Source organism: Luteimicrobium subarcticum, from assembly GCF_002798015.1.
Classification (GTDB): Bacteria; Actinomycetota; Actinomycetes; order Actinomycetales; family Cellulomonadaceae; genus Luteimicrobium; species Luteimicrobium subarcticum.
The window spans coordinates 114,387-323,657 of record NZ_PGTZ01000009.1 but is presented as its reverse complement, the minus strand read 5'-3'; the positions used below and the strand labels follow the sequence as shown (position 1 = coordinate 323,657).

The window sequence follows — 209,271 nt, the reverse complement described above, 5'->3', positions numbered from 1 at the left end:
TATCAAGCACACTGTTGAGTTCTCAAGCAACCGACACACCCAACCTCACCCTCACGGGCTCGCATCGGGGCAACTTCTCCATCTTACCCGCCCCCCGCACCCCAGTCAAAACCACCGACCAGACCACCAGAAACGCGCCACCCCACACCCGACAACCCGCCACACCACAGCGCAGCAGACCACCAGGTCACAGAAGAAAAAGGGGCTCACCCCGCGGGGACCAGCCTCACCAGAACCACCCGAAGGCCGTCCAGCTCGTCCGTTCCTCCCTGCCGGGGCAACAACGAGTACGTTACACACCCCCCGACCCCACCGTCAAAACGCCCCGTCAGCGGGCCGGGGCGCCCCTCCGATCGCTCGGACGGACGGCCGGACCCCTCGGACCGGACGGCGCGGACGGGCCGTTTCACTGCACGGACCAGCCGCCGTCCGACGGCAGCACCACGCCGTTGAGGTTCACGCCGTCGTCGCTCAGCAGGAACGTGATCGACGCGGCCAGCTGGTCAGCCGTCGCGAGCGACGGGATCGCCGCCTGGAACGGCCGGAGCCGTGCCGAGCCGGCCTCCGAGACGTGCGGCGGGAACGGGATGCCCGTCGCGACGCCACCGGGCGCGACCGCGTTGACCCGCACCCCCTGCGGCCCATACATGAACGCCGCGGAGCGCGTCAGACCCACGACCGCGTGCTTCGACACCGTGTAGGCGTTCCCCGATGCGTTCCCGCGCAGACCGGCCTCCGACGCGACGTTGACGACCGATCCGCGCCCTGCGGTGAGCATCACCGGCAGGACGGCCCGGGTGAGGCGGAACGTGCCCGTGAGGTTGACCCCCAGCACGCGGTCCCACGTCGCGTCAGACGTCTCGTGGAGGGGCGAGAAGTCGTCGTTGATGCCGGCGACGTTGGCGAGACCGTCGATGCGGTCGCCCGCCGCGGCGACGATGGCGTCGACGTCTTCCTGCAGGGTGATGTCGCCGACGACGGTCACCACGTCGGCGCCCGCAAGCTCGGCGACGAGGTCGGCGAGGCGGTCCGCCGCCACGTCGACCGCGACCACCCGGCCGCCCTCGCGCGCGACCCGCGAGGCCGTGGCACGCCCGATGCCTGAGCCGGCACCCGTCACGACCACGGTGCGCCCCGCGAACCGGCCCGGCGTGACGACCTCGCGCCACCCCGTCGTCGTGCCGGCGTCGGCCGGGATCTCGCCGCCGTTGACCTGCCGGACGAGGTCGTCGACGACCGACTGGGGCATGTCGCCCTGGCTCATCGCGACGAGCTGCTGCAGCGGCAGCGACCGGACGGGGGCGAGCTGCTCCTCGGAGGCGCCCGACTGCGCAAGAAGCCCGCGGACGAGCGGGCCGCCGGTCGGGTCGTCCAGCCAGGCACCGATGGTGCTGCTCGCGGTGAGCGGGGTGTTCGCCGTCATGGTCGTGCTCCTTCGCGTTGTCGGGATGTTCTGGTCGTGACGTCAGCGGGTCGCGGCCGGCTCGAGCTCGGCCTCCGGAGCCGTGTCCGGAGTAACCGCGAGCGCCGCGGCGTCGTCGCGCGCCCGTCGCGGGGCCAGCAGGATCACCAGGGCGCCGAGGCCGGCGGCGATCGCACCGACCACGAAGCAGAGCTGGAACGCGCCCTGCGTCGGGACCGCGTAGCCGCCGAGGTCCATGGTCTTGCTCGTGAGGACCACGGCCATGACCGCGCCGGCGACCGTCGTGCCGATGGAGCGCATGAGCGTGTTGACGCTGACGCTCGACGACGCCTCGGTCGGTGGCACGTTCGACAGGATCATCGTGGGCATCGCGGCGTAGCCGACGCCGACGCCCGCGAGCGAGATGCAGGACGCGATCATCAGCTGCCACGGCGCGTCCATGAGGAAGAGCGCGGCGACGTACCCGAGCGCGAGGACGGCCGCGCCGATCGCGAGCGTGACCCGCGCCCCGTACGAGGTGAGCAGCTTCGAGGACACCGGCGCGAAGAGCATCATCATGAGACCGCCCGGGGCCATCCAGAGGCCCGCTGCGAGGATCGACTGACCGAGGCCGTAGCCGGTGGCTTCCGGCATCTGCAGGAGCTGCGGCACGACGATGGACTGCGCCATCATGCCGAAACCGATGAGGACGGCGGCGATGTTCGTCAGGAGGATCGACTTCTTCGCCATGGTGCGCAGGTCGACGAGCGGGTCGTGGTGACGCAGCTCGAACCAGCCCCAGGCCAGCAGCACGACGACGCCACCGGCGATCATCCCGATCGTGAGGGGCTCCCCCCAGCCCCAGTCGTTTCCCTTGGAGACGCCGACGAGGACGCCCACGAGACCGGCGGCGAGGCCGGCGGCCCCGACCCAGTCGATCGAGGCGGGGTGCGCGTCGTGCGTGTTCGGCAGGACGACGACCGAGAGGACCAGCATGACGACCGCGAGCGCGGTCGCGACCCAGAACAGCGCGTGCCAGTCGTGGTCCTGGGCGATCCATGCGGCGAGCGGCAGACCGAGGGCGCCGCCGACGCCGAGCGTCGCGCTGACGGCCGCGGTGGCCGAGTTGACCATGTGCGGCGGCGCGACCTCGCGCACCATCGAGATCGCGACGGGGATGTACCCCATGGCCATGCCCTGGAGCACGCGTCCGACCAGGACGAACGTCAGCGAGTCGGAGACGGCGCAGACGAGCGAGCCGACGATGAGGACCGACGCCGCGGCGACGAGCACGGGCTTCTTGCCGAGCACGTCGGCGAGGCGTCCGACGAGCGGCATCGTGACGCCCGCGCCGAGCAGCGTCGCGGTGAGCACCCAGGACGCGTTGCTGGCGCTCGTGTCGAGGAACGAGGGCAGCTCCGACTGGATGGGGATGACGAGGGACTGCATCAAGGCGGACGCGAGGCTGCCGAACAGCAGCGCGCCGATGATCCAGACGGCGCGCCGGTCGCGCGGCGGCGACGCCGCGGACGGCCCGTCAGCGGGCAGCATGGTGTTCATGGATCTCCTCGGGAGAGCAGCGCGGAGGGTGGGGGTGGTCATCGGGCGTGGTCACCGTCGACCGTCATGTGTAGGTTACACATCTAGATATGTAGACTACACACGCAGGCGGCGGTGTCAATGCTCCCGCAGCCGCCCTGGATGCCCCGGCGACCGCCCCTGGAGTCCCTCATGACGCCCGACGACCTGCTCCCCACCAGCGAGGTGGTCCGCGACCGACGCGTCGCCTGGCTGCTCACGCTCGTCAACCGGCACCAGCACGTCATCGAGCAGCGCATCGAGCTCAACAGCGCCGACATGCGGCTCCTCTGGCTCTTCAACGACCACCGCGCCCGCACCCTGCGGGAGATCGCCGACGACCTCAGCCTCGAGCAGTCGACCGTCAACCGGCAGGTCAACGCCGCCCTCACGGCAGGGCTGCTGCGACGCTTCTCCGAACCCGGCCGCAGCGCCCGGCTCGTCGAGCCCACCGAGCGCGGACGCACCCTCTTCGAACGCGACATCGCCGACGCGCTCGGCACCTACGAGCAGGCGCTCGACCGGCTCGGCGACGACGCCGCACCGTTCCTCGACCTGCTCACGCGGTTCACGTCAGCGTTCGGGGACGCCGTCCACACGCTGCCCGAACGCTGACCGCGTGCGGAGACGGGGAACGACGAGAGGGAGAGCCGTCCGGCCCTCCCTCTTCCCTTCCCTTTCCAACGTATATCCCGACGGGGGGCTTGCGGCAAGGCCCCCCTGGAGGGCGACGATCATGGGCCCACTCCCCCGGAGCTGCCATGCCTGACGTCTTCGCCCTGCCCGCGCGCCTCGCCGCCAAGGCCGACCCCACCCTGATCGCCACCGACTCCGCACACCTCGCAGCGGTCGCCGCAAGCCTCGACGCACAGGTCGCCGACGTCTCGCGGCGGCTCGCCGAGGCGCGCCGCGCCCCCGGACGCAGCGGCACCGCGGCGCTCGAGCGAGACCAGGAGATCCACCGCCTCGCGGCGCGGCTCGCCGTCCTCCAGCGGTACGGGATCGACCTCTGCCTGGGGCGGATGACGCCCGCCGACGGCTCCGCCCCCGTCTACGTCGGGCGCGTCGGCCTCACGGACCGCGACGGCACCCCGCTCCTCGTCGACTGGCGCTCCCCCGCCGCCGCGCCGTTCTTCGCCGCCACGCTGGCGCAGCCCGCCGGCCTGCTGAGCCGCCGGCGCTACCGCTGGACCCGCGGACGCGTCACCGACTACTGGGACGAGGTGTTCGACCCGGCGGCCGCGGCGTCGTCGTCGGCCACTCTCGACGACCAGTCGGCGTTCGTCGCGAGCCTCGCCGCCGACCGCTCCCCCCGGATGCGGGACGTCCTGGGCACGATCCAGGCCGACCAGGACGTCATCATCCGCGCCGGGTCTCGGGGCGTGCTCGTCGTCGACGGCGGACCCGGGACCGGCAAGACGGTCGTCGCGCTGCACCGCGCCGCCTACCTCCTGTACGCCGACCCGCGGCTCGGGCGCGGGCGCGGCGACGTGCTCGTCGTGGGACCGAGCCGCCCGTACCTCGACTACGTGTCGGACGTGCTGCCCAGCCTCGGCGAGGAGGGCGTGCGCACCTGCACCCTGCGCGACCTGGTGCCCGAAGGTGCGGACGCCCGTCCCGAGGTCGACGGCACGGTCGCCGCGCTCAAGGGGACCGCCGCGATGGTCGGTGCGATCGAGACCGCGGTCCGGTTCTACGAGCAGCCGCCGACGGAGGCTCTCACCGTCGAGACCCCGTGGGACGACGTCGTGGTGACCGTCGACGACTGGGCCGCCGCGTTCGAGGCGCCGGAGCCGGGGACCCCGCACCACGAGGCGCGCGAGGCGGTCCACGAGGCTCTCGTGACCCTTCTCGTCGAGCGGCACGGGCCGGACGGACCGGCGGACGGCACGGACGGCACGGTGGACGAGCTGCGGAGGACCCTGCTCCGGCACCGCGGGCTCACCCGGGCGCTCCACCGCGCCTGGCCGACGCTCGACCCGGGCGAGCTGGTCGGCGACCTGTGGACCGTGCCCGCGTTCATGCGCCTGTGCGCACCCTGGCTCACGCCCGACGAGGCGCGCGCGCTCCGCCGCGCCGACCCCGCGGCATGGACCGTGGCCGACCTACCGCTCCTCGATGCCGCCCGCCGACGACTCGGCGACCCCGACGCGGAGCGCCGGAAGCACGAGCGAGAGACGGCCGAGGCCGACGCCCGGGCGCGCATGACCGACGTCGTCACCGACCTCGTCGCGGCCGACGACTCCGACCTGATGATCATGAGCATGCTGCGCGGCGAGGACCTCCGGTCGGCGCTGGTGGACGTCGACACCGTGCCCGAACCCACCCCGGACGCGCTCGCCGGACCGTTCGCGCACGTCGTCGTCGACGAGGCTCAGGAGCTCACGGACGCCGAGTGGCAGATGGTGCTCACCCGGTGCCCGTCGCGGAGCCTGACCGTCGTGGGCGACCGGGCGCAGGCGCGCCGGGGCTTCGCGGAGGGCTGGGAGGAGCGGATGGAACGGGTCGGTCTCGGCACGGCCACCCTCGCCGGTCTCACGGTGAACTACCGCACCCCGCAGGAGGTGATGGCGGTCGCGGCGCCCGTCGTGCGGGCCGTCCTGCCGGACGCCAACGTCCCCACGTCCGTCCGGTCGAGCGGCCTGCCGGTGCGGTACGGCTCCACCGCGACGCTGGACGACGTCGTGGCCGGCTGGCTGGCGACGCACGACGAGGGGGTCGCGTGCGTCGTCGGGGCGCCGGCGTTCCCGGACGGGGAGCGGGTCCGCTCGCTCGCCCCGGAGACCACGAAGGGGCTCGAGTTCGACCTCGTCGTGCTCGTGGAGCCGGACTCGTGGGGCGACGGCACGCAGGGCGCCGTGGACCGGTACGTCGCGATGACGCGGACGACGCGCGAGCTGGTGGTGCTCACCGGCTGAACGGCTGTCACACCTTCGCCGCGCCACGCGTCACCCTGTCGACAGCGACAGCGACAGCGACCGGGCCCAGGCCCAGGACCGACACAGCAGGAGGAACGATGAGCGAGCGGGGAGAGGGCGTCCTGACCGACGCGGAGAAGGCGGCCATGCAGGACCGTGCGGCTGAGCAGAAGGCCTCGCGGCGCGGCGGCGGCAAGGCGGCGAAGAAGGAGGCGGACAAGCAGGCGCTGCTCGACAAGATCGCCGAGATGGGCGACGCGGACCGGGCGATCGCGGAGCGGATCCACGCGATCGTCACCGAGGTCGCGCCGGACCTCGACCCGAAGACCTGGTACGGCATGCCTGCGTACGCGCAGGACGGCAAGGTGCTGTGCTTCGTCCAGCCCGCCGAGAAGTTCGGCGCGCGGTACGCGACCTTCGGATTCAACGACGTCGCCGCCCTGGACGACGGCGACGTGTGGGCGACATCGTTCGCGATCACCGCGATGACCGACGACGTGGCACGGACGGTCACGGAGCTGGTCCGGCGCGCCGTGGGCTGACGTCACGGCATGATCGACGCATGGCCGACGACACCGCACTCCTGCGCACGCGCCTCGCTGAGCTCCACGAGGAGGACCGCAGGCTCGTGCTGCCACGGTTCACCCTCGACGACGCCTGGGAGGTCGGCAGCCGGCTGCGCGCGCTCGCAGTCGAGCGGTCGCTCCCCGTCGTGGTCGACGTGCGCCGCGGTGCGCAGCAGGTCTTCCGCACGGCGCTCGACGGGACCAGCGCCGACAACGACTCCTGGGTGGAGCGCAAGGTCGCGGTGGTCCGGCGCTTCGACGCTGCGTCCCTGCTCGTCGGCCTGCGGCACCGGGCGAAGGGCCGCGACTTCACCACCGCGACCGGACTGCCGTTCCAGGAGTACGCCGCCCACGGCGGTTCCGTCCCGGTCCGGGTCGAAGGCGTGGGTCAGGTCGGCGTCGTGACGGTCTCCGGGCTCGCGCAGGAGGACGACCACGCCCTCGTCGTCGAGGTGCTCGAGCAGCTCGTCGCGGGGGGTGCGCGATGAGCGCGCCGGAGGCGTCCACCCGCGTCGCCCTCGTCGGGTACGGGTTCGCGGGCCGGACGTTCCACGCTCCCCTGATCCTCGGCACCTCGGGTCTCGAGCTCACGACCGTCGTGTCGGGACGCCCGGACGCCGTGCACGCCGACCTGCCGGACGTGGACGTCGTACCGGACCTGGCGGCCGCGCTCGAGGACGACTCCCGACCCGTCGACCTCGTGGTGGTCGCGACACCGAACACGGAACACCTGCCCCTCGCGGCCGCCGCGCTCGAGGCAGGGCGGCACGTGGTCGTCGACAAGCCGTTCACTCTGACGCTCGACGACGCCCGGACGCTGCGGGACCTCGCGCACCGACAGCACCGGTTCGTCACGGCGTTCCACAACCGGCGCTGGGACTCCGAGCACCTGGGCCTGCGCGCGCTGCTCGACAGCGGCGTGCTCGGCGCGGTCACCCATCTCGACGCGCACTTCGACCGGTTCCGCCCCGAGGTCCGCGACCGGTGGCGGGAACGCGCCGAGCCCGGCAGCGGCGTCTGGTTCGACCTGGGACCGCACCTGGTCGACCAGGTCGTCCAGCTCTTCGGGGTGCCGGAGACCGTGACCCTCGACGCCGCCGCCCTGCGACCGGGCGCCCGGACCGACGACTGGGCGCACGCCGTCCTGCGTTACGACGGGCTGCGCGTGACCCTCCATGCGACGCTCCTCGCCGCCGCGCCGGCGCCGCGGCTGACCGTGCACGGCACCCAGGCGTCCGCGGTGAAGCAGGGCATCGACCAGCAGGAGGCGCAGCTCCTCGTCGGCACGCGGCCCGGCGACCCGGGCTGGGGCGAGGACCCGGACCCGATCGTCGTGCACCTGCCCGACGGCTCGACGAGCGAGGTCGCCGTGCCTGCCGGTGACCACCGCGCGTTCTACGCGGGCGTCCGCGAGGCCGTGCGGGGCGCCGGTCCCCTGCCGGTGACGGTCGACGAGTCGCTCGCCGTGATGGCGGTGCTCGAGGCGGGGGTCGTGTCGGCGGCCGAGGGCCGGTCGGTCGTGCCCGCGCTCACCGACGAGGAGCGGCTCGCCGTCGGTGGGTGACGGCCCCCAGGGTGGCGTCGGCCCGGGCCACGACGAGCATGGGATGCGGCGGCCGGCCCCAGCCCGTCCGGAGCTGGTGGGATCCGTCTGGTCGATCGTGGCGCACGAAGGAGTCGCAATGAGTGATAACCGCGAGGCAGAGCTGCTCGACGCAGTCCCCGGCGGCCTGTACATCGCCGGCGAGTGGCGGGACGCCGAGGACGGCGCGACCTTCGCCGTGCACGACCCGTCGACCGGGCAGGCCGTCAAGGACGTCGCGAGCGCGACCGTCGCCGACGCCGTCGCCGCCCTCGACGCCGCGTGCGAGGCCGGGCCCGCGTGGGCGGCCACACCGCCCCGCGAGCGCGCCGAGATCCTGCGCCGCACGTTCGACCTGCTCCAGGAGCGCAAGGAGGACGTCGCGCTCCTCATGACCGTCGAGATGGGCAAGCCCCTCGCGGAGGCGCGCGGCGAGGTCGCCTACGGCGGCGAGTTCCTCCGCTGGTTCAGCGAGGAGACGCCGCGCATCCAGGGCCGCTACGGGACCAACCCCGAGGGCACGGGACGCATGATCGTCACGCAGCACCCCGTCGGGCCGTGCTTCCTCATCACCCCGTGGAACTTCCCGCTCGCGATGGCCACCCGCAAGATCGCCCCGGCGCTCGCCGCCGGGTGCACGGTCGTCGTGAAGCCCGCCGGGCTGACCCCGCTCACCACGCTGTTCCTCGTGCAGCTCTTCGAGGAGGCCGGCCTGCCCGCGGGCGTCGTCAACGTCGTCACCACGACGAACACCGGTCCGGTGTCCGAGGCGATCATCGGCGACCCGCGCCTGCGCAAGGTCTCGTTCACCGGGTCCACGTCCGTCGGGCAGAAGCTCCTCCAGCAGGCCGCGGGCGGCGTGCTGCGCACCTCGATGGAGCTCGGCGGCAACGCGCCCTTCGTCGTGTTCGAGGACGCCGACCTCGACCGGGCCGTCGACGGCGCGATCGCCGCGAAGTTCCGCAACATCGGCCAGGCGTGCACCGCGGCCAACCGGTTCATCGTGCACCGGTCCGTCGCGGACGAGTTCGCGCGCCGCGTGACCGAGCGCGTCGACGCGTTCCGCGTCGGCCGCGGCACAGAGGACGGCGTCACCATCGGCCCGCTCATCGACGACCGCGCCGTGCAGAAGACCGGCGAGCTCGTCCAGGACGCCGTCGACCGCGGTGCGACGCTGCGGACCGGCGGGTCCGCGATCGACCGTCCGGGCTCGTTCTACGCCGCCACCGTCCTGTCGGACGTCGCCGCCGGCAGCGACCTCCTCCGCGAGGAGATCTTCGGGCCGGTCCTCGCGATCGTCCCGTTCGACGACGAGGACGACGCCGTCCGCCTCGCCAACGACACCGAGTACGGCCTCGTGTCGTACGTGTTCACCCAGGACCTCGCGCGCGGGCAGCGCATGATGGAGCGCATCGAGACCGGGATGATGGGCCTCAACGTCGGGGTCGTGTCGAACGCCGCCGCGCCGTTCGGGGGCTGGAAGATGTCGGGCCTCGGGCGCGAGGGCGGCGCCGAGGGCATCCACGAGTACCTGCAGACGAAGTACACGCTCACGCCCGACCCGTTCGCCTGAGCGAGCGCGCGGTGCCCCTCTCGCGCCGATCATCGCGCAACCAATGGTTGCGCTGCACCCGAGGCCGGTCTATCGTGTCATGCAACCGATGGTTGCACTCATGTCACGGTGGGCGGCGGCCCGCCACGGAGAGGGGACCCCATGGACGACGCGCGCCAGCACCACGAGATCGGCAGCATCGAGCGCGAGCTGCACATCGACGCACCACCCGAGGTCGTGTTCGCCGTCCTCACCACCCCCGAGCACATCCGCGACTGGTGGAGCGCCGCGACCGACGTCGACCCCGTCCCGGGCGCCAGCGGCCGGTTCAGCTGGACCGACAACACGACCGGGAGCACCGAGTCGACCCCCTTCACCGTCGTCGAGTCCGACCCGCCGCGCACCTTCTCGTTCCGCTGGACGTACGACGAGGGCGCCGCTGCCGGCCCGGGCAACTCGCTGCTCGTGACGTTCGAGCTCGTCCCCGCGGACGGCGCCACCATGCTGCGGTTCCGCGAGACCGGGTACCGGGAGCACGGCTGGGAGGCCGCGGTGCTCGAGGAGCAGTACGCGTCGCACCGCCAGGGCTGGGACTTCTACCTGCCGCGCCTCGCGGCCGCGTCCGCGTCCGCCCGCGAGGGTGCCTGCGAGCCCGGTGCGCCCGGAGCGTCCGGGGCGTCCGGCCGATGAGCACCGTCAGCACCGTCGACGACGACCTCTGGTCCGCGATCGGCGACCCGACCCGCCGTCGGATGCTCGACCTCCTGCTCGCCGACGGCGGCGGCACCGCCACGACGCTCGCCGCGCACCTGCCCGTCACCCGGCAGGCCGTCGCCAAGCACCTCGTCGTCCTCGACCGCGCCGGGCTCGTCCGCTCGACCCCGGTCGGCCGGGAGAAGCGCTACCACGTCGACGAGGCACAGCTCGCGCGCGCGGTCGCGCAGCTCGCCGCCGTCGGCGCCACGTGGGACGCACGGCTGCACCGCATCAAGAGCCTGGCCGAGGCGATCCAGCGCACCGCCTCCGCGCACGACGAACGGGAGTGATCGAGATGGTGGACATCCTGCACCGGGTCGGCGTCACCGCCGCGCCCGAGAAGGTCTACGCAGCGCTCACCACGGTCGAGGGACTGGCCGGCTGGTGGACGACCGACACGAGCGGCGACGAGGACGGCGTCCTCGCGTTCCGCTTCGGCGAGGTGGGCGGCTTCGACATGAGGGTGCTCGAGAAGGTGCCGGACGAACGCGTCCGGTGGGAGGTCACGGACGGGCCGGACGAGTGGATCGGCACGACCGTGACGTTCGAGCTCACCCAGCACGACGGGTGGACGATCGTGCTCTTCGAGCACGCGGGCTGGCAGGAGCCGGTCGAGTTCATGCACCACTGCTCGACCAAGTGGGCGACGTTCCTGCTGAGCCTGAAGCAGTACGTCGAGACGGGCACGGGCGCGCCGGCCCCCGACGACGTGCGGATCAGCGACTGGCACTGACGGGCGGGCCGTCCCCGGGCGCCAGGTCGAGCTGCAGCACGGTCGTCCCGAGCCACCGGTCGAACTTGAAGCCCACCGCGTCGAGGCGCCCGATCTCGCGGAAGCCGAGGCGGCGGTGCAGGGCGAGGGACGCGCCGGACTCGTCGTCCGCGGCGACGCACACGACCTGGCGCAGGCCGGCGGCCCGGGCGCCGTCGAGGACGGCGGCGAGCAGGGCGGTGCCGAGGCCCCGGCCGCGCGCCTCGGGCGCGAGATAGATGGTGTCCTCGACGGTGAACCGGTACGCGGCGCGGGGGCGCCACGTGTTGACGTACGCGAACCCGAGGATCTCGTCGGGTTCGGCGTCGCCCGGCTCGGTGTCGTCGACCGCCACGAGGAACGGCCACCCGTGCGCCTGCACGTCGCGCACCTTGTCCGCCCAGTACGACGACGGCGGCGCGTCCAGGGCGAACGTGACCGTCGACGTCCGGACCCAGTGGTCGTAGACCCTGCTGATCGCGGGGGCGTCGTCGGGCGTCGCGGGTCGCAGGCGAGAGGTGGGCGAGTTCGGCATGCGCGCTCCTGGTCTGTCCGGGTCCTCGGGACCGGTCAGAACGCTACCGGTCGCGCTGCTCGCCGGTGACGTCGAGCGGTCGCGCGGACGTCCCTGACCCGCTCCCACGAGCCGGCACACGGCACGTCGTCGCGACGGCCTCGCGGCGTCCCGCACGGACGACGCGCCGGAGTCCGCGCGACCGGGGTCCGAGGGTCGTCGTCACCTCGGCGACGAGCGAGCCCTCGGCCGGACCGTCGAGCACGAGCGGCTCGTCGACGGGCACGTCAGCGGCGAGCCGGACGTCGTCCGCGAGGCTGCGGCGACCGAGCGCGCGGTGGCACACGGCGTAGGCGGGCACGAGCAGCAGGACCGACCCGATCCAGGCGAGCGGGTTGCTCCACACGACACCGCGGTAGCCGAACGCGGCGCCGAGCGTGAGGGCCGCTGCGATGCGCATGACGAGCTCGAGCACGCCCGAGAGCGTCGGGACGAGCGTCCGGCCGAGGCCCTGGAGTGCGCCGCGCAGCACGAACAGCACGCCGAGGACGGCGTACATCGCGCCGTTCACGGTGAGGTACCAGGCCGCCATGTCGACGACCTGCTCCTCACCGCCGCCGAGGAACAGCCGCACGATGTCGCTGCCCCACGCGATCAGCACGGCACCGAGGACGACCGCGCCGGCGACGGACATCGCGGTGGCCTGGAGCACGCCGGCGCGGATGCGGTCGGGGCGCAGCGCGCCGTGGTTCTGCGCGACGAACGTCGAGACCGCGAGGCCGAGGGACGCGAGGAGCGCGACGGCGAGCTGGTCGACACGGCTCGCGGCGGTGTACGCGGCGACGGCGTCGGAGCCGAGCTCGTTGAGCGTGACCTGCACGACGAGCGCGCCGATCGCGATGATCGAGGCCTGGAACCCCATGGGCAGGCCGATCCGCAGGTGGTGGCGCAGGTCGCCGGGGAACGCGGTGACGGCGGCGCGCAGATCGGCGCGGCCGATGTGCAGGGCCGGCACCCGCCGGCGCACGTACGCCAGGCACAGCACGACGGACAGGGCCTGCGACACGACGGTCGCGAGCGCCGCTCCCCCGACGCCCGTACCGACGACCCCGACGAGGACGGCGACGAGCGCGCCGTTGATCACGCAGCTCACCGCGAGGAAGACGAGCGGGGTGCGCGAGTCGCCGATGGCGCGGATGATCCCGGCGAGGTAGTTGAAGGCCATGGTCGCGGCGGCGCCGGCGAAGGTCACGGTCGCGAAGGTGGTCGCGTCGTCGAGGAGCTCGGGCGGCGTCTGGAGCAGCTCGAGCGCGGGGCGGGCCAGGAGGAGCGACCCGACGGTGATGACGACGCTGCCGCCCGCGGTGAGCAGCGTCCCGGCGGCGACCGAACGGCGCACCGCGGCCGCGTCCCCGGACCCGAACGCCTGGGCGGTCGGGATCGCGAACCCGGACGTCATGCCCCAGGAGAACCCCATGAGCAGGAACAGCAGGCTGCCGGTCGAGCCGACGGCGGCGAGGGCGTCGACGCCGAGCCCGCGCCCGACGATGAACGCGTCGGTGACCTGGTAGAGCTGCTGGACGACGTTCCCGACGAACAGGGGGACCGCGAACAGCAGGACGACGCGCCACGGTCGTCCGGTGGTGAGGGATGCCTGGGGCATGGGGGTGCGACGTCTCCTGGTCGAGTGCTGGTGGGGGCTGCGCCGCGTGCCGTCGGCAGGAGAGATCGTATCGTTTCGACCCGGCGTCGCGCAGCCCCTTTTCCGACGATCGACGACAGGGTTTGCGAAGAGGTCGCGAAGGCCCGGGAGCCTCAGCCCGCGGCGTGCTCCGCGTCGCTGACGTGCTCGAACCACACCGTGCTCTCCGCCGGGTCGTCCGCGTTCTCCGAGATCGCGAGGTGCTCCATGAAGGCGTCCGGCGTCGCACCGTGCCAGTGGTCCTCGCCCGGCGGGCAGTACAGCGTCTCACCCGGCACGGCGCGGAGCACCGAACCGTCGCGGGACCCCATCAGCGCGACGCCCGCCAGCACGTGCAGGAACTGGCCGCGCGCGTGCCGGTGCCAGGCCGTGCGCGCGCCCGGCGCGAACCGCACGCGGCCGACGATCGCCCGCTGGTCACCCTCCTGGGGCGTGACCACCATGTCGAGCCACACGTCGCCCGTGAAGCGCTCGGGCGGGTTCTTGACGGTCGCGGTCCTGTCGAGCTTCTTCATGCTGGGGTCAGTCCTTCGTGATCGTGGAGGTGGCGGCCGGCTGGGCAGCGGGCACCCTCGCGGGCGCGAGCGTCGTCGCCGCCCAGGACGCCAAGAGCTTCAGGCCGTCCTCTGCGGGCGACCCCGGCTGCGGGGTGTAGACGTTGAGCTGGAGCCCCGGGTCGGCCGGCAGCAGCAACGCCTCGTAGTCGAGCTCGAGCCGCCCGACGACCGGGTGGTGGAACACCTTCGTGCCGCTGCGGTGGTAGCGCACGTCGTGCGACGCCCAGAGGCGGCGGAAGTCCTCGCTGCGCGTCGACAGCTCTCCGACGAGCGCGGTGAGGCCCTTGTCGTACGGGTTCTGGCCCGCGGACGCCCGCAGGATCGCGACGGCGTCGTGGGCCATCCGGTCGGCCCGGTCGCCCCAGAACGCGTGCGCGGCGTCCGGCTCGAGGAAGTGGAACCGGGCGGTGTTCACGGGCTGGTCGAGCAGCCGCTCGGGCGAGTCGTACATCGGCGCGTACAGCGCCCGCCCCAGCAGGTTCGACGCCAGGACGTCGAGCCGGCCGTTGCGCACGAACGCGGGGACGCCGTCCATCGCGTCGAGGACCCGCTGCACCACGGGACGCGGCGTCGGCGCAGGGGCGCGTCGCGCCCGGGAGCGGGCGGCGCCGGACGCGTTCGCCGCGCGGGCCAGGTCGAACAGGTGCCCGCGCTCCGCCTCGTCGAGCTGGAGCGCGCCCGCGAGCGCCTCCAGGACCTCCTCGGACACGCCGCCGAGGCTCCCGCGCTCGAGGCGCGTGTAGTAGTCGACGCTCACGCCGGCGAGCATCGCGACCTCCTCGCGACGCAGCCCCGGCACGCGGCGGTTGCCGCCGTAGGCGGGGAGGCCCGCCTTGTCCGGGGTGATGCGCGCCCGACGCGTCGCGAGGAACTCCCGCGTCTCCGTCTTGAGGTCCATCCCGTCCCCTGTGGCTCCGCTCATGCTTCCGACGGTACGGCGGTGACCAGGGCGGTGGGAGGTCCTGCTGGTACCCGGCACGTCAATGCCGGGTTCCGCCGGTCGCCGCTGCCACCTCGTCCGCCAGCGCCGGGCCGAGCATCCCCGGCGCGTCGCCGGCGAGAGCGGCGCGCGCCTGGGCCACGAAGCGCCTCATCCCCCCGAGCCACACCTGCCGTCGGCGGAGCCCGCAGGCATGGAGGGCCCGACCGTGATCGACCACGAGGACCGTCGCCGCACCGGCCGCGACCACCGTCCAGACCGCACCGAACCCCCCTCGGACGACCCGGGGCGTGTCGGCGAAGCCGACGTGGAGGCGGTCCACCTGGAAGCGCAGGTGGTGGACCTCGTCGGACGCGACACGTCGGCCGATCCCACGGAGCACCGGGTCGGGTGCTCGGGTCGCGAGAGCCGTGAAGTAGTCCGTCGCGACAGACTCGGCGACGAGGAACAACGCGAGCTCGGTGCGCAGACCCAGGGCGCGCCGCAGCTGGGTGAAGGCCGCGTCGGACCAGTGCGCCGACAGGGTCGGAGCGCCCAGGTGGTCGAGACCGCGACGGAAGAGGGCGGAGTGCCTCTGCTCCTCCGCGACGAGCATCTGCAGCGCCTCGACGTACTCGGGATCGCCTGCTCGCCGGGCCTTCGCCAGCAGGCGCGCACCGTCGCCGTCCTCGCCGAGCTCGAACCGCTGGAAGGACCTCACGAACGCCGCGCGGTCCGGTCCGGCGAGCGTGCACGGTGCTCCCCAGGGAATCTCGCGCTCCATCGCCGCCTGAGTCTCGAGGTTGTCGCGGAAGTGCCCGACCCAGATCGCGAAGGTCGGTGTCCGAGGATTGTCACGGCTCGCTCCGTCGGGGCTCATACCCAGGAACCTAGCCCCGAGGCGCCGGAGAGGGGACCCGGCGAGCGGGGTACCGACAGGGCCTCCCCCCGCGCACGACGCGCTCCTAGCGTGGAGGACATGGCCACCACCGACATCCCCACCCTCACCCTGAACAACGGCGTGACGATGCCCGCGATCGGCTACGGCGTCTTCCAGACACCGCCCGAGCAGACGATCGCCTCCGTCGAGACCGCGCTCGCGGCCGGCTACCGGCACGTCGACACCGCCGCCGCCTACGGCAACGAGCGCGAGGTCGGGCGAGCGCTGCGCGCGTCGGGCGTCGACCGGGCCGACGTGTTCGTCGAGACCAAGGTCTGGGTCTCCGACTACGGGTACGACGCGACCCTGCACGCGTTCGACAAGGCGACCGGCAAGCTCGGGCTGGACACGCTCGACCTGCTGATCCTGCACCAGCCCGCGCCTGACCGCTTCGACGCGACCGTCGACGCGTACCGGGCGCTCGAGCGGCTGCTCGCGGACGGCGGGGTCCGCGCCATCGGCGTCAGCAACTTCATGCCGCACCACCTCGACGACCTGCTCGCCCGCACCGACGTGGTGCCCGCGGTCAACCAGGTCGAGCTGCACCCGTACTTCCAGCAGCGCGCGGTCCAGGAGGCCGACGCGCGGCACGGCGTGCTGACGCAGGCGTGGTCCCCCATCGGCGGCATCACGTTCTACCCGGGCTGGGGTGGCGACGACCGTCGCTCGACGCTCGACGACCCGGCCATCGCGGCGATCGCTGTCGCGCACGACCGCTCCGCCGCCCAGGTCATGCTCCGCTGGCACCTGCAGCAGGGGCGGTCCGCGATCCCCAAGTCCGTGACGCCCTCGCGCATCGCCGAGAACCTCGCCGTCGGGGACTTCGTCCTCAGCGACGACGAGCTGGCCGCGATCGACGCGCTCGAGACGGGCGTGCGCGGCGGACCCGACCCGGACGTCCCGCGTCCGGACTTCTTCGCCCGCGAGATCCCCGAGGCCTGAGCACGCGCGACACGTTCCTGTACGGCGGCGGGCCCGCGCCCGTGCGCGCCGACTCGAGGACGCGAGAACGAGAGACCGGAGGACGACCATGGCGCCCAGCGTCGAGGCACAGCAGCACCACGACGAGCTGTTCGGCGACCAGACGTCGACGCTCGCCCGGACCGACCCCGAGCTCGTCGAGCACTTCGACGAGTGGGCGTTCGGGGACGTGCAGCGCGACGCGCCGCTCGAGCCCCGGACGCGGACGTTGGTCCAGCTCGCGGCTCTCGTCGCGTGCGGGGCGCTCGGCGAGTTCCGGGTCCTCGCGCGGGCGGCGCTGCGGGTCGGCGTGACGCCCGTCGAGCTCAAGGAGGTCGTCTACCAGGCCGTGCCCTACGTCGGTATGGGCCGGGTGTTCGACTACCTCCACGCGACGAACGAGGTCCTGTTCGAGCACGGCGTGGAGCTCCCGCTGCCCGGGCAGTCGACCACGACGCGCGCGGACCGGGCCGCCCGCGGGCTCGCCGTCCAGCAGCAGATCGTGGGCGCCGACACCGTCGACACGATGTACGCGAACGCCCCCACGGACGAGCAGCACGTCCAGCGGTACCTGTCCGCGAACTGCTTCGGCGACCACTACACGCGTGGCGGCATCGACGTGCCGACCCGCGAGCTGCTGACCCTCGCGATGCGCGTCGCGCTCGGCGGTGCCGACCCGCAGGTGGCCGGGCACGTCGCCGCCAACCTGCGGGTCGGCAACGATCGCGCGACGCTGGTCACGGTGCTCACCCAGCTCCTCCCGTACGTCGGGTACCCCCGCACCCTCAACGCGCTGCGCGCGCTCGACTCCGTCGCGCCGGCCGCGCCGACCACCCCCACCACCTCCAGGGAGGACTGAGAACCATGACCAGGACCCGCACCTGGTTGATCACCGGCGTCACGTCAGGCTTCGGCCGCGAGATCACCGCCCAGCTGCTCGCCGTGGGCGACCGCGTCGTCGGGACCGTCCGCGGCACCGAGAAGGTCGCCGACCTCCTCGAGCGGTACCCCGACACGTTCCGTGCGCCGCTCCTCGACGTGACGGACGCGGCCGCGGTCCGCGACACGGTCGACCGCGCGTTCGCCGGCGAGCCGTTCGGCGACGACGGTCGCGTCGACGTCGTCGTGTCGAACGCCGGCTACGGGCTGTTCGGCGCGGCCGAGGAGCTCAGCGACGCCCAGGTCGACCGCATGATCGCGACCAACCTGCGCGGGTCGATCCAGCTGATCCGGGCGTCGCTCCCCCACCTGCGGGCCCAGGGCGGCGGGCGCGTCGTGCAGATCTCGTCGTACGGAGGGCAGGTCGCGTTCCCCGGCAACTCGCTGTACCACGCGACCAAGTGGGGCATCGAAGGGTTCGCGGAGTCCGTCGCCGCCGAGGTGGCGGGCTTCGGGATCGGCCTGACGATCGTCGAGCCCGGCGGGGCGCGCACCGAGTTCCGGTACGGGTCCGCGCAGGTCGCGGGCGCGATCCCCGCGTACGCCGGGACGCCCGCCCGGTCGTTCGAGGCCATGCTCGACCCGGCGAACGGCCTCGCCGCCGGCGACCCGGTCCGCATGGCCGCGCGGATCATCGAGTCCGTCGACGTGGAGCCCGCACCCCTGCGGCTCGTGCTCGGGTCGCAGGCCCTGGACTCGACCGTCGCAACCCTGCAGCAGCGCGTCGCCGGGTTCGAGGCGCAGCGCGACGTCGCCGCGTCCACCGACTACCCGCCCGGCCTCTGACGTCGCCCGCCTCATGCTCCGACCCCGCACCCACCCGAAGGAGAACCCGCACATGAGCACCTGGGACGCCGCGGACCTCACCGCGATCGACAGCGACGGCGAGCTCGAGGTCGCCGCCCACCGGCCCGACGGCACGCTGCGCACCCCGCGCACCGTGTGGCACGTCGTCGTCGACGACCGGCTCTACGTCCGGTCCGTGCGCGGACAGGACGGCGCCTGGTACCGGGGCGTGCAGCGCACCGGCACCGGCGCGATCGACGCCGGCGGCGTGCACGCCGAGGTCACGTTCACGCCCGACGACAGCCGGGACGACGCCGTCGACGCCGCGTACCGGGCCAAGTACGGCACCGGGTCCGCGGTGCAGAGCATCACCAGCCCCGTAGCCCGCGCCACCACTCTGCGCGTCGACCCGCGCTGACCCGTCCGCCGACCTGAGGAGAACCATGCACGGCGCCGTCATCCACGGAACCCGCGACGTCCGCTTCGAGGAGCGGCCCGACCCCACCATCGAGAAGCCCACGGACGCCGTCGTGCGGACCGTCGCCGCGTGCGTCTGCGGGTCGGACCTGTGGCGATACCGCGGCATCCAGCAGGTCACCACGCCGACGCCCATCGGGCACGAGTACGTCGGTGTGGTCGAGGCGGTCGGCGCGGACGTCGAGACCGTCGATGTCGGCGACTTCGTCGTCGGCGGGTTCCTCACGTCCGACAACACCTGCGCGGTGTGCCGTGCGGGCATGCAGTCCCACTGCCTGCACGGCACCGGGTACGACGGCTGCCAGGCCGAGCTGATCCGCGTGCAGAACGCCGACGGGACGCTCGTCGCGACCCCGGGACACCCCGACGACGACCAGGTCCCGTCGCTGCTCGCCCTGTCCGACGTGATGTGCACCGGGTGGCACGCAGCCGTGAGCGCCGGCGTGCGTCCCGGGTCGACCGTGGTCGTCGTCGGCGACGGAGCGGTCGGGCTCAGCGGCGTCCTCGCCGCCGCCGAGCTCGGTGCCGAACGGATCGTCGCGATGAGCCGCCACGCCGACCGGCAGGCCGTGGCCCGCGCCTTCGGCGCCACCGACATCGTGGCGGAGCGCGGCGACGACGGCGTCGGGCAGGTCCTTGAGCTGACCGGAGGGATCGGCGCCGACGCGGTGCTCGAGTGCGTCGGCACGGAGGACTCCGTCGACCAGGCGCTGCGTTCCGCCCGCCCCGGCGGCACGGTCGGCTGGGTCGGCGTGCCGCACGTCGGCGAGATCGCACAGCAGCACATGTTCTGGCGCAACGTCGGGCTGCGCGGCGGACCCGCGCCCGTGCGGGCCTACCTCGACGACCTCGTCCGCAAGGTCCTCGATCGCAGCATCGACCCGGGCCGGGTGTTCGACCTGACGCTGCCGCTGTCCGAGGTGGCGGAGGGCTACGCCGCGATGGACGAGCGCCGGGCGATCAAGACCCTGCTCGTCCCCTGACGTCCAGCACGGGACTGCACGAGCTACGGCTGGCGGCGGACGACCTCCCACGCACCCGGGTCGTCGAGCGCCGGGGCAGCCGGGTCAGCGGTCCGCACGTACACCAGCCGGTCGTGCAGCCGGTCACGGCGGCCCGCCCACAGCTCGACCTCGTCGCACGCCACCCGCCAGCCGCCCCAGCTCGACGGCACGGGGACGTCGTCGGGCGATCCCGTGTCCGGGTACAGGGCCGCGTAGCGCGCAGACGCAGCGACGAGCGCCGCACGGTCGGCCACGGGGCGCGACTGGTCGGACGCCCACGCGCTGATCCTCGACCCCCAGGGCCGGGACACGAAGTACGCGGCGATCTCGTCGCGGCCGATCTCCACGGCGCGGCCGCGGAACCGCACCGCCCGGAACATCGCAGGCCACGTCAGGGACGCCGCGATGCCGCCCGTCGCGCGGATCTGCGTGCTCTTCGCCGACCCGAGGTCCGTCACGAAGCCCGGGCCGCGGGCGTCCAGGAACCGCATCAGGACGGTCCGGACGTCCGGCATGCCGGCCGCGTCGACCGTCGCGACGGACAGCGCCGTCGGCTCCGGCACGTCGCCGCGCTCGGCCTGGCGGTGGTGTGCCGCGGCGAGCCACTTCTCGACCTGGGCGAGCGGCGCGGGCGCGAGGTCGCGCTCGTCCAGGCCCTCGCCGGTGTACTCGGTGCGTCCGGTGGTCACACCCTCCTCCTCCGCGCCTCGGCCGGCCCTGGCAGCCAGCAGCGTCACCCAGCATGCCAGGGCGACGAGCGGTATTCGCCTTGATCAGGAGGATGCGCGATCCAGGAGGTCCTGGCTCAATCCCTGAGACGGGTCACCGAAGAGCCGTCGGATCGGCAGGTCGCCGATCATCAGCACGATGACGGGGTTCGACAGGAACCCGTACGTCGCACCGTCGTCGTCCGCTCCACGGGCGGCCTCCAGCAATCGAGGGCCCAGCACCGGGTGCGTCAGCCACTCCCGCAACGTGGACGACGGACCCAGCACGGGGTGGGGCACCCGGCGCTCCCGGGTGACGTCGGCATGCTCCGCCAGGTCTCTGGACGACGCGCCGACCGAGACGCGGTACGCCCCCCCGTCCGTGACCCAGCACGAGAGCGTGTCGTCCCAGCGCTCGAACACGCGTGGACGCAGCGCCGTCCGGACCGTGGACGTCTCCCCGGGAGCGAGCGCCACACGTCCGAAGGCGGCCAGGCTCCGTAGAGGACGGGACGCCGACGGCTCGGGCTCCGCGACGTAGACCTGCCAGACCGTCGAGCCGTCCCGCGCACCGGTGTTCGTGACGTCGAAGGCCAGTGCGACTTCCTCGCCGTCGACTGTCGCTGACAACGACCCGAAAGCGAACGTCGTGTAGCCGATGCCGTGACCGAAGGGGAACGCCACCTCTCGACCCAGCCGGTCGTAAGAGCGGTAGCCGACCAGCACGCCCTCAGCGTGCAGGGCACGACCTGGCTGCGGGAAGGAGCCCGCTGTGGGCGTGTCGGCGAGCCGCACGGGGATCGTCTCGGTCAGCCTGCCCCCCGGCTCGTCGTGCCCGACGAGCACCCGCGCGAGCGCCTCGCCCCCACCTGCACCCGGTAGCCACCAGGCCAGCACCGCCGCCGCGTCGTCCGACCACCCGGCCGTGAGCAGGGTGCCCCCGCTGTTCAGCACCACCACGGTCGGCGTCCCTGTGGCGCACAGCCGACCGACCAGCTCGCGTTGACCGGTTGGCACCTCGAGCGTCGACCGGTCACGTCCTTCGGAGTCGGCGCCCGGCGGGGGCCCGACGACGACGACCGCCACGTCGGACCGTGCGACGATCTCGACGGCCTCGTCCGCGAGCGCGGCGTCCGAGCCACCGTCCGCTGCACAGCCTGCGACACACCTGACCTCGGCGCGGGTCCGGGCTCGCAGCTCCGTCGCAAGGTCGTCGGTCCGCAGCGGGTTCACCCCGGCGCTCCCGCCGCCCTGGCGGTGCGGCTCAGCCGCGAGGGAGCCGACCAGCGCGACCGATGACACGGTGCCCGCGAGCGGCAGCACACCGTCGTTGCGCAGCAGCGTGATCGACGCCACCGAGGCGTCCACCGCCAGGTCGTGATGTGCCCGGACGTCGACCGCGCGCCCCGGTCGATCCGACCAGTTCCGCGCCGCGCGAGCGACTCGCGCGCCGGCACGAAGCACCGCCGCGCGGACCGTCTCCTCCGTGCACGCCTCCCGCAGCGCCGCCTGGGATCCGAGCGCGGGGCCCGGCATCTCGAGGTCGAGGCCGGCGACCACGGCCGCCACAGGATCGTCGACAGCTCCCCAGTCAGACATGACCGCTCCGTCGAAACCCCACTCGTCGCGCAGGATCCCCGTGAGCAGCTCGTGGTGCTGGCTCACGTACGTGCCGTCGACCTTGTTGTACGAGGCCATGACGAACGCCGGGGACGCCTCCCTGACGATCCGTTCGAACGCCGGGAGATAGATCTCACGCAGCGCCGAAGCCGAGAGCTCGGCGCTGACGCGCATCCGGTCGGTCTCCTGGCTGTTCACCGCGAAGTGCTTGACGCACGCCGCGACGCCGGCCGCCTGGACGCCGCGCACGAACGCGGCCCCCAGCACACCGGACACCGTCGGGTCCTCCGAGTAGTACTCGAAGCTGCGTCCGCCGAGCGGCGAGCGCCGGATGTTCACCGACGGGGCGAGCAGGACGTCGGCCCCCGCGGCCCGGGCCTCCGACGCGACGGCCTCCCCGACCCGCTCCAGCAGACCGGCGTCCCACGTGGAAGCCAGGGCGCTCGGCGACGGGAAGCAGGTGCCAGGAACCTTGCCTGAGAAGTCGGGGAGGTTCATCGCGAGCCCGTTGGGACCGTCCGCCGTGGTGAGCGCGGGCACGTCTCCGACAGCACGCGTGTGCATGAGGTCCGCACCCGTCACGAGAGCCAGCGACTGGTCGAGGTCGGGGGTCATGCCACCACTCCCGCCCGCTCCATCTCGATCCGGTCCTCGGGGCTGTGGACGTTCCACAGGCGGGGCCGGGACGGGTCCTCGCTCGCCGGACGGAAGCTACCGGTGAGCGTCGTGGTGCCCGCGACGATGCGATGGCGCGCCGCATCCCCGGGCAGCACGATCTCCCCCTCGACGCCCTCCGGGAGGGTCGCGGTCACGCTCACCGTCGCGCCCGTTCGCTCCCAGTGGACGTCGATCTCGCCGTACGGCGACAGATGACGCGCGCCACCGCTCGTGAGGCCACCGCCCGGCTGCGGGGCGACCAGCACGCGACGGTAGCCAGGCTCCGACGGCGCGAGGCCGCCGACGACGCGGTGAAGGAAGTCCGCGACCGCGCCGAGCGCGTAGTGGTTGAACGAGGTCATCTCGCCGGGGTTCACGCTGCCGTCGGGCAACATGCTGTCCCAGCGTTCCCAGACCGTGGTCGCCCCCATCGTGACGGGGTACAGCCAGGACGGGCACTCCGTCTGGAGGAGGAGGTGGTACGCCGTGTCGACGGCCCCGACGCGGACCAGCGCGTCACACACCAGCGGCGTACCGACGAACCCGGTGGCGATGCGATGGTCGTTCGCCCGGACCAGCTCGACGAGCCGGCGACCGGCGATGGCACGCTGCTCGTCGTCGGCGAGCAGGCCGAACTCGAGCGCGACCGACAGTGCCGTCACGGTGTCGCTGACGATACGACCCGAGGGCGCCACATATTCCCGACGGAAGGCCGCCAGGGCACGGTCCGCGACCTGCGCGTACCGGGCAGCCCGCTCGGGGTCTCCGAGCACGTCGAAGGCCTGGGCCGTCAGCCGGGCGCTCCGGGCGTGATACGCGGTCGCGACGAGGTGACGGTCGGTCCCCGAGTCCCCCGGGCGGTCCGGCGGGGCGGCCGGGTCCAACCAGTCCCCGAGCTGGAAGCTCGCGTCCCAGAGACCCGTGCCACCAGTGAGGGCGTCGACCTGATCCACCCACGCCGCCATGCTGCCCGCCTGGTCCCTCAGGACCTGGACGTCGCCCGTCCGCTCGTAGAGGGTCCACGGCACGATCACCGCGGCGTCGCCCCAGGCGGCGGCGGGCGCAGACGGGAAGCCGCACTCCAGCCACGGGTGGAAGTTGCGCATCGTACCGTCAGCCGCCTGCTCGGCCGCGACGTCGCGCAGCCAGCTGCGCAGCACGCCCGTGCAGTCGAACAGGAACGCGGCCGCCGGAGCGAAGACCTGGATGTCTCCGGTCCAGCCCAGCCGCTCGTCGCGCTGAGGGCAGTCCGTCGGGAGGTCGACGAAGTTGTCCCGCATGCTCCACACGACGTTCTCGTGCAGGCGGTTGAGCAGGGCGTGCGACGAGGTGAACCAGCCGGCGCGCTGCATGTCGGAGTGGATCACCCGTGCAACCACCGACACGGGGGCGTCCGCGGGCCAGCCCTCGACCTCGGCATACCGGAAGCCGTGGATCGTGAACCGTGGTTCCCAGCTCTCCGTGCCACTGCCCGCGAACACGTACTCGTCGACCGAGCTCGCGGTCCGCAGCGGCCGCACGGCGAGCGCGTCGTCCTCCAGGACCTCGGCGTGGTGGAGCCGAACCACGTGCCCACGATTCGCGGTCGCGGTGAACCGCAGCCGTCCGGACACGTTCTGCCCGAAGTCGAGACGGACCCGGCCGTCGGGCCGCCAGTCGACCGCGACCGGTCGGATCTCCTCGACGCAGCGCACCGGGGGGCCGACGGGGCCTTCCAGCGCCGCGCCGAACGCGGCGTCGTCGAGTACCGCGGCGTGATTCCAGGCGCCGCCGTCGAACCCGGGCGCAGACCATCCGTCCTGCTCGAGCCGGGCGTCGTGCCGCTCGCCCTCATACAGACCGGTCGCGGTGATCGGCGCGGGAGACCAGGTCCAGGACAACGGGACCTGGACGACCGATCCGTCCTCATGCATGACCTCGAGCTGGGCCCGCAGCGCGATGTCGCGGCCGTAGACGTCCCAGAGCCCGCCGTTGAACCCGAGCCGTCCTCGGTACCAGCCGTCCGCGAGCCACACTCCGAGTGCGTGGACCCCCGCCGATGCCTGGTCGAGGTCGAAGGTCTGGTAGCGGAGGCGGTGCCCGAAGCTGCTCCACCCGGGTGCGAGCTCGGTGTCGTCGACGCGGATCCCGTCGTGCTCCAGCTGGTAGACGCCGTGAGCGGCGAGGTAGAGCCGCACGCGTCGCGCGCCTTCGGGACGGTCGTACTCCGCACGCAGCAGGAACGCGGGCCTCGGGCCCTCCGACGACGCGGCGACTGATGGGCTGACCCAGGGGGCCGACCAGGCGTCGCGGGTGAGCCCGCGCTCGACGACCAGCTCGTCTGACCAGTCTCCGACCAGGTGGTCGTTGGTCGTCCGCACGCGGACGACGGCACGCTCTCTCGGGGCGAGCCCCCGCGCGGGCCACGGCACGAGCGCCTGTGCGCCTACCGCGGCGACCGCACAGATCTCGGGGGCCGTCTCGAGGTCGCGGCAGACCTCGATCTCGTAACCGGTCGCACTGCCGGCGCCCTCGAGACGCCAGCTGAGTCGAGGAGCGGGCTCGTCGATCCCCAAGGCGCTGGCGACGTGCTCGGCCCGGAGCGCGACGACACGCGGCGGCGTCATCCCTTCACCGAGCCGGCCGTCAGGCCCTTCATGACCCGCTGGTTGAGGAACAGGTAGATGGCGCCCGTCGCGAACACGTTGAGGCACACTGCCGCAAGCGTCGGCCCGTACTCGACCTGGCCGAACTGGCCCTGGAAGTTGAGCAGACCGACCTGGATGGTGCGGAGGTCGTCGCTGCTGGTGAACGTCATCGCGATCAGCAGGTCGTTCCAGATGAAGAAGAACTGGACGAGAGCGACCGTGAAGATGGCGTTCCGCACGAGAGGAAGGCCCACGGAGAAGAACTGGCGGATCGTGCTCGCGCCGTCGAGCGTGGCGGCCTCGAAGATCTCGCGTGGCACGCCGCGGAAGAACGTCGCCATCATGAACACGGTCAGCGGCAGCCCGATGGCCGTGTAGGTGATGACCAGCGGCAGCAGCGTGCCGGTGAGGTGCAGGTTGAAATAGATCGTGAACAGCGGGAGCAGGATCATCTGCCCCGGCACCATGATCCCCGCCAGGAAGCTGACGAGGACCGCGCCCCTGCCCTTCCACACGAGGATCTCGAGGGCGAACCCGGCCGCCACCCCGAACAGGATGGTCATGAAGAGGGACGGGAAGACCGCGACGATGCTGTTGCGCGCGTAGGTGCCCAGATTTCCGTCGACCACCGCGTCGACGTAGTTCTGGAAGTTGAACCAGTCGTCGGGCAGCGAGAACGCCGGCTTGTTGAGGATCTCGTTCTGCGTCTTCAGGGACCCGAGGACGAGCCAGACGAGAGGGATCAGGATGACGAGCAGGAGCAGCGTGGTCGCGGCCCAGGTCGCCACGGTCCCGAGCGGGTTGCGGCGGAGGCGCCGCAGTCGGGACCGACGTGCGGGCTGTGCGGGACGCGTGGTGGGCCGGGCGTGCGCCGGCGTGGAGGTCACAGTCATCGGTCAGGCCTTGGTGGTGTCGCGACGGGAGGTACGGAAGATGAAGAGCGTGACCACGAGGCAGAGCATGGTCAGCAGCAGAGCGATGGTGCTGCCGTAGCCGTACTCGCCGTACGAGAACGACGTCTGGAACATGTAGACGGTCAGGGGTGTGGTCGAGCTGCCCGGGCCCCCGTTCGTCAGTGCGACCACGGAGTCGAAGATCTTCAGAGTCCCGTTGATCGAGAAGATGACGGACGACAGGAGCACCGGCAGCGACAACGGCACGACGACGTGCCGCACGAGCCGGACGCCCGACGCACCGTCGAGACGGGCGGACTCGAGGATCTCCTCGGGGATGTCCACGAGGCCGGCGTAGAGCAGGACGGCGTAGAAGCCCATCGAGCGCCAGGTCTCCATGATGATCAGGACCCAGAAGGCCGACCCGCTCGAACCGAACCAGTCCACCGAGTGGATCCCGAACACGTTGAGCAGCGAGTTCACCGGCCCGTTGCGCGGCGCGTACTCGAAGAGCTGCTGGAAGAGCAGCGAGACTGCGACGGTCGGCAGGATCACCGGGAAGAAGACGAGGGTACGCACGAGGCTCGAGGCGCGCCGCAGCACGAACACGTACAGCAGGGAGAGCAGGTAGCCCATAGCAACCTGCACCACGGTGAGCACCAGCGCGAAGCGGACCGTGAACCAGAGCGCTGCGTGCGCGTCGGGGTCCGAGAGGAGCTCACGGAAGTTGTCGAGGCCGGCGAACGAGAAGCCGTTGATCGCGTTGCCCTCGAAGAACGTGTATCCGAGCGACCAGACGACGGGGACGAGCATCACCAGCGAGTAGACGAGCAGGGCTGGTGTCAGGAGCAGGATGACGGCGCGACGGTCGCCGAAGACAGACTTCATGGGGATCACCTTGTGTGGGGGCGCCGTGCGCGCCGGGTTCGCGGGTGTCGCCGGGAGCCGGGCGGCTCCCGGCGACACTTCAGCGGGGAGCTGGTCAGCCGAGGTCGGCCTGGATCTTCGACATGAAGTCCGCGGCCGAGAGCTTGCCGTTCACGAGGAGTGCGGCGTTGGTCTGGGAGGTCGTCGTCGCCTTCGGGTCGAACAGCGCCTCGAACCAGAGGACGGTGTCCGTGCTCGAGTCGATCTGCTCCTGGACGGACTTGGTCAGCGCGGGCACCTTGCCCGCGTCACCGTTGACCTTGAAGCCCGTGATGGTGCCGCTGCCCTTGAGGGCCGCCGCGCCATAGTTCTTCGCGATGCAGTCGAGCCACGCCTTCGACCCGGAGTCGTAGCTCTTCTTGGAGAGCGCGAGCGGGACGCCGACGTTCGCCGCGAGCTCGGAGCCGCCCTTGCCACCGCTGACGGTCGGGAACGGCACGAACCCGATGTTGTCGGCACCGATCTGGTTCTGCTTCGGGTCGTTGAAGTTCGCGAGAGCCCACGAGCCCATGTAGTACATCCCGGCCTTGCCCGTGAGGAACTGGTTCATCGCGGTCGTGTAGTCGATCGAGCCGACCGACTTGCCGAAGTAGCCCTTGGCTCCGAGGTCGGCGACGGCCTGTGCGGCGTCGACGTAGGCCTGGTCCGTCAGCTTGGCCTTGCCGTCGGCCACGGCCTGGAGGGCGTCCGCGCCGACGGACCGGTAGATGTAGTTGCCGATGAGCCGGGTGAGTGGCCAGCCGTCCTTGCCGTCCGCGGCGAACGGCTGGACGCCTGCGGCCTCGAGCTTCGCCGCGTCGGCGGTCAGGTCGCCCCAGGTCGCCGGGGCCTCGATGCCGTTGTCGGCGAAGAGCTTCTTGTTGTACCAGATGCCCTCGACGTTGAGCTCGGTCGGGAGGACGTAGTCCTTCCCGTCGTAGAGCTTCTCGATCGTGGACTTGGCGGCGGGCAGGATGTCGTCGGAGTCGCCGAGAGCTTCGAGCTCGGCACCGGTGTCGACGAGGCTGCTGGAGCGGTCGAGCTCCTTCGCGACCGACGGCGAGTTTCCGGCGGGGAAGATCGACGGCAGCGCTCCCTGGCCGGCGAGCAGCTGGATCTGCTGATCGAAGCTCGCCTGGGGCTGCGTGGTGACCTGGAGCTCCGCCTTCGAGTTCGCATCCGCGCACTGGCCGGACGCGAGCGTCTTGAGCGTGTCCTGGATCGTCGTGTTCTCGGAGAACGAGAGGTACTTGAAGGGTCCGGACTTCGCGTCGCTGCCGGAGCTCGAGTCCGAGCCGGAGCAGGCCGACAGGGCCAGCGCGCCAGCCGCCACGATGCTCAGGCCGGCGGTGAGCCGTGCCGTCCTGCGTCCTCGCTGAAACATCACACTTCCTCCTTGAAGGGCGGGGTCGAACGCCTTAAAGCGTTTCAAGGATCGAAGGTAGGCGGCACGCTCGTGCGAGATCAAGCCGCACGGGATGGCTTCCGAACCGGCGATGCGGGACATCGACAGGACTGATGCCTGCGTGGTTGGAGCGCTTCATTCGACTGATATCGTTCCGTGACCTTGGACGCCGCACGAAGGAGCGCACGGTACCGATGAGCAGCAAGAGGCCCGGACCCTCCCGGACCGGCATCTCCGACGTCGCGCGGCTGGCCGGTGTCTCGATCGGGACCGTCTCCAACGTCCTCAACCACCCCGCCCGCGTCGCGCCCGCGACCACCGAGAAGGTCGTCCGCGCGATGACCCTGCTCGACTACGTGCCGGACGGCATCGCCCGGTCCCTGGCCGCCGGGTCCAGCCGGACCGTCGGGATCGTCCTGCCCGACCTGAGCAACTCCCTGTTCGTCGACGTGGCCCGAGGCGCCGAGACCGCGGCCGAGGCAGCCGATCACACCCTGATGATCGCCAACAGCGACACCCGGCTCGAGCGCGAGACACGTCACCTGCGGACGTTCGGGCAGGCGCGGGTCGCCGGGCTCCTGCTCACCCTCAACGACGAGCAGCACTTCGCCGCCATCGCCGACGAGGCGCCCCGCTCGGCGCCCACCGTGATGCTCAACCTCGCGGTCCCCACGACGCGCTTCTGCAGCGTCTCGGTGGACAACGAGCGGGGGGGCTGGCTCGCGACGAGCCACCTCGTCGACACCGGTCGCCGCCGGCTCGTGTTCGTCGGGGGCCCCGAGGCGCTCGAGCCCGTGCAGCACCGAGCGCGCGGCTTCGCTCGCGCGGTCCGCGAGCGCGGCGCCGAGCACGTCCGCACGGTCGTGCCCACCGGCGTCAACCGCGCCGACGGCTGGGAGGTGGGTGGCGCGCTCGTCGACGACGTGCGCGCGGGCCGCGTGGACGGCGTCGTGGCCGCGACCGACCTGCTGGCCGCCGGGATCCTGCAGGCGTTCGCCATGTCCGACGTCGACGTCCCCGGCGCCGTGGGGGTCGTCGGCTACGACAACAACCAAGCCGCCTGGGACAGCCCGACGCCGATCACGACGGTCGCGCAGCCCGGCGAGGAGATGGGGCGCGTCGGGACCGAGCTGGTCCTCGACGAAGCACGCGGTGGGCCCGAGCACCACCACCGTGCCGTGGTGCTCGAACCCTCCCTCGTGGTCCGTGCCAGCACGGTCAGCGTGCCGGCACGGGCTCACGCCGTGTGACTGCGTCCGGCACGTCCCGGACGGTCGCCCCCGCGGCCAGGTCCACCGCGCCGAGCCACACCTCCCGAGCGCGTCGCCAGGGGGTGTCGGCGACCCTCGTGTCGCGGCCGTCGAGGGAGCCGGTCGCCACCCAGCGCTCCGGCGGGAGGTCGCGCCACTCCACACTCAGGTGCACGGCGGCGTGCGCGTGGAGGTGCCGCAGCGCGGCCGGCGGGAGCGTCGCCCCGTAGGCGACGCGCTCCGCCGGTGCCGCCACGGCCTCCTCCTCGGCGACGGGCCGACCTGTCCTGACCTCCTCGAGGAGCTGCGCCAGCGCCCGCGCGTGGTACCCGACGTGCGCGACGACGTGCGCGCGGCTCCATCCCGGCACCGCCGAGGGTTCGAGCAGGTCGGCTGCCGAGAGCGCGCCGAGCTGTCGGGAGAAGAACGCCGTCCCCCGACGCGCCAGCAGCAGGTCCGCGCGGATCACAGGATCCGTCACGAGGTCGTGGCGGGCCGGCACGACTCAGCCCCGGCTTCCGGGGAACAGCCTGTCCGTGTCGGGCAGGTACGTCCGCTGGAACTGGAGACGCTCGACGATCGGTGCGTCCGAGAACCGGAAGAGGTCCAGCTCGTCCGAGGCCTCGAGCGACCACGCCGTCCAGGACGGCAGGACGAACAGGTCGCCCGTGACGACCTCGCGGCGCTCCCCGTCCATGACGACCGCGCCGCTTCCCGCGAACACCTGCCACACGGACGAACCGACCTCGCGTCGCGTCGCGGTCCGCGTCCCCGCGCGCAACCGGTGGAACTCGCACCGCATGGTCGGCAGCACGTCACCGCCGGTCGTGGGGTTCGTGTACTTGATGGCCGCATGGCCCTGCTCGACCGTGGCCGGGTGCCCTTCGTCCTCGAGCGCGAGCTGCTCCCGCAGCGCCGCGTCGGTGTGCTCCCAGCGGTAGGCGCCGAGGGGCGTCGCCACCTGAGCCTCCTGCGACGACAACGGGGTCAGGCCCGGGTGGGCCCAGAGGCGCTCGGACCGCGAGACGTGCGGCGACGCCTCGTCCGTCACACGCTCCGAGCCGAACTCGAAGAACCCGAGGTCCATGTCGTGGGCGAACGGCACGTCCAGTCCGTCGATCCACGCCATGGGCTGGTCCGTGTCGTTGTGGTGGCCGTGGAAGTTCCATCCGGGGGTCAGCAGCAGGTCCCCGCGGCTCATCCGGACCGGGTCGCCGTTCACGACCGTCCACACGCCCTCACCCTCGACGACGAACCGGAACGCGTTCTGCGCGTGCCGGTGCTCGGGTGCCGTCTCGAACGCCCCCAGCCACTGGATGGCGCACCAGAGGGTCGGGGTCGCATAGGCCGTGGGGGCGAGACCCGGGTTCGCGAGCCCGATCGCGCGTCGCTCGCCGCCCCGGCCGACCGGCACGAGGTCGCCGGCGCGGCGGGCGATGTCGAGGAGCTCGGACCACCGCCAGACGAAGGGGACGGCAGAAGGCCGCGGAGCGAGCGGCATGAGGTCGTTCGTCTGCGTCCACAGCGGTGCCATGCTGTTGCGCTCGAAGTCGGCGTACAGCCGGTCGAGCTCGGGGCTCGGGTCGGGCTGGCCGGGGTCGCCCGGCTGCGCGCTCAACGGGCACCGCCTGCCAGCGCGGCCCGGCCTCGGGGGCGCGAGGCGTACGGGACGGCAGGTGCCCCCGAGACGGTCACCTCGAGCGTCCCGACCGACCCGATCTCGAGGCGGACGACATCACGGTCGCGCAGCGGACCCACGCCTGCCGGCGTCCCGGTGAGGATGACGTCGCCCGGCTCGAGGGTCATCACCGACGACGCGTACGCTATCAGCTCACGCACCGAGAACAACAGCTCGGAGGTACTGGTCTCCTGCCGCAGCTCCCCCGCGACCCAGCACCTCAGGTCGAGCGCGTCGGGGTCCGGGACCTCGTCCGCCGTCACGATCCACGGCCCGAGCGGCGTGAAGGTGTCGAACGACTTGCGGGTCGAACGGTCCTCGGTGGACCGCAGGCTGATGTCGAGCCCGCAGGTGTACCCGAGCACGTGGTCGAGGGCGGCGTCCGCCGTCACATGGCGCGCGGTGCGCCCCACCACCACGGCGAGCTCGCCCTCCTGGTCGGTGCGCAGGTCCTCGTAGGGCAGCTCGACGACCTCGCGGGGACCGATGACCGACGTGCCGGCCTTGAGGAAGACGCCGTAGTCCGCGACGGACTTCTGCTCGGACATCTCGATCTTGTGGTCCAGGTAGTTGACCGGCGCGGCGACGATCTTCCGGGGCCGGGCCAGCGGCGCGGTGAGCCGCCCCTCGTCGAGCGAGACCGTCGGCAGCCCGGCGAGGTCGAGGTCGCGCAGCTCCCCCGGGTCGTGGCCTCGCTCGAGCCAGTCCCCCCAGGGCCCGGCGAACCCGGCGGTCACGCCGATCACGGCGCTCACGTCGACGGCCCGGTCCTCGGTCACGACGACCGGTGTGCGGCCGTCCAGCACTGCAAGCTTCATGGTGGTCTCCGTCGTTCAGGCGCTCAGGCGCGCGAGAGGGCAGGGGCGGGAGCGGGGGTGGCGAGGCGCTCGGCCACCGTCCCCGCGTAGAGCCAGTCGGTGTACTCGGTCAGGTCCTCGGCGTGCGCCAGGAGGGCGTTGCGCAGCAGGCGCGCGGCACCCCCGGCGTGGCACACGTCCCCGAACACGCGAGCGCGCTGCTGGACCTGGGCGGTCCGGTCCGCGCGCGCCGCGACGAGCTCCCGAACGACAGCCAACCAGTCGGTAGGCCCGTCCTGCTGCGCCACGAGCAGCTCGAGCGCCTGGGCGTCCTCGAGTGCCTGGCAGCAGCCCTGCGCGAGGTACTGCAGCATCGGGTGCGCGGCGTCGCCGACGAGCACGACCCGACCGTCGCTCCAGCGGGCCGCCGGCTCCCGGTCGAAAAGTGGCCAGCGCCGCTGCCGGCCGACGTGCGACACCGCCTCGCGGACCCGGGGGTGGCAGGCGGCGAACACCGCCTCCAGCTCGTCCGGCGTCCCGTAGTCGGCCTCGCCGCGGGCGAACCCCGGCGAGCGGAAGGTCGCCACCACGTTCAGGACGCTGCCGCCGCGCAGCCGGTACTGCACCACGTGGGCGTCAGGGGCGACCCAGCACACCACGTCGTCGAGCCCGCTCTCCTCCGGGACCTCGTGGGTCGGGACGGTCCCCCGGTACGCGACGAACCCGGACGGGACGACCTCGTCGCCCACGATCGTGTCCCGCAGGGCGGAACGTAGCCCGTCAGCACCGAGCGTCACCGCCGCCTCGAACACGCGGCCGTCGTCGGCACGGGCGACCGTCCCGGCGTCGTCCTGGGACACCTGGGCGATGCGCGTCGCCGTCGCCAGCTCGACGCCGGCGGCACGGCACGCCTCGAGCAGGATGCTGTGGAGGTCCGTGCGGTGGATGACCACGTACGGGGCGCCGTAGCGCTCGCGGAACGAGCCGCGCAGGTCGAGGGCCGCCAGCTCGTCGCCCGTGACCGCGTCCTTAAGGACCAGCCGGCCAGGCTCGACACCCACGTCTCGCACCTGGTCGAGGAGACCCCAGCCGTCGAGGATCCTGGTCGCGTTCGGGCCGAGCTGGAGGCCGGCACCGATCTCGCCGAACTCCGGTGCCTGCTCGACGACCGTCACGTCCTTGCCCTGGCGCCTCAGAGCGAGCGCTGCTGCGAGGCCGGAGATGCCGCCGCCGACGATCAAGGTCTTGTCTGCTGTCGTCCCTGTGGGGAACACCACGTCGTGATCCATGCCGGGACCCTAGGCAGCGTGCCGCGAAGCGCGCGAGGATGTCCCGCTATGAGGAACACGCGGCGCCACCCACCTCTGCCCGACCGTCCCCCGGCCGCGGTCGAGTCCCTCGACCGCGGGCTGCGCCTGGTCCAGATGCTCCGCGACTACGGGAGCGTCCGGGTGGCCGACGCGTCGGCGCACCTCGACATCTCACGGTCCAGCGCGCACCGCCTGTTGCAGACTCTCCTGTACCGCGGGTTCGCCGTGCAGGACGAGTCGCACGTCTACCTGCCCGGACCGTCGATGGACGCCGGACCCGCCCGTCTCGAGCGGAGCCGGGACTTCCGGCGGCTGAGCCTGCCTCACCTGGAAGTTCTCTCGCGCCGCAGCAAGGAGTCGGCGAACCTCATGATCCGCGTCGGCCAGAACGTCCGGTTCCTCGTGACGGTGCGCGCCCGGACCGTCGACGCGACCCACGACCGGGACGGCGTCGTCATGGCGGCGCACGAGGCCTCGGGGGGCAAGGCGCTGCTCGCCGAGCTCACCGACGACGAGGTCCGGGCCGTCTTCAGCGCCGGTGCTCCCGGCGACCTCACGGCCGACGAGCTCCACCGCCTCCTCACGGACGTCCACGGAGCGCGGGCGCACGGCTATGCCGTCAACATCGAGGAGACCGAGCGCGGCGTCGCGGCCGTCGGCGCGGTCGTCCACGACCGTTGGGGCACCGCGGTCGGTGCGGTGACGCTCTCGACCCGGTCGGACCGGTTCGCCGACCGCCTTCCCGGCACCTTGCTGCCCCTGCTCCTCGACGCGCGTCTCCAGATCGAGCGTGACCTCGCCGAGGCGGACCTCGGCTAGCCGGACGACTCCTGGGCAGCACGCCGGAAGACGTCCCGGACGTACTCGTGCTCGGGGTCCCGGTCGTTGGCCGGGTGCCACCACATGGCCTCGACCAGCGTGCCGAGGTCCACGGGGGCGCGCACCGCGCGCACCCCGGCGGCCGCCGGGAGCGCCCGCGCCAGCCGCTCCTGGAACAGCCCGACGCGGCTGCTCCCCGCGACGAGGGCCGGGATCGTCAGGAAGTGCTCGGTGACGACCTCGATGCGTGGCTCGAACCCCGCCATGCGGAGGCGGCGAGCCGCCGGCGTCGAGGCGGTCGGGCTGTGGAAGGTCATGACCCAGGGCATCGTCCGCAGCTGCTCGTGCGTGAGCTCGTCGCCGACCTCGGTGCTCGTCTCGGCGACGAGGCACGTCCACCGGTCCTCGTGCAGGTCGGCGTGCGGCATGTCGGTGATGAAGCCGTGCGGCAGCAGGATCAGGTCGGTGCCGAGGAGGGCGTGCGCCGCGTCGTCGACGATGCTCGGCGTGTTGGCGGCGAAGCGCAGCCGCATGCCGGGCGCCTCCCGGTGCAGGATCTCGGCCACGCGGGCGCCCAGCATCGCCACGCTGTAGTCGCTGGCGACCACCGAGACCTCTCGGCTGGACGTCGCCGGGTCGAAGACGGGCTCTGCGGCGAACACCCGCTCGACCCCGGCCAGGACCGTCCGGGTGCGCTCCCGGAGCTGCAGCGCCAACGGCGTCAGGAAGTACTCGTTGCCCCGGCGGCTGAGCAGCGGGTCGTCGAAGTGACGTCGGAGGCGCGCGAGCGACGCCGACAGGGCCGGCTGGCTCAACCCCATCTGGACCGCGGCCTTCGTCACGCCCTGGTTCTGCAGCAGCGCGTCGAGGGCGACGAGCAGGTTGAGGTCGAGGTTCGCGAGCTGGGTGACGCGGCGCACGCGCTGTGCACGGTCCGGCAGGTCCGCATCGGCGCGGCTGATGGGCGGCATCCACACATCATGCCTTGCCAGGGGCGCGCACCCCCTCGAAGGTCGACGGATGACCCTGCGCAACGAGGCGCCAGGCCCGCCGACCGGCCTGCCCCGCAAGATCGTCGTCGTCACCGGGGCCGCTCGCGGCCAGGGCGCGGCCGAGGCCCGCTCCCTGGCCGCCGCGGGAGCGCACGTGGTGGCGCTCGACGTCGCCGACACGCCAGCCGAGGCCCTCGGCGACACGACCGAGTACCGGCGGCACGACGTGACGGACCGCGCCGCCTGGGCGAGCCTGGCAACCGACATGAGGAACCGGTTCGGCCGCATCGACGGCCTCGTCAACAACGCCGGGATCACGTGGCGCGCACGCCTCCTCGACGTCGACGTCGCGGACCTCGAGCGGGTCCACGCTGTGAACCTCGTGGGCCCGGTGCTCGCCATCCAGGCTTGTGCTCCGCTGATGCCGCGCGGGTCGTCGATCGTCAACGTCGGCTCCGTCGCCGCCCTCACCGGGCACGTGCCGGTCGCCTACACGACCAGCAAGTGGGCGCTCCGGGGGCTCACCAGGGTCGCGTGCCTCGAGCTCGGTCCCCGCGGGATCCGGGTCAACGCCGTCCACCCCGGGTACATCGAGACCCCGATGACCGCGTCGGCGTCCCCGGCGTTCCGCGACGGGAACGTCACCGAGACGCCCCTCGGGCGCACGGGCACGGTCGACGAGGTCGCGGCGCTCGTCACGTTCCTGATCGGCGACGGCTCGTCGTACGTGAGCGGAGCGGAGATCCCCGTGGACGGCGGCATGACCGCGCACGGCGGGGTCAAGTCGATCGCGGACGGGCTGGCAGCCGCGTCCGACGACCCGTCCCCGATCCCCTCGGCTGTCATCGATGAAACGGATGTGCCGCATCAGCGACACTGCCTTCCCTGATGCGCCGACTGACGCGCAAGGTGGTCGCAGGCCGCGCGGCGCAGCGCACTCCACTCCGGCGTACCAGCGCCCGCGGACCGGTGAAGACCGACCCGAGAGGATGTTCGATGACGAACACGCTGGCCCACCTGGCCCACCTGGAGATCGCCTCCCCCGACGTGGAGGGCTCCGTCGCCTTCTTCGAGAAGAACTTCGGCCTGCGTGCCGTGAGCCGCGACGACGACGGCACCACCTACCTGCGCTGCTGGGGCGACTACTACCCGTACAGCCTGATCGTGACGCCCGGCGACGAGCCCGCCCTGGTCAACATGGCATGGCGCACGGGCAGCGCGGACGCCCTCGAGGAGGCCGCCGCCCGCGTGCAGGCCAAGGGGATCGAGGGCACCTGGTACGACAAGCGCCAGGGCCACGGACGCTCGTTCCAGTTCACCGGTCCCTACGGCCACACCATGGAGCTCTACTGGGACGTCCCGAAGCACTCCGCGCCGGCCGAGCTCGCCTCGATCTTCCCGGACCGCCCCGAGAAGCGGAGCTCGCACTCCGCCGCTCCCCGCTTCCTGGACCACGTCACCATCGCCTCGCCCGACGTCAAGGGCTTCGCCGCGTGGTACAGCGAGGTCCTCGGGTTCCGGATCATGGCGTACACGGACATCGAGCACGCCGACATCACGGTGTTCTCCGTCCTGACCACGAACGAGAAGTCCCACGACCTCGGGGTGGTGCTCGACTCCTCGACGCGCGGTGGCCGCGTCAACCACATCGCGTTCTGGACCGACTCGATCCAGGAGCTGCTCGTCGCCGCCGACGTCCTCATGGAGAACGGCACGCACATCGAGTACGGCCCGAGCATCCACGGCATCGGCGAGCAGTCGTTCCTCTACTTCCGTGAGCCCGGGGGCATGCGGATCGAGCTCAACACCCACGGCTACCGCAACTACGTGCCGGACTGGCAGGCGAACACCTGGACGCCCGCCCTCGGCTCCAACAGCATCTACCGCAACTCGGCCATGCCGATGTCGATGACCGAGTGCTTCCCCCCGGACGCCGGCAAGCCGTCCGCCACCGAGGAGGGGGTCGTCCCGGGCACCGAGGACGAGCTGGTCAACCCGTACGCGCGCGAGGGCCGGGGCTGACATGTTCGCGTACTTTCCCGGGAACTATGTCTGGAACCTCTCGGTGAACCTCGCCCTGGAGATGGGCGGGCGGATCGGCGAGGTCGACGCGGTCTGCCGACCCCTCCTCGACGCCGCCACGCGCGGTGAGGACGCCGGCACCGTCGACCTCATGGCCGGCTGGGAGCGCCAGGGCGACACCCTCGTCGAGCTCGCGCACGAGGACCAGGCCGCCGGTCACGACCTGTCGGCCCGGGGAGAAGCTCGGTCGCGCGGCGACCTACTTCCTCACCGGAGAGCGCATGCAGGCAGCGGGCCACGCCCCGCGGGCTGCGCTCTACCAGAAGTTCCTCGCGACCTTCCAGCAGGGCGTGACCCTCGCCCAGGAGAACGTCGAGCGTGTCGAGATCCCCTACGAGGGCACCGTCCTGTCCGGCCTGCTCACGCGCGCGCTCGACCCCGACGGGACCGTGCACGAGGGGCCGTCGCCGGTCCTCGTACAGGTCAACGGCCTCGACAGCACCAAGGAGATGCTCTACCGCACCGGGCCGGGCGCGAAGCTCGCCGCGCGCGGTGTCTCCAGCCTGTGCATCGACCAGCCGGGCACCGGCGAGGCGCTGCGCCTCCACGGCCTGCCCGCCGTCCCCGAGGCGGAGAAGTGGGCCTCGGTCGTCTACGAGTTCCTCGCGGCGAGAGACGACGTCGACGCCGACCGGGTCGGTCTGCTCGGCGTCTCCCTCGGCGGGTACTACGCCCCCCGGGCCGTCGCGTTCGAGCCGCGGTTCGCCCTCGGCGTCGCGTGGGGCGCGAACCACGACTGGCGCGCCGTGCAGAAGGCTCGCCGCGACCGGGAGGGCGAACGTCCCGTCCCCCACTACTGGGAGCACGTCCAGTGGGTGTGGGGCGCCAAGGACCTCGACGACTTCTTCGAGATCGCGGAGCACGTCCACCTCGACGGGATCCTCGACCGCATCAGGGTGCCGTTCCTCGTCACCCACGGTGAGCACGACAAGCAGATCCCGCTCGAGTACGCGCACCGCACGTACGACCAGCTCACGTCGTCGCCCGACCCGGCGCTCGTCGTGTTCACGGACCGCACCGGCGGCACGGCGCACTCGAGCGTGGACAACGGCTCCGTCGCGACCGACGTGATCTCCGACTGGGTCGCCGAACGGCTCGGAGGGCGGACCGCATGAGCACCCCCACGACGACCCGGACCTCGCTCGACCGCACCGACCCCGCGGGAGCCGTGGCCGCAGCGGCCGCCCGCTGCTCCAACTGGGGACGGTGGGGCGACGACGACGTCAAGGGCACGCTCAACCTCGTGACGGACGAGCACCGGCGCCACGCCGCGACGCTCGTCCGCCGCGGGCAGCCCTTCTCGCTCGCGCAACCGTTCGACATGGACGGCCCCCAGAAGGGCTGGCGGCGCAGGACCAACCCGGTGCACACCATGCTGGACACCGGGGTCGAGGCCGAGCTCGGCGACCAGGGCCTCCCCCACGGCATCGGCGGCGCGGACGACGTCGTCTCCATGCCGCTGCAGTGCTCGACCCAGTGGGACGGCCTCGGCCACATCTTCGACCACGGGCGGGCGTGGAACGGTCGTCGTGCCGCCGAGGTCGTCACCTCGGCCGGCGACCTCGTCACGGGCATGGAGACCGTCGCCTCCGACTTCACGGGCCGCGGCGTGCTCCTCGACGTCGGGCGCCACCTCGGTGACACCGCCCACGGGGAGCTGCCGGACGGGTTCGCGATCCTGCCCGAGCACCTCGACGCCACGATCGCCGCCCAGGGCCCGACGTCCCACGTCGGCCCCGGGGACTTCCTCGTCGTGCGGACCGGCCAGTACGGACGCACCCGGCGCGAGGGCTGGGGCGAGTACGCCGGCGGCCCCGCACCGGGCCTGTCGTTCACGACGGTCGACTGGATCCACGAGCACGACGTCGCCGCCGTCGCGACCGACACCTGGGGCTTCGAGGTGCGGCCGAACGAGTTCGACGCCGCGTTCCAGCCGCTCCACCAGGTCGTCATCCCGCACCTCGGCCTGTTCCTCGGGGAGATGTGGGCGCTCGAGGAGCTCGGCGCCGACTGCGCGCGCGACGGCGTCTACGAGTTCCTCCTCACGGCGCCGCCGCTGCCGATCACGGGAGCCGTCGGGTCGCCGATCAACCCCGTCGCCCTCAAGTAGTCGCACGCCAGGAGTCACCCTCCCCGTCCGGCACGGTCGCCGGACGGGGAGACCCCCGCTCGTCACATCCGGAAGTGAGGCAACGATGCCCGCAGTTCGTTCCGTCCTGATCGTCGGCGGCGGCGCCGCCGGTACCGCCGCAGCCATCCTGCTCGCCCCCCAGGGCGTCGCCGTCGACCTCGTCGAGGAGCGCCCCGAGGTGCCATCCGTGGGGTCCGGCATCACGCTGCAGGGCAATGCCCTGAGGATCCTGCGCGAGCTCGGCGTCTGGGAGGACGTCCTCGCTGCGGGCTACCCCTTCGACTCCGTCGGCATCCGGCTGCCCGACCCGTCCGGGACGCTCGTCGCCGAGATCCCCGACGTGCGCACGGGTGGGCCCGACCTGCCCGCGACGCTCGGGATGCCACGCCCGGACCTGGCACGGCTGCTCCTGGAGCGCTCGGCCGAGGTCGGGGTCAAGGTGCGCTACGGCACCGTCCCGACACGCCTCGACCAGGACGCCGACGGCGTCGACGTGGCCTTCGGCGACGGCTCGAGCGGTCGCTACGACCTGGTCGTCGGCGCCGACGGCATCCACTCGTGGACCCGCCACGCGCTGGGCATCGACGCGGAGCCGGTCAGCGCCGGCATGGGCATCTGGCGCGTCCACGTGCCGCGGCCTGCACAGGTCGAGCGCACCGACCTCACCTACGGCGGGCGGTGCTACATCGCGGGCTACTGCCCCACCGGCACCGACAGCATGTACGCGTACCTCGTCGAGGACGTGCAGGACCGCTCGGGGCTGACAGCGGCCGAGCAGGTCGAGGTGTTCCGCGACCTGGCCGCGTCGTACCACGGCCCGTGGGACGACGTGCGCGCGAGCCTGCACCCCGACACGTACGTCAACTACGCCCGGTTCGAGTCGCACGTCGTCCCGGGTGACTGGCACCGGGGCAGGGTGGTCCTCGTCGGTGACGCCGCGCACTCGTGCCCGCCCACGATCGCCCAGGGCGCGGCTCAGGGATTCGAGGACGCCGCCGTGCTCGCCGAGCTCCTGATCGGTGCGGACTCGTTCGACGAGGCGCTCCTGACCGCGTACGCGGCGCGACGCCGCCCGCGCGCCGGCGCGGTCGTCGAGGCGTCGGTCCAGGTCGCGCGGTGGATGCTCGAGCGCACGCCGCCCTCCGAGGCGGACGTGCCCGGGCTCATGCGCCGCATCTCCGTGCTCGTGACGGACCCGGCATGAGGCTCGCGCGCTACGAGCTGCACGGCGTCGCCCAGGACGCCGCCGTCGTGGGCCTGCCCGGCGAGGAACGGCTCCACGCCCTGCGTGCCGGCACCACCGTGCTCGACCTCGCCACGGCAGGGCTCGCCGCCGCGGCCGAGGCCGCGGCCTGGGCGACGCGCACCTCGCCGGCGGTACCGCTCGACGCGGTGCGTCTCCTGCCTCCCCTGGAACCGCCGTCGGTCCGTGACTTCGTCACCTTCGAGGAGCACGTCGAGGGCGTCGTCCGCAGCGTCTCGGGCGGAGGCGGCGTCCCGGACGCCTGGTACGACGCCCCGACGTTCTACTTCACCAACCCCCACTCGATGATCGGCGCGCACGACGACGTCCCCGTGCCGCCCGGCTGCCGGGTGCTCGACTTCGAGCTCGAGGTCGCGGTCGTCGTGGCGGGCTCCGGGAGCAACCTCTCGGCCGCCTCGGCGCGCGACCACGTGTTCGGGTACACGATCTTCAACGACTGGTCCGCCCGTGACCTCCAGGGCCGCGAGATGCAGGTCAACCTCGGACCGGCCAAGGGCAAGGACTCGGCGTCGACCCTCGGCCCGTGGATCGTCACCGCCGACGAGCTCGAGCAGCACCGCGACGACGAGGGCTACCTCGCGCTCGGGCTCGACGCGTCGATCGACGGACGCCCCGTCGGGCGCGACCTGCTGTCCAACGCCGGGTGGACGTTCGAGGAGATGATCGCGTACGCCTCGCGCGGGACCTGGGTCCGCCCGGGTGACGTCCTCGCGTCCGGGACGTGCGGCAACGGCGGCTGCCTGGGCGAGCTCTGGGGGCGGTCCGGAGCGCAGGTGCCGCCGCCCCTGGCACCCGGCGACGTCGTCCGGCTGGACGTCGAGGGCATCGGCACGGTCGAGAACCGGGTGGTTCCGGGGCCCGACCTGGCCGACCTGCCCGTCGTCCCCCGGGCGCGGTCCCGCGAACGGCGCCGACACCGCCTGGTCGGCACGTCCGTCGCAACCCCGGTGGAGGGCCGATGACCGCCGTGAACCACGACGCGCACGACGCGCTCGCCGGCAGGCTGCACGACGGGATGACGCTCGCGGTGGGCGGCTTCGGCCTGTGCGGCGTGCCGTACGACCTCATCGACGCCGTCCGCGACTCCGGTGTCCGCGACCTCACCGTCGTCTCGAACAACATGGGCGTCGACGGCCTCGGCCTCGGTGTGCTGCTCGAGAACGACCAGGTCTCGCGGGTCCTCGCGTCCTACGTGGGCGAGAACAAGCTCTTCGCCCAGCGCTACCTCGACGGCGAGCTGGACGTCGAGCTCGTCCCCCAGGGCACGCTCGCCGAACGGCTCCGGGCCGGTGGCGCAGGGATCCCTGCCTTCTACACGGCGACCGGCGTCGGGACGACAGTCGCCGAGGGCAAGCCCACCACCGAGATCGACGGCCGCACCTATGTGCTCGAGCGTGCGATCCGCGCCGACCTCGCGCTGGTCCACGCCCACGTCGGGGACGCCGCGGGCAACCTCCGCTACCGGCGCACGGCACGCAACTTCAACCCGGTCGTCGCGATGGCGGCACCGGTCACCGTGGCCTCCGTCGCGACCTACCTTGACCCGGCGGTGGACGGCTACCTCGACCCGGACGACGTGATGACGCCCGGTGTGTTCGTGTCGGCGCTCGTCCCCACCACGCACGACCGTCCGATCGAGAAGCGCACCGTGCGCGAGCGCCCCCCGGTGCGCTCGGCCCTGCCGGTGCTCCACGGAGGTGCCTGATGCCCTGGACCCGAGACGAGATGGCTGCTCGTGCCGCGAGCGAGCTGCGCGACGGCGACTACGTGAACCTCGGGATCGGCATCCCGACTCTGGTCGCCGAGCACGTCCCCCCGGACGTGCACGTCACCCTGCAGAGCGAGAACGGGCTGCTCGGCATCGGGCCGTTCCCCGTGGACGGCGACGAGGACCCCGACCTCATCAACGCCGGCAAGCAGACGATCACCGCCAACCTGGGTGCCAGCTGCTTCGATGCCGCGACGTCGTTCGCGATGATCCGCGGTGGACACATCGCCGTCGCGATCCTCGGGGCCCTCCAGGTGTCGGCACACGGGGACCTCGCCAACTGGCAGGTCCCCGGCTCGATGGTCAAGGGCATGGGCGGCGCGATGGACCTCGTGGCCGGGGCCCGCCGGGTCGTGGTCCTGATGGACCACGTGGCCCGCGACGGCTCGCCCAAGCTCGTGGACCGCTGCACCCTCCCGCTGACGGGGCAGAGGGTCGTCGACCGTGTCATCACCGACCTCGGTGTGCTCGACGTCACCGGGACCGGCCTGGTCCTGCGCCAGCTCGCCCCGGCGGTCACGGTGGCCGACGTCGTCGCCGCGACGGGAGCCCACGTCGTCCTGGACCCCGCGGTGACCGCCGCATGACCCGCCGCGACCCGGTCGACGTCGTGGTCGTCGGAGCAGCACGCACCCCTCAGGGGCGTCTGCGCGGGCAGCTCGGCGCGGTCCCCGCGACCCAGCTCGGCGGGATCGCCGTCGAGGGTGCGCTCGGACGCTCCGGGATCGACCCGGCGTCGGTCGACGCGGTGGTGATGGGGCACGTCCTGCAAGCGGGGGCCGGCCAGAACCCTGCACGACAGGCGGCACGGCGCGCCGGGATCGGCTGGCGTGCGCACGCGGTCACCGTGAACACGGTGTGCCTGTCCGGCCTGAGCGCCGTGATCGAGGCGACACGGCGCCTGCGGCTCGGTGAGGCGTCCGTCGTCGTCGCCGGGGGGATGGAGTCGATGACCCTCGCCCCGCACCTGCTCGCCGGATCGCGCTCCGGGTTCGCGTACGGCGACGCGGTGCTGCTCGACCACGCGGGACGTGACGGCCTGACCGACGCCTTCGACGCCGTCGCGATGGGTGAGCTCACTGACCGCAGCACATCGCGCGGCACGTTCCCCCGGGCGCTGCAGGACGCCGTGGCCGCGCGCTCGCACCAGCGAGCAGCTCGGGCCCAGCACGACGGCGTGCTCGCCCGCGAGATCGTCCCGGTCCCGGTGCCGCGACGCGGCGGTCCGCTCGAGGTGGCGCAGGACGAGGGCGTCCGGCCGGACGCGACGGTCGAGACCCTCGCCGCGCTCCGGCCGGCGTTCGACCCCGACGGGGCCATCACCGCCGGCAACGCCTCGCCGCTGTCCGACGGCGCCGCCGCGACGGTGCTGACGACACGCGAGCGTGCCGAGCACGAGGGTTGGTCGGTGCTCGCGACCGTGAAGGCGCACGCGGAGGTCGCCGGGCCGGACAACACCCTCCTGCTCCAGCCTGCGCGGGCCGCGCAGGCCGCGCTCGCCGCCGAGGGCTGGCACGTCGACGACCTCTCGACGATCGAGCTGAACGAGGCGTTCGCCGTGGTGGTCGCCGCGTCCGCCGACGCGCTCGGGCTCGACCCGCTCGACCCGCGGCTCAACGCCGACGGCGGCGGGATCGCGCTCGGCCACCCGCTCGCGGCGTCCGGAGCACGCCTTGTGGTCCACGCGGCGCACACCCTCGCGCGCTCCGGAGGGCGCGCGGTAGTCGCCCTCTGCGGCGGCGGGGGTCAGGGGAGCGCCCTCCTCCTCGAGGCCTGAGCCGTCCCACGCAGCACCTGACAGAGCCCGCCTCACCGGTCGAGGTCCTACCCATCACCAGCTCGACCTGTCACCGATCAAAGGAGATCACATGACGAACGTTGCCCTGCGCAGAGCCTCGACCGAACGCCAGGCAGGAGTGTGGCAGGCCGTGCCCCTGCTCGCCGCCAGCACCATGCCGGTCCTCGGCTCGGTGCTCATCACCCCCGTCCTTCCACAGATCAGCGACCACTTCGAGCACACCGCCGGGTCGGCGGTGCTCGTCCCGCTGATCGTCGCGCTGCCAGCGCTGATGATCGCGCTCTTCGCGCCCTTCGCGGGCCAGGTGGCCGATCGGTTCGCCCGCAAGAGCCTCCTGCTGGTCGCCCTCGTGGTCTACGCGGTCGTCGGCATCGCACCAGCGCTGATGGACGACCTCCGCCTCATCCTGGTCAGCCGTGCGCTGGTCGGCCTGTGCGAGGCGGCGATCATGACGGTCGCGACGGCGCTCATCGTCGACTACTTCCCCGACGAGCGCCGCCGCAACGAGTATCTGGGCCTGCAGGCAGTCACGACGACGCTGGCCGCGACGGTGTTCGTCGCGGTGGGCGGCGCCCTCGGCGCCAACAGCTGGCACACCCCGTTCTGGGTCTACGCCGCCGGCCTCGTGATCGCGCTCCCGGTCGCTGTCTCGCTGTGGGAGCCCGAGCCCGACGAGGTCCTCAGGTCCGAGCAGACCCGCGTGCCCGCCGTGCCCTGGTCGGCACTCCGCCTCCCGTTGCTCGTCACGCTGTTCGGCGGGACGACGTTCTCGGTGCTCGTCGTCGAGCTGAGCTACGTGGTCGTGGACACCGGGATCGACGAGAAGAACACCGCCGTGATCGGTGCTGTCGCCGCAGCGGCCTCTCTGGCGACTGCCGCGGGCGGGCTCGCGTTCCGGCGTGTCGCCCGATTCACTCCGACGCGGCTGCTGCCTGCGGCGTTCGCCCTCCAGGCCGTGGGCATGGTGGTCGTGTGGCTCGCCCCCGGCCTCCCCGTGGTCGTCGCAGGGGCGATCGTCGCCTCGGTGGGCTCGGGTCTCCTGCTCCCGACCATGGTGGTCTGGGTGGTGGCGAGCCAACCGTTCGAGCAGCGCGGTCGGGTCTCCGGCCTATGGAACTCTGCGTTCTTCGGCGGGCAGTTCCTCGCACCGCTCGTCGCGACCGGCGTCGCAGCGGCTGTCGGCGGGCTGGCCGGGGCAGTCGGCGTGATCGGGGCGCTCGCCCTCGCCGTCGCCCTGCTGCTCCGGTGGCAGGGGACTCCCTCCTCGACGCAGGTGCCCACGGCCGACGCGTGACGGCAGGCCCGCAGGACGACGGACGCGGCCCGCGGTTTCCCCGAGGAACCTGTGGGCCGCGTCCTCTTGTCCGCGAAGACGATGTCAGGGCTGGGACGGTGCCGGACGTCGTGCCGGGGCAGCCAACGGGACGAGCCGGCGGAGCTGCGTGACGTGGCCGGGCTCGAGCTCCGCGATCGTGGACACCCCGAGGAGCTTCATGGTGCGCTCGATCTCGTCGCGCAGGATCGCGATGGTGCGGTCGACCCCCTGCCGTCCACCAGCCATGAGCCCGTACAGGTACGCGCGCCCGATCAGCGTGAACTTCGCGCCGAGGGCCATGGCGGCGACGATGTCGGCGCCGTTCATGATGCCCGTGTCGACCATGACGGTGGCGTCGGCCCCGACCTCGCGGACCACCTGGGGCAGCAGGTGGAACGGGACGGGCGCGCGGTCGAGCTGCCGGCCGCCGTGGTTGGACAGGATGATCCCGTCGACGCCGTGGTCGACGAGCCGCACCGAGTCGGCGACGTTCTGGACGCCCTTGACGACGATCTTGCCGGGCCACAGGTCGCGGATCACCGCGAGGTCGTCGTAGCTGATCGTCGGGTCCATGGCCGCGTCGAGCAGCTCGCCGACCGTGCCTCCCGTGCTCGACAGCGAGGCGAACTCGAGCGTCGGCGTCGTGAGAAAGTCCCACCACCACCACGGTCGCGGGATCGCGTTCGCGACCGTCTTGAGCGAGAGCTGCGGCGGGATCGAGAACCCGTTGCGCTTGTCGCGCAGGCGGGCGCCCGCCACCGGGGTGTCGACGGTGAACATCAGCGTGTCGAACCCCGCCGCGGCGGCGCGGCGCGCGAGCGCGTAGGAGATCTCGCGGTCGCGCATCACGTAGAGCTGGAACCAGTTGCGCCCGTGCGGGTTCGCCGCGCGGACGTCCTCGATGGACGTGGTGCCCAGCGTCGAGAGGGTGAACGGGATGCCGGCGGCGCCCGCCGCCGACGCGCCCGCGATCTCGCCCTCGGTCTGCATCAGGCGCGTGAACCCGGTCGGCGCGATGCCGAACGGCAGCGCGGACGACCCGCCGAGGATCTCGACGGACGTGTCGACGTCCGGCGCGGGCCGCAGGATCCCGGGGTGGAACTCGATGTCCCGGAAGGCCTGCCGGGCGCGCGCGAGGGAGATCTCGCCCTCGGCCGCCCCGTCCGTGTAGTCGAAGGCCGCGGCCGGGGTGCGACGCTTCGCAACCGTGCGCAGGTCGTCGATCGTCAGGGCCGCGTCGAGCCGACGACGCCGCCCGTCGAGCTGCGGCTTCTTGAACTTCATGAGCTCGAACAGCTCGGCCGGCTTCGGCAGCTGACGCTGGACCATCGGGGTCACGCATCCTCTCGGGGGCTGGGCGTGTAGGTACGCGGTGTGGTGCTCGCGGCGACGAGGGCGCGCAGGTCCTCGAGCCTCCCGTCGACGAGACCCGCCGCGCGGGCCTGGACGAGGACGTTCCCGGTGGCGGTCGCCTCGACGGGCCCGGCGACCACGGTGCTTCCGGAGACGGCGGCGAGCCGCCGGCACAGGAGCTCGTTGAGGCTTGCCCCGCCGACGACGTGGACGGTCGCGACCCTCGTGCCGGTCAGGCGTTCGAGGTCGTCGAGGGTGCGTGCGTACTGGACGGCGAGGCTCTCGACGATCGAGCGCAGCACGGTGGCGTCCGACGCACCGGCCAGGCCGGGCGCGAGGGCCACGATGCGGGACGGCATGTCACCGGCCGGGACGAGCGAGGGGTCCTCGACGTCGAACAGCACGGCGTCGTGCACGGTCGCGGCGTCGCCGAGCAGGGTCGGGAGGTTCGCGGCACGGCCGGCGGCCCGCCACGCGGCGACGCACTCGTTGACGAGCCACATCCCCATCGTGTTGCGCAGGAACCGGGTGCGCCCGTCGACGCCGCCCTCGTTGGTGAAGTTCGCGGCCCGCGCCTCGGGCGTCAGGACGGGCTCGTCGGTCTCGACCCCGATCAGCGACCACGTGCCCGAGCAGATGTACGCGGTGTCGCGCGTCGTCATCGGCACGGCGACCACCGCGGACGCGGTGTCGTGCGAGCCCACGGCGACGACGGGGACGGGCCTGCAACCGATCCGCGCGGCCACGTCGGGCGTGAGCACACCGATCCGCTCCCCCGGCTCGACGAGGGGCGCGAACAGCGCGCGCGGGTAGCCGAGCGCACCGATCAGCGCGTCGTGCCAGGTGCCCGTCGTCACGTCGAGGAGCCCTGTCGTCGACGCGTTGGTCCGCTCGGCCCGCCGCTCGCCCGTGAGCCAGAACGCGATCAGGTCCGGGATCAGCAGCATGCCCGTCGCGACGTCGAGAACTCCGTCGTCCCGGTCGGCTGCGAGCTGGTAGAGCGTGTTGAACGGCAGGAACTGCAGTCCGCTCGCCGCGTGGAGGGTCTCGGCGTCCACCGCGCCGTCCACCGCGGCGACTCCTCGGGCGGTGCGCTCGTCGCGGTAGTGGAACGGCACCCCGAGCATCCGGTCGCCCCGGAGCAGGGCGTAGTCCACGGCCCAGGAGTCGATCCCGATGCTGACGATGCCCGGCTCGGCGGCGAACGCCGTGCGCAGCCCTTCGATCACGTTGCGGTAGAGGTCGAGGACGTCCCAGTGGAGACCGTCGCGGGTCCGCACCGGCCGGTTCGGGAACCGGTGGACGTCCTCGATCTCGACGCCGTCCGGGCTGACGCGGCCGACGACGACGCGTCCGCTGGTCGCGCCGAGGTCGACGGCGGCCACGGCGCCGGCGGCCGCCGCAGGGCGGCCGGTCGCGCGAACGCTCACCGCAGGAACGCCGCGGCGACGCCCGAGTCGACGGGGACGTGCAGACCGGTCGTGCGGGACAGCTCGGGGCCCGTGAGCACGTACACGGCGTCGGCGACGTTCTCGGGGACGACCTCGCGCTTGAGGATGGTGCGGTTCGCGTAGAACTGCCCGAGGTCCTGCTCGTCGACGCCGTACGTCGCGGCGCGGTTGGCGCCCCAGCCCGACGCGAAGATGCCGGAGCCGCGCACGACGCCGTCCGGGTTGATGCCGTTGACGCGCACGCCGTGCTCGCCGAGCTCGACCGCAAGGAGCCGGACCTGGTGGGCCTGGTCCGCCTTGGTCGCGGAGTACGCGATGTTGTTCGGCCCTGCGAACACGCTGTTCTTCGACGAGATGTAGACGACGTCGCCCCCCATCCCCTGGGCGATCAGCGCGGACGCCGCGGCCCTCGAGACGAGGAACGACCCCTTCGCCATGACGTCGTGCTGGAGGTCCCAGTCAGCCTCGGTCGTCTCGAGCAGCGGCTTGGACAGCGACAGCCCTGCGTTGTTCACGACGAGGTCGATGCCGCCGAACGCGAGCACGGTCGCGTCGATCGCGGCCTGGACGCCCGCGGCGTCGGCGACGTTCGCGGCCACACCGATCGCGACGTCCGTGGACCCGAGCTCGGCCGCGACGGCCTGCGCCTTCGCGAGGTCGAGGTCGGCGACCACGACGCACGCGCCCTCGGCCGCGAGCCGCGTCGCGATCGCCTTGCCGATGCCGGAGGCCGCGCCCGTCACGAAGGCGATCCGGCCCTGGTGCGTGCGGGGCTTCGGCATCCGCTGGAGCTTGGCCTCCTCCAGGGACCAGTACTCGATGCGGAACTTCTCCGCGTCCGAGACGGGGCTGTACGTCGAGACGGACTCCGCTCCCCGCATCACGTTGATCGCGTTGACGTAGAACTCGCCGGCGACGCGGGCGGTCTGCTTGTTCGCGCCGAAGCTGAACATGCCGACTCCCGGCACCAGCACGATCAGCGGGTCGGCCCCGCGGATGGCCGGGCTGTCCGCGGTCGCGTGGGCGTCGTAGTACGCCTGGTAGTCCGACCGGTACTCGGCGTGCAGCTCGCGCAGGCGCACGAGCTGCTCCTCCGCGGTCGCCGTGGCCGGCAGGTCGAGCAGCATCGGCTTGACCTTGGTGCGCAGGAAGTGGTCCGGGCAGCTCGTGCCGAGCGCGGCGAGCGCGGGCGCCTTCTCGGACGCGAGGAAGTCGAGCACGACGTCCGTGTCGGTGAAGTGCCCGACCATCGGCTTGTCGTGCGACGCGAGACCGCGGATCGTCGGGGCGAGCGCGGCCGCGCGGGCACGCCGCTCGCTCTCCTCGAGCGCCCCGAACCCGGCCCGGACGCCTCCGAACGGGTCGGGTGCTCCGTGCTCGGCGAGGTACGCCTCCGCGGTGCGGATGATCCACCGCGACGCACGCTCGGCCTCCTCGGACGTGTCGCCCCAGGCCGTGATGCCGTGGCCGCCGAGGATCGTGCCGATCGCCCGCGGGTTCTTCGCCTTGATCTCGGCGATGTCGAGGCCGAGCTGGAAGCCCGGGCGGCGCCACGGCACCCACACGACCTTGTCGCCGAAGATCGTCGCGGTGAGCTGCTCGCCGTCGGCGGCCGTCGCGATCGCGATACCCGAGTCCGGGTGGAGGTGGTCGACGTGCGCGGCGTCCACGAGGCCGTGCATGGCCGTGTCGATGCTCGGTGCCGCGCCACCCTTGCCGTGCAGGCAGTAGTCGAACGCGGCGACCATCTCGTCCTCGCGCTCGACGCCCGGGTAGGCGTCCACCAGCGCGCGCACACGGTCCACGCGCAGGACGGCGAGGCCCTCGGGCTGCAGGGTGCCGAGGTCGCCACCCGAGCCCTTGACCCAGAGCAGCTCGACCGGCTCGCCGGTGACGGGGTCGGTGTCGAAGCCCTTCGCGGACGTGTTGCCGCCGGCGTAGTTGGTGTTCTTCGGGTCGGCGCCCAGGCGGTTGCTGCGTGCGACGAGCTCGGTGACGGTGGGGTGGGTCATCTCAAGGTCCTGTTCGGTGAGGATTCCGGGCGGCGCTCAGGCGCCCCAGCCGGCCTGCGTGCCGCCGACGCGGTCGGCAGCGATCTGCTGCAGGTAGCCCGAGGCCGCGAAAGCGGCCATCGGGTCCGCGGGCAGCCCGCGGGACTCCCGCCAGGACGCGAGGCTCGGTCGGACGTCGGTGTAGAAGGCGTCCATGAGGACGGCGTTCGCGCCGAGCACGTCGTTCGCGGCCTGGGCCGCGGCGAGCGCGTCGCGGTCGACGAGCAGGGCGCGCGTCGCCATCTCCTGGACGTTGAGGACGGACCGGATCTGACCCGGGATCTTGTCCTCGACGTTGTGGCACTGGTCGAGCATGAACGCGACGCCCGCCTCCGGGTCGAGGCCGCCGCCACGCACGACCTCGAACAGGATGCGGAAGAGCTGGAACGGGTCCGCCGCACCCACGATGAGGTCGTCGTCGGCGTAGAACCGGCTGTTGAAGTCGAACGCGCCGAGCTTCCCGAGCCGCAGCAGCTGCATGACGATGAACTCGATGTTCGTGCCCGGAGCGTGGTGGCCCGTGTCGAGGCAGACCGTCGCCCGGTCCCCCAGCGCCGCGACGTGCGCGTACGAGGTGCCCCAGTCGGGGACGTCGGTCGCGTAGAAGGCCGGCTCGAAGAACTTGTACTCGAGCACGAGGCGCTGCTCGTCGCCGAGCTGGGCGTAGATCTCGGCGAGCGACTCGGCGAGGGTGTCCTGGCGCTGGCGCAGGTCGTTCTGGCCGGGGTAGTTGGAGCCGTCCGCGAGCCAGATCTTGAGGTCGCGCGAGCCCGTCGCGTCCATGATCTCGATGCACCGGAGGTGGTGGTCGATCGCCTGCCGGCGGGCGGCGGGGTCGGCTGCGGTGAGCGAGCCGAACTTGTAGGCGTCGTCCTGGAACGTGTTGGAGTTGACGGTGCCCAGCCCCACGCCCAGGCCCTCGGCATACCGGCGCAGCGCGGCGTAGTCGTCGCTGACGTCCCACGGGATGTGGAGTGCGACCGTCGGGGCGGCTCCCGTGTACCGGTGCACCTGCGCGGCGTCCGCGATCTTCTCCGCGACGGTCCGCGGGGTGCCCGGCGTCCCGAAGACCTTGAAGCGCGTGCCGCTGTTCCCGTACGCCCACGACGGCACCTCGATCGCGAGCGACTCGAGCTGGGGGGCGATCGACTCGAACGTCGTCATCGGTGGTTCCTCTCGGGGTGACGGGCGCGTCCGTGCGACCGCTCGTGCCGCGCGTCGGCGTGGACCCACTCGCGTTGAATGGATTCAATATAGGTGACGGTACGGCTCCACCCTGGTGATGTCAAAGAGTGCTCGGTCCGGCGCGCTCGGGCTGCTGTGCTCAGACCGTGCGGGACGTGCTCGACGCGCGGACCACGAGCTCCGGCGCGAAGACGACGTGCTGCGCCGCCGAACCGGCGTCCAGCAGCAGCTCCGCCGCCCGGGCGCCCATCTCGTACGCGGGCTGGCGCACCGACGTCAGCGGCACCGCGAGCTCGCGCGCCACCTCGATGTCGTCGTACCCGACGATGTCGACCTGCCCCAGCAGGCCGCTGCCGCCGATCCTGCGCAGCGCACGCTGCACCCCGATGGCGACCAGGTCGTTGACGCAGAAGACGGCGGGCGGCACACCCCGGTCGGCGACCAGGCGCGTCATCGCGTCGTCGCCACCGGCGGCGTCGAGCGACACGAGCGTGATCTCGTCGACCACCGCTGCCGGCTCCAGCCCCGACTCGACCAGCGCCCGATCCACGCCGGTGCGCCGACGCGCGGCCTGCCGAACCGTGTGCGGTCCGTTGATCATCGTGATCGACCGGTGCCCGCGCTCCACGAGGTGCGCCGCCGCGAGCGCGCCGCCGCGCTCGTCGTCGACCGAGACCGACGAGACGGCCGGGTCGTCGGAGTCGGCGTCCACCAGGACGACCCGCACACCGCGAGCCTGGAGGGCCCGGTACGGCTCGAGGTCCGGCGCCGACGGGACCACCAGCAGACCCACCACGCCGTGCTCGACGAAGAGTCCCCGGTACTTCGCCTCGCGGTCCGGGTCGTCGTCCGAGTCGGCGAGCATCAGCGTGTAGTCGACCGGCGTCAACGTGGACTCGATCCCCCGGGCCAGCTCCGTGAAGAACGGGTTGCGGATGTCGAGCAGGATCGCGCCGACCGTCGTGATCTCTCCCGCCCGCAGGCCGCGCGCGAACACGTTGCGGACGAACGAGAGCTCCTCGATCGCCGCGAGCACCCTCTCGCGCGTCGCCGTCGCGACCTTGTCGGGGTTGTTGAGGACGTTCGAGACCGTCCCGACGGAGACGCCCGCACGGCGGGCGACGTCGTTCACCGATGCTCGGCGTCTCGTGGTCACCCCGCGATCCTGGCACACCGGCCCGACGACGCGGACCCTCCCGTCAGAGACCCGCGATGCCGTCCCCGAGGAGCTTCACGCCGATGACGAGCAGGAGCACGGCCAGCACGATGTTGTTGTGCTGCACGAGCCAGTTCTTCATGGCGTCGAGCACGGACGGCGCCCGGTCGCCCATCGCGAGGTAGATGACGATCGGCAGCAGCACGCCGAGGCTCGCGACGACGGCGAACACGATCGAGGCGACCACCTGCGCGGTCGTGTCGTCGGGTGCGGCGGCGGCGATCGTCGCGCCGCCCGAGATCACGAGCAGCAGGTTCTTGGGGTTGATCCCGCCGAGCAGGACGGCGAGCCCGGTCGCCTTCACGGGCGTGAACGAGTCGATCGCGGACATCCACTTCGGCGGGCTCGCCTGCTGACCCTCCCGCGGCCTGCCCTGCCACTGCGTGAAGCACAGGAACAGCACGAGCACGCCGAGCACGATCTTGGTCCAGCTGACCCAGGCGGCGGGCCCGCCGTCGTCGTCGGTCGACGACCCCGCGAGCATCGCGACGACCAGGGCGATGACGAACACCGCGAGCACCCAGCCGACGAGGAACGCGAACGCGTTGACCTTCGCCTTCGCGCTGCTGAGCATCAGCACGACCGCCGCGATCGGCAACGGGCTGATCATCACGCCGACCGCCACGGGCAGCGAAGCCCCGATCGCGCCGTTCACCGTCGCACCCGCGCGTCGTCGACGCCCTGGAGCCCGCGCCCTGCGGCGCCCTGCGCTGCGTGCCTCATGATCTCGCTCCTCGGTCGGTCCGGTCGTGCCACGTCATCCTCGGTGTCCGGGCGCCTCAGGCCGGACCCGCCGGGTCGCACGGGAGCCCGGCCGTCGCGTCCTCCAGGGCGTGCTGGACCCGGGCCCGGGCAGCGTCACCTGGAACACCTTGCCGGATCTCGAGCGACACCGCGAGCACCGCGACGGCCTCGGCGTTGCGTCCGAGCATCCGCAGCGCCGTCCCACGGCTCAGGTAGGCGTTGGACCGGATCCGGGCGGCGCCGAGCCGCTCGCTGACCTCGACCGCCGTCGTCGCCACCTCGAGCATCTCCTCCCACCGTTCCGCCTGGCCCAGGTAGCCCGCGAGGTTCGCGTACCCGGACGCCTCGGTGAACAGGGCGACCTGCGCGCGCGGGCGCGTGCGCTCGTCCGTCGCGACCTCGATGACCTGGCGCATCAGCGCGATGGCGTCGTCGATGCGGCCGAGCTTGGCGCGCACGTTCCCCAGCGCGACGAGCGCCTGCGGGTACCCCTCCCGGTCGCCCGCGGCACGCAGCCACCGCACCGCGGCCTCGGCGTGCACCTCGGCGACCGCGAGGTCGTCGCGGCGGGTCGCGATCCACGCGAGGTAGGCCGACGCCCACCCGGCCTTCGCCTCGTCGGCGGCCCGCTCGGCCGCCTCCACGGCCCGCAGCGCCGACGCGAAGGCGGCGTCGGAGTCGTCCAGACACTCCATCTGCGCCCAGGCCAGGTACCCCTCGTGGACGGCCACGAGCGCGTCGTCGCCGAGCTGCCGTGCCGACTGCGCGGACAGCTCGAACACCTCGGCCCAGGACACCCACACGGCCCAGAGGTCCGAGAACCAGTGCAGCGAGTCGGCGACCTCGACGACGCGCCGGTGGTCCCCGCTCCGGGCCGCGCGCCGCAGGGCAGCGAGCCAGCTCACGGACTCGGCCTTGAGCCAGGCCATCGCGTCCGGGGTCCCGTCGAGGTCGAGGAGCCCGTCACCGGGGTCGACGGTGTCCTGGTGCTCCGGCTCGAAGTACCGGCCGGCGCGCACCGCCGACGCGAGCAGCCAGCGGTCGGCCGCGACGCCGACGGCCCGGGCGCTCTCGGCGTCCTCCTGGGCCCGCAGCTCGTGGTCGGCGAACAGGCGCAGCAGGTCGTGCAGCTGGAACCGGTCGCCGGCGACGTGCTGGAGCAGGCTGAGGTCCACCAGCTCGTCGAGGAGGTCCTCCGCGCGCCACCGCGACCCTCCGACGAGCACGGCAGCGAGCGCGGCTCCGACCGTGGGCGCCTCGATCACGGCGAGCCGCCGGAAGAGCTGCTGCGCACCCGGGCCCAGCTGCTCGAACGACGAACGGAACGCGGCGGCGACGCCGAGGTCTCCCGCGACGAGCGTGTCCAGGCGGCGCTCCTCGACGGCGAGCCGGGCCACCAGCCCCGACACGGGCCAGCCGGCGCGGGTCGCGAGCCGGTTCCCCGCGATGCGCAGCGCGAGCGGCACGGCGTCGCACAGCTCCGCGAGCCGGACGAGGTCGTCGCGCTCGTCGTCGCGGTCGGGCAGCATCGCCCCGAGCAGCCCGACGGCGTCGTCCACGCCGAGACGCTCGAGGGCGAACCGCCGGACGTCTTCGAGACCACCGAGGCTGCGCCGGCTCGTCACGAGCACCGCAGCAGGACCCGCGGACGGGACCACGGCCCGCACCTGGTCCTCGGAGGCGGCGTTGTCGAGCACGAGGAGGACGCGTCGGCCCGCGAGCGCCGCCCGCAGCGCGGCCGGCGCCTCCCGCGGGCCGACGGTGGGCCCACCGTCCGGGCCGACGGCCTCGAGGACCCTCCGCACGACGGTCGCGGGTGCCAGCGGTTCACGGTCCAGGCCGCGCAGGTCGAGGAACAGCACGTCGTCGAAGTCGCCCCCGAGGTCGACGGCGACCTGCACGGCGAGCGTGCTCTTGCCGAACCCGGGCGGCCCGGACACGAGGACGACGGGGGACGCGGCGCCCGGCGCCGCGGCACGGAGCAGGGCCCCGACCTGCTCCCGCTCCGCGGCCCGGCCCACGAAGTCGCCGACGGGCCGCGGCAGCGGCAGCGTGTGCAGGGGAGGACGGGCGTCACGACGCCGCCCGGTGCGCGCCGCGAGGACGAGGGCGTCGCGATCGGTGCCGGCGAGCCCGAGGGCGTCGGCCAGTGCGCACACCGTGCGGTGCTGAGGACCACGGCTGGTGCCGCGCTCGATGTCCCCGATCGCGCGGTCGCTCACCCCGGACGCGGCCGCGAGGGCCTCGAGCGTCATGTCCGCGGCGAGCCGGTAGCCGCGCAGGAGGCTGCCGAGCGAGGTCGTCACCGTGCGTCTCCCGGGTTGTCGGGGCGCGGTCCCGCGCCAGTTCTTCCTGTGTTCTTCCTGGTCGCGAGCCCGCCGACCGCGGTCGAATGAGGTGAACGGTACGTGCTGCCGAACCCCTTCGACGAGAGGACCCACCGTGTCCGGCCTGTCCCCCACCGTCGTCCTCGTGCACGGCGCCTTCGTGGACGCCGCCAGCTGGGTCCCCGTCGCGCACCGGCTCCTCGCCGCCGGGCACCCGGTGGTCGTCCCGGGTCTGTCGAACCGCGGCCTGGTGACGGACGCCGAGTACCTCCGCTCGTTCGTCGAGCAGGTGGGCGGTCCGGTGCTGCTGGCGGGTCACGGCTACGGGGGCGTTGTCGCGACCGTCGCCGGGGTGGCGGAGAGCGTCGTAGGGCTCGTCTACGTCGCGTCGCCCGTCCTCGACGAGGACGAGAGCCTCAGCACGGTCGGTGACTGCTTCGACGACTCGGACGTCCCGTTCCTCGTGCACCGCCGCTACCCGGTGGAGGCGGCGGAGGACGGCACGGACCTGTTCGTGTCGCCCGCCGCCTACGGGGCCGTCGTCGCGGCGGGCCTGCCGGACCAGGTGACCCAGGGGCTCGCCCTGTCGCAGCGCCCGCTGGCGGCGAACGTCCTCGGCGAGCTCGCCCCGGCGGCGGCGTGGCGGAGCCTGCCGTCATGGGGTGTGGTGCCGACCGCCGACCGCCTCGTCCCGCCGGACCTCGTCCGGTCTGGCCTCGCCCGCGCCGGGGCCCGCAAGGTCGTCGAGCTCGACGCACCGCACCTCGTCGTCCTCACCCACCCCGACGACGTCGCCGACGTCGTCGTCCACGCCCTGGCCGAGCTCGTGTGACGCGAGCCGGTCCCCGCCCCGGCCGTCCGGCCCGGGCGACCCACCACAGGAGGAACCATGCCCTTCATCACCACCTCGGACGGCGTCGAGATCTTCTACCAGGACTTCGGCTCCGGACGTCCGGTGCTGTTCAGCCACGGCTGGCCGCTGAGCTCGGAGGCCTGGGAGCGCGAGCTGAAGCTCTTCGCCGACCACGGGTACCGGGTCATCGCCCACGACCGCCGCGGTCACGGCCGGTCGTCGCGCAGCCGCACCGGGAACGACATGGACACCTACGCAGCGGACCTGGCTGCCCTCGTCGACGCCCTCGACCTGCGGGACCTGAGCCTCGTCGGGCACTCGACGGGCGGCGGGGAGGTCGTCCGGTACGCGGCGCGCCACGGCGCCGGGCGGGTCTCCAAGGTCGTCACGGTGGGTGCCGTGCCCCCGTACATGATCGTCACGGAGGAGAACCCGGACGGCACGCCGCTCGAGGCCCTGGACGGGATCCGGGCGGGCGTCCTGGCGGACCGGTCGCAGTTCTACCAGGACCTCACGACCCCGTTCTTCGGCGCGGACCGCGAGGGCTCGACGATCTCCCAGGGCCAGCGCGACGACTTCTGGCGGCAGGGGATGCTCGTGGGCCTCCAGTCGGCGTACGACTGCGTGAAGGCGTTCTCGGAGACGGACTTCACCGAGGACCTGCGAGCGCTCGACGTCCCGGTGCTCATCGCGCACGGGGACGACGACCAGATCGTGCCCATCAAGGCGGCGGCGTACCGGTCGATCGACATCGTGCGGCTCGGCACCCTCAAGGTCTACCCGGGTGCCCCGCACGGCATCGTCGGGGCGTACCAGGAGCAGCTCGACAAGGACATCCTGGAGTTCCTCGCCGAGTGACCCCCGAATGACCTGTGCCGGCGCGCGCCCGACCCGCGGGACGGGCGCGCGCCGGGCGGCTCAGCCCAGCCACTCCCGCGCGGCGTCGACGAGCAGCGCGACGCCCAGGTCGAGCGTCGGCTGCGCGACGGGTGCGAAGAACGGCGAGTGGTTCGGGGCGACGCCGTCGGGCAGGCGGAACCCGCCGCCCTGCGCGGCGGCCGGGTCGAACCCGGCGAACAGCGCGGGCGAGAAGCCCCCGAGGTTCCAGTACACGAGCGGCACGCCGGCCGCGGTGGCGAGGTCGCACACGTCCTCCGAGCCGGCCGCCGGCCCGATGTCGATGATCGTGGGGGCACCGCCCGCCGCCGTGATCGCGGCACGCTGCGCGTCGAGCGTCCGCTGCAGCGCCGCGGTGGTGCGAGCCGACGCGTCCGGGTCGTTGACGGTGAGGTTGAACGTGGCGATGTCCTCCAACTCCGGGGGCTCCGGGGCGCCCGACGCCGTGGCCTCCGCCTCGACGATCCGGCGGATCGACCCGAGGACCTTCGTCCGGACGGCCTGGTCGAACGTGCGGACGTTCACGAGCAGCTCGGCGCGGTCCGGGATGATGTTGGCCTGCGTCCCGGCGCGCAGCGCACCGACCGTCACGACGGCCGCCTGCGTGGCGCCCACCTCGCGGGACACGATGCCCTGGAGCCGCTGCACCGTGGCCGCCGCCATGAGCACCGGGTCGACCGTGGACTCCGGCATCGACCCGTGCCCGCCCTTGCCGTGCAGGGTGATCCGCAGCGAGTCGGCCGCCGCCATCGCGGTGCCGACGGTCAGGTTCACCACGCCCACGGGGAACGGCATGACGTGCTGGCCCAGCACCACGTCGGGCGTCGGGACCGTGTCGTACAGGCCGTCGTCGACCATCGCGCGCGCGCCCGCGCCGACCTCCTCGGCCGGCTGGAACACGAGGACGAGCGTGCCCGACCAGGCGTCGTCGTCCGCGAGCGCCGCCGCCGCGCCGAGCAGGCACGTCGTGTGGACGTCGTGCCCGCACGCGTGCATGGTGCCCGACTCGGTCCCCTCAGGGGTGACGGCCGTGTCCGTCGACGCGTACGGCAGCCCGGTGCGCTCGGTCACGGGCAGGCCGTCCATGTCGGCGCGCAGCAGCACGGTCGGGCCGTCGCCCCGCGCGAGGACCGCGGCGACCCCCGTCCCGCCGATGCCCTCGTGGACGTCGTACCCCAGGCCTCGCAGGCGGCCGGCGACGATGCCGGCGGTGCGGTGCTCCTGGAACGCGATCTCGGGGTGCGCGTGGAGGTCGGTGTAGAGGGCGGTGAGCTCGTCGGACGTCAGCGCGGTCATGCGCTCATCGTGCCGCGGTGCGCTCAGTTCTTCAGCGCGGGCACGAGGTCGATCGGCGTGCTGTCGTCCGACGGGGTGAGCGTGACGACCAGCGGCTCGCTCGCTCCGGTGTCGGCCGTCACCTGGCGCAGGTACCCCTTCGCGTCGACCGCGTACCGGACGAGGGGGTTGTCGCGCGCGTCGGCGGTGCCGCCGGTGGGGCCGTCGGTCGCGGCACCCCCCGCCGGCGCGGTGAACAGGTCGACCTCCGTGCCGTCGACCGTCCCGGTGCCCACCCAGCGGGCGCCGTTCTGCTGGAGCAGCACGGGGTTCTCGGGGCGGTCGGACGCGAGGTTCAGGGTGAGCACGAGGGCGGCGTCGAGCGGGTCGTCGGCCACCATCGCGGCGGCCTGCCAGCCGGACGTCGGTGCGGGCGTGGGGAGGAGCGAGTCCCCTGTGGCCGGGACGACGGCCTTGCCGGTGAGCGTCCACTGCAGGAGGGCGTCGCCCTCGCGCGAGGTGACGTGCGCGAACGCCTCGTGGTCGCGCATGTCCGCGCGCCCGGTCAGGTGGAGCACGTCGCCCTGGACCGGCACGCGCAGGTCGACGTCCGTCCACTGCTGGTCCCACACGTCGAACCGTGCGACGGCGAGCCGGTCGGCCTCGTCCGACGTGACCGGGCGCGCGGACGCCGCGGGCGCGCTCGTCGTCGCACCACCGCCGCCCGCACCCCCGCCGTTCGGACCCGAACCCGTGCAGCCCGCGAGCGCCACGGCGATCGCGACGACCAGACCCGTGCCGGCGACGCGCATCCCCGCCGGTCGCGCCGCGCTCACCCGTGCGTCCTGTCGGCGAGCAGGTCCGCGGCGGGGACGCGCACGGCGTCCACGTCGACGTCCGGGGCGCGGGCGCCGGTGGGCGCGTCGTCCGGCATCGAGGGCTGCGTCGGCGGCGCCTGCACGTCGCGGAACGAGATCCCGGGGGGCGCGTCGGGCCGTTCGAGCGTCCCGCCGGCGGCGCGCGCGCTCCCGCCCCCGGTACAGGACCAGTCGTCGAGCAGGCCTGCGGGCAGGGTCGTCCGCAGGACGTTCCCCTGCGCGCACAGCCCGGCGCCGGGCGCGCGCGCCGACGCGAGGTACGCGACGTCGGTGCCGTTGCCCGTCGCCCGGTTCCCGACCACGCGGACGCCGTCGGGCGGGATGTCCTCGGCGGAGGCGATCTGGATGCCGACGGACGGGTTGCCGGTGACACGGTTGCGCCGGATCTCGTCGTCCTGGCCGCCCGAGACGGCGACGCCGACGCCCCAGGCGCCGTCGGCCTGCGCGGGCGTCTGCGCCGCGTGGTTGTCGGACACGACGTTCCCGACGAGGGCGGTGCCGTGCTGCGGCTCGAACGCCTCCTGGTAGTCGGACATCAGGGAGGCTCCCACCCGGTTCGACGTGAAGCGGTTCCCGACGACGGTCACGGAGTCGCTCGCGTTCGTCTGCTCGTACCCGACGGCGTTGAGCTCGGCGACGTTGTCGCGCACCACGATGTCGCAGTGCCGGCACTGGCCGACGTAGAACCCCGAGTCGGCCGACCCGGACGCGTAGCTCTGCTCGATCACGCCGTGCTGCGCGTCGAACGCGTACACGCCGTACAGGCCGTTGTTCGACGCGGTGACGTACCGGACCGCGAAGCCCTGCAACGGCGGGTACCTGTCCGGGTCGAGGCGCGTGTACCCGTCGCTGCCCCGGGCGAGGCCGCCGTCCTGGGTGAGCCCGGTGACGAGGACGCCGTTGAGCGTGTAGTCCCGCACGGTGAGGTTCTCGACCTGCACGCCCGGTGCGGTGACGACGACGCCGTTGGGCCGCAGGCCGCCGCCGTCGAGGACGACCCCGCCACGGTCGGTACCCCGCAGCACGACGTCCTGGGTGCGGACCGCGACGGACTCCTCGTACGTCCCCGGGGAGACGAGGACGGTGTCCCCTGGCGCGGCCCGGTCGAGGGCGCCCTGGATGGTGGTGGCGTCCTGCGGCACGCGGATCGTGCCGGGCGTGCTGCCCGTCCCCCCGGTCGACGCAGTCCCCGACGCGCCGGGGGTCGGAGCGGGCGACGATCCCGACGTGCACCCGGCGAGCGCCCCGAGCAGCAGCGCGGCGCCGAGCACGGCACCGGACAGCGTGCGGACGACCGTCGGGACGGTCCGGCGGGCGGTGCTCGCGCGCAGCATCCGCGCAGTCTATGACCGGGCGGTAACGGGTCGGCGCGGGTCGGCGCAGGCCGGTCAGTAGTGTTCGGCCCATGACCGGCCACGACGCGGACGAGACGGCGGCGCCCGACGCGCCGAGCCGCCGGCGGTTCCTGCTCGGCGCCGTCACGGGCGCGGCGGGCGGCGTGCTCGTGGGCGCGGGCGGCGTCGCGGCGCTCGACGGCGGATCGACGGGCCGGGCGACCCCGACCACGTCGGCCGGGACCCCGGGCGTCGACCCCCACGGCGACCACCAGGCCGGCGTCGACCGTCCGGCGGCGCTGCAGCGACACGTCGAGCTCGCGGTGCTGGACCTGCCCGCGCGCCTGCCGTCCCGCGACGACGTCGCGGACCTGCTCGACCGCGTCGGCGAGCGCGTCACGACGCTCGTCGTGGGCACGGACCCCGGGCTGGGCGGCCTGACACCCACGCGACTCACCGTCACCGTCGGCGTCGGGCCGCGGGTCGCGGCGGCGTTCCTCGGCGACGACGCCCCCGCCGCGCAGCCGCTGCCCGCGTTCGCCCGCGACGACCTCTCCCCCGCCACGGAGGGCGGGGACGTGCTGCTCCTCGTGCGCTGCGACGTGGGGCCGGCCGCCGCCCGTGCCGTGCTGGCGCTGCGCGACGAGACCGGGCTGGACGTCCGCTGGACCGCGACGGGGTTCGCCGGGCCGCCGGAGGGGCTCGCCGCGCGCAACCTGCTCGGCTTCCACGACGGGCTGAGCATCCCGCGCACCGACGCCGAGCTCGCCGCGACCGTGTGGAGCCGCACGCCGCGGGGAGCGACCACCCTCGTCGTGCGGCGCATGCCGATCGACGTCGCCCGGTTCGGCGCGCAGCCGGTCGACGCGCAGCAGCGCACCATCGGGCGCGAGCGCGCGACCGGCGCACCCCTCAGCGGAGGAACCCAGGCGGACGGCCCCGACCTGAACGCCAAGACGGACGACGGCCAGTACCTCGTGCCCGCGGACGCGCACGTCCGCCGGGCGCACCCGCTGCCCGCCGGCCTCGACGGGCTCATGCTGCGCCGCAGCTACTCCTACGCCGACGGCCCGGGCGCGGAAGGCCTGCTGTTCATGGCGTTCGGCGCCGACACCGACCTGTTCGTCCGCACCCAGCAGCGGCTCGACGAGCAGGACGCCCTCATGGCGTTCACGCGTGCCACGGCGTCCGCGTCGTTCCTGGTCCTGCCGGGTTTCACCCCCGGACGCGGGCTCGGCTCGGTCCTCCGGGACTGACCCCCAGAACCCGTCGGGACGACCGCTGCGCGTCCCCGCGCGCACGAACCACACCGGGGGAATACTGTCCGGACCGGGGGACCCAGCAGGCGAGTCACAGGAGCGACATGGGAGTGCGGGGAGCACGCGGCGGGATCGCGCTCGTCGGCGCCTTCGTCACCGCCCTGGTCGTCGCGACGTCGGGCACGCCGGCTCTCGCCGTCGACGGCTCGGTGTCGGGCACCGTGTTCCAGGACTTCGACTCGAATGGCGTGCTGGACACCGCGGGCGGCGCGGGCGTCCCGGTGGACCGCGGTGTCGCGGGCGTCCTCGTGACCGCCGTCGACCGCGAGGGCGCGACGGTCGGGACAGCCCGCTCGGCGGCCGACGGCACCTACTCCGTGGCGGTGACCGGAGCCGACAGCGCCGACGTCCGCCTCCAGTTCTCCGACCTGCCGGACGGGTACGAGCCGTCCTACTCGGTGCTCGGCGCGGGCGCTGGTGAGAGCGGCAGCGACGTCCAGCTCGCGCAGGTGGGCGACACCGGCCTGGACTTCGGGATCAACGCGCCGGACGACTACTCGTCCGCGGGCGTCGACACGCCCGTCGTGACCGCGATCCACTACTCGGGCGACCGCACCGAGCAGCAGGTCGCGAACCAGCCCGCGATCGTCGCGTACCCGTGGCAGACGGGTGCGACGTCGCCGGGCAGCGCACCGGCGTTCAACGGTTCGGACCTCGCCGAGAGCCGCACGACGCTCGCGACCGTGAGCCAGGTCGGCGGCGTCTGGGGGCTCGCGACGCAACGGTCGACGGGCGACGTGTTCGCGTCCGCCGTGCTCAAGCGCCAGGTCGACCTCGGCCCCCTGGGGCTGGGCGGGATCTACGTCGTCCCGCGCGTCATGGACCCGAGCACCGGCGAGATCGGGACGCCCGGCGCCGCGCGCCCCTACTTCGACCTCGACGGGCAGGGTGACGTCGACCTCAACCCCGACGGCGTCGACCTGAGCACGGCGGGCCGCGAGCTCGGGGCGTTCAACGTCACCGCCGCCGACGGCGACGTGTACGACACCGCGGGCACGATCGGCCTGGGCGGCATGGCCCTGTCCTCGGACGGCAACACCCTCTACGTCATGAACCTCACGCAGAAGCGGCTCGAGCTGGTCGACGTGTCGGGGGTCGTTCCGCAGTACATCGGGTCGCAGGACCTGAACCTCGGCCCCGACGACCGGCCGTGGGCGGTGTCCGTCCTGCACGGCACCGTCTACGTCGGGTACGTGCAGGACGCGTCGGCAGGCGACCAGCCGCCGCCCGCGGACGGCGCGGTGGACGACGACGAGTGGTTCGTCTCGGATTCGCACGCGGTCGTCCGGTCGGCCCCGGAGTCGGACCTCGGCGCGCTCGGGAGCGCGTCGAGCCAGGTCCTGGACACCCCCCTCGACTTCCAGCGCGGCCTGGTGTGGGGCGTCGCGTGCGGCACGGCCGGCGAGGCCGACCAGCGCACGCTGCGGTTCTGCCACTGGCACCCGTGGACGCAGGCCCAGGGCGACGGGACGTACCAGTTCGGTGCGAACCTCATGGGCATCAGCGACCCGGGCACGGCCGGCATCGGTTGGGCGCAACCGCTGGTGAGCTCGATCGAGCTCACCGCGGACGGCGACGTCGCGATCGGCATGCAGGACCGGTTCTCGCTGCAGGCCGGCAACTACGACGTCGGGCCGGACGGCACGAACTCGAGCACCGAGCACGGGTTCGAGGGCTACAGCCAGGGCGACACGCTCCTCGCGGCGAAGGCGGCGGACGGCACGCTGACGCTCGAGTCGGACGGTGCGGCGGGCGGGGTGACGGGTGCGTCGCCGGGCAACGTGGAGGGGCCGGGCGGCGGAGAGTTCCTCGACGACTCGAACGTGTTCGCCGACCCGGCGGAGCAGGTCCACCACGAGAACACGACAGGCGCACTGACCCGGCTGCCGGGCGTCGACGAGCTGCTCAGCACGGCGTTCGACCCGGCGGTCGACTTCCGGACGAACGGGTTCTCGTGGTTCGACACGTCGGCCGGATCGGGGACGACGGGCGAGTCGCAGCGAGCGCGAGTGGTGCAGGACCAGGACCTCGCGGGCGCGCTGCAGAAGGCCGGCGGCCTCGGGGACGTGTCGACGCTGCTGCCTCTCGCTCCGCTGCAGATCGGCAACGTGGTGTGGTTCGACGCCGACCAGGACGGCGTCCAGGACGCGGACGAGCCGCCGCTGCCCGGCGTGACCGTGAACCTGCTCGACGCGGACGGCAACCAGATCGCCACGACGACGACCGACGCGAACGGCCAGTACTACTTCGCGACGGACGACCCGGACATCGACGGCTTCGACCCGGACGGCGGCGACTACACGGTCCAGTTCGTGAAGCCGACCAGCGGGGACGCGTTCGACGACGACTCCACCTTCGGGACGGTGCCGTGGACCGACGTGTCGTTCACGGCGCAGGACGCCGGGACGAACGACTCGGTCGACTCGGACGCCGACCCGACCACGGGCGAGGTCCCCTACACCGCGGGCGACCCGGGCGAGAACGACCCGACGATCGACGCCGGGTTCGTCGCGGACGTCGACACGACCGTCACGAAGGTGGTGGACGACGCCGGCCTGTGGGTCGACCCCGACGCGACGTACACGATCACGGTCGACGCCCGGGACTTCCGCGGCGACCCGCTGCCGAGCACGACGCTCACGCTCGGCGACGGCGACACCGCCGACGCGCCGGTCGCGCCCGACACCTGGCCGGCCGGCACCCAGGTGCGGGTCACCGAGGACGCCGACCCGAGCTTCGACACCACGGTCGACCCGGACGGCTGGACGCTCGTGAGCGACGGGACGCCCGAGGGCGGCTTCACGGTGACGAACACGCGCGTCGCGTCGACGGGGTTCGAGATCCTCAAGGACGTCGAGGACTCCGGCGGTCTCGTGCCTGACGGCACCACGTACACCGGCACGTGGCAGTGCACCTACCCGGACGCGTCGACCGTCGTCGGCTCGGGCGCGTGGGAGCTCACCGGCGGGGGCACGACGACCGTCGCGTCCGACCTGCCCGTCGGTGCGACCTGCACGGTCACCGAGGACCCCCCGGCCGTCGTCGACGACGGCGCCTGGCAGGACCCTGACATCTCCGGCACGGTCACGCTCGGCCCGGGCGACGACACCGTCCCGGTGGTCACCGTGACGAACACCTTCACGCCGGACACGCCGACCCCCACCCCGACGCCGTCGACCGCGACGCCGACCGTCAGCCCCACGACGAGCCCGACCACGACCGGCCCGACCACGGCCGCACCGGTGCCGTCGCCGACCGGCACGACGCCTTCGGACCTCGCCGTCACGGGTGCCGACGTGCGGCGCCCCCTGCTGGCCGTGCTGGCGCTGCTCGTGCTCGGCGGAGCGTTCGTGCTGGTGGCGCGGCGCCGGACCTGACCGACCCCGGTCAGGACGCGGGGTCGAACCCGAACGCCTGCAGCTCCTGCTGGCACCGGCACGCTGCGGCGATGCGCGCAGCCCACTGCTCGGCCTCCGCGCGTGTCGGGACCTCGAGGACGCAGAAGCCCCCCTGCAGCTGCCGCGTCCTCGGGTAGAGGTCCGTGCTGACGGTGCCGTCGCCCGCGACGAGCACGGGGGCGACCGACTCGTCGACACCGCCGCCGAACACGTACACGCCAGCAGCCTTCGCCTCCTCGATGACGGCGTGCGAGTCGTCCGACACCGCCGGCATCTCCTCCTCCGTGGCATCCATGACTCCGCTGGGGAACGAGATCAGGTACTTCGTCATCGCCGGCTCCTTGTTCGGTGGTTGGCTGGTTGACGGCCCTCACCACATGGACCGGCGGCACGACAGGAACTGAGCGGGTGCGTGGAAGCCCTCCCGGGCGTCGACTGGGAGTGACCGACACACCGACGCACCCCGGGAGGTCCCGATGACCACGCTCGACGACGCCGTCGCACGGCTCGAGGACAGCGAGCAGCTGGACGCGCTGACGCGGCTCTTCGACCGCGTCGCCGCGACGATCCCGCACGGCGCCGTCGACGACCTGCTGCGCGGCAAGCCCCTGGGGCACGCCCTGCACCCGTCGCTGACGGACCTGCCCATCGGCTTCTGGACGTCGGCCACCGTGCTCGACCTGGTCGGCGGGGAGCGCTCGCGGCACGCGGCCCGGTTGCTCGTCGGCCTCGGGCTGCTGAGCGCCGCCCCCACCGCGCTCGCCGGGTTCGCGGACTGGCGGCGGACCGGCACGGCCGCACGCCGGGTCGGCGCGGTGCACGCCGTCGCGAACGAGGTCGCGGTCTCCTGCTACGCCCTGTCCTGGCTCGCGCGGGGTCGCGGCCGGCACGGGCTCGGGGTGCTCACCGGGCTCGTCGGCGCGACGGCGGCGTCGGTCGGCGGCCTCCTCGGCGGGCACCTCACGCTCGCGATGGGCGAGCCCGCGGGAGACTGAGGTGTGACCACTCGTCCACCGACCTCCGGCCACCCACCCGCCGCGTGCCGCTCGCTCGTCGAGGTCGCGCCGGGCGTGCTCGTCGCCACGAGCCGCACCATGACGACGACGTCGACCCTGCTCGCCGGCGGGTCGGACGTGCTGCTCGTGGACCCGGCGTGGCACCCGGACGAGCTGGACGGGCTCGTCGCGGCCGTCCGGGGGCGCGGGCTGTGCGTCGTCGGCGGGCTCGCGACGCACGCGCACCACGACCACCTGCTGTGGCACCCCGGGTTCGGCGACGCACCGCGCTGGGCGTCCGTCGCGACGGCCCGGCTCGCGCAGGACGGGCGCGAGGCGATGGTCGCGGAGCTGCGCGCGCTCGACGACCTCCCGGCGCACCTGGCCGACCTCGTGGGCCGGGTCCGGGCAGTGCCCGACGACCCGCCCGCGCTGCCGGCCGAGAGCGTCCCGCCCGGCTTCGCGCCGGAGCTCGTCGTGCACGACGGGCACGCACCCGGGCACACCGCGGTCTGGCTGCCCGACCAGCGCGTCCTGCTCGCGGGCGACATGCTCAGCGACGTCGAGCTGCCCCTACCGTTCGACCCCGACGACCTCTCCGCGTACCGCGCGGCCCTGGACCGCCTCGCTCCGTACGCGGCAGCGGCCGACGTCGTGGTGCCGGGGCACGGGACACCCGGCACCGATGCGCTCGCGCGGCTCGACGCCGACCGTCGGTACCTCGACGACGTCCTGCACCGTGGCCGTTCCGACGACCCGCGGCAGGCGAACCTGGGGATGGCGTACGAGCACGCGCGCCTGCTCCGGGTCGTCGGGAGGGGCTGACGTGTCCGCCCAGCACCTGTGGTGGCGCATCCCGGACTACGCGTTCGGGCTGCGCCGCCAGATGTCGTGGCCGGGCGGCTCGCACGCCTACGAGCACCCGGCGCGTCCGACGGGACGGACCGTCGTCCTGGTGCCGGGCGTGTGGGAGCCGTGGCAGTTCCTGCGGCCGCTCGCCGAGCTGCTGCACGCGCACGGCGTGTCGGTGCACACCCTGCCGGAGCTCGGCTACAACCACCGGCCGATCGAGCGGGCCGCGCGCACCCTCGGCGACTCGCTCGTGGAGCGCGACCTGCGCGACGTCGTCCTCGTCGCGCACAGCAAGGGCGGGCTCATCGGCAAGCTCGCCATGCTGCAGCACGACCCCGACGGACGGATCGCGTCGATGGTCGCCGTGAGCTCGCCGTTCTCCGGCTCGGCGATCGCGCGGTGGGTTCCGTTGCGGTCGGTGCGCGCGTTCCACCCGGCCGACGCGACGATCCTCGCGCTCGCCGCCGAGGTCGACGTCAACGGACGCATCACGTCCGCGCACCCGTCCTGGGACCCGCTGATCCCGTCGGGCAGCTTCCTGGAGGGCGCCGAGGACGTCGTGCTCGCGACGCCCGGGCACTTCCGGCCCCTGACCGACCCGCGCCTGCGCACGCTCCTGCTGGCCCGGCTCGCCGGCTGACCGGGCACGGGCGGACGGCGACGGACGGCCCGGGCGGCGTGGAGGGGACGCTCAGGCCAGGCGTCAGCTCGGCAGCTGCAGCACGCGGGTGAGGCCGGGCTGGTCGGGGTCGTCGGTGATCGGGACGCCGTCGAGCCACGACCCGACGACGTGAGCGAGCTCGCCCGGGTGGCTGAAGTTCACGGCGTGCGCCGCCCCCTCGATGAGGACGACCGTGGCGTGCGACGGCGCGAGCCGGCTGATCTCGCGGACGCGCGGCGGGCGCGGCATGAGCGGGTCCCGCGACCCGACGACCGCGAGCGCCGGCACGGGAACCGTCACGAGGCGTTCGAGCGACGGGAACCGTGTCAGCTCGCTGAGCAGGTTGAGGCTGTTGAACAGCCCGAAGCGCACGTAGTCCGGCACGGCCACGCGCGCCAGCGCCGGTCTCTCGCGCACGGCGTCGACGACCATCTGCTGCAGCGCCTTCGCCAGCGGCTGGTTGTTCGCCCCACCCGCCGGCGACACGAGGACGACGCCCTCGACCCGGTCCGACGCCCGGTGCGCCACCTCGAGGCTGATCGGGCAGCCCATCGAGTTGCCGAGCAGGACGACCCGCTCGAGACCCAGCCCGTCGAGGAAGCGCAGCAGGGCGTCCGCGAGCGCCGGGATGCCGAGCGTGTGCTCGGGGTCGTCGCTGCGGCCGTAGCCCGGCAGGTCGGGGACGACGTTGCTGGTGCGCTCCGCGAGCAGGCGCGCCGTCGGCATGAGGTACCGGCCCGAGATGCCGAACCCGTGCACGTGGACGACCGGGGTGGCGCCGGCGACGTCCGGGCTGCGGCGGTAGAAGACGCGGCGCCCGCCGAGGACGAGGTGGTCCTCGGTCCAGCCCGACGGTTGCGGCGGCGTCGGGGGCGGCGGCGGGGACGTGCGCATCCGCCGATCGTGGCAGGTACGAGGGTGCGGCGCTCTCCGGCGCCGGACGAGAGATGCGCGGGAGCACGTGCACCGGCACGATGTGAACGAGCGTCCCGTCCGGACGTCACGACGTCAGGAGGTCCGCGTGCGCACCGTGATCAGCACCGCGTTCGTCTCGCTCGACGGCGTCATGGAGGCGCCCGGGGGCGAGCCCGGATACCGCAACGCCGGCTGGACCGTCACGGGGGTCGACTTCCTCCCGGACGCGTACGAGCTCAAGGGTCGCGAGCAGGCGGAGTCCGCCGCGCTGCTCCTGGGCCGCCGGAGCTACGAGGCGTTCAGCCCGGTGTGGCCCGCCATGCCAGAGTTCGCGGGGTACAAGGCCATGCCGAAGTACGTCGTCTCGACCACCCTGACGGACGACGACCTCGTCGCCGAGTGGGGCGAGACGACGATCCTGCGGTCCCTCGACGACGTCGCCACGCTCAAGGAGTCGGACGGCGGCCCGGTGATCGTGCACGGCAGCGCCACCCTGAACCACGGGCTCTCGGACGCCGGGCTGATCGACCGGTACCACCTGCTGGTCTTCCCGCTGCTGCTCGGCGCGGGCACGCGGCTGTTCAGCGACACCGACCGCGACGCCCAGCGGCTGACTCTCGTCGAGCACGAGGTGTACGCGAACGGGATCCAGAAGCAGGTGTTCGACGTCCGCCGGTGACGTCGACCGGCCCGGTCCGGGCGGTCAGCGAGGGCTGGCGCCCAGCGTGTACCGGACCTGCTGCCCCAGGGCGAGGCGTCCCGACGCGGTCGTGATCGACGCCGCAAGGTCGACGATCCGTGCGCGCAGGTCGTCGCGCTCGCCCGGTGGGACCGCCTCCCACATGGCGCGCTGCCCGTGCGACCACGAGAACTCGACGAGGTGGTCGGCGTCCCGGAACACCGCCTCGACGGTCCGCCCGACCGTGCGGACGTCGTCGAGGCCGGCACCGGCGAAGAGGTGCTCGACCCCCTCGTCCGACGCGAACGGACCGCCTCGCCCGCTCGTCCGGGCATCGAGCATCGCCGGGGGCAGGTAGGGCAGGAACAGGTCGTCGACGCGCCGCCAGCGTTCGTCCTGCGGGCCGAAGGTCGAGACGCCCAGCCGCCCACCGGGGGCGAGCAGCGCGGCCCACCGGGCGAGCGCGTCCGCCGGGTCGGGCATGAAGAAGAGGACGAGCGACGCGCAGACGACGTCGAACGACGCGTACGGGACGTCGGGCGCGCGGGCGTCGCCGACGCGGACGTCGACCTGCGGGAGGTCCGCGAGGTCGCGGGCGGCGAGCTCGACCATGCGCGGCGCGAGGTCGATGCCCACCGCTCGTCCGGCGGCGCCCGTGGCGAGGGCGAGCGGTCGCAGCGCGGCTCCGCGACCGCACCCGATGTCGAGCACGCGCTCCCCCGGGCGGACGGCCAGCTCGTCCACCAGGCCGGCCGCGATCGGCCCGAACCAGGGCACGCCCACGGCGTCGTACGTGTCTGCGACCCGGTCGAAGACACCCGCCGGACCGTCGGGGTGCGCCATCCCTCCACGGTGGCACCGCCGGGCTCCGGCCGCGCGGCGGCCCATGCTGGCGCCTCGACGGCGTTTCACGTGAAACCCTGATCCCTCGCCGTCGTCGAAAGGGAATCACCGTGGGACACCTCGAGGTCGCGCACGTGGACTACGTGCTGCCGGACGGACGCGTCCTGCTCGACGACGTCTCCTTCCGTGTGGGCGAGGGCACCGCCACCGCGCTCGTCGGCCCGAACGGGGCCGGCAAGACGACGCTGCTGCGCATGCTGTCGGGAGAGCTCACGCCCGACGCGGGCACCATCTCCCGGAGCGGCGGCCTGGGGGTCATGCCGCAGTTCGTCGGGTCGGTCCGTGACGAGACGACGGTCCGCGACCTGCTGGTCTCCGTCTCCCCCGACCGGATCCGCGACGCGGCCCGCGCGGTCGACGCCGCCGAGCACGCGATGCTCACCGTCGACGACGAGCCCGCCCAGATGGCGTACGCGCAGGCGCTGTCCGACTGGGCGGACGCCCGGGGCTACGAGGCCGAGACCATGTGGGACGAGTGCACGATGGCCGCGCTCGGCGTCCCGTACGACCAGGCGCAGTGGCGCGAGGTGCGCACGCTGTCGGGCGGCGAGCAGAAGCGGCTCGTGCTGGAGGCGCTGCTCCGCGGCCCCGAAGAGGTGCTCCTGCTCGACGAGCCCGACAACTACCTCGACGTGCCGGGCAAGCGCTGGCTCGAGGACGCGATCCGCACCACCCGCAAGACCGTCCTGTTCATCAGCCACGACCGGGAGCTCCTCGTCCAGGCCGCCGACCGGATCGTCGCTCTCGAACCGAGCCCCTCGGGCACCGAGGCGTGGGTCCACGGTGGCTCGTTCGCGACCTTCCACGAGGCGCGCAAGGAGCGCTTCGCACGGTTCGACGAGCTGCGTCGACGCTGGGACGAGAAGCACGCGCAGCTCGTCAAGCTCGTGCGCACCCTCCGCGACGCGGCGGCGAGCAGCCACGAGATGGCGTCCCGCTACCGTGCCGCCCAGACCCGCCTCGCCAAGTTCGAGGAGGCCGGTCCCCCGCCCGAGCCGCCGCGCGACCAGGACATCACCATGCGCCTCCGGGGCGGGCGCACGGGCGTCCGGGCCGTCACCTGCGAGTCGCTCGAGCTGACCGGCCTCATGAAGCCGTTCGACCTCGAGGTGTTCTACGGCGAGCGGGTCGCCGTGCTCGGCTCGAACGGGTCGGGCAAGTCGCACTTCCTGCGGCTGCTGGGCGGCGCCGACGTCGCCCACACCGGGACGTGGAAGCTCGGCGCACGCGTCGTCGCGGGGTCGTTCGCGCAGACGCACGCGCACCCGGAGCTCGTCGGACGCACCCTGCTCGAGATCCTCTGGGAGGACCACGCGCACGAGAAGCGGCGCGCGATGCCGGTCCTCTCGAGCTACGAGCTGATCTCTGCCGCGGACCGGCCGTTCGACAAGTTGTCCGGGGGCCAGCAGGCGCGGTTCCAGATCCTGCTCCTCCAGCTCAGCGGGTGCACCGCGCTGCTGCTCGACGAGCCGACCGACAACCTCGACCTGGAGTCCGCCGAGGCGCTGCAGCAGGGGCTCGAGGCGTTCGACGGGACCGTCCTCGCCGTGACGCACGACCGCTGGTTCGCGAAGAGCTTCGACCGGTTCCTCGTGTTCGGGTCGGACGGCGTCGTGCGGGAGACCAGCGAGCCGGTCTGGGACGAGCGACGGGTCGAGCGCGCGCGCTGACGCCCGGGCCGGGGATCAGTCGGCGGACGACCCCGCGGCGGCGAGGATCGCGTCGAGCGTGACGTCCGGGTGCGACACCATCGAGACGTGCGAGCCGGCGACCTCCGTGATCGTCGCGCCTGCACGCTCAGCCATGTGCCGCTGCGTCGCCGGCGGGATGACCCGGTCCTCCGTCCCGACGACCGCCCAGCTCGGGACGTCCTTCCACGCCGGGGCACCCGACGGCGCGGTGTTCGCCGAGAGGGTGATCGGTCGCTGGCTCGCGGCGATCAGCCAGCGGTCCGCCTCGGGGAGGTCCTGGGCGAAGGACTCGTGCACCGTGGACGGCTTGAGGAACGCCTCCACGTCGCCTTCGGGCGACCCGGGGTAGCCGACCAGGTCGAGGACCGTGGTGGGGTCGGGCACGTCGAGGGCGGACCCGGACCCACCGAGGAGCTGGAAGACGAACTCGCCCTCGTCGGGGACGAACGCGTCGACGTACACGAGCGCCCGGATGTCGCCGCTGCTCGTGGGCACGTTCGAGATCACGAACCCGCCGTAGGAGTGCCCGACGAGGACGACCGGGCCGCTGGTGCGCTGCTGGACGAAGGACGAGACGTAGGCGGCGTCCGTGGCGACGCCGCGCAGCAGGTTCGGCGGGGTGAGCACGGTGAAGCCCTGGTTCTGCAGCTCCGTGGAGACGGGGTTCCAGCTCGATCCGTCTGCCCAGGCGCCGTGCACGAGGACGATCGTCGGTCGGGTCACGTGAGGCCTCTCGTCGTTCCTGCCGGACGGACGTCGCCGGTGGTCGGGACGCTACGCCGGAGCGCCGGGTTCGGCGCGCCGGGCGGTTGTCGGCTCCGCGGACTAACGTCCTGCTCGACACCCGCCGAAGGAGCCCCGTCATGACCCGCGTGCGCATGGACCTGTTCGTCTCGCTGGACGGCCTCACCCCCGCGAACCCCACCGAGAAGGACCCGATGGGCGACGGGTGGGGGCGCCTCACCGCCGCGTACACGGCCACGCGCACGTTCCACGAGCGAGTCTTCGGCGACACCTCCGGCACCGGCACCACCGGCGTCGACGACCGGTACGCCGCAGCCTTCTTCGAGGGCGTGGGGGCCGAGATCATGGGCGCGTCGATGTTCGGCCTGCACACCTTTCCCGACGACCCCGACTGGAAGGGCTGGTGGGGCGATCGTCCGCCGTTCGGCACCCCCGTCTACGTGCTCACGCACACGGCGCCGCGCGCGCCGATCCCGATGGAGGGCGGGACGACGTTCCACTTCCGCAGCGGCGCGATCGACGACGTGCTGGCCGAGGCCACCGCAGCGGCCGCCGGGCGCGACGTCCGTGTCGGCGGCGGCGGCCGCACCGCCCGCGCCTTCCTGCGCGCCGGACTGGTCGACGAGCTGCACCTGCTGGTCGCGCCCGTCGTGCTCGGCTCCGGCGACCCGCTGTGGGACGACGTCCGCGGTCTCCTGACCAGCCACACCGTGACCACCGAGGTCGCCGAGAGCGGCGTGACCCACGTCGTCATCGCGCGGCCGGACGCGAGCTCATGACCCTCTGTCAGTCGACGACGGCCGCGACGGCCTCGATCTCGACGAGCTGGTCCGGGTACCCGAGCACGGTGACGCCGAACAGGGTGCTCGGGACGTCGTGCTCGCCGAAGGCGTCGCGCACGACGTCCCAGACGGTGGCGAGGTCCGACCGCTCGGACGAGGCGACGAGCACCCGCGTGCTGATCACGTCGCCGATCGTGACCCCGGCCGCCGCGAGCGCGCCTCGCATCGTCTCGACGCATCGCAGCGCCTGTCCCACGTAGTCGCCCACGGCGGCCGTCGACCCGTCGTCCAGGAGCGGGCAGGCACCCGCCAGGAAGATGAGCCGAGCCTCCTTCGGGGCGGTGGCCGCGTACGCGTACTGGGCGACGTCGGAGAGCGTGGAGGCACGGATCAGCTGGATCGAGCTCGGCATGGCGACATCCTCACCGGGCGCGCCCTGGTGCGCGAGGCGATTACCGTGTCGGGTCGCCGCCGATGAGACGCGCGTCGCCGCCGATGAGACGCGCGTCGCCGCCCGGTCTGCCGTGCAGCACCACCGACCACGAGGAGCGCGCATGTCCACCGTCCAGCCCGTCGTCCTGAGCCCCGACCCCGCCGTCCTGCTCGACTTCTACACGCAGCTCGTCGGCGCCGTGCCGACGTTCCGGCGACCGGCGCGCGGCCGCGCCTTCTACCTCGGCCTGCGACTCGGCGACACCGACCTCGGGCTGGTCCACCGACCCGACCTGGACGTCGGCACGGCACCGCGGGTCGTCCTCAGCATCGAGGTCGACGACGTCGACGGGACCGTCGCCCGCGTCGAGGCGCTGGGCGGCACCGTGAGCCGCGGCGGCCAGGACATGCCGTGGGGTCAGCGGGTCGCCCACGTCCTCGACCCGGACGGCAACCCCGTGAACCTCACGCAGCCGACTCCCGCCTGACCCGCCACACGACCCTCCGCGCGACCGGCCGCGCCGACCCGCGGCCGGACCGGCACGATGGGAGGGGCGACCGACCGGCGCCGTCGGCCGACGAGGGGCAGCGATCGTGCAGGACGACGCCGACCCGGCGGGGCGCTCGGCCGGGCGCGCGACGGCGAGGCGCTGGCCGCTCCTGCGCACCCTGCAGGGCTACCGGCGTGACTGGCTGCGACCGGACCTGTTCGCGGCGCTGACCCTCACGGCGATCGCCGTCCCGGAGCAGATGGCGACGGCGACCCTCGCCGGCTTCCCCGTCCAGTTCGGGCTGTACGTCATCCTCATGGGCGGCCTGGCGATCGCGCTGTTCGGGTCGAGCCGTCAGCTCTCCGTGGGCGCGGACTCCGTCATCACGGGGACGTTCGCCGCGCAGATCGGCGCGATCGCGACGTTCGGCTCGGACGAGTACCGCGGGCTCGTCGTGGTCCTGTCGTTCGTCGTGGGCGTGCTGCTCGTGCTCGTCGGCCTGGCCCGCGTGAGCTGGGTCGCGGACTTCCTGTCCACGCCCGTGATGACGGGGTTCCTCGCCGGCATCGGAATCACCATCGTCGTCGGACAGGTCCCGGGGATGCTGGACCTGCCGAAGGCGTCCGGCGGACCCGTCGAGCAGCTCGTCGACGTCGGCCGCCACCTCGGTGACGCGAGCTGGACCGCCGCGGCCGTCGCGGCCGCGTCGATCGTCGTGATCGTCGCGTGCTCGCGCTTCGGCCCCCGCTTCCCCGGGGTGTTCGTCGCCCTCGTCCTGTCCATCGCTGCGGTCGCGGTCCTCGGGCTCGACGTGGACGTCCTCGGCAAGGTCCCGGCGGGCCTCCCGGCGCTCGACCTGCCGCCCCTGTCGTTCTCCGCGGCGCGCGACGTGCTGACGTCCGCGGTCACGGTCGCCTTCGTCTGCGTCATCCAGACGGCGGCCGCGTCGCGGTCGTTCGCCGCGCTCGGCGGGTACGAGGTCGACCTGAACCGTGACTTCATGGCAGTCGGTGCGGGATCGCTCGCGTCGTCGGCAGTCGGCGCGTTCCCGGTGAACACGAGCCCGCCGCGCACCGCGCTCGTCGCCGAGTCCGGCGGACGCACCCAGCTCGTGTCCCTCGTCAGCGTCGGCGTGGTCGTCCTCATCCTGCTGTTCGCCACCGGGCTTCTCACCGACCTGCCGTCCGCGACGCTCGCGGCCGTCCTCGCGTACGTCGGGACGCGCATCGTCCGCATCCAGGACCTGCGCGCCATCGGACGGTTCAGCCGCCGAGAGCTCGGGCTGGCGCTGTTCACGCTCGTCGTCGTCGCGTTCGTCGGGGTGGCGGTCGGCGTCCTCGTCGCCGTGGTGCTCGCGGTGTTCGAGCAGAGCTGGAACAGCGTGCGCGCCCGCACGCTCGTCATGGGTCGCCTCGGCGACACCCCGATCTGGGTGCCCGCCTCCCCCGACCGGGACGACGTCCACCAGGTCGACGGTGTCGTCGTCCTCGCGCTGTCCGCGCCCGTCTACTTCGCCAACGCCGCAGCGTTCCGGCACACCCTCCTCGCCGCCGGCGACCGGCCGGGCGTGCACGGCGTCGTCATCGACGCGGAAGCCATCACCAGCATCGACTTCACCGGCGCGGCCGCCGCCCGGACCGCGATCGCCGAGCTCGCACGACGGGGGGTGCGGGTCGTCGTCGCGCGCGCGGTGTTCTCGCACGGCGGCGCCGCCGACCTGGGGCTGAGCGACGAGCTCGTGTTCGAGAGCATGGACGAGGCGGTCGCCCACCTCACCGGCACCCCCGGAACTTCTGGCTCGCCTGAACCGCCCGGGTCGCCCGGGTCCCCTGGGGCTCCCGGGTGACGTCGCCACGGGGAGCCGCGAGCCGCGCCGGTAGGGTTCGTCGGATGCTGCCATGGCTCGATACGCGCCGGGACCGGGTCCGATGAGCAGGCCGACCAGCACCGCGACCGTCGTGGGCGGCGGGCCCGCGGGCCTGATCGCCGCCGAGGTGCTCGCCCGCGCGGGCATCACCGTCACGGTCTACGACCGCATGCCGTCTGTCCCCCGCCGGTTCCTCCTGGCGGGGCACGGCGGCCTGAACATCACGCACTCCGAGGACCGGACTCCCTTCCTGCGCCGCTACGGCGCCTCGGCCGAGGTCCTCGCACCGATGCTCGACGTGTTCGGGCCCGACGACCTGCGCGCGTGGTGCGACGGGCTGGGCGAGCCGACGTTCGTCGGGACCAGCGGACGCGTGTTCCCGCAGTCGTTCCGGGCGAACCCGCTGGTCCGGGCGTGGCTGGCCCGGCTGAGCGACCTCGGGGTGCGGATCGAGCGGCGGCACCGGTGGACCGGTTGGTCGGACGACGGCGCGCTGCTCGTCGTCGACGACGCCGGGGTGACGAGCACGGTCGCCTCGGACGCCGTGGTGTTCGCCCTCGGCGGCGCCTCGTGGCCGCAGCTCGGTGCCGACGGCGGGTGGGTCTCGCCATTCACCGCCCGCGGCGTGGCCGTCACGTCGCTGCGTCCGACGAACGTCGGCCTCCGTGTGCCATGGAGCGAGGTCTTCGCCGACCGGTTCGCCGGGACGCCCCTGAAGAACGTGTCGCTCCGGGTCCGACCGACCCCGGGCAGCGAAGGTGGAGCAGGGCGCGGCGACGCTGTCCGCGGCGCTCCCGTCCGGGGCGACGCGATGATCACGACGGCCGGGATCGAGGGCGGACCGGTGTACGCGCTCGGGTCGGCGGTCCACGACGCCCTCACCGCCGGGGGCTGCATCCTTGACGTCGACCTGCGGCCCGACCTGACCGTCGACCAGCTCACCGACCGGTTGCGACGTCGACGCCCGAAGGACTCCGCGTCCAGCTGGCTGCGCCGCTCGGTCGGCATCGACCCGGTGTCGATCGCACTGCTGCGCGAGGCGGGCCCTCTCCCGACCGAGCCCGGGGCCATGGCCGAGCTCGTCAGCGCGGTGCCCGTCCCGGTCAGCGGCACCATGCCCATCGCACGCGCCATCTCCACCGCCGGCGGCGTCGCCTGGTCGGAGGTCGACGCCACCCTCATGCTGCGCCGGATCCCGGGCACGTTCGTCGCCGGCGAGATGCTCGACTGGGAGGCGCCGACCGGCGGCTACCTGCTGCAGGCGTCGTTCAGCACGGGCGTGGTCGCGGCGCACGGGGTGCTGGCCTGGCTCGACGCCCGGTAGCCCCCGCCACGGAATGCGTCCGGCGCCCACGCCGTTGCCACCCGACGTGACCCTTCTGCTCGAGCCGCTGACGCTGCGCGGCCTCACGATCCCCAACCGTGTCTGGCTCGCCCCCATGTGCCAGTACTCCGCCGTCGACGGAGTCCCGGACGACTGGCACCTCGTGCACCTCGGCGCACGCGCGAGCGGCGGGTTCGGACTCGTCCTCACGGAGGCCACCGCCGTCGTGCCCGAGGGCCGGATCTCCCCGCAGGACACCGGCCTGTGGAACGACGAGCAGCAGGACGCCTGGGCGCGGATCGTCGCGTTCGTGCAGGCACGCGGGGCGCGCATCGGCGTCCAGCTCGCGCACGCCGGTCGCAAGGCGTCCACCTACCGCCCGTGGGCCGAGCAGCGCGGCACCGTCGCGCCCGCGGACGGCGGGTGGGCCACCCAGGGACCGTCCGCCGACGCGTTCCCGGGGTACGCGGCACCGTCCGCGATGACCCTCGACGAGATCGCGAAGGTGCCCGGGCAGTTCGCGGACGCCGCACGACGCGCGCACGACGCCGGGTTCGACGTCGTCGAGGTCCACGCCGCCCACGGGTACCTGCTGCACCAGTTCCTGTCGCCGCTGTCGAACCGCCGGGACGACGAGTACGGCGGCGCCCTCGAGAACCGGTCGCGCCTGCTCGTCGAGGTGGTCGACGCGGTCCGCCGCGCCTGGCCCGAGGACAAGCCGGTGCTCGTCCGAGTGTCGGCGACCGACTGGCGCGAGGACGGCCTGACCGTCGACGAGGTCACCCAGGTCGCGAAGGAGCTCGCCGCGCACGGCGTCGACCTCGTGGACGTCTCGAGCGGCGGCAACGGGCCCGCGGACATCCCCGTCGGGCCCGGCTACCAGGTGCCGGCGGCGCGCGCGGTGCGCGACGGCTCCGGGCTCCCGGTGAGCGCCGTCGGGCTCATCACGTCGCCCGTCCAGGCCGAGCAGACGCTCCGCGACGGTGCCGCCGACGCTGTCATGCTCGGCCGCGAGGCGCTGCGCGACCCGATGTGGCCGCTGCGTGCGGCGCACGAGCTCGGTGCCGTCGACGACCTGAGGTGGCAGCCGCAGTACGAGCGCGCGCCGTTCTGACGGAGGTCAGCCCAGGGCGTCAGCCCAGGGCATCGACGAGCTCCGACGTCATCGTCATGACGCGGTCGTCGTCCCGGGTCGGCGTGAAGCCGAGCCGGGCCACCACCAGCTTCTGCGACGGGACCACGATCACGTACTGCCCGTCGTGGCCGTCCGCGTAGTAGGTGTCGGCGGGCAGGCGGTCGTCGATGACGGACCCGTCCGCGCGGGTGTTGGACCACCACCCGGACGCGTACCCGTCGGACCCCTCCTCGACCGTGGTGTCGACGGCCTGCGTGGACTGCGCCATCCACCCCGTCGGGAGCAGCTTCGTGCCGTCCCAGACGCCGTCCTGGAGGGCGAGCTCGCCGACCGTCGCCCAGTCCCGCGGCGTCGCCCACATGTACGAGCCGCAGACGGGCGTGCCGACCCCGTCGACCTCGAGGGTCGCGCTCGACAGGCCGAGCGGGGCGAACACCTCGCGCCGCGGGGCGTCCGCTCCCCCGTCGTCCTGCGTGACGACCGAGCAGAGCAGCGTCGTGCTGCCGCTCGAGTACTGCAGGTAGCTGCCCGGGGTGTGCGCGAGCTTCTGCGACGCGACGTAGCCGGCCATGTCCGGCTCGCCGTAGAGCATCTGGGTGATCGGCGTGCCGAGATCGTACGTCTCGTCCCACGACAGGCCGCTCGTCATCTGCATCAGCTCGCGGATCGTGATGTCCGCGCGGTCGTCCGTCCACTCCGGGCGCAGGTGGTCGTCGTCCAGGCCGACCTTGCCCTGCTCGACGAGGCGGCCCACCAGCAGGTTCGTCACGCTCTTCGTCATCGACCATCCGAGCTGCGGGGTCGTCGCCGAGAACCCGTCGGCGTACCGCTCGGCGACGAGCTTGCCGTCCTGGAGGACGACGACACCGCGGGTCCCGAGATCCGCCCGGTCGTCCGCGGCCAGGTCGTCGCCGAAGCCGTCCGCGAGCGCCGCGGTGACCGCGTCGTCCGTGCTCGTCGTGAGCGGGAGGGACGTGTAGGGGTTGTTCGCGGCCGACACCGTGGTCGGCGACGGCAGGCCCGTCGGGGGCTTGTCCGCGACGGTGCACCCGTAGCCCGGGTTGGCCCACGCCTTCTGCGGCGCGAGGACACCGAGGATGCTGGCCTTCGCGGCCGTCCCGTCGTCGGTGATCTCGCTGCGCAGCACGGGGACGAGCGGGTTCGGCGGCAGGTCGTCCGACGCATCGTCCCGCCCGGCGATCTCGTGCAGCGCGCACGCGTTGTGCGCGGCATACCCGGTGCCCGTCAGGAGCATGGGCCGCTCGTACCAGTAGGCCGCGACCGCTCCCCCGATCACGACGACGAGGACGATCGCCGCCGCCAGGAGGAGCTTGCGGGCGCGGGTGAGCTTGCGGGGGGCGGTGGGTGTCGTCGAGCTGGTCACGGGCCTTGCCTTCGTCGCGGTCACGACCGGGCGTCGGCGCACCGGTCGAGCAAGGCCGTGCAGCGGAGCCGGTCGAGCCGCCCGCAGACTAACCCGCCGTCGCGCCCGGTCCCGCACACTTCCAGGTCACGCCACCATCGGGGTCACGGGAAGAGGACGGGCCCAGGCCCTCCCCGCGGCGCAGGTCGACCGGGTCCGGGCACCGGAACGACGCTTCGACGACCGTGTGCCACCCGTCCGCGACCGGCCAGCGACCGCTTGCGCGACTCGGACGTCGTCATGTGACGATCCGCCAGCAGGGCAGGGGTCCGTGGAAGGTGTCGGTCAATGTCGCGTCAAAGGTGCCGGTCACGGCGGCGAGCGCTTTGACTGACGAACGAGCCGGCACTCCGACGAGACAACGACCCGTTGCCCGTCAGAGTCCACGGCGGACCAGCTCCACACGCCGTCGGAACCGACGCGCCTGAGATCACGCTCGACCCAAGAAATGGACACTCGCCATGGCCACGCATCGCACCCTCGTCGTCGTCGCGCACCCGAACCTCGGGAGCTCGCGCGCCAATGCCTCCCGACTCGCCGAGATCGAGGGCGTCGGCAACGTCACCGTCCACGACCTCTACCAGGTCTATCCCGACTTCAGGATCGACGTGGAGCGCGAGCAGCAGCTGCTGCGCGATCACGACACCGTGATCCTCCAGTTCCCTCTGTACTGGTACAACGTGACCCCGCTGCTCAAGGCGTGGTTCGACGCGGTGCTGACCTACGGCTTCGCGTTCACCTTCGACGGTTCGCCGTCGGCGCTGCGCGGCAAGACGGCCTGGCTGGCCGTGTCCGCCGGGAGCACGCTGGACACGTACTCCGCCGAGGGTCTCGCCCGGCGGGCCCTCGAGGAGTACCTCGCCCCGGTCAGCCAGACGCTCCAGTTCTGCCAGTTCGACTACCAGGGTGTCCACCCGGTCTACGGCATGATGTTCGACCCGACGGACGAGGACCTCGTGCTCGACGCCCAGGAGTTCTCGAAGCTGGTCGCGGGCAGCGCAGTACCTGTCGCCTGACGACTTCCTACCGCGGAGGGCCGCTGCGCAGGTAGGGGCTGGACATCTTCAGCGTCCGCTGGACGGGGCTCGTCTCGAGCGTCCGGATGGAGTCGAGCGCGCCGAGCCCGTGGGCAAGATAGTCGTGAAGCTCCGCCGGCGTCCTGCACAGCACGAGCGCCACGAGGTTCGTCGAGCCGGTGGTGGATGCCAGGAAGGCGAGCTCCTTGCCCTCGATCAGGGAGCGCGCCGTCTCGTCCAGGTGGGCCGGGGCGACCGACATCCACAGCAGCGCCTGCGTCGTGATGCCGTACACCCCCGCCTCCACCTCGACGTCGAAGCTGAGCATGCCCCCCGCCTGGAGCGCGGCGAGCCTCCGGGTCACGGTCGACGTCGACAAGCCCGTCTCCGCAGCGAGGTCCGTGAAGCTTGTCCGGCCGTTGCGCTGCAACGCGGTCAACAGCTCCCAGTCCGCTGGCGTCGCGCACGCGCCGACCTCGACGTCGGGCTCGTCGTTCGGGGTGGTGACGCCCTCTCGAAACTGATCCTGCTGCGCCACCGTCAGCGCTGTGGTGTGCCCCTGCCAGGCCGTCGGGCCGCCGAGGTAGGTGTGGAGCAGACGGTGCGCCGACACCGCGCTGATGCTGGGTGCCCGGGGAATCTCCTGGAGGAGCAGGGAGTGGTGCGATGCCGCGCTCGTGGCCATGATGCAGCAGATCTCGCTGCCGCCCGACATGCGACGGACCCATGACGTGTCGGTGCGCCGCGCCAGGCTCTGGGCCACGCGTTCGGCGGTGTTCGGGCTCGCCGTGAGCCGGAGGACCCACTTCTCGCCCGAAGGCCGCCGCGGGTTCACGACCCCGACGACGCGAAGCACGAACGCGCTGCTCATCCGCCGGTAGCGCCGAGCGACGGTCTGCGTCGAGACGCCCAACACGTCGGCGATCCGACTGAAGGGCGCGCGGCCGTCGATCCGGAGGGCGTGGATGATCGCGTGGTCCAGGTCGTCGACAGCCGATGCCGCGTCATAGGGCGCGTCCACGCCTCGCGCGCCTGGCCCAGGGCCACCCTGCCGGGGTTGGGTCACCCGTTCTCCTCCTGGGACACGCTCGGACCCTAGCAAAAAGGACACATGAACGGGCGTCTGGCCGTTCCGATCGCCCTCATGGGGGTCGGCACGGCCAGATGTCGGTGGCGGTCAGTGGTTGTACTTCTTCGCCTGCTCGGCTCCCTTGTCGACGAGGGCGCCGACGCCGCCCTTGGTCTCGTCCTCGGTGCCCATGCTGACCCTCCTGCGATGAGTGATCGCCGCGTCCGCGCCGTTCTCGACGCTACCCAGCGCGTCGGGTCGTCCAACCCCGGCGGACGGCGCCAGGGAATCACGAACGGTCCACGGACGTTGAGCGTCTCGGCCCCCGCCACCCACCCCACGAACGACCGAGGAGCTGAGTACCGCGTCCGCCGACCCCCGCACCGCGAGCGATCCGACCCCGTCCGACGCCCCCGAGGGGACGCTCCACCGGAGCCTGTCCCTGCGGCACCTCGTCATCTACGGGCTCCTGTTCATCGGCGTCACCGCACCCATGGGCACGTTCGGCGTCCTGGACGCGCGCAGCCACGGCGCGGTCGCGCTCGTGTTCCTCGTCGCGACGCTGGCGATGGCGTTCACCGCGTGGTCCTACGCGCGGATGTCCGCCGCGGTCCCGAAGGCGGGGTCGGTCTCGGCGTACGCGACCGCTGGGCTGGGACGTCGTCCCGGGTTTCTGGCCGGCTGGATGATCGGGCTGGACTACCTCTTCATCCCGAGCCTCGCCGCGCTGTTCAGCGGGATCGCCACCCATGCCCTCGTGCCGGCCGTGCCCGTCTGGGTGTTCACGGCCGCGGCGGTCGTCGTCATCACGGGGCTGAACCTCGGGGGCGTGAGGCTCGCCGCCACCGTGGGGCTCGTGTCCCTGGTGGTGGAGCTCGTGGTGCTGGCCGCGTTCTGCGTGGGCGCGGTCGTCGTGCTCGTGCACGACGGGCCGGCCCGGCCGTGGCTGTCCCCCCTCACCGGACTCGACGGGTTCACGCTCGCCGGCGTCCTCGGTGCGGTGTCCGTGGCCGCCCTCGCCTTCCTGGGCTTCGACGCGATCGCGACGTTCGCGGAGGAGAGCACCGGGTCGTCGCGGCAGGTCGGCCGGGCGCTCGTCTTCTGCCTCGTCCTCGCCGGTTTCCTGTTCGTCCTCCAGACCTACCTCGCCGCACTCCTGACGACGACCACCCCCGCGGAGCTCGCCGCCCACCCGGACCAGCAGGGCACCGTCTTCTACACGATGCTGGACGACCGGTTCGGCTCGTGGTTCGGCACGACCGTCACCACGGTCCGCGCGATCGGTCCCGTGCTCTCGGCGCTCGTCGCGCAGGCCGCGGTCAGCCGCCTCATGTACGGGATGGCGCGCGACGGACAGCTCCCCGCCCGGCTCGGGACGGTGAGCCCGCGGACGGGCGTCCCCCGCCTCGCGATCCTCGTCTCCGCCGTCGCGACATCCGTCATCGCGATCGCCGCGGCGCTCAAGTCGGACGGGCTCGACCTGCTGTCGTCGATGGTCACGGTCGGTGCGCTGACCGCGTTCGTGTTCCTGCACGTCGCGGTCGTCGGGTACTACGTGGTGGGCCGGCGGACCGAGCGGCGCGTGCTGCACACCGTCGTCCCCGTCGTGGGTGCCGCGATCGTCGTCGCGGTGCTGGTGTCGGCCAGCCACCTCGCCCTCGAGATCGCTGCCGGGTGGCTCGTGCTGGGGCTGATCATCATGGTCGTGCGTGGGCGGCGAGCCACGCCCGAGCAGGGACGCATCGGCTGACCATCCGTCACCGTCGACCGCTCAGCCTGGACGCCCTGGCCCCCGCCGCAGTGCGCACCCTGGCCAAGCGTTGGCGGTACCTGGACACCGAAGCCGCAGAGCTGACCAAGATGATCGCGGACCTCGTCACAGCAGCCGCGCCACAGCTGCTCGAGCCGTTCGGGATCGGAGTCGACACCGCTGCGGAGATCCTCATCGTCGCGGGCGACAACCCCGAACGCATCAGATCCGCGGCCGCGCTCGCGAAGCTTGCCGGGATCGCGCCCGTGCCCACCGGCTCCGGGATGACATCCGGACGGCACCGCATCAACCACGGCGGGCATCGTCAGCTCAACGCCGCGATCTACCGCACCGTCATCGTCCGCATGCGCTTCCATCAGCCAACCACCGACTACGTCGCCCGCCGCACCGCCGAGGGCAAGACGAAACGCGAGATCATCCGGTGCCTCACGCGATACGTGATCCGCGATCTCTACCACCTGCTCCAGCCAGCCCGCACGGAAGGCGCCAGCGCGAGCTGACATCTATAGGAGCGTCAACGCACTCGCCGAGACCGTGAACGGCTACTACAAGGCCGAACTCATCCGGGGACCCGCGCGGCCCGGGCCCTGGCGGACCGTCGAGGACGTCGAGCTCGCGACGCTGGGATGGGTCCACTGGCACAACCACCAACGACTGCACGGCTACCTCGGCGACCTGCCACCCGTCGAGTTCGAAGAGACGTTCTACGCTACGCAGCAGGGCCACGAAGCCCTGGTCGGAATCAAATGACCAGAGCCTCCAACAGACCCAGGGCGATTCAGTGTGGACGGCCCGGGAGTCGCTTGCGGCGCGACGATCGAGTTCTTCGCGACGAGCGACGACGCCGCTGCCAGGGCGCGACATGTTGACTCACTCATGCAGGCAGGCCTCGCGGCCTCGGAGTACGACACCGTCAACGCAACAGCACTCCTACGCGTCTCGGGCGTTCTGACCCCCGACCAGGCCGGGCAGTACAAGTCCGCCTTCATGGGTAGGTGAAGCGAGACCGCGAGCTCGGGCGAGTCCGTCGGGCCACACTCAGCGTTTGCAACCGCCACAGTGTGATGTCGAGAGCCCAGTAGGCCCGGCAACGAGGGATGCCTAGACGCGTTCGTCGACAGGGTTGCCGCGCACCAGGCTGTCGCATCGCCGCGACGCTCTGTTGGCGAGCATGACACACGTCGCCGCGAGGTCGCAGTGAACGAGACCGGCCTCTTGCCGCGGGGGGCTGGTCACTGTCCGGCGACCTCAAGGAACGCCTTCTTGTAGGTGGCCGCCTCGGAGGGCTTCATGGCGCCGGCCGCGCGGAGCAGAGCCGTGCCGCTGACCGTGTCGTATTCCGTGAACAGTCCGCCAAGGCCAGAGGTGACCGAGTCGATGTACTTCGCGCGCTGCTCTGCGTCGGCTGCGGAAGCGAACACCTCGATGGTCGCGCCGCAGTCGACTCCGGGGTCGGTGGTGTCGCACGCATCCGTGTCGTCGGCGCTCAGCACGGTCTCGTCGAACAGGATGGTCGCCGATGTGTACCCGTGGGGCCTGCCCAGCAGATCATTCGGGTCGGTGTCCTCTGTCAGATTGACCGTCTTCGTGATCGTGGGGATCTTCGCCTGCATGGCCTGCGCGATACCACTGGCCCCTGCCAGGTCAGCAGCCTCAGACGGCGTCGCAGTCGATGCGACGGCGGCGCTCGAGGAAACCGCGGCTTGTTGATCTTCGCCGCCAGAACCAGAACTGCAACCGGCAAGAGCGAAGGCGACAGCGGTCACGAACACCGCCGCGAAACTGATGAAACGTCGAGGCTCCCGCATCTCTCCCCCTGGCATGAGACGTCTCATTCGACGGTAACGCCGACCCGGCCTGAGTGCCCACGCTTCACCAAAGGGCCGACGTCCCCCGGTCAACTCGCCGGTTCCGTACGCGACCGGCCCCGGGGGCGCCCCCGCGAGTCAGGATGCCTTGGGCGAGCGGGGCGGCGGCGTCCCTCCTCCTTTGCTCGCGCGACGCGCCGCGTTTCGGGCCCGGTAGTTGGCCAGGTCCTGGTGCATCTGCTGCAGGTCCTCCGACGTTCCGACAGGACGAGGCGGCGGACCGGCGGGGGCCGACAAGGCGTTGGATGTCGGGCCGTCCCACCGGCCTCGCGTGGTGCTTGACCTGGGCGACCGCGCCGCGCGCGCGGATATCGAGCCCGCCGTCGGAACCGCGGGCCGTGGTCGTTGCGTCCGTGCAGCCCAGATACTGACGCATGAAGTGCGCGGCCGCCGCCTCCGCCTCCTGCCAGGTACCGATCACCATCCGAGTCTAGGAACTGCGACCCAGGCAAGCCCCGCACCGACTTCTGGTGCTGGAGTGAGCGCAGTGCCCGCGCCTGAGTCGAGCCGTCACCCCTTGGCGCAGCAGTCCCCAGGTCGCACTCGCCGCCTGAGACCACCAGTCACCTGTACGTGCAGCAGTCCCGAGCTCTCACGCCTGCATGTCGACAAACCGGGAATAGTGGCCCTGGAACGCGACAGTGATCGTGTCGGTGGGACCATTACGGTGCTTGGCGACGATCAGGTCGGCTTCACCGGCTCGAGGCGATTCTCTTTCGTAGGCATCTTCGCGGTGCAGCAGGATCACCATGTCGGCGTCCTGCTCGATAGAGCCCGATTCGCGCAAATCGGACATCGCCGGACGCTTGTCCGTCCGCTGCTCCGGACCACGGTTCAGCTGCGAGATCGCGATGACCGGTACCTCGAGCTCCTTCGCGAGCAGCTTGAGCGCACGCGAGAACTCGGACACCTCCTGCTGCCGCGACTCGACGCGCTTGCCGGACGACATGAGCTGCAGGTAGTCGATGACCACGAGCTTGAGGTCGTGGCGCTGCTTGAGCCGGCGGCACTTGGCGCGGATCTCGGTGAGCGTCATGTTGGGCGAGTCGTCGATGAACAGGGGCGCGTCGGCGATGCGACCCTGCGTCGCGGCGACCTTCTGCCAGTCGTCGTCACCCAGGTTGCCGTTGCGCAGCTTCTGCAGGTGGATGCGCGCCTCGGCCGCCAGCAGACGCATCGTGATCTCGTTGCGGCTCATCTCGAGCGAGAACACCACGGCCGTCTGGTTGTTCTTGATCGCCGCGGACCGCACGATGTCGATGCCCAGCGTCGAGTTGTGCGTCGGGATCATCGACTCGCTCGCCAGGTACAGGTGCTCCGGGTGGTCGATCTCGACGCACCGCACCGGCACGGACGCGACCGGCTCGACCGCGACCACGAACCGCGCCGCGAACCGCCTCGACGGGCGGAGCTCCTTGTGCAGCAGCCGCAGGTCGTCGCGCGCGAAGACGTCGGCGTCCGCCTCGAGGACCACCCGCGAACCGCCGGTCTCGGCGACCGGCTCCGTGCGGTACCCGAGCCCCACGGCCAGCTCGCGCACGCTTCGCGCGGCCGTCGTGGTCGGCAGGTCGAGGCTCACCAGACCCGACCGCAGGACGTGCCCTGCCGCGTCCGCGACCCCGGTGAGCAGCTCGCGGCGCTGGATCCTCCCGGCGCGCAGGTACACCGCCGGCACCCGCTCGAGCTCGCCGCGCCCCACCTGGGCACCGACCTCCTGCGGCGGGACGGGCAACGACACCTCCGGCAGCGCGAGCGCCCGCGCGGTTCGCACGGCGTGGTTCGGACGCGCGTCGCCCTCGCCCACCCGCACGGTCGCGGCAAGCTGCTCGGTCGTGCGGACCGACGTCGCGGCCCGACCGGCACGCCGCTCGTCCCGCGTCGACGTCTCCCACTCGTGCAGGGCGTCCGCGACGATCGTCGTCCCGTCGTCGAAGGTCACCCGATAGCAGGGACGGTCGACCAGGACGTCCGTCGCCCGGACGACCGCCGTGGGCGTGCCGTCCGCCGCGAGGAGCTGGTCGCCGACGGCGACCTCGCCCATCGTCGTCCAGCCCGTAGGCGTGGGAAGCGGTGTGTCGAGCGCGAGGGCCTTGCCGATGGCGGGACGCGCCGCCACCACGATCATCTGCCCGGGGTGCAGTCCGTTGGTGAGCCGGTCGAGGTCCATGAACCCCGTCGGCACGCCGATCATGCCCTCGCCGCGGTGCCCGGCCGCCTCGATCTCGTCGAGGGTCGGGCCGATGATCTCCGACAGCGGCAGGTAGTCCTCGGACGCGCGCCGCTCCGTGACGGCGTACACCTCGGCCTGCGCGTTGTTGACGATGTCCTCGACGTCGCCGCCGTCCGTCGCGTAACCGAGCTGGACGATCCGGGTGCCCGCCGTGACCAGCCGGCGCAACATCGCCCGCTCGCGCACGATCCGCGCGTAGTACCCGGCGTTCGCGGCCGTCGGCACGCGCGAGATGAGCTCGTGGACGTAGGGCGCCCCGCCGATGCGCTGCAGCTCGCCCCGGCGGGTCAGCTCGCCGACGACCGTGATGGCGTCCGCGGGCTCGCCCCGCCCGTACAGGTCGAGGATGACCTCGTAGATGGTCTCGTGGGCCGGACGGTAGAAGTCCACCCCGCGGATCTGCTCGACGACGTCCGCGATGGCGTCCTTCGAGATGAGCATCGACCCGATGACGGACTGCTCCGCGGGGACGTCCTGCGGGGGCGTCCGGTCGAACCCGCGCCCTCCCCCGTTGCCGGTGTCAGGGGTGCCGTAGCCCGCCTCGAGCTCCTCGATCGACATGCCTCGCGGTCCCCCTCTCACTGCCCTTGAAGTACTACCCCTGATGCCCCACCGGGCCCGATGCGAGCCCGCCCGAGCCTGCCCCGAGCCGTCGTACGTCTGTTCTATCGCCTCCCACCGACACGCCCCGCAGGTGAACCGCGGGCGACCGTCCGTCGAAGGACCATCGCGACAGTAGGACGGCACCTGGACGCGGGCAAACGATGGTGTGGACAGGGGTGTGGAAAGCCTGTGGGATACCTCCCCCAGGCTGTGCACAGAGGGTGGACAACCCTGTGGACAACACACTCGATCTCGTCACACCGTGGCCCGGGAGGCCCGCCCTCGCACCGTTTCGTTAGCCTGTGAGCTGTGGAGGAAAAGAAGTCGGGCGACACGCCGCAGCGCCCGGCCCGGTCGTCCGACCGATCCCTCGACCGCGACATCCTCGCGCTCGCCGTCCCCGCCCTCGGTGCCCTCGTCGCCGAACCCCTGTTCGTCCTCGTGGACAGCGCCGTCGTCGGGCACCTCGGCACCGCCGAGCTCGCTGGCCTGTCCGTCGGCTCGACCCTCCTGACCACCGTCGTCGGCCTGTGCGTCTTCCTCGCCTACGCCACCACGGCTGCCGTCGCCCGACGCCTCGGCGCTGGGAAGCAGCGCGAGGCCCTCCAGTCCGGCATCGACGGTATGTGGCTCGCCCTCGGGCTCGGCGTCGTGCTCGCGGTCGGCCTCGCCGCCACGGCTCCCTGGGCGGCCTCGCTGCTCGGGGCGGACGGCGAGGTCGCCCAGCACGCCACCACCTACCTGCGGACGTCCGCCCCGGGCCTCCCCGGGATGCTGCTCGTGCTCGCGTCCACCGGCGTCCTCCGCGGGCTCCAGGACACCCGCACGCCCCTGTGGGTGGCCTCCGGGGGCGCGGTCACGAACGCCGGCCTCAACGTCCTCCTCGTGTACGGCGCGGGCCTCGGCATCGCCGGGTCCGGTCTCGGCACCGCCGTCACGCAGCTCACCATGGGCGCCGTGCTCACCGTCGTCGTCGTCCGGGGCGCACGACGCACCGGCGCCGCCCTCCGTCCGCACCGCGGCGGCATCTGGGCGAACGCCCGGCACGGCGGACCCCTCATCGTCAGGACCCTCTCGCTGCGCGCGGCGATCCTCCTCACCGTCGCGGTCGCGGGCGGGCTCGGCGAGGTCACCCTCGCCGCCTACCAGGTCGTCAACAGCGTGTGGGGCTTCACCGCGTTCGCGCTCGACGCCCTCGCCGTGGCCGCCCAGGCGCTCGTCGGGCACGGCCTCGGCGCGCACGACGTCCCCCGCACGCGCGCCGTGCTGCGGCGCACGCTCACCTGGGGGGTCGGAGCCGGGGCCGTCCTCGGCGTGCTCGTCGCAGCGAGCGGGTGGTGGTTCGCGCTGCTCTTCACGCACGACCCCGACGTGCGCGCGTCGATCGCCGTCGGCATGGCGGTGTGCGGTCTGCTGCTGCCTCTGGCGGGCTGGGTGTTCGTGCTCGACGGCGTCCTCATCGGCGCCGGCGACGGCCCCTTCCTCGCGTGGGCAGGCGTCGCGACGTTCGTCGTCTACGTGCCCGTCGCCCTGGCCGTCGGTGCCTGGGCGCCGCACGGGGTCCTCGGCAGCCTGTGGCTGTGGTTCGGGTTCGCGGGCGTCTTCATGGCCGCGCGCGCCGTGACGACGGGGTGGCGCGCCCGCGGCACCCGCTGGATGGTCACCGGCGCCTGACCGGCCGAACAGGCGTTCGTCCGGGGCAGACGACGACGGCCCGGTCGGGGAGCGATCCCCGACCGGGCCGTCGTCACACCGTCCGACGCGAGCGCGTCACACGGAGCGGGTCAGCGAGTTCAGCCGGCCACCACGTTGACGGTCACGTTCGCCGACACCTCAGGGTGCAGGCGGACGGACACCGTGTACGTGCCGGTGGACTTGATCGGCTGACCGATCTCGATCTTGCGCTTGTCGATCGACGGCTGGCCGCCGGCGACGACGGCGTCGGCGATGTCACCGGTGGTGACGGCGCCGAACAGGCGACCCGACTCGCCGGACTTCGCAGTCACGACGACGGGCTTCGACTGCAGCGAGTCGCGGATGGCCTTGGCGTCGTCGAGCGACGCGATCTCGCGGGCCTTGCGGGCCTTGCGGATCGCGGTCACCTGCGACTCGGCACCCTTCGACCACGCGGTCGCGAGACCACGCGGGACGAGGAAGTTCCGGGCGTACCCGTCCTTGACCTCGACGATGTCGCCGGGCTCACCCAGGCCGGTCACCTCGTGCGTGAGGATCAGCTTTGCCATGTCTCTCGGTCCCTTCCGGTCAGCGGGCCGACGACGAGTACGGCAGCAGGGCCATCTCGCGGGCGTTCTTGACGGCACGGGCGATCTGGCGCTGCTCCTGGACGGAGACGCCGGTCACGCGACGGGCACGGATCTTGCCGCGGTCGGAGATGAACTTGCGCAGCAGCGCGACGTCCTTGTAGTCGACGGACTCGACCTTCGCGGACTTCAGCGGGTTGGACTTCTTCTTGGGCTTGCGCACCACAGGCTTTGCCATGGTGTTGCTCCTTCGTGTGCGTTCCGACGGTCACGGCCCCGCAGGACCGTGCGCCGAAAAGGATTCTCTGGGGTGCGGTGAGGACTAGAAGGGGGGCTCGTCCGAGAACGAGCCACCGCCCGACGCAGGACCGGCGGTCGCCCACGGGTCGCTGTTCTGTGCCCCACCGGACGAGCTGCTGAAGCCACCACCGGCGTTGTTCCCACCGCCGTTGTAGCCACCGCCACCACCGCCGCCGAAACCGCCGCCGCCGCCCGAGCGCTGGGCCCGGGTGACCTTCGCGGTCGCGTTGCGGAGCGACGGGCCGACCTCGTCGACCTGCAGCTCGAAGACCGAACGCTTCTCACCCTCGCGCGTCTCGTAGGAGCGCTGGACGAGACGGCCCTGCACGATGACGCGCATGCCCTTCGTCAGCGTCTCCGCGACGTTCTCCGCGGCCTCGCGCCAGATCGAGCACTGGAGGAACAGCGACTCGCCGTCCTTCCACTCGTTGGTCTGACGGTCGAACTGCCGCGGGGTCGACGCGACCCGGAAGTTCGCGACCGCAGCCCCCGAGGGCGTGAAGCGCAGCTCGGGGTCGGCAACCAGGTTGCCGACCACGGTGATGACGGTGTCGCCTGCCATGCGTGCTCCTTCGAGGGTTGCGGGTCGCGTGCTCCGGGAGATCGTCGCAGGTGGGTCGGACAGAGCACCAGTGGTGCGCCGTCCGCCCGCGACGATCGCGAGGGACGTGAGATCAGTTGGCGTCGGTGCGCAGGACCTTCGTCCGCAGGACGGCCTCGTTGAGGCCGAGCTGGCGGTCGAGCTCCTTGGCGGTCGCCGGCGTCGCGGTGAAGTCCACGACGGCGTAGATGCCCTCGGACTTCTTGTTGATGTCGTAGGACAGGCGGCGACGGCCCCAGATGTCGACCTTGTCGACAGAGCCACCCTCGGTCGTCACGACCGAGAGGTACTTGTCGAGCGAAGGAGCAACGGTGCGCTCCTCGATCTCGGGGTCGAGGATGACCATCATTTCGTACTGACGCATGTGTGAACCCACCTCCTGTGGTCTTCGCGGTCACGGGACTTCCGTGACAGGAGGGTCGTGCGTCGTGACTCCCGACACGGCTCGGCGAGCCGGAGGTCAGGGAGGCAACACTCCAGGGTACCGGTCGCAGTGCCGGGACCGGTAATCGTCACCCCGCGGCGGGACGGTCAGCCGTTGCCGGCCTGCCCGCCGCCGTTCCCGCCGCCGCCGTTCCCGCCGCCACCGTTACCGCCGCCGCCACCGCCGTCGTCACCACCGCCCTGCGTCGGGGTGGACGTCGGCTCGCTCGTCGTCGTCGGCTTGCTCGTCGGCTTGCTCGTCGGCGTGGGCGCCTGCGTCGGGACGACGACCGGCGGCCCCGACGACACCAGCAGGATCACCGCCGAGCCCCGCTTGGCGGTCACCCCGCCTCCCGGCAGCGTGCTGAGGACGACGCCTTGCGCGACCTTGTCGGACGGGACCTGACGCGTCGTGACCTGGAAGCCGGCGTTCTGGAGCAGCTGACGGGCGGCGGCCTCGCTCTGGCCGGAGACGTCCGGGATCTGGGCGGTGCCGTCGTCCTGCTGCGTGGGCTCGTCGGTCGGCGTGGACGCCTGGGTAGGCTCCTGCGTGGGCTGCTGCGTCTGCGTCCACGTCGGGGTCGGGGTCCAGGTGGCCATCGTCGGCTGGTACTCGGGGAAGTCCTCCACGTCCATGCCGTCCATCGCACGCTTCATGTAGTTGGTCCAGAGCGTGGTGGGCCAGGTGCTGCCCGTGATGTAGTTCCAGCCCCCGAAGCCGGCGATGGTCTGCTCCGAGCCGTCCTTGCCGGACTGCCACAGCCCCACGGCAGTGACGAGCTGCGGGGTGTAGCCGACGAACCACGCGGAGTGGTTCAGGTTCGAGGAGCCCGTCTTGCCGGCGACCGGACGACCCAGCCCCTGAGCGGTCATGCCCGAGCCCTCGTGCACGACGTCCTGGGCGGCCTCGGTGACCCCGCTGGCGATCTCCGCGTCGATCACCCGGGTGCCCTTCGTCGAGCCCTTGTAGACGAGGTCGCCGTCGAGCTCCTTCGCGGTCTTGATGATGTGCGGGGTGGTCTTGATCCCCTCGTTCGCGAACGTGGCGTAGGCGTTGGCGAGGTCCAGCGGGTGGACCGACGCGGTACCGAGCACGTTGGCGGCGTTGGTCTGGACCTCGGTCGTGATGCCGAGGCGCTTGGCCATCGCGGCCGTCGCCGACGGCCCCACCTGGTCGTTGACCTGGGCGAAGACGGTGTTGATGGACAGCGCGAAGGCACGCTTGAGCGTCACGCGCGCCTCGGACTCGCCCTCGAAGTTGCTCACCGGCTTGTCCCAGCCGGGGACGACCCGCTGGTCGGAGCCGTCGTAGATCTGGTCCAGCGAGTCGCCTGCCCTGAGGCCGGCCGCCAGGGTGAACGCCTTGAACGTCGACCCTGCCTGGGCGCTCGCCTTGGTCACGGCGTTGCGCTGGTTCTTGAGGTAGTCCGGGCCGCCGTAGAGGGCCTTGATCTCACCGGTCTTGGGGTCGAGCGTCACCAGGCCGGTGCCCATGCGCGGGTTGGCGTCCTTGGGGGTCTCCGCGACGGACTTCACGGCGTCCGCCTCCATCGACTTGTCGATGGTGGTGACGATGTTCATGCCGCGCTGGTTGACCTGCTCGTCGGTCATCCCGGTCTGCTTCTCGATCTCGTCCCGGACCATCTGGAGGATGTAGCCGTTCTGGCCCGCGTTCTGCTGCGAGGTCTTGACCTTCTTGGTGACCGGCATGCCCTTCTTCATCGCGTCGTCGTACTGCTTCTGCGTGATGTAGCCGTCGTCCTTCATGAAGCCCAGGCAGCGCGACCAGCGACCCTCGGAGAGGTCGGGGTTCACGCGGGGGTCGTAGATCCCCGGGCCCGGGATGAGGCCCGCGAGCAGGGCGGACTGCGACGGGCTCAGCTTGGCCGCGGAGATCCCGAAGTAGGCGTTCGCCGCCGCCTCGATACCGTTGGCGCCACGCCCGAAGTAGATCGTGTTGAGGTAGTTCTCGAGGATCTTGTCCTTGTCCTGCGACTTGGACATCTTGACCGCGAGCATCGCCTCCTTGAGCTTGCCCACGTAGTCGGACGTGGTGCCGCTCGTGTAGTACCGCTCGGCCGTCTGCTGCGTGATGGTCGAGCCGCCCTGGTGCGTCCCGTACTTGAGGTTCGTCAGTGCGGCACGGGCCATGCCCTTGAGGTCCACGCCGGAGTTCTCGTAGAACGACCGGTCCTCGGACGCCACGACGGCGTCCCGCACGTACGACGGCAGCTTCGACGTGTCGATGATCTTCCGGTTCTGCGCGTTGTCGTCCCGCAGCGTCCCGATGACGGTCTTCCCGTCGGAGTAGAAGACGGTGGTGGTCTGCCACTGCGTCAGCGCAGCCGGCTCCGTGGGCACGGTCGTCGTCGCGTAGGCCGCGACGAGCACGCCCGCGCCGAGCGCGAAGCAGCCCAGGATCGACCCGATGACGACGCGCCACGACGGCAGCCAGCGCCGGAAGCTCGTCACGTGGGAGCGCGGGTAGTTGAAGAACCGTCGCCAGCCGGTCCGGACGTAGGGCGTCCGCGCACCGTCCTCGCCGGCGAGCTCACCGTCTGCCTCGTCGGCCGAGGCGTCGCCCGTGGCGAGCGCGTCGTCGTCCGCCACGGCGACGGAGGACGCACCCCCGCGCCAGGGCTGCGCGCCGCCGCTCCTGCTGGTCGACCTGGTCGACGACGTCCCCGCTGACCCGCCGGTCACGCTGCGGCGTGCGGGCGCACCAGAGGGGGCAGCGTCGGTGTCGCTGCCCCAGATGCTGTCGAAGTCGGGGCGACCGGAAGATCCGGTGTGGTCGTCGCCTGGCGTCGTCAACGGTGTGCCTCTCGTCGGGGTCCGTTCCGGGCCGACCGCGTCACGACGACGCACGACGGCCCTTCGGAAGGATAGGGGGTCGAGCCAGGAGCGGACCGGATCGGTCCCCCGAGCCCCGAAGATGCACGCGACAGTTGTCCCCCGTGTTCGCCGGTCCTTCACAACGGGGCGGTGCGCACGCTACTTTCCGACACGTTGTTGCATCGATGCGTCGACTCGACGTAACCTGGCGATGTATCCATTCGATACATCGACCATGACGCGTCCGCCGGCGCCCACCTGGAGCACGGCGGACGCCGCCGTGCACGACGGGCGCCAGCAGGCAGCCCCGGCTGCCGGAGACCGGAGAAGGAGGTGCCCGCGTGCGAAGCCGTTCCGACGTCCTCGAGACCGCGATCCTGGGCCTCCTCAAGGACTCCCCGCTGCACGGGTACGAGCTCCGCAAGCGCCTCAACCTCGTGCTCGGCTCGTTCCGTGCCCTGTCGTACGGCTCCCTCTACCCGGCGCTGAAGACGCTCGTCACCCGCGGGCTCATCATCGGCACGGAGAGCTCCGAGGCCCCGTCGGCCGCGCTCGCCCCCGCACTGTCGGGCAGGCGGTCACGCATCGTCTACGAGCTCACCGCCGAGGGCAAGGAGCACCTTCAGCAGATCCTCGCGCAGGCCGGCCCCGCCGCCTGGGAGGACGAGAACTTCGACGTCCGCTTCGCCCTCTTCGGGCAGACGGACGTCGAGACCCGCCTGCGGATCCTCGAGGGCCGGCGCACCCGGCTCACCGAGCGGCTCGAGGCGGTCCGAGAGTCCACGACGCGATCCCGCGCCCGCATGGACGAGTACACGTGGGAGCTTCAGCGCCACGGACTCGAACAGGTCGAGCGTGAGGTCCGCTGGTTGGACGGGCTCATCACCGCCGAGCGCGATCGTGGCGCTCGGCCCACCGGATCCGCCAATGACCACCCGGTCAGCAGGCACCACACGACAGCCGACGGCGACCGTCGCCCCGGCACTGAAAGGTAAGGAGCGAGGATGTCCTCCATCCGCGTCGCCATCGCAGGCGTCGGGAACTGCGCGTCGTCCCTGGTTCAGGGCGTCGAGTTCTACAAGGACGCCGCCCCGGACTCGACGGTCCCGGGCCTCATGCACGTCACCTTCGGTGACTACCACATCTCCGACGTCGAGTTCGTTCTCGCGTTCGACGTGGACGCCAAGAAGGTCGGCTTCGACCTCGCCGACGCGATCACCGCGTCGGAGAACAACACCATCAAGATCGCTGACGTCCCGCCGACCGGCGTGACCGTCCAGCGCGGCCCGACCTTCGACGGTCTCGGCAAGTACTACCTCCAGACGATCGAGGAGTCGGACGCCCAGCCCGTCGACGTCGTCCAGGCGCTCAAGGACGCGAAGGTCGACGTCCTCGTGTCCTACCTCCCGGTGGGTTCCGAGGAGGCCGACAAGTTCTACGCGCAGGCCGCGATCGACGCCGGCGTCGGCTTCGTCAACGCCCTCCCCGTCTTCATCGCCTCCGACCCCGAGTGGGCGCAGAAGTTCGCTGACGCGGGCGTCCCGATCGTCGGCGACGACATCAAGTCGCAGGTCGGCGCGACCATCACGCACCGCGTGATGGCGAAGCTCTTCGAGGACCGCGGCGTCGTGCTGGACCGCACGTACCAGCTGAACGTCGGCGGCAACATGGACTTCAAGAACATGCTCGAGCGCGAGCGTCTCGAGTCCAAGAAGATCTCGAAGACCCAGGCCGTGACCTCCAACCTGACCGGCCCGCTCGCCGGCAAGAAGGAGGACAAGAACGTCCACATCGGCCCGTCGGACTACGTCGCGTGGCTCGACGACCGCAAGTGGGCGTACGTCCGCCTCGAGGGTCGCGCGTTCGGCGAGGTGCCCCTGAACCTGGAGTACAAGCTCGAGGTGTGGGACTCCCCGAACTCGGCCGGCATCATCATCGACGCCGTCCGCGCCGCGAAGATCGCCAAGGACCGTGGCGTCGGTGGCCCGATCCTGTCGGCGTCGACGTACCTCATGAAGTCCCCGCCCGTGCAGATGGAGGACACCCTGGGCCGTGCCCAGCTGGAGGCCTTCATCCGCGGTGAGGTGGAGCGCTGATCTGAAGCGCAGCGCAGGTTGAGGGCCCGGCATGCTTTTCGCCGGGCCCTCGGCCGTAGCGGAGCGAAAGATCAGAGCGACCACAAGGGTGGAGCGCTGATCTGAAGCGCAGCGCAGGTTGAGGGCCCGGCATGCTTTTCGCCGGGCCCTCGGCCGTAGCGGAGCGAAAGATCACTCGCAACTAGGCTGGCGGCGTGCCTGAGCCTGCTGCCGCTTCTCCTGCTGCGCCGGAGCCGCCTGCGCCGGACGGCTCGCGGGCGACGGTCCTGACGGATCTGCGCGACCTGGGTCGTCGTCGGCCGTTCCGTCGTCTGATGCTGGCGCGGCTGACGAGCCAGCTGGGCGACGGCATGTTCCAGGTGGGTCTGGCGAGCTTGTTCTTCTTCTCGGCGACGACGTCGCCGGCGGGGGTGACGGCGGGTCAGGTGGCGGCGGCGTTCGCGGTGATGTTGTTGCCGTTCACGCTGGTCGGCCCGTGGGCGGGGGTGTTCCTGGACCGGTGGCGTCGCCGTCAGGTGCTGCTGGTGGGGAACGTGGTCCGTCTGGGGTTGGCGGTGGCGTTGACGGCGGTGATGGCGTCGGCGGGTGTGAACCTGGCGGTGTACGTGCTGGCGTTGACGGCGTTGAGCGTGAACCGTCTTCTGCTGTCGGCCTTCTCGGCGTCGTTGCCGCACGTGGTGCCGCGGTCGCACCTGTTGACGGCGAACGCCCTGGTGCCGACGTTGGGGTCGATCGCGGCGGGTCTGGGCGGTGCGGTGGGCCTGGTGACCCGGTTCGCGCTCCCGGAGGGTGCGGCGCAGGACGCGGGCGCGCTGGCGTGCGCGGCGGTGGCGTTCGGGCTGGCAGCGCTGGCGGCGACGTGGTTCGTCCCCGACGCGTTGGGGCCGGACGTGTTCCGCAGCCGTGACGAGCTGCGGTCGGAGCTGGCACGCACGGGGCGGGACCTGGTGGCGGGCGCCCGGTACCTGGTGGCACGTCGCACGCCGGCTGAGGGTCTCACGGTCGTGCTGGTGACGCGGTTCGCGTACGGGACGGTGTTCATCGCGTGGTTGTTGGCGTGCCGGAACCTGCTGACGGACTCGTCGGACGTCGACGGCGGGGCGGCCCGGTTCGGCGCGGTCCTGGCGGCCACGGGCGTCGGGTTCGCGCTGGCGGTGGTGCTCACCCCCACGTTGAGCCGCCGCACCGGCCCGCAGCGGTGGATCGTGGGGTGCCTAGGGCTGGGCACTGTCGCGCAGGTGCTGGTGGCGGTGCACCTGAGCCTGGTGACGATCGTGGTGGCGGCGCTCCTGCTGGGGCTGGCGGCGCAGGGCGCGAAGATCGCGGTGGACACGATCGTGCAGCGCGACACGGACGACGCGTTCCGGGGCCGTGCGTTCGCCCTGTACGACGTCCTGTACAACGCGGGGTTCGTGGGTGCGGCCGCGCTGGCGGCGGCGGCCCTCCCGGACGACGGCGACGCCCCCGTCGTGATGTGGGCGCTCGCGGCGCTGTACGCCGCCGGGGCGCTGGTGCTGGGCCGCTGGGGCACGCGGGAGCCCGTCGAGGTCCCGACGCCCGCGTAGGTTCCCGAAGGTGCCGTCGGTGGCTCAGTCCGGCGGTGCGGCGAGCGGCCAGCCCGCCGCGGCGAGCAGCGCGCGCACGCGCGCGACGTCGCGGTCGAGCGGCGGCTGCGCGGTGGTCCGTTCGATGAGCCCGGTGATGTCCTCGTGCGCGACGACCCCGCCGTCCGCGCGCTGCAGCGCGGTCACGGCCACGTCCTCGACCTCGTCGTCGGTGAGGGTGCGGCGCAGGAGCGCGAACAGCGGCGCGTAGTCGTGCTCGGGGACGCCGGCGGGGTAGCCCTCGCGGAGCCAGGCGACGACCTGTGCGACGCGGCTCATCAGCTCTTCACGATCAGCCACAGGCCGCCGACCACGGCGGCGAGGACCAGGCCGAAGCACACCGTCGCGGTCACGACGCCCAGCGCGCGGCGGGGCGGCGCGACGCTCACGCCGCCGGGCAGCGGGTCGTCCTCCTCGAGCCGTCCCTCGGCCTGGAAGACGCCACGCAGCCCGAGGGCGAACAGCGCGGGCAGACCGGCCCCGACCACGAGCCCGGCGAGCAGGACCTGGCCCAGAGCGGACCAGTCGACGATCGTTCCCATCGTGTTCTCCTGGGGTTTCAGACGGCCCGGACGACGGTGGCGGGCGACTCGGCCGGCTCCCAGTCGTCGTTGACGTTGTGGTGTCCGACGGGCGCCTTGCGGGCGGCCCACCAGAAGCCGGCGGCGGCGACGACGAGGAGCGCGAGCACGACCCCTTCGCCCAGCCCGCCACCGATCCAGTGCAGCAGCGCGAACGCGAGACCGCCGACGAGCGCCGCGGCCGGGAGCGTCACGACCCACGCCGAGACGAGGCGACCGGCGACCTTCCAGCGCACCTGGTCGCCACGGCCCACCCCGGACCCGAGGATCGACCCGGACGCCACGTGCGTCGTCGACAGCGGGTAGCCGAAGTGGCTGGACAGCAGGATGACGGCCGCGGACGACGTCTCGGCGGCCATGCCCTGGGGCGGCTCGATGTCCACGAGGCCCTTGCCGAGCGTCCGGATGACACGCCACCCGCCGAGGTACGTCCCGAGCGCGATCGCGAGACCGCACGCGAACACGACCCAGATCGGCACGCTCGCCCCCTTGTCGAGCTCACCGCCCGCGACGAGCGCCAGCAGGATGATGCCCATCGTCTTCTGCGCGTCGTTGGTGCCGTGGGCCAGCGACACGAGCGACGCCGAGCCGATCTGACCCCAGCGGAAGTCGCGGGTGCGGTTGCCTTCCGGGACGTCGCGGGTGAGCCGGTAGACGAGCCACGTGCCGAGGCTCGCGACGAGCCCGGCGATGACCGGGGCGAAGAGCGCGGGGACGATCACCTTCGAGAGCAGGCCGTCCCACTCGACGCCCGACATCCCGGCTGCCGCGATCACGGAGCCCACGAGGCCGCCGATGAGGGCGTGCGACGAGCTCGACGGGATGCCGAGGTACCAGGTGAGGAGGTTCCAGACGATCCCGCCGACGAGTCCCGCGAACACGACCGGGAGGGTCACGACGTCCTGGTCGACGATGCCGGTCGCGATCGTCGCGGCGACGCTCAGCGACAGGAACGCGCCGACCAGGTTGAGCACGCCGGACAGCGCGACCGCCGTGCGGGGTCTGAGGGCGCCGGTCGCGATGGACGTCGCCATCGCGTTGCCGGTGTCATGGAAGCCGTTGGTGAAGTCGAAGGCGAGGGCCGTGATGACCACGACGACCAGGAGTCCTGTGTCCACCCGTCCAGCGTGGACCCCTCGTCGGGGCCGACGCACGCCCCCGGTGCAGAGTTCACGGACCGTTCATGTCGGTCACGGGCCGGCGCTCCCGGCGCGGCCCGCAGCGCGAACTGGTCAGCTCGCGGCGCGGGCGGGAGCGTCGCGGGACGCCTTCTCGGACGCGTCTGCCGGCTCCTCGTGCGCGCGGTCGGCCCACACCCGTGCGGGCGCCTCGTAGTCCTCGGGGCGACGGGTGCGGTTGTCGTCGCACCAGCGGCACAGGACGTCCTCCTCGGCGCGCAGCGGCTCGGCGCAGTCCGCGCACGCGACCGGTGCCATGACGGTCATCCGGGTCTCCTCCCGACGGGGTTCGTCCCGTCGAGCATCTCTCCCCGACGGCCGTCCGGACGCCGGCGACACGCGGGCCGGGGACGGCCGGCTCACGACGTCGGCCGCTCCGACCACCACCGCAGCAGCTCGTCCCGCGCCGTGTCGGCGCCGACGGGGCCGCGGTCGAGCCGCAGCTCCATGAGGAACCGGTACGCCTGCCCGACCTCCGGGCCCGGCCGCAGGCCGAGGATCTCCATGATCTGGCCGCCGTCGAGGTCGGGTCGGATGCTCGCGAGCTCCTCCTCGCCGCGGAGGCGCTCGATGCGCTGCTCGAGGTCGTCGTAGGCGTCCGACAACCGCTTCGCCTTGCGCCGGTTGCGCGTCGTGCAGTCCGCCCGGGTGAGGCGGTGGAGCCGTTCGAGCAGCGGGCCCGCGTCGGTGACGTAGCGCCGCACGGCGGAGTCGGTCCACGTGCCGTCGCCGTACCCGTGGAAGCGCAGGTGCAGCTCGACCAGCCGGGAGACGGCCCTGACCGTCTCCTTGTCGTACCGCAGGGCGCGCAGGCGCTTCGCGGTGAGCTTGGCCCCCACCATCTCGTGGTGGTGGAAGCTCACTCCCCCGCCCTGCTCGAACCGGCGCGTCGCCGGCTTGCCGATGTCGTGCAGCAGCGCCGCGAGACGCAGCACCCGGTCGGGGCGCGGCACGGCGCCGTCCGGACCCGTCTCGAGGTCGATCGCCTGCTCGAGGACGGTCAGGGTGTGCTCGTAGACGTCCTTGTGCCGGTGGTGCTCGTCGATCTCGAGGCGCAGCGCGGGCAGCTCGGGCAGGACATGGTCGGCGAGTCCCGTCGCGACCAGCACCCCGAGCCCGTCGCGCGGCGTCGCGGACAGCAGCAGCTTGTCGAGCTCGTCGCGCACCCGCTCAGCGGACACGATCTCGATGCGCTGCGCCATCTGCGTGGCGGCCTCCAGCGTGGAATGTTCCACGTGAAACCCCAGCTGGGCGGCGAACCGGGCGGCACGCATCATGCGGAGCGGGTCGTCGTCGAACGACCGCTCGGGCGCGATCGGGGTCCGCAGCACGCCGGCCGCGAGGTCCGCCAGGCCGTCGTGCGGGTCGACGAACACCAGGTCCGGCAGGCGCACGGCCATCGCGTTCACCGTGAAGTCCCGCCGCGACAGGTCGCCCTCGAGCGTGCGCCCGAACGCGACGACCGGCTTGCGGGACTCCGGGTCGTACTCGTCCGAGCGGTACGTCGTCACCTCGACCACCACGTCGTCGGCGTCCCCGCGGCGGCCGGCGAACCGCTTCGCGCCGATCGTGCCGAACTCCTTGCCGATGTCCCAGTGCGCGTCGCCCCACGCCGCGAGCAGCGCGAGCGTCTCGTCGGGCGTCGCGGACGTCGCGAAGTCGAGGTCCGCGCTCGCCCGCCCGAGGAACGCGTCGCGCACCGGGCCGCCCACCAGCGCGAGCTCGTGCCCCGCGCCCCGGAACACCTCTCCCAGCTCGACGGCGGCAGGGGCGAGCTCCGTGAGGACGCTCAGCGCACGGCGCTGCAGGTCCAGCTCGGCGGACGTGGGGTTCGACATGAGAACCAAGCCTAACGAGGTCGGTAAAGTTGACCCATGCCCACTCCTGCGCAGCCGACGGGACGTCCGGGCATCCCAGCACCCCCCGGGGGCCACGCGCTGTGGGTCGACCCGGACGAGCAACGGCACGTCCAGACGCCGCCGTCGGCGTCGCTGCCGGTCTCGGAGGAGATCTCCGCGGGCGGCCTCGTGATCGACGCGAGCCAGGACGTGCCGCGCGCCGCGCTCATCGCGCGACGCAACCGCGGCGGCCGGCTCGAGTGGTGCCTGCCCAAGGGCCACCTCGAAGGCGTCGAGACCGCCGAAGAGGCCGCCGTCCGCGAGATCGCCGAGGAGACGGGCATCACCGGGGTCGTCGAGCGGCACGTCGGCACCATCGACTACTGGTTCACCGGCGACGACCGCCGCGTGCACAAGGTCGTCCACCACTTCCTGCTCCGTGCCGTCGGCGGTCGTATCACCGTCGAGGGCGACCCCGACCACGAGGCCGAGGACGCCGCCTGGGTCCCCCTCGACGACCTGGGGTCGCTCCTGGCGTACCCGAACGAACGACGGGTCGCGCACGCTGCCCGGGAGGCCCTCCTCGGCCGGCCCACCACCGTCCACCTGAGGTCCAGCGTGACGACGCACCGCAGCACCGACGCCTCATGACGCACCCGACCCGACACGCGGCCCGCGGCGCCGCGCTCCTCGTCGCGGCCGCCGTCACCCTCGGCGGCGCGCTGCCCGGGTTCGCCGCCGCGCGCCCCGCGGACGCACCCGTCGCCGCCTCCGGGACGGCGGACGCGGTCGCCGCGCACCGCGCCACCGTGACGCTCGTCACGATGACTCCCGGGGTCGTGCGCCCCGGGGCCGACGTCACCGTGACCGTTGACGTCGTCAACGGCACGCGCGCCGTCCTCGACGCACCGGTCGTCACCGTCACCCTCGACCGGTACCGCGACACGGCGCGCAGCGACCTCAGCGCGTGGACCGGTGCCGGACGCGGCGACGAGATCGGCAGCGTCGTCGGCCGCACCACGACCACAGCGCTCGCACCCGGCAGGTCCCGCCAGGTCACGGTCACCGTGGACGCCGACTCCCTCGGTCTCGGCACGGGCGCCGACGTCTGGGGCCCGCGCGGCCTGGCCGTCACCCTCACGGACGGCGCCGACCCGACGACCGCCCCGGACGCGCGGCTCGCCGTCCTGCGCACCTTCCTGCTCTGGTACCCGCCCACGGACGAGTCCGACGTCCGTGCGGTGCAGCTGGCCGTCGCGGTCCCCGTCACGGGTCCGCCGGTCACCGCCAGCGAGCCCGAGGCCGCCGCCGCCGAGATCTCCGCGGCGACCCAGCCGGGGACACGGCTCGACCACGTCGTCGCGGCCACACGGGACCTGCCGGACGTGTCCTGGGCCGTCGACCCTGCCCTCGTCGCCTCCGCCTCGACGTCGTCCGACGCCGCCGCGAGGACCTGGGCCCAGCAGGTGTGCGCCGGCGCGAGCACGGGACGCACCGTCTACGCGCTGCCGGCGTACGACGCCGACGTGGCGGCCTACGCGCACTCCGGGCACCGTGTCCCGTCGGGCGGTCCGACCCTCACCACCGCCCGGTGCGCAGGCTCGGAGACCGGCAGCACGTCCGGGACGACACCGACCAGCTCCCCGACGAGCGCGCCGACCGCCACCCCGACGGGCTCCGCGACGGCGTCCCCGTCCAGGAGCTCCGCGAACCTCGCCGCCGAGCCCTCGACGAACCTCGCACGCGTCTGGACGCACGGGCTCGCGTGGCCCGCGGAGGACGTCCCCGACCTGGCGACGATCACGACCGCCGTCGACTCCGGCCGCGGCACGGTCGTCACCGTCCCCGGCTCGACGGGGGCGCTGAGCGTGACCGAGGACGACGCCGTCAGCAGCGTCGTCTCGACGGTCAGCACCTCGGCGGGCGACGCCCGGCTGCTCGTCGCGGACGGCACCGTCAGCCGCGTCCTCGCGCACGACGAGGTCAGCGCGCAGGACACGCAGCTCCTGCTCGCCACCACCGCGGTCCTGTCACGCGCCGACGAGCAGGGGTCGACCGAGCGCGCGACCCTGCTCGCCGCGATGCCCCGCGACTGGGACCCCGACCCGACGTCCTGGGGCGCCGCGCTCGACGACGTCGACGACGCGCCGTGGGTCCGCCTCACCCACCTCTCCACCGTCGTCGACGACGCGCCCTCCGCCGTCCCCCGCCAGGGGCCCACCGCCCGGAGCAAGAACGCGCACGAGCTGCCCGCGTCGTCCGTCGACGCCCTCACCAAGGCCCGCTCCCAGGTCGCCGCGTTCTCCGGCGTCGTGACGGACCGTGCCGCGGTGACCACGCCGACGGCGGCCGCGCTGCTCAGCCCGGCGTCCGTCGCGTTCCGGACGGCACGCGCCGCACGAGCGGACGAGGTGACCGCCGCCCTGCGGGACGTCGACGCCCTGACGAGCAGCGTCTCCGTCGTCCCGGGCAGCGCCGTGAACCTCATCAGCTCGCGTGCCGGCCTGCCGGTGACCGTCCGCAACACGCTCGACCAGCCCGTCACCGTCACCATCAGCATGAAGTCGTCGGACCCCAAGCTGGTCGTCGAGGGGTCGCCGACCGTCGTCGTCCCCGCGGGGCGCGACCGGACCGTGCGGGTCGGCGTCCGGGCCGTCGGGAACGGCGACGTGGGCGTGACCGTCCAGCTCCGGTCCGCCGCCGGACGTCCCGTGGGCGACAGCTCGTCGTTCGACGTCCGCGTCCGCGCGGGCTGGGAGGCCGTCGGGACCTGGGTCGTGCTGGTGCTCCTGGGCGCAGCGTTCGTCGCAGGGATCTGGCGTACTGTCCGACGAGGACGGTCCAGCGCACGGACCACCCGGCGCGACTCCCCCGAGGCGGAGACCGCAGGAACGGACACCTCGGAGCTGCAGGCGCGGCACCGCGACGAACCGTCCGACACGACCACGACACCGGAGAGCGAGGACCGGACATCGCACCGCGACACGCGCGTCGATCGAACGCGGTGAGCACGAACCCGTCCCTCGGGGAGCGCGGCGGCCCGGAGCCCCGTCCCCCGCACGACGACGCGTACCCGGATGCGTACCCCGCGCGCCACCCCGAGACGGACGCCGAGACCGTCGGGCTGGTGGGCGACACCGTCGACCACGCCGCCCGGCAGACGCTCGGTGACCTCGACCTCGTCGCCGCGGAGGTCGAACGCCTCGAGCACCCCGGCACCGGAGTCGACGGTCTGCCCGCCACCGACCAGCCCTCCGAGGACGCCGACCAGCCCTCCGAGGACGAGGCGAAGGCCAACGCGTCCCTCGGCCGGCACACGACGCTCATGGCGTCGGGGACGGCGGTGTCCCGCGTCCTCGGGTTCGTCCGCAACATCGCGCTCATCGCGGCGATCGGCGCGACCTCCAGCGTCGCGAACGCGTTCGACATCGCCAACAAGCTGCCCAACATGCTGTTCGCGATCCTCGCCGGCGGGATGCTCAACGCCGTCCTGGTGCCCCAGATCGTGCGCGCCTACCAGAGCCGGCACGGTGAGGAGCACGTCAACAAGCTGCTCACGCTCGCCGGGATCATCCTGCTCGCGCTCACGACCGTCCTCACGCTCGCGTCGAGCGTGGTCGTCGCCATCAGCACCACGGGGTGGACGGACGACGAGACACGGCTGGCCGTCGCGTTCGCCTTCTGGTGCATCCCGCAGCTCTTCTTCTACGGCGTCTACACGCTGCTCGGCCAGGTGCTCAACGCCCGCGGGCAGTTCGGCCCCTTCATGTGGTCGCCCGCCCTCAACAACATCGTGGCCATCGCCGGGACCGTCGTCTTCATCGCGCAGTACGGCCGGTTCACGCCCGACGGGCCGACCGCCGACCCCGCGGCCTGGGACGGCGGCCAGATCGCGCTGCTCGCCGGCACGGCGACGCTCGGCATCGCCGCCCAGGCGCTGATCCTGCTCGTCCCGCTGTACCGCGGCGGGTTCCGCTACCGGGTCCGCCTCGGGTTCCGCGGCATCGGGCTGCGGTCCGCCGGCAACGTCGCCGGCTGGACCTTCCTCTCGGTGCTGCTCGAGCAGGCGGGCATCCTGCTCATCACGCGCATCGCCTCCTCGGCGCAGTCGGCCGCTGACGTCGCTCCCGGGACGGCCGTCGCCGGGAACGCCGCCTACTCCAACGCCCTGCTCATCTACCTGCTCCCCCACTCGCTGGTCACCGTCTCGATCGCCACCGCCCTCTTCACCGGCATCGCGGGCTCGGCCTCGCGCGGCGACCTCGCCGGGGTGCGGACCCTGCTCTCGCGCGGCCTGCGGACCGTCGGCGTGTTCACGATCTTCGCGGCCGCCGTCATGGTCGTCCTCGCCGAGCCCCTCGTGCGCGTGTTCATCCCCACCGCGCACGGTGGGGACTCCGTCGCGATCGCGCACGTGCTCGCGGCCATGGCGTTCGGGCTCGTGGGGCTCGGCGGGATGGTCCTCATGAAGTGGGTCTACTTCGCCTTCGAGGACGGGCGCACCGTCTTCTGGATCCAGGTCCCCGCGACGGTCCTGCTCGTCGGCCTGTCGTGGCTGGGCAGCCAGGTGCTCCCCCCGACCCAGTGGGTCGTCGGGATCGGCGCCTCGATGGCGATCGCCAACACCCTGACGTTCCTGCTGCGGAGCGTCGGCGTGAGCCGCACCCTCCACGGCATGGACGCGCGTCGCGTCGCCGCGCAGCACACGCGCGTGCTCCTGGCGACCGCCGTCGCGTCGGCCGCTGGGGTCGCCGCCCTCGCCGTCGTGCCCGACGACGCCACCGGCTGGGTCGCGTCGATGGTCGTCCTCGCGGTCGTGGGCTCGCTCATGGCGCTGGTCTACGCGGTCCTGCTCCGGCTGCTGCGCGTTCCCGAGCTCACCGAGCTCCTCGCGCCGTTCACCCGACGGCTCGGACGGTTCGCACACCGATGACCCGCAAGACCTCCCCGACCCGGCCGTGCCAGGGTGCGTACCATGTGGTGAACCCCGTCCGGGTCGCGGCCCGCCGCCCGGACGCAGCCACCGACCCCAGCGAGGACACGTGACCGACGTCGGTACCCGGATCGTCGCACGGTACGAGCTCGACGCACCGTTGCCCGAGGACCTCGCCGCCGTGACCTCGTGGCGTGCCACCGACCAGGTCCTCGGCCGCACCGTGCGAGTCGTCCTGCTCACAGGGAACCACGTCGCCCAGACGCTCGACGCCGCGCGCCGCACCGCCCTGCTCGCCGACCCGCGGCTCGCCCGCGTCCTCGACGTCGGCGTCGAGACCGTGCCGGCGCTCGACACCCAGCCCGCCCAGGAGATCGACTACGTCGTCTGCGAGCCGCCCTCGGGCACCAGCGTCGACGAGCTCGTCGCGACGCACGGCCCGTTCGACGCGCAGCAGGCGCGCGCCGTCGTCGGCGAGGCCGCGACCGCGCTCGAGGCGGCCCGCCGCCGCGGGCTGCACCACTGGGCCCTGCGACCCTCCGCCGTCCGGCTCGACGGCAGCCGCGTCGTCGTGTCCGGCATGGGTGTCGACGGCCCGGTGAGCGGGCTCGAGGCCCCCGACGGCAACGTCGGCTCGCAGCGCGACGCGCGCGACCTCGTCGCGCTGCTCTACTTCCTCATGACAGGCCTCTGGCCGACGACGGCGCTCGAGGACCCCTGGTTGTCGTCCGCGGTCGCCCGGCCGGCGCGCGCCCCGCAGACCGCGCAGGGTGCGTCCCCCCTGTCGAGCTTCGCGTCCGACGCGCCAGCCGACCTCGTCAGCCTCTGCGCGGACGCCCTCGGCCCGGGCTCGTCCGGACCGCAGACGCCGGGCGAGGTCGTCGACTCCCTCGCGCCGTGGCACGCCGTGCGTCCGGTGGGCTCGCGGACCTCGACCGCGTCGCGGTCCGTCCCGGCACCCGTCGTCGCGCCCGCTGCCGCGACGACTCGCGAACCCGGTCCGCTCCGCGTCCCCGTGTTCGGTGCGACCGCGACCGCTCCCGAGCCCCCCGTCCGCGTCTCGACGCATCCCGCGCCGGCCGTCGCGGTCGCGTCGGCACCCGCTCTCGCGCCCGGTGCTGCGGCGGGTGGTGCGTCCGACGCCGCCGCCGTGCCCGTCGCCTACGGCCCGGCGGACGCCGAGCCTCCCGCGAGCTTCTCGGCCGCGGCCCGTGGCGTCGAGACCGCGGCGCCGCCGACGCCGGACGTCCGTGGCGCCGACCGGCACCTCTTCGACCCGACGCGCCTCGTGCTCGGGCTGTTCGCCGCAGTGGTGGTCGTCGCGACGGTCCTCGGGTTCGTCGGGATCACCAAGGCCTGGGAGCCGGCCTTCGTGTACGCCGACAAGAAGCCCGCGGTCGCGGCTCCCGCAGCGACCCAGGGCGCGAACGACACCGGGACAGCCCCGCAGAAGACGGTGAAGCCCGAGGTCCGACCCGTGATCGCCAAGGGCGCCCAGGTCGACCCGCCCCCGCAGGGTGACAACAACGAGCACCCCGAGGCGGTCGAGAACGCCTTCGACGGCGACATCGACACCTACTGGTACACCCGGACCTACGGGACGCCCCAGTTCGGCGGCCTCAAGGACGGCGTCGGCTACGAGATCACGCTCGAGCAGGCGGCTCCCGTCTCCACCATCGTGCTCGACACCAACGACACCGGTGGGCACGTCGAGGTCCGGGCGACCACGGCCGACAAGCCCACCAGCGGTCCGGTGCTCGCCGAGGCCACGTTCGCCCCGGAGACCAACCTCACGTTCTCCAAGCCCGTGACGGCCAAGTCGTTCGTGCTCTGGTTCGACGAGCTGCCGACCACGAAGGACGGCAAGCTCCGGGTCGAGCTCAACGAGATCCAGCTCTCCTGACCGCTGCCGCCCCGACGGAACAAACCCGGGACACCCCGGCGTTGAACGCCGCGAGACGATCCAAGGAGTACCAGTGACCACCAGCACCACCCCTGCCGAGCCGCGCGACGTCGTCATCGTCGGGTCCGGTCCCGCCGGGTACACGGCCGCCGTCTACGCCGCTCGCGCAGGCTTCCGCCCCCTCGTGCTCGCCGGGTCGGTCACCGCCGGCGGCGCGCTCATGAACACCACCGACGTCGAGAACTTCCCCGGCTTCCCCGAGGGCGTCATGGGCCCCGCGCTCATGGAGTCCATGCAGCAGCAGGCGGAGCGGTTCGGCGCCCAGATCGAGTGGGACGACGTCACCGAGGCCGAGCTCACGGGCGACGTCAAGACGCTGCGCACCGCCAACGGCGAGACGTACACCGCGCGCACCGTGATCCTCGCGACCGGGTCGGCCTACCGCGAGCTGGGCCTCGAAGGAGAGAAGAAGCTCTCCGGTCGCGGCGTCTCCTGGTGCGCCACCTGCGACGGGTTCTTCTTCCGGGACCAGGTCATCGCGGTCGTCGGTGGCGGCGACTCGGCCGTCGAGGAGGCCACCTTCCTCACCCGGTTCGCGTCGAAGGTCGTGATGATCCACCGTCGCGACGCCCTCCGTGCGTCCAAGATCATGGCGGACCGCGCGGCAGCCGACCCGAAGATCGAGTTCGTGTGGAACTCCGAGGTCGTGGACGTGCGCGGCGACGCGAAGCTCGAGCGACTCACGCTGCGCGACACCGTCACCGGCGAGCAGCGCGAGCTCGACGTCACCGGGCTCTTCGTCGCCATCGGGCACGAGCCCCGCACCGAGCTCGTGAAGGGGCAGGTCGACCTCGACGAGGCCGGCTACATCGAGGTCCAGGGCCGCACCACGCTCACCAACCTCCCTGGTGTGTTCGCGTGCGGCGACGCCGTGGACCACCGGTACCGCCAGGCCATCACCGCGGCCGGCTCGGGCTGCTCCGCCGCACTCGACGCGCAGGCGTACCTCGCCGAGCTCGACGACGTGGTCAGCCTGCCCGAGCAGCCCGTCGAGATCGTCGTCTCCTGACCCTCTCCCCTCTCGCCGAACCCATCTTGCCCGGAGGTCCTTCATGAGCAGCCGCACCCCGGCCGTCACCGACGAGTCGTTCGCGTCCGACGTCATCCGGTCGGACGTCCCCGTCCTCGTGGACTTCTGGGCCGAGTGGTGCGGCCCGTGCCGCCAGGTGGCCCCGATCCTCGAGGAGCTCGCCGAGCAGTACGAGGGCCGCGTCAAGATCCTCAAGCTCGACACCGACGCCAACCCGGCCACCACGGCCGCCTACGGAGTCGTCTCGATCCCGACCCTGAACTTCTACCGTGGCGGCGAGCTCGTGAAGTCGCTCGTGGGGGGTCGCCCGAAGCGTGCCCTCGCAGAGGAGATCGACAGCGTCCTCGCCTGACCGCAGGCCCGAAGGGCCCGGCGCCGCTTCCTCAGGGAGCGGGCGCCGGGCCCTTCTGGCGTCCACCGGACGCTGCGCAACCCGCTCTGCGCTCCGTGTCACACTGGACGCGTGAGCGACCACGTGACCCCGCCGACCGTCGTCCCTGCGACCGAGACTGCCACCCCGGCAGCGGCAACGGCAACGGCGGCGACGGCAGGCGCGCCCACGGGCACGCGCCTGGACCCGTGGTTCGGTTCGTACGCCGACCGCGCGCACGGCATGCGCGCGTCCGAGATCCGGGCCCTCTTCGCCGTCGCGAACCGGCCCGAGGTCGTGTCGCTCGCCGGCGGCATGCCCTACCTCGAGGGACTTCCCCTCGACGCCATCGCCGAGATGTCCGCCGACCTCGTCCGTACCCGCGGCACCACCGCGCTCCAGTACGGCAGCGGTCAGGGCGACGAGACGCTTCGCGAGCAGATCATCGACGTCATGCGGCTCGAGGGCATCGAGGCGCACCCCGACGACGTGGTCGTCACGACCGGATCGCAGCAGGCCCTCGACCTCGTGACCCGCATCTTCGTGAACCCCGGGGACGTCGTCGTCGCCGAGGCGCCCTCGTACGTCGGCGCCCTGGGGGTGTTCCGGTCGTACCAGGCCGAGGTCGTGCACTCCCCGATCGACGCCGACGGACTCGTCCCCGAGCTGCTCGAACAGACCCTGGCTGGCCTGGCGGCGGCCGGGAAGCGGGTCAAGCTCCTCTATGTCATCCCGAACTATCACAACCCCGGCGGAGTGAGCATCTCGCTCGAGCGTCGCCCACGGATCGTCGAGATCGCGCGCCGGTACGGCGTGCTCGTCCTCGAGGACAACCCGTACGGGCTCCTCGGGTTCGACGAGGAGCCGCGGCCGGCACTCCACTCGTACGACCCCGAGGGCGTCGTCTACCTCGGCACCTTCTCCAAGACGTTCGCGCCCGGCTACCGGGTCGGCTGGGCCGTCGCACCCCACGCCGTCCGCGAGAAGCTCGTCCTCGCCGCCGAGTCGTCCATCCTGTGCCCGTCCAACGCGTCGCAGCTCGCGGTGTCGACCTACCTCGCCACCGCAGACTGGATGAGCCAGATCAAGCAGTTCCGCGAGCTCTACCGAGAGCGTCGCGACGCCATGGTCGGCGCCCTCGCGGAGCACCTCCCGAGCGCCAGCTGGAACGTCCCCGCAGGCGGCTTCTACACCTGGGTCAAGCTGCCCGACGGCCTCGACGCCCGGGCGATGCTGCCCCGCGCCGTGACCGCGCGCGTCGCGTTCGTCCCCGGCACCGCGTTCTACTACGACGGCTCCGGGTCCGACCACGTCCGGCTCTCGTTCTGCTTCCCGTCGCCCGAGCGGATCCGCGAGGGGGTCCGCCGGCTCGCCGGCGTCGTGGCGAGCGAGCTCGACCTCGTCCAGATCTTCGGCACCGCCGGCCGTTCGTCGGGTCGCGACCACGACGCACCGTCGCCCGACCTGTCCTGACGGGTTCATCCTGGCCGGTCCGACCGTGCCACGATTCCCACCCCACACGGTCGGCCCGGGCCGCCGTCGTCCTCCGCCCGCACGTCCAGAGAGGTGTCGCACATGACGTCGACCGGCCCCCACATCGTGATCCTCGCCGGCGGGCTCTCGCACGAACGAGACGTCTCGATCCGGTCGGGACGCCGCGTCGCGGACGCGCTGCGTGGCGCCGGGTGCGAGGTGGTGGTCCGCGACGTCGACGCGTCGCTGCTGGGTCGACTCGCGGACGACCGGCCCGACGTGGTGTGGCCGCTGCTGCACGGCGCGACCGGAGAGGACGGCTCCATCCACGACATCCTGGAGCTCCTCGGTCTCCCTGTCGTCGGCTCCGACCCACGAGCCAGCCGTGTCGCGTGGAACAAGGCCATCGCCAAGAGCATCGTGCTGGGCGCCGGGCTCCCCTCGCCCGACTACGTCACCCTGCAGCAGAGCGTCTTCCGCGAGCTCGGTGCCGGAAGCGTCCTCCAGGGGCTGTCCCGGTCGCTCGGGATGCCCGTGGTGGTCAAGCCCAACCGTGGCGGCTCGGCACTCGGCGTCACGCTCACCACCGATGCCGACGAGCTCCCCCACGCGCTCGTCCACGCCTTCTCGTACGGTGACGTCGCGCTCGTCGAACGTGCCGTCACCGGCACGGAGATCGGGGTCAGCGTCATCGAGACGGACGAGGGGCCCGTCGCGTTGCCCGGCGTCGAGGTCGTGACCGACGGCCCCTACGACTACGACGCCCGGTACAACCCCGGCCGCGCCGAGTACTTCACGCCCGCACGTATCTCGGACGAGCTCCGTGGTGAGGTCGACCGGGTCGCCGTCGCAGCGTTCCGAGCCCTCGGGCTGCGCGACCTCGCGCGCGTCGACCTCATCGTGGACGGGGACGACGTGCCGCAGTTTCTCGAGGTGAACGTCTCGCCTGGTATGACCGAGACGTCGCTCTTCCCGCAGGCGGTCACCGCGTCCGGTTCGTCGCTCGGCGAGGCGTACCGCGGGATCGCGGAGCGTGCGTTCCGGCGCGGGCCGCGACGGCACGTGTCGGCCTGACCGGCTGTCCATCACCATCGTCCGTGCGGGGCACAGCGGTATCGACCACACCACAGCGGCATCACCTGCAAACGACAGGAAGCCCTGGCACCTCGATGAGGTGCCAGGGCTTCCTGCTCTGGATCACGGCCTCAGCAGACCCGGGTCGTTCGGCGCCATCACGTCGAGGATCCTGTTGAGGTCCTCGACCGACGCGAACTCGATGGTCACCCGCCCCTTCGCCTTGCCCAGGTCGACTCGCACCCGCGTCTCGAACCGGTCCGACAGCCGGCCCGCGAGCTGGTCCACGGCCTCGCTGCGCTGACCCGCACGCGGTGCCGCCCGACGGGGGCGATCCTCCGCGTCGCCGAGCGCCACGATCTCCTCCGTCGCGCGGACCGACAAGCCCTCCGACACGATCCGCTGCGCAAGACGCTCCACCGCGGCGCCGTCCGTGAGACCCAGCAGCGCGCGCGCGTGCCCCGCCGAGAGCACACCCGCCGCGACCCGCCGCTGCACCAGCGGCGGCAGTCGGAGCAACCGGAGCGTGTTCGAGATCTGCGGGCGTGACCGAGAGATCCGCGTCGCGAGCTCGTCGTGCGTGCACCCGAAGTCGTCCAGCAGCTGGCGATACGCAGCAGCCTCCTCCAACGGGTTCAGGGCACTACGGTGCAGGTTCTCCAAGAGGGCGTCTCGCAGCATGTCCTCGTCGTCCGTGCTGCGGACGATGGCCGGCACCTCGTCCAGGCCGGCCGCCTGCGCAGCACGCCACCGACGCTCGCCCATGATGAGCTCGAAGGCCCCCGGCTCCGCAGGATCCGGACGGACCACCACCGGCTGCAGGACACCGATCTCCCTGATCGAGCCGATCAGCTCGTCAAGGTCGCCGTCGTCGAAGACCGTGCGCGGCTGGCGCGCGTTCGGGCGAATCAGGTCGACGGGAATCTCAGCGAAGGTCGCTCCGGGGACGGGGACCAGGCCCTCTGGATTGCTCCGGCCCGCAGTGTTCGCCATCGAGGCAGGGGCGTCGGATCCGGGGACCGGCGAGGCACCTGACTCCGAGGTGCCCTCCTCGGCGAGGACCTCGGACGTCACGGTGCTGTCGTCGACCGCCGACCCGACGATGGCTTTGTCGCCCGCCGTCTCGTCCGTGACAGATGCGTCGCCGTCGACGCGGCCGGCCCCCGAGTCGTGGTCACCCGTCACGCTGCTCGTCGTCGCGCCGATCGTCTGCACGTCGTTGTCATCGACGTCACCGCGCGCGGCTCCGCCCTCGTCCGTGCTGGTTGTCCGGCCCGAGGAGTCATTGCCGGCACCGGCGTCCGAGAGTGCCGATCCCTCGGCGACGTCCGAATCCGCGAGCGACGCTGTGGTCCCGTCACCCGTTGAGTCCTCTCCCGTCGAGGAACTCATCACTCCTGAGGGACGGCTCGACTCCGGCGTCAATGTGGCACGGTCCGCCATCCCCCGCTCCCGTGACTCACGTTCGAGTGAATCGCTCTCTGACGGATCGATGGTCGCCACCGCGGTGGCGCTCTCCTTCTCCGCGGCAGGGAAGAAGACGTCGACAGGACGGGCCCCTTCACTGCTGGTCGGGATCAGGGCGCCAAGCCCACGACCCAGCCCACGACGCTTCTCCTTCATTGTTCAGTTCTCCTGACGTGCGTCGGAACCCATGGACTGTGCAACTGCCTCACGCAGACGCCCCGGCTGTCGATCACTGATCTCGCGTGCAGCCTCGAGATAGGCCAAGGCCCCCGTCGAGGACGGGTCGTAGGTCATGATCGTCTGCCCGTAGCTCGGCGCTTCCGAGATCCGCACGGAGCGCGGAACGGTCGTACGGAGCGTCTGCTCTGGGAAATGGTCACGGACCTCGTCCGCGACCTGCTGCGCGAGGTTGGTCCGCCCGTCGTACATGGTCAGAAGGATCGTCGAGACGTGAAGTTCGGGGTTGAGGTGCGACTGGATCATGCCGATCGTCTTGAGCAGCTGCGTCAACCCCTCAAGGGCGTAGTACTCACACTGGATGGGGATCAGCACCTCCCGGCCCACGACGAAGGCGTTCACGGTGAGAAGCCCAAGACTCGGCGGGCAGTCGACGAACACGTAGTCGAGCGGCGGCAAGCCTGTCTCGACACGATGCGAGAGGTACTCGTCGAGGGCGCGGCGCAGTCGTGTTTCACGTGAAACAACGGACACGAGCTCGATCTCGGCACCGGACAGGTCGATGGTGGCTGGCACGCACCAGAGCGACGGAATGTCAGGGCAGGCCTGGACCACCTCAGCGATCGGGGTGTCGTCGATCAGCACCTCATAGATCGACGGCGTGCCGGAGTGGTGCGGAACCCCGACCGCCGTCGACGCGTTCCCCTGCGGGTCGTTGTCGATCACCAAGACATTCATGCCTGCCTTAGCAAGTGCTGCCGCCAGGTTGACGGTCGACGTGGTCTTTCCCACGCCGCCCTTCTGGTTTGCCACGGTGAAGATTCGCGTGCGATCAGGACGAGGGAACCGCCGGCCTTCAAGCTCGATCCGCCGCCGGACGTCCTGCGCCAGCTCTGCAGCCAGAGGTGTGGAGTCATCCACCGCGGGCATCGCGGCGAGCAGTTCTGCCCGGCGATCAGCGTCGCTCTGGTCTTGTGCAGCGAGCAGGTTGTCGTCAGAGGTCACGATGTTGTCCCCAGGTACATGAGGTGGAAGATCCGCAGAATTTAGCGGATCGGAGGCGATGCTGGTCTCTGTGTCCACAGAGGGCTGTGTATGACCGGAATGAGTTTCCACAGCCTCGACAGCGGTCGAGGACGCGGGGTCGTCGACATCCTCCCGGGCTGGCTCGGCGGTCTCCCCGGTAGCGCTGGCAGCCCGGAGCCAGACCGACGGGAGCGACCCATCACGGTGCTGCTCTGCGTCGCCGTCCGGCGCCGACGCGGCAGACCCGGCTGCCGTTTCACGTGAAACATCGGCATCATCAACGGGCGCAGACGCCGCAGCGAGAGCTGCTGTTTCACGTGAAACATCGGCGTCGTCGCGCACGCCCATGGTGTCGGCAGCGTCGCTGAGGGCCGCGACCGAGGCGGTTGGAGGGACACCCTCGTCAGTCGTCGACGCGTCGTTCGCCACCGCGTTGTCATTCTGAGACGGCTCGAGAGCCGGCTCGGCAACCGACGCACCACTCACGTCATCGCCGGGCCGATCCGCCGGACGGGACCCGGCAGGCTCGTCCCTCTCCGGTGCCGTGGCGATCTCCACGGCGAGTCCGCTTCGGTGATCCGAGGCGCCGTCGCTCCCGCGATGAACCGCCTGGGTCTCGCGGGGCACGTCCACCGTCTCGGCGTCCCCCGGAACATCCGAACGACGGGGTTCGCCAACCCCTTCCGCAGCTCGATCGGCTGACCCAGACGCTGCGGCCGCCGTGCGATCATCCCCCTGCTGCTCGAACGGGCGCAACGATCCATCATGGGGCGTCGTCGGCGACGAGGTGTGGGACGCGGGCGTATCGTCGCCCTTCGACGCCGAGAACGCGTCGTCCTTGTTCGGTGGCAACGAGTCGCGTTGTGGATCTCGGGACTCGGGCGTGGGCTCGTGCGGGGTGGACTCCGGGCTGTCGTGCCGACCGAACTTGCTCGAGAACCATCCCGCACCGCGTGCCACAGAGCCCTCCTCGAAACGCCGTTGATCGACCTGGTTGTCCAGTTGAGACGCTACCGCTCAGGAGCCCTTGATGGTCTCACGCGCCACACGAACAACCACCGTGTCGTCCACACCCTCGATCGTCGAGGCTTGCAGCACCTCGGCTGGTCCGCCGCCGAACCGTCGCAGAGTCTTCGTTGCCGCGGCGACCTCCTGCTCGGCACTGCGCCCCTTGAGCGCAACAAGAACGCCTCCACGTCCGAGGAGAGGAAGCGTGAGGCGCGCCAGCTTGTCCAAGGCTGCGACAGCGCGCGCCGTCACGGCGTCGGCCTCGAAGGCGCCGTGGTACTCCTCCGCGCGGCCACGACGAACGTCGACATTCTCCAGGCCCAGCTCGTCGGCGACCCAGCGAAGCCACACGCAGCGTCGATCCATCGGCTCGATCAGGACGACCTCAGCCTCAGGGCGCATCGCCGCAACAACTATCCCGGGAAGACCTGCACCGGATCCGACGTCAGCGATGACCCCTGATGTCGGCAAGAACGGGACCACAGCGGCGGAATTGAACAGGTGCCTCGTCCACAGTCGGTCGATCTCGCGCGGTCCGATCAGCCCGCGGACCTCGCCTTCCGAGGCTAGGGCGTCCGCGAACGCCTCCACCGCAGGAAAGGCCAAACCGAAGTAGTCACGCGACGCTTGACTGAGCCCGATCTCACGGTCTGCGAGCTGGTGAGCTGCCTCGGTCATGACTGCTCTCCTGTCGACCCGAAGAGACGCGGACCGACACGTGGCGCACGGTATCGAAGCATGTGCCCATCATCCCCTACCGGGGTCTTTGCTGTGCACCGTCGCTGACTGTGAAGCCGGCGGAATAGCCGTGTGCCCCACCACGCACGGCCAGTTCACGACCTACCAGGCGAGATGCGGCACGAGTTGATCCAGGTGGACGCGGGTGGACGCGGGTGGACGCGGGTGATGATGCGCTGCCCCGAGCGTCACGTCCGCTCGAGCCGACGCCCGCGGCCGGCGTGCCTTCGACCCTCGACGGGGGGTGATCGGAGTGACGCACAACCTGTTGCGACGCATCTCTCACTGTCGCCCGGACACGAACGTTTCACGTGAAACACGACGGCGTGTCAACGTGTGCTAGTCCGGCGCCCTCGCTGCCCCCACGAGGGATCCCCGGCCGCGCCAGCGCCTGCCAGTCGTGTCGAGTGATGCGCCGTCGTGTACCTGACAGCAACGCGGCCGTGGCGTCCCCTGCCCACCCATGGTGCCCGCGCACAATGTGAGTCGACAGCATTGGACGCATCCAGGCATCACCCGCTCACGACCATGCGGTTTCGGAGCTGCCGCCATCTAGGTGAGCTGCCCGGTCCGCACACAAACCGATGCAGACCTTGCAAGGCAGGAGTTCGAGTTCGGACTGCAACTGGAGCCAGGAGCTGATTTTGGAATCAGCGTTGGAGCAGGAGCCGCGAACCCGCACTCTCGTTCGCGCTCACGGTCGCGGTCGCGGCATGGCATGGTCGCTGCGAGATCACGAGCCACAACCACGTTTCACGTGAAACACGCACTCCACGGGACGAGAACGCTCCTGCACGGCCGCTGCTTCACCTGAAGCGTGCCGGCGTTGCGCGGCTCCATCCTCTTGACGCAACCACCGAGGCATGTTTCACGTGAAACCACACAGCACCCGCTGAACCGCTACCCGTCAGGCAGGCAGGACCACCACGTAGCGCGACGGCTCGACACCACGCGAGTCGCTCCGAAGGCCGGCCTCGGCCACGGCGTCATGAATGACCTTGCGCTCAAAGGCGTTGAGGGGCTCCAGCGCGACCTCAGACGCGCCCCCCTGTACCTGCTCGATGGCATCGGCTGCGATGACGGTGAGCTGCTCACGCCGATCCGCGCGGAATCCGGCGACGTCGAGCATCAGTCGGCTCCGCTCGCCGGTCTTCACCTGCACGGCAAGCCGCGTGAGCTCCTGCAGCGAATCGAGAACCTCACCCGATGCGCCGACCAGGACGCGGATCGAGTCGTTCCCTTCGGCCACGATCTCGACGGCTGGTCGATCGTTCTCGACGTCGATCTCGATGTCGCCGTCCAGATCCGCGATGTCGAGGAGCTCCTCGAGGTAGTCGGCGGCAATGTCGCCCTCTTCCTCGAGCCGACTCGTCGGGGTGGCTTCTTCACTCGTGGCCATGTGTGAACTCCTCGTCAGGACGGCGGTAGCCGGACTACTTCTTGCGACGCTTCGCGCTCTTCGGCTGCTGCCGCTGCGCCGTTGGGTTGCTCGTCGGCTTCGCGGCAGTGCCGTCACCCGCAGGTGCGTCGACCGGGGCCGTCGTCTCCGCGGAGGCATCGGCAGGATTCACCGGGGACGCAGGGGTCGTTGCTCCAGCGGGACGAGCACTGCCCTTGGCGCGGTCCTTGCGCTTCGGCTGCTGGCGCTGCCCACGCGGCTGCTGCTCGATGACGAGCGGACCCTCCGGGATGATGCCCTTCTTCTTGTCCTGGGCCGCCTTCTTCTCCTTGAAGATGCGCTCGGCCTCGGAGCCCGGCGCCGGCATCCGCTTGATCGTGTAGAACTGCTGCCCCATCGACCAGAGGTTCGTCGTCGTCCAGTAGACGAGCACACCGATCGGGAAGTTGATGCCGGAGATCGCGAAGACGAACGGGTAGCCCCACATCATCAGCTTCTGCGTCTGTGCCATCGGGCCTTCGAGCGCGGCCTTGGGCATGTTCTTCATGGTCAGCTGACGCTGTGTGAAGAAGGTGGTCGCACACATGGCGACGATCAGGGTCGCTGCGGCGATCTTGGCCGTCGCATCAGGAGCCGTACGGAAGACGTCGGAGAGCTGCGCCCCGAAGATCTGCGAGTGCTCGATGTCGGACGCGACGTTCTCGTTGATCGGCCCGAGGGCGGGCTTCTTGCCGGTGGAGATGTCCCCCAGCCCGTGCAGCACCCGGAACAGCGCGAAGAAGATCGGCGACTGCAGCAGGATCGGCAGGCAGGAAGCGAACGGGTTCGTGCCGTGCTTCCGGTACAACGCCATGGTCTCGCGTGACAACGCCTCGCGGGACGCGGGGTCGCTCTTGCCCTTGTACTTCTTCTGGATCGCCTGCAGCTCGGGCTGCATCATCTGCATCCCGCGGGACGCCTTGATCTGACGGAAGAAGAGGGGCATCAGCGCGATGCGGATGACAACCACGAGCCCGACGATCGACAACACCCACGCAAAGCTGGGCCCGTCGTGGAAACCGAAGAACGTCAGCACGTCGTGGCAGAGATACATGATCCATGCCACGACCCACTCGATCGGTCTGAGGATCGTGTCCATGCGTTCCAGAGCTCCAGAGGGTGCAGAAGGGCCGGTCAGGCGGCCGGAAGGCGGTCGTGCTCGGAGGGGTCGTGCTGGTGGAGCGTCGGAGAACGCCACGTTCCGCGGGGTGGTACGTCGTCGACTCCCCCACGGCTCCAGGGGTTGCAGCGCAGCAGACGCCACGCCGCGAGGACGAATCCCTTGATCGGACCGTGCTCCTCGACCGACGCCACCGCGTAGGCCGAGCACGTGGGGTAGTACTTGCAGGTCGCCGGGCGCAGTGGCGAGACCCACCGCTGGTACAGACGGATGGGAAACGTGAAGCCCCGCGAGATGGCACTGCGGCTCATGTGGTCACACCCGCCCGGTCGGAAGGCGCCGGTATGCGGCAGCGACAGCCGACCGGAGATCGCCGGCGAGCTGGTCGTACCGAGCGTCGGACGACGCCGGGAGTGCACGCACGACCACCGCCACCTCCGTCAGATCTGGGACAAGGTCCGCAGATGCTGCGCGGAGGCGTCGCTTCACGAGGTTGCGTGTCACGGCGTTCCCGACGGCCTTGGATACGACAAAGCCGACCTTGGCAGTCTCGCTCCCCGGATCCGGGGCGACGTGGACCACCAAGGTCGACCGTCCTGCTCGCACGCCATGCCGCACGGTCCTTCCGAACTCGTCGGACCGTCGGAGACGATGCGGCGCAGGCAGCACCTGGCTGCCGGTCAGGCAGAGAGCTCGGCGCGACCCTTGCGACGACGGGACGCCAGGATGGCGCGGCCGGCACGGGTGCGCATACGAAGACGGAAGCCGTGAGTCTTCGCGCGGCGGCGGTTGTTCGGCTGGAAGGTCCGCTTGGTCACGGTGTGCTCCATGGGTCGGGAGTGCACGGGCATCGCACGCGCACGGTGAATCACGTCGGTGGTCCGGGCTCGCATGCCACGTTCGCTGAGTCGCGATGCGAAGAGACGACCTGCAGCGCAGGCACGCCAAGAGAGCCCTGGACGGCTTGACCACGCTACGCGGTCGGACCGCCCGAGGTCAAACTGCGACAGTACTGCTCGACCGCCCTGGCTGCACACCGGGAAGCCGTCAGACCGCCCGATGATCCCGGTTCCCCACACCTGCCCGGATCCGGCCCGGGCCTACGACGACGAGCGTCGGCCTGCCCCTTCGACATTGCCCACAATCTGTGGATAACTATGTGGACAGGTCCTCGGATGGAAGACTCGAAGCGCGCCAGGCACACCCCCGCAGCCCGACCCCGCACCCCCCAGGACCGCACCCCGCAGCCCGAACCCCGCCTCCCGACCCGGACCAGCCGCACCCGCCCGGTGCTCGACCACGTACTCGCGAAAGGCCCACGCCACCGTGTCAGACGTCTCCCGCACAGCCGCCGAGATCTGGGGGGCCGCTCGCGCGCACCTCGACGCGTCCCCGGACGTGACTCCGCGGCAGCGCGGCCACCTGTCCTTGGTCGTGCCTCTGGCGATGCTCGAGGACACGTTCTTCGTCAAGGTCCAGACGGAGGCGCTGCGCACCTACGTCGAGACCTACCTGCGCGAGGTGCTGGCCGAGGGGCTGGCCTCCACCCTCGGGTGGCCGCCGAAGATCGCCGTCTCGGTCGATCCTGACCTGGTGCTGCCGGACGCGGTGGACTCCGTCACGACGCTTCCCTCTCCTCCTGCCGGCAGCGGGGGCGTCGGTCCGGCCCCGACGAGCGGAACGTCGGCCGCACCGCGCCCGCTCCCCCTCGGCTCGTCCTACTCGGACCGCGCCGCCTCCGACCGCGCCGCGCAGGGATCCCGTGACGCGAGCCCGTACGACGTGCCGCGCCCGCTGGACCGCGAGCAGGAGCAAGGAGCTCGCGGTCTCGCTCCGGAGATCTCCCCGCTCCACGTCCCGTCGCACAGGGCGGATGCCGCCACGGCGCTGCTCGTGGACGACGCGCCCGCGCGCGACCGTCCGGCGACGGCCGCCCCTGCAGACGGGGACGACGACCCTTACACCGCGACGGAGGCGCGCCGCCCGGGCTCGCACTCGGCGCGTCATGCCGATCCTGCGACGACGACGGAGAACGCCCGCCTCAACCCGAAGTACATCTTCGAGACGTTCGTCATCGGCGCGTCGAACAGGTTCGCCCACGCGGCGGCGGTCGCGGTGGCCGAGGCACCGGCGAAGGCGTACAACCCGTTGTTCATCTACGGCGACTCGGGTCTGGGCAAGACGCACCTTCTCCACGCGATCGGGCACTACGCCCAGAACCTCTACTCGCACGTGCGGGTGCGCTATGTGAACTCGGAGGAGTTCACGAACGACTTCATCAACTCGATCGGCGAGGGCAAGGCGGGCGCCTTCCAGCGGCGCTACCGGGACGTCGACGTCCTGCTCATCGACGACATCCAGTTCCTGCAGGGTAAGGAACAGACGATGGAGGAGTTCTTCCACACCTTCAACGCTCTCCACAACGCGAACAAGCAGGTGGTGATCACGTCCGACCTGCCGCCGAAGCAGCTCAACGGCTTCGAGGACCGGCTCCGGTCCCGCTTCGAGTGGGGTCTCATCACGGACGTCCAGCCGCCGGACCTGGAGACCCGCATCGCGATCCTCCGGAAGAAGGCCATCCAGGAGCGGCTCAACGCCCCGGACGACGTGCTCGAGTACATCGCGAGCCGGATCTCGACCAACATCCGCGAGCTCGAGGGTGCACTCATCCGTGTCACCGCGTTCGCGAACCTCAACCGTCAGCAGGTCGACCTGCCGCTGGCTGAGATCGTCCTCAAGGACCTCATCACGGACGACGACGCGAGCGAGATCACGGCGGCGAGCGTCATCGCCCAGACGGCCGCCTACTTCGGCCTGACGATCGACGACCTGTGCGGTTCGTCGCGGTCGCGCGTCCTGGTGACGGCCCGGCAGATCGCGATGTACCTCTGCCGGGAGCTGACAGACCTGTCCCTCCCGAAGATCGGGCAGCAGTTCGGCGGACGGGACCACACGACGGTCATGCACGCGAACCGAAAGATCAGCGAGCAGATGGCGGAGCGCCGGTCGACCTACAACCAGGTCACGGAGCTGACGAGCCGGATCAAGCAGCAGCACCGCGGCTGACCGCCCGTGCGAACGTCGGACGAGACCCGATCGCGGCCCTCTGCGGGTCCGCGATCGGGTCTCTCTGTCCACAGAGTTACTCACAACCGTGTTGTTCACACGTGTGGACGCCCCTGTGGATAACTGTGGATATCCCACCCTCTCGGTGTGGACCAACCCCACGTCCCCGTGGACGGCGTGTGAACAAGAATTGGCCCTCCACAGGGCCTCGTAGCCTCTCCACACCCTGTCCCGAGGTCGACCCACAAGCAGAAAACGGTCCTGACCTGCGATGACGGGAGTAATCCACAGGATCCACAGGGGCTATGACGATGACTACAGTTATCTAGGGAAGAGGGATCCAGCACGCCTTCATCAGGCGATCCGGCCGACGAGCCGCCCTCGAGCAAACCCCGACCGTCCCCAGCTCGCCGACACCTCGACCCACCGGCGCGCACCTGCCCCGTTGCCCCTCGACTCGCGTAGGGTTCACTCCAGGATCCGGCGGTTCGAAGGAGTGACATGAAGTTCAGGGTGGAGCGTGACGTCCTCGCGGAGGCCGTCACCTGGACCGCACGCACGCTCCCGACGCGTCCGCCCGCACCGGTGCTCGCCGGCGTCCTGCTCGAGGCCGACGCGACGGGCACGCTGGGTCTCGCGAGCTTCGACTACGAGGTGTCCGCCCGGGCGCAGATCCCCGCGGACGTCACCGAGCCCGGCCGTGTGCTGGTGTCGGGTCGTCTGCTGGCCGAGATCTCCCGGGCGCTGCCCAACAAGCCGGTCGACGTCGTCCTCGAGGGCTCCAAGATCAGCGTCACCTGCGGGGCGAGCCGCTTCACGCTGCTGACGATGCCTGTCGAGGACTACCCCGCGCTGCCGTCCATGCCCGAGGTGTCGGGCGTCGTCGACGGGGATCTGCTCACGCAGGCCGTCGCTCAGGTCGGGGTGGCCGCGAGCCGCGACGACACGCTCCCGCTGCTCACCGGCGTCCGGATCGAGATCGAGGGCGAGAAGATCACGTTCCTCGCCACGGACCGGTACCGCCTGGCGCTCAAGGAGTTCACCTGGAAGCCCAGCTGGCCGGAGATCTCGACGGTCGCCCTGGTGCGCGCCAGGACGCTCTCGGACGTCGCCAGGTCGCTCGGCAGCGCGGGAGCCGTCTCGGTCGCCCTGTCGTCCGGCCAGGGCGTCGACATGATCGGTTTCGAGGCCGGGGGCCGGCAGACGACGTCGCTGCTCGTGGACGGCGACTACCCGCCCGTGCGGCGCCTGTTCCCCGACGAGACGCCGATCCACGCGGTCGTGGCGTCCGCCGCGCTCATCGACGCAGCCAAGCGCGTGTCGCTGGTCGCTGAGCGCAACACGGCGATCCGCCTGTCGTTCACCGAGGGGCAGGTCGTGCTCGACGCCGGCCAGGGCGACGACGCACAGGCGTCGGAGGTCCTGGAGGCCCGGCTCGAGGGCGAGGACATCTCGGTCGCGTTCAACCCGCAGTTCCTTCTCGACGGTCTGGGTGCGCTCGGCACCGAGTACGTCCGCTTCGGTTTCACGCACCCGAACAAGCCCGTGGAGTTCACCGGTCAGCACGAGATCGACGGCGGCGACCTCGGGGACTACCGCTACCTCCTCGTCCCCATCCGCTTCGCGAGCTGACGCGCGCCGACGCGTCCGCACGGCCCGATGTACGTCTCGCACCTGTCGTTGACCGACTTCCGTTCGTACGAGTCGGCGGACATCGAGCTCGAGCCCGGGGTCAACGTCCTCGTCGGACCGAACGGTCAGGGCAAGACGAACCTCGTGGAGGCCGTCGGCTACCTGGCGACGCTGGGCAGCCACCGGGCGCCGACGGACGCCGCACTGATCCGGGCGGGTGCGTCACGAGCCGTCATCAGGGCCCGCGTCGTGCGGGGTGACCGTGCGAGCACGATCGACCTGGAGCTCGTCGCGGGTCGTGCGAACCGGGCCCGCGTCAACCGGTCGCCGGTGCCGCGCCCGCGGGACGTCCTCGGGCTCGTCCGCACGGTGCTGTTCGCCCCGGAGGACCTCGCGCTCGTCAAGGGAGACCCAGAGGGTCGCCGGCGCTTCCTCGACGAGCTGACGGTCCTGCTGGTCCCCCGCATGGCCGGGGTGCTGCAGGACTACGACAAGGTGGTGCGGCAACGCTCGGCGCTGCTGAAGTCGGCTGGCGGCCGCGGACGCTTCCGGCGCTCCGCGGACGAGGCCGCGACCGACCTGTCCACGCTCGACGTGTGGGACGCGAAGCTGGCGGCCCTCGGCGCCCAGATCACGGTGCTCCGCGCGCGCCTCGTCGACGCGCTCGCCCCGGACGTCCAGGCGGCGTACGAGCAGGTCAGCGCGGGACAGTCGGAGGCGGCGGTCCGCTACCGGCCGTCGGTGGTGGCAGCCGGCCCGTCCCTGGACGACTCCGTGGTCGTCGCAGCGGACGGTGCAGCCGCGGTCGAGCAGCGTCTGCTCGCTGCCCTGGTGGCCGCACGCCCCAAGGAGCTCGAGCGCGGGGTGTGCCTGGTCGGTCCGCACCGCGACGACGTGGAGCTGCGCCTCGGCGGCTTGCCGGCGAAGGGCTACGCGAGCCACGGCGAGTCGTGGTCGTTCGCGCTCGCGCTCCGGCTCGCGTCGTACCGCGTGCTGACGCACGGTGTGCCCGCGCTGACGGCTGCGGACGGCACCCCCCTGCCGGACGACCCGCTCGCGGGCGGCTGGGCGGAGGACAGCGAGCCGGTCCTCGTGCTCGACGACGTCTTCGCGGAGCTCGACGTCCGCCGTCGGGAGCGGCTGGCGGAGCTCGTCGCGGACGCCCGCCAGGTGCTCGTCACGGCCGCCGTGGGCCAGGACGTCCCCGAGCTGCTCGACGGCGCGCGGTTCGACGTCCTGCGCAGCGTGGTGACCCGTGCTGCCTGACGCGCCGGACGACGGTCGTGGCGACGGGCCGGACGACGGTCCGGGGACAGACCGGCCCCGGGACACCCGCCCGGTGCACGAGCGTGCGGACCTCGCCGGCCCGGAGCAGCTCGCCCGGGACGCGCTCGCTCGGGCGCGCGCCGCGGCCCGGGCGAAAGGGCTCCGGCCGGGGGCACCGCGCCGCGCGTCGATGGCGGACCCGCGAACGGGCACCGGGCGCGACGGCCGTGATCCTCAGCTCCTCGGGTCGGTGATGGCCCATCTGCTGCAGACCCGCGGCTGGGTCGAGGAGGTGTCGGTCGGCGGGGTGATCGGCCGGTGGCGCGAGATCGTGGGCGACCAGGTCGCCGACCACTGCGTGCCCGAGACGTTCGAGGACAAGGTGCTGACGGTCCGGACGGACTCGTCCGCGTGGGCTACCCAGGTGCGCCTGCTGGTGCCGCGTCTGCTCGAGCTGCTGGGGTCCGAGGTGGGCCAGGGCGTGGTGACGGAGGTCCGGGTGCTCGGGCCGGCCGGGAGGTCGTTCCGCAGGGGCCCGAAGTCGGTGAAGGGACGCGGGCCGCGCGACACGTGGGGCTGATCCTCCGACCGTCGCGAAGTCCTTGTGGAGATCCTTGTGGATAAGCCCGTTCCGGGCCGCGTTCCTGCGGTTCACCGGTAGACTGTCATGAGCACATTCGCGCGTGGTTCCCCTGGATTCGACCGAGGGTTGACGACCACGCGCGAGCCATGACGGGAGCGGTTGCGCACGTGACGGAGACGACCGGGAACACCGCCGGCAAGGCCAAGGACAGCACGTACGACGCGGGGAACATCACCGTCCTCGAGGGCCTGGAGGCGGTTCGCAAGCGTCCGGGCATGTACATCGGCTCGACCGGCGAGCGGGGTCTGCACCACCTGGTCTACGAGATCGTGGACAACTCGGTCGACGAGGCGCTGGCGGGGTACTGCACGGCGATCGACATCACGCTGCTCGCCGACGGCGGGGTGCGGGTGGTCGACGACGGCCGCGGCATCCCCGTCGCGATCCACCCGACCGAGGGCCGACCGACGGTCGAGGTCGTCATGACGATCCTCCACGCGGGCGGCAAGTTCGGCGGCGGCGGCTACGCGGTCTCGGGTGGTCTGCACGGCGTCGGCATGTCCGTCGTGAACGCCCTGTCGACGCGCATGGTCACCGAGGTGCGCCGCGACGGCTACCACTGGCGTCAGGCGTTCGCCGAGGGTGGCAAGCCCGTGGGTGAGCTCGAGCGCCTCGCTCCGATGACCGACCCCGACGCGACCGGGACGACGCAGACGTTCTGGGCGGACGACTCGATCTTCGAGACCACCGAGTACGACTTCGAGACGCTCCGCTCCCGGTTCCAGCAGATGGCTTTCCTCAACAAGGGTCTGCAGATCACGCTCACGGACGAGCGCAGCGGGCACCAGGAGACCGTGGCCGACGAGGTCGCGGCGGCCGACGACGAGGTGGAGGCACCGACGTCGCGCACCGTCACGTACAAGTACGAGGGCGGGCTCGTCGACTACGTCAAGCACCTGAACTCGGCGAAGCGCATCGAGGTGGTCCACCCGGACGTCATCGACTTCGAGTCCGAGGACACCGAGCGCAAGATCTCCGTCGAGATCGCGATGCAGTGGACGAGCGCCTACTCGGAGTCCGTCTACACATACGCGAACACGATCGCGACGACCGAGGGAGGCACGCACGAGGAGGGCTTCCGGGCGGCACTGACCTCGCTGGTCAACCGGTACGCCCGCGACAAGGGCATCATCAAGGAGAAGGACGACAACCTCACGGGCGACGACATCCGTGAGGGTCTGACGGCCGTCATCTCGATCAAGCTCGGCGAGCCGCAGTTCGAGGGCCAGACGAAGACCAAGCTCGGCAACACCGAGGCGAAGACGTTCGTCCAGCGGATCGTCAACGACCAGCTGGGCGACTGGCTCGACTCGCACCCGAACGAGGCGCGCGAGGTGATCCGCAAGGCGATCCAGGCGTCGGCGGCGCGCGTGGCGGCCCGCAAGGCGCGTGAGGCGACCCGTCGCAAGGGCCTGCTCGAGTCGGGCGGCATGCCCGGCAAGCTCAAGGACTGCCAGTCGAACCGTCCGGAGGACTGCGAGGTCTTCATCGTCGAGGGTGACTCGGCCGGCGGCTCCGCGGTCCGCGGCCGCAACCCGCACAACCAGGCGATCCTCCCGATCCGCGGCAAGATCCTCAACGTCGAGCGCGCACGCCTCGACAAGGCGTTGTCGAACCAGGAGGTCCAGGCGCTCATCACGGCGTTCGGGACCGGGATCGGCGAGGACTTCGACATCGCGAAGCTGCGGTATCACAAGATCGTCCTGATGGCGGATGCCGACGTCGACGGCAAGCACATCTGCACGCTGCTGCTCACGCTGCTGTTCCGGTACATGCGTCCGCTGATCGAGCACGGTCACGTGTTCCTCGCGCAGCCGCCCCTGTACCGCATCAAGTGGTCGAACGCGGACCACGACTACGTGTACTCGGACCGGGAGCGCGACGCGATCGTGGCGGAGGGCCAGGCGCACGGCAAGCGTCTCCCGAAGGACAACGGCATCCAGCGGTACAAGGGTCTCGGTGAGATGGACTACTCCGAGCTCTGGGACACGACCATGGACCCGGAGCACCGCACGCTCCTGCAGGTCACGATGGACGACGCCGCGACCGCGGACGAGACCTTCTCGATCCTCATGGGCGAGGACGTCGAGTCCCGCCGCAGCTTCATCCAGCGCAACGCGAAGGACGTCAGGTTCCTGGACATCTAGCCCGGTTCGGTCTGTACAACACCCGTCGGTCCCCCTGATCTGAGGGGATCGGGCGTACAGATCGCTCCCGACCAGGACGGACCACAGGTGGTGACACCACCGGACAGCAGAGGAACCCCGTGAGCGACACCCCCGAGAACGAGACCCCGCAGACGGTCGACACGTCCGGAGACGGACAGGTCGTCCTGCACGGTCGGGTCGACCCGGTCGACCTGCAGACCGAGATGCAGCGGTCGTTCCTCGACTACGCGATGAGCGTCATCGTCTCGCGCGCCCTCCCGGACGTGAAGGACGGCCTCAAGCCGGTCCACCGCCGCGTCCTCTACGCGATGTACGACGGCGGCTACCGCCCCGACCGCGGCTACAACAAGTGCTCCCGCGTCGTCGGTGACGTCATGGGCAAGTACCACCCGCACGGCGACTCGGCGATCTACGACGCCCTCGTCCGCCTCGTGCAGGACTGGTCGCTGCGCTACCCGCTCGTCGCCGGTCAGGGGAACTTCGGGTCGCCGGGCAACGACCCCGCCGCCGCGCCGCGGTACACCGAGTGCCGCATGGCGCCGCTGGCCATGGAGATGGTCCGCGACATCGACAAGGACACCGTCGACTTCCAGGACAACTACGACGGCAAGACGCAGGAGCCCGTCGTCCTGCCGGCGCGGTTCCCGAACCTGCTGGTGAACGGCTCGGCCGGCATCGCCGTCGGCATGGCGACCAACATCCCGCCGCACAACCTGCGCGAGGTCGCCGAGGGCGTGCACTGGCACCTCGACCACCCGGAGGCGTCGCGCGAGGAGCTCCTGGAGGCGCTGCTCGTCCGGATCAAGGGCCCGGACTTCCCCACCGCGGCGACGATCCTCGGGCACCGCGGCATCGAGGACGCGTACCGCACCGGTCGTGGCTCGATCACCATGCGCGCGGTGGTCGAGGTCGAGGAGATCCACGGCCGCACGTGCCTCGTGGTCACCGAGCTGCCGTACCAGGTCAACCCCGACAACCTGGCCGAGAAGATCGCCCAGATGGTCCGCGAGAACCGCGTCCAGGGCATCGCCGACATCAAGGACGAGACCTCCGGCCGCACCGGCCAGCGTCTCGTCATCGTGCTGAAGCGCGACGCGGTCGCCAAGGTCGTGCTCAACAACCTGTACAAGCACACGCAGCTCCAGGACACGTTCGGCGCCAACATGCTGGCGCTCGTCGACGGGGTGCCCCGCACGCTGTCGATCGACGCGTTCGTCCGGCACTGGACGACGCACCAGCTCGACGTCGTGGTGCGTCGCACCGCGTACCTGCTGCGCAAGGCCGAGGCCGAGATCCACATCTACACGGGTCTGCTCAAGGCGCTCGACCAGCTCGACGAGGTCATCGCGCTCATCCGCCGCTCCCCCGACGCGGACGCGGCCCGTGAGGGCCTCATGGCACTGCTCGACGTCGACGACCTGCAGGCGCGCGCGATCCTCGACATGCAGCTCCGTCGTCTGGCGGCCCTGCAGCGCCAGGAGATCATCGACAAGCACGCCGAGCTCGAGCACCAGATCGTCGGCTACCGGGCGATCCTCGCGTCGGAGCGGCGCCAGCGCGAGATCGTGGGCGAGGAGCTCGACGAGATCGTGGCCCGGTACGGCGACGAGCGACGCACCACGATCCTCCCGTACGACGGGGAGGTCTCCATCGAGGACCTCATCGCCGAGGAGGAGATGGTCGTCACCATCACGCGCGGCGGCTACGCCAAGCGCACCCGGTCCGACAACTACCGCTCGCAGCGACGTGGCGGCAAGGGCGTCCGGGGTGCCCAGCTGCGCGAGGACGACATCGTCGACCACTTCTTCGTGACGACGACGCACCACTGGCTGTTGTTCTTCACCAACCTGGGTCGTGTGTACCGCGCCAAGGCGTACGAGCTGCCCGAGGGCGGCCGCGACGCCAAGGGACAGCACGTCGCGAACCTGCTGGCCTTCCAGCCGGGCGAGCGGATCGCCCAGGTCCTCGACATGCGCGACTACGACGCCGCCGAGTACCTGGTCCTCGCGACGCGCGCGGGCCTGGTCAAGAAGTCGCGGCTCCAGGACTACAACTCCCCGCGGTCCGGCGGCCTCATCGCGATCAACCTCCGCGAGGACGAGGACGGCGCCCCCGACGAGCTCGTGGCGGCACTGCTCGTCGACGCGTCGGACGATCTGGTGCTGGTGTCGCGCAAGGGACAGTCGGTGCGGTTCTCGGCGACCGACGAGGCGCTCCGTCCGATGGGCCGCGCGACGTCCGGTGTCACGGGCATGAAGTTCCGTGAGGGTGACGAGCTGCTGTCCGCCGACGTCGTCCGGGAGGACGCCTTCCTGTTCACCGTCACCGAGGGCGGCCTGGCCAAGCGCACCGCGCTCACCGTCGAGAACTACCGCGTCCAGAACCGCGGTGGCCTCGGCATCAAGGTGGCCAACCTGCCAGCGTCCCGTGGAGACCTCGTGGGGGGACTCGTCGTGGACGGTGACGACGAGGTCCTGGTCATCATGGAGCGGGGGAAGATCGTCCGGTCTGCCGTGGCCGAGGTCAACCCGACCGGTCGCAGCACCCAGGGCGTCAACTTTGCCAAGCCGGACAACGGCGACCGGATCATCGGGGTGGCCCGGAACGTCGAGCGCAATCTCGGCGACGATGGGGCTACCGTGGAGGACACCGGAAACCCCGCTGACGACGACGGCGCCCCGACCGACACGCACACTGCTGGATCCGCCGACGAGACCACCCGAGGATGACCTGGATGACGGACGACAAGCACGCGGCACCGCCCGCGATCGCACCCCAGACGGTGACGCCCCGCCCGGACGGCGTCCGCGGCGACGTGCCGCCACCGCCCACGGGCGGCGTCGCGACGGGTGTCCGTCCGGTCGACCAGGGTGCCCCTGACGAGATGACGCGTCCGCGGGCGGACGAGGCGCGGTCCCCGATGGACGCGATGCGTCGCGCGGCACGCTCGGTGACCGCTGTGGTGACGGGCGAGTCCGCGGCTCCCCCGCCGCCGCCGCCCGGCGGAGCCGAGCCCGCCGCTGCCGGCGCGCCCCGCGTCAGCGCGTACGGGCAGCCGGCCGCGGACCAGCCGGCCGAGGCACGCCAGGCGTCCTCGCCGCGTGCGACGACGTCGGGCGCCGCCGCCGTGCAGCACGCCGTCGACCCCGGGACGCCGCGTCGCGTGCGGCTCGTGGTGTCGCGCGTCAGCCCGTGGTCGGTCGCCAAGATGGCGTTCCTGCTGTCGATCGCCGTCGGGATCATCACGGTCGTGGCAACGGCCGTGGTGTGGTCCGTGCTCAACGGGATGCACCTGTTCGCCGACATCGACGCGCAGGTCAAGAGCATCGTGGGAGACGACACCACGGTGAACGTCCTCCAGTACGTCGCGTTCAGCCGGACGATGTCGTTCTCCGTCGTCATCGCGGTCATCAACATCGTGCTGATCACCGCTCTCGCGACTCTCGGGGCGTTTCTCTACAACATCACGTCCGCGCTGGTCGGCGGCGTGCACGTCACGCTGACGGACGACTGACGATCGGCCGACCCCGGCAGACCACGCGGCGGGTCCCTCCACCCGGGCCCGCCGCACCCCGCCGGTTTGGGAGGGGACCCTCGGATGGGGTAGTCTCAAGCGCCGCCACACCGCGACTCACTGGTTCTTCCACGGGGTCCGGATCGTGCGAACGGGCCTATAGCTCAGACGGTTAGAGCGCTTCCCTGATAAGGAAGAGGTCAGAGGTTCAAGTCCTCTTAGGCCCACCACCGAACCCATCGAGGGGGGACGTATGAAGAAGCTCCTGCTGCTCCTGATCGCCGTGGGTGCGGGGATCATCGTCTGGCGCAAGCTGTCCGACCAGGATGACGCGCGCGATCTCTGGGCTGAGGTCACCGACACCTTCGAGTGATCGGACGCCCCTGGTGCACGACCCGGGGCACAGCGCGGGGCCATGGCGCAATTGGTAGCGCACCTGCTTTGCAAGCAGGGGGTTAGGGGTTCGAGTCCCCTTGGCTCCACCGGCAGAAGGCCGGGACCGACAGTCGTCGGTCCCGGCCTTCGCCGTTGTGCGGGTGGTGTCAGCCAGCCGGCTTGTCACCGTCGTTCTCGACACCCGACAGGGTCTCGGTCGCCGCGTCAGCGGCGTCCTCGACCTTCGCGTGGGCGGCGTCGCCGGCGTCCTCTGCGGCGTCCTCGGCCTTGTCCGCCGACCGGCTCGCGGTGGAGCGGGCCTTGGTGGTCGCCTTCTTGGTCGCCGCGACCGCCTTGTCGACCGCGTCGGACGCCTTGGCCGTGAGGTCCTCGGTCGTCTCCTGAACCTGGTCGGCGACCTTTCCGGCGACGTCGCGCCCCTTGGCGACCGCCGAGCCCGCGGCCTCGCCGATGCTGTCCGCCGCGTCGGACGCCGCGTCCTTGGTGTTCTCGACGAGCGCGTCGAAGCTGTGGCTCGGCACGTCCACGGGCTCCGCCCACGGGTCGACCTGGGGCCGCGAGCGGCGCCAGGCCACGACACCGGCCCCGATGGCCGCACCGAAGAGCAGGAACCACCACTTCTTGTGGGACTTCTTCTCCTCGACGACGAAGATCGACCCGTCCGACACCGAGGCGGCGGCCGACCGGGCGGCCGAGGCCACGAGGTCGGGCGTCTTCTGGATGGCGTCGGCGCCCGCGGCGAGGCCGGCCGCCGTGGCGCGCCCGGTGCTGTCCCCCGCTGCCGCGGCCGCAGCGTTGATCCTCTCGACCAGCCTCGGGATGAGGTCGTCGACGATCCTGTCGTGGGCGGAGTCGATCGCCGGGCCTGCCTTCTCGGCGGCCTTCTCGACCTGGGGCGCCGCGGCCTGGACGCTGCTGCGGTACGCGTCCTCGAGACGTGGGCGCAGCCACTCCAGGAGGGCCTCGACCCGTGGTGCTGTCCAGTCCTTCGCCGCGGAGGCCGCGTCCTTGGCCTGGCCGGCGAAGTTCTGCGCGGCGTGACCGGCCTGCGCGCTCGCGTCGGCGAGCGCGGCCGCGGCGTCCGCGGCCTGCTCCTTGATCCGTTCGGCGTCGATGTGGTCGACAGCGTCGCTGACGCCCTTCTGGACGTTCTTCGAGGCGTTCTTCAGCATGGGGCTCCCTCGCTCGGGTGCGGTTCCTACAGTGGCATCAGGGTTCACTCTGCCACCGCCCCCGACCACTCGCGCGTGCGAGAATGCCACCATGTTCGCAACCCTTCACACCACGTCCGGTGACATCCGCATCGAGCTGCTCGAGAACCACGCGCCGAAGACGGTCGCGAACTTCACGGGCCTCGCGACCGGGTCGAAGACCTGGACCGACCCGCGCACCGGCGCCGAGCGGAACGACGCGCTCTACGACGGCACGATCTTCCACCGCGTCATCGACAGCTTCATGATCCAGGGTGGCGACCCGCTGGGCACCGGCACCGGCGGCCCCGGCTACACGTTCGACGACGAGATCCACCCGGAGCTCGTGTTCGACCAGCCCTACCTGCTCGCGATGGCGAACGCCGGCAAGCGCCGCAACCCCGTGACGGGCGAGACCCAGGGCACCAACGGTTCGCAGTTCTTCGTCACGACCGTCGCCACCCCGTGGCTCAACGGCAAGCACAGCATCTTCGGCCGCGTCGCGGACGACGAGAGCAAGGCCGTCGTCGACGCCATCGGGACGACGCCCGTGCGTCCTGGCGACCGTCCGGTCCAGGACGTCGTGATCCAGTCGGTCACGATCGAGGACTGACCCCATCAGCACGACGCCGCCGCCCGGGCAGCCGCCGCTCGGCGCGCCGCTGCCCGGCGGCGACACCCCCGCGCCCGTCTGCCCCCGCCACCCGGACCGGGTGTCGTACGTGCGCTGCCAGCGCTGCGGCCGGCCAGCGTGCCCGGAGTGCCAGCGTCCCGCCGCGGTGGGTGTCCAGTGCGTCGACTGCGTGCGCGAGGGCAGCCGGAACGTCCGGGCCGCCAAGAACCCGCTCGGCACCACGGTCCGTGGCGGCCGTCCCGTCGTCACGCTGACCCTCATCGGGATCTGCGTGGTGAGCTGGGTCCTGCAGCTCGCCACGGGCGGGAGCTGGACCGAGCGGTGGGCGTTCTGGCCCGCGATCGGTCACGCCGAGCCGTGGCGGATGCTCACGACGACGTTCCTGCACTCGGACAACGTCCTGCACATCCTGCTCAACATGTACGCGCTGTGGCTCATGGGGCAGTTCCTCGAGCCGCTGCTCGGCCGTGCCCGGTTCCTCGCGCTGTACCTGATCTGTGCCCTGGCAGGGTCGGTCGGCGTGCTGCTGCTGGCCTCCCCCACGGACGCGTCGTGGCGGACGGCGGCCATCGGGGCGTCCGGCGCCGTGTTCGGCCTGTTCGGCGCGGCCGTCCCCGTGCTGCGCCGGGCCGGGATGCAGGGCACGCAGATGATCGGTCTCATCGTGCTGAACTTCGTGCTCGGCTTCGTCATCGCGAACGTCGCGTGGCAGGCGCATCTGGGCGGCCTCGTGATGGGGCTCGCCCTCGGGTTCGTCTTCGCCTACGCGCCCCGCGACCGGGCGATGCTGGTGTCGTGGATCGGCTGCGGCGTGGCCGTCGTGCTGCTGGTGGTGCTCATCCAGGCGCGGTACGCGTCCGTGTCGCACGTGTTCTACGCAGGGGGCGCGGCCCCCGCCGCAGCCGGGTGGGTGAGTTACACCGCTGTCGTTATCCACACCTTCATCCACCGCTGGGGACGAAGGGTCGAGCGCGACAGGTGGGTCACTTCCAGCGGGTCAGCATCCCGAAACCGGTGAGCATCAGCGCGAAACCGACCGCAAGGTTCCAGCGACCGATCGCCGGGATCGGGAGGTCCGCCTTGCCGGACGTCAGGTAGAACAGCACGACCCACACCAGGCCCATGATCATCAGGCCGAACACGACCGGTGCGAACCACTGAGGGTTCGCTGCGTCGGCCTTGTGCGAGATCGCGGGGGCGTCGTGGTGGGCCTTCTTGCGGCGCTTCGACTCGGGCACGTCGTGATCCTCGTTCTCCCAGATAATGCTCCGTGCGATGGCGACCGCACCGAGACGGCACCGTCGTCAGCGCCGCGCCCCCTTAGGGTAGCGGCCTGCGACAATGACCGAGGACAGCCGCCGGGACCGACGACAGACGGACTGACGCCGTCCGCGACCGACGACCCTCCGGAGGAGACCCGCCGTGATCCGCCGCCGACCCCGGGTGCGCGCTGCCGTCAGCGTGGCTCTCGTCCTCGCGCTCGCCGGTCTGCTCTTCACCGCCAGCGCGGAGCTGGCCCGCGGCACCCAGGCGCGGCACCCGCAGGACCTGTCACAGCTCGTGCAGGCCGAGTCGGACGAGGTGGGGCGCCTGCAGGGCCAGGTGGACGACCTGCAGGGTCAGGTCGACACGTTGTCCCAGGCGGGCTCGGCGAGCATCCCCACCGGCGATCCGAAGGTCATGGCACCGGCTGACGTGGAAGCCGGCCTGGTGCCTGTGACCGGCGGGGGTCTGACGGTTGCGCTGTCCGACGCCCCGCAGACCGGCAACTACCCACCCGGCATCACCGTCGACGACCTCGTGGTGCACCAGCAGGACATGCAGGCGGTCATCAACGCTCTGTGGGCGGGCGGGGCCGAGGCGATGATGCTCGAGGACCAGCGGGTCACGGCGACGACTGCGTTCCGCTGCGTCGGCAACGTCCTGTCCCTGGGTGGACGCCTCTACTCGCCACCGTTCACCGTCACCGCGATCGGCGACCCCGCCGCGATGCGTGGGGCGCTCGACGCGTCACCCCAGATCGCGATCTACAAGCAGTACGTCGACGCGGTCGACCTCGGCTGGAAGGTCACCGACAAGAAGTCCCTCGACATGCCGGCCGCTTCCGCCGCCACTCTCGAGCACGCGACCGTCCCGTCCGGCACCGACGTCTTCGGCTCGGACTGAGCGTCGGCGATACTGGAGTCATGTACGGGGCGCTGTGGCGAGCTCTCCCGGGGCCGGTGTGGCTCCGGGTCATCATCCTGCTCGCGCTGGCGTTCGCGGTCGTCGCAGCCCTGTTCCTCTGGGTCTTCCCCGTGATCGAGCCCTACATGCCGTTCAACGACCAGACCGTCACGCAGGACGGGTGACGGCCCGGTGCCGCACCACTCCCCCGACACCCGCCCAGGAGCACCGATGACCCGCATCCTCGTCGTCGACAACTACGACTCGTTCGTCTACACGATCGTCGGCTACCTCGACCAGCTCGGTGCCGAGACCGTCGTGGTGCGCAACGACGCGGTGCCGCCGCTCGCGGAGCGCGGAGGGTTCGACGGGGTGCTGATCTCCCCCGGCCCGGGTGACCCGAAGGGCGCCGGCGACTCCCTGGACGTCATCCGTGACTGCGCCGCGACCGGGACGCCGATGCTCGGTGTCTGCCTGGGGCACCAGGCGCTCGGTGAGGCCTTCGGTGCGACGGTGACGCACGCGCCCGAGCTCATGCACGGCAAGACCAGCCTCGTGGAGCACGACGACACCGGGGTGCTCGGCGGGCTGCCGTCGCCCTTCACGGCGACGCGGTACCACTCGCTCGCCGTCGTGCGGGACACCGTGCCCGACGAGCTCCAGATCACCGCGCAGACCGCGTCAGGCATCGTCATGGGGCTCCAGCACCGGGAGCTCCCGCTCCACGGTGTGCAGTTCCACCCCGAGTCCGTGCTCACCGAGGGCGGGCACCGCCTCCTGGCCAACTGGCTCGAGGTGTGCGGGGCCGCGGACGCCGTCGAGCGCGCGGCCGGGCTCGCGCCGCTCGTGCGGCGCTGAGCCCCGGGGCGGTCAGCCCCGGCCGCCGCCGTCGTCTCCCCGACCTCCGCCCCCGAGCCCGTCCGTGGACGTCGGGTCGGGCGTTCCTGGACCGAGCGAGATGAACAGGACGATCGGGTCGCTCGCCTTGACCTGGGTTCCCGGGCCGGGCTGGACGTTGACGACCGTGCCCTCAGGCTGATCGCTCTGGACGTTCTGGTCCTCGCCGTGCGTGAAGCCGTTCTGCTGGAGCTCCGCGCTGGCGTCCTCCTGCGACTTGCCGATGAGGTCGCCGGGCACGGTGAGCATCTGCTCGGCGAACTTGCCGACCGTCAGCGTGACCGTGCTGTGCTGGGCGACGGAGCCGGGGTTCGGGGACTGGGCGAGGACCTTGCCGTCCTGGTTCTTGTCCGTGACGTCCTGCGAGGTCTGGCTGACCTGGAGCTTGAGCTCGTTCGTGAGCTTGTTGACCGCGTCGTCGGCCTTCTCCCCCGTGACGTCGGGCAGCTCGACGAGACCGTTGGACGTGAAGATCTCGACCGTGGCCCCGGCATCGACCGTCGAGCCGGCCTTGGGCTCGGTCCGCGTGACGGTGTCCTTCTTGACGTCGGCGCTGTTCTCCGACGACGGCCCCGAGACCTTGAGCTTCAGGGCCGTGAGCTCGGCCTGCGCCTCCGAGAACGACTTCCCTGCGAGGTCGTCGGGGATCTCGACGGACTGCGGCCCGGCCGAGAAGTACACCTTGACGGTGCTTCCCTCGTCGACCTGCGTGCCTGCCTTCGGGTCGGAGCTCGCGGCGTCGCCCTCGGGCCTCTCGGAAGAGGGGGCCTGCAGGGCGGAGATCTTCAGGTTGACCTTGTCGAGCTCCTGGGTCGCGGCGTCCTTCGTCATGCCCACCACGTTGGGGACGGCGACCTGCTGGGGCGCCTCGTCCTTGCCGCCGTCGAGCAGGAGCAGCGTGACGATGAGGGCGAGTGCGACGACGCCGACGGCCACGAGCGTCCAGATGAGACCCTTGTGCGACTTCTTCGCGGGCTCCTCGTCCTCCGGCGCCACGGGCGGCTCGGCCACCGGGGTCGTCGCAGCGGCCTGACCCCACGCCTGGGTCGGGGTGGGCGACAGCAGCTGCGTGGCGCCGGCGTCCGCACCGAGGGCGGCCGCGCCCGCGCCGAGCGCGGCGGCGCCGAGCACCGCGGTCGCGGCCGGGGGTGCGCTCAGCGTGCCGCCGTGCATCGCGGCATCGAGGTCGGAGCGAAACTCCGCTGCGGTGGAGTAGCGCTGGTCGCGGTCCTTGGTGAGGGCGCGCAGCGTGATCCGGTCGAGAACCTCGGGGACGTCGGGTGCCACGCTCGACGGGGCGGGCGCCGCCTCGCTGACGTGCTGGTACGCGACCGCGACGGGGGAGTCACCGGTGAACGGCGGACGCCCGGTGAGCAGCTCGAAGAAGAGGCAGCCCGTCGAGTAGAGGTCGCTGCGGGCGTCGACGGTCTCGCCGCGCGCCTGCTCGGGGGAGAGGTACTGCGCGGTGCCGATGACGGCCTGCGTCTGGGTCATGGTCGCCGCGGAGTCGGCGACCGCGCGCGCGATGCCGAAGTCCATGACCTTGACCGCGCCGGTCGGCGTGATCATCACGTTCGCGGGCTTGATGTCGCGGTGGACGATCCCGGCGTGGTGCGAGTACTCGAGCGCGGACAGCACGCCGGACGTGATCTCGACGGCCTCGTCGATCGGCACGGCGTGCCCGTCGCGCAGGATGTCGCGGACGGTGTGCCCCTCGACGTACTCCATGACGATGAACGGCGTGTGTGTACGGTTCCCCGCCGCATCTGTACCGATGTCCTCGCCCGTGTCGTACACGGCGACGATGGCAGGGTGGTTCAGTGCGGCGGCCGCCTGCGCCTCGCGCCGGAAGCGGGCGAGGAACGAGGGGTCGCGCGCGAGGTCCGCGCGCAGCACCTTGATCGCGACGGTCCGGCCGAGTCGGGTGTCGTGCCCGATGTGCACCTCGGCCATGCCGCCACGACCGATCAGCTCACCGACCTCGTACCGGCCGGCGAGGATCCGTTGCGGGTTCTCCACCACTACGCGTCCTTATCGATCGTCGGGCCGCCGTGCGCAGACCCCCAGTCCGTCGTGGACAGGACGATCATCCCATCCCCGACCCCGTTCTCCGTCACTCCCGCGCTCTTGCCGTCGCCGGAGCCACCCCCTCCGGCCAGGCCGAACACCGCCGCGAGGATCAGCACCACCACGGCGACGACCAGGGCGACCGCCGGCCAGGACAACGGGCCGATCCCGCCGCCGCCCAGGCGGTTCGACGCGGTCGGGCGTGCCGCCCGCGCCTCCTGGTCCCGTCGGACCTCGGCGCGGGTCCGGACCGTGGCGCGCGAGCTCGGCGGAGGAGGCGGCGGCGCGGCCGTCGCGGCCCCCGCTCCGGCGGCGGCCGCCGGTGCCTGTGCGGGCGCCGTGGAACGTGCTGGCGCGTCGCGGTGGCGTGCCGCGACAGGTCGTGCCGCGGCACGGGTCGTCCCCGTCCGTGCGGCCGCCCGCGTCGGCGCCGGCCGCGACCGCGGTGCCGCGGTCTTCTCCTCGGCCGCGCGCGACTGCTGGACGACACGACGCGGCGGGTAGGCGCGTGCGGTCTCGCCGGGCTTGTCTTCGGCCCGTTCCGGGACGGCGGACGCCGCGGGTCGTTGTCCGCTACCGCGCGACGGCGACGCGGGGCGCGTCGTCGTGCTCGGCGGCAGGGCGATGACCTCGGTCGCGTGGGCCCCGCGCCGGGCCGACCGGTCCCGCGCGATCCGTGCGGTGATCTGCTCGAGGGCACGGGCCATCACCGCGGCGCTGCGCGGACGACCGGCGGGGTCCTTGGACAGGCACGCCTCGACGAGCGTGACGAGCTCGCGGTCGATGGTCCCCGACATCGGCGGGACCGGCTGGTTCACGTGCGCCACCGCGATGTCCACCGGCGTCGGTCCGGTGAACGGTCGCTTGCCCATGAGCGCCTCGAACGCCACGATCCCGAGCGCGTACACGTCCGACGCGGGCGTCGCGGGGCGGCCGATCGCCTGCTCGGGGGAGAGGTACTGCGCCGTCCCCATGACCATGCCGGTCGCGGTCATCGGCACCTGGTTGGCGGCGAGGGAGACGCCGAAGTCGGTGAGCTTCACGCCGCCGCCGCGCTCGAGCAGGATGTTCCCCGGCTTGACGTCGCGGTGCACGACGCCTGCTACGTGTGCCGCGTGGAGGCCGTCGGCGGCCTGCGACAGGATCGGGAGCAGGCGCGCCACGGGGACGACGGGCTCCCGCTCGAGCAGGTCGGACATCGGCTCGCCCTGCACGAGCTCCATGACGAGATACCCCGTGCCGTCCTGCTCCCCGTAGTCGTACATCTGCGCGATGCAGGGGTGGGACAGCTTGGCGTTGTTGCGCGCCTCGGTGCGCAGGCGGCGCAGGAAGTCCTCGTCGCCCGCGAACTCGGCACGGAGGACCTTGACCGCGACGTCGCGACCGAGGGAGTCGTCCTGTGCGACCCACACCTCGCCCATGCCGCCGACGGCGATCCGCCGCACCAGGTGGTAGCGGCCGCCGAGCGCGAGACCCTTGACCGGCTTCATCCGCCCAGCACCGCCTGGATGACAGCCTTCGCGATCGGTGCCGCGACCGTCCCGCCGGTCGCCTCGGACGTGGCGCTCCCGCCGTGCTCGACGATCACCGCGACCGCGACCTTCGGGTCGTCGGCCGGGGCGAAGCCGGTGAACCAGGCGTGCGGCGCCTGCCCGGCGGCGTTCTCGGCCGTCCCCGTCTTGCCGGCGACCTCGACGCCCGGGATCTGCGCGGGCGTGCCCGTCCCGGACTGCACGACGCCGATCATCATGTCGGTGAGCTGGCGCGCGGTGGACGTCGACACCGACTCCCGCAGCTCCTGGGGCTCCGCCTCGGAGACGACCTTGAGGTCGGGGTCGCGGACCGTCTGGACGAGGTACGGCTGCATCTCGCGGCCACCGTTCGCGATGGTCGCGCTGATCATCGCGATCTGCATCGGGGTGGCCGTGACGTCGCCCTGACCGATGGCCGTCCGCATCGTCTGCGCCTTGTCGTCCGTGGGCGGCACGTGGCTCTGCGTCACCGTCATCGGCACGCTGAGGTCGGTGTCGAAGCCGAACTTCTTCGCCTGGGACACCAGCGCGTCGTCACCGAGGTCGAGCCCGAGCTGCGCGAAGGCCGTATTGCACGACATCTCGAGCGCCGCCTCGAGCGACATCTTGCCGGTCGGGGAGCACACCTCGCCTCCGTAGTTCTGCAGGGCCTTGCTCGAGTTCGGGTACGGGAGCTCGTTCGGTGCGTCGATCTGCGTGTCGGGGGAGTAGTCGCCGTTCTCGAGCGCCGCCGCGGACGTCACCAGCTTGAACGTCGAGCCCGGCGGGTAGGTGTCGCCCGCGATGGCGCGGTTGGTGAGCGGGCTGCCGCTCGCGTTGAGCAGCTTCTGGTAGTTCTCGTTGACCTTCTTGGTGTCGTGCGCTGCGAGGAGGTTCGGGTCGAACGACGGCGACGAGTACAGGGCGAGGATCTTCCCCGTGCTCGGCTCGATCGCGACGACGGCACCGCGCTGGTCGCCGAGGCCCTTCGCCGCCGCGGCCTGCGCCTTCGGGTCGATGGTGAGCTCGACGGACGACCCCTGCTGCTGCTGACCCGTGAGGGACTGCTTGACGCGCTGCATCCAGAGCTCGTCCGCCGATCCGTTGAGGACGTCGTCCTCGGAGTCCTCGATCTGGGTCCGGCCGAACGTCACCGAGTAGAAGCCCGTGACGGGGGCGTAGAGCGAGCCCTTGGAGTAGCTGCGCAGGTACTTGAACGGGTCGTCGACGGGGTCGGAGACCGCGACGGACGTGCCGCCGACGACGATCGGCCCGCGGAACACGCCGTACTCGCGGTAGATCGTGCGGACGTTGCGTCCGTCGGTGTTCAGCTCGCCCGCCCGGAAGTACTGGTAGTACGTCGTCGCGGCCATGAGCGCGAGCATCATGACGAGGACGACGGTCGCGAGGCGTCGGATGGGGACGTTCATGCGCGCGGGTCCTCCTCACCGGGTGCCGGGGGGCGTTTGACGGTCGACCTGGCCGACTCGTCCGGCGGGTCGTCCGTGGTGTGCCGGGCGTCCGAGGGCCCCGGGGGGGCGGGTGGCGGCGTCGGGCGGGTCACGACGACGGTGGGCTCGTCCGTCGCCCGTGCCGCGCCCGGGTCGGCGGCGTCCTGCTCCGGCGCGACGTGGATGCCGCCCGGGGCCACGGACCCGCGTTCGGGTGCCGCAGACGGGCGCCGGGCGCTGTCGGAGATGCGCAGCAGCAGGCCGACGACCAGCCAGTTCGCCAGGAGGGACGAGCCACCCTGGGCGACGAACGGCATCGTGAGCCCGGTCAGCGGGATGAGCCGGGTGACCCCGCCGACGACGACGAAGAGCTGCCAGGCCATCGTGAACGCGAGCCCGGCGGCGAGCAGCTTGCCGAACCCGTCGCGCACGCCGATCGCGGTGCGCAGGCCGCGCTGCACGAGGATCAGGTAGAGCAGCAGGATCGCGAGCATCCCGGTGAGGCCGAGCTCCTCGCCGAGCGACGTGTAGATGAAGTCCGAGAAGGCGTAGGACACGAGGCTGGGGTACCCGTTGCCCCACCCGGTGCCGAACAGGCCGCCGTTGGCGAGGCCGTAGAGCCCGCGCACGAGCTGCCCGGAGCCCGGGCTGCCGTTGAACACGTCGGTGTCGAAGGCGTGCAGCCAGATCTGGAAGCGGACCTGGACGTGCGGGAACGCTGTCGCGGCGAACCCTGCGCCCACGCCCATGAGGACGAGACCGATGAAGACCCACGACACGCGCTGCGTCGCGATGTAGAGCATCGCGACGAACAGCCCGAAGAACAGGAGCGACGTCCCCAGGTCGGTCTCGGCGACGAGCACGACGATGGACACGGCCCAGACCACGAGGATCGGTCCCAGGTCGCGCAGGCGCGGCAGCTGGAGGCCCAGGACCTTGGGGCCGGCGACGGCGAGGGTCTCCTGGTGGGTGACGAGGTAGCCGGCGAAGAAGATCGCGAAGGCGATCTTGGCGAGCTCGGCCGGCTGGAGCGACAGCGGGCCGATGGCGACCCAGATGTGGGCGCCGTTGATGGTTCGCCCCACGTGAGGGATCAGCGGCAGCATCACGAGGCCCAGGCCGACGAGCATCGCGATGTACGTGTACCGGCGCAGCGCACGGTGGTCGCGCAGGAACCACACGACGGCCAGCGCGGCGAGCACGGCGATGGCCGTCCACTCGAGCTGGCGTCCGGCGAGGTCGTGCGGCTTGAGGCCCTTCTGGGACGCCAGGTCGAGGCGGTAGATCATCGCCAGACCGATGCCGTTGAGGCCGAGCGTGACCGGCAGGATCACCTGGTCGGCGTACGGAGCGCGAAAGCGGAGCACGAGGTGGGCGACGACCGCGACCGCGACGAACCCGGTCACCTGGGCCCAGAAGTCGGCGGGCAGGCTGTCGACCACTCGGATGCTGACCAGGGCGTACGCACCGATGCCGACGGCCAGCGCGACGACGAGCAGCATGAGCTCGGCACCGCGCCGGGGGCGGGCGGGGGCGCTCGTGGTGGCGCGCGGAGGCGCGGCGACGGCGGACGCGCTCATCCGGCGGACCCTGTGGTGCGGGTCGCGTGCGGGGTCGCCCTCGCGTGGGGAACCGTCGCGTGCGGCGGGGTCGCGCGCGGCGCCGTGGTCGCGGTGGCCCGCGGTCGCGCGGTGGTGGTGGATCCCGGGGTGGCGGTCGGCCCGGGCGTGGCGGCCGTGGGATCGGACGTCGGCGACCCGGTGGCCGTCGGTCCGGGGGTCGGGACGGTGCCGGTCACGACGTCGCGAGCGATCGTCTCGGCGTCCGCCAAGGACGACGCCGGGATGGTCTGGTCGAGCCGGTCCGCGACGTACGACGGCAGGGTCGACACCTGTACACCCGTGAGCTCGACCGGCGTGGACAGCGTGATGGGACCCACGCTCTGAGGTACACCGCGGAAGACCGCGACCTGACCGTCGCTCGTCCCGACGAAGTACTGCTTCTGCGTCCACCCGTACGCCGCGTAGCCGCCCGCCATGACGAGCACCAGCGCGAGGAGGGTCGCGCCGACCGCGAGAAGCCGTCGGCGACCCGTCGGGGCGGGGGGAGCGTCGCCGTCGGCGGGCCGCTCCGCCGCGTCGTCGGGGCTGTCGGCCGCGTCGTCCGAGGAGTCGTCGCCGGCCTCGTCGTTGTCGACGGCGAGGACGTCGTCGGCGGCCGCGTCGTCACCGGCCAGCGGCACGACGTGCTCGCGCGCCGCGCTGCCGACGACCTCGACGACCACGGGCAGCGTCGGGGAGTACGCCGCGTCCGGTGACTCCGTGGTCGGGGCGCCGTCCACCGGGACGGCCTCCGTGGTCGCGTCGGCCGCGTCGGGCATACCGACGACGTCCGCGATCACACAGGTCACGTTGTCGGTCGAGCCGGCGCGCAGCGCGAGCTGGACCAGCGTGTCGGCGCACGCGCCCGGGTCCTCGACGGAGATGAGGATCTGCGTCATCGTGTCGGCCCCGACGAAGCCGGACAGCCCGTCGGAGCAGAGCATCCAGCGGTCGCCCACGACCGCCTCGCGCACCGAGATGTCGGGCGTGAGGTCGACCTCGAAGTCGCCCAGCACCCGCATGACGACGTTGCGCTGCGGGTGGTGCTCGGCCTCCTCGGGGGCGATGCGACCCGTGTCGACGAGGTGCTGCACGAACGTGTGGTCCGTCGTGACCTGCACGAGCTCGTCGTCGTGGAGCAGGTAGGCCCGCGAGTCGCCGAGGTGCGCCATGACGAGCGTGTCGCCCGCACGCAGCAGCGCGGTCACGGTCGTCCCCATGCCGGCGAGCCGAGGCTCTGCGGTCGAGCGCGCGACGATGCTCTCGCGCGCCGTCTCGATCGCCACCTCGAGCTCTCCCGGTCCGTCGACGGGGGAGTGGTCGTGCCCGTCGAGGTGCGCGAGGGCGCCCACGGCGAGCGCGGACGCGATGTCACCGCCGGCGTGCCCGCCCATGCCGTCGGCGACGACGACGAGGTCGGGACCGGCGTATCCGGAGTCCTGGTTGTCCGCCCGCACGAGTCCCACGTCGGACCGTGCGGCGTACCGCAGCGCGAAGGTCATCGGCCCGGGCTACCTCTGGAGCTCCATCACGGTCTGCCCGATGCGGATCTGCGATCCTGGGCGGACCTCTACGGGCGCGACGAGCCGGTTGCCGTCGAGATAGGTGCCGTTCGTGGACCCGAGGTCCTCGACGAACCAGCTGCCGTGCTGCGGGAAGACACGCGCGTGGCGCGCGGACGAGTAGTCGTCGTCCAGTACGAGGGTGCAGCTCGGTGCGCGTCCGAGGAGCACGCCCGAGCCGCTGAGCGGCAGCGACGTCCCCCGGAGCGAGCCCTCGACCACGACCAGGCGCGTCGTGCTGACGCGGGGCTGGTGGCGTGCGGCGGTGCGCGAGTCCGTCGTGCCCGGCAGGACGGGCGTGCGGGGCAGGTTGCCCACGGTCTGTGCCGCGGCGGGCGTCGGCGCCGAGACCGGCGCGGACTGCACACCCTGGGCGGGCGTCCCGGTCGGGGTGGCGTGGTGGTACTGCGGCACCTGCACGGGACCGGACGAGGGTCGCAGCTCCGCGCGGGGCTGCTGCGGTGCCGGCTCAGGGGTCGGTGCGGGCTCGGCCAGGTCGCGCCGCAGCACACGGATCGCCGACAGGACCAGGAGCCACAGGACGACGAGGTACCCGAGGCGGAGCAGCGTGAAGGTCAGCTCGCTCATCGCGCGCGGATCACCCGTCCTCAGGACCGGTGCCGGTCCAGAACATGATGCGCGTGCGGCCGATGGTGAGGCTGTTGCCGTCGAGGAGCGTCGCGGCGGGCACCTGGTGGCCCTCGACGAACAGCCCGTTCGTCGAGCCGAGGTCGGAGGCGACGACGCCGTCCCGCGTCACCCTGATCTCGAGGTGGCGGCGCGAGACGCCCGGGTCGTCGACCACGATGTCGGCCTCCGAGCCGCGACCGATGACCGTGACCGGGCCCGTCAGCAGGTAGCGCTGGCCGTCGATGTCGATGAGGGGGTGCCGCTGGTTCGACGCCTGGACGGCCGGTGTGCCGCCCGACACCGGGGGAGGGGGCGGCTGGTTGCCGCGCACGCTCGCCGAGTGGACCACGTAGTGGCTCGACGGCTGCGACTCGTCCCGCTCGAACGTGACGCTCACGGGACCCACGAACGCGTAGTGCTGGTCGGCGGCGTGGCTCGTGACGGTCATCGCGAGCTCCTCCGCCAGGGTCTCCGCGCCCCAGTCCTCGATGCGCGCGAAGTCGTCGGGCGCGAGGCGGATCGTGAACTCGTTCGGGGCGACCGTGCGGTCGCGGCCCACGACGGCCGCCCGCTCGTCCACCTCGCGGCGCAGCGCGCTCGCCAGGTCGACCGGCTTGATCTCGCCGCCGCCGAACTTCGAGAACGCGCTGTTGAAAGCGCGCTCGACGGACTTCTCGAAGCGGTCCAGTACGCCCACGGCGCCTCCTCCTCGTCCAGTCCTGTGCTCTTCGACCCCTGCACGCAGCCCGTGGCGCCCGAGGTCCGGGCGGGCGGGACGGTGTCGCCGACCGCACTGCCCGGGGGTCACCCTTGCAGACCGGCGCGGCACGCGCCCCCCGATCGTATCGATCCGCCGGGCGTCATCCTTTCCTGTTCGGGCGTTTCGTGGGTCCGAGATGCGGGGACGCTGTGGAGATCGGGCCCCCGGCGGGGCTGTGGACGGGTCTTGGTCGGCGCCGACCGGGCCGGTTCGGAGGTCAGGCCCGCACCGTGCTAGAGTCCAACGGCGCGCGCGAGTGGCGAAATGGCAGACGCGCTGGCTTCAGGTGCCAGTGCCCGCAAGGGCGTGGGGGTTCAAGTCCCCCCTCGCGCACACAGGGGATGTTTCCTACTGGGAGGCAGTCCCGTTTACGAAACCCTCGGCCGGTTGATCCGGCCGAGGGTTTCGTCGTGTCCGGGCGCCTCCTAGGGCGTGTCTCCCAACTCTGAGGTGAGGCCGGCGGCAAACTCGCGGCCGTGAGTCGTTTCCGGGTTTTGACCGACGAGCAGTGGGAGCGGATTGAGCCTCTGCTGCCGTCGAATGCGGGCAAGGTGGGTCGCCCGTTCGGTGACCACCGCACCATCGTCGAGGGCATCGCCTACCGGTATCGGACTGGGATCCCGTGGCGGGACCTTCCCCGCGAGGCGTTCGGTCCGTGGCAGACGGTGTGGAAGCGGCACAAGAAGTTCGCCGACGACGGCACCTGGGACCGCGTTCTGGCCCAGTTGATGGCCGAGGCCGATGCCGCAGGTGAGATCGACTGGACCGTGTCGGTGGACTCGACCATCAACCGCGCCCACCAACACGCGACGAACACGACGCGCCCGGAGAAGGACACAGGGGGCGACGTCGAATCACAAGAATCACGGTGATGAAGCCGTCCACAGAGAGCCTGCGGGCCATGGGGTCGGCCGTTCTCGTGGCGGGCTGACCAGCAAGATCCATCACGCTGTCGATGGCCGTGGCCGACCTCTGGCCGTCGTCGTCACGCCAGGGCAGAGCCATGACGGGCGGGCGCTGCAGCTACTGCTCGGCGAGATTCGAGTCCCGAGGATGGGTCCTGGCCGCCCGCGGACACACCGGACAGGATCATCGGAGACAAGGCGTACTCGTCCAGGGCCACTCGCGCGCTACTGCGGCGCCGCGGGATCAGGACGGTAATCGCCGAACCTTCCGACCAACAGGCCAACCGCACACGTCGCGGCTCTGCGGGCGGGCGACCGCCGAAGTTCGACGCCGAGACCTACAAGCGGCGCAACATCGTCGAGCGGTCCTTCAGTCTGCTCAAGCAGTGGCGCGGCCTGGCGACCCGCTACGACAAGCACGCCATCGTCTACCGCGCAGGTGCGGTGCTGGCCGCCATCATCGCCTGGCTGCGGACAGGCACTCACCCACCTGCGATCCGTCGCCAGACCTGACGGGCTTCGTCTCTTGAGACCCCCATACGCAGGCCGAACTCCCATTCCTCGATCGCATCGGGACCGTCCAGGACTTCGTTCAGCGCGTTGAGGACCGCCCTCCGATCATCTGCACTCAGGACGTACTGGTCGCTCGCGAGCCACTCGTCCGTCGGACCGTCCCAGCCGTCAGGAGGGACCCGGTAGCGCCCCTTCTCGATGCACGTCGCGCACGCCCAAGCATCCTCAAGAGTCAGGCCTAGCCAACGAGAGCGGGCCGTCGACTCCGCAGAGAGCGGCCCATAGCACCAGTCGCAGTAGTCCTGTGCGTCAGAGGTCGCCATTTCGGCAACCTACAGGCACCAACGCCTCGGCTGGGAGACACGGCCTAGTGCGTCGGAGCGCAGGCGGGCTCGTCCGGGTGGCTGTGCGCTGGGCGCTGTGAAAGCCCTGTCGGCTCGGTTGCGACCGAGCTGGATGCGTGCGGGGGAGCGGCGACGTCGTTGTGGTCGGGTGGTGCTGCTACTGGGTTGTCGCCGGGGTGCTGGAGCTGGGGGGTGGGGCGTGGCTGCGTCGTCCGCGGGTTCTGGTGTAGCGGCGTAGGGGTCCGTCGTAGGCGGGTTCGTCGAGTTCGCCCGCCCAGGGTTCGGGCAGTCCGCGGCCGAGGTACCAGTGGTGCAGGTGGTGGGCGTTGTTGCCGGCGAGGGTCAGGGCGAGGAGCAGGGCGGTGGCGGTGCGGCCGAGCATGCGGAAGAAGCCGCGGTTGACGTTGAGGTCTTGGTAGCGGATCTGGGCGTTGGCGCCTTCGATGCGGGTGCGCCGGTTGTAGGAGGCGGCCCACGCGTTGGACTGCCACGCCTGGGGCTGGCGGTCGCGTTCGTTCAGGGTGTCGGGGACGGAGACGGTCTTGCCGCAACCACAGTCGCTGCCCGGGACGCAGGTGGTCGTCGGGACCTCGGGTCCGAGGCGCATCGACGCCGGCCAGTTGGGGCAGCGGACGTGTCCGGCGAGGCAGGGGCCTTTGAACCGGCGGGCGTGGCGTCCCGGAACCGGCTTGGAGTGGGCGACGAAGGCGTACGGTGCCCGGGCGTCGAAGACGTCGCGGATGCGGGCCTTCTGTTCGCCGGTCATCGCGATCGCTGGTGGCTCGAGGTTGCGCAGGGCGTCGGGGAGCGCGGTGGAGTAGAGGGTGCCGTCACACCAGATGGTGCCAGGCCTGGGGCCGGCTTGGGACTGCCGCACGGGGTAAGGCGCCTGGGGTGCTGCGGCATCGTCGCAGGTCAGAGAGGTAGCGTGCTTTGTCGCATCGTGCGGTAAGGCACGAGGCCACCCCTGGGAAGACGCCAAGGTGTGTCTGGTATGCGTAGTGCGCGTGTTTCGGCGAAGCCCTCTCTGACGTCTCAGGGGCGGCCTTGGGCGCCTTCGCCTCTCGCCTGCACCTCGACGACGTCGAGAGTGAGCGCGTGATGCGCCGTGCGATGGCCACCTGCCAACTGGCGCGCGGAGCTTCGCGATTCCGAGGGCGCGCATGTGCGCACCGTGGGGTCTCTCACCACGTGCGCCAGAGCATGCGGCTAGATTCGGGCCCATGCCGGAGACCGGAGACGTCGAGGAACTGCTCGCGCTGGGGCACGAGTCACGCTCCTTCGAGGTGAAGGGCCCGGGATCGTTGGCGGACAGAGCCTACTGTGCGCGCATCGCGCGGGCTGTCATGGCCCTCGGCAACCTGCGTGGCGGCAGGGGGCGAGGTCGACGCGGGGGCGGACGGTCGTGAGGGTGATCGCGATCCAGGCGAGTGCGACCAGGAGGGTCGTTGCGCGGTGGGATGCCAGTGCGTCGCGGATGTCGCGGTAGGTCAGTCGCGGGGGTCGCGTCGTCGTCGAGCTCATGGGCGTCTCCCGGCGGGCAGCGGTGCCGGTGTGCGGGGGCGCTGAGTCGAGTATGCCAGGGTGTGTGGTTCACGTCGATCACCCGGCCTCGGGGGGCGTGAGGGCGGCGGCGGGGATGGTGTAGACGGGGCCGACCTTCTCGGCGGGCAGCGCGCCGGTCTTGATGCGCTGCAGGACGGCCTGGCGGGTGATGCCCAGGATCTCGGCGGCCTCGCTGACGGTGACGCTCTTGGTGCTCGGGCCGAAGTTGCGGGCGTCGAATTCGGTGGTGGGCAGGACCTCGAGTGCGAGCACGGGCAGGGAGGTGCGGGCGGCGAGGCCGAACGCGATGACGAAGGCCTGCTCGAGGTTGTTGGCGGGGAAGGTGATGAAGACCTGGACGTGCTGGCGCTCGTCGCGGCCGGTGGCGGGGCTGTAGCCGGTCAGGGTCTCGAGGATGTCGTCGTCGATGTTGCCGGCAGGGTCGCGGGTGTCGAAGGTGATCGTCGCGTTGTGGTCGGTGGTCATGAGTGCCTTCTTCTTGGTCGGTGGGTGGTGTTCGGGAGCGGGAGGCTGGTGGCCTCCCGCTCCCCCGCGGTCAGGCCCTAGGGGGCCAGCGGAAGCCGCGGCGCTTGAGAGGTGCGAGCGAGTTGAGCCACGATCGCCGGTCGCTCGGGGTTCCGGAGAAGGTCGTGACCTTCTCGCGGTCGGTGGTCCTGGTGTAGACCTCGGGGTGACCCTTCTTGTTGATCTCGACGTCGCAGCCGGCGTCCTGGATCGCGTCGAGGATCTTCCGACAGGTCCTTGTGCATCATCATCTCCGTGGTTGCTGACTGACAAGTGAAAATCTACACCAAACTTGTCACTTGACAACCAGAAGCGATGGGTGACCGTCTTCGCGCGTTCGTCCAGGAGAACGACGAGCGCCGCACGAGCCAGCGCCCCGAAATCAGCCACCGGCTCTAGACCTCGACCCGACCCGCTCCTGGACCGTCGCCTACGTCACCCGCACCCGCGAGGTCTATGCCTTCCGCAACGGCACCCCTGACGAGGGCCCGACGACCGCGGCGATGCGCGAGGGTGCCACCACCGGACCCTGCTTCCTGCTCGGCCACATCCCGACCTACCGGCTCGTCGAGGTCGCCATCGACAACCGCGTGCTGCACCTCGCCGAACGCCCCGGCGGCATCGCCTGGGTCCTCGGCCGCGTCCGCCTCGTCGAGGCGCTCCTGCGCGCCGCCGGCAACCTGAGTCCTGACGGCCTGTCCCTGATCAACAACGACCCCCGCATGGAGGCCTGACCGTGCCGCACCCCGTCGACATCCTCGACTCAGCGCTCGCCGCGCAGCCGGCCACGATCCACGACCTGCTCGACGCCCTGGCACCCTCCGCGCTCGGCCCGACGCACTTCACCGGCAACGACACCGCGGCCGCCGACAGCGCCGCCTCGATCAAGACACAGATCCTCGCCTCCCACAGCGACGCAGCGACGGAGCTGCCCGGCACCAGCCGCGGCTGGCACATCCGCTGGTCCCAGCACGCGTGGATGATCCACGGCCACCTCTACCTCGGTGGCGCAGTTGGAGGCCTCGTCGACGAGACCTCGCCCGTCGTCGCCGTGAACCGGCTCCGGGGCGACATCCTCTACGGACCCGACATCGCGCACCTCGCGAGCTGGATCGTCGCCAACACCCTCCTCTACCGGACCCTGACCGACGACCCCCGATGAGTCGGATCTACTGCACCGCGATGCCTCCGTGGGCAGTGATACCTCCCGCGATGGGCAGCTTGAACCACCACTCGAGCCCGGACGGCTCGGTCCACGTGGCCTGGCTCTGGGAGATGCCCGCGAGCGTCGTCGACGCGCACTGACCCAGGCTCGGCGCGCTGCTCTCGGTAGTAGGGGTGATCGTCGCGTAGGAGGACGGCGCCATGTCGATGTGCGTGAGGCCGTACGTCACCGGCTCTCCCGCAGCGAGAGAGCACACTCGGATCTGAGCGGACGCCGACCATACGGTGGCATCGGCGACGTCCGCCGTGGTGGTCGTCGATCCGAGAATGAGGCCCCACGAGTTGTCGATGCTCGCGACGGTGACCGCCTTGCCGGACCGATCGACCGCGGAGCCGGCCACGACTTGTCCGGCGCGGTGCCCGCCGAAGTGATCGACCTCAATGGTGCTGCTGACGGCGTGGCCCACCGCGTTGGTGACGAGCACCCGGAAGTACTCGATGCCGTTGCTCTTGGTGTCGGTGGCCGTCAGCGTGGCATCCGCGCGGTCGTCGGTGCCCGGCCACAGGTCGGTCCACACCTTCAGGTCGAGGCTGCGCTGCCACCGGTACGAGAGAGCTCCGCCGGTCGCGACGACCCGCTGGTGGGTCGCGGAGTAGACGGCGACCTGGCTGGCGGGCTGGGTGGTGATCTTCGGGACCGACAACACGGTCAGGCTCAGCGTCGGCAACGTCCGGCTCCCGGCCTTGTTCGTGACAACGGCGCGGTACTGGTACCCAGAGCGCGTACTCGTAGCGACGAACGAATACGTTGAGCGGGTCGCTGCCGCAATCGCCTTGAAGGTCGACCCGGGTGCCTTCGCGTACCACCGGTAGGTCAGGTACCGGCCGGTCGCGACGGCCTGCGCCTTCATCGCGGTGCCTGCCTTCACCGCAGGATCCGTGTGGGCCTGCCCGACGAACTGGTCGTAGCCCTTGGGCGCGAGGGCGACGCCGAGCACCGCAGAACGAGACGTCGCATGCCCGTGGGCGTTCCGCACCACGACCCGGAAGACCCTGCGGTCCATGCCCGAGGTGGCCGTCATGGTCCGAGAGCTGCGCGTGGCGCCACGGATCGAGTGCCAGGTCGAAGACCCGGGAGAGCGCCACTGCCACTGGTAGTGCAGCGACGACCCGGTCGCCGCGACGCGGAACGTGGCTTGGGCACCGGACTTGACCACGACGCTGGTCGGCTGACCGGTGATGTGCGGGGTGGGCGTGCTCGCCTGAGCCGCGCCGCCGGCCAACAGCGTCGACGCGAGGCCGATCACTGCGGTGGTCGCAAGCCTGCGTAGGCCGATCTTGGTCACGAAACTCCAGTCCCTGGTGCCGAAAAGGTGGAGCGAAGATAACAGCAGGAACGACCCGATCACGCCTCTGAACAGGAACGACACCACCCGCTGCTACGCGCGTGCCCCCGCAGCCTTGGCGGCTCGCCGCTCGGTTCGGCACCGCTGACACCGCCGCCGTCCCGACACCACCGCCGTGTTCTCCGGCGTGTACGCGTGACCGGCAGGGCAGTGCGTCTTCGCCCGGTTCAGCTCCGCGCCGCCCGGCACGTTCGCGCACGGATCCCCATGCCGCTGCAGGCGGCGATAGTGCGGCCGGCAGTACCCGCGCACGTGAGTAGCCCGCTCGCACCCGTCGACCCGGCACGTCGTCGACGCCTCCCGGGACCGACCAGCAAAGTGCGCTCGCACCGTCGCCTGCTGGTCCACAGACAGATCCCACGCCCGGCCCCCGCGCACCCAGCCCAGGCGGCGGCACAACCCACCCACAGCACTGCGGGACACGTCGAGCTCGGCAGCGAGAGCGGCAAGGTTAGTCACACGACGAGGCTACCCACCGCAACCACGGTGGGAGCCGGGCGAGCTCGATCCTGGTGCTGCCCTCAGCTGGCGTGGCGCGCGAGGTACTCGCTCGCAGCCTCACGCAGCACCTCGGAAACCGAGCGACCCTGCGCAGCCGCGAGCGCCCGCACCTGGGTGTCGAGGTCCTTCGGAGCGCGCAGCTTCCACATCGGCGACGGGCCGGGGCTCGTGTCGAGCGACGGGCGGCCCGCCGTGCGCTCGACCGCGGTGATCTCGTCGGGTGTCTCCGCGACGTCCGCGAGCAGGTCGCGAGCGTACGCGCGTGCCGCGTCGCCGCGAAGGGCCTTGCTGCTGGGCCGGGCGGGCCGCTGGTCGGTTTCGATCTGCGCGGCCCATGCCTCGTAGTCCGGGCCGTGCCCGGTGGTCTCGTTGGTCATCACTCCTCCTCTTGGATCATCCACATGAACTTGCGCCGGAGCGGCATCGCGTGGAACACGACGAGGTCGCGGGGTGCCCGACGGTGTGCCATCACCTCCAGCAACTCGCCGCCGAGTCGTCGCGGACCGATGAACAGGTCGGCGCGCTCGCCGGTGCCTTCTCGGGACTCGTCGAACTCGGGCTCGACGTGGACCGGGTTCTGCATGGCGTACAGCGTCTCGTCACGGGTGATGCCGTGCTTGCTTGCGCTGTTGGTCCACCTGATTGCCATAACAGTATCGTACTACAGAAAGCGCTGTTTGTGTAGTACAAAATTGGCGGAGACTGGAGACGACGCCGTATCGGATCCCCCGCCGTCAATCCTCACCGGGGTGTCTCGACGAGGGTGACAAGCACCCACGCGAGTGTCGGCAGAGCAGGCAGCATGACCTGAACCCACGCACGGGCGATCGAGATCGCCCCTCCCGCACCCCTACGTCGGCACCCGCACGAGCAGCCTGATCGCGTCATGACATTCCTTCCGTCGAGAACCTGATGTCTCAGGAAGGTGTCACTCGAGCCACCGCAGTGACCTCGCCGCGAAGCGAGAATCCTCAGCCAGGCGATCCCGGAATCGGGAACGTGAGCTGCGCGTGCCGGGCCTCCCCCTCCTCCGTCCAGGACAGCCGGACTTCGACGTCGCCGCGACGAACCGGGATCAGGCTCCAGGTGCGTTCAGACCGCGGCCCAAGGTCGAATGCAGAGTCCGGACCGTCGAAGAGGCACTGTGCGCCATTGAGGCCCATGAGGTCGATGTGGACGTTCTCGGCCGTCACGTCGCCGTCGTTGAGTGGATCTGATTCGCCCTGATCCGATACTTGTCCCTGCCGCGCCGGTCGGTGCCGGTCCGCTCGCGGCGATGCTCGTGCCACGCACGCAGCACCGCCCCGGCGGCCGCCGGGACGACCCTCTCGCTCGACGTCGCCCCCCACCCTTGCTCAGCGACGTCGTGCTCGATCGCGGCGCGCACCTGCGAGGCGAGATCCTCCGGGCCGCTGTACCGCCCGAGCAGCCCGCGCGGCTCCAGTGAGCTCCTGAACGCCTGCAGTGCCTTGAACTGGTCGACATGAACCCGTCGCGCTCGATCGGCTCGTCCGAGAAGTACACGTGGACAGGCGTGCCTGCGGCGACGGCACGCTCGATCTCCTCGGCGGTACCGGACACCGCGGCAGCGGTGGGCGTGCCAAGACGGGTGTCGAAGAAAGCCACCACCACGTCCGCGCGGTCGACCGCCTGCCGGTTTGTCAACGACGCGTGAAAACTGACCCCTGAGCGACGGCTGAAAATGGACCCCTTCGGCCACGCTGGGGAGGGTGATGACCGTGGAGGACTGGGCGGAGATCCGTCGGCTGAGCCGGGTCGAGGGGATGGCGATCAAGGCGATCGCGCGTCGGCTGGGTGTCTCAAGGAACGCGGTGCGGCGCGCGTTGGCCAGGGAGGGACTGCTGCACGTATAGGTGACACCCAGCGTCTGGTGCCGTGGGGCGCTGATCGATCAGCTTCGTCACCGTCACCGTCCCCGTCTACGTCTCGTGGCGAACGGGGTGGGTGCCTGGAGGGGCCGTCAGGGTGTGCCTGGAGTCCGGCGAAAGGTCGTGCAGCTGCAGGTCACACGGATTCGGAAACCACCCACACAGAAGAGAAGGCCTCCCCCCGGGGAGGCCTTCTCGCTTTGTCGGGACCCCGACCGGTCCATCCGGCCGGGGTCCCGTCGTCTGTGGCTGAGGCGCCGACGCGGGTCCGACCCGGTTCGTGACGCGGCTTCGTGACGCGGCGCACCACAGCCCCGTCGTCCCGCGGATCTTCGCGCGGCGAACCACGACGAGAGTGCGGCTCGGGCCGATCGGTCCCCAGGGGTGCGCTCGGCGTCCCGAGGCGTGGGTGCTCCGCGTCACGAAGGACGCGTCGCCGGGCGGTCCCTCGTCGCGGCTAGGTCACTCGTTGCGGCGGCGACGGCTGATGCCGAGCAGCAGCGCGCCCACGACCAGGAGGAGGATCCCGGCCACGACGGGCCACCGGAGGTCGGCGCCCGTCACTGCGAGGTTCCCGCCCTCCGACGTGGGCACTGTCGTGGGCGCAGCGGTCGGCGTGGGCGCAGCCGTGGTGGCGGTGGGTGTGGGCGCCGCGGTCGATGACGTGGGCGTGGGCGTGGGCGTGGGCGTCGGCGTGGGACGTGGGGTCGGTGTGGGAGTCGGGGTGGGCGTCGGCACCACGACCGGCGTCACGGTTCCGCACGCGTCGTCGGACGCGCAGCTCCCTGCCGACCCCGGCGTCACGGCGTTGGCGAGCGAGCCGTCGCCGTCGTCGGGGTCGCTGACGACGACGGAGTACGTGACCGTCGCGGAGTCGCCGACGTCGAGCGGTCCTTCCCAGTGGAGCGTGGGCTCGGTGTAGGTCGTGGTGCCGGTCGACGCGTCGGCGGTGCCGTCGAACGTCGCGTCGTCGACGACGCCGCTGAGGTCGTCGTCGAACGACGCGGGGTCGTCGTCCGTGAAGGGGGCCGTGCCGGTGCTGGTCACGGTCACGGTGTAGGTGACGGTGTCTCCCGGTGCCACCTGCCCGGCGGGGTCGGCGACCTTCGAGACCGTGAACTCACGGATCGGGGTGCGTGTGACGCACGACGCCGTGTCCGCGGGCACGCAGCGCGCCTCGGGCGGCCCGGAGGCGCCGTTCACGAGGACGTCGTCGCCGGCGGGCGGGTCGTCCACGACCACCGAGTAGGTGATGGTCACGGAGTCGCCCACGGCCAGCGGTCCGGTCCACGTGAGCGTCGGTGCGGTGTAGGCGACGGCACCTGCGGAGGCGGTGGCGTCGTCGGAGTACGTCGCGTCGTCGACCACGCCGGACAGGTCGTCGGTCACCACGGCCGGGTGGTCGTCGGTGTAGTCGACCTCGCCGGTGTTCTCGACCGTGAGCGTGTAGGTCACGGTGTCGCCCGGAGCGGCGTCCTCGACGTCCGCGGACTTCGAGATCTCGAGGGCACGCGCCGGGATCGTGACCCGGCAGCCGTCCTCGAGGCCGGTGACGCAGCTCGACTCCGGCGGACCGGTGACGGTGTTCACGGCCGTGCCGTCGCCGTCGTCGGGGTCGTCGACGACGACGGCGTACGTGACGGTCGCGCTGTCGCCGACGCCGAGCGCGCCCTCCCAGTGGAGCGTGGGCTCGCTGTAGGTCACGGTGCCGGTCGACGCGTCGGCCGTGCCGTCGAAGGTCGCGTCGTCGAGGACGTCGGTGAGGTCGTCGTCGAACGACGCGGGGTCGTCGTCCGTGTAGGCGAACTGGCCCGTGTTGGTGACGGTGACGGTGTAGTCGACGGTGCCGCCCGGGACGAGAGCGTCCGTGGGAGTCGCCGTCTTGACGATCGAGAGCTCACGGACAGGGGTCGTGGTGGTGCAGCCGTCCTCGTCTCCGTCCGTGCAGCTCGACTCGTCGGGTCCGGTCACCGCGTTCGTCAGCTCGTGGTCGCCGTCGTCCGGGTCGTCGACGACGACGGCGTACGTGATCGTCGCGGTGTCACCGACGGCCAGCGGGCCGGACCACGTCAGGTCGGGGAGCGCACTGGTGTCGACGGTGCCGGCGTCGGCCGTGGGGGTGCCGTCGAGCGACGCGTCGTCGAGCACGCCGGTGAGGTCGTCCGTGAACGTGGCCGGGGCGTCGTCCGTGTAGTCGACACCACCGGTGTTCTCCACGGTCACCGTGTAGGTGACCGTCCCGCCGGGGACGACGGAGGTCGCGTCGGCGGTCTTCGTGATCGCGAGGCCCGGGGTGGGGGTGTCGTCGGTGAACTCGACGTCCGCGTCCGCGGGCGGCTGCAGGCCGATCAGGTCGGTGATGTTGTCGGGGCCGTTGGTGTAGGCGTCGGCGGTGGCCGACGTCACGTCGACGCTGAACGTGCACGACGTGAACCCCGCGGCGAGCCCGGGGCCCCCGACCGTGAGCGTGCTCGACCCCGGCGTCGGACCCCAGAAGAAGAGGCCGCAGTCGTCGACGGCGTTCGCGGGGTCGGCCACGACGAGGCCGTCGGGGAGCGTGTCGGTGAACGAGTAGGCCGGCTTGGCGCCGAGGTCCGACGTGTTGGTGATCGTGAACGTGAGGGTCGACGTGGTGCCGACCGGCGTCACGGTCGGGGAGAACGACTTGTCGAGCTGGGGCGTGACCTCCTGGATCGCGATGTCGTCGATCGCGAAGTCGTTGCCCTGGCTCGCCCCGACCCCGTTGCGGATGCGCAGCGAGTACGTCTCGCCCGGCGTCAGGTCCGTGAGGTCGGCCGAGGTGAACGTCACGAGTGACACCGAGAGGTCCTCGCCCGCGGGGGTGGTGACCGTGGTCGGGTCGGTCGCCGCGCACGGCGAGACGGTCGTGGCGAAGCCCGTGTTGGGGACCGTCACCTCGTTGCCCTGGCTGTCGACGAGCGAGATCGCGAGCTCGGCCTGCGACGCGCCGCAGTTCACTGCGGCCGCGTTCGCCGTCACCTGGAACACCCCGCCGGCCGCGGGCACGGTGAACAGCGGGTCCGACTCGAGGACGACGAGGCCGCCTGTCGGCGTCGTCGCGTCGGCCGTGTAGCTCGTCAGGGCGGCGTTCGTGCTGGGGTCGGCCTGTCCCTCGAGCTGTCCGAGGCCGAGCGCCATGCCCTGCATGTGGTCGAAGCTCTCGACCGGGGTCTCGACCTCGGGGCTGGCCTCCGAGCAGTCGTCGTCCCCCTTCGTGCTCGTCGCGTCGATCACGAACCCGTTGCACTCCGGACGGTCCGCCCAGAACGGGTCGGCGGTGTAGCTCGAGTCGTCGCCGACGTAGTCGGTGATCAGCGTGTTCGTGCCGTCCCCGGCTGCCTCGAAGTCCTCGCTGAACAGCTGGGTCGGGTCCTGCGGGACACCGGGCGTCCCCGGGGCCGCGACGGCGACCTGCGGGGCGGTGGCGGTCTCGAGCACGGTCGCGGTGACGACGCCCGCGAGAGCGGTCACGGCGGCGGTGGCCGCCGCGACGGCACGCCGCCCGAACGACCTGCTTCGTGCGCCGATCGACCTCGCCATGCGATCCACCTGCCTCGCTCCGTCGCCTCTGCGTGCCACACACCCTTCCACGTCGTCGGAAGACCGCATGTCGAGCCGTTCGTGGTCCTCGCGGACCAACGGGCGAACAGTACGAAAACATCGCGTGACCTGCGGTGCGATCAGCGCACCGGGAGGGTGGACCCGGACATACTGCCCAGGTGCACGACGAGACCAGTGAGATGGCCCGACGCGTCGTCCCCGGGCGGAACGGCAGCCTCGCGGGCGTCGTCGCCGACCTCGCGCGACCGGTCGCCGTGGTCGGGTCGGCGCTCCCTGTCGGTGACCTCGAGGTGGTGTTCCGCGACCCGGGTGTGTCGTCCGTCGTCGTCCGGGACGACGCCGGCAGCCCGCGCGTCGGCGTGGTGACGCGCGCCCGCCTCACCAGTGCGCTGACGGGTCGCCTCGGGTACGGGCGGGCGGTCCTGGACCGCAAGCCCACGGCGTCCGTCGCCGACTGGGCACCCCTCCTGGTGTCGCCGTCCACGCCGGTGTCGGAGGTCGCGACCCGGGCGATGGCGCGCCCCGACGAGCAGCGCTACGACGACGTCCTCGTCGCGGGCGAGTCGTGGGCCTGCGCGGCGACCGCGGACGTCATGCGGGCGCTCGTCGCCGCGCTGGCGCAACGGTCCACGCGCGACCCCCTGACGGGCATGGCGACGCGGGCGGCGGTCTGGCACGGGCTGACGCACCGGTGCTCGATGGCGCGGGGGAGCGGCGGGAGCCGTGTCGTCGTCGTGCTGCTGGACGTCCGCGGCATGACCGATATCAACGCTCGGTACGGCGGCGCGGCGGGCGACGCGGTCCTCGTGGGCATCGCCGACCGGATCCGTGCGGCGCTCCCGCGCGGCTGCGAGGCGGGTCGCGTGGACGGCGACCGGTTCGCCGTCCTGGGGACCCTGCCCGCGATGGACGACGCCCGGGCGGCAGCGTCCGCGGAGGGGTTCCGCGGGCACCTGATCTCCCAGCTGCTGACGCCGCCGGACGGGGTCGAGCCGAGCTGGTGGCCGACGGTGCACACGTCCGTGGTGTGGTCGTTGGCCGGCGGAGCGGACCCCGACGAGCTGGTGCGGGAGGGCGAACGCCGACTGGTCGCGGCGGCGCACGCCGCACGCGGCCTGGCCCGCGCGTCCTGACCATCCTGCTGCGGCGCCGCACGGTGCCTACGGTGGACGGATGACGGCACAACGCACCACCCCCGCCCGGATCGAGTCGCTCGGCCCGGACGAGATCTTCGTGTTCGGTTCGAACGACGCGGGCTCGCACGGCGCGGGCGCGGCCCGGACCGCCTACGAGCGGTTCGGCGCGGTCTGGGGGCAGGGCCACGGGCTCCAGGGGCGGTCGTACGCGGTCGACACGATGTCGGGTCGCGAGGTCATGGCTCGGGACGTGGAGGCGCTCGTCGCGACGGCTGACGAGAACCCGCACCTCACGTTCCTCGTGACGCCGATCGGCACGGGGATCGCGGGGTGGTCCGCCCACGACGTGGCGCCCCTGTTCGTCGACGCACCGGAGAACGTCGTCCTGCCCGCGGCGTTCCTCGCGGTGCTCGACGCGCTGCCGCACGGCCTGTCCGACGGCCCGAACGGGATCGACGGCGGCGGCCCGGCGGGAGCCTAGGGTGGTTCCGTGACGACGACGCCCGCGCCCGCACCGCAGACCCCGCCCACGGCCGAGCCCGTCCCGCTCGACCGGCTCGTCGACCCGGGCTGGGCGCGAGAGCTCGCGCCCGTCGAGCCGACGATCCGGCGGATGGGCGACTTCCTGCGCACGGAGAACGCGGCCGGGCGCGGGTACCAGCCCGCGGGCGGTGACGTCCTGCGCGCGTTCTCATATCCTTTCGAGGCGGTGCGCGTGCTGATTGTCGGCCAGGACCCGTACCCGAACCCCGGGCACCCGATGGGCCTGTCGTTCTCGGTCCAGCCGCACGTGCGGCCGTTCCCCGCGAGCCTGCGGAACATCTTCACCGAGCTGCGCGACGACGTCGGCGCCTCGGAGCCCACCACGGGCGACCTCACGCCCTGGTGCGAGCAGGGCGTCATGCTGCTGAACCGGGTCCTCACGGTGGCGCCCGGGACGCCCGGGTCGCACCGCGGCCAGGGCTGGGAGGACGTCACCGACTGTGCGATCGACGCGCTGGTGCGCCGCGGCGGCCCGCTCGTCGCGGTCCTGTGGGGCAAGGACGCCCAGTCCCTGCGGCCGCGGCTCGGGGACGTCCCCGTCGTCGCGACCGTCCACCCGTCACCCCTGTCGGCCTACCGCGGGTTCTTCGGCTCGAAGCCGTTCACGAAGGTGAACCAGCTGCTGGTCGCGCAGGGCGGCGACCCCGTCGACTGGAGGCTCCCGTGAGCGAACGGTTCTTCTACGCGCTGGGCGAGCCCGCGCCGGACGCGGCGACCGCGAACGCGCGGTTCGGGGCGCTTCTGACGCTCCTCGGCAGCCAGGTCGCGGACGCCGAGGTGGACCTCGCGCCCGACGCCGGCGCCCCGGACGGTGTGCGCACCGCCCTCGCGACGGTCCGGGCCACGCGGCGCCTCCCGTGGGGGCGGCAGGTCCGGGTGCGGCCGCCGTCCGGTGGCGCCTGGGACGCGATGGCGGCCGTCGCCGGCTGGACCGGCGTGGTCCTGTACGACGCCGAGCGCGTCATGATCGGCGCGGTGCACGACCGGGAGGTCTCCGGGCGGCTCACGTCGGCGGAGGCCGAGGTGCTGGGCGCGCGGTTGGGCGTCGAGCCCGCACAGATCACGTCCCCGCCGACGGGCATGGCCGCGCTGCTGACCATGCGCCCCCGCGGGGCGCAGCGGTAGGTCGCGGTGCTCTCTCGCGTCGGTCGCGTCCGTCCGTCCGGCACCCGGTGGCGGTTCGACGGCCAGATCGCCGGGTGGGGGACCGTCGAGGGGACGCGCTGCGTCGTCGGCTGGTGGGACGCGTCGCCACTCGGTGCGTTCGCGGACGTCATGGTCGAGCGCCCCGACGGTCACCGGGTGCTGCTCGCGCCGAGCGACGCCGTGGCCGCGTTCGTCGCGTCGACGTACACGTTCGACGAGGTGCGGGTGGTGCCGGTCCGTGTCGTGTCGGCCGCGACGGGCCCCGGCGAGCATGCCGACCCTGGCGAGCATGCCGACCGATCCGGTGCGCGTTGGCGGGTCGACGCCGGACCGCTGTCAGCCGAGCTCGAGGTCGGCCGACGGAGCGCGGCGGGCTGGACGGTGCGCTGCGTGCCGTCGCGCCTGAGCCAGTCGGCGCGGTTCACCGTCGTCACGGACGCCGTCGCCCGGCTCGTGCTGCGCGGCGTCCGGACGCGCGGGTCGGCGGGCAGCGGCCGCGTCGAGTGCTACGGCGCGTCGGACGTGCACGCGCTGGTCACGGCGCGGACGTCCTGGGAGGGCGTCGGCCTGGGCGCCGTCGCACCCGTGGACCCGCCGGTGCGGTTCGGCTTCGGCTCGGCGCCGCGGTCACCGGCGGTGACCCGGCTCGTGACGACCGTCGTCGAGACCGCGTCGGGAGACCGACCCGGTCAGTAGACCATCCCCATGGCCGCGCGGACCTCGCTGAGCGTCTGCTCGGCGACCTCGTTGGCGCGTGCGTTGCCGGCCGCGAGGACGTCGTGCACGAACGACGGGTCGGCGGCGAGCTCGGCGCGCCGGGCGCGATGCGCCGCGAAGCGGTCGTTGACGGCCTCGGTGACGAGCGCCTTGAGCGCGCCGCCGCCGCCGTCGCCGATCTCGGCCGCGATGTCCTCGGGCGTCCGGCCCGAGCACAGCGCCGCGGACGTGAGCAGCGCCGACACCCCGGGCCGGTTCGCGGGGTCGAACGTGATGTTCCGGTCTGCGTCCGTGGGGGCCTTGCGGATGAGCTTCGCGGTCTCGTCGGCCGTCATGCCGAGCGCGATCGCGTTGCCGTACGACTTCGACATCTTGCGGCCGTCGAGGCCCGGGATCTCCGGGCTGTCCGACAGGAGCGCCTGCGGCTCCGGGAACACCGGGCTCTCCGGGGCGTAGCGCTCGTTGAAGCGCCGCGCGACGACGCGCGTCTGCTCGATGTGGGGGAGCTGGTCCTTGCCGACCGGCACGAGGTTGCCCTTGCAGAACAGGATGTCGGCGGCCTGGTGCACCGGGTAGGTGAGGAGCAGGCCGGACAGCGCGCGTCCGGACGCGGCGAGCTCCGACTTCACGGTCGGGTTGCGGCGCAGCTCCGCCTCGGTGACGAGCGAGAGGAACGGCAGCAGCAGCTGGTTGAGCGCGGGGACGGCCGAGTGCGTGAAGATCACCGACTTCTCGGGGTCGATCCCTGCCGCGACGTAGTCGAGGACGAGCCCGCGCACGTTCTCCTGGATGTTCGCCGTCGTGTCACGGTCGGTGATGACCTGGTAGTCGGCGACCAGCACCCAGGTCTCGACGCCCTGGTCCTGCAGCTCGGCGCGCGACGCGATCGTCCCGAAGTAGTGACCGAGGTGCAGGGCGCCCGTCGGACGGTCGCCCGTGAGCACCCGGTAGCGCTCCGGGTGGGCGTCCAGGTCGGAGCGCAGCGCCTGCGTCCGGCGCCACGACTCCGCGAACGTGTCGGAGGTCGTGGTGGGCTCGGACGAGGATTCGGTAGGCACGCGTCGAGACTAGCGCGGCGGGGCTCAGCGCTGGCTCGCGAGGTACGCCCGGACCGTCGCCTCGACGGCCTCGTCCCACGGGGTGGGAGCGAGCCCGAGCTCCGCCTCGCTCTTCGACGAGTCCATGACCTGCGGCTCGGCGAACAGGTACCGCATCTCCACGATGCCGCGGACGTCCTTGACGGCCAGCCCCAGCGTCCGGAGCAGCCACAGGGGGACGGGGGAGACGCGCGGCGCGTCGTGGCCGGCGGCGCGGGCGTAGGCGGTGACGAGCTCGCGCGGGGTGACGGGTGCGCTGGTCGGGGCGAGCAGGACGCGGTCGCTCTCCGTCGGCAGGGCGGCGGCCGCGATCATGGCGGCCGCGAGGTCGGGCAGGTACGTCCAGCTGTGCGGCTGGTCGACCGGGGTGAACGTCCGGGTGGTGCGGCCCGCCGTGGCGGTCTTGAGCATGCGGTCGCCGGCGTGCGCGTTCCCGCCGGCGCCGGGGCCGAAGTAGTCGGACGCGACGACGCTGACGGTGGGCGCCTCGGCTGCGGCGCGCGCAGCCAGCAGCGCGGCGCGGACGCCCGGCTTGCCGCCGGTCGCGTCGTGCGGGGTGTCCTCGGTGACGACGCGCGTGGTGTCGAACGCGTAGAGGCTCTCGGGGAAGACGACGGTGGCGCCGGCGCTCGCCGCGACGGCCAGGATGCGCTGCTCGGCCGCGGGGAGCTCGCGCGCCCAGACGTCGGCGTCGTAGCGCGAGGCGTGGATGCAGTGGTGGACGACGTCGGCGTCGCGGGTGGCGTCGGCGAGAGCGGGCAGGTCGTTGACGTCGACGCGGCGGCGTTCGACGAGCGGGTGGTCGGGCCCGGAGCCGGACCGCGTCAGGACGCGGACGGGGGTGCCCTGCTCGGCGTAGGTGCGGGCGAGGCTCGAGCCGATGGGCCCGGCGCCGGTGATGACGATGCTCATGATGGTTCCCCTTCGAAGTGTGAGCGGTGCTCTCGGAATGAGCATGGCGCACCTCGACAGCGAAAGCAAGAGCAGTGCTCACATTTGTGTCTGGTGCACGCACGAGAGACGATCGGACCGTGCCCACGCCCCGACAGGTCGCCCGCGAACACACCCAGCGCGAGATCCTCCGCATCGGCCGCGAACAGCTCGCCGAGGTCGGACCCGCCCAGCTCTCCCTGCGCGCCGTCGCCCGCGAGCTCGGGGTCGTGTCGTCCGCCGTCTACCGGTACGTCGCCAGCCGCGACGAGCTCCTCACCCTGCTCATCGTCGACGCCTACGACGAGCTCGGCGACGCCGTCGAGGACGCCCTCGCCGCCGCGCCCGCCGACGACCCCCGCGGACGCGTCCTCGTCAGCGCCCGCGCCGTCCGCGAGTGGGCCGTCCGCGAGAAGGCCCGCTACGCCCTCCTGTACGGCACGCCCGTGCCCGGGTACGCCGCGCCCGCCGAACGGACCACGCCGCCCGGGCTGCGCGTCGTCCGCGTGCTCGTCCAGATCATGGAGGACGCCTGGGCCGCCGGACGCGTGCGGGTCCCGGACGTGGCGCCGCTGTCGTCCGTCGTCGAGGGCGACCTCGAACGGGTGCGCGGAGAGTTCGGGCTCGAGATGTCCCCCGCGGCGCTCGCGGGCGGCATGACGCTCTGGGCGGGGATGTACGGGGTCGTGTCGTTCGACGTGTTCGACCAGTGGGGGCCCGACACGCTCACCGACCGGGGTGCGTTCTTCGACGTCCTCGTCGAGCGGCTCGCCGACGCCGCGGGGATCATCTGACGCGCGCCCGGGACGCGGCAGTCGCGGCAACGCAACAGCGCCCGGCTCCGAGGAGCCGGGCGCTGCCTTGAGACACCCGAGGGGTGACGGTCCGCCGACATGTGGCGGACGGTGACCGTCGTTCGCGGTGGACGACTCCGCGAGCCCACGGGCCCGGTGGTGGCGTGGATTGCGCCAGCCCGTCCCTGACGGACAGCGCGAGCTAGCGCGCCATCACCTCATGCGTCCGAAGAGTCTTCACTGGTCGGATCACCTCCTTTCCCATGTGCCGACGACGCTACGCCCGGCATCCGACCCTGCCAACGGGTTTTCGCTCGCGGCCGACAGCGAGGGCAGGAGCGGCGGCAGGATGGGCCCATGAGCGACCGCACCCCGTACCGCGTCATGACCGTCTGCACCGGGAACATCTGCCGGTCCCCGATGGCGGAGCTCGTGCTGCGTGACCGGTTCGAGGCGGCCGGGCTGGGCGACCAGGTCGTCGTCGACTCGACCGGGATCAGCGGCGAGGAGCAGGGCAACCCCATGGACCGCCGCGCCCGGGCCGTCCTCGAGGCGCACGGGTACGACCTGCGGGAGCTCGCCGGCCCCGCCGGGGCGCACCGCGCACGACGCGTCCGCCCGGCAGACCTCGACCAGCGCGACCTCGTCCTGCCGATGACCGAGCAGCACGCGCGGGCGCTGCGGCGCCTCGCCCCGGACGCGCCCGTCCGCATGTACCGGACGTTCGACCCGGCGGCGCCGGCGGTCGACGACGACGGCGCCGAGGCGTATCGGCTGGACATCGACGACCCCTGGTACGGAGATCGGGAGGACTTCGAGGCGTGCCTCGGACAGGTCGAGGCTGCCGCGGACGGCGTGGTGGCGTTCGTCCGGTCCGAGCTCGAGCGCTGAGCCCGATGAGTTCCAAGGATGTGTATGGGGCAACCAATTCGCTTGGGGCTATTGACCTGTTTTGGAACGCATGGGAGCGTTCTCATGTCGTGCTCCAAGGGGGGGGCACATCGCACTGAAAGGGGAAGCAGTGAAGCTTCTCAAGTTCGGGCTCGCGTCGGCCGCCGTTGCGGGCATCCTGGTCGCAAGCTGCAGCGGCGCGACAGCGTCGATCGGGCTCCGTTCCTACACAGGTGACAACTACTCCGTCGACTGGAAGATCTCCGGGGACTACGGCGTCACAGCGTGTGACGAAGAGTCGGACGCTCACGGTGTCCACGCCGACTACCTCACGACATCGAGCGGCTCCACGCAGCAGGTAAGGGACGGCAACGGAGCCAACAACGCGTGCGAGGCGTCTGGAGACTATTCGAGCCACGTGTACAAGCACCGCGCCGTCGAAGAGTGGCCCGTCACGACCGACCAGTTCGGCCCATGGAAGTACCCGTCGTGATCGACGCAGTCGATGTGTTCGTGGGTCTGGGCAGCGTCACGCTGCTCAGGCCCACGAGCCTGCGGGTGGAGGACGGCGAGGCCGTCGCGGTGGTCGGCCCGTCCGGCTCGGGGAAGACGACGCTGCTGCGTTGCCTCATGGGGATGACCACTCCGACTTCGGGCCGTGTGAGGATCGATGGGACGACCGTCTCGTCCCTCTCGGTGGCAGACAGGGCCCGCTTCCGTCGCGAGCACCTCGGCGTGGTGTTCCAGGACCCCGAGCTGCTGGACGAGCTCACTGCGGCTGAGAACGTCGCCCTTCCCCTGCTCTTCTCAGGACGGGCACGCCGCGACGCATTGGCGCACTCCGACGTGTACCTCGACCGGGTCGGGACGTCGCACCTACGAGGCCTTCGCCCGGCGACGTACTCACGAGGAGAGGCGCAGCGGGTCGCGATCGCACGAGCTCTCGCGATCCAAGGTCGGACCCTTGTCGCCGACGAGCCGACGGCGTCGCTGGACCGTGACAACGCCGTCGCGATCGCCCGTCTCCTCATCGACCACGGGCGGCGCGAGAACACCGCGACCGTGATCGCAACCCACGACATCGAGCTGGCGGGAATGTGCGATCGCGTGCTTGACCTTCGGCATGCCGACGCGGCCGTCGCATGACAGCGGTCGCCACCGCCTTTCGTCTCGGGGTCCGACTCGCGCTCGTGCGAGAGGCGGCGCATCGCTGGAGGCAGGTCAGCCTCGTCGTCGCCGGACTGCTGACGACTCTTGCACTGACCTTCGCCTGGTCCTTCGTGCATGCCGCGGTCCAGGCAGAGCATCGTGAGCTCGCGCGGTCGGTCGTCGTCGCCGAGGACTCCGCTCAGACGGACCTTCAGATGGTTCAACGCGCCGAGTTCTGGGACAAACGACAGATTCCCGTCGTCTGGCTCTATGCCTCCGGGCCGGACGCGCCAGTCCCTCCCGGTCTCGACCGGCTTCCGGACCCTGGCACGTTCGTCGTCTCGCCGGCGGTCCTACGCTCGGGTGCGGCCGCGGGACTCGGCATGACGCTCTCGGATGCCGGGTCCGGGGCGGGTGGGACCATCGGCGACGAAGGTCTCCGAGCCCGGTCGGAGCAACTGGTCTATGCGGCACCTGACGCCTCGCACACGCTGGCGTCGGGCGGCTCGCTCGTAGACGTCGCGTCCTTCGGTGTCCCGAGCTCCGACGCGGGCCTCAGCCCTGCGAACGATTCTGCGATGCCGTCGTCCACCGTGGCCGCTTACTCGATGGTCTGGCTCGTCGTCATCCCCGCGCTGATGTTCCTGCTGTCCTGTTCTGTCGCGCTCTCCGGCCTGCGCGATCGGCGGTCGCAGTCGCTGCACGCCATCGGGCTGAGTCCGGCGCAGGTGCGGGGTGTGGGAGCCGTCGAGGCCGGCAGCCTTGTCGCGGTCGGATCGGTTGTCGGAGGCGCACTCTGGTGGATCGGCGGCGGTCGGACGACCACCATCCCGCTGACCGGGATCGTCGTGGTCGACCGGGCGTTGGCGGTCCCGTGGACGGTCGCACTCTCGGTGGCCCTGCTCGCGGTCGCCATGGGGACGGTGCTCGGGGCGTCCACGATCCGTGTCGCGGGGCCACGCGCGGCGAAGGCTCGCCGGCGGGTGTCGGCGTGGGGAGTCCTGCCGCTCCTCGTCAGCGTAGTCGGGATGGTCGCCGGCAAGGTGATGGGACGACAAGGAGTACCTGTACTGCTCGGGTGTCTCCTCGTCATGACGGTGTCGCTGCCGCTGGCGCTGCCGTGGTTGGTCGCACGATTGGGCGCCGCGGTGTCACGCGGGGGGTCGAGCGCTGGTTGGCTCGCAGGGCGACGTCTCGTGCATGCACCCGTGGCGCTGGCGCGCCCAGCTGTGGCCGTCGCAGTCCTCGTCTTCACCCTCGGGAGCGCGACGGGTCTCTACGTGCTCATGGTGGCGCCGCAGGACGAGCTCGGGCCACCGGTGTACAGCTTCGACTGGCGGGATCCGCGGCCTGGCGACCTCGCTATGCTGAACGACCGGCTGGCAGAGATCGACGGAACCGCGGCCCAGATCGTCGACCATGGCGGCAGCCAGGTGGCGTGGTTCGCCACGTGTGACGACGCGGCCCGCGCGGCCGGTCTCTCGGCGTGCACGGACGCCGGCGGAAAGGACGCAGCGCTCGAACGCGCTGGCGAGCTTCTGGGGGTCCAAGCGCGGATCGGGAAGGCCCCCGCGCAGGACGCGGCGTCGTCGTACGTGGTCGACACCATCGTCGTCACTCGTAGCGACCGGACCGTCGAGGACGTGACCAAGGTGGTGAACTTCCTCCCGGCGGCCAACCTGAGCCGGCTGGGACCGGAGCCGATCGCGCCGCCGCTGACGGCGAACTGGCTCGGTGGAGGCGCGATCGTCGCAGCGACGTTCCTGCTTCTCTGCGCGCTCCACAGCTTCGGAAACAGGTCGCTCGCAGTCGTCGGGGAAGACTTCCGGCTCCTCGGCGTCGGAGTGGAGCTGCGCCAGGTTCTCGCCGTCCAACGCGCCGCGCTGCTCGTGCCTCTGGTGGTTGCTGTCCCGGCCGCGGGAGCCGGAGCGCTCCTGTTCACCTGGGCGTCGAGCGACGTCGACCTGGCAGCGTCGGCGACAGGCCAGATCCTGGTGGAGGCCGTGGTTGTGACGGTGGTGTCGGTCCTCTTTGCGCTGCTCGTGGGCGTGGAGCAGAAGCGCCGTCTCGTCGCCGGCGCTCGAGCGCTCGCCTGAGGGATCGGCCTCCCGCATGTCGCTTGCCCGCACGTCTCACCGGGTGACCTTGCCTACGCAAAGACCCTTCGCGTGCGCTGGAGCGCACGCGAAGGGCCGTTGCGTAGGCGACGGACTCGGCCGCGGAGCGGTCGGGCCTGCGCCGGTGGGGAGGGTCAGGCCTCCGCGGGACGGACCGCGGCGCGGGCCATCTCCTCCTCGAAGAGCGCGGACGCGTCCTCCGGGGCGACGATCACCGGACCGTCGGCGAGCTCCGCGACCACCCGTGACGCCGCGGGCGCGGCGGCCGGTGCTGCCGCCCGTGCCCGCGCCGGACGCACTGCGAGGCCCAGCAGGACGGCGCTCGCGGCGAGGAACAGCGCGGACACGAGGAACGCGCGGTCGGCACCCACGACGAACGCGTGCTGCGCCACCTCGGCGGGAGACGCCCCGACGGGCCGGGCGTGGGTCGCCGCGGCCGACCCGACGGTCACGAGGACCGCGAGCCCGAGGGACGACCCGACCTGCTGGGTCGCGTTGACGAGCCCGGACGCCGCACCGGCGTCCTGCGGCTCGACCTCGGTGAGCGCGGCCGCGGTGAGCGGCACGAACGCGAGCCCGTTGCCGATGCCGAACAGCACGAGCGGCACGAGGACGCCGACGTAGGACGAGTCGGCCTGGAGCTGCGAGAGCACCAGGAGCGCGACGGTCGACACCGTGAGCCCGCCGACGAGCAGCGGCCGGAGCCCGACGCGCGTCATGAGGGCTGCGCTGATCCGCGAGAACGCGAACAGCACGGCCGTGAGGGGCAGGAACGCCAGGCCGGCCTGGATGGGGGAGTACCCGAACACGTTCTGCAGGAACAGGGTCAGGTAGAAGAACATCCCCATCATCCCGCCGACGAGCATGATGCGGGCGACGAGCGCGGCGGAGCGGGTGCGGTGCGCGAAGATCCGCAGCGGCGTGATGGGCGCGGCCGCGCGGAGCTCGACGAGGACGAACGTCCCGAGCAGGACCGCGCCGAGGACGAACGCGAGCACCGTCGTGGGGTCGGACCAGCCGTCGCTCGCGGCGCGGATGAACCCGTAGACGAGGGACGTCATGCCGAGCGTGGACGTGGCGGCTCCGAGCAGGTCGAAGCGACCGCGGTTGCGCGGCGTCTCGGGCAGGACGGCCCGGGCGAGGAGCACGAGCCCGATGCCGATCGGGACGTTCACGAAGAAGACCCAGCGCCACGAGACCCACTGGGTGAGGAGCCCGCCGGCGATGAGGCCGACGGCGGACCCGCCGATGGAGACGGCGGCGTAGTAGCCGAGCGCGCGGGCGCGCTCGCGGCCTTCGGGGAACCGTCCCATGAGCAGGGCCAGGCCGGACGGTGCGGCGAGGGCGGCGCCGACACCCTGGACGGCGCGTGCGGCGAGAAGCTCCCCGGAACCCTGGGCGAAACCGCCGAGCAGCGAAGCCAGGGTGAAGAGGGAGATACCGATGAGGAGGGTGCGGCGGCGGCCGAGGAGGTCGCCGGCGCGGGCGCCGAGCAGCAGGAGCCCGCCGAAGGCGAGCGTGTAGGCGTTGAGCACCCACGACAGCCCGCTGGGCGTGAAGTCGAGGGCCTTCTGCATGTCGGGGAGGGCGACGTTCACGATCGTGGCGTCGAGCACGATCATGAGCTGCGTCGTGAGGATGGCGGCGAGGACCAGCCGGGGCGACCGCGCGCGGGGTGCGGCGGTCGGGGCGGCGGGACGCGGCAAGAGGGGAGATGCAGACACTGGGGCCTCCGCGTCGTAAGATGGGGGATAAGTGGAGAGAGCCTCCGGAAGATGACTATACGGAGGCATCCTCCACTTACGCAAGAGGTATCTTCGACGTGTCTTCCCGACGGCCCCCCGACCAGGTGGCCGGTGGCTACCCGGCCTCGCTGGGGAGGACGTCGTCATGGAGGTGGATCGACATGGAGAACGGCACGGCGACGGCGCCTGCCGACCCGCAGTCCGAGTCGGCGCAGGAGGTCGCGCGTCCGCGCCCGTTGCGCGCCGACGCGGCACGCAACCGCGCGAAGCTCGTCGCGGCCGCGACCGAGGTGTTCGGCGAGCAGGGCGCCGAGGCGTCCCTCGAGGAGATCGCGCGCCGCGCGGGAGTCGGCGTCGGGACGCTCTACCGCAACTTCCCGACCCGCGCGTGCCTCATCGAGCAGGTCTACCGCGAGAGCGTCGAGGACATCGTCTCCCGTGGCGCCGCGATGCGCGGCAGCCGAGAGCCGTTCGAGGCGCTCGCGACCTGGCTCGACCAGTTCGTCGCCTACGTCGCCCGCAAGAAGGGCATGGCCGCCGCGATGCGCGACGCGATGGGGCCTGAGTCCGAGGACGTCTTCCGCGAGCAGAGCGGACGCATGATGGGCGTGGCGGGCGAGCTGCTCGGCGACGCCCAGCGCGCGGGCGTCGTGCGGCCGGACGTCGACGCCTTCGACATCATGCGTAGCGTGTCCGGCATGTGCCTCGCCGCGGCAGCGGCCCACGACCCCGACAGCACGAAGCGCGTCCTGCGGCTCGTGCTGGACGGCATGCGCTACGGAGCGCCCGCGGACGTCCGGCCTGCCGCAGGCTGAAGCCACGGCACACCGGATGCACGGCACACTGACCCCATGAGAGTCGACGCATGAAGGTCGCCGCCCGGTCCCACGTGCCCGCGTTCGCCGTCATGGAGGTCCTCGCCGCCGCCAACGCCCGCCGCGCCGCTGGCGAACCGGTGCTCAACCTCTGCGCGGGCGAGCCGTCGTCCGGGGCCGCGGAGCCCGTGCGCGAGCGTGCGATCGAGCTGCTGCGCAGCGGCGACCTCGGCTACACCGAGGCGCTCGGCGCACCCGCGCTGCGCAGCGAGATCGCGCAGCACTACGCCCGCTGGTACGACGTCGCGCTCGACCCGGGCCACGTCGCTGTGACGACCGGGAGCTCGGGCGGTTTCGTCCTCGCCTTCCTCGCGGCGTTCGACGTCGGCGACCGCGTCGCGCTCGCCCGGCCCGGCTACCCGGCCTACCGCAACATCCTCGTCGCGCTCGGCTGCGAGGTCGTCGAGCTCGACTGCGGCCCCGCGACCCGGTACCAGCCGACGCCCGAGCAGCTCGCCGCCGCGCACGCGGACGGCCCGCTCGCCGGGGTCGTCGTCGCGAGCCCCGCCAACCCGACCGGGACGATGATCGAGCCCGACGCCCTGGACGCCCTCGTCGACTGGTGCGCCGACCACGACGTCCGGCTCGTGTCCGACGAGATCTACCACGGCATCACGTACGGCGGCCCCGCCTCTGCCGACACCGCCTCCACGGACGACCGGGCCGGCGCCGCGACCGCGGCGCGCCACCGCGACCGGGGCGCGGTCGTCGTGAGCTCGTTCTCCAAGTACTGGGCGATGACGGGGTGGCGGCTCGGCTGGCTCGTCCTGCCCGACGACCTCGTCGCGCCCGTCGACGCGCTCGCCGGCAACGTCGCGCTGTGCCCGCCGGCGCTCGCGCAGCACGCCGCCGTCGCCGCCTTCTCCGAGGCGTCGTACGCTGCCGCGGCGGCGAACGTCGCCACGTACGCCACGTCCCGCGCGCGTCTGCTGGAACGGGCGCCCGACCTGGCCTGGGACCGCGTCGCCCCCGCTGACGGCGCGTTCTACCTGTACGGCGACGTGTCGGGATTCCTGCGGGACGCAGGGATCCCGGGGTCGGTCGCGTACTGCGAGCGGCTGCTCGCCGACACGGGTGTCGCGATCACGCCCGGGACCGACTTCGACCCCGCGCACGGCGACGACTGGGTGCGTCTCAGCTTCGCCGCGGCGCCCGCGACGGTCGCCGAGGCGGTCGACCGGATCGTCGCGTGGCAGGATGGGTTGCGCCGGCGCTGACGCTCAGCCGCGCTCGACGTCCGTCTCCTCGGGCCCCGGGCCGGGTGTGCGACCCGTCCCCTCGGGGAGCTCCTGCGCGACGCCGCCGGCGTCGGTGCTGTCCGGGCCCGGGCTCGTCACGCGGCCCGACTCCTCGGCGACCTCCGCGCCGCGCTCGGCGACCTCGTCCGCGGACTCGTCGAGGTCGACGCCCTCTGGCCCGTTCCCCGGCGTCGCGCCCCCCGTCTCCGCGGTGAGGCCTTCCTCGCTCGAGATGATCTCCGACGTGCTCCACTCGCCGTCCGGTGTGGTGGTCATGGCCGTCCTCCCGTGGTCGTCCGCGTCGTCGTCGGCGCGTCCTTCGATTCTCGGACGGCCCACTTGCCCCGGCGACCGCTGGGGCCCGTCCGGACGACCGCTGGGAGGACGTGCACGACCGGTACGATGGGGGCACAACTTCAGCTTCGAGCCACTCGAACCGTGTCGGGAGAGTCCGGCTGTCGTCCGCCTCGCGCGGTCGTCGTCCGGCGCCGAAGGAGCAAGTCCTCCCCGGGAATCTCTCAGGCCCCCGTACCGGCACGGCGAGGCAACTCTGGAAAGCGGTGGTCCCGACGGCTTGGCCGGCCGGGTCCACCCACCGACGGTGCAAGTCGGCGCGCCCCGGGCAGGACCACGGTCCCGCCACGGCGGACCGGCAAAACTCTCAGGTGGATGCTGCGCGTCCGATGACAGAGCGGGGAGGGCCTGCGCGTCCGGCGTCCCGCCGGGCCGCGTCCGTCCCCGCGACCCCGGGAGCTCTTCGTGAAGTCCACTGCGTTCGACCGCGAGCACTTCCCCTTCCGTCACATCGGTCCGCGCGGCGTGCGCACGGACACGCAGGACCGTCCCGACGGTGACGTGGCCCGGATGCTCGAGGTCGTCGGCTACCCGACGCTCGACGCCCTGATCGACGCCGCGATCCCGGCGACGATCCGCGACACGTCCCCGCTCGACCTGCCGCCCGCGCGCACGGAGTCGGAGGTCACGGCCGACCTCCGCGCGATCGCCGCGAAGAACATCGTCAAGACGCAGATGATCGGGCTCGGCTACTACGGGACGATCACCCCGCCGGTGATCCGCCGCAACGTGCTCGAGTCGCCCGCCTGGTACACGTCGTACACGCCCTACCAGGCGGAGATCTCGCAGGGCCGGCTCGAGGCGCTCCTGAACTTCCAGACGGTCGTCGAGGACCTCACGGGCCTGGAGATCGCGAACGCGTCCCTCCTGGACGAGGCGACCGCCGTCGCCGAGGCCGTCGCCCTGATGTTCCGGTCGCACAAGACCGGCAAGTCCGGTGAGGGCGTCGTCGTGCTCGACGACCAGCTCTTCCCGCAGACCCTGTCGGTGACGCGCGGACGATCCGCGGCCGCCGGGCTGGACGTCGTCGTCGCGGACCTGTCATCCGGTCTCCCCGACCTGGGCGACGAGACGCTCGTGGGCGTCGTCGTGCAGCAGTGCGCCGCGTCGGGGGAGGTGCGCGACCTGCGCCCGGTGATCGCGGCCGCGAAGGACGCCGGTGCGCTGGTCACGGTCGCCGCGGACCTCCTGGCGCTCGCCCTCCTCGTGTCGCCGGGCGAGCTCGGCGCCGACGTGTCGGTCGGTTCGGCGCAGCGCTTCGGCGTCCCGCTGTTCTACGGCGGTCCGCACGCCGCGTTCATGGCGGTCCGCAAGGGCCTCGAGCGGTCGCTGCCCGGACGCCTGGTCGGCGTGTCGGTCGACGCGGACGGCAACCCCGCCTACCGCCTCGCGCTCCAGACCCGCGAGCAGCACATCCGCCGCGAGCGGGCGACCTCCAACATCTGCACGGCGCAGGCCCTGCTCGCGATCGTCGCGTCGATGTACGCCGTCTATCACGGCCCGCACGGCATCCGGGAGATCGCGTCGCGCGTCCACGGCCGCGCGGTCGTCCTCGCACAGGCGCTCCGCCAGGCGGGCCTCACCGTGGAGCACGACGTCTTCTTCGACACGGTCCGCGTGCTGGTCCCGGGCCAGGCCGTTGCCGCCCGTGCCGCCGCCGCGGACGCGGGCGTCAACGTCCACGTCCCGGACGCCGACCACGTCCAGGTCGCGTGCGACGAGACGACCACCCTCGCCACCGTCGAGGCCGTCGCCGAGGCGATCGCCACCGCGGCCGGCGCTACGGCCACGGTCGGCTGGACCGCCTACGGCGAGACGGCGTCGCAGGCCGTCCAGCGCCGGATCGCGGACGCGCGCGACACGACGGGCGCGGACGCGGGCGAGGGCACGGGAGCGGACGAGGGGGAAGAGCCGGCGGCGGCGAAGGGCGTGGCGGGCCTGGCGGGAGCGGCGCGAGGAACGAGCGACGCGGATGGTAGCCCGAGCGCCGCCGGCTCCTCCCCCTCGGTAGCGCCGACGAGCGCGCTGCCCGACGAGATGCTCCGGACGACGGACTACATGACGCACCCGGTGTTCTCGGCGCACCGGTCGGAGACGTCGATGCTCCGCTACCTGCGCGCGCTGTCCGACAAGGACCTGGCGCTGGACCGCACGATGATCCCGCTGGGCTCGTGCACCATGAAGCTCAACGCGACGGTCGAGATGGAGCCGATCTCGTGGCCGGCGTTCGCGGACATGCACCCGTACGTCCCGGCCGACCAGGCCACCGGCTACGCGGAGCTGGTGGACTCGCTGCAGCGCCGGCTGGCGGAGATCACGGGCTACGCGGCGGTGTCCGTGCAGCCGAACTCGGGCGCGCAGGGGGAGTTCGCGGGCCTGCTGGCGATCCGTGACTTCCACCGCTCCCGCGGTGAGGGCGACCGTGACGTCGTCCTGATCCCGGCGTCCGCGCACGGCACGAACGCGGCCTCGGCGGCGCTCGCGGGGATGCGCGTCGTGGTCGTCGCGACGGCGCCGGACGGGTCGGTGCTGCTGGACGACCTGCGCGCGAAGCTCGCGGAGCACGGCCCGCGGACGGCGGCGATCATGATCACGTACCCGTCGACGCACGGCGTGTACGAGGAGGACGTCCGCGTGGTGTGCGACCTCGTACACCAGGCGGGCGGTCAGGTGTACATCGACGGTGCGAACCTCAACGCGCTGGTGGGCGTGGCGCGCCCGGGACAGTTCGGCGGCGACGTGTCGCACCTGAACCTGCACAAGACGTTCTGCATCCCGCACGGCGGCGGTGGCCCGGGTGTCGGTCCGGTCGCGGTCGCGGAGCATCTCGTCCCGTTCCTGCCGGGCGACCCGCTGCGGGCGGCCGCGGACGCGTCCGTGCCGGTGTCGGCCGCGCCGCACGGGTCGGCGGGCATCCTCCCGATCTCGTACGCGTACATCGCGGCGATGGGCCCGGACGGCCTGAAGGCGGCGACGGAGGGCGCGGTGCTCACCGCGAACTACGTGGCGACGCGACTGCAGGAGCACTTCCCCGTGCTGTACACGGGCCCGAACGGCCTGGTCGCGCACGAGTGCATCCTCGACCTGCGGGACATCACCAAGCGCACGGGCGTGACCGCCGAGGACGTCGCGAAGCGGCTCATGGATTACGGCTTCCACGCGCCGACCCTGGCGTTCCCGGTGCCGGGCACCCTGATGGTGGAGCCCACGGAGAGCGAGGACCTCGCGGAGCTCGACCGGTTCGTGGCCGCGATGGTCGCGATCTCGGGCGAGATCGCCCAGGTCGAGTCGGGCCGGTGGGCGGTGGCGGACTCGCCGCTGCGCGGGGCGCCGCACACCTCGGGCGCGCTGCTCGGGGACGACTGGGACGCGGCGTACTCGCGGCAGGAGGCCGCCGGGGTGTCCGGCCACGCGCTGCTCACGAAGTACTGGCCGCCGGTCCGCAGGATCGACGGCGCGTTCGGTGACCGCAACCTGGTCTGCTCGTGCCCGCCGGTGACGGCGTTCGACGAGTCCGCGGGCTGATGGCGCCGGTAGCGTCGCACCCGACGGACCGCCCGACGACCGGCGCGACCGACAGCACGGCACCGAGCACCACGACCGGACCCGGAAGGACGGACCGATGACGACCCCCTCCGACACGCCCGCTGCCGACGCAGCAGGAGCCCCTGCCGACGCGACCCTGCGCACGGCGCTGTACGACGAGCACCAGTCGCTGGGCGCGAGCCTCACGGAGTTCGGCGGCTGGATGATGCCGCTGCGCTACGCGAGCGACCTGGCCGAGCACCGCGCGGTCCGGGAGGCGGCGGGACTGTTCGACCTGTCGCACATGGGCGAGATCCACGTGCGCGGCCCGGAGGCGGCGCACGCCCTGGACGTGGCGCTCGTGGGCTGGCTCTCGAAGGTCGAGGTGGGCCGTGCCCGGTACACGATGATCGTGAACGAGCACGGGGAGGTCCTCGACGACCTGGTCGTGTACCGCCTGGGCGACGAGCACTTCATGGTCGTCGCGAACGCGGGCAACGTGCCGCTGGTGGCCCGTGAGCTCGCGGAGCGTGTCGCGCCGTTCGACGCGGAGGTCGTGGACGAGAGCGGCGCCACGGCGCTGATCGCGGTCCAGGGCCCGCGGGCGGAGGACATCGTCGCGGGCCTCTCTGCGGGCGACGCGGACGCCGTGCGCGGCCTGCGCTACTACGCGGCGATCGCGGCGACGGTCGCGGGCGTCGAGGCCCTGGTCGCCCGCACGGGATACACGGGCGAGGACGGTTTCGAGCTCTTCGTCCCGGCGGAGCACGCGGTCGGTCTGTGGCGCTCGCTCCTCGGCGCGGGCGAGCCCGACGGGCTGGTCCCGGCCGGTCTGTCGGCGCGCGACTCGCTGCGCCTCGAGGCGGGCATGCCGCTGTACGGGCACGAGCTGACGACGACGACCACGCCCTACGACGCCCGCCTGGGTCGCGTCGTCCGGCTGGACAAGTGCGACGCGGACGGCAACCCGGTCGAGTTCGTGGGCCGGGCCGCGCTCGAGGCCCGCAAGATGTCGGAGCCCGCTCGCGTGCTCGTCGGGCTCAAGGGGCTGGGTCGCCGTCCGGCCCGCGCCGACCAGCACGTCGTGGTGTCGCACCACGAGCCGCAGGTCGTGGTGGGCCGCGTGACGTCGGGGGCGCCGTCCCCGACGCTGGGCCACCCGATCGCGATGGCCTACGTGACGCCCGAGGTGTCCGCCGAGGGCACCGCGCTGTCCGTCGACGTGCGGGGTCGCGAGGAGGAGTTCGTCGTGGTCCCGCTGCCGTTCTACACCCGTCCCACCGACTGAGAGGATGCGCCTCATGGCCGACCCGCAGAAGTTCCCCGCCCACCTGCAGTACACCGTCGAGCACGAGTGGATCGACGGGTCCGAGCCCGTGGTCGTGGGCATCACGCAGACCGCGCAGGACGCACTCGGCGACATCGTCTACCTCGAGCTGCCGGCGGTCGGCGACGACGTCACGGCCGGCGCGGTCGTGGGCGAGATCGAGTCGACGAAGTCCGTCTCGGAGCTGTTCTCGCCCGTCACGGGCACGGTCGTCGGGATCAACGACGCCGCGGTCGAGGACCCGTCGCTCGTGAACACCGCCCCGTACACGGACGGCTGGCTGTTCACGGTCGACGTCACCGAGACCGGTCCGCTGCTGTCGGCCGAGGAGTACGCGGCGCAGGTCGGGGAGTGACCTCCGCGCCACGGGTCCTCGTGGTGTCCGGCCGCGGCCGGTTCGAGGACCCGTGGCACGACACGGCCGCGACGTCGCACGAGGTCGCGCTCGTGCTCGCGGGCGCCGGTCTGGACGTCGCCGTGCGGGGCACGTTCCCGGGCGTCTTCGACGAGCTCGCGGACGTGGCGCTCGTGGTGGTCGACGCGTGCCTGCCGCGCGCCGCCCGGGACGACGACGTGGACGGGCCCGACGTGCTGTGGTCCGCCGCGGCGGGCCGCCTGACCGCCTGGGCCCGCGACGGAGGGTCGTTGCTCGTCCTGCACCAGGGGATCCGCACGTTCGAGGGCACGCCGGACGAGGCCCGCTGGACGGACGTCGTCGGCGGGCGGTGGGTCGACGGCGTGTCCTGGCACCCGGAGCGGGGTCCGTTCGCGGTCGACCTCGCGGCGGCCGGCGTGACCGGGCCGGCGGGCCGCTCCCACCCGGTGACGGCTGCCTTCGGCCGGTCGGCGTGCGTCGCCGACGACGAGGCGTACAGCGCCCTCGACGTCGACCCGCGGGCACGGGTCCTGGCGTCCCACCGGCTCGACGGCACCGACCACCCGCTCGTCTGGGTGCACACGGCCCACGGCGGCCGGACGGTGTACGACGCGCTCGGCCACGACGTCCGCGCCCAGCGGGACCCCTTCCGCCGCGAGCTCCTGCGCCGCGAGGCCCTGTGGCTCGTGGCGCGAGCCGCGACGTCACCGCTGCGACGCACCGCTCGTCCCGCGGGCTAGCGCGTCGGGTCAGCGCTGGAACGTCGACGGGTCGAGCGGGACCGCGCCGATCGCGGCCCACAGGTCGTCGGGGACGTCCACGTCCAGCAGCGCGAGGGTCGCGTCCAGGTCGTCGACCCCGCGCATCCCGACGATCGTCGAGTCGATCCGCGGGTCCCGCGTCGAGTGCTGCAGAGCGACGGCCGCGAAGGGCACGCCGGCCTCGTGGGCGATCCGGCCCATCGCGTCGGCCGCGTCGAGCAGGGCGCGCGGCGCGTCGCCGTACGCGTAGCGCACCCGGTCGAGGGGCCACCGCGTGAGCATCCCGCCGCCGTAGGGCGCGGCGTTGAGCACCCCGAGCCCGCGGTCGCGGGCGAGCGTCAGCAGGGCGTCCGCGCCGCGGTCGACGAGCGTCCACCGGTTGTGCGTGATCAGCACGTCGAAGACGCCGGTGCGCACGTAGTCGGCGAGCATGCCGACCGGTCCGCCCGAGATCCCGAGGTGCCCGACGATCCCCTCGTCGCGCGCGGCCACGAGTGCGGCGACCGCGCCGTCCGCGGACCAGGCCGCGTTCCACGCGACGTTCTCCGGGTCGTGCAGGAACACGAGCGGCAGCCGGTCGACGCCGAGACGTTCCATCGACTCCTCGAGCGAGCGCCGCACCCGCGTCCCGGAGAAGTCGCCCGTCGCCATGTCGCGGTCGGCCTTCGTCTGGATCGTCGCGCCGTCGGGCACGCCACCGAGTGATCGCAGGACGCGCCCGATGCGGCGCTCGCTCTCGCCGGCCCCGTAGTTGTTCGACGTGTCGAGGTACCGCGGGTCGTCGGCGCGAGCGCCGCTCAGGACCCGTCGAGCGAGGGCGTCCGACGTCTCGACGGGCACGCCGGCGTCGTCCCACCACGTCGCCGCGCCCACCGAGATCTCGGGGACGACCAGGCCGGTGGGACCGAGGACGACGTGGCGCACCGGGCCAGCCTAGATCCGTGCACCGGGCGACCCGTCCGGACCGGCGACCGCTCCGAACAACGGTGGACATCACGATCCGGTAACGCACCGGTGGCTGAACGTGCGAGTTCATTGAAAAACTGGGGCTTGTGCGGACAGGGGCGTCCGTGGGCGGCGGACGATCTCCAGCTCGAGAAAAAAGTTCGGCGAAGTCGCGTCATGAACGATGACCGGCGTCGTCTCTCCCAGTACCAAGACCGTTCTGGCTGGTCGGGCCGTTTCCCGGCGGCCCGGCAGCACACCTGGAGGATCTGATGAGCATCATGGAGCTCTCCCGCCCCGCGACCGACCTGGCCACCCCGCTCACCCGGCGTGAGCGCGTCGTCCTGTCGCACCTGTCGGAGGACATCACCCTGGAGCAGGTCGCGACCCAGCTCTTCGTCACGCGCAACACGATCAAGTCGCAGGTCCGCAGCCTGTACCGCAAGATCGGTGTCTCCACGCGTGCCGAGGCGCTCGAGTGGGCGCGCGAGGTCGGCCTGCGCTGACGGGGGGCACGTCCCCGGGTGCGAGACTTGCCGGCGTGACTGCACCTGACGCGACAGCACCTGACGCGACAGCACGACGTCTCGTCGTGGCCGCTGCCCTCGTCGACGACCCTGCGTCACCGACGACGCTGCTGGCGGGCCGCCGGTCCCGACCGGTCGAGCTCGCGGGCCGCTGGGAGTTCCCCGGCGGCAAGGTCGACGACGGCGAGACGCCCGAGCAGGCGCTGCGGCGCGAGCTCGTCGAGGAGCTCGGGGTCCAGGTCGAGCTGTTCGACGAGGTGACCGGGCCGGACGACGGCGCCTGGCCGATCACCGAGCGTCACGTCATGCGTCTGTGGCTGGCCCGCGTCGTGGTGGGTGAGCCCGCGGCCATCGAGGTGCACGACGAGATCCGGTGGCTGCCGCGCGGGCACTGGTTCGACGTCCCGTGGCTGGACGGCGACGTCCCGATCGTCGAGGCGCTCGTCGCGCGCTACCCCTGACCGGGTCGGTCCGCCGCGCTCCCTGCAGACGCCCCGAGCCGCCGCAGCCAGCGGTCCGCCGCGCGGTGGCTGCGCAGCCGCACGACCACCAGGTGAGGGTGCTCAGCGGCCAGGTGCGCGTCGAGCCCGTCGAGCGACCGCCGGGTGCTCCACGACCACCAGACGATGTTCTCGTCCGACCGCCGCACGAGCGTCCACAGCGGCGGCTCCAGGTTCCCGTTCCACAGCTCGACGCGCCGCACGCGCCGCCGGACCGTCCGGACCACCACCTGCCACATCGTCACCCGTGTCGGCAGGTCGAGCCACACCACGACCTCGGCCCGCTCCGCGATCCGCGGACGGACCTGGCGGTACTGGTACTCGACCGCCCACGCGTCCTGGGCGAGCAGCGCGGCCACGTCGTCGAGGAACTCCGGTCGGCGCGTCCAGCCCGGACCGTGGAAGAGACCGTCGATCTCCGTGTGCGGCAGCCCGAGCACGGCGCCCACGCGTCCTGCGAGCGTCGTCTTGCCCGACCCCGACACCCCGGCCACCGCGACCCGCCGCGGGACGTGACCCAGCGCGGCGACCACGTCGTCGTCGGCCCCCAGGACGGTCACGCCGACGCGCCGCGAGGCGGCACCGGTGGGACGCCGACGACCAGCAGGTCCCACAGGCGGACCCGCGACGGGCGGGAGAGCGCCTCGAGCGTCGCGAGGTCGACGTCGCGACCTCGGCGTCGCCCGGCCGGCGGGGAGCCGTCCGTGTCCGTGCTGGCCATGCTCCGAGACTAGGCCCTCACGGACGGGGTCTGGGCCGCGAAGGCCCCCGTCGGCGAGGTCGGACGCACGAGAGTCCGCCCCCGGGCGAGGGCGTGCAGACGGGTCGCGCGGCCAGGTGCGCGCGGATCAGTGGGCGGGGATCAGCACCTCGCCCCGGATGCACGTCACCGCGTCGCCCCCGACCCACACCGTCCCCTCCGCGTCCCGCGTGACGTGCACGCGCCCCGCGCGCCCGAGCCGCGCCCCCTGCGCCGCGACGTAGGACGCCGGGGCGCGGTCCACGGACTGCAGCCACTGGCCGACCGACGCGTTGAGGCTGCCCGTCACCGGGTCCTCCGGGATGCCCATGTCGAGCGCGAACCCGCGTACCTCGAACGCGACCCCCGCGCCCTCGGGGGCGGGAGCCACCACGCCGACCGCACGCACGTCGTCCCGGACGCCCGACCAGTCCGGCGCGAGCGCCAGCACCCGCTCGGCCGAGTCGAGCAGCACGACCGTCCACTCGGGCCCGTTGTCCAGGACGCGGTGATCGACGACGGCGTCCGCGGGGACGCCGAGCGCCGTCACGAGCCGCGCCAGGACGTCGTCCGCCACCGGCTCGTCCCGCCGCAGCCCCGGTGCCGCGAACGCCAGCCGCTCACCGCCGCCCGCTGCGACCGACCGCCGGATCGCGACGACGCCCACACCGCACTCCTGGCCGACCACGCCGTCCCGGGCCGGCACACCGCCCGCGGCGAGCCAGGCGTGGCACGAGCCGACCGTCGGGTGGCCGGCGAACGGCAGCTCGCCCGTCGGCGTGAAGATGCGCAGGCGGTAGTCCGCGCCCGCCGCCGCACCCTCCCCGGACGGCTGCAGCAGGAACGTCGTCTCCGACAGATTCGTCCAGCGTGCGAACGCGGCCATGTCGGCGTCGGAGAGCCCGTCCGCGTCGTGCACCACCGCCACCGGGTTACCGAGATAAGGGACAGCCGTGAACACGTCGACCTGCGAGAAGGTGTGCGTCATCCCCCGATCCTCGCAGCCGGCACCAGGCGATACAGGGGATACCGTTGTGCCATGTCGACTCAGCAGCCCGAGGTCCGCGAGGACTTCACCGTCCACCGCACCCCCCGCAACGCGGGCGCGATCCCGCTGTTCCTGATCACTCTCGTCCTGTTCGTGGCCGGCATCCTCATCATGGGCAGCGCCGCGTCGAAGGGCGAGGACGGCGGCACGGGGAGCGCCTTCCTGTTCTTCGCCGGGATCGTCGTCACGACGGCGGCCTTCTGGCTGCCGATGACCTTCCACAAGCGCTGACACCCCACCAGCGCTGACACGTCGCGAACGGGCCGGGCACGCTGCGCGCGTGCCCGGCCCGACCTGCGCTCAGAGGGTCGCGCGGACCGCGTGCGCGGCCTCCACGAGGTGCGCGAGCGACGGGGTCGTCTCCGCGTAGCCGCGCGTCTTGAGGCCGCAGTCCGGGTTGACCCACAGCAGGTTCGGGTCGACCGACTTCACCGCGAGCTCGAGCAGCTCGGTGACCTCTGCGACCGACGGGACGCGGGGGCTGTGGATGTCGTAGACGCCCGGCCCGACGCCCCGTGAGAAGCCGGCGTCCTGCAGCTCGGGCACGACCTCCATCCGGGAACGCGCCGCCTCGATCGAGGTGACGTCCGCGTCGAGGCCGTCGATCGCGCCGATGACCTCGCCGAACTCCGAGTAGCACAGGTGCGTGTGCACCTGCGTGTCGGGGCGGACGCCCGCGGTGGCCAGGCGGAACGACCCGACCGACCAGTCGAGGTACGCCGCCTGGTCGGCCTGCCGCAGCGGCAGGAGCTCGCGCAGCGCGGGCTCGTCGACCTGCACGACGGCGATGCCCGCCGCCTCGAGGTCCACGACCTCGTCGCGCAGGGCGAGCCCGATCTGGTTCGCGGTCTCGGCGAGCGGCACGTCGTCGCGCACGAACGACCACGCCATGATCGTCACCGGGCCCGTGAGCATGCCCTTGACCGGCTTCTCGGTGAGCGACTGCGCGTACTGCGCCCAGCGGACCGTCATCGGCTCCGGGCGCGACACGTCGCCCCACAGGATCGACGGGCGCGTGCAGCGCGAGCCGTACGACTGCACCCAGCCGTTCGTGGTCACCGCGAAGCCGTCGAGCAGCTCCGCGAAGTACTGCACCATGTCGTTGCGCTCCGCCTCGCCGTGCACGAGGACGTCGAGCCCGAGCTCCTCCTGCAGCGTGACCACGCGGGCGATCTCGTCGCGCATCGCCTGCTCGTACGCGTCGGTCGTGAGCTCGCCGCGGGCGTGCGCGGCCCGGGCCCGGCGGATCTCGACCGTCTGCGGGAACGACCCGATGGTCGTCGTCGGCAGGGCAGGGAGGCCCAGGCGTTCGCGCTGCGCCGTGACGCGCTCGGCGTGCGCGCCGCGCTCGAAGTCGCCCGGCTGCAGCGCGGCGGTCCGGGCGCGGACGGCGTCGACGCGCACGCCCGCGGCGTCCCGTCGACCGGCCACCGCGGCCGACGCCGCCGCCAGGACGTCGGCGACCGCGTCGCGGCCGTCGGTGAGCGCGGTGCCGAGGGCGACGACCTCGCCGACCTTCTGGTCCGCGAACGCGAGCCACGCGTGCAGGTTGGCGTCGAGCTCGGCGCCCGCGGCGGTGCCGTCGTCCCAGGACTCCGGCTCGACGTCGTGCGGGACGTGCTGCAGCGACGTCGACGTGCCGACCGCGACCGCGCCCGCACCGGTGGCTGCGGCGACCGCGTCCACCAGGTCGGCCTTCGCGCCGAGGTCCGCGCGCCAGATGTTGTGGCCGTCGACCACGCCCGCGACGACGGTCTTGGTCTCGAGCCCGGGGACGGGCGCCGCCGGCAGCGCGCCGCGGACCAGGTCGACCGCGACGGCCTCGACGTCCGTCGCGGCGACGACGGGCCACGCGGTACCGAGGTCGCCGTACGACGCCTGGAGCAGGATCGCGGGACGGTCGACGCCCGCGGCGAGGTCCGTGGCGAGCGCGCGGTAGGCGGCCTTGACGGCCGCGTGGACGTCGGCGGGCGACACCGTCGCCGTGTCGAGGAGGTGGTCGGCGACCAGGCCGGACTCGTCGAGCTGCACCCAGCTCGCCCCCGCGGCGCGGAGCTCGCGCAGCAGCTCGGCGTAGACGGGCAGCAGGTCACCGAGGCGGGACAGCGGCTCGAAGCCGGCCGGGGCGTCGTCCGCGGCCTTCGACAGCAGCAGGTACGTGACCGGACCGACGACGACGGGACGCGTGTCGAGCCCCTCCGCCGCGGCCTCGCGCACCGGTCCGACGAACCGGCTCGCGTCGAGGCGGAACGTCGTGCCGGGACCGATCTCGGGCACGAGGTAGTGGTAGTTCGTGTCGAACCACTTGGTCATCTCGAGCGGCGCGCGCTCGCCCGCGTCGCCCGACGTGCCGCGCGCCGCCGCGAAGTACAGGTCGAGCCCGGCGAGCCCGTCGAAGCGGGCCGGCAGGGCACCCAGCGCGTACGACGCGTCGAGCACCTGGTCGTAGAACGACGACGCCTCGGGGACGGCGCCGCCCGTGCGGGCGAGGCCGAGCTCGGCGAGCCGGGCGCGCGTCCGGGTGCGCAGGGTGGCCGCCGCGTCCTCGAGCGCGGGCACGTCCGTGCGCGCCGCCCAGAAGGACTCGAGCGCGCGCTTCAGCTCGCGGTTCGGCCCGATCCTCGGGTAGCCGAGAACCGTGGCCGCGGGGAAGGTCGCCGTGTTCGCCTCAGCGGGCGATCCGGTGGTGGTCGTGGACTGTGACATCAGGGGTCATCCGTCTCCCGTGCCCTTCGCGGACGCCATGTCGTGGCTTCCGGGCACGTCGTGGGGGTGGTGGTCCCTGACCCACGGCCCGCTGGCCAGGTCCAGGAGGTCGGACGTGTCGTCCGTCCCCCTGCCGCCGAGGTGTACGCCCTCGAGCAGGTCAAGTGCTGCGTGGTGCTTGTTGAACGTGTAGACGTGCAGGCCCGGCGCTCCCGCGTCGAGGACGGCCTGCGCGAGGTCGACGGTGTGCCGGACGCCGATGGCGTGGCGCGCGGCGTCGTCGTCCGCGGCCTCGAGCGCGGGCAGGACGTGCTGCGGCACGGGCACGCCGGTGAGCTCCTCGACGCGGTGCAGGCGGCGGGGCTCGGTCATGGGCAGGATGCCCGCGAGGATCGGGATCGTGACGCCGGCGGCGCGCGCCTCGTCGACGAAGCCCGTGTAGGTCTCGGGCTCGTAGCAGATCTGCGTGATGGCGAAGTCGGCCCCCGCCTGCTCCTTCTCGAGCAGGCGCTGGACCTCCTGGGCGCGCGTCGTGCCCGCCGCGAGGTTGCCCGCGGGGAACGCCGCGACCGCGATGGTCAGCGGGCGGTGCGCGCCCCGGAGCGCGTCGCCGGGGTGGCTCGCGCAGCGGCGCGCCTCGACCTCACGGAGCAGGTGCACGAGGTCGTCGGACGAGCGCAGGCCGTCGGGCGCGGGCGCCCAGTCGGGCTTGTCGACGGGCGGGTCGCCGCGCAGCGCGAGGAACGACCGCACGCCGTCGGCGAGGAAGTCGTCGATGACCTCGGCGACGTCGCCGCGCGCGGCGCCCACGCACGTGAGGTGCGCGACGGGGACGACGGGCGTCTCGCGGATGAGCCGGGCGACGACGTGGCGCGCGGTGTCGCGGTCGTTGCCGGCCGCGCCGTAGGTCACGGAGACGAAGTCGGGGCGCGCGGCGACGAGCCGGGTGGCGGTGTCCCAGAACTTGGGCGCGGCCGCGGGGTTGCGCGGCGGCATGAGCTCGAAGCTCACGGTGGGCCGGGGCGCGGTGCCGGAGCCGGCGCGCGCGATCGCGGGTCCGACGCTCATGCGAGTCTCACGACCACGAAGGAAGTTGCCTCAAGAAACACGGTCTCTCCATCGGACCTGGCTGAAGCACCCTTCCCCGCGGGAGGCTTCCGTTGGGGGGTTGCTGCGGCGTCGACGAGCCAGGACTCTCGACCGCTCTGGATGGTCCGACCAGCGTAGGCGGGCGTCACCATGCGGGACAGGGGCTGTCCGCCCGCTGAGACACCGTGAACCGGTGCGAGGTGGCGCCGGCGCTAGGTTGCCTGGATGACCGCTGACCGCCACCCCGCCGTCCTCGACCTGCTCCGCGCCTGGGACGCCCCCGGGCAGCAGGACCTCCGCGGCGAGTACGTCGCGTTCGTGGCCGCGCACGGCGACGCCGCCCTCCGGCGCGAGGGCGGCGCGCAGCACCTCACCGCGAGCTGCGTCGTGCTGTCGGACGACCTCACCCACGTGCTCCTCTGCTACCACCGCAAGGGCCGGTTCTGGGTGCAGCTCGGCGGCCACGTCGAGGACGACGACGCGACGCTGGCCGCCGCCGCGCTGCGCGAGGCCCGCGAGGAGTCCGGTCTGACCTCGCTCCGGCTCGCGTCCGGCGCGCCGTCCGACGTCGACCGGCACGACCTCGCCGCCGCGTTCGGGACGTGCCGCACCCACTGGGACGTCGCGTTCGTCGCCGTCGCGTCGCCCGACGCCCCCGTGGTGGTGAGCGACGAGAGCGAGGACGTGCGCTGGTTCCCCGTCGACGCGCTGCCGTCCGACGCGCCCGACAACCTGCCCGGCCGGGTCGCCCGGGCCGTCGCGCGCGCCCGGCTCAGCGCTCGATCGTCGAGCGGACCCTTGCCTGCAGCGGGTGCAGACGGTCGCTGAGCCCGGCGTCGGCGAACGCACGGCGCACGGCGTCCACGTCCTCGCTGAAGTGCGCCCACGAGTCGGCGTGCACGGGGACGACCGTCGCCCCCGGGAGCAGCCGGGCGGCCGCGACGGTCGCCGCCGCGTCGAGCGTCAGCGTGGCGCCCGGGTGGCGCGGGACCCGAGCGGCCCCGGCGTGCAGGACCGCCACGTCGACCGCGAACCGCTCGCCGACCTCGCGCACGTGCTCGAGCGACGCGTTGTCGCCCGAGACGTAGACGGTCGGCTGCTCCGGCGCCTCGAGGACGAAACCGGTGACCGGCCCGCTCAGCGCGTCCGCGTCGGCCCCCGGCGGCCCGTGGAGCGCGGGCACCGCCGTGATCCGCGTGGACGGGGTCGTCCGGGAGTCCCACGACTCCCACGGCGCGAGGCCCGTGACGCCCGGGATGCGCTCGGCCGCGCGCGGGGTCGAGAGCACGGGACGTCCCGCGGCGAGCGCCTCCTCGACCAGCGCGCGGCCGGCGACGTCGAGGTTGTCGGCGTGCTGGTCGTGCGACACGAGGACCACGTCGACGGGCAGGACGGCCGCAGCCGGGACCGCGGGTCCGGTGAGCTTCGTGAGGACCGCGCGGCCCTCGTACTGGCGCGGGGCGTCGAAGGTGGGGTCGCTGAGGACGCGGAGGCCCGCGTGCTCCAGCAGGACGGTGGGGCCGCCGACGAGCGTCACGGCGACCGGGGAGGCAGGGGTGCGTGGTGTGGTCATGCCTCCGAGCCTCCCGCCGGGCCGCCGCGCGCACGAGTGGCCCGATGGTCGTTGCTCGCTAGGATCGGGCCATGACGACTCCGCACCGCGTCGCGGTCCTGGCGTTCGACGGGATCAGCCCCTTCCACCTGTCCGCCCCCAGCGTCGTCCTGGGCGGCGTCGTCCCGGGTGGCGCCGGCCTCGGCTACGACGTCGTCGTGTGCGCGGAGCAGCCCGGCGTCCTCGCCACCGGAGGCGGGTACGCGATCGTCGTCACGCACGGGCTCGAGGCGCTCGACGGAGCCGCGACGGTGGTCGTCCCGAGCTGGGACCTCGGACGCGACCCGTCGCCCGTGCTGCTCGACGCCGTCCGCGCCGCGCACGCCCGCGGCGCCCGCGTCGTCGGCCTGTGCCTCGGGGCGTTCGTCGTCGCCGCGTCCGGCATCGTCGACGGGCGCGAGGTGGCCACGCACTGGGCGCACGAGGACGACCTCGTCGCCGGCCACCCGCGCGTCGCGGTCCGGCGCGACGTCCTCTGGTGCGACCTCGGGGACGTCGTGACGTCGGCCGGGACGGCGTCCGCGCTCGACTGCTGCCTCCACCTGGTCCGCCGCGACCACGGTGCTTCCGTCGCGGCGCGCGTGGCCCGTCGGCTCGTCCTGGCGCCGCACCGCGAGGGGACGCAGGCGCAGTTCGCACCCACGCCGAACCCGCGGGTCGGCCCGGACGACGCCGTCGGGCGGGCGATGGCGTGGGCGACCGACCGGCTCGGTGACGCCCTGACGCTCGACGACCTCGCCGCCGCCGCGCACCTGTCCCGGCGTCACTTCAGCCGGCGGTTCCGGGAGCGGACCGGGTCGGCGGTCGGCGACTGGCTCGTCGCCCAGCGCGTCGACCGGGCGCGCGCGCTCCTCGAGGAGGGCGACGACCCGGTCGAGGCCGTCGCCGCGGCGTCCGGGCTCGGCTCGGCGGCCTCGCTGAGGGTGCACTTCGCGCGGACGCTCGGGACCACGCCGTCGGCCTACCGGCGTGCGTTCCGCGGCACGCCCACGGCGGGTCCCTGACCGTCGGGTGCGGCACCGGATCGGTACAGAACCGCGTCCACGACGTGTACGGCAGTGGAACGACAGGCTGCACGTCTGTGCACAATGGTCCGATGGCGTACCGGGTGGTGAGACTCCTTCTGTCCCTCGTGACGTTCATGTTCCTGCGGCCCAAGGTCACGGGACGGAACAACATCCCCGACGCCGGCCCGGTGATCCTGGCGAGCAACCACCTCTCGTTCATCGACTCGCTGCTCATCCCCGTGGTCTCCCCGCGCCAGGTCACCTACATGGCCAAGGCCGAGTACTTCACCGGCAAGGGCGTCAAGGGGCGGCTCTCGCGCTGGTTCTTCACGACGTTCGGCCACATCCCCGTGCAGCGCGACGACCCCCGCGCCGGCCTCAAGTCCCTCGAGGACGCCCTCGTCGTCCTGAACCGCGGCGACGCCTTCGGCATCTACCCCGAGGGCACCCGGTCCCGCGACGGCAAGCTCCACCGCGGGCACACCGGCGTCGGCTACCTCGCCCTGACCGGGCAGGCGCCCGTCGTCCCCGTCGCCGTGATCAACACGGACAAGGTGCAGCCCGTCGACGCCCGCTTCCCACGGCTCTCCCGGCGCTTCAAGGTCGAGGTGCACTTCGGTGCACCGATCGACCCCGCGCGCCAGATCGCCTCCGGCCAGCGCCCCGCACAGGCGCGCCGCGAGCTCACCGACACCGTGATGGAGCAGATCCACGCGCTGTCCGGACAGGATCTCGCCGACGACTGAGAGGACGTCACCCGCACGACACGTGTGGGACATCCACGGCGTCGCAGGTGTGCCAAGGTAGGACTCCCGCCCCCGACCGAGGAGCCTGCCCCCCGATGCCCGACGACGACGTCCACCAGGACGCCGAGGCGCACGAGTCCACCCGGCCGCACGTCGCCGCCCGGGTCGAGGACAGGTTCTTCGCGTCCGTGGGCAAGAGGCTGCGCCGCCGGCGCTGGGAGCCCCGCGTCGAGGGCAACACCGGCTACGGCGAGCCCGGGTGGGTCCGCATCCTCGCCCGCACCGTCCTGACGCCCTGTGAGGGGGTCCTGCCGCACGCGTGGGACCGCCGGGGGTGGCGCTCGTTCGTCGCGGTGCCCGCGCCGCGGGAGGTCGTGCAGATCGAGCTCGGGTCCGTCCGCCGGGTCGTCGTCGCCGACCGCGGTGGCTACATCGATCTCCGGATCGACCTCGACGAGCCCCTGGCGCCCGGCTGGCACACGGTCCGGCTCACGCCCAGCACCGGGGTGACCACGGAGGCGCGGGTGATCGTCGTCGGGCCGGACGCCCTGCTCGGCGTCGTGAGCGACATCGACGACACCGTCATGGACACCCGGCTCCCGCGCCCCTTCATCGCCGCCTGGAACACGTTCGTCGTGCACCCGAGCGCGCGGCGCGCCGTGCCCGGCATGGCGGCGCTCTACCGCGACCTGCGCGCCCGGTACCCGGACGCGCCGTTCGTCTACCTCTCCACCGGGGCATGGAACACGGCCGTGACGCTGCGCCGGTTCCTCGACGTCAACGGGTACCCGCCCGGGCCGCTCCTCCTCACCGACTGGGGGCCCACGAACACGGGGTGGTTCCGCAGCGGCGTCGCGCACAAGACCAGCCAGCTCGAACGGCTGCTCGACGAGCTGCCGCACGTCCGGTGGATCCTCGTCGGCGACGACGGGCAGCACGACCCCGACGTGTACGACCGGGCGGTGCGAGAGCACCCCGGCCAGGTCAGCGCCGTGGCGATCCGTGAGCTCACCGCGACCCAGCAGGTGCTGTCGCACGGCCTGCCCGTCCCGCTGCCGTCCCGGGACGATCGCGGGCACGTCGTCCGCGGACCGGACCTGCGCGAGCCCCACGAGGTGCCCGTGGTGCGTGGCCTCGACGGTGACGCGCTCCGCAGGGGGTTGCTGGGCGTGCAGCGGGGGGGCGGCGCCCCGAGCGGCAAGGCGGGTCCGGCCGCGTCCTGACCGCTCTGCGCCCGGTCCGCACCGCCCGATCGCCGCCGTCTGCTCTGCGCGGCCGGGGACGTCGAGAGCGCTGGGCGCCACCACGGACGCCAAGAGCCCAGCCCCGCCCCGAGGGGCGAAGCCGGGCTCCGACACGGACCCGGGCGGGGGTCCGTGCGCGCGGCACCGTGCGGCCGCGCGCGTCAGGGGGTCAGGCGCGCGAGCGTCGGACCAGGAGCAGCACGCCGCCGGCCAGGAGCAGCGCGAGCGCGACGACGGCGACGGGCAGGATCGCCGCACCGGTCTCTGCGAGACCGCCGGTCTCGTCGGCCGGGGCGGCAGCCGCCGTGGTGGTGTCGTCGGACGCGGCCGGTGCCGTCTCGGACAGGCCGCCGGGGGCGGTCGTCGTGGTGCCCGACGCCGGGGTGGAGGGCGTGTCGGCCGGGACGCTCGGGGCACCCGACGGGACCTCGGTCGGGGTCGTGCCGGAGGCGTCGGTCGGCGTGCCGCTCGGCGTCTCGCTCGGGGTGTCGCTGGGCGTGCTGCTCGGCGTGGTCGACGGCGTCGGGGTGCTGTCCGAGCAGCTCCAGTCGGAGCCCTCGAACGGGTAGCTGTGGAACTCGCTGCCGCCGAGGTTCTGCACGAGGTTGCCCGCCACGTACACGCGCCCGTTCATGCCGGGCACCGCGACCGTGGTCGTGCCGTTCGCCTTCGGGACCACGACCGAACCGGTCCACTGGGCACCGCCCGTGAACGACGGGCTCGCGTCGTCCACGATGTTCCACAGGGTCCGCGACGCGTACGAGGCGAGGCCGTCCTTGTCGCCGTTCTGGTCGAACGCGTGCGCACCGCCGTCGCGCCAGAAGCCGTTCACGGTGGCGTCGACCTGGCCGTGGACGTTCACGACCACCTGGGCGTCGTCCGGGACGTGCGCGAACGTCACGGTGACCGCGTGCCCGGACGCACCGAGCGCCGCGCCGTCGAGGTCGAACAGCTGGACCTTGGAGGTGCCGTCACCGTCGAGGGTCGTGTCGCTGCCGGAGCGCACGACCTTGCCGTTCGCGGTGCGCGCGTCGTAGGCGGCGCTCTCGGGCGCGAGCGTGCTCGCGAAGCCCGTGGAGGTCTCGAGGGCGGCGTCGTGGCCGAGCTGCGTGGCGAGGGAGCCGCCGTTGGTGTCGATCTGGACGCCCGGGTGCACGGACCCGCCCACCCTCACCTGCGCGCCGATCCGCGAGCCGACGTCGAGGTGGCCCGTCGTGACGTCGCCGCCGACGCGGAGCATGACGGACCCGGCGGGCGGCGCGACCTGCGAGCCGGCACCCGCGACGCCCACGTTGTAGAAGCCGGCGGTGCCGAGGTCGCCGTCGACCACGACGACGCCCTCGGCCTCGGCGCCGGCCTTGACGGTGAAGCTGCCGCCCACGAAGACGTTGACGTTCGAGTCGCTGGCGCCCGACGGGCCGCCATCGCTGATCGGGGGCGTGGAGCAGTCGTCGACACCCGCGGCGAACGCGGTGCCGGCGAGGCCGGTCCCTGCGGCCCCGAGGAGCAGTGCGGAGACCGCGACGCGGCTCCCGACGGTGGAGAGACGGGGGAAGAAGCGAGACACCGGTGTTGCTCCTCGGGCTGCGGGCGGTCGTATCGGCAGCCGGACCCTACCCGTTAAGGAGGGCCGCGTACAAATCCGTCCCGCTGTCCGGTTTCGTCCCTCTCGTCACCGTGCCACGACCGGGCACGACGCGAGGTGGTCGTCGACGAGCCCGCAGGCCTGCATCGTGGCGTACGCGGTGGTCGGCCCGACGAAGCGGAAGCCGGCCTTCTTGAGCGCCTTCGCGAGGGCGACCGACTCGGCGGTCGTGCCCGGCACGTCGGACGGGTGCTCGGGCCGCGTGACGCGCGGCGGGGGAGCGAACGACCAGACGAGCTCGTCGAGGGTCCCGCCTGCGTCGTGCAGCGCGACGAGGGCGCGGGCGTTCGCGACGGTCGCCTCGATCTTCTGCCGGTTGCGGATGATGCGGGCGTCGCCGAGGAGGCGCGCCACGTCGTCCGCGTCGAAGGCCGCGACGCGCTCGGGGTCGAAGTCGTGGAACACCTCGCGGAAGGCATCCCGCTTGCGGAGCACGGTGAGCCACGACAGCCCCGACTGGAAGCCCTCGAGGGCGAGCCGTTCGAGCAGCGGTGCCTCGCCGTGCACGGGCACGCCCCACTCGTCGTCGTGGTACGCCTCGTACAGGGGGTCGCCGTCGCCGAAGCAGCGCGCCCCGAGGGGCGGCCCGGCGGGCGTCGTGGCGGGCGTGCTGTCGGACGTGCTGTCGGACGGGGTCGTCGGCTGCTCGGTCGTCATGCCCCCAGCGTGCCGCCTCCCGCCCACGGTCGCGCCGGGCGTCGTGCCCGGCGCGCGCGGCCGTGGACGGACCCGGATCGCGCGCGCCGGTGCACGACCGTGGGACGGTCAGGAGCCGTCAGGAGTAGAGCGAGTCGATGAGGTCGGCGTGCTTCTCGACGACGGGCTTGCGCCGCAGCTTGAGCGACGGCGTGAGCTCGTTGCTCTCGACCGTGATCTCGGTGTCGAGCACGGCGAACTTCTTGATCTGCTCCCAGCGGGCGAACTTCCCGTTCGTCCGTTCGACGGCCTGGCGGATCTCGGCCTGCACCTCGGGTGCGTGCACCAGCTCGGCGTAGTCGCCGGTGAGGCCGTGCGCGGACGCGAACCTCGCGAGCTCCTCCGAGTCGACGCTGACGAGCGCCACGCAGTACGAGCGCCCGGCACCGACGACGACGGCCTGTCCGACGAGCGCGCAGCTCGACGTGAGCGTGACCTCGACGAGCCCCGGCGCGACGTACTTGCCGTTGGACGTCTTGAACAGGTCCTTCTTGCGGTCGACGATCTTGAGGTACCGGCCGTCGACGATCTCGCCGATGTCGCCCGTGTGGAACCAGCCGTCCTCGACGGACTCGGCCGTGGCCTCCGCGTTCTGGAAGTAGCCGGCCGTGACGCACGGGCCGGCGGCGAGGATCTCGCCGTCGGACGCGAGCTGGATGCGGTGTCCCGGCAGGACCGGTCCCACCGTGCCGAAGCGCGACCGGCCGGGCAGGTTCACCGTGATCGCGGCGGACGTCTCCGTGAGGCCGTAGCCCTCCAGGATGGGCAGCCCGGCCGCCTCGAAGAACTCGAGGATCTCGCGCGACAGCGGCGCGGAGCCCGAGATGAAGTACTGCAGGTTCCCGCCGAACCGCTTGCGGACCTTGGAGAACACGAGCGCGCTGCCGAGCGCGGCCTGCGCCCGGACCCACCAGGACGCCTGCTCGCCGGCCTGCTGCGCGCGGACCTTCTGCTCGCCGGTCCGCACGGCCCAGCGGAACAGCGCGAGCGACACCCCGCCCTTCGCCTCGACCTGCGCGGTGATCCCGGCATGGACCTTCTCGAAGATGCGGGGGGCGGCCGCCATGAACGCCGGCCGGGCCGTCGCGAGGTTGCCCACGAGGTCGGGGATCGACCCGTCGACCGCGGTCGGGTAGCCGACGCGGAGCTGGGTGACCACGAACGTCTGGGCGAAGACGTGCGCGAGCGGCAGCCACAGGAGCTGCGTGTGCTCGGGGGTGAGGATGCCGAGCGCGTCGATCCCGGCGGCCTCGCCCGCCCAGTTGCCGTGCGTGAGCCGGACCCCCTTGGGGCGGCCGGTCGTGCCGGACGTGTAGATGAGGGTCGCGAGGTCGTCGTGCACGAGGACGTCCCCGGCCTCGTCGACGCAGCGCGGCTCGGCCGCCAGGTGCCGGGCACCCGACGCGGCGAGCTCGGCGAGCGTCGTCTCGCCGTCCTGCAGCTCGACGTCCGCGGGGTCGATCACGACGACCAGCTCGAGCGCGGAGGCCTGGGCGCGCACGGCGCGCACCTGCTCGAGCAGGGCGGCGTCCTGGACGACGAGCACCCGCGACGCGGAGTCGGCGAGGATCCACTCGAGCACGTCGGGCGTCGCGACGGGGTAGATCGACGTCGCGGCGGCGCCGGCGACCTGGACGGCGAGGTCCACGACGATCCACGTGTAGCTCGTGGGAGCCATGAGGGCGACGCGGTCGCCGCGGGCGATCCCGAGCGCGAGCAGCCCGGCGGCGAGCGGACGCACGCGGTCGTCCACCTGGCGCCACGTGTGGTCGGTCCAGCCCCCGGAGCCGTCGGGTTCACGGAACGCGAGGTTCGCGGGCGACGTCGCGAGCCGGTCGCGGTACATCGTCGCGATGGACCGGTCGATCCGAAGGTCGACGTCCGTGCCGTCGAGGAACGTGGGGGAGGAGGCCGTCTGGGGGGCCGTGGCGGTCATGCGTTGCACCTCGTCGTCCGCTGCATGGGGTCCCGCGTCGGAGCGGGGTTCTACATGATACCCCCGGTATCGGTATCTCTGTGCCGCGCCCACCTCAGCGGGCGCTCGGCCTACCTCAGCCCACCCCGCACGCACCTCAGCGGGCTCGTCCACCTCCGCGCAGGCAGGAAAGGCGGGCGATCGCCGGATCCCGCACCGGCCACCTCAGGCCGACCGTCGAGGACGACGACGATGCGGCCCGCCGACAGCGCGGCCCGCCGGGCAGGACGGCCCGCCACGCAGAGGAGACGGACGATGAGCGAGTACCTGGGCCCCGCGGTCGAGGCGGAGATCGCCTACCGCCAGGAGCGTGCCCGCGAGGACTTCCGCCCCGCACCCGCGCGACACCACCCGCGGCGCAGCGCCTGGATCGCGCTCCGCAGCCGGTCCCGTCGCGCCACGGGCCGGCCCTGACGGGCCGCAGGCCGGCTGTCGGGGGGCGGTGGAACACTGGCGACGTGCCCACGACCCCTGTCGCACCCTTCGTCGCGCGCGAGCCCGAGCTCGATCTGCTCGCCGCCGCGGTGGACGACGCGGGCCGGGGCGTCCCGTCGCTCCTGCTCGTCGGGGGCGACGCCGGCGTCGGCAAGACGCGCCTGCTCGGCCGAGCGGCCGAACGGGCGCGCGACCGCGGAGCGGCCGTCGTCGAGAGCCACTGCGTCGACCTGGGCGCCGTCGGGCTGCCGTACCTCCCCTTCGTCGAGGCTCTCGCCCTGCTGCGTGGTCAGTGCGAGATCGTCGAGGAGGTCGCCCAGCAGCGGCCCGCCCTCGCGCGGCTCCTCGACGCCGACGCGTCCGCGGCGCCTGACGACCGGCTCCAGCTCTTCGACGGGCTGGCCACCGTGCTCGCGCGGGCCGGGTCGCCCGGGGCACCGCTCGTCCTGCTCGTCGAGGACCTGCACTGGGCCGACCCGTCGACGCTCGACGTGCTGCGTTTCCTCGTCGCGCGCATGCGCGACGAGCACCTCGCCGTCATCGCGACGTTCCGCTCCGACGACCTCCACCGTCGGCACCCGCTCCGGCCCGTGCTCGCAGAGCTCGGGCGGCACCCCCGCGTCTCACGGATCGACCTCGCGCCGTTCAGCGCCGCCGAGCTCCGCGTCTTCACGACGGCGGTCGCGGGCCGGCCGCTCCCGCCCGCCGCGTTCGAGACGGTCCGCGAACGGTCCGAGGGGAACGCCTACTTCGCCGAGGAGCTCGTGGCGTCCGGGGTCGCGCGGGGCGAGCTGCCGTGGTCGCTCGCCGAAGCCCTCCAGTCCCGTGTCGACGCCCTCGACCCGGCGTCCCAGCGGGTGGTGCGCGCCGCCTCTGCGGACGGACGCGTGGTCCAGGAGCGTCTGCTGCGCGCGGTGCTCGAGACGGGTGTGCTGCCGCTGACCGGGACAGCGGGCGCATCGGCGGGCGGCGGGAGCGGCACGGCGGACGCCGCACTCCGCGAGACCGTCGCCCAGCAGGTCCTGCGCACCGAGCCCGACGGCCGGCTCGGGTTCCACCACGCCCTGCTCGCCGAGGCGGTGTACGCCGACCTGCTGCCCGGCGAGCAGGTCGCCGTCCACCGGGCCTATCTCGAGGCGATGGCCGCCGACCCCACGCTCGGGTCGGCGGCGCAGCGTGCCTCGCACGCCGCCCGGGCCCACGACCTGCCCACCACGCTCGTGGCAGCGCACCAGGCCGCGCTCGAGGCGCGCCGGCTGCTCGCCCCCACGGAAGAGCTGCGGCACCTCGAGCAGGTCCTCGAGCTGTGGGACGGCGTCCCCGACCCGGCCGGCCTCGTCGGACGCGGACGCAGCGACGTCGCGCTCGACGCCGCCTCCGCGGCCGAACGCTCCGGCGACCCGCAGCGTGCGGTCGCGCTCGCGCGCGCCGCGGTCGACGCCGTGCCCGACGAGCTCGAGCGCGCCGCCCTCCAGCACGTCGTCGCGGGATACCTGCTCGCGGTCGAGGACGGCCCGGCTGCGCTGCGGCGCACCGAGGAGGCGCTCGCGGTGCTGCCGGTCGACCCGCCGTCGCGGGCGCGCGCCGCCACGCTCGCAGCGCACGCACGGGCCGCCCTGAACGGCGATCTCGACGAGGTCGGGCGACGGTCCGCGACCGAGGCGGTCGCCGTCGCCCAAGCCGTCGACGCGCCCGCCATCGAGGCCAACGCGCTCAACACGCTCGCGATCCTCTCGGTGGACGAGCCGGAGGACGCGGCCGAGCTCGTCCGCGAGGCACGGGACCGGGCGCTCGCCGCCGGGGACGTCGACACCGCGGTCCGCGCCTGGTGGAACCTCGGTGCGACCTGGTACTACGGCGGCCGGCTCGACGACGCGCGCGCCGCGTTGGACGAGGCCGCCGACTACGCCCGCCGGACCGGTCGCACGTGGAGCGCGTACGGGACCGAGATCCAGTTCTTCCGCGAGCTGACCGCGTACGTCCTGGGCGATCTGCACGCCGCACCCGACGACCGCGTCCCGGCGCCGTCCAGCGTGGTCTTCCGTGCCGTCCGGCTGTACTCCGCGGTCGCGCGGGGCGACGAGGACGTCGTCGAGCGCGCGCTGGCCCTGCGTCCCGAGTGGCACGTCGACACGTCTGCTGCGCTCATCGCCGGCGGGTGCGCCGTCGACGCGCTGACCCTCGCCGGCCGGACCGGCGAGGCCGTCGAGATCGCGTCCGAGGTCGTGGCGTATCTGAGCGCGGAGTGGACCGACGTGTTCCTCGGGCAGATCTGGATCAGCGCGCTCGCCCTGGCTGCGCTCGCGGACGAGGCCGAGCGCGAGGCCCTGCTCGGCAGGGACGTCGGGCCGCTCGTGGCCCGTGGCGAGACCTTCTGCGACGCGGCGACGCGGTCCGCGGAACGGGGACGGCCGCGCGGCGGTCGGCTCGGGCCCGAGGCGCGCGGCTGGCTGGCGCGGGTACGCGCCGAGCACGCGCGGCTGGCCGCCGCCGCGGGTGGCCCGCCCGTCGACCCTCGTGCGTGGGCGACCGTCGTCGAGGAGTTCGGCTACGGGTACCGCTACGAGGTGGCGAGGTCGCGGTTCCGCTGGGCCGAGGCCCTCGTGGTGTCGGGCGACCGCGACGCGGGTGCCCGGGAGCTCACGGTTGCCGTGGACGAGGCCGACGCGATGGGAGCCCGTCCGCTCGCGGACGCGTGCCGTGCCCTCGCACGCCGCGCCCGGCTCGACGTCGGGGGCGTGCGTGCCCCGACGGCAGGTGTGCTCACGGACCGCGAGGCGGAGGTGCTGGGGCTCGTCGCGCGCGGCCTGTCCAACCGCCAGGTCGGCGAGGTGCTGTTCATCTCGGGCAAGACCGTGAGCGTCCACGTGTCGAACGTGCTCGCGAAGCTCGGCGCGGGCACCCGCACCGAGGCGGTCACGCTCGCGCACGAGCGCGGGCTGCTCGACCTCACCCGCTGACGCGGGCCGAGGTGTCGCGGGCGACGGCGCACGCCGCCGCGACGAGCGGGACCTGCAGCGGGAGGCGTCCCCAGGCGACGGCGGGCTTGCGGGCCCACGACCGGGCACCGGGGTGCGCGTCGAGCGCCATCTGCACGTTGCCCGGGAAGACGCCGACGAGCAGCGCCGCGGTCGCGACGGCGCCGGCCCGCCGCGTCCGGGGGAGCGCCAGGGCTGCCGCGCAGCCGAGCTCCGCGACACCCGAACCCACCACCCACGCGCGCGGCGACCCGAGGCGCCGCGGGATCAACGGCTCGTACACGCGCGGGCGCACCAGGTGGATCGTGCCTGACGTGGCGAGGAGCGCCGCGAGGGCTCCGGCAAGCACGGTCGTCCGTCGGGATGTCATCGGGCGATCGTAGGTCCCGGTGAACCCCGACGCCCCGGGCGCGGCCTGGGTGGCAGCGTCCCGGGGCGTCGCACCGACGGTGGTGGGAGCCGGTCAGCGCCCGCTGCGTCGCGGCGCGCCGGCGGCCAGCTCGAGGGTCTGCTGCAGGACGCCGTACTGCGCCTTCGGCTGGTACGCGTCGTCGTACAGGAGGGCGGCGCCCTCGCCGGGGAACGTGCTCGGGACCCACGACGACCCGTCGTCGATCCCCCACACGGTGAACGAGATGCACCGCTTCACGAGCAGGCAGGCGCTCAGCGACTGCGACCACATGCTGTTCTGCGCGGTCTGCTCGACGGACGTCACGGGCAGCGTGGTGCGGACGTCGGCCTCGGTGACGGCGACGTCGAGGCCCAGGTCGGCGAAGCGCTGCAGGTTGTCCTGCAGGTTCGGGGTGCCGTACTGCGTGTCCAGGTGGTCCTGGAAGCCGACGCCGTCGATCGGGACGCCCTGCGCCTGGAGCCTTGTGACCATGGCGTAGACGGCGTCGCTCTTCGCGCCCGTGTACTCGATGTTGTAGTCGTTGTAGAACAGCTTGGCCTGCGGGTCGGCCTCGTGGGCCCAGCGGAACGCGTCGGCGATGTACGAGTCGCCGAGCTTCTGCGACCAGATGTCGTCGCGCAGCGTGCCGTCGTCGGCGAACGCCTCGTTGACGACGTCCCACTGCCAGAGTTTGCCCTTGAAGTGCTTGACCTCGGCCTGGACGTGCTGCTTGAGGATCGCGCGGAGCTGCGTCGCGGACAGCGTGCTCGCCTGGGCGGTCAGCCACGACGGCAGCTGGTTGTGCCACACGAGGGTGTGACCGCGCACGAGCTGGCCGTGCTGCTGCGCGAAGCGCACGAGCTGGTCGGCCGCGGTGAAGTCGTAGGTGCCCTGCGCCGGCTCGACGACCTCCCACTTCATGACGTTCTCGGGGGTCACGGTGGAGAACTGGTCGGCGGCGATCGAGGCGTAGGTGGCGTCGTCCGCGAGGCGGTCGGTGTTGAGCGCGGCCCCGATGCGCAGGCCGGACGGTGCGGCGAGAGCGCGGAGGCTGTCGTCGGCCTGCGGCTTGGTGGGCTTGGTGGGCTTGGCCGGGTGTCCGTGGGACGGCTGGCCGGGGGAGGCGTGGCCGGCCCAGGGCGACGCCCCGTGGGCGGTCGCGACCGCGGGGGTGACGGCCAGGCCGAGCGCGACGACTCCCGCGCCGACGGCGATGGCGGTGCGGCGCCGGTGGCGCGGGCGTGCGTCGGAGGGGGTGATCCGGGGTGCTGCGGGCATGCCGATACTCCTTCGTCTCGGGACGCCGGCGGCGGGCGCGACGGTGCGCCTGCCACGCGGGCACATTGAGTGCAATCACTAAACTAAAGACGTCGAGCGCCCCCGTCAACGATTCTTCGAAATCGATTTCGAAGACGTCCGGGCAGGTCACCAGCCCGACGGGTCGAGCGCCTTCCGGATCCGCTTCTCGCTCACGGGGCCGTCGGTCCCGAGCTGCTGCGCGAACAACGACACCCGCAGCTCCTCGATCTGCCAGCGCACGTCCGCGAGCTCGGCCGCCCGCGCCGGGTCGCGGCGTCCGGCCGTGTACGCGGCCCGCGCCCGCTCGTACGCCTGCTCGACGTCGTGGACGTGCCACGCCAGCTCGGCGTCCCGGTGCGGGTTCGACCGCGCCTTGTCGAGACGCGCTGACGCGGCCCGCAGGTACCGCGTGAGGTGCGGGAGCCGGTGCGCGGGCGTCCGGGACACGAACCCCGCCGGAACCAGCGCGGCCTGCTGCTCCCGCAGGTCCGTCAAGGTGTTGAGCAGCGCCAGGCTGGACGTCGCACGGATCTCGCCGTCCAGGGTGCGCGCGGCGCTCAGGGCGGCGACGACGTGCCCGACGACCCGGTGCACCTCGTCCTCCAGGTGCTCGCGCACGAACCCGCGCGCCGCGTCGAACGCCGCCAGGTCGCGGACGGCCCCGGCGTCGGGGGCGTCGGGGTGCACCGCCGTCGGCCCGCTCGTGAGCGACCGGACGGCCGCGCGCTGCACGTCGTCGACGAGCGCGTCCGTGGTCCGGTAGGGGCTCGACGCGAGCGTGAGCGCCTGCGTCCCCGTCCACCGCGACGTCACCCGGCCCACGGGCAGCGCGACCTCGCGCAGCAGGAGCGTCCGCACACCGTCGGCGTGCTCGGCGTCGCGGCGGTCGCGGTCCGCGTGCACGCGCAGCGCGACGACGTCCCCGCCCTTCGCGCCCGGCTCGACCACCAGCCCGGGATACCCGCGCACCACCGCACCGGCGCCCACCCGCGTCTCCACGACGTCGGGCAACGACCGCCCGGCATCCCCGCCGAGCACGTCGACCGGGGGCCACCCGTCGAGCACGCCGACCTCGGCCACCAACCGCCCCGGGAGCCCCTCACTCGGAGCGCCTGCGGACGCGGAACCGGACCGTTCGGAAGAAGGCGGCGCGAGGCGGGCCTGTGCCCCAGCCACGGTGTCGACCCCCGCCGACGCCCGAGCCGCCTCCAACGCCGCCCGCACCGCCGTCCGTACCGCCGCCTCGGCCCGCCCCGCCAGCTTCCGCTGCAACCCCAGGAGGTCCTTGTCCTCGCCGAGCACCTGTGCGACGCCGCGCTCGGGCTCGGACACGACACGGAAGGTCATGCGTAGGTGCGCGGGCAGCCGCGCGGCTTGCCCGGCCCACGCGTCGTCGGGGATGTCGACGCCTCGCACGGCGCGGACTGCGCGCGTGAACGCGGCGCGGAACGGTTCGGCCATGTCGCCGGCGCGGGCCATGTCGGCCCAGGTGGGCGTGTTCGCGCGGAGCCAGTCGGCGACGTCGCGCCCGGCGTCGGGGGCCGGGACGAGCTGCACACGGACGGGCTTGGGCAGCGAGCGGATCGTCGCGGTGGTGAGCTCGTCGAGGAGCCCGGGGACCATCCAGTCGAACCCGTCGGGCGTCACGCGCGCGAGGACCGACACGGGCACGTGGACGGTCACGCCGTCCGCGTCCGTGCCGGGGGAGAACTGGTACGTCAGCGGGAGCGTCAGGTCGCTCTGCGGCCACGACTCGGGGAACTGGGTGGTGTCGATCTCGCCGGCCTGCGGGACGAGCAGGTCGAGCGTGAGGTCCAGCAGGTCGGGGGTGCGACGTCGCGCTGTCTTCCACCACTGGTCGAAGTGGCGGGCCGACACCACGGACGCCGGCACGCGGGCGTCGTAGAACGCGAACAGGACGTCGTCGTCGACGACGAGCCCCCGCTGACGCGAGCGCGCCTCCAGCTCCTCGGCCTCGTCGAGCACCGTCCGGTTCTGCTTCCAGAACGCGTGATGGGTCGACCACTGGCCCTCGACGAGCGCGTGCCGCACGAACATCTCGCGCGCCGCCTCCGCGTCGACCTTGGCGTACAGGACCTGCCGGTCCGCGACGACCGGCACCCCGTACAGCAGCACCTTCTCGACCACGGTGGCTGCGCCGCGCCGCGACGACCACGTCGGCTCCGAGTACGTGCGCTTCACGAGGTGCGCGCCGACCTCCTCGACCCACTCCGGCTGGATCCGCGCCACGTCGCGCGCCCACAGGCGGCTCGTCTCCACCAGCTCGCCCGCCATGACCCACGCCGGCGGCTTCTTGCTCAGCGGCGACCCCGGGAACACGGCGAACCGGATGCCCCGCGCACCGAGGTACTCGTTGCGCGCCTGCCGGGCCATCCGCTTCAGCTGGCCCTGGTCGCGGCCCTGGCGTGCGGACGCCTTGATGTCCGCCGTCTGCTGCATCCCGACCTGTGACAGGAGGCCGGAGAGGAGGGCCTGGTGGATGGTGTCGGCGTCCCAGGCGTGACGGTGGGGGTCGGTGGTGTGCTCGTCGTGGGGGTCGGTCGTGGGGTCGGCGGCGGGGGAGCCCGGGGTGCTCGGCCTTCCATCCGGCGCCCTCGTTCCTCGGGCGCCTCCCGCCAGGCCCGCCACGGCCTTCGCGTCCCCGGGCCCCCCCGCCGCCTCCCGGTGGTCCTGCGCGTGCGCCGAGCTGCCCCAGCGGATGCCCAGGGGCTTGGAGGTGTCGCGGAGCTGGGAGACCAGGTCCTGCCACTCGCGGATCCGCAGGAAGTTCAGGTGCTCCGAGCGGACGCGGCGACGGAACTGGTTGCCCGACAGGTCGCGCTGCAGCTCGCGGACGTACCGCCACAGGTTCAGGTAGCTCAGGAAGTCGGACGTCGGGTCCGCGAAGCGCGCGTGCATCTGGTCCGCCTGCGCGCGCTCCTCCGTCGGGCGCTCGCGGGGGTCCTGGATGGAGAGTGCGGCGGCGACGATCGTGACCTCGCGCGCCACGCCGCGGCGCGAGCCCTCGACGATCATCCGCGCCAGGCGCGGGTCCATGGGGAGCTGCGCGAGCTGTCGGCCCGTCTCGGTGAGGCGGGTGCGCGAGGCGCCGTCGTCGTGCACCTGCTCGAGCGCACCCAGCTCGGTGAGGAGCTGGACGCCGTCCCGGATGGCCCGCGTGTCGGGCTGGTCCACGAACGGGAACCGGGCCACGTCGTCGGGCGAGCCGACCACGCCCACCGAGATCATCTGCAGGATCACGGACGCGAGCGACGTCCGCAGGATCTCCGGCTCGGTGAACGGCTCGCGGGCCGCGAAGTCGTCCTCGGAGTACAGGCGGATCGCGACGCCGTCCGACAGGCGGCCGCAGCGTCCCGAGCGCTGGTTCGCCGACGCCTGGCTCACCGGCTCGATGGGGAGGCGCTGGACCTTCGTCGCCTTCGAGTAGCGCGAGATGCGTGCCGTGCCCGGGTCGACGACGTACCGGATGCCCGGGACCGTCAGCGACGTCTCCGCGACGTTGGTCGCCAGCACGATCCGGCGGCCCGCGTGCGCCGCGAAGACGCGGTGCTGCTCGGCCGCGGACAGTCGCGCGAACAGCGGCAGCACCTCGACGTAGCCCGGGTCGCGCGGGTCGCGGCCGCGCTCCCCGAAGTGACCGGTCAGGGCGTCGGCGGCGTCCCGGATCTCCCGCTCGCCCGACAGGAACACGAGGATGTCGCCCGGACCCGGGTCGCGGCGCGTGCGGTCCAGCGCGATCAGCTCGTCGACCGCGTCGACGATGCCCGTCACGAGGTCGCGGTCCTCGCGGGGCTTCTTCGGGGCGGGTCCCTTGCCGCCCTTGCCCGCGCGCGCACCGCCTGGGGCGCCGTCGTCGGGCGTCTCCGCGTCCGCGACCAGCGGGCGGTACCGGATCTCGACGGGGAACGTGCGTCCGGAGACCTCGATGACGGGCGCGGGGACGACGTCGTCGGCGGCGGCTCCCGCGGTGTCCGCGGCGGCAACCGCGGCGACGCCGGCGGGCGCCGGCGTCCCGAAGTGGCGCGCGAACCGGGCGGAGTCGATCGTCGCGGACGTGATGACGAGCTTGAGGTCCGGGCGCTGCGGCAGCAGCCGCGAGAGGTAGCCCAGCAGGAAGTCGATGTTCAGGGACCGCTCGTGCGCCTCGTCGACGACGATCGTGTCGTAGGCGAGGAGCTGCGGGTCGCGCTGGATCGCGGCCAGCAGGATGCCGTCGGTCATGACCTTGACGAGGGTCGAGTCCGACGACTCGTCGGTGAACCGCACCTGGTACCCGACGACCTCGCCGAGCGGGCTGCCGAGCTCCTCCGCGACGCGCTCCGCGACGGAGCGGGCGGCGATCCGCCGGGGCTGGGTGTGCGCGATCTGACCGGCGCGTCCGCGGCCCAGGTCGAGCAGGATCTTCGGGAGCTGGGTCGTCTTGCCCGAACCGGTCTCGCCCGCGACGATCACGACCTGGTGGTCGCGGATCGCGGCCGCGATCTCGTCCCGGTGCGCGCTCACGGGGAGCTGCTCGGGGTAGCGGATCGTGCCGAGCTCGACCGCTTCGCGCCGCTCGCGCATGCGCGTCAGGTGGGCGTCGCTCACACGCGTCGCGGGACGTCCGGGGCCCCGGCCGCGTCCTCGCCCCGACCGGCGGCGTCGCGGCGCCCCGTCGGACGACGTGTCCGGGCGCGCCGCAGCGCGGGGAGCGCCCTCGGGGCGCGCGTCGGGACGGGGTTCGGTGCTCACGGGGTTCCATCCTCTCAAGTCTTGGCAACCCGATTCGCGCGGCGGTGCGAAAGTCCCTCGTGGGATCCTCGACGCATGAACAAGGGCCGGCTCGAGGCGTTCAGCGACGGCGTGCTCGCGATCGTCATCACGATCATGGTCCTCGAGCTGCGGACCCCCGAGGGATCGACCTGGGAGGCGCTGCGCGAGGTCGCGCCCACGTTCCTCACGTACCTGCTGTCGTTCGTGTACGTCGGCATCTACTGGAACAACCATCACCACATGCTGCAGCTCGCCGACCGGGTGGACGGCGTCGTCCTGTGGGCGAACCTGCACCTGCTTTTCTGGTTGTCGCTGTTCCCGTTCACCACGGGATGGATGGACGAGACCGGGTTCGACCCCGTCCCGACGGCGGTGTACGGCATCGACCTGCTGCTCGCGGCCGTCGCGTACTGGCTGCTCCAGGCGTCGCTCGTCAGGCGGCAGGGGCACGACGGGCCGCTCGCGCAGGCCGTCGGGGGCGACTGGAAGGGCAAGGCGTCGCCGGTGCTGTACCTGCTGGGCATCGCGGCGTCGTTCTGGGAGCCGTACGTCGGGGTGGCGCTGTACGTCGCCGTCGCGCTGGTGTGGTTGGTGCCGGACCGTCGTGTCGAGCGGTTCGTCGCGGAGCACCAGGACGCCGGTTCTCCGGTCTCCGACCCGGACGCCTGACCACCCCCCGCGGGAGGGGAAAGGGGAGGGGTCAGAGGGGGCGGCAGGTGGCGCGCTCGACCAGCGTGGTCGGCAGGCGCAGGTGCGGCTCGTCGAGCGTCCCGTCGATCACCTGGACCAGCATGCGCAGGGCTGCGGCCCCCATCTCCTGGAGCGGTTGCGCGACGGTCGTCAGGGGCGGTGACGCGAGCGCGGACTCGGGCACGTTGTCGAACCCGATCACGGACACGTCGCCGGGGACGTCGAGCCCGAGGTCGCGGGCGACGTCCATGACGCCGAGCGCGGAGAGGTCGTTGGCGGCGAAGACGGCGGTGGGCCGGTCGGGCCGGTCGAGGATCTCGTGGGCGGGGGTGCGGGCGGCGTCGCGTGCGTAACCGCCCACGCGCACGAGGTCCTCGTCGACGGCGACGCCTGCGGACGCCATGGCCCGCCGGAAGCCCTCCTCGCGCAGCCGGGCGGACTCGAGGTCGGCCCGGCCGCCGAGGAACGCGATGCTGCGGTGCCCGAGCCCGAGGAGGTACTCGGTCGCGAGGACGGCGCCGGCGAGGTTGTCGGAGTCGACCGTCGGCATGCCGGTGGGCCCGGTGTGCGGGTCGACCGCGACGACGGGGACGCCGTGGTTGGTCTCGACGACGGTCGGGGTGACGAGGATCGCGCCGTCGATGAGCGTCCCGGAGAGGCGGGACAGGTTGCGTCGCTCCCACCCGACGTCGGCGCCGCGACCGCCGCCGGAGTACGCGAGGAGCTCGTACCCGGTGGACGCGACGGCGGCGGACGCGCCCTTGAGGAGCTCGGTGGAGAAGGGCTCGA

General features: G+C 72.3%; 187 protein-coding genes, 3 tRNA genes, 3 pseudogenes and 2 riboswitches (1 of these 195 cut by a window edge). Of the genes and pseudogenes, 103 read left to right on the top strand and 90 right to left on the bottom strand.

Features of this window, described 5'->3' with window-relative positions; genetic code table 11:
* Positions 1-406: 406 nt before the first annotated feature.
* Together CLV34_RS12125 and CLV34_RS12120 are read right to left on the bottom strand one after the other, a co-directional pair.
* Complete coding sequence (locus CLV34_RS12125) at positions 407-1,423, bottom strand: SDR family NAD(P)-dependent oxidoreductase (RefSeq protein ID WP_100350553.1); 1,017 nt, start codon at positions 1,421-1,423, stop codon at positions 407-409.
* Positions 1,424-1,465: 42 nt separating this feature from the next.
* Positions 1,466-2,962, bottom strand: coding sequence for an MFS transporter (locus tag CLV34_RS12120; RefSeq protein WP_211289435.1), 1,497 nt, complete (start codon positions 2,960-2,962; stop codon positions 1,466-1,468).
* Between the two features lie 171 nt (positions 2,963-3,133).
* Between CLV34_RS12120 and CLV34_RS12115 the strand changes: the two genes are divergently transcribed.
* The 9 genes from CLV34_RS12115 to CLV34_RS12075 all read left to right on the top strand — a co-directional run bounded on the left by CLV34_RS12115 (position 3,134) and on the right by CLV34_RS12075 (position 11,087).
* Positions 3,134-3,595 (top strand): MarR family winged helix-turn-helix transcriptional regulator, encoded by a 462-nt coding sequence (locus tag CLV34_RS12115; RefSeq protein WP_100350552.1) that lies wholly within the window; start codon positions 3,134-3,136, stop codon positions 3,593-3,595.
* A gap of 146 nt (positions 3,596-3,741) precedes the next feature.
* Positions 3,742-5,898: an RNA polymerase recycling motor ATPase HelR gene (gene helR, locus CLV34_RS12110; RefSeq protein WP_100350551.1), complete on the top strand. Its 2,157-nt coding sequence runs from the start codon at positions 3,742-3,744 to the stop codon at positions 5,896-5,898.
* A 98-nt stretch (positions 5,899-5,996) separates the two neighbouring features.
* Positions 5,997-6,440 carry an iron chaperone gene (locus CLV34_RS12105; RefSeq protein ID WP_100350550.1) on the top strand — a complete coding sequence of 148 codons (444 nt, stop codon included), beginning with the start codon at positions 5,997-5,999 and terminating at the stop codon, positions 6,438-6,440.
* Positions 6,441-6,460: 20 nt separating this feature from the next.
* Positions 6,461-6,952: a heme-degrading domain-containing protein gene (locus CLV34_RS12100; RefSeq protein ID WP_100350549.1), complete on the top strand. Its 492-nt coding sequence runs from the start codon at positions 6,461-6,463 to the stop codon at positions 6,950-6,952.
* Positions 6,949-8,028: an oxidoreductase gene (locus tag CLV34_RS12095; RefSeq protein ID WP_100350548.1), complete on the top strand. Its 1,080-nt coding sequence runs from the start codon at positions 6,949-6,951 to the stop codon at positions 8,026-8,028. Before CLV34_RS12100 ends, CLV34_RS12095 begins: the two co-directional genes overlap by 4 nt.
* Before the next feature lie 118 nt (positions 8,029-8,146).
* Positions 8,147-9,619, top strand: coding sequence for an NAD-dependent succinate-semialdehyde dehydrogenase (locus CLV34_RS12090; RefSeq protein ID WP_100350547.1), 1,473 nt, complete (start codon positions 8,147-8,149; stop codon positions 9,617-9,619).
* A 141-nt stretch (positions 9,620-9,760) separates the two neighbouring features.
* Positions 9,761-10,288 (top strand): SRPBCC domain-containing protein, encoded by a 528-nt coding sequence (locus CLV34_RS12085; RefSeq protein WP_100350546.1) that lies wholly within the window; start codon positions 9,761-9,763, stop codon positions 10,286-10,288.
* Positions 10,285-10,644 carry an ArsR/SmtB family transcription factor gene (locus tag CLV34_RS12080; RefSeq protein ID WP_100350545.1) on the top strand — a complete coding sequence of 120 codons (360 nt, stop codon included), beginning with the start codon at positions 10,285-10,287 and terminating at the stop codon, positions 10,642-10,644. Before CLV34_RS12085 ends, CLV34_RS12080 begins: the two co-directional genes overlap by 4 nt.
* A gap of 5 nt (positions 10,645-10,649) precedes the next feature.
* Positions 10,650-11,087, top strand: a complete 438-nt coding sequence (locus CLV34_RS12075; RefSeq protein ID WP_100350581.1) for an SRPBCC family protein — start codon at positions 10,650-10,652, stop codon at positions 11,085-11,087.
* Here CLV34_RS12075 and CLV34_RS12070 read toward each other — a convergent pair.
* From CLV34_RS12070 to CLV34_RS16745, 5 genes are all read right to left on the bottom strand, one after another.
* On the bottom strand, positions 11,071-11,640 hold the full coding sequence (locus CLV34_RS12070) for a GNAT family N-acetyltransferase (protein ID WP_100350544.1): 570 nt from the start codon (positions 11,638-11,640) through the stop codon (positions 11,071-11,073). The two genes, CLV34_RS12075 and CLV34_RS12070, sit on opposite strands and share 17 nt — an antisense overlap.
* Before the next feature lie 43 nt (positions 11,641-11,683).
* Positions 11,684-13,282: an MATE family efflux transporter gene (locus CLV34_RS12065; RefSeq protein WP_100350543.1), complete on the bottom strand. Its 1,599-nt coding sequence runs from the start codon at positions 13,280-13,282 to the stop codon at positions 11,684-11,686.
* Between the two features lie 152 nt (positions 13,283-13,434).
* Positions 13,435-13,836, bottom strand: a complete 402-nt coding sequence (locus CLV34_RS12060) for a (R)-mandelonitrile lyase (protein WP_100350542.1) — start codon at positions 13,834-13,836, stop codon at positions 13,435-13,437.
* 7 nt (positions 13,837-13,843) lie between these two features.
* A complete protein-coding gene (locus CLV34_RS12055; protein WP_100350541.1) occupies positions 13,844-14,776 on the bottom strand; it encodes a helix-turn-helix transcriptional regulator in 933 nt (310 codons plus the stop codon).
* An 82-nt stretch (positions 14,777-14,858) separates the two neighbouring features.
* The gene (locus tag CLV34_RS16745) at positions 14,859-15,677 is read right to left on the bottom strand and encodes a ferritin-like domain-containing protein (RefSeq protein WP_211289434.1); all 819 of its coding nucleotides are present in this window, start codon (positions 15,675-15,677) and stop codon (positions 14,859-14,861) included.
* Positions 15,678-15,776: 99 nt separating this feature from the next.
* On the opposite strand from CLV34_RS16745, the gene CLV34_RS12045 reads away from it, so the two are divergent.
* The 5 genes from CLV34_RS12045 (at position 15,777) to CLV34_RS12025 (ending at position 19,882) form a co-directional block, all read left to right on the top strand.
* Positions 15,777-16,679, top strand: coding sequence for an aldo/keto reductase (locus tag CLV34_RS12045; protein WP_100350580.1), 903 nt, complete (start codon positions 15,777-15,779; stop codon positions 16,677-16,679).
* 88 nt (positions 16,680-16,767) lie between these two features.
* Entirely contained in the window at positions 16,768-17,556 is a 789-nt protein-coding gene (locus CLV34_RS12040) for a carboxymuconolactone decarboxylase family protein (RefSeq protein WP_100350540.1), read from the top strand.
* 5 nt (positions 17,557-17,561) lie between these two features.
* A complete protein-coding gene (locus tag CLV34_RS12035; RefSeq protein WP_100350539.1) occupies positions 17,562-18,422 on the top strand; it encodes an SDR family oxidoreductase in 861 nt (286 codons plus the stop codon).
* A 52-nt stretch (positions 18,423-18,474) separates the two neighbouring features.
* Positions 18,475-18,840, top strand: a complete 366-nt coding sequence (locus CLV34_RS12030) for a DUF2255 family protein (RefSeq protein WP_100350579.1) — start codon at positions 18,475-18,477, stop codon at positions 18,838-18,840.
* 25 nt (positions 18,841-18,865) lie between these two features.
* Positions 18,866-19,882 carry a zinc-dependent alcohol dehydrogenase family protein gene (locus CLV34_RS12025; RefSeq protein ID WP_100350538.1) on the top strand — a complete coding sequence of 339 codons (1,017 nt, stop codon included), beginning with the start codon at positions 18,866-18,868 and terminating at the stop codon, positions 19,880-19,882.
* A gap of 23 nt (positions 19,883-19,905) precedes the next feature.
* Here CLV34_RS12025 and CLV34_RS12020 read toward each other — a convergent pair whose 3' ends face one another.
* From CLV34_RS12020 to CLV34_RS11995, 6 genes are all read right to left on the bottom strand, one after another.
* The gene (locus CLV34_RS12020; protein WP_100350537.1) at positions 19,906-20,592 is read right to left on the bottom strand and encodes a pyridoxine/pyridoxamine 5'-phosphate oxidase; all 687 of its coding nucleotides are present in this window, start codon (positions 20,590-20,592) and stop codon (positions 19,906-19,908) included.
* 84 nt (positions 20,593-20,676) lie between these two features.
* Positions 20,677-22,845, bottom strand: coding sequence for a glycoside hydrolase family 3 C-terminal domain-containing protein (locus CLV34_RS12015; RefSeq protein ID WP_100350536.1), 2,169 nt, complete (start codon positions 22,843-22,845; stop codon positions 20,677-20,679).
* The gene (locus tag CLV34_RS12010; RefSeq protein WP_100350535.1) at positions 22,842-25,493 is read right to left on the bottom strand and encodes a family 78 glycoside hydrolase catalytic domain; all 2,652 of its coding nucleotides are present in this window, start codon (positions 25,491-25,493) and stop codon (positions 22,842-22,844) included. The genes CLV34_RS12015 and CLV34_RS12010 overlap by 4 nt, the downstream gene beginning before the upstream one ends.
* The gene (locus CLV34_RS12005) at positions 25,490-26,407 is read right to left on the bottom strand and encodes a carbohydrate ABC transporter permease (protein ID WP_100350534.1); all 918 of its coding nucleotides are present in this window, start codon (positions 26,405-26,407) and stop codon (positions 25,490-25,492) included. The genes CLV34_RS12010 and CLV34_RS12005 overlap by 4 nt, the downstream gene beginning before the upstream one ends.
* A gap of 3 nt (positions 26,408-26,410) precedes the next feature.
* Positions 26,411-27,295 carry a carbohydrate ABC transporter permease gene (locus CLV34_RS12000; protein ID WP_100350533.1) on the bottom strand — a complete coding sequence of 295 codons (885 nt, stop codon included), beginning with the start codon at positions 27,293-27,295 and terminating at the stop codon, positions 26,411-26,413.
* A gap of 94 nt (positions 27,296-27,389) precedes the next feature.
* Positions 27,390-28,697: an ABC transporter substrate-binding protein gene (locus CLV34_RS11995; protein ID WP_100350532.1), complete on the bottom strand. Its 1,308-nt coding sequence runs from the start codon at positions 28,695-28,697 to the stop codon at positions 27,390-27,392.
* Positions 28,698-28,912: 215 nt separating this feature from the next.
* Here CLV34_RS11995 and CLV34_RS11990 point away from each other — a divergent pair, with 215 nt between their 5' ends.
* Positions 28,913-29,968 carry a LacI family DNA-binding transcriptional regulator gene (locus tag CLV34_RS11990; protein ID WP_100350531.1) on the top strand — a complete coding sequence of 352 codons (1,056 nt, stop codon included), beginning with the start codon at positions 28,913-28,915 and terminating at the stop codon, positions 29,966-29,968.
* Here the strand turns inward: CLV34_RS11990 and CLV34_RS11985 are convergent.
* Genes CLV34_RS11985 through CLV34_RS11970 form a run of 4 tightly spaced genes read right to left on the bottom strand, consistent with a single transcriptional unit; the run spans position 29,937 to position 33,732 of the window.
* Complete coding sequence (locus CLV34_RS11985; RefSeq protein ID WP_100350530.1) at positions 29,937-30,470, bottom strand: maleylpyruvate isomerase N-terminal domain-containing protein; 534 nt, start codon at positions 30,468-30,470, stop codon at positions 29,937-29,939. The two genes, CLV34_RS11990 and CLV34_RS11985, sit on opposite strands and share 32 nt — an antisense overlap.
* 3 nt (positions 30,471-30,473) lie before the next feature.
* The gene (locus CLV34_RS11980) at positions 30,474-31,586 is read right to left on the bottom strand and encodes a cupin domain-containing protein (RefSeq protein ID WP_245859198.1); all 1,113 of its coding nucleotides are present in this window, start codon (positions 31,584-31,586) and stop codon (positions 30,474-30,476) included.
* Positions 31,583-32,464 carry a fumarylacetoacetate hydrolase family protein gene (locus CLV34_RS11975; protein WP_100350529.1) on the bottom strand — a complete coding sequence of 294 codons (882 nt, stop codon included), beginning with the start codon at positions 32,462-32,464 and terminating at the stop codon, positions 31,583-31,585. Before CLV34_RS11975 ends, CLV34_RS11980 begins: the two co-directional genes overlap by 4 nt.
* Before the next feature lie 23 nt (positions 32,465-32,487).
* Positions 32,488-33,732, bottom strand: coding sequence for an FAD-dependent oxidoreductase (locus CLV34_RS11970; RefSeq protein ID WP_100350528.1), 1,245 nt, complete (start codon positions 33,730-33,732; stop codon positions 32,488-32,490).
* A gap of 48 nt (positions 33,733-33,780) precedes the next feature.
* On the opposite strand from CLV34_RS11970, the gene CLV34_RS11965 reads away from it, so the two are divergent.
* Positions 33,781-34,572, top strand: coding sequence for an IclR family transcriptional regulator (locus tag CLV34_RS11965; RefSeq protein WP_100350527.1), 792 nt, complete (start codon positions 33,781-33,783; stop codon positions 34,570-34,572).
* Here the strand turns inward: CLV34_RS11965 and CLV34_RS11960 are convergent.
* Positions 34,569-35,543, bottom strand: a complete 975-nt coding sequence (locus tag CLV34_RS11960) for a LysR family transcriptional regulator (RefSeq protein ID WP_100350577.1) — start codon at positions 35,541-35,543, stop codon at positions 34,569-34,571. The genes CLV34_RS11965 and CLV34_RS11960 overlap by 4 nt on opposite strands.
* A 49-nt stretch (positions 35,544-35,592) precedes the next feature.
* Here CLV34_RS11960 and CLV34_RS11955 point away from each other — a divergent pair, with 49 nt between their 5' ends.
* From CLV34_RS11955 to CLV34_RS11910, 10 genes are all read left to right on the top strand, one after another.
* Positions 35,593-36,453: an SDR family NAD(P)-dependent oxidoreductase gene (locus tag CLV34_RS11955; RefSeq protein ID WP_100350526.1), complete on the top strand. Its 861-nt coding sequence runs from the start codon at positions 35,593-35,595 to the stop codon at positions 36,451-36,453.
* A 107-nt stretch (positions 36,454-36,560) separates the two neighbouring features.
* Positions 36,561-37,586: a VOC family protein gene (locus CLV34_RS11950; RefSeq protein WP_100350525.1), complete on the top strand. Its 1,026-nt coding sequence runs from the start codon at positions 36,561-36,563 to the stop codon at positions 37,584-37,586.
* Between the two features lie 281 nt (positions 37,587-37,867).
* Entirely contained in the window at positions 37,868-38,761 is an 894-nt protein-coding gene (locus tag CLV34_RS11945) for an alpha/beta hydrolase family protein (protein WP_211289433.1), read from the top strand.
* On the top strand, positions 38,758-39,756 hold the full coding sequence (locus CLV34_RS11940; protein ID WP_100350524.1) for a cyclase family protein: 999 nt from the start codon (positions 38,758-38,760) through the stop codon (positions 39,754-39,756). Before CLV34_RS11945 ends, CLV34_RS11940 begins: the two co-directional genes overlap by 4 nt.
* 85 nt (positions 39,757-39,841) lie before the next feature.
* A complete protein-coding gene (locus CLV34_RS11935; protein ID WP_100350523.1) occupies positions 39,842-40,981 on the top strand; it encodes an FAD-dependent monooxygenase in 1,140 nt (379 codons plus the stop codon).
* Positions 40,978-42,003 (top strand): fumarylacetoacetate hydrolase family protein, encoded by a 1,026-nt coding sequence (locus tag CLV34_RS11930; protein ID WP_100350522.1) that lies wholly within the window; start codon positions 40,978-40,980, stop codon positions 42,001-42,003. Before CLV34_RS11935 ends, CLV34_RS11930 begins: the two co-directional genes overlap by 4 nt.
* Positions 42,000-42,746 (top strand): CoA transferase subunit A, encoded by a 747-nt coding sequence (locus tag CLV34_RS11925; protein WP_100350521.1) that lies wholly within the window; start codon positions 42,000-42,002, stop codon positions 42,744-42,746. The genes CLV34_RS11930 and CLV34_RS11925 overlap by 4 nt, the downstream gene beginning before the upstream one ends.
* On the top strand, positions 42,746-43,396 hold the full coding sequence (locus tag CLV34_RS11920; protein ID WP_100350520.1) for a 3-oxoacid CoA-transferase subunit B: 651 nt from the start codon (positions 42,746-42,748) through the stop codon (positions 43,394-43,396). Before CLV34_RS11925 ends, CLV34_RS11920 begins: the two co-directional genes overlap by 1 nt.
* Positions 43,393-44,586 (top strand): acetyl-CoA C-acyltransferase, encoded by a 1,194-nt coding sequence (locus CLV34_RS11915; protein ID WP_100350519.1) that lies wholly within the window; start codon positions 43,393-43,395, stop codon positions 44,584-44,586. Before CLV34_RS11920 ends, CLV34_RS11915 begins: the two co-directional genes overlap by 4 nt.
* 91 nt (positions 44,587-44,677) lie before the next feature.
* Positions 44,678-45,901, top strand: coding sequence for an MFS transporter (locus CLV34_RS11910; RefSeq protein ID WP_100350518.1), 1,224 nt, complete (start codon positions 44,678-44,680; stop codon positions 45,899-45,901).
* An 84-nt stretch (positions 45,902-45,985) separates the two neighbouring features.
* On the opposite strand, the gene CLV34_RS11905 is transcribed toward CLV34_RS11910, so the two are convergent.
* The 7 genes from CLV34_RS11905 to CLV34_RS11875 form a co-directional block, all read right to left on the bottom strand.
* Complete coding sequence (locus CLV34_RS11905; RefSeq protein ID WP_100350517.1) at positions 45,986-47,251, bottom strand: alpha-hydroxy acid oxidase; 1,266 nt, start codon at positions 47,249-47,251, stop codon at positions 45,986-45,988.
* Between the two features lie 5 nt (positions 47,252-47,256).
* On the bottom strand, positions 47,257-48,705 hold the full coding sequence (locus CLV34_RS11900) for a rhamnulokinase (RefSeq protein WP_100350516.1): 1,449 nt from the start codon (positions 48,703-48,705) through the stop codon (positions 47,257-47,259).
* The gene (locus CLV34_RS11895) at positions 48,702-50,738 is read right to left on the bottom strand and encodes a bifunctional aldolase/short-chain dehydrogenase (protein ID WP_100350515.1); all 2,037 of its coding nucleotides are present in this window, start codon (positions 50,736-50,738) and stop codon (positions 48,702-48,704) included. The genes CLV34_RS11900 and CLV34_RS11895 overlap by 4 nt, the downstream gene beginning before the upstream one ends.
* A gap of 36 nt (positions 50,739-50,774) precedes the next feature.
* Positions 50,775-51,941: an L-rhamnose isomerase gene (rhaI, locus tag CLV34_RS11890; protein ID WP_100350514.1), complete on the bottom strand. Its 1,167-nt coding sequence runs from the start codon at positions 51,939-51,941 to the stop codon at positions 50,775-50,777.
* 160 nt (positions 51,942-52,101) lie between these two features.
* Positions 52,102-53,118 (bottom strand): LacI family DNA-binding transcriptional regulator, encoded by a 1,017-nt coding sequence (locus tag CLV34_RS11885; RefSeq protein WP_100350513.1) that lies wholly within the window; start codon positions 53,116-53,118, stop codon positions 52,102-52,104.
* 43 nt (positions 53,119-53,161) lie between these two features.
* Positions 53,162-53,833 carry a GAP family protein gene (locus tag CLV34_RS11880; protein WP_100350512.1) on the bottom strand — a complete coding sequence of 224 codons (672 nt, stop codon included), beginning with the start codon at positions 53,831-53,833 and terminating at the stop codon, positions 53,162-53,164.
* A gap of 124 nt (positions 53,834-53,957) precedes the next feature.
* On the bottom strand, positions 53,958-56,228 hold the full coding sequence (locus CLV34_RS11875) for a helix-turn-helix domain-containing protein (protein ID WP_100350511.1): 2,271 nt from the start codon (positions 56,226-56,228) through the stop codon (positions 53,958-53,960).
* Positions 56,229-56,364: 136 nt separating this feature from the next.
* On the opposite strand from CLV34_RS11875, the gene CLV34_RS11870 reads away from it, so the two are divergent.
* Together CLV34_RS11870 and CLV34_RS11865 are read left to right on the top strand one after the other, a co-directional pair.
* Positions 56,365-57,081 carry an alpha/beta fold hydrolase gene (locus tag CLV34_RS11870; RefSeq protein WP_245859197.1) on the top strand — a complete coding sequence of 239 codons (717 nt, stop codon included), beginning with the start codon at positions 56,365-56,367 and terminating at the stop codon, positions 57,079-57,081.
* Between the two features lie 57 nt (positions 57,082-57,138).
* Positions 57,139-57,960 carry an alpha/beta fold hydrolase gene (locus CLV34_RS11865; RefSeq protein WP_100350510.1) on the top strand — a complete coding sequence of 274 codons (822 nt, stop codon included), beginning with the start codon at positions 57,139-57,141 and terminating at the stop codon, positions 57,958-57,960.
* A gap of 60 nt (positions 57,961-58,020) precedes the next feature.
* On the opposite strand, the gene CLV34_RS11860 is transcribed toward CLV34_RS11865, so the two are convergent.
* The 3 genes from CLV34_RS11860 to CLV34_RS11850 are packed head-to-tail and all read right to left on the bottom strand — an operon-like array spanning position 58,021 to position 61,486.
* A complete protein-coding gene (locus CLV34_RS11860) occupies positions 58,021-59,295 on the bottom strand; it encodes an amidohydrolase (protein ID WP_100350509.1) in 1,275 nt (424 codons plus the stop codon).
* Positions 59,296-59,318: 23 nt separating this feature from the next.
* Positions 59,319-60,110 (bottom strand): hypothetical protein, encoded by a 792-nt coding sequence (locus CLV34_RS11855; RefSeq protein ID WP_100350508.1) that lies wholly within the window; start codon positions 60,108-60,110, stop codon positions 59,319-59,321.
* On the bottom strand, positions 60,107-61,486 hold the full coding sequence (locus tag CLV34_RS11850; protein WP_100350507.1) for a right-handed parallel beta-helix repeat-containing protein: 1,380 nt from the start codon (positions 61,484-61,486) through the stop codon (positions 60,107-60,109). The genes CLV34_RS11855 and CLV34_RS11850 overlap by 4 nt, the downstream gene beginning before the upstream one ends.
* Positions 61,487-61,557: 71 nt before the next feature.
* Here CLV34_RS11850 and CLV34_RS11845 point away from each other — a divergent pair, with 71 nt between their 5' ends.
* Complete coding sequence (locus tag CLV34_RS11845; RefSeq protein WP_100350506.1) at positions 61,558-62,742, top strand: Dyp-type peroxidase; 1,185 nt, start codon at positions 61,558-61,560, stop codon at positions 62,740-62,742.
* A gap of 107 nt (positions 62,743-62,849) precedes the next feature.
* Positions 62,850-66,182, top strand: coding sequence for an SdrD B-like domain-containing protein (locus tag CLV34_RS11840; protein ID WP_157803824.1), 3,333 nt, complete (start codon positions 62,850-62,852; stop codon positions 66,180-66,182).
* A 10-nt stretch (positions 66,183-66,192) separates the two neighbouring features.
* Here the strand turns inward: CLV34_RS11840 and CLV34_RS11835 are convergent, their stop codons facing one another.
* Complete coding sequence (locus CLV34_RS11835; RefSeq protein WP_100350504.1) at positions 66,193-66,534, bottom strand: YciI family protein; 342 nt, start codon at positions 66,532-66,534, stop codon at positions 66,193-66,195.
* Between the two features lie 145 nt (positions 66,535-66,679).
* On the opposite strand from CLV34_RS11835, the gene CLV34_RS11830 reads away from it, so the two are divergent.
* The 3 genes from CLV34_RS11830 to CLV34_RS11820 are packed head-to-tail and all read left to right on the top strand — an operon-like array spanning position 66,680 to position 68,690.
* Positions 66,680-67,198: a DUF2231 domain-containing protein gene (locus CLV34_RS11830; RefSeq protein ID WP_100350503.1), complete on the top strand. Its 519-nt coding sequence runs from the start codon at positions 66,680-66,682 to the stop codon at positions 67,196-67,198.
* Positions 67,199-67,201: 3 nt separating this feature from the next.
* On the top strand, positions 67,202-68,023 hold the full coding sequence (locus CLV34_RS11825; protein ID WP_245859196.1) for an MBL fold metallo-hydrolase: 822 nt from the start codon (positions 67,202-67,204) through the stop codon (positions 68,021-68,023).
* Position 68,024: 1 nt separating this feature from the next.
* On the top strand, positions 68,025-68,690 hold the full coding sequence (locus CLV34_RS11820; protein ID WP_100350502.1) for an esterase/lipase family protein: 666 nt from the start codon (positions 68,025-68,027) through the stop codon (positions 68,688-68,690).
* A gap of 63 nt (positions 68,691-68,753) precedes the next feature.
* Here CLV34_RS11820 and CLV34_RS11815 read toward each other — a convergent pair whose 3' ends face one another.
* Complete coding sequence (locus CLV34_RS11815; protein WP_100350501.1) at positions 68,754-69,605, bottom strand: alpha/beta fold hydrolase; 852 nt, start codon at positions 69,603-69,605, stop codon at positions 68,754-68,756.
* A 127-nt stretch (positions 69,606-69,732) separates the two neighbouring features.
* On the opposite strand from CLV34_RS11815, the gene CLV34_RS11810 reads away from it, so the two are divergent.
* Positions 69,733-70,305, top strand: coding sequence for a dihydrofolate reductase family protein (locus CLV34_RS11810; protein ID WP_100350574.1), 573 nt, complete (start codon positions 69,733-69,735; stop codon positions 70,303-70,305).
* Between the two features lie 24 nt (positions 70,306-70,329).
* Here the strand turns inward: CLV34_RS11810 and CLV34_RS11805 are convergent, their stop codons facing one another.
* Positions 70,330-71,148 (bottom strand): class I SAM-dependent methyltransferase, encoded by an 819-nt coding sequence (locus tag CLV34_RS11805; protein ID WP_157803823.1) that lies wholly within the window; start codon positions 71,146-71,148, stop codon positions 70,330-70,332.
* Between the two features lie 110 nt (positions 71,149-71,258).
* Between CLV34_RS11805 and CLV34_RS11800 the strand changes: the two genes are divergently transcribed.
* The gene (locus CLV34_RS11800) at positions 71,259-72,878 is read left to right on the top strand and encodes an ABC-F family ATP-binding cassette domain-containing protein (RefSeq protein WP_100350499.1); all 1,620 of its coding nucleotides are present in this window, start codon (positions 71,259-71,261) and stop codon (positions 72,876-72,878) included.
* A gap of 15 nt (positions 72,879-72,893) precedes the next feature.
* On the opposite strand, the gene CLV34_RS11795 is transcribed toward CLV34_RS11800, so the two are convergent.
* A complete protein-coding gene (locus CLV34_RS11795; RefSeq protein ID WP_100350498.1) occupies positions 72,894-73,622 on the bottom strand; it encodes an alpha/beta fold hydrolase in 729 nt (242 codons plus the stop codon).
* Between the two features lie 140 nt (positions 73,623-73,762).
* Between CLV34_RS11795 and CLV34_RS11790 the strand changes: the two genes are divergently transcribed.
* Positions 73,763-74,422: a dihydrofolate reductase family protein gene (locus CLV34_RS11790; protein WP_100350497.1), complete on the top strand. Its 660-nt coding sequence runs from the start codon at positions 73,763-73,765 to the stop codon at positions 74,420-74,422.
* A 7-nt stretch (positions 74,423-74,429) separates the two neighbouring features.
* Here the strand turns inward: CLV34_RS11790 and CLV34_RS11785 are convergent, their stop codons facing one another.
* Complete coding sequence (locus CLV34_RS11785; protein ID WP_100350496.1) at positions 74,430-74,837, bottom strand: RidA family protein; 408 nt, start codon at positions 74,835-74,837, stop codon at positions 74,430-74,432.
* A 142-nt stretch (positions 74,838-74,979) separates the two neighbouring features.
* Here CLV34_RS11785 and CLV34_RS11780 point away from each other — a divergent pair, with 142 nt between their 5' ends.
* The 4 genes from CLV34_RS11780 to CLV34_RS11765 all read left to right on the top strand — a co-directional run bounded on the left by CLV34_RS11780 (position 74,980) and on the right by CLV34_RS11765 (position 79,653).
* Entirely contained in the window at positions 74,980-75,345 is a 366-nt protein-coding gene (locus CLV34_RS11780; protein WP_100350495.1) for a VOC family protein, read from the top strand.
* Positions 75,346-75,451: 106 nt separating this feature from the next.
* Positions 75,452-77,194 (top strand): SulP family inorganic anion transporter, encoded by a 1,743-nt coding sequence (locus CLV34_RS11775; RefSeq protein ID WP_100350494.1) that lies wholly within the window; start codon positions 75,452-75,454, stop codon positions 77,192-77,194.
* Positions 77,195-77,276: 82 nt separating this feature from the next.
* Positions 77,277-78,539: a BaiN/RdsA family NAD(P)/FAD-dependent oxidoreductase gene (locus tag CLV34_RS11770; protein WP_100350493.1), complete on the top strand. Its 1,263-nt coding sequence runs from the start codon at positions 77,277-77,279 to the stop codon at positions 78,537-78,539.
* 46 nt (positions 78,540-78,585) lie between these two features.
* Positions 78,586-79,653, top strand: a complete 1,068-nt coding sequence (locus tag CLV34_RS11765; RefSeq protein ID WP_100350573.1) for an NADH:flavin oxidoreductase/NADH oxidase — start codon at positions 78,586-78,588, stop codon at positions 79,651-79,653.
* Positions 79,654-79,672: 19 nt separating this feature from the next.
* Here CLV34_RS11765 and CLV34_RS11760 read toward each other — a convergent pair whose 3' ends face one another.
* Positions 79,673-81,058, bottom strand: a complete 1,386-nt coding sequence (locus CLV34_RS11760) for a serine hydrolase domain-containing protein (protein ID WP_245859195.1) — start codon at positions 81,056-81,058, stop codon at positions 79,673-79,675.
* A gap of 500 nt (positions 81,059-81,558) precedes the next feature.
* Here CLV34_RS11760 and CLV34_RS11755 point away from each other — a divergent pair, with 500 nt between their 5' ends.
* Positions 81,559-82,113, top strand: a complete 555-nt coding sequence (locus CLV34_RS11755; protein WP_100350492.1) for an NAD(P)H-dependent oxidoreductase — start codon at positions 81,559-81,561, stop codon at positions 82,111-82,113.
* Positions 82,114-82,120: 7 nt separating this feature from the next.
* Here the strand turns inward: CLV34_RS11755 and CLV34_RS11750 are convergent, their stop codons facing one another.
* Positions 82,121-83,134: an Lrp/AsnC family transcriptional regulator gene (locus CLV34_RS11750; protein ID WP_100350491.1), complete on the bottom strand. Its 1,014-nt coding sequence runs from the start codon at positions 83,132-83,134 to the stop codon at positions 82,121-82,123.
* Between the two features lie 484 nt (positions 83,135-83,618).
* Between CLV34_RS11750 and CLV34_RS11745 the strand changes: the two genes are divergently transcribed.
* The 3 genes and pseudogenes from CLV34_RS11745 to CLV34_RS11735 all read left to right on the top strand — a co-directional run.
* Positions 83,619-84,932, top strand: a complete 1,314-nt coding sequence (locus CLV34_RS11745; protein ID WP_281255194.1) for an APC family permease — start codon at positions 83,619-83,621, stop codon at positions 84,930-84,932.
* A 50-nt stretch (positions 84,933-84,982) separates the two neighbouring features.
* Complete coding sequence (locus CLV34_RS11740) at positions 84,983-85,453, top strand: transposase (protein WP_211289431.1); 471 nt, start codon at positions 84,983-84,985, stop codon at positions 85,451-85,453.
* A gap of 16 nt (positions 85,454-85,469) precedes the next feature.
* Positions 85,470-85,703 (top strand): annotated as a pseudogene (locus tag CLV34_RS11735) (integrase core domain-containing protein); the annotation flags it as partial.
* Between the two features lie 482 nt (positions 85,704-86,185).
* Here CLV34_RS11735 and CLV34_RS16425 read toward each other — a convergent pair.
* From CLV34_RS16425 to dnaB, 3 genes are all read right to left on the bottom strand, one after another.
* The gene (locus CLV34_RS16425) at positions 86,186-86,776 is read right to left on the bottom strand and encodes a hypothetical protein (protein WP_157803822.1); all 591 of its coding nucleotides are present in this window, start codon (positions 86,774-86,776) and stop codon (positions 86,186-86,188) included.
* 49 nt (positions 86,777-86,825) lie between these two features.
* On the bottom strand, positions 86,826-87,245 hold the full coding sequence (locus CLV34_RS17345) for a restriction endonuclease (RefSeq protein ID WP_100350487.1): 420 nt from the start codon (positions 87,243-87,245) through the stop codon (positions 86,826-86,828).
* 168 nt (positions 87,246-87,413) lie between these two features.
* The gene (gene dnaB / locus CLV34_RS11715) at positions 87,414-89,492 is read right to left on the bottom strand and encodes a replicative DNA helicase (protein ID WP_425436238.1); all 2,079 of its coding nucleotides are present in this window, start codon (positions 89,490-89,492) and stop codon (positions 87,414-87,416) included.
* Between the two features lie 471 nt (positions 89,493-89,963).
* On the opposite strand from dnaB, the gene CLV34_RS11710 reads away from it, so the two are divergent.
* Positions 89,964-91,328, top strand: coding sequence for an MATE family efflux transporter (locus CLV34_RS11710; protein WP_100350485.1), 1,365 nt, complete (start codon positions 89,964-89,966; stop codon positions 91,326-91,328).
* Between the two features lie 119 nt (positions 91,329-91,447).
* On the opposite strand, the gene rplI is transcribed toward CLV34_RS11710, so the two are convergent.
* From rplI to CLV34_RS11685, 5 genes are all read right to left on the bottom strand, one after another.
* A complete protein-coding gene (gene rplI / locus CLV34_RS11705; protein ID WP_100350484.1) occupies positions 91,448-91,897 on the bottom strand; it encodes a 50S ribosomal protein L9 in 450 nt (149 codons plus the stop codon).
* A gap of 19 nt (positions 91,898-91,916) precedes the next feature.
* Entirely contained in the window at positions 91,917-92,153 is a 237-nt protein-coding gene (gene rpsR / locus CLV34_RS11700; protein ID WP_100350483.1) for a 30S ribosomal protein S18, read from the bottom strand.
* An 84-nt stretch (positions 92,154-92,237) separates the two neighbouring features.
* Positions 92,238-92,777, bottom strand: coding sequence for a single-stranded DNA-binding protein (locus CLV34_RS11695; RefSeq protein ID WP_100350482.1), 540 nt, complete (start codon positions 92,775-92,777; stop codon positions 92,238-92,240).
* A gap of 112 nt (positions 92,778-92,889) precedes the next feature.
* Positions 92,890-93,180 (bottom strand): 30S ribosomal protein S6, encoded by a 291-nt coding sequence (gene rpsF, locus CLV34_RS11690; protein WP_100350481.1) that lies wholly within the window; start codon positions 93,178-93,180, stop codon positions 92,890-92,892.
* Positions 93,181-93,347: 167 nt separating this feature from the next.
* Complete coding sequence (locus CLV34_RS11685) at positions 93,348-95,849, bottom strand: transglycosylase domain-containing protein (protein WP_170044671.1); 2,502 nt, start codon at positions 95,847-95,849, stop codon at positions 93,348-93,350.
* 566 nt (positions 95,850-96,415) lie between these two features.
* Between CLV34_RS11685 and CLV34_RS11680 the strand changes: the two genes are divergently transcribed.
* The 3 genes from CLV34_RS11680 to CLV34_RS11670 all read left to right on the top strand — a co-directional run bounded on the left by CLV34_RS11680 (position 96,416) and on the right by CLV34_RS11670 (position 99,735).
* Entirely contained in the window at positions 96,416-97,069 is a 654-nt protein-coding gene (locus CLV34_RS11680; RefSeq protein WP_100350479.1) for a PadR family transcriptional regulator, read from the top strand.
* Positions 97,070-97,078: 9 nt separating this feature from the next.
* Entirely contained in the window at positions 97,079-98,170 is a 1,092-nt protein-coding gene (locus CLV34_RS11675; RefSeq protein ID WP_100350478.1) for an inositol-3-phosphate synthase, read from the top strand.
* Between the two features lie 194 nt (positions 98,171-98,364).
* Positions 98,365-99,735, top strand: coding sequence for an MFS transporter (locus tag CLV34_RS11670; protein ID WP_245859194.1), 1,371 nt, complete (start codon positions 98,365-98,367; stop codon positions 99,733-99,735).
* 24 nt (positions 99,736-99,759) lie between these two features.
* Here CLV34_RS11670 and CLV34_RS11665 read toward each other — a convergent pair whose 3' ends face one another.
* From CLV34_RS11665 to CLV34_RS11645, 5 genes are all read right to left on the bottom strand, one after another.
* Complete coding sequence (locus tag CLV34_RS11665; RefSeq protein ID WP_100350476.1) at positions 99,760-100,053, bottom strand: DUF3349 domain-containing protein; 294 nt, start codon at positions 100,051-100,053, stop codon at positions 99,760-99,762.
* Complete coding sequence (locus CLV34_RS11660; RefSeq protein ID WP_100350475.1) at positions 100,053-100,316, bottom strand: hypothetical protein; 264 nt, start codon at positions 100,314-100,316, stop codon at positions 100,053-100,055. Before CLV34_RS11660 ends, CLV34_RS11665 begins: the two co-directional genes overlap by 1 nt.
* A 17-nt stretch (positions 100,317-100,333) precedes the next feature.
* The gene (locus tag CLV34_RS11655; protein WP_100350474.1) at positions 100,334-101,473 is read right to left on the bottom strand and encodes an inorganic phosphate transporter; all 1,140 of its coding nucleotides are present in this window, start codon (positions 101,471-101,473) and stop codon (positions 100,334-100,336) included.
* A gap of 114 nt (positions 101,474-101,587) precedes the next feature.
* A complete protein-coding gene (locus tag CLV34_RS11650; protein ID WP_100350473.1) occupies positions 101,588-101,800 on the bottom strand; it encodes a hypothetical protein in 213 nt (70 codons plus the stop codon).
* Between the two features lie 92 nt (positions 101,801-101,892).
* Complete coding sequence (locus CLV34_RS11645; RefSeq protein WP_100350472.1) at positions 101,893-103,371, bottom strand: CCA tRNA nucleotidyltransferase; 1,479 nt, start codon at positions 103,369-103,371, stop codon at positions 101,893-101,895.
* Between the two features lie 36 nt (positions 103,372-103,407).
* On the opposite strand from CLV34_RS11645, the gene CLV34_RS11640 reads away from it, so the two are divergent.
* The 8 genes from CLV34_RS11640 to CLV34_RS11605 all read left to right on the top strand — a co-directional run bounded on the left by CLV34_RS11640 (position 103,408) and on the right by CLV34_RS11605 (position 114,214).
* Positions 103,408-104,022, top strand: a complete 615-nt coding sequence (locus tag CLV34_RS11640; RefSeq protein ID WP_211289430.1) for an NUDIX hydrolase — start codon at positions 103,408-103,410, stop codon at positions 104,020-104,022.
* Positions 104,019-106,379 (top strand): DUF6049 family protein, encoded by a 2,361-nt coding sequence (locus CLV34_RS11635; protein WP_100350471.1) that lies wholly within the window; start codon positions 104,019-104,021, stop codon positions 106,377-106,379. The genes CLV34_RS11640 and CLV34_RS11635 overlap by 4 nt, the downstream gene beginning before the upstream one ends.
* Positions 106,376-108,304, top strand: a complete 1,929-nt coding sequence (murJ, locus tag CLV34_RS11630) for a murein biosynthesis integral membrane protein MurJ (RefSeq protein WP_245859193.1) — start codon at positions 106,376-106,378, stop codon at positions 108,302-108,304. Before CLV34_RS11635 ends, murJ begins: the two co-directional genes overlap by 4 nt.
* 109 nt (positions 108,305-108,413) lie before the next feature.
* Positions 108,414-110,207, top strand: a complete 1,794-nt coding sequence (locus CLV34_RS11625) for a protein kinase family protein (RefSeq protein WP_100350470.1) — start codon at positions 108,414-108,416, stop codon at positions 110,205-110,207.
* A 73-nt stretch (positions 110,208-110,280) separates the two neighbouring features.
* Positions 110,281-111,276, top strand: a complete 996-nt coding sequence (gene trxB / locus CLV34_RS11620) for a thioredoxin-disulfide reductase (protein ID WP_100350469.1) — start codon at positions 110,281-110,283, stop codon at positions 111,274-111,276.
* A 43-nt stretch (positions 111,277-111,319) separates the two neighbouring features.
* Entirely contained in the window at positions 111,320-111,649 is a 330-nt protein-coding gene (gene trxA / locus CLV34_RS11615; RefSeq protein WP_100350468.1) for a thioredoxin, read from the top strand.
* Between the two features lie 219 nt (positions 111,650-111,868).
* Positions 111,869-113,140: an aminotransferase-like domain-containing protein gene (locus CLV34_RS11610; RefSeq protein ID WP_245859204.1), complete on the top strand. Its 1,272-nt coding sequence runs from the start codon at positions 111,869-111,871 to the stop codon at positions 113,138-113,140.
* Between the two features lie 102 nt (positions 113,141-113,242).
* Positions 113,243-114,214 carry a D-alanine--D-alanine ligase family protein gene (locus tag CLV34_RS11605; protein ID WP_100350569.1) on the top strand — a complete coding sequence of 324 codons (972 nt, stop codon included), beginning with the start codon at positions 113,243-113,245 and terminating at the stop codon, positions 114,212-114,214.
* Between the two features lie 123 nt (positions 114,215-114,337).
* Here CLV34_RS11605 and CLV34_RS11600 read toward each other — a convergent pair whose 3' ends face one another.
* From CLV34_RS11600 to rpmH, 8 genes are all read right to left on the bottom strand, one after another.
* Positions 114,338-115,429, bottom strand: coding sequence for a ParB/RepB/Spo0J family partition protein (locus CLV34_RS11600; RefSeq protein WP_342747223.1), 1,092 nt, complete (start codon positions 115,427-115,429; stop codon positions 114,338-114,340).
* Positions 115,430-115,840: 411 nt separating this feature from the next.
* The gene (locus CLV34_RS17280) at positions 115,841-117,844 is read right to left on the bottom strand and encodes an AAA family ATPase (RefSeq protein WP_342747222.1); all 2,004 of its coding nucleotides are present in this window, start codon (positions 117,842-117,844) and stop codon (positions 115,841-115,843) included.
* Positions 117,845-117,901: 57 nt separating this feature from the next.
* Complete coding sequence (rsmG, locus tag CLV34_RS11590; protein ID WP_100350466.1) at positions 117,902-118,570, bottom strand: 16S rRNA (guanine(527)-N(7))-methyltransferase RsmG; 669 nt, start codon at positions 118,568-118,570, stop codon at positions 117,902-117,904.
* Between the two features lie 967 nt (positions 118,571-119,537).
* Positions 119,538-120,029: a Jag family protein gene (locus CLV34_RS11585; protein ID WP_100350465.1), complete on the bottom strand. Its 492-nt coding sequence runs from the start codon at positions 120,027-120,029 to the stop codon at positions 119,538-119,540.
* Positions 120,030-120,063: 34 nt separating this feature from the next.
* Positions 120,064-121,167 (bottom strand): membrane protein insertase YidC, encoded by a 1,104-nt coding sequence (yidC, locus tag CLV34_RS11580; RefSeq protein WP_100350464.1) that lies wholly within the window; start codon positions 121,165-121,167, stop codon positions 120,064-120,066.
* A gap of 35 nt (positions 121,168-121,202) precedes the next feature.
* On the bottom strand, positions 121,203-121,499 hold the full coding sequence (yidD, locus tag CLV34_RS11575; protein ID WP_100350463.1) for a membrane protein insertion efficiency factor YidD: 297 nt from the start codon (positions 121,497-121,499) through the stop codon (positions 121,203-121,205).
* Positions 121,500-121,503: 4 nt separating this feature from the next.
* A complete protein-coding gene (rnpA, locus tag CLV34_RS11570) occupies positions 121,504-121,857 on the bottom strand; it encodes a ribonuclease P protein component (protein WP_100350462.1) in 354 nt (117 codons plus the stop codon).
* 11 nt (positions 121,858-121,868) lie between these two features.
* Positions 121,869-122,006: a 50S ribosomal protein L34 gene (gene rpmH / locus CLV34_RS11565; protein WP_100350567.1), complete on the bottom strand. Its 138-nt coding sequence runs from the start codon at positions 122,004-122,006 to the stop codon at positions 121,869-121,871.
* Positions 122,007-122,514: 508 nt separating this feature from the next.
* On the opposite strand from rpmH, the gene dnaA reads away from it, so the two are divergent.
* The 10 genes from dnaA (at position 122,515) to CLV34_RS11520 (ending at position 133,959) form a co-directional block, all read left to right on the top strand.
* Positions 122,515-124,254, top strand: coding sequence for a chromosomal replication initiator protein DnaA (gene dnaA / locus CLV34_RS11560; protein WP_100350461.1), 1,740 nt, complete (start codon positions 122,515-122,517; stop codon positions 124,252-124,254).
* A 501-nt stretch (positions 124,255-124,755) separates the two neighbouring features.
* Positions 124,756-125,886 carry a DNA polymerase III subunit beta gene (dnaN, locus tag CLV34_RS11555; RefSeq protein ID WP_100350460.1) on the top strand — a complete coding sequence of 377 codons (1,131 nt, stop codon included), beginning with the start codon at positions 124,756-124,758 and terminating at the stop codon, positions 125,884-125,886.
* A 27-nt stretch (positions 125,887-125,913) separates the two neighbouring features.
* The gene (recF, locus tag CLV34_RS11550; protein WP_100350459.1) at positions 125,914-127,152 is read left to right on the top strand and encodes a DNA replication/repair protein RecF; all 1,239 of its coding nucleotides are present in this window, start codon (positions 125,914-125,916) and stop codon (positions 127,150-127,152) included.
* A gap of 73 nt (positions 127,153-127,225) precedes the next feature.
* The gene (locus CLV34_RS11545) at positions 127,226-127,732 is read left to right on the top strand and encodes a DciA family protein (RefSeq protein WP_100350566.1); all 507 of its coding nucleotides are present in this window, start codon (positions 127,226-127,228) and stop codon (positions 127,730-127,732) included.
* A gap of 149 nt (positions 127,733-127,881) precedes the next feature.
* Entirely contained in the window at positions 127,882-129,942 is a 2,061-nt protein-coding gene (gene gyrB, locus CLV34_RS11540; protein ID WP_100350458.1) for a DNA topoisomerase (ATP-hydrolyzing) subunit B, read from the top strand.
* A 185-nt stretch (positions 129,943-130,127) separates the two neighbouring features.
* The gene (gene gyrA, locus CLV34_RS11535; RefSeq protein ID WP_245859202.1) at positions 130,128-132,692 is read left to right on the top strand and encodes a DNA gyrase subunit A; all 2,565 of its coding nucleotides are present in this window, start codon (positions 130,128-130,130) and stop codon (positions 132,690-132,692) included.
* Between the two features lie 5 nt (positions 132,693-132,697).
* Positions 132,698-133,477, top strand: coding sequence for a DUF3566 domain-containing protein (locus CLV34_RS11530; protein ID WP_245859191.1), 780 nt, complete (start codon positions 132,698-132,700; stop codon positions 133,475-133,477).
* 153 nt (positions 133,478-133,630) lie between these two features.
* Positions 133,631-133,707 (top strand) — tRNA-Ile (locus CLV34_RS11525).
* Between the two features lie 23 nt (positions 133,708-133,730).
* Positions 133,731-133,850, top strand: a complete 120-nt coding sequence (locus tag CLV34_RS16740) for a DLW-39 family protein (RefSeq protein WP_211289428.1) — start codon at positions 133,731-133,733, stop codon at positions 133,848-133,850.
* A 36-nt stretch (positions 133,851-133,886) separates the two neighbouring features.
* Positions 133,887-133,959 (top strand) — tRNA-Ala (locus CLV34_RS11520).
* Positions 133,960-134,019: 60 nt separating this feature from the next.
* Here the strand turns inward: CLV34_RS11520 and CLV34_RS11515 are convergent.
* Positions 134,020-135,045 (bottom strand): hypothetical protein, encoded by a 1,026-nt coding sequence (locus CLV34_RS11515; protein ID WP_100350457.1) that lies wholly within the window; start codon positions 135,043-135,045, stop codon positions 134,020-134,022.
* A gap of 91 nt (positions 135,046-135,136) precedes the next feature.
* On the opposite strand from CLV34_RS11515, the gene CLV34_RS11510 reads away from it, so the two are divergent.
* Positions 135,137-135,676: a peptidylprolyl isomerase gene (locus tag CLV34_RS11510; protein ID WP_100350456.1), complete on the top strand. Its 540-nt coding sequence runs from the start codon at positions 135,137-135,139 to the stop codon at positions 135,674-135,676.
* A gap of 190 nt (positions 135,677-135,866) precedes the next feature.
* Positions 135,867-136,715, top strand: coding sequence for a rhomboid family intramembrane serine protease (locus CLV34_RS11505; RefSeq protein WP_245859190.1), 849 nt, complete (start codon positions 135,867-135,869; stop codon positions 136,713-136,715).
* Here CLV34_RS11505 and CLV34_RS11500 read toward each other — a convergent pair.
* Positions 136,681-136,935, bottom strand: a complete 255-nt coding sequence (locus CLV34_RS11500) for a cell division protein CrgA (RefSeq protein ID WP_100350454.1) — start codon at positions 136,933-136,935, stop codon at positions 136,681-136,683. The two genes, CLV34_RS11505 and CLV34_RS11500, sit on opposite strands and share 35 nt — an antisense overlap.
* A gap of 184 nt (positions 136,936-137,119) precedes the next feature.
* Here CLV34_RS11500 and CLV34_RS11495 point away from each other — a divergent pair, with 184 nt between their 5' ends.
* From CLV34_RS11495 to CLV34_RS11490, 3 genes are read left to right on the top strand one after another with little or no spacing between them, the layout of a single operon-like run.
* Complete coding sequence (locus tag CLV34_RS11495; protein ID WP_100350453.1) at positions 137,120-137,863, top strand: DUF881 domain-containing protein; 744 nt, start codon at positions 137,120-137,122, stop codon at positions 137,861-137,863.
* Between the two features lie 20 nt (positions 137,864-137,883).
* A complete protein-coding gene (locus CLV34_RS16585) occupies positions 137,884-138,048 on the top strand; it encodes a hypothetical protein (protein ID WP_170044669.1) in 165 nt (54 codons plus the stop codon).
* A gap of 46 nt (positions 138,049-138,094) precedes the next feature.
* Positions 138,095-138,721, top strand: coding sequence for an aminodeoxychorismate/anthranilate synthase component II (locus CLV34_RS11490; protein ID WP_100350452.1), 627 nt, complete (start codon positions 138,095-138,097; stop codon positions 138,719-138,721).
* A gap of 12 nt (positions 138,722-138,733) precedes the next feature.
* Here CLV34_RS11490 and pknB read toward each other — a convergent pair whose 3' ends face one another.
* Genes pknB through CLV34_RS11455 form a run of 7 tightly spaced genes read right to left on the bottom strand, consistent with a single transcriptional unit; the run spans position 138,734 to position 148,279 of the window.
* Entirely contained in the window at positions 138,734-140,779 is a 2,046-nt protein-coding gene (pknB, locus tag CLV34_RS11485) for a Stk1 family PASTA domain-containing Ser/Thr kinase (RefSeq protein ID WP_245859189.1), read from the bottom strand.
* A gap of 2 nt (positions 140,780-140,781) precedes the next feature.
* Positions 140,782-142,317, bottom strand: a complete 1,536-nt coding sequence (locus CLV34_RS11480) for a serine/threonine-protein kinase (RefSeq protein ID WP_100350450.1) — start codon at positions 142,315-142,317, stop codon at positions 140,782-140,784.
* Positions 142,314-143,768, bottom strand: coding sequence for a peptidoglycan D,D-transpeptidase FtsI family protein (locus CLV34_RS11475; RefSeq protein ID WP_100350449.1), 1,455 nt, complete (start codon positions 143,766-143,768; stop codon positions 142,314-142,316). The genes CLV34_RS11480 and CLV34_RS11475 overlap by 4 nt, the downstream gene beginning before the upstream one ends.
* Positions 143,765-145,369: an FtsW/RodA/SpoVE family cell cycle protein gene (locus tag CLV34_RS11470; protein ID WP_100350448.1), complete on the bottom strand. Its 1,605-nt coding sequence runs from the start codon at positions 145,367-145,369 to the stop codon at positions 143,765-143,767. Before CLV34_RS11470 ends, CLV34_RS11475 begins: the two co-directional genes overlap by 4 nt.
* On the bottom strand, positions 145,366-146,892 hold the full coding sequence (locus CLV34_RS11465; RefSeq protein WP_100350447.1) for a PP2C family protein-serine/threonine phosphatase: 1,527 nt from the start codon (positions 146,890-146,892) through the stop codon (positions 145,366-145,368). The genes CLV34_RS11470 and CLV34_RS11465 overlap by 4 nt, the downstream gene beginning before the upstream one ends.
* Positions 146,893-146,901: 9 nt before the next feature.
* On the bottom strand, positions 146,902-147,540 hold the full coding sequence (locus CLV34_RS11460) for an FHA domain-containing protein FhaB/FipA (protein ID WP_100350446.1): 639 nt from the start codon (positions 147,538-147,540) through the stop codon (positions 146,902-146,904).
* Between the two features lie 10 nt (positions 147,541-147,550).
* A complete protein-coding gene (locus tag CLV34_RS11455) occupies positions 147,551-148,279 on the bottom strand; it encodes an FHA domain-containing protein (protein ID WP_100350445.1) in 729 nt (242 codons plus the stop codon).
* Between the two features lie 313 nt (positions 148,280-148,592).
* Here CLV34_RS11455 and CLV34_RS11450 point away from each other — a divergent pair.
* Both CLV34_RS11450 and CLV34_RS11445 read left to right on the top strand, forming a co-directional pair.
* A tRNA-Leu gene (locus tag CLV34_RS11450) sits at positions 148,593-148,675 on the top strand.
* Between the two features lie 143 nt (positions 148,676-148,818).
* Positions 148,819-149,760 (top strand): annotated as a pseudogene (locus CLV34_RS11445) (IS5 family transposase).
* A 501-nt stretch (positions 149,761-150,261) separates the two neighbouring features.
* Here the strand turns inward: CLV34_RS11445 and CLV34_RS11435 are convergent.
* Together CLV34_RS11435 and CLV34_RS11430 are read right to left on the bottom strand one after the other, a co-directional pair.
* The gene (locus CLV34_RS11435) at positions 150,262-150,981 is read right to left on the bottom strand and encodes a hypothetical protein (RefSeq protein ID WP_211289427.1); all 720 of its coding nucleotides are present in this window, start codon (positions 150,979-150,981) and stop codon (positions 150,262-150,264) included.
* A gap of 725 nt (positions 150,982-151,706) precedes the next feature.
* Complete coding sequence (locus CLV34_RS11430) at positions 151,707-152,135, bottom strand: helix-turn-helix domain-containing protein (protein ID WP_100350442.1); 429 nt, start codon at positions 152,133-152,135, stop codon at positions 151,707-151,709.
* 542 nt (positions 152,136-152,677) lie between these two features.
* Between CLV34_RS11430 and CLV34_RS11425 the strand changes: the two genes are divergently transcribed.
* Together CLV34_RS11425 and CLV34_RS11420 are read left to right on the top strand one after the other, a co-directional pair.
* A complete protein-coding gene (locus tag CLV34_RS11425; protein WP_100350441.1) occupies positions 152,678-152,908 on the top strand; it encodes a hypothetical protein in 231 nt (76 codons plus the stop codon).
* Positions 152,909-152,910: 2 nt separating this feature from the next.
* Positions 152,911-153,336 carry a hypothetical protein gene (locus CLV34_RS11420; protein ID WP_100350440.1) on the top strand — a complete coding sequence of 142 codons (426 nt, stop codon included), beginning with the start codon at positions 152,911-152,913 and terminating at the stop codon, positions 153,334-153,336.
* Positions 153,337-153,343: 7 nt separating this feature from the next.
* Here CLV34_RS11420 and CLV34_RS11415 read toward each other — a convergent pair whose 3' ends face one another.
* The 4 genes from CLV34_RS11415 to CLV34_RS11400 form a co-directional block, all read right to left on the bottom strand.
* Positions 153,344-154,768 carry a hypothetical protein gene (locus CLV34_RS11415; protein WP_157803820.1) on the bottom strand — a complete coding sequence of 475 codons (1,425 nt, stop codon included), beginning with the start codon at positions 154,766-154,768 and terminating at the stop codon, positions 153,344-153,346.
* Between the two features lie 497 nt (positions 154,769-155,265).
* The gene (locus tag CLV34_RS11410; protein ID WP_100350438.1) at positions 155,266-155,622 is read right to left on the bottom strand and encodes a ribbon-helix-helix protein, CopG family; all 357 of its coding nucleotides are present in this window, start codon (positions 155,620-155,622) and stop codon (positions 155,266-155,268) included.
* Positions 155,622-155,894, bottom strand: a complete 273-nt coding sequence (locus CLV34_RS11405) for a hypothetical protein (RefSeq protein WP_100350437.1) — start codon at positions 155,892-155,894, stop codon at positions 155,622-155,624. Before CLV34_RS11405 ends, CLV34_RS11410 begins: the two co-directional genes overlap by 1 nt.
* Positions 155,895-156,216: 322 nt before the next feature.
* Positions 156,217-156,438, bottom strand: a complete 222-nt coding sequence (locus CLV34_RS11400) for a hypothetical protein (protein WP_100350436.1) — start codon at positions 156,436-156,438, stop codon at positions 156,217-156,219.
* 290 nt (positions 156,439-156,728) lie between these two features.
* Between CLV34_RS11400 and CLV34_RS16420 the strand changes: the two genes are divergently transcribed.
* Both CLV34_RS16420 and CLV34_RS11390 read left to right on the top strand, forming a co-directional pair.
* Positions 156,729-156,920: a hypothetical protein gene (locus CLV34_RS16420; protein ID WP_157803819.1), complete on the top strand. Its 192-nt coding sequence runs from the start codon at positions 156,729-156,731 to the stop codon at positions 156,918-156,920.
* Between the two features lie 55 nt (positions 156,921-156,975).
* Positions 156,976-157,101, top strand: a pseudogene (locus CLV34_RS11390) (sigma factor-like helix-turn-helix DNA-binding protein); the annotation flags it as partial.
* 495 nt (positions 157,102-157,596) lie between these two features.
* Here CLV34_RS11390 and CLV34_RS11385 read toward each other — a convergent pair.
* Complete coding sequence (locus tag CLV34_RS11385; RefSeq protein WP_100350434.1) at positions 157,597-160,695, bottom strand: DUF7927 domain-containing protein; 3,099 nt, start codon at positions 160,693-160,695, stop codon at positions 157,597-157,599.
* A 179-nt stretch (positions 160,696-160,874) separates the two neighbouring features.
* On the opposite strand from CLV34_RS11385, the gene CLV34_RS11380 reads away from it, so the two are divergent.
* The 5 genes from CLV34_RS11380 to CLV34_RS11360 are packed head-to-tail and all read left to right on the top strand — an operon-like array spanning position 160,875 to position 164,237.
* Positions 160,875-161,849, top strand: a complete 975-nt coding sequence (locus CLV34_RS11380; RefSeq protein WP_157803818.1) for a GGDEF domain-containing protein — start codon at positions 160,875-160,877, stop codon at positions 161,847-161,849.
* 40 nt (positions 161,850-161,889) lie between these two features.
* Entirely contained in the window at positions 161,890-162,333 is a 444-nt protein-coding gene (locus CLV34_RS11375; protein WP_100350432.1) for an A1S_2505 family phage non-structural protein, read from the top strand.
* Between the two features lie 9 nt (positions 162,334-162,342).
* The gene (locus CLV34_RS11370) at positions 162,343-163,062 is read left to right on the top strand and encodes a uracil-DNA glycosylase (protein WP_100350431.1); all 720 of its coding nucleotides are present in this window, start codon (positions 162,343-162,345) and stop codon (positions 163,060-163,062) included.
* A complete protein-coding gene (locus CLV34_RS11365) occupies positions 163,059-163,520 on the top strand; it encodes a hypothetical protein (RefSeq protein WP_100350430.1) in 462 nt (153 codons plus the stop codon). Before CLV34_RS11370 ends, CLV34_RS11365 begins: the two co-directional genes overlap by 4 nt.
* A 6-nt stretch (positions 163,521-163,526) precedes the next feature.
* Positions 163,527-164,237 carry a hypothetical protein gene (locus tag CLV34_RS11360; RefSeq protein ID WP_100350429.1) on the top strand — a complete coding sequence of 237 codons (711 nt, stop codon included), beginning with the start codon at positions 163,527-163,529 and terminating at the stop codon, positions 164,235-164,237.
* Here CLV34_RS11360 and trpS read toward each other — a convergent pair.
* Positions 164,231-165,316: a tryptophan--tRNA ligase gene (trpS, locus tag CLV34_RS11355; protein WP_100350428.1), complete on the bottom strand. Its 1,086-nt coding sequence runs from the start codon at positions 165,314-165,316 to the stop codon at positions 164,231-164,233. The two genes, CLV34_RS11360 and trpS, sit on opposite strands and share 7 nt — an antisense overlap.
* A gap of 24 nt (positions 165,317-165,340) precedes the next feature.
* The gene (locus CLV34_RS11350; protein ID WP_100350427.1) at positions 165,341-166,267 is read right to left on the bottom strand and encodes an NAD-dependent epimerase/dehydratase family protein; all 927 of its coding nucleotides are present in this window, start codon (positions 166,265-166,267) and stop codon (positions 165,341-165,343) included.
* Between the two features lie 119 nt (positions 166,268-166,386).
* On the opposite strand from CLV34_RS11350, the gene CLV34_RS11345 reads away from it, so the two are divergent.
* The 5 genes from CLV34_RS11345 to CLV34_RS11325 all read left to right on the top strand — a co-directional run bounded on the left by CLV34_RS11345 (position 166,387) and on the right by CLV34_RS11325 (position 171,215).
* Positions 166,387-167,079: a TetR/AcrR family transcriptional regulator gene (locus CLV34_RS11345; protein WP_100350426.1), complete on the top strand. Its 693-nt coding sequence runs from the start codon at positions 166,387-166,389 to the stop codon at positions 167,077-167,079.
* Between the two features lie 357 nt (positions 167,080-167,436).
* The gene (locus tag CLV34_RS11340; protein WP_100350425.1) at positions 167,437-167,970 is read left to right on the top strand and encodes a low molecular weight protein-tyrosine-phosphatase; all 534 of its coding nucleotides are present in this window, start codon (positions 167,437-167,439) and stop codon (positions 167,968-167,970) included.
* A 130-nt stretch (positions 167,971-168,100) separates the two neighbouring features.
* Positions 168,101-168,463: a hypothetical protein gene (locus tag CLV34_RS11335; RefSeq protein WP_100350424.1), complete on the top strand. Its 363-nt coding sequence runs from the start codon at positions 168,101-168,103 to the stop codon at positions 168,461-168,463.
* Positions 168,460-169,116, top strand: coding sequence for an ABC transporter ATP-binding protein (locus CLV34_RS11330; protein ID WP_157803817.1), 657 nt, complete (start codon positions 168,460-168,462; stop codon positions 169,114-169,116). The genes CLV34_RS11335 and CLV34_RS11330 overlap by 4 nt, the downstream gene beginning before the upstream one ends.
* Complete coding sequence (locus tag CLV34_RS11325; protein WP_100350422.1) at positions 169,113-171,215, top strand: hypothetical protein; 2,103 nt, start codon at positions 169,113-169,115, stop codon at positions 171,213-171,215. Before CLV34_RS11330 ends, CLV34_RS11325 begins: the two co-directional genes overlap by 4 nt.
* 155 nt (positions 171,216-171,370) lie before the next feature.
* Here the strand turns inward: CLV34_RS11325 and CLV34_RS11320 are convergent, their stop codons facing one another.
* Complete coding sequence (locus CLV34_RS11320) at positions 171,371-172,960, bottom strand: MFS transporter (RefSeq protein ID WP_245859188.1); 1,590 nt, start codon at positions 172,958-172,960, stop codon at positions 171,371-171,373.
* A 182-nt stretch (positions 172,961-173,142) separates the two neighbouring features.
* Here CLV34_RS11320 and CLV34_RS11315 point away from each other — a divergent pair, with 182 nt between their 5' ends.
* On the top strand, positions 173,143-173,796 hold the full coding sequence (locus CLV34_RS11315; RefSeq protein WP_100350420.1) for a TetR/AcrR family transcriptional regulator: 654 nt from the start codon (positions 173,143-173,145) through the stop codon (positions 173,794-173,796).
* Positions 173,797-173,846: 50 nt separating this feature from the next.
* Complete coding sequence (locus CLV34_RS11310) at positions 173,847-175,073, top strand: pyridoxal phosphate-dependent aminotransferase (RefSeq protein ID WP_100350419.1); 1,227 nt, start codon at positions 173,847-173,849, stop codon at positions 175,071-175,073.
* Positions 175,074-175,076: 3 nt separating this feature from the next.
* Here CLV34_RS11310 and CLV34_RS11305 read toward each other — a convergent pair whose 3' ends face one another.
* A complete protein-coding gene (locus CLV34_RS11305; RefSeq protein WP_100350418.1) occupies positions 175,077-175,370 on the bottom strand; it encodes a hypothetical protein in 294 nt (97 codons plus the stop codon).
* Positions 175,371-175,526: 156 nt separating this feature from the next.
* Positions 175,527-175,638: riboswitch (glycine riboswitch) on the top strand.
* Between the two features lie 215 nt (positions 175,639-175,853).
* Between CLV34_RS11305 and gcvPB the strand changes: the two genes are divergently transcribed.
* The 4 genes from gcvPB (at position 175,854) to CLV34_RS11285 (ending at position 181,416) form a co-directional block, all read left to right on the top strand.
* Complete coding sequence (gcvPB, locus tag CLV34_RS11300; protein ID WP_100350417.1) at positions 175,854-178,973, top strand: aminomethyl-transferring glycine dehydrogenase subunit GcvPB; 3,120 nt, start codon at positions 175,854-175,856, stop codon at positions 178,971-178,973.
* A gap of 97 nt (positions 178,974-179,070) precedes the next feature.
* Complete coding sequence (gene gcvT, locus CLV34_RS11295) at positions 179,071-180,261, top strand: glycine cleavage system aminomethyltransferase GcvT (RefSeq protein WP_100350416.1); 1,191 nt, start codon at positions 179,071-179,073, stop codon at positions 180,259-180,261.
* Between the two features lie 13 nt (positions 180,262-180,274).
* Positions 180,275-180,655, top strand: coding sequence for a glycine cleavage system protein GcvH (gene gcvH, locus CLV34_RS11290; RefSeq protein WP_100350415.1), 381 nt, complete (start codon positions 180,275-180,277; stop codon positions 180,653-180,655).
* Positions 180,652-181,416 carry a ThuA domain-containing protein gene (locus CLV34_RS11285; RefSeq protein WP_100350414.1) on the top strand — a complete coding sequence of 255 codons (765 nt, stop codon included), beginning with the start codon at positions 180,652-180,654 and terminating at the stop codon, positions 181,414-181,416. The genes gcvH and CLV34_RS11285 overlap by 4 nt, the downstream gene beginning before the upstream one ends.
* A 9-nt stretch (positions 181,417-181,425) precedes the next feature.
* On the opposite strand, the gene CLV34_RS11280 is transcribed toward CLV34_RS11285, so the two are convergent.
* Complete coding sequence (locus CLV34_RS11280) at positions 181,426-182,361, bottom strand: aldo/keto reductase (protein WP_100350413.1); 936 nt, start codon at positions 182,359-182,361, stop codon at positions 181,426-181,428.
* Positions 182,362-182,654: 293 nt separating this feature from the next.
* Between CLV34_RS11280 and CLV34_RS11275 the strand changes: the two genes are divergently transcribed.
* Positions 182,655-182,888, top strand: a complete 234-nt coding sequence (locus CLV34_RS11275) for a LuxR C-terminal-related transcriptional regulator (protein WP_100350412.1) — start codon at positions 182,655-182,657, stop codon at positions 182,886-182,888.
* A gap of 35 nt (positions 182,889-182,923) precedes the next feature.
* The gene (locus CLV34_RS11270) at positions 182,924-183,370 is read left to right on the top strand and encodes a (deoxy)nucleoside triphosphate pyrophosphohydrolase (RefSeq protein WP_100350411.1); all 447 of its coding nucleotides are present in this window, start codon (positions 182,924-182,926) and stop codon (positions 183,368-183,370) included.
* Here the strand turns inward: CLV34_RS11270 and CLV34_RS11265 are convergent.
* The 3 genes from CLV34_RS11265 to CLV34_RS11260 form a co-directional block, all read right to left on the bottom strand.
* A complete protein-coding gene (locus tag CLV34_RS11265) occupies positions 183,361-183,969 on the bottom strand; it encodes a P-loop NTPase family protein (protein ID WP_245859187.1) in 609 nt (202 codons plus the stop codon). The genes CLV34_RS11270 and CLV34_RS11265 overlap by 10 nt on opposite strands.
* A complete protein-coding gene (locus CLV34_RS16415) occupies positions 183,966-184,130 on the bottom strand; it encodes a hypothetical protein (RefSeq protein WP_157803816.1) in 165 nt (54 codons plus the stop codon). The genes CLV34_RS11265 and CLV34_RS16415 overlap by 4 nt, the downstream gene beginning before the upstream one ends.
* Positions 184,131-184,257: 127 nt before the next feature.
* The gene (locus CLV34_RS11260) at positions 184,258-185,136 is read right to left on the bottom strand and encodes a PhzF family phenazine biosynthesis protein (RefSeq protein ID WP_100350410.1); all 879 of its coding nucleotides are present in this window, start codon (positions 185,134-185,136) and stop codon (positions 184,258-184,260) included.
* A gap of 51 nt (positions 185,137-185,187) precedes the next feature.
* Here CLV34_RS11260 and CLV34_RS11255 point away from each other — a divergent pair, with 51 nt between their 5' ends.
* Positions 185,188-185,427, top strand: a complete 240-nt coding sequence (locus CLV34_RS11255) for a hypothetical protein (RefSeq protein WP_100350409.1) — start codon at positions 185,188-185,190, stop codon at positions 185,425-185,427.
* Positions 185,428-185,496: 69 nt separating this feature from the next.
* Here CLV34_RS11255 and metE read toward each other — a convergent pair whose 3' ends face one another.
* Positions 185,497-187,902, bottom strand: coding sequence for a 5-methyltetrahydropteroyltriglutamate--homocysteine S-methyltransferase (gene metE / locus CLV34_RS11250; RefSeq protein ID WP_100350408.1), 2,406 nt, complete (start codon positions 187,900-187,902; stop codon positions 185,497-185,499).
* A gap of 6 nt (positions 187,903-187,908) precedes the next feature.
* Positions 187,909-188,970, bottom strand: coding sequence for a methylenetetrahydrofolate reductase (locus CLV34_RS11245; protein ID WP_100350407.1), 1,062 nt, complete (start codon positions 188,968-188,970; stop codon positions 187,909-187,911).
* Positions 188,971-189,015: 45 nt separating this feature from the next.
* A riboswitch (SAM riboswitch) is annotated at positions 189,016-189,118 on the bottom strand.
* Positions 189,119-189,216: 98 nt separating this feature from the next.
* Between CLV34_RS11245 and CLV34_RS11240 the strand changes: the two genes are divergently transcribed.
* Positions 189,217-189,819 (top strand): NUDIX domain-containing protein, encoded by a 603-nt coding sequence (locus CLV34_RS11240; RefSeq protein WP_100350406.1) that lies wholly within the window; start codon positions 189,217-189,219, stop codon positions 189,817-189,819.
* Here CLV34_RS11240 and CLV34_RS11235 read toward each other — a convergent pair.
* Complete coding sequence (locus tag CLV34_RS11235; protein ID WP_100350405.1) at positions 189,764-190,564, bottom strand: MBL fold metallo-hydrolase; 801 nt, start codon at positions 190,562-190,564, stop codon at positions 189,764-189,766. The two genes, CLV34_RS11240 and CLV34_RS11235, sit on opposite strands and share 56 nt — an antisense overlap.
* Before the next feature lie 71 nt (positions 190,565-190,635).
* Between CLV34_RS11235 and CLV34_RS11230 the strand changes: the two genes are divergently transcribed.
* From CLV34_RS11230 to CLV34_RS11220, 3 genes are all read left to right on the top strand, one after another.
* A complete protein-coding gene (locus tag CLV34_RS11230) occupies positions 190,636-191,607 on the top strand; it encodes a GlxA family transcriptional regulator (RefSeq protein ID WP_100350404.1) in 972 nt (323 codons plus the stop codon).
* 92 nt (positions 191,608-191,699) lie between these two features.
* Positions 191,700-192,356, top strand: coding sequence for a lysophospholipid acyltransferase family protein (locus CLV34_RS11225; protein ID WP_100350403.1), 657 nt, complete (start codon positions 191,700-191,702; stop codon positions 192,354-192,356).
* Between the two features lie 95 nt (positions 192,357-192,451).
* Positions 192,452-193,579 (top strand): App1 family protein phosphatidate phosphatase, encoded by a 1,128-nt coding sequence (locus CLV34_RS11220; RefSeq protein ID WP_100350402.1) that lies wholly within the window; start codon positions 192,452-192,454, stop codon positions 193,577-193,579.
* Between the two features lie 190 nt (positions 193,580-193,769).
* On the opposite strand, the gene CLV34_RS11215 is transcribed toward CLV34_RS11220, so the two are convergent.
* The 3 genes from CLV34_RS11215 to CLV34_RS11205 form a co-directional block, all read right to left on the bottom strand.
* The gene (locus tag CLV34_RS11215) at positions 193,770-195,167 is read right to left on the bottom strand and encodes a choice-of-anchor A family protein (protein ID WP_100350401.1); all 1,398 of its coding nucleotides are present in this window, start codon (positions 195,165-195,167) and stop codon (positions 193,770-193,772) included.
* Between the two features lie 105 nt (positions 195,168-195,272).
* Positions 195,273-195,902 carry a DNA-3-methyladenine glycosylase I gene (locus CLV34_RS11210; protein WP_100350400.1) on the bottom strand — a complete coding sequence of 210 codons (630 nt, stop codon included), beginning with the start codon at positions 195,900-195,902 and terminating at the stop codon, positions 195,273-195,275.
* A gap of 118 nt (positions 195,903-196,020) precedes the next feature.
* Positions 196,021-197,877, bottom strand: coding sequence for an AMP-dependent synthetase/ligase (locus tag CLV34_RS11205; protein ID WP_100350399.1), 1,857 nt, complete (start codon positions 197,875-197,877; stop codon positions 196,021-196,023).
* Between the two features lie 294 nt (positions 197,878-198,171).
* Between CLV34_RS11205 and CLV34_RS16410 the strand changes: the two genes are divergently transcribed.
* Together CLV34_RS16410 and CLV34_RS11200 are read left to right on the top strand one after the other, a co-directional pair.
* The gene (locus CLV34_RS16410) at positions 198,172-198,330 is read left to right on the top strand and encodes a hypothetical protein (RefSeq protein ID WP_157803815.1); all 159 of its coding nucleotides are present in this window, start codon (positions 198,172-198,174) and stop codon (positions 198,328-198,330) included.
* 44 nt (positions 198,331-198,374) lie between these two features.
* Positions 198,375-201,311: an ATP-binding protein gene (locus tag CLV34_RS11200; RefSeq protein ID WP_100350398.1), complete on the top strand. Its 2,937-nt coding sequence runs from the start codon at positions 198,375-198,377 to the stop codon at positions 201,309-201,311.
* On the opposite strand, the gene CLV34_RS11195 is transcribed toward CLV34_RS11200, so the two are convergent.
* The 3 genes from CLV34_RS11195 to hrpA all read right to left on the bottom strand — a co-directional run bounded on the left by CLV34_RS11195 (position 201,301) and on the right by hrpA (position 207,771).
* Positions 201,301-201,699: a DoxX family protein gene (locus CLV34_RS11195; protein ID WP_100350397.1), complete on the bottom strand. Its 399-nt coding sequence runs from the start codon at positions 201,697-201,699 to the stop codon at positions 201,301-201,303. The genes CLV34_RS11200 and CLV34_RS11195 overlap by 11 nt on opposite strands.
* Before the next feature lie 93 nt (positions 201,700-201,792).
* Entirely contained in the window at positions 201,793-202,998 is a 1,206-nt protein-coding gene (locus tag CLV34_RS11190) for an endo-1,4-beta-xylanase (RefSeq protein ID WP_100350396.1), read from the bottom strand.
* A gap of 147 nt (positions 202,999-203,145) precedes the next feature.
* The gene (gene hrpA, locus CLV34_RS11185) at positions 203,146-207,771 is read right to left on the bottom strand and encodes an ATP-dependent RNA helicase HrpA (protein ID WP_425436231.1); all 4,626 of its coding nucleotides are present in this window, start codon (positions 207,769-207,771) and stop codon (positions 203,146-203,148) included.
* A gap of 75 nt (positions 207,772-207,846) precedes the next feature.
* On the opposite strand from hrpA, the gene CLV34_RS11180 reads away from it, so the two are divergent.
* Positions 207,847-208,461 (top strand): TMEM175 family protein, encoded by a 615-nt coding sequence (locus CLV34_RS11180; protein ID WP_100350395.1) that lies wholly within the window; start codon positions 207,847-207,849, stop codon positions 208,459-208,461.
* A gap of 31 nt (positions 208,462-208,492) precedes the next feature.
* Here CLV34_RS11180 and CLV34_RS11175 read toward each other — a convergent pair whose 3' ends face one another.
* Positions 208,493-209,271: the 3' portion of a LacI family DNA-binding transcriptional regulator gene (locus CLV34_RS11175; RefSeq protein WP_211289438.1), read on the bottom strand. Its footprint extends 196 nt past the window's final position; the window shows 779 of its 975 coding nt (coding positions 197-975); the start codon falls outside the window, past its right edge; it ends in the stop codon at positions 208,493-208,495.

What these genes read in the sequence shown, in the direction of transcription:
- CLV34_RS12125 (WP_100350553.1), bottom strand. Translation starts at nt 1,423, where the DNA reads ATGACGGCGAACACCCCGCTCACCGCGAGCAGCACCATCGGTGCCTGG.
- CLV34_RS12120 (WP_211289435.1), bottom strand. Translation starts at nt 2,962, where the DNA reads ATGAACACCATGCTGCCCGCTGACGGGCCGTCCGCGGCGTCGCCGCCG.
- CLV34_RS12115 (WP_100350552.1), top strand. Translation starts at nt 3,134, where the DNA reads ATGACGCCCGACGACCTGCTCCCCACCAGCGAGGTGGTCCGCGACCGA.
- helR (WP_100350551.1), top strand. Translation starts at nt 3,742, where the DNA reads ATGCCTGACGTCTTCGCCCTGCCCGCGCGCCTCGCCGCCAAGGCCGAC.
- CLV34_RS12105 (WP_100350550.1), top strand. Translation starts at nt 5,997, where the DNA reads ATGAGCGAGCGGGGAGAGGGCGTCCTGACCGACGCGGAGAAGGCGGCC.
- CLV34_RS12100 (WP_100350549.1), top strand. Translation starts at nt 6,461, where the DNA reads ATGGCCGACGACACCGCACTCCTGCGCACGCGCCTCGCTGAGCTCCAC.
- CLV34_RS12095 (WP_100350548.1), top strand. Translation starts at nt 6,949, where the DNA reads ATGAGCGCGCCGGAGGCGTCCACCCGCGTCGCCCTCGTCGGGTACGGG.
- CLV34_RS12090 (WP_100350547.1), top strand. Translation starts at nt 8,147, where the DNA reads ATGAGTGATAACCGCGAGGCAGAGCTGCTCGACGCAGTCCCCGGCGGC.
- CLV34_RS12085 (WP_100350546.1), top strand. Translation starts at nt 9,761, where the DNA reads ATGGACGACGCGCGCCAGCACCACGAGATCGGCAGCATCGAGCGCGAG.
- CLV34_RS12080 (WP_100350545.1), top strand. Translation starts at nt 10,285, where the DNA reads ATGAGCACCGTCAGCACCGTCGACGACGACCTCTGGTCCGCGATCGGC.
- CLV34_RS12075 (WP_100350581.1), top strand. Translation starts at nt 10,650, where the DNA reads ATGGTGGACATCCTGCACCGGGTCGGCGTCACCGCCGCGCCCGAGAAG.
- CLV34_RS12070 (WP_100350544.1), bottom strand. Translation starts at nt 11,640, where the DNA reads ATGCCGAACTCGCCCACCTCTCGCCTGCGACCCGCGACGCCCGACGAC.
- CLV34_RS12065 (WP_100350543.1), bottom strand. Translation starts at nt 13,282, where the DNA reads ATGCCCCAGGCATCCCTCACCACCGGACGACCGTGGCGCGTCGTCCTG.
- CLV34_RS12060 (WP_100350542.1), bottom strand. Translation starts at nt 13,836, where the DNA reads ATGAAGAAGCTCGACAGGACCGCGACCGTCAAGAACCCGCCCGAGCGC.
- CLV34_RS12055 (WP_100350541.1), bottom strand. Translation starts at nt 14,776, where the DNA reads ATGGACCTCAAGACGGAGACGCGGGAGTTCCTCGCGACGCGTCGGGCG.
- CLV34_RS16745 (WP_211289434.1), bottom strand. Translation starts at nt 15,677, where the DNA reads ATGAGCCCCGACGGAGCGAGCCGTGACAATCCTCGGACACCGACCTTC.
- CLV34_RS12045 (WP_100350580.1), top strand. Translation starts at nt 15,777, where the DNA reads ATGGCCACCACCGACATCCCCACCCTCACCCTGAACAACGGCGTGACG.
- CLV34_RS12040 (WP_100350540.1), top strand. Translation starts at nt 16,768, where the DNA reads ATGGCGCCCAGCGTCGAGGCACAGCAGCACCACGACGAGCTGTTCGGC.
- CLV34_RS12035 (WP_100350539.1), top strand. Translation starts at nt 17,562, where the DNA reads ATGACCAGGACCCGCACCTGGTTGATCACCGGCGTCACGTCAGGCTTC.
- CLV34_RS12030 (WP_100350579.1), top strand. Translation starts at nt 18,475, where the DNA reads ATGAGCACCTGGGACGCCGCGGACCTCACCGCGATCGACAGCGACGGC.
- CLV34_RS12025 (WP_100350538.1), top strand. Translation starts at nt 18,866, where the DNA reads ATGCACGGCGCCGTCATCCACGGAACCCGCGACGTCCGCTTCGAGGAG.
- CLV34_RS12015 (WP_100350536.1), bottom strand. Translation starts at nt 22,845, where the DNA reads ATGACCCCCGACCTCGACCAGTCGCTGGCTCTCGTGACGGGTGCGGAC.
- CLV34_RS12010 (WP_100350535.1), bottom strand. Translation starts at nt 25,493, where the DNA reads ATGACGCCGCCGCGTGTCGTCGCGCTCCGGGCCGAGCACGTCGCCAGC.
- CLV34_RS12005 (WP_100350534.1), bottom strand. Translation starts at nt 26,407, where the DNA reads ATGACTGTGACCTCCACGCCGGCGCACGCCCGGCCCACCACGCGTCCC.
- CLV34_RS12000 (WP_100350533.1), bottom strand. Translation starts at nt 27,295, where the DNA reads ATGAAGTCTGTCTTCGGCGACCGTCGCGCCGTCATCCTGCTCCTGACA.
- CLV34_RS11995 (WP_100350532.1), bottom strand. Translation starts at nt 28,697, where the DNA reads ATGTTTCAGCGAGGACGCAGGACGGCACGGCTCACCGCCGGCCTGAGC.
- CLV34_RS11990 (WP_100350531.1), top strand. Translation starts at nt 28,913, where the DNA reads ATGAGCAGCAAGAGGCCCGGACCCTCCCGGACCGGCATCTCCGACGTC.
- CLV34_RS11975 (WP_100350529.1), bottom strand. Translation starts at nt 32,464, where the DNA reads ATGAAGCTTGCAGTGCTGGACGGCCGCACACCGGTCGTCGTGACCGAG.
- CLV34_RS11970 (WP_100350528.1), bottom strand. Translation starts at nt 33,732, where the DNA reads ATGGATCACGACGTGGTGTTCCCCACAGGGACGACAGCAGACAAGACC.
- CLV34_RS11965 (WP_100350527.1), top strand. Translation starts at nt 33,781, where the DNA reads ATGAGGAACACGCGGCGCCACCCACCTCTGCCCGACCGTCCCCCGGCC.
- CLV34_RS11960 (WP_100350577.1), bottom strand. Translation starts at nt 35,543, where the DNA reads ATGCCGCCCATCAGCCGCGCCGATGCGGACCTGCCGGACCGTGCACAG.
- CLV34_RS11955 (WP_100350526.1), top strand. Translation starts at nt 35,593, where the DNA reads ATGACCCTGCGCAACGAGGCGCCAGGCCCGCCGACCGGCCTGCCCCGC.
- CLV34_RS11950 (WP_100350525.1), top strand. Translation starts at nt 36,561, where the DNA reads ATGACGAACACGCTGGCCCACCTGGCCCACCTGGAGATCGCCTCCCCC.
- CLV34_RS11945 (WP_211289433.1), top strand. Translation starts at nt 37,868, where the DNA reads ATGCAGGCAGCGGGCCACGCCCCGCGGGCTGCGCTCTACCAGAAGTTC.
- CLV34_RS11940 (WP_100350524.1), top strand. Translation starts at nt 38,758, where the DNA reads ATGAGCACCCCCACGACGACCCGGACCTCGCTCGACCGCACCGACCCC.
- CLV34_RS11935 (WP_100350523.1), top strand. Translation starts at nt 39,842, where the DNA reads ATGCCCGCAGTTCGTTCCGTCCTGATCGTCGGCGGCGGCGCCGCCGGT.
- CLV34_RS11930 (WP_100350522.1), top strand. Translation starts at nt 40,978, where the DNA reads ATGAGGCTCGCGCGCTACGAGCTGCACGGCGTCGCCCAGGACGCCGCC.
- CLV34_RS11925 (WP_100350521.1), top strand. Translation starts at nt 42,000, where the DNA reads ATGACCGCCGTGAACCACGACGCGCACGACGCGCTCGCCGGCAGGCTG.
- CLV34_RS11920 (WP_100350520.1), top strand. Translation starts at nt 42,746, where the DNA reads ATGCCCTGGACCCGAGACGAGATGGCTGCTCGTGCCGCGAGCGAGCTG.
- CLV34_RS11915 (WP_100350519.1), top strand. Translation starts at nt 43,393, where the DNA reads ATGACCCGCCGCGACCCGGTCGACGTCGTGGTCGTCGGAGCAGCACGC.
- CLV34_RS11910 (WP_100350518.1), top strand. Translation starts at nt 44,678, where the DNA reads ATGACGAACGTTGCCCTGCGCAGAGCCTCGACCGAACGCCAGGCAGGA.
- CLV34_RS11905 (WP_100350517.1), bottom strand. Translation starts at nt 47,251, where the DNA reads ATGGTCCAGCGTCAGCTGCCGAAGCCGGCCGAGCTGTTCGAGCTCATG.
- CLV34_RS11895 (WP_100350515.1), bottom strand. Translation starts at nt 50,738, where the DNA reads ATGACCCACCCCACCGTCACCGAGCTCGTCGCACGCAGCAACCGCCTG.
- rhaI (WP_100350514.1), bottom strand. Translation starts at nt 51,941, where the DNA reads ATGACGACGTTCGAGTCGATCGCCCCCCAGCTCGAGTCGCTCGCGATC.
- CLV34_RS11865 (WP_100350510.1), top strand. Translation starts at nt 57,139, where the DNA reads ATGCCCTTCATCACCACCTCGGACGGCGTCGAGATCTTCTACCAGGAC.
- CLV34_RS11860 (WP_100350509.1), bottom strand. Translation starts at nt 59,295, where the DNA reads ATGACCGCGCTGACGTCCGACGAGCTCACCGCCCTCTACACCGACCTC.
- CLV34_RS11850 (WP_100350507.1), bottom strand. Translation starts at nt 61,486, where the DNA reads ATGCTGCGCGCGAGCACCGCCCGCCGGACCGTCCCGACGGTCGTCCGC.
- CLV34_RS11845 (WP_100350506.1), top strand. Translation starts at nt 61,558, where the DNA reads ATGACCGGCCACGACGCGGACGAGACGGCGGCGCCCGACGCGCCGAGC.
- CLV34_RS11840 (WP_157803824.1), top strand. Translation starts at nt 62,850, where the DNA reads ATGGGAGTGCGGGGAGCACGCGGCGGGATCGCGCTCGTCGGCGCCTTC.
- CLV34_RS11835 (WP_100350504.1), bottom strand. Translation starts at nt 66,534, where the DNA reads ATGACGAAGTACCTGATCTCGTTCCCCAGCGGAGTCATGGATGCCACG.
- CLV34_RS11830 (WP_100350503.1), top strand. Translation starts at nt 66,680, where the DNA reads ATGACCACGCTCGACGACGCCGTCGCACGGCTCGAGGACAGCGAGCAG.
- CLV34_RS11815 (WP_100350501.1), bottom strand. Translation starts at nt 69,605, where the DNA reads ATGCGCACGTCCCCGCCGCCGCCCCCGACGCCGCCGCAACCGTCGGGC.
- CLV34_RS11805 (WP_157803823.1), bottom strand. Translation starts at nt 71,148, where the DNA reads ATGGCGCACCCCGACGGTCCGGCGGGTGTCTTCGACCGGGTCGCAGAC.
- CLV34_RS11790 (WP_100350497.1), top strand. Translation starts at nt 73,763, where the DNA reads ATGACCCGCGTGCGCATGGACCTGTTCGTCTCGCTGGACGGCCTCACC.
- CLV34_RS11785 (WP_100350496.1), bottom strand. Translation starts at nt 74,837, where the DNA reads ATGCCGAGCTCGATCCAGCTGATCCGTGCCTCCACGCTCTCCGACGTC.
- CLV34_RS11780 (WP_100350495.1), top strand. Translation starts at nt 74,980, where the DNA reads ATGTCCACCGTCCAGCCCGTCGTCCTGAGCCCCGACCCCGCCGTCCTG.
- CLV34_RS11770 (WP_100350493.1), top strand. Translation starts at nt 77,277, where the DNA reads ATGAGCAGGCCGACCAGCACCGCGACCGTCGTGGGCGGCGGGCCCGCG.
- CLV34_RS11755 (WP_100350492.1), top strand. Translation starts at nt 81,559, where the DNA reads ATGGCCACGCATCGCACCCTCGTCGTCGTCGCGCACCCGAACCTCGGG.
- CLV34_RS16425 (WP_157803822.1), bottom strand. Translation starts at nt 86,776, where the DNA reads ATGCCAGGGGGAGAGATGCGGGAGCCTCGACGTTTCATCAGTTTCGCG.
- CLV34_RS17345 (WP_100350487.1), bottom strand. Translation starts at nt 87,245, where the DNA reads ATGGTGATCGGTACCTGGCAGGAGGCGGAGGCGGCGGCCGCGCACTTC.
- dnaB (WP_425436238.1), bottom strand. Translation starts at nt 89,492, where the DNA reads ATGCTCATCTCGAAGGACGCCATCGCGGACGTCGTCGAGCAGATCCGC.
- rplI (WP_100350484.1), bottom strand. Translation starts at nt 91,897, where the DNA reads ATGGCAAAGCTGATCCTCACGCACGAGGTGACCGGCCTGGGTGAGCCC.
- rpsR (WP_100350483.1), bottom strand. Translation starts at nt 92,153, where the DNA reads ATGGCAAAGCCTGTGGTGCGCAAGCCCAAGAAGAAGTCCAACCCGCTG.
- CLV34_RS11695 (WP_100350482.1), bottom strand. Translation starts at nt 92,777, where the DNA reads ATGGCAGGCGACACCGTCATCACCGTGGTCGGCAACCTGGTTGCCGAC.
- rpsF (WP_100350481.1), bottom strand. Translation starts at nt 93,180, where the DNA reads ATGCGTCAGTACGAAATGATGGTCATCCTCGACCCCGAGATCGAGGAG.
- CLV34_RS11675 (WP_100350478.1), top strand. Translation starts at nt 97,079, where the DNA reads ATGTCCTCCATCCGCGTCGCCATCGCAGGCGTCGGGAACTGCGCGTCG.
- CLV34_RS11665 (WP_100350476.1), bottom strand. Translation starts at nt 100,053, where the DNA reads ATGAGCCGCGTCGCACAGGTCGTCGCCTGGCTCCGCGAGGGCTACCCC.
- CLV34_RS11660 (WP_100350475.1), bottom strand. Translation starts at nt 100,316, where the DNA reads ATGGGAACGATCGTCGACTGGTCCGCTCTGGGCCAGGTCCTGCTCGCC.
- CLV34_RS11650 (WP_100350473.1), bottom strand. Translation starts at nt 101,800, where the DNA reads ATGACCGTCATGGCACCGGTCGCGTGCGCGGACTGCGCCGAGCCGCTG.
- CLV34_RS11645 (WP_100350472.1), bottom strand. Translation starts at nt 103,371, where the DNA reads ATGTCGAACCCCACGTCCGCCGAGCTGGACCTGCAGCGCCGTGCGCTG.
- CLV34_RS11640 (WP_211289430.1), top strand. Translation starts at nt 103,408, where the DNA reads ATGCCCACTCCTGCGCAGCCGACGGGACGTCCGGGCATCCCAGCACCC.
- CLV34_RS11635 (WP_100350471.1), top strand. Translation starts at nt 104,019, where the DNA reads ATGACGCACCCGACCCGACACGCGGCCCGCGGCGCCGCGCTCCTCGTC.
- trxA (WP_100350468.1), top strand. Translation starts at nt 111,320, where the DNA reads ATGAGCAGCCGCACCCCGGCCGTCACCGACGAGTCGTTCGCGTCCGAC.
- CLV34_RS11605 (WP_100350569.1), top strand. Translation starts at nt 113,243, where the DNA reads ATGACGTCGACCGGCCCCCACATCGTGATCCTCGCCGGCGGGCTCTCG.
- rsmG (WP_100350466.1), bottom strand. Translation starts at nt 118,570, where the DNA reads ATGACCGAGGCAGCTCACCAGCTCGCAGACCGTGAGATCGGGCTCAGT.
- CLV34_RS11585 (WP_100350465.1), bottom strand. Translation starts at nt 120,029, where the DNA reads ATGGCCACGAGTGAAGAAGCCACCCCGACGAGTCGGCTCGAGGAAGAG.
- yidC (WP_100350464.1), bottom strand. Translation starts at nt 121,167, where the DNA reads ATGGACACGATCCTCAGACCGATCGAGTGGGTCGTGGCATGGATCATG.
- yidD (WP_100350463.1), bottom strand. Translation starts at nt 121,499, where the DNA reads ATGAGCCGCAGTGCCATCTCGCGGGGCTTCACGTTTCCCATCCGTCTG.
- dnaN (WP_100350460.1), top strand. Translation starts at nt 124,756, where the DNA reads ATGAAGTTCAGGGTGGAGCGTGACGTCCTCGCGGAGGCCGTCACCTGG.
- recF (WP_100350459.1), top strand. Translation starts at nt 125,914, where the DNA reads ATGTACGTCTCGCACCTGTCGTTGACCGACTTCCGTTCGTACGAGTCG.
- gyrB (WP_100350458.1), top strand. Translation starts at nt 127,882, where the DNA reads ATGACGGGAGCGGTTGCGCACGTGACGGAGACGACCGGGAACACCGCC.
- CLV34_RS11530 (WP_245859191.1), top strand. Translation starts at nt 132,698, where the DNA reads ATGACGGACGACAAGCACGCGGCACCGCCCGCGATCGCACCCCAGACG.
- CLV34_RS16740 (WP_211289428.1), top strand. Translation starts at nt 133,731, where the DNA reads ATGAAGAAGCTCCTGCTGCTCCTGATCGCCGTGGGTGCGGGGATCATC.
- CLV34_RS11515 (WP_100350457.1), bottom strand. Translation starts at nt 135,045, where the DNA reads ATGCTGAAGAACGCCTCGAAGAACGTCCAGAAGGGCGTCAGCGACGCT.
- CLV34_RS11510 (WP_100350456.1), top strand. Translation starts at nt 135,137, where the DNA reads ATGTTCGCAACCCTTCACACCACGTCCGGTGACATCCGCATCGAGCTG.
- CLV34_RS16585 (WP_170044669.1), top strand. Translation starts at nt 137,884, where the DNA reads ATGTACGGGGCGCTGTGGCGAGCTCTCCCGGGGCCGGTGTGGCTCCGG.
- CLV34_RS11490 (WP_100350452.1), top strand. Translation starts at nt 138,095, where the DNA reads ATGACCCGCATCCTCGTCGTCGACAACTACGACTCGTTCGTCTACACG.
- CLV34_RS11480 (WP_100350450.1), bottom strand. Translation starts at nt 142,317, where the DNA reads ATGAAGCCGGTCAAGGGTCTCGCGCTCGGCGGCCGCTACCACCTGGTG.
- CLV34_RS11475 (WP_100350449.1), bottom strand. Translation starts at nt 143,768, where the DNA reads ATGAACGTCCCCATCCGACGCCTCGCGACCGTCGTCCTCGTCATGATG.
- CLV34_RS11470 (WP_100350448.1), bottom strand. Translation starts at nt 145,369, where the DNA reads ATGAGCGCGTCCGCCGTCGCCGCGCCTCCGCGCGCCACCACGAGCGCC.
- CLV34_RS11465 (WP_100350447.1), bottom strand. Translation starts at nt 146,892, where the DNA reads ATGACCTTCGCGCTGCGGTACGCCGCACGGTCCGACGTGGGACTCGTG.
- CLV34_RS11460 (WP_100350446.1), bottom strand. Translation starts at nt 147,540, where the DNA reads ATGAGCGAGCTGACCTTCACGCTGCTCCGCCTCGGGTACCTCGTCGTC.
- CLV34_RS11430 (WP_100350442.1), bottom strand. Translation starts at nt 152,135, where the DNA reads ATGACCACCGACCACAACGCGACGATCACCTTCGACACCCGCGACCCT.
- CLV34_RS11425 (WP_100350441.1), top strand. Translation starts at nt 152,678, where the DNA reads ATGCGCGAGGGTGCCACCACCGGACCCTGCTTCCTGCTCGGCCACATC.
- CLV34_RS11410 (WP_100350438.1), bottom strand. Translation starts at nt 155,622, where the DNA reads ATGACCAACGAGACCACCGGGCACGGCCCGGACTACGAGGCATGGGCC.
- CLV34_RS11405 (WP_100350437.1), bottom strand. Translation starts at nt 155,894, where the DNA reads ATGGCAATCAGGTGGACCAACAGCGCAAGCAAGCACGGCATCACCCGT.
- CLV34_RS16420 (WP_157803819.1), top strand. Translation starts at nt 156,729, where the DNA reads ATGAACCCGTCGCGCTCGATCGGCTCGTCCGAGAAGTACACGTGGACA.
- CLV34_RS11385 (WP_100350434.1), bottom strand. Translation starts at nt 160,695, where the DNA reads ATGGCGAGGTCGATCGGCGCACGAAGCAGGTCGTTCGGGCGGCGTGCC.
- CLV34_RS11375 (WP_100350432.1), top strand. Translation starts at nt 161,890, where the DNA reads ATGACGGCACAACGCACCACCCCCGCCCGGATCGAGTCGCTCGGCCCG.
- CLV34_RS11350 (WP_100350427.1), bottom strand. Translation starts at nt 166,267, where the DNA reads ATGAGCATCGTCATCACCGGCGCCGGGCCCATCGGCTCGAGCCTCGCC.
- CLV34_RS11340 (WP_100350425.1), top strand. Translation starts at nt 167,437, where the DNA reads ATGAGCGACCGCACCCCGTACCGCGTCATGACCGTCTGCACCGGGAAC.
- CLV34_RS11325 (WP_100350422.1), top strand. Translation starts at nt 169,113, where the DNA reads ATGACAGCGGTCGCCACCGCCTTTCGTCTCGGGGTCCGACTCGCGCTC.
- CLV34_RS11315 (WP_100350420.1), top strand. Translation starts at nt 173,143, where the DNA reads ATGGAGAACGGCACGGCGACGGCGCCTGCCGACCCGCAGTCCGAGTCG.
- CLV34_RS11310 (WP_100350419.1), top strand. Translation starts at nt 173,847, where the DNA reads ATGAAGGTCGCCGCCCGGTCCCACGTGCCCGCGTTCGCCGTCATGGAG.
- CLV34_RS11305 (WP_100350418.1), bottom strand. Translation starts at nt 175,370, where the DNA reads ATGACCACCACACCGGACGGCGAGTGGAGCACGTCGGAGATCATCTCG.
- gcvT (WP_100350416.1), top strand. Translation starts at nt 179,071, where the DNA reads ATGACGACCCCCTCCGACACGCCCGCTGCCGACGCAGCAGGAGCCCCT.
- gcvH (WP_100350415.1), top strand. Translation starts at nt 180,275, where the DNA reads ATGGCCGACCCGCAGAAGTTCCCCGCCCACCTGCAGTACACCGTCGAG.
- CLV34_RS11275 (WP_100350412.1), top strand. Translation starts at nt 182,655, where the DNA reads ATGAGCATCATGGAGCTCTCCCGCCCCGCGACCGACCTGGCCACCCCG.
- CLV34_RS16415 (WP_157803816.1), bottom strand. Translation starts at nt 184,130, where the DNA reads ATGGCCAGCACGGACACGGACGGCTCCCCGCCGGCCGGGCGACGCCGA.
- CLV34_RS11260 (WP_100350410.1), bottom strand. Translation starts at nt 185,136, where the DNA reads ATGACGCACACCTTCTCGCAGGTCGACGTGTTCACGGCTGTCCCTTAT.
- CLV34_RS11255 (WP_100350409.1), top strand. Translation starts at nt 185,188, where the DNA reads ATGTCGACTCAGCAGCCCGAGGTCCGCGAGGACTTCACCGTCCACCGC.
- metE (WP_100350408.1), bottom strand. Translation starts at nt 187,902, where the DNA reads ATGTCACAGTCCACGACCACCACCGGATCGCCCGCTGAGGCGAACACG.
- CLV34_RS11245 (WP_100350407.1), bottom strand. Translation starts at nt 188,970, where the DNA reads ATGAGCGTCGGACCCGCGATCGCGCGCGCCGGCTCCGGCACCGCGCCC.
- CLV34_RS11240 (WP_100350406.1), top strand. Translation starts at nt 189,217, where the DNA reads ATGACCGCTGACCGCCACCCCGCCGTCCTCGACCTGCTCCGCGCCTGG.
- CLV34_RS11235 (WP_100350405.1), bottom strand. Translation starts at nt 190,564, where the DNA reads ATGACCACACCACGCACCCCTGCCTCCCCGGTCGCCGTGACGCTCGTC.
- CLV34_RS11230 (WP_100350404.1), top strand. Translation starts at nt 190,636, where the DNA reads ATGACGACTCCGCACCGCGTCGCGGTCCTGGCGTTCGACGGGATCAGC.
- CLV34_RS11225 (WP_100350403.1), top strand. Translation starts at nt 191,700, where the DNA reads ATGGCGTACCGGGTGGTGAGACTCCTTCTGTCCCTCGTGACGTTCATG.
- CLV34_RS11220 (WP_100350402.1), top strand. Translation starts at nt 192,452, where the DNA reads ATGCCCGACGACGACGTCCACCAGGACGCCGAGGCGCACGAGTCCACC.
- CLV34_RS11210 (WP_100350400.1), bottom strand. Translation starts at nt 195,902, where the DNA reads ATGACGACCGAGCAGCCGACGACCCCGTCCGACAGCACGTCCGACAGC.
- CLV34_RS11205 (WP_100350399.1), bottom strand. Translation starts at nt 197,877, where the DNA reads ATGACCGCCACGGCCCCCCAGACGGCCTCCTCCCCCACGTTCCTCGAC.
- CLV34_RS16410 (WP_157803815.1), top strand. Translation starts at nt 198,172, where the DNA reads ATGAGCGAGTACCTGGGCCCCGCGGTCGAGGCGGAGATCGCCTACCGC.
- CLV34_RS11195 (WP_100350397.1), bottom strand. Translation starts at nt 201,699, where the DNA reads ATGACATCCCGACGGACGACCGTGCTTGCCGGAGCCCTCGCGGCGCTC.
- CLV34_RS11190 (WP_100350396.1), bottom strand. Translation starts at nt 202,998, where the DNA reads ATGCCCGCAGCACCCCGGATCACCCCCTCCGACGCACGCCCGCGCCAC.
- CLV34_RS11180 (WP_100350395.1), top strand. Translation starts at nt 207,847, where the DNA reads ATGAACAAGGGCCGGCTCGAGGCGTTCAGCGACGGCGTGCTCGCGATC.